The sequence below is a fragment of the Bacillus sp. SD088 genome, assembly GCF_017355205.1.
In the GTDB taxonomy this organism is placed as follows: Bacteria; Bacillota; Bacilli; order Bacillales; family Bacillaceae_C; genus Lederbergia.
In genome coordinates, this window is record NZ_JADIJK010000011.1 from 1 (window position 1) to 172,219 (window position 172,219).

Here is a 172,219-nt window from a genome sequence, read left to right on the forward strand (position 1 = left end):
ATAATTGAAAGAAGATGAGAAAGGAATTGGTATAATCGCATATGAAATTGCTATCTTTATTAATATCACACTTCTGAGATCCATTTGAACATCATTATGGTATCAGAATACTTGCAGCCATAAATTAATTATTTATTTTATTACAATAGGGAGGTTAGAAAGTTGGATAATGAAACGCATAGTAACAAAAAGATTGTGGAGGGCATGGTAAAGGCAATTAATGAACGTCGTATTGATCAACTAACAGAATTCATGGCAAGCGATGTTATCGACTATAACAAAATCATTTATGGAGAAGATGATAAACCGGGTGCTGCCTTTGAAGGATTACGCCAACAATTGACGGCATTCAGCCCATATTCTATTTATATTGATGAGCTAATCGCTGAAGATGATCGAGTAGTTGCAAGGATTACACAAAACGGGATCCATAGTGGCACTCATCCACGGATGCCAAACCCTACTAACTTGAGTTTTGAAAACGAAGCCATTTTCGTGTTTACGGTTAAAAACGAGAAGATTACAGAAATTCGGGCAATCAGCGACCGTTTAGGTCTTTTTCTCCAACTTAACTGGGATTGGCCAAAATCAGAGAAATAATCTTTTTCTATTCCATATAGAACGCTTTAATAATAATGATAAACTCAATATCTTAATTCTAATGTTGAGAACTTGACATTGTGGGCATTCCTTTTTTTAATTAGCTATCCAAAATAAATACGTTCCTTACTTACAGTTATGAGTGAGCATATAAACAGGCAAATGAAGAAAATATTTTCAACATTAATACTCTCTTTAAAAAGGAATTAGGATTATCATGTATAACTCAAAATATAGATAAAAAATCGGTTGAATAGATTTTTTAGCAAATAAGATAATTTTCAAATGGAAATCATAACTAAAAAAGATAAATAATAAGGAGGAATTTTAAATGAAACACTATGTTTTACAGCTGTACGATTATAACATCTGGACGAATAATAATTTTTTAAAAAATTGAATATTTAAGACATAACCTTTCTAAAATTGGGCCTATAAACATTTTTTAAAAAGAGGGGTCTGCGACAAGTACTTCCACGTCTTCTTTCAGGGAAATATCCCTATGAACCCGGGCTTCAATGTAATGATTAAGATTCCGATTTGGCTCTTTTTTTCGAACATGCTTTTCTTGAGATTCACTAATAAATGGTTTACTAATTTTGTTGGTGTCATCTCCATTTCGCCAATTGCGGATTCTCTAGTATATGCTTCTTTTAACAATGCAGCTAAAATCAGAGCAAACTCTTGATAAGTACCCTTTTCTTTTGGACCTTGATGAGAATCTAAATACGTAAATGTAGAGAATTAAAGCTATTATGGCATGTTCTTGCTAGATACGGAAACTCCTATAAGGGTAATTAAATGAAAAGTTTGTGAAAGATTGGATTTTCTTTAATCAACTTTTAAAAAAACGAGTCTTCTTATTTAAGAACACTGCCCAAGCTTTCTGACAGAAGGTTAAAATGGGTTTATATACTGAACAATTGGAGGTAGTAGCGATGTTGAAATTATTTCAATACAACTGGCAAGTTCGTGATGGTTGGTTTACATGGTGCGAAGACATACCAGAGAAAGAATTATTAAAGAATCGAGTCGGTGGGTTCGGAAGTATCCTGCATACGCTGTTTCATATTGTAGATGTAGAATATATGTGGATCATGGGTTTGAGTGGTGAACCAGTGCCAGAAGAGCCATTATTTAAGGATTATGCTAGCTTACAAAAAGTGAAAAATCTTTCAGCTCAATACCATAAGAAAGTGGAGCCATTTGTAAAATCTTGGACAAATGAAATGGATTCTCGGAAACTTTCAGAAAGTGATTTCAATGAAGAACCGATTAGCCATAGAGATACACCGATCAGACGTCGAGTTATTGAATGTACACACGGAGAGATCATACGTCATGTCATTGTCCACGAAATCCATCATATTGGTCAGTTATCTATATGGGCACGTGAAATAGGGAAGGAGCCTGTTTCTGCCAACCTCAGAGGAAGAGGGCTATTCAATAATTGAAAGGAATACAGGGAGTTCGAGCTTTATAGAAAAATTATTTCTCAAATATTATTTTAAGAGTCTACATTGATTAATTTATTCAAAGATAGACTTCGCACTTAGTAGAAGATATTGATTTTCTATGCAATCGTATCGGCATCTTTAAGGATGGCAACGTTTTATTCGAGGGAGATCCGCAACAGCTTAAAAAAAGGCAAATCAGCAAGTTTATCAATTAGAAATATTACCAGAACAACTAGATGAAGTCATTCAATTGGATGATAACGGATCACATATATTAGTAAGATTCTTATCAAACGAACCGATCGGTAAAGTAGTTCCACTTATATTGATTGAATGAATGAGTTAAAACATCATTTTCAACTTGACATCCGTTTGTTAAAAGGAATCTATATCATTCCATTTGCAGGATACTTGCTTACATTACTACTAATGTTACTAAGATACCCTGAAGAATCTTATTTACCATATATATTTTTACAAGGGATAGCTATACCAGCTGCTGGATTGCATTTAGTTTTTCCGTATAGTTCAATTTTGCGTGAAGCCTTAGTATTAAAACTCCTATATAATGAATTTGCACGGATGTGCTTCTTTATTATATAGAAGGGTGGGTCAGTCATGTCTTAAGTGGGTCAAGTTTATGTCAGGGGTGGATCAAAAAGATGGCACAACTGGTTCAATCGGAGATTCATCGGCGAATTTCTCAAACGTCACATATCTTTTAGAATGTCGCGTAGTTCCCCTTCCAAAACCTCGACAAAAGAGATTATAACCAAATGCCAGAATCAAAAGCCCGTTTTGTATATTGCCTGTTCCTCTCGTACGAAACTTCTTCAGTTGATTGCGCAGCAACAGTCAAATGTGTAAAGTCAATAACTTCTTTTAAAGTAAAATTTTTTTACCATAAAATGCAGAGCATCGGTTCCCTAGGTTAGATTTTTTCTTTGAATAAATTATTCTGAAAATGAACAGAATAATAGAAAAAGAAGTTAAAGGAACATTTATATGAAGTATGGAGCTATTTCAGTTATCCATGTTATTTTATTATCCATGACGTTTATTGGTTTGAAAAATCATGTAACGATATTGCCATCACTCTTATCACGAGCCGGTAGAGATGGATGGATATCCGTTTTATTCGCTACACTTCTCATATTAATTTGTGTATTTTTACTTTTATATACACATAAAAAAACAGAACAAAAGGAGATCAAACAATGGTTAGATGAAAAATTAGGTAAAGTTTGGTCTACCATTTTTCACATAATTATTGCTCTGTTTTTAATGTTATTGGCAGCTTTTACGATGCGAGAAACATTGCAGTGGATTAATGCAACTTTTTTAATTGAAACCCCTATTTGGTCATTATTAATTATCTATATGGTATTATGTATCATGCTTGCATTGTCAAGTTTACGAACGATTTTAATTTTGAATGCTCTTGTTTTATTTGGAGTTGTTGTTTTTGGTTTTTTTGTAGCAATGGTTAATATTCAAGTGAAAGATTACACCTTAATATTACCTATACTTGAAAACGGCTTTCAACCTGTTTTAAAAGGTATGGTTTATCCAGCTTCAGGAATGATTGAAGTCGTATTTTTCCTTTTTTTACAACACAAAATAAAAGGACGAATTCGATTTATTCACTATCTCATTATCATAGGAATAATAATGGGACTAACATTAGGTCCATTAGTAGGGGCAATTACAGAGTTTGGCCCTGATGAAGCGGTAAAGCAACTATATCCCGCTTATGAAGAATGGGGGATTGTTAGCATTGGCCGTTTTATTGAACATCTTGATTTTTTATCTATATACCAATGGCTTACAGGGGCATTTATTCGAGTAGGATTACTACTTTATTTCGTAATTCATTTGTCTAATTTTCATAAAAAACAAAAAAAAATATGGTTTCTCATGACCCCAGTTTTTCTAATAATATGTTTGCTTTTATTGAACATAGAAGATCATACATTTATTAAATTGCAAGAGCATTATTTTTTACCTCTTACTTTTGTTATATTACTGATCGTCTCTTTATTTTATGCTTTAGTTGCTTTTATTACGACGAGAAATAGGAGGACTGAAACATGAGTTCAAAGCAGGAAGAAAATAATATAAATACTAATAATGAACAAATAACGAATATAAAACAATTAAAACAGTTATTTGAAAAATCATCTGATGTACACTTTCAAAAATATACATTTAATACGTATAGTGTCTATTTTATTACATGTGATGCAATGATTAACAAACAAATGTTGCACGATGTCATTGTGGAGAGAGTAAAGTTATATTTATTAAATATAGATGAAAAATCAATAAAAGAATCTATAGAAAACCAGTTGCACCTTCCAAATCTTCAGAAATTAGAAAAGCAAGATGATATTACAACACATGCTTATACGGGACATGTCATTCTTCATTTTGAGGATGTCAACCTGATTTACTCTAGTGATATTGCAGACAAACCTAACCGTAATCCAGAAGAAACAAAAACAGAAGTACCTGTCAAAGGTCCAAGAGATAATTTTATTGAGGATATATCTGTTAATATTGCATTGGTCAGAAAACGGTTGCCAACAAATTCTTTATTTGTAGAAAAGTTTGAAATAGGAAAAAGGACAAAAACAGCAGTTGCGATTCTTTATTTCGATGATATTGTAAACAAGGATATTATTAATGGGATCAAAAATAAAATCGAAAAGATTGATTCAAATATAGACGTACTTTTCAATGGAGATATCTTAATGGAGTTTATTGATAAAAATTCCAAACTTTTTCCTAGATATGACTATACAGGAAGGCCAGACTTTGCAGTGGAAACTTTAATAAGGGGGCGGGTGTTTATTCTTGTTGATGGGGTGGCGTATGGAATAATAACACCAGTCAATCTGTTTTTACTATTCAAGACTTCAGAAGACAATGAATATCCAGTCGTCTTTAGCTCATTTGAAAGATTGTTACGTGTATTCGGAATTTTGGTAGGTACATTGCTTCCAGCTTTTTGGTTGGCTTTAACAACTTTTCATCAAAACCAATTACCATTACAATTATTGGCCACAGTTGTTCAATCGAGTACAGGACTGCCGTTTCCCGCAGCCTTTGAAATGCTTATTATGCTTATTATGTTTGAATTATTTCGCGAAGCGGGACTACGATTGCCAGATGCAATTGGAGGTACACTAAGTGTTGTTGGAGGGTTAATCATCGGTGATGCGGCAATTCGCGCAGGAATAACAAGTCCAGCAATGGTTGTCATTATTGCAGTATCGGTTATATCAACATTTACTTTAGTGAATCAATCATTTGTTTCTGCTGTTAGTATGGTTCGTATTTTCTCCATTATGGTTACTGCTTTATTGGGCTTATTTGGTTTTTTTGTATCTTTATACGTTGTCCTTTTATATTTAGCTAATATCCGGATTTTTGGTGTTCCATATTTAAGTGTAACAGATCATTTAAAATGGTCTACAATAAAACAAACATTTTTACGTCAATCACAGAAAAATTATAAATATCGGCCAGGTGAATTAAAGACAACAGATGATACAAGATTAAACGAGGATGAAAAATGAAGATAATCAAAAATACGCTCCTAATGATACTAATGGCTCTAATTCTTTCTGGATGCTGGGATAATCAAGAAGCTGAGCGAATGCTGTATGCTCATGCAATGGGAATTGATTTTGTAGATAATCAATATAAGGTATATTTACAAATAATTAATTTATCAAGTGTAGCTAAGACAGACAATCCGATTACACCAGAGGAATTACAAGTGGAAATTGGTAGTGGCACTGGAGCAACGATGGAACAGGCGATATTTGATTTATACAAATCGATAGACGAGGAGTTGTTCTGGGGGCATTTAACCTATCTTATTTTCTCAGAAGAAGCATTAAAAGAACAAAGAGTAAATACTGTAATTGAAAGTTTTATTCGTTATGCTGAAACAAGATATCGAATTTGGGTTTATAGTACAAAAGATGATATGAAAGATCTATTGTTAACTGTACCGATCAATAATACGCCGATAACGATATCTAAACTGGATGATCCTTTAAACTCCTATGACCAAAATTCTTTTATTCATCCCATCAACATAAGAGAACTGATTATTGGATTTAATGAACCCAATCATGAAATCGTCATTCCATTTGTTAGCATTTCTGAAGATTGGGATAATAGAGAGGGAGAAACACCAAAGCCCAGTATAATTGGAGGAAGTTTACTAAGTTTAACAACCTATAAAGAAACATTAATAAATGATGAAATAGCGGGTCTTCAATGGATAAATAATAATTTTAAAAAAAGTGAAGTCTCCTTCCTTTTGGATAAGAACAAAAAGGATTCGCATGCTTCTATTTTTATCCATGATGTAAATGTAAAAGTTACACCTATCCTAAAAGCTAATGACATAACATTTAATGTTAACTTATCGGTGATAGCGGTTGGTAATATTATTCCTTCCGGAGCAAAATTAGCTGATTTAGAAAATGGGGTAAAAAATACAATTAAACAAGAAGTTATGAGAACATATAGAGCAGGATTAGAATACAATACGGATATTTATCGATTGTCTGAATACGTTTATCGCTATCATAATAAAGAATGGAAAAAATTAGAGGAGAATGGGAAAATAAAATTGAATGAAAATTCTCTTTCAATCGAAGTTAATATAAGGAAGTTTAAATCAGGAAGAATGTCTTTAACTGATTTATAAGAGATAAAGGTGTTTTACATGTTGCTTCTTCAATACTGTTTTAAGCCAATAATTTTGAAGTTCGGACAAAAAACTTAAAGTAATGTTTCTTCAAATTCTGCCATTATCTCACATAATCGGTTTCACTTCTGAAAGAGGTGTACATTCAAATTTTCCCATAAAAAAAGACGCTTCATTTGAAACGTCTTTTGTCGAAGATATCAAATATTTATAGTGATAAGTCCACACAGTGATTTGCATTTCCATGATGAGACATGAAACGGTCCTTTAGATACTTTCTTTATGCATGCTGGGATTGTGGTACCTGTTCCAGGCCGGAAGTAAAAGGAGAAAAATCTCTCATTGTTTGCATATAAATTGGCAAGATAGTTAGGTTTGAAAGAAATAAAATAAACATGAATACAATAGTATTGGCAAAGTGAATTCATTTTCTTTAAATACATGAAAATCGAGTATCGTTATGTTCTCTCCTTCCCAATAAAAAATAATGGTAGGGATTATTTTTTCATCTACTGTGCATATTAAAATGTTTAGTTCTCCATTTTCAAACCTACCTCAAGCTTGAACTTTTTATATTGAACCCATAAATACAATACGACTACTATAAATGATATTAGGTCAGCAATAGGAGTAGCAAACCACACTCCCAGTAAACCAAAGAAGTTTGGCAAAATATACACAAGAGGAATCAACAGAATGAGCTGTCTTAAGGAGCTTAAGAAAATAGCTTTCCGTGCGTCGCCTATATACTGAAAGAAATTGGCACCAATCATTTGAATACCAACAATTGGTACCATACAGCAAAATATACGCATGCCCAACGTCGCGGTATTCAAGAGTTCAGTATCGGTGTTTCCACCAAATGCTGAAACAATATAACTACTAAAAACCTCAATTAACAGGAACATGAAGATACAAAAAAACAGCACGTACTTTATGGCATATTTCATCGTTTCCTTTACTCGTTCTATTGCCGCATGACCATAGCTGTATCCGATAATAGGTTGAATCCCTTGCCCGAGTCCTATGATTGGCATATATACGAGCATAGCGATGGTATATATCACACCATAAGCGGCAAGCCCTGTGTTACCTCCATATTCGTACGATACTCTATTGAAAATTAAAGAAACTAAGCTTAAAGATATTTGTCCAATAAAGCCAGAAAATCCAATAGATAGAATTTGCTTTATTTCATCGAGATAAAAACGCATGTATGTGTGATGTAGCATAATACCAGTCTTGTTCTTAAATAAGAATTGCAAGGACAATGAGGCACTAACAAGGTTTGCAATGACTGTTCCAAGAGCAGCACCACCAACGCCCAGCCCTAAAACAAAGATGAAAATAGGAACAAGAATGATATTAACAAATATACCGACAATAAAATTAATGAATGCTCTTTTGGCAAAACCCATGCTGCGAATGATACTATTCATGGATTGTGAAATAACAAAGAATACAGAACCGACTAGAAAATAGGTTGAATACTCTACTGCATAATTAATATTCCCACTATTGGCACCATATAAGTAAAGGACAGGTTTAAGGAATATGATCCCCAACACAGCAATTAATAAAGAGAGCGTCAATGATAAAATGAAAGATGTACCTACAATTTTTTTAGCACGTTCATTATCGTTTTTTCCCAGAACAATCGATAAATTTGCACCTGCCCCAGACCCAATTAATTGAGCCAACGATTGCATAATAAGATACAAGCCAAAAGCCACTGTTACAGCCGAGATAGCTAGTGTATCGATGCCCATAGCTATGAAGATACGGTCAATTGCCATATTGATTGAATTTACTACTAAGGCAAGAATGGCTGGTGTGGAGAAATTTCTAATTAGTTTCGGTACTGGCATAGTTTCAAGCTTATTCACAAGCTCACCTCATAATTTTTATAATGTAATGTGAGTAATTACTCGTATTTTAAAGTATACTTTGCTTTATTTTTGATGTCAATAAAATATGAGTAAATACTCGCTTTTTATATTGACAATCCAATAGAGTAGCTTTAGAATACATGTTATAATGGAAAGGAATGATTATAAATTGGGAAGCAATTCAAATGTATCGAAGCGTCGAATTCCTAAACAGGACAGAAGCAGACAAAATCGTGATAAAATATTAAATGCTGGTTTAAAATTATTTAGTGAAAAGGGATATTACGAGACAACGACCAATGAAATAGCAAAAGTGGCTGGCGTATCAATCGGGAGCTTATATTCATATTTCAATGATAAAGATGAGATATTTCTTAGTATATTGGACAGCTATCATAAGAAATTCCTTTCTTTTTTTCATGAAAAAGACGAGGATTTAAGCTATGAACTATATGCCAGTGATATTAGACAATGGTTAAGAAATCTTATGGTCAAGTTACTTGATATACATGAATCTGTGAAGACGTTGAATAGAGAAATGAATATAATGTATTACTCCAAACCACAAGTAGCACGTATCATGGACACGCAAATAGAACGAATACGTACAATGACGATGAGTTTTATCGCTCGATCTGGGAGCAATGTTTATGATATAGAAGCAACGTCTGCGATTATAGTTGACTTCATTTCTACAGTAATTGACAGGATTCTTTATAAAGAAAATGATAATCTGGATAAAGATAATATCATTGAAGCTAGTGTGGACATTCTTGCAAAATATTTATCTAAGGAGGAATAATAAAAAAAGGAGCATATCAATAACTTATGCATCCTTTTTATATATAATATGAGTGGTAACTCATTAAAAACCTACTTTCTCTTCCTCAATTTTTTTAACATTGGGGTTTACATATAATTTAAATTAAAGAATCTATTGAAAAGCCTTCTTATCTAGCCTGTTTTTAGAACTTTCTATCTTTAAACCTATTATCCAAAATAACACCAATAGATAGTTTTCTACAGCCCCAATCAAACTGATAGTTTTAATTCCATCTTCAATAAATCCTAGAAAATGATTGGTGCCAAAACCCAATCCTCCAACTATCAGTGATATTACGACAATCCTCAAAAAATAATAGTCGTATTTCAAATTTACTCCTATTAGAATGGGCAGGATTGCTAAGTTCCAAAACCCAATTTCTCTTTGCCACCCCGGTGCGATACCATATTCAGATTTAGAACCCATCATTTTTGGAAAAAACAATTGCATTATGGCGGCTCCAGTCATGGCAACAATTAAAACGATAAACATAATACGCAGTAATTTATTCATATGGTTATTCCTCCCTCAATGCTATCTAATACATCTATTCGTAATCATTGAAGCTAGTTCTCTATAGGATTCATCAAAGCTGATAATTTCATTGCCATCAGCTATGGAAAGCAATAGTATCAAAACAAGCCCTTGGAAAACAGATTTACTAACGATAAAATCATCTGCAATGGACTTATAAACTTTTTCCCATATTAGTTGTTTTTGAGAGTGAATTTGATTTTTTCCTTCCAAGGAAAGTTTATTTAGCGTGGAACTAAACTCTTTTCAGGTGATTTTAATAATCCATGGATATTCTTTTACTACATTTTTCAAATAAAGCAAAAGGTTAAAAAGAAAAACAGAGCTAGAAGGAGCCGCTCTATATTTTTATTGTTATTATCTTTACTTTGGTGCATGAAAATACACAAAAGCCCAAAAAAAGCTTAATTGGAAAAAAAGGGTTTAATGGGACAGGAATCATTTCGGATTAGATGATCTAGCTAAAAGGAGTGCGTGTCGAATTTTGGACAATGTCGTCAAATATTGGCATTGAAACCGTTGTCACAACTATATATACTGAAAGCAATTGAAAATTAAGGAGGTTATATAGTTGAGAAAGATTGCGTATTTAGGAGTAATATTACTTATTGTGTTAGGTGCTTGCAGTTCTGGAGAAGAGGATGATAATAAGTTAGTTATTTATTCCCCAAATAGTGAAGATATTATAAATACCATTATTCCAATGTTTGAACAGGAGACAGGTATTGAAGTAGAACTTGTCTCAGCAGGTGCAGGTGAATTAATTAAGCGAGTGGAGACAGAATCAGAGAATCCATATGGAGATATTCTTTTTGGAACTATTAGAAAAGGAGAACACCCTGATTTAATTCAAGAGTATGTTTCTCCAAATGATGAAGCCATGTTAGAACAGCATAAAAACTATGAAAATTTATACACGCCATATATTACAAATGGCAGCGTTTTACTTGTAAATACTGATTTAATAGGCGATATCAAAGTAGATGGATATGAAGACCTTCTTAATCCAGAATTAAAAGGTAAAATAGCTGCAGCGGATCCAGCTGCTTCCAGCTCATCCTTTGCGCAATTAACAAATATGCTGCTTGCCATGGGTGGTGACTATACTTCAGACGAAGGTTGGGATTACGTCAGCCAGCTAGTCGAAAACCTGGATGGCAGAGTTGCAAGTGGATCAGGTGCTGTTCACAGGAGTGTGGCCGATGGAGAATATGTAGTTGGCTTAACCTATGAAGATCCTGCTTTAGCTTATGTAAGAGATGGGGCGCCAGTTGAAGTGGTATATCCAAAAGAAGGTACAGTCTTTTTAGATGCGACAGTAAATATAATAAAAGATGCTAAAAATTTAGATAATGCAAAAGAATTCGTTGATTTTGTTATTTCAGAACAATCTCAGGAGGCATTTGGTACAGAATTAACAAATCGTCCACTTCGAGAGAACGTTGAGCTAGGAGAAAGTATGGTAGATATTGCTGATATCTATACGATTGAGGAAGATGAAGAATATGTAAGAGAGCATAAGGATGAAATTGTAGAAACATATAAGGATGTATTTATGGAGGCTCAAGAATAGTTGTATCTTTATAAATTAAACTAAAAGAAGATGTTCAAAAAGGAGAATAACTGTGAGTGTAACTATTCATTTCAATGACATAATCAAGAAATATAATGATAAAACCGTTATTTCCGGGCTGTCGCTTGATATTAAGAAGGGTGAGTTTTTCACCCTTTTGGGGCCTTCCGGCTGTGGAAAAACAACCTTACTAAGGATGGTAGCAGGTTTTAATAGCATTGAAGGTGGCGAAATATCATTTGATGAAAAAGTAATGAATCAAATCACACCTCAACATAGAAATATTGGCATGGTGTTTCAAAATTATGCTATCTTTCCAAATTTAAATGTGAAAAATAATGTAGCTTTTGGATTAAAGAATAGAAAAATTTCAAAAGATGAAATTGAACGGCGAGTCGATCACATTCTAAATGTAGTACAAATAAGCCAATTTAAAAATAGTATGCCGGAAAATTTATCTGGCGGGCAGCAGCAAAGGATTGCATTGGCACGTGCTATTGTGATAGAGCCAAGTGTATTGTTAATGGATGAACCTCTTTCTAACCTAGATGCCAAGCTACGCATCGATATGCGAGAGGCCATTAAGGAAATTCAATCAAAAGTAGGTATTACAACTGTTTATGTCACGCATGATCAGGAAGAAGCAATGGCGGTTTCTGATCGAATTGCGGTTATGAATACAGGTGTTATCCAACAAGTCGGTACACCGAGAGAAATCTATCAAAGGCCATCCAATATATTTGTCGCTAGTTTTATTGGGCGTACTAATATTCTGGAGCGTACTTTAACACAAGCAGAGGCTAAGCAAGTACTAATGATGGATGAAGGCTATCAGCTAGACATGTCTCATCTACCATCACAAAAAAGAGATAAAGTGAAAGTTTCGATTCGACCGGAAGAATTTACAATCAGCCAGACACAAGAGGGGATGGCCGGAGTCATTCAACAAAGTGTATTTTTTGGGATTAACGTTCATTATACCGTGAAACTGCAAACTGGAGAACAAGTGGAAGTTATACAAGAAGCAACATTTAGGGAGCCCCTTGAGCCAGAAACAAAGGTAAAACTGTTAGTGAAGAGGGAAAAATTGAATTTATTTATCTGTAGGCTCAAGGCCACAGGTAGCTTCATACGTCGATATGGTGATTATTGTGCAGAAGGAAAAAACTTAGATTTCTTAATTGAAGCTAGTCTTAAAGATGACGCGGGCGGAGACCCTATGGTTACTTCAGATACTCTTGATATGTTAGGTATTATGAGTAAATCTGAATACGAAGATGTGCGAACCCTTACCAAACAGATAACTACCTTAGTCCGTGACGATTTAATTGCCAAAGGATTGACCCTGTATGATATAAAATTAGAATTTGGTAGAATCAATGGTAAAGTGGCGCTGATAGATGAAATTTCATCAGGTTGTATGCGTGTCTACAAGGATGATAAATGGGTGCATACAGTAGAATTAGATAAATACTTTTCATAACATTATTTAGCTATAGCAATAGTCTTATGATGGTTCTATTACAACACAAAAATGGCCAAAAACCTAGTAAGCATAAGGGGTTTTGGACATTTTCCACATTCAATATAAGAGCTGTATATTTCCTATTTGTTGAATTCAGTATCCGGCTGCGCTTACGAAACAATTATTCCTCTTGTACTTTCAATATAGTCCAGAATTTCTTTTGGACGGCTTGTAGTTACTAGGCGTTGGTAGAAGAGTGCAGAGGTTATGTATACAAGAGAATGACTGCTTCCTGTCATGTTGGCTTAGAGGCAAAATTGATAATTGGGCTGTACAAAGAAAGGAATGATCAAGGCATCTGAAACGATGTACTTGTTTGAGGGCGGGCTTATTCCGATAAGGCGATTGATGTAAGCCGTGCCGGTGGCGTTGATTGTATAAGGTCCTCTAGTAACTAAATTAGGAATAACATTAATGCATCCAATGTTCCCACAAAGATAAAGACCATGATAGAAATAATCACCGTGCTAGCCATACTGTGCAAAACGACTCTATTTAATATTTCTTCAACATTTTCCATTTCATATAGAAGGAACTCCGAACCTTTCCGAATGAGAAATCCCACCTTTAAGGCTTTAGGAGTGCTTTCCGCAGATTTGCACACGTATAGCTAGTAGAGTTTGTCTTATTGCCCAAAAACATATTCATTACTGCTTGGAGGAAACTTCTAACATTTCCTGAACTGTGACCAATTTATAATCATCTTTTTTGAGCTTATCAATAATTGTTGGCAATGCGTGAATTGTGCCCGATAAATCCCCACCATCACCGGTACCAGAATGTTGTAAAATGATGGATCCCGGCGTCACATTTAAAAGGATATTGTTTGTTACCTGTTCTGCATCCAATCCCTTCCAGTCTAAAGAGTCCACATTCCAGTTCACAACTACTCTTTTATGTGAAGCGAGCCATTCCAACTGTTTATCATTGATATTTCCGTATGGCGGTCTAACAATTGTTGGTTTAAAGCCGGTATATGATTCGATTAATTCATCGGTTCTACCTATCTGATTCCGAAAATCTGTATTACTAAGGGTTAAAAAATCTGGGTGATTATATGAATGATTCCCTATTGCATGCCCTTCTCGCACAATCCGCTTTACCACATCGGGATATTTTTCAATGCGATACCCTACAAGAAAAAAGGTGGCTTTAACGTCCTTTTGTTTTAAAATATCTAATATGATAGGTGTGAAAGTTTCATCTGGGGCATCATCAAAAGTTAAGGCGACTTCCCGTTTTGACTCGGGTCCCTTCATTAAAAAGGTGCTTTTATATTTGTTTTTCAGTTTTGATAAATCAGATGGAGGATCTATGTTTGAAACGGCTTGTGCGTTGTCTAGCATAAAAGTAAGGTTTGCTGATATCTTACCTTTTAGAGAAAGAGGACTGAAGCAAAGAAATAGACACACCAACATCCACAGATGTTTCATTGACTAAAATACCCCCTTGTATTTTAAGGTTTATATAATCTTATGGTTTGTAGTAAAACGCAAAATATGTAGTGTAATATATGATTTGCGGTCAAATGTTGTTATGTAAAAAGTATTGATGAAGTACTTGATTTTAACGAAAAAGGAAGATGCTGGATGAAGGAGACTTATCGTCGTGAATGCAACATAAATTAGATTCTACAAATTTAGAAGTCCTTGCTGAAGGGGGATGGGGGCACAATTCTAACTTATTGCTTAGGAAAACTAGCCGGATATGTGGCAGACCTTATCCACTTACTATGCGTTATTTAGAAAATAATCTAAAAGGCCAAGGGTTTAAGTATCCGGATGTGGTGAGGCAAGACAAACGTAAAATGTTTACAGTCAGTAAGTTTCAAAATCAGCGTTTGAACCATTTATTTATGAGAAAATGAAATGTTTCATTTCGGGAGATAATGGTAAACCAAAGGATTGAACCACATACGATGGTTAGGGTCTTATCTTTCCTTCTGCAAAAACCTGAATGGGAAGTATGCACACTAAAAGTACGATCCCCGCGGATATTGCTAAAACCTCAATATACAAACGTAATTTAAAAAGATTCATGGAATACACCCTCATCTTAATTTGTCTTTTTATTTTATAGTAGTCAATTTCTAATAGCAAGTTTTTTCAAAAGGGGAGGTTTGTACTATAAACTTGACCTTTTGAAAAATTATCGCGATATATTTTTACGAAAACCAGAATCTCTATTATGATTGGTAAAAACAGCGAATTTCATGTTTACACGGGGAGTTGTTATTCAGGATACATTTTATAAATATGATCTGTTATCTCCTTTTTCCAAAGTAACAGGTAATCCCCAAAATGCAATTATAGCAGTAGAGTTACTTCCATTGGAGATTCATGAATAATGAAAAAACAAGTCGTTAACCGAATCTTTTAAGGAGTGCGGTCATACAGACGCAAGGCGTGAAATCATAGTTCTCGAAGCTTTTATATTTCACCATTTCAAGGCTCTTGAACCATCTGGTTTGGGGTCTTGAAATGTTTAAAGGATGCTTAGTCAAATGATGATTATTCAATAAAACTTTATCCCGCATTAACTGGCTGTAAGACCCCGCTTCAAGAATTCGTGGAAAAACCGAGAATTGTAGGTGGGGGATAAAGGAAAACCCCACTGATTGAAGTTTCACTTTATCGAGAAGTCACTGTTTTTTTCATTATGAATTAAACACCATGGAAATAGGCTTTTACATCAGTAACAACCACCTAAAAGTATCATATTGTGTTGAAGAGAGTAGAAATATTCATATGCAAGAAGCCAGCAATCGGCTTACTTGTTGCCAGTTTACCAAAGTTATTAAATGTAAAGGGGAGGTACAAATGCAGTATTATCAAAACGATTTGCAAACATTAGGGATGGATAATTATCATGTTGGTGAATTAGTTCCTATGGATCATATGAATCAATATCCAGTTCAGGCTGACAGTAGACTTTGTGGTCGTTGTGGCGGTTGCGGCGGATGTTATCGCTGTGGTGGTTTTCGTTGTGGCGGTGTTCGCTGTGGCGGTTGCTTTGGCTGTTTTGGTTGTTTTGGGTTTTTCATTTAGGTCAAATCATGAAATGCTAGTTTTATAAAAAGAAATCAACCCTGCATTAGCATAGTGTTAGTGTAGGGAATTTCCTTTTACCTTTATCTAGCTCAGCAGCAAACTTCGCACCTCCTACTACATAAGTCAATATCGTAGGTCACTAAATGAACAATTTCGCTTTTATTCTTTATCATAGTGGACAGCCACGGGTACATAAAATGATGATGAGGGATTCGTCACAATTAGGAATAAGGAGGGAATAAATGTTAAAGCTTAATTCATCCACTCGTCTAAAGGTGAAGAGGGATACATTTTTTCTCCCAGAGTCAAAGGGTGGTGTATATTTCCGAAATAATTTAAGTTCTTTCCGCATGGAAGGGGATACGATTTATCAATGGATTGAAAAATTGATACCGATGTTTGATGGCGAGAAAACATTAGAAGATTTAACAAAGGGGCTAACGCCGCCGTATCGCGACAGGGTTTACGAAATTGGAGAAACGTTGTACAAGAATGGTTTTGTTCGGGATGCTAGCAAGGATATCCCTCATCAATTAGATCGTTCCATCCTTGAAACATATGCTTCACAAGTGGAATTTATAGAGAGTTTTGTGGAATCCGGAGCGTACCGTTTTCAACAATACCGTCAATCTAAAGTTCTTGCTGCTGGCTCTGGTCCCTTTCTAGTTTCATTAGTTTCAGCATTAATTGAGTCAGGGTTGCCTAAAGTAAATGTCATGATTATGGATCCAGTCCATACAAGCAGGCAACGGTTAGATGAATTGGTTCAACATGTTAGAACGGTCGAGCCCGATGCTGAGATAGTGGAGGTACCCTTTCAAAAAGGGACAGGTGAAGAATTTTGGAAAGAGGTAGTGCAACCCTATGATTGTATTTTATACGTTTCACAGTCCGGAGATGTAAATGAATTAAGGAAACTTAACTTCGTTTGTAAAAAGGAGGGTAAGTCGTTTATTCCTGCCATATGCTTCCAAAAAGTAGGGCTCTCCGGTCCGTTATGTCATCCGGAATCGGAGGGGTGTTGGGAGTCCGCGTGGCGCAGGTTCCATCGATCTGCATTGCACACAGAACAGAAGTCTAAGCCATTTTCATCAACAACGGGAGCCATTTTGGCAAATGTTGCTGTATTTGAAATGTTTAAGAATGTTACCGGAATTGCTGATTCCAATCAAAGCAGCCAAATTTATCGTCTTGATCTTGAAACCCTAGAAGGAGAATGGTTAGCATTTATCACACATCCGCTAGCTACTTCAAGAAGTTTTACTCCCCAATTTGTTGAAGATCTTGATGAAAGGATTCAACAGGAAACGGTCAGACATCAACAGCCGAATGATCTTTTAGAATATTTCAGTCAATTAACTTCCGAAAAGACGGGGATTTTCCATACGTGGGCGGAACGAAACTTGTCACAACTTCCACTCGCACAATGCTATGTTCAGGTGGCTAATCCGATAGCTGAGGGACCGGCAGAGCTATTACCAAAAGTTGTCTGTGCAGGTATAACACATGAAGATGCAAAAAGGGAAGCGGGGCTGACTGGCATTGAAATGTATGTTACACAAATAGTCAATTCCTTGGAGTTCAAAGACGGGAATAATCAGGTTAGTCCGAATATAACAAAGGGATTTACCGGCATCGGTGCAGGGGAAACAATTGAGGAGGCTGTTTGCCGAGGGGTGCAAGTTTATTTGAATGAAGAATTGGCAAAGAGAAAGAGTGATCAGCTAAATACGATTTATATGCCGTTGGAATTCATTAAAGATAGGCAATGCAAATATTATTTTAATGCCCTAACTAGCTTAAACGATTCACCGACAATCGGTTTGCAGGAATATCTGTTAGGCTTTCCCGTGATGGGAGTAAGATCAAATGGACGCTGGTATTCTAGTGTAGGTTTAAATACTACATTAGGTATGCGCAATGCATTGAAACAAGCACTATTGGATACTCAAGACCAGGGAAACTCAAAAATGAGGAAAGAAATCGACCCAGTAGTTTTTATTAATAAAACGGAAACCAAACTTGAAATCCCTTCTTGTGATGAAGTGACACAATTACAGCTATTGCAATCCGCTATTCAGACTTTAAAACAAAACAGCAAACGGTTATTCGTTTATGACTTTACATTCGAACCTTTTATGAAACAGGAAATGGCCGGGGTGTTTGGTGTGCAGATACGAGAGGGTGAGTCTTAATGGCTACTCATATTCAAATTATCGGGCAGGGGTTATTGGCTGACTTTGTCTACGATCAATTGTCAGAAATCTTCAGCGTCAAGCGCCAAAGCATTGCTGGAGATGTCCCTGAAGATACAAAACTAGCCCTTGTCTTGCATGATGCCTGGCATCCATCAGTTCATCGCCGAGCAGAAAAAAGACTCGAATCTCTACGTATCCCATGGATTCGGGGCTTTGCTTCGTTCGGTGAGGGAATCATTGGTCCGCTTAAACGCCCTGATATACCGGGATGTTTTCACTGTGCGGACATGCGGCGCATAATAGCTGGAGCTGATAGTCAAGAGATGTGGAAGCTTCAGATGAGAATGGCGGCACAAGCAAGCCCATGGCAAGAGGCTTGGGTATCACGAACGGGATTATTGCATATGGCAAGTTTAATATGCAATGAAGTTCAGAAGATTCTGCAAGGAATACCAAGTAACTTGGAAGAGAGGATTTTCATTACGAATCTGAAAACATTAACGAACTCCATTCACCATTTCCTCCCTGATCCATCGTGTCAAATATGTAGTCAAATACCTGATGATACAGCTGAAAGAGCCCAAATCAAGTTGAGAACTTGTCTAAAAATAAACGAGGATGATTACCGCTGCCGTTCGATCGCTGAATTAAAAGCAGTGTTAGCTGAAGATTATCTCGATGAACGTACTGGTATTATGAATGGAAAAGTACATGATTTCACATTGCCTTTTGCGGATGTAGTAGTTAACATGCCGTTGTTTGGAGCGGATGAAGGAGTGGCAGGAAGGTCTAATTCCTATGAGATGAGTGAACAAACTGCCATTTTGGAAGGCTTGGAGAGATATTGCGGAATCAGGCCTCGCGGAAAGCGGACGGTGGTTCGTAATAGTTATCGTCAATTGGAGAAGCACGCACTAAATCCTATACGAGTAGGTTTACATGAAAAGGAGCAATATGAAAAAACTCATTTTCCGTTTAAGCCGTTTCATCCTGATCGGATAATGAATTGGGTCTGGGGCTACTCGTTTTTATCTGAACGTCCTATTTTAGTTCCCGAGCTACTTGCTTATTATAGCTTGGGCCATGGAGAGGGATTTGTTTATGAAACTTCAAATGGATGTGCCCTGGGAGGAAGTATAGAAGAAGCTATTTTCCATGGGATTATGGAGGTTGTTGAAAGGGACTCATTCTTGTTGACCTGGTATGCCCAGCTTCCTCTTCCGCGTCTTAATCTTCGATCCGCTCATGACAAAGAACTACAGCAGATGGTCGACCGGTTATATGAAGTGACAGGATATGACCTTTATTTTTATAATTCAACGATGGAACATGGGATTCCGAGCGTTTTTGGGGTGGCAAAAAATAGAGGGTCAAAGGGTTTAAACCTCATTTGCGCAGCCGCAGCTAACCCTGATCCTATTAGTGCTGTGAAAAGCACAATCTATGAGCTTGCGGGAACGATGGCTAGGCAAGATGAAAAACTAGAGGAAAACCGCCAAAAGTATGAAGGCATGCTACGAGATCCGTTTACCGTTCGTACAATGGAAGACCATGGCATCCTTTACGGTCTGCCAGAAGCAGAGGAAAGATTGAATTTCTTATTAAATGACAATCGCCCATTACGTACGTTTGCTGAGGAGTTTAAGCAGCCACAAGCAAATAATGATTTGAAGGATGATCTACAAAATATTCTCCAGAAATTCCAGCAGCTAAACCTTGAAGTCATTGTAGTTGATCAGACAACACCTGTCACCAGCCGGAACGAGTTATTCTGTGTGAAAGTATTGATTCCCGGAATGTTACCAATGACATTCGGCCATCATCTTACTCGGGTGAAAGGGCTAAAGAGGGTACTTACGGTACCGATGGAACTTGGATTTACGAAGGGACCATTAACATATGATCAGCTAAACGCAAATCCCCATCCGTTCCCATAATGGTAGAATAGGAGGCTTAGGATGGATCTAGAAACATTTCTGTACGATCTACATTTTAACACGGAAAGGGTTACTCCGTCGGATTGGCAAGTTGATTGGGAAGATGCACCGCTCCCCTATAAACTGTATCGCGACTTACCAGTAGTTCCGCTTACCGGGGATGTCCCTTTAATACTTGATAAAAGAGAAGCACATCGAAAGCCGAGCTTGGTAGAGCTTGGCCATTTCTTATGGTATGTTTATGGACTTACTCAATATTCTCAATCCGCATTAAACGATGGATTGAATGAAAAAGATGTAAGCTTTATCCAATCGACGCGCCGGTTTGTTCCTTCAGGAGGGGCACTTTATCCTAATGAAATATATGTATACTTAAATTTTGAAGAAGCTCCACAGGGCATTTACCATTATGATGTGGCGCATCACCGCCTTGTATTGGTGCGAGAAGGAGATTACGATTTCTACTTAGCCAGAAGTCTAAAAAATGGCAATGATACTTCTGATTATTTTTGCACTATTTTTATTTCGACGGTTTTTTGGAAGAACTTCTATAAATATAATAATTTTTCTTATAGGCTCCAAGGGTTAGATGCAGGTGTACTAATTGGGCAATCGTTAGAAGTGGCCAATCGGATGGGATTTTCTTCAAGAATATGCTATCAATTTCTTGACCGGGCGATCAATCATTTACTTGGTTTGTCTGAGCAGGATGAAAGTGTTTATGCGGCTATCTCATTATCTACTGATGAATCTCCCCATTATGCCGACAAAGTAATAACCAAAAGTGAAATTGCTTCAGCTACTAAATTATGCGAGGAATTGCCATTATTAAAGCATATTTCCTATAATCGTTCAAAAAGAGTCATCCCTTACCCGCTGTTGAACAAAATGAATGAAGCATCGATGTTTGAAACAACAAAGTCATTTGTGAGGCTAAAAAATAATCATAGTGCGAAACGTTTATTAGGTAGGGAAATGATCTTGCTTCCTTTTATGGAAGACTTTTCGTATGATCTTGCATCCGTTTGTAGGGAGAGGCATTCACCTGATATCGACTTTATGATCGGAAAGGTGAGTCAAACGCAACTATCTACTTTGTTAAAAGAGACGTTTTCCTTTTCGTATCAGAATGATCTTGACGAATCGTCTGGGACTATTGAGAGTCGTATGTCTTTATATGGCAGCTTTTATAACATAGAAGGGGTTCCGAGTGGTGCCTACTCGTATGACAGTATCACTCACAGCCTTCGAGCTATAGATAAAGGAGACTACCGGGAGTTATTACAGGGTGGATTAACCATGCCCAATGTGAATCTGTATCAAGCTCCACTTTGTTTACATGTTGTTGGAGAGAAAGATTATTTCAAAGAGGAGTTGGGATATAGGGGATATCGTATTCAACAGATGGAGGCGGGTATTCTTGTGCAACGATTACTTTTGATTTCGTGTGCTTTAGGGATGGGAGGGCACCCATTGCTCGGATTTGACGCAAACAACAGTGATCAACTTTATAGGATTGATTTAAAAAGTAAAACCTGTTTAATCCAAATCCCGATAGGTCCATATCGTCCGCGTGCTTGGTTAAAAGGGAGTTTGCAAAGCTAGGAGGACTAGGGAAGTATAGAACTTTGTTTCTGAACCATGCATCCCCCTTTCTAATCTGTTTCCTTGTGGATCATTGATCCTACTTTATTCTTCCTTCTTATGGTAGGTTTTGTTAATGCGGGCGCAGCCGTACCCTTGACCGAGTTCTCATATAGAGTAATGTTATGATCACATAGAAGCTAAATTATTTGGTACCAATTTGGTACAGACGCTTATGAGAAAGTTGCTACATCGGGGTTTAGACGGAACGTTCGGCTCCGGAACCGATACTAAAAAATCGCGGTATACCAACGTTAAAGAGCGTATGTGTATAAAAACACTGCGCTCTTTTTCTGGTCAGTGCGCGCTATTTAGTCGTAGCACAGGTCGGAGGTGATTTACGTGAGGAAACGTCGGAAAAATGGATTATTTGAGTTCCTATAGTATTAAGTACTATTGAGTAGAGCCTCTGGCGTTTCGTAATATCTATCACCGTTACGTAAATCCATCGAGATATACTTTCTGTTAGGAATCGCCTATAACGCTCACTCTAAACCTCACCAATCGATAAACTTCGGCTTCGAAAAAATCCTCCGAGACGCTCTCTCCTACGTATGTGTAGTGGACCTGAATTTGATTACATAAGCGTACTTCCGCCTTCACGGATTCCGCAGCACTATCGATTCCGAGCATTCACCTTAACATGATTTATCTCATCTAAACAGATGATAAGTTAATAAATATACAGAAACATATTGAAATAAATTCAAGAAAACAATAATGAAGCAAGTATTCTTCTATTACTCACAATAGCCACTCCTTCTAGATCTTTGGTCATTTTTGAATGTAGCATATAGTGAACTTCCAGATTTCTTTTCGATTGCTAACATCTTTGATCTCAGTAAAATAGTGAATAAAAATTTACTTTCTATTTAATATTTGAAGGAAGAAAATACTAATGATCCGCTAGAAGAGACCATGCCAACTGATTATCTTATTTATGGTGATAGTGTCTTTATAGTAAAAAAACGATTTTTACATTAAAATAATAAAAAAGATATAAAGGGAGGTAATATTAAATGAGCAAAATCAAGGATTTCAAAGAAAACTTTCGACGCCATGCGATTCTCCGAGCTGTTATATTTATATTCATTGGAGCAGCTATTTTTATTAACCCAAATGACTTTCTTCATTTTATCGGTTATTTGATTGCTGGATATTTAACCTTATTAGGTGTTATTAAAATATACCAAAGCTACAAATTTAAACAGCAGACAGGTACTTATAATATAGGTTTAGCAAATGGTATTATCTTGATTGTATTGGCTGCTATCTTCCTTTATTTTGCACCAACTCTGTTCTCAATTTTGCCATTTTTACTAGGTTTAGCAGTTATTATCAATGGATTAATGCAACTGATTGTAGCGTTGAATATAAAGAGTACTGGCTGGACTACTTTTTGTATTCTGCTCATGGTAGGAGGAGCTATCCTTGTTTTTAACCCTTTCCAAAGTACGTTAATATTATTTCAAGCTTTTGGAATTATCTTGACATGTATAGGTATCTCTGAAATTGTTGGACATTTTCAAAATAGAGAAAAAGTGAAAATAATAAATAGACAGAAATCCTGACAAATAGCAATCGAGAAGAAGTTTTTATTATTTGTTTATAGTAAACTAATCAAAAGGAGGCTTTTGAATGAGTACAATGATTTTTGTTAACTTTCCAGTAAAGAATGTTGCTGATGCCACTGATTTTTATGAAAAACTAGGTTTTACGAAGAACGATGATTTTTCTAGTGTTGATGCAAGTTGTATGGTTTGGGATGAAAATTTTTATATTATGCTGTTAGAACCGTCTTTTTATCAACAGTTTCTCAAAGATAAAAAGATTGCCGATACACATAAAGAAAATGCTGCCTTAATCTGTTTTAGTATGGAAAGCGCAGATGCAGTGAAAGAATTTGGGCGATTAGCGAAAGAAAATGGCGGCGATGCTTACCATATTGACATGGGAATGCCGGAAGAACAAATGTATGGGTTGGAAGTATCTGATATTGATGGAAATATGTTGGAACCGATGTGGATGAAACAATAGATATCGTATGAATTAGACAGGCTGATTCCGTGGAATATTGGAATCAGCCTGTCTCCTTTTACTACTTATGTGTTTGAAAAAGTGAAGAAGCAAAGATACTTCCAACATTGATAGCATTGTTTCAAATGATATTCATGTCTTCGTTTATGATATGACTGAGTAACGAGAATATAGAAAGGAGATTTTATTATGAACGGTAAGTCTATTTATAAAGTTTGGGTTAAGGCATGGAATGAGGATATAAATGTACTTGATGAAATAGTAGATGAAAATTGTATAGTTCATCAAGCAAGAACAGATGGCAAAGATTCAAAAAACAAACAAGGTGTAGAAGCTATGAAAGATGTAATCATTTCTAGTATAAGTTTTTTTGACAATATTCGTATGTCTTTAGTTGTTGGACCGATTGAGGAAGATAATTATGTTTCCGCTAGATGGTTGTTTAACGGAAAATACAACGGTCAAATGGCTGGTGCAAATGCTGAAAAAGGAAAAGAAATTTCGTTTGAGGGAACTGACATTTTTCAAATCAGAAACGGAAAAATTGTAGATTATTGGGTATCGTCTGATGTTGTTGATTTTATGAACCAACTAGGAATGTCCTAAGCTGACAAATATAAAATTGAATATATCGATGATGGACACTTCAAAAATGCGGTGTCTATTTTTTTATCCAATTTTGAAAGAAAGTGAACCAACGAAAACAGAAAAACAAAGATTGCTCCCCACCGTGTAGACCATCAAATCAAATAAGATTCATTCAACCATTAAAAATATGGATCTCAAATTTGTGATATCCAACAATGAAAAAACATTCGGTAATTTAGAACTTGCTGGCGTGGACAAGGTCGTACAGTGAAGAATCAACGAACAACTAACCGTCTTATCTTGAATTGTTCAAAGAGCAGATAATATGTGGTTTATCACTAAAGAGTTGTTTACTTAGAAGTGGTAAAATAAAAATCATGATCCCTCACCAAAGAATCAAATTAAGACAGAATACTTTTAAAACAAAGAAATGAAAAAAATGCCTCGGCGTATTAGAGTAAATAAATTTCAGCCGGCGTGAAGCACCCACTTTTAGTTACACTGCCTTTATTGGCTTTGTAACTACTGAACGGTTCGAATAAATTAGGATATTAACACTACTCAAGCTGTTGCAGAGTTGTCTCAGCCCAGTCCAAAAATGATCCGGTGCCGTTACAACTAGGACAAGTCGGGTCGACAAGTGCTTCCGTAGCGAAAAAACCTTTGCCAGAACAGTCGGGGCACGTACCCTTGTGGCGGTTAGTATTTATCTTCTTTTTAGTTTGAGTCGCGTTCCATTCAGATATTCTGTTATTTATTTTGTTGAAAATCTCCATGTCCATTCACCTCAGAATTTATTATGAGGACTCTTAGGATATATTATTCATCTGTTGCGGTTTACGACACACACTGAGATGCTAATCATAATAATTTTGTATACATACGGGTAACAACTCTAAGGCGCTTTCCTGGTACATCTCCATGCATAGTTGTCTGTATTTAAAATTAGTAAAAGCAGAACTCTTCCGTAATCGAACGCTGTTGGTCCAGATATATTTTCAAATTTTTGAAGAGGCCTGCTGGAGTTAATGTGCGAAAGTTGAGGACACAAGTAATAAAATATATAATGAAGGTGAAAAATAGAATTGATGATATAATGATTAATTCTTTGAAATAGAAGAGTGTATTTAGGAGGTACTACAGATGGAAAAACTAATGGAAAACAAGGTGGGAATAGTAACGGCTTCCGGTAGTGGTATCGGTCGAGCTAGTGCTTTGGCTTTTGCTGCTGAAGGTGCAAAAGTTATTGTATCGGATATTAATGAAAGTGCGGGGGCAGAGACAGTACGTTTAATTAAAGAGGCTGGTGGAGAGGCAACATTTATTAAATGTGATGTTGGCAATGAAGAAGAAGTCAAATCTCTAGTCGCGAAGACTGTTGAAACATATGGAGGATTGGACTGGGCTCACAATAACGCGGGGGTTAGTGGACCAACTGTACCGATTACAGAGACGCAGAATGAACATTGGGATAAAACAATGAAAGTAGACCTCACAGGTTTATTTTATTCGCTTAAGTATGAGATTCCAGCACTTATTAAATCTGGCGGTGGAGCAATAGTGAATACTGCTTCAACGGCTGGTCTTACAGGAGTTTATGGCTTATCAGCATATTCATCGGCTAAGTGGGCTGTGAATGGACTTACCAAGACAGCTGCTCTTGAGAATGGAAAACATGGAATACGGGTAAACTCAATTTGTCCGGGAATGACACTAACACCAAGTGTTGAATCCTGGTCTAGCGAAGTGCCAGAGCAAGCTAAACAGGTAGAAGCTGCAATACCATTAGGACGTCTTGGTAAACCTGAAGATCAGGCAAATGCTGCTGTATGGTTATGTTCCGATAAAGCTGGATATATTACTGGTATCAACTTAGCAGTTGATGGTGGGCAGACAGCTCAATAAGCATTGCCTTTGTTGCAAAAAACACTAAGAAAATCGCCAAAAACAGCGACACGCCAGCAGGAATAGCATCAGCTGAAGCCCCCGGAGCGAAGAGGCTGAAGCTACCCTTGAGGCAAGGGAGCTTTTTGGTGATTTTCGACTTTAGGGACAGTCCCATAAAGTGAACCTTCAATCAGTGGGGGTTCTTTCATCCCCCACTGATTGTTAGTTGAACCAATCGGGCTTTTACGGGCAGTGTATCCCCCACCTATGCTTCTCCGTATTCTCTAAAGACTTGAGGTGGGGGTATTACTGCCCGTTAATGCGGGATAAACAGAAAATCAAATCACAGACAATTATAGGAATGTTACAAAAAGGTTCCAAAGCAAACTTTTTATTGCTTGGAACTTTTTTATTCTTAATATGATTTGTTATAGAATTGGTGAAAGTAAACGGGAAATACCTTCTTTGAATTTAATCCATAAGGAGCGTTTGCTATAGCGCTCTGACGTTAATTCAGAGCACAGTTTGCAGTCTTCTTCAAATATACGGTACAATTCTTCAGCAACATTTTCATCATATGTAGCTGCACTTACTTCAAAATTTAATCGGAAGCTTCGAGAATCAATATTCATTGTTCCTACACAAGCAATTTTTTTATCTACCACAATTGTTTTGGCATGTAGAAAGCCATTATCATAGAGTAATATTTTTGCACCGTAGTCCAGTAAATCCCCTGCATATGCCCAGGTTGCCCAATATACGAATGGATGATCCGGCTTGCAGGGAATCATAATCCGTATATCTACTCCAGATAAAAGCGCCATTTTACAAGCATCCATAAAGCTGGTATCTGGTATGAAATATGGTGTTTGGATACAAACACTTTCCTTTGCAGAAAGTATCATTTTAATATACATATTCTTTAGATGTTCTGTTTTTGAATTTGGACCGCTGGAAACGATCTGTACTGGACTTTTCCCGTGGTGCTGTTCTAGATGAAAGCAAAACTCCTTATAATCATCATGTTGTTTGTCTTTACCAGCCTGATGCCAGTCCATAATAAACCTGGCTTGAATATCATTGACTGCATTTCCATATATTTTAAAATGTGTATCCCGCCAATAGCCGAATTTCTTATCTTTACCAAGATATTCGTCACCCACATTGAAGCCGCCAATATAAGCAAGTGCACCATCAATAATGACCAGCTTTCTGTGATTCCGGTTATTGATCCGGAAATTAATCAGTTTTAAAAAGGCTGGGAAGAAAACACGTACTCGTCCGCCAGCCTGTTTTAAATCCTTAAAGAACCTGGATGACAATTTTTTTGAACCGACTTCATCGTATAAAACCCGGACTTTTACACCCTCTTTTGCTTTTGTTATTAGTGCATCTCTAAGTTTTCTTCCAAGATTATCAGGTTGAATGATATAATATTGAATATTAATCTCTTGTTTCGCAGCCATAATATCTTCCAGAAGTGCATCAAATTTCTTATGGCCGTCATTAAATATAACCATTTCATTATCTTCAGATAACCTCGCGTGTGAGGAACGCAAATTCATTGTGATAAGCTCCTCATACTGTGTTAACCATGGTACATCAGTTCGTTTTTCTTCATCTATTATCTTTAATTGTGTATCAACTTCTTCTTTAAGCAGCTTTTGTTCCTCTTTTGTTAATCGATAGAAATTATTCTGTTTTAAACTGCGTCCTAAAAAGATATAAATTAAGAATCCGACAATAGGCAGGAAGAATAAGACTAATAACCACGCCCAAGTATATCCGGGATCACGTTTTTCAAAAAACAATACACCTAATGCCAATAATAAGTTAATAAAAATCGTGATGGAAGCAATGGTTGTAATAATATTTGCAATTTCTGTTTCCAATATTAAACACCTTCTTTTTCTAAATCTATGGAATTTATATCTTATTTAATTTTATAGTACAGTACATAGAATAAAAGACAAGTCAATCATCGCTTAAGTGTTCCTTTTATTTATTAATCGTCCAAAGACACTTTTCTCAATGGTTCCCTTCGTTGGTCTAACTCATGAGTTCTCTGTCATAAACGAACGTCTGTGTGAAGAATTATTTATATCTTCCAAACATGAAGTAATGCAAATTTAAAGGAAATACATAATCTTTCCTACTCCAAATATTTTTGCATAAAGTGAGAAAACGCTTATAATGAATCTTAAAAGAGAGAAATGGAGTGCATCAAATGGTCCAATCAATCAATACAAAAGTCGATTTAGTTATTGATGCCACCTCCCATATGGGAATTTCAGAGTACGGTAAGATCATGATCGGTGACAAAGGATTTGAATTCTTCAATGATCGTGACGCACGTAAGTTTATTCAAATCCCTTGGGAAGAAGTTGATCATGTGATCGCTTCAGTGATGTTCAAAGGGAAATGGATTCCACGCTATGCTCTACAAACAAAGCGAAGTGGAACATTTTTGTTTTCTTCTAAAGATCCAAAAAAAGTTCTACGAACCATTCGTGAATATGTTGATCCGAATCATATGGTCCAATCATTGAGTTTCTTTGAGGTTATCAAACTCGGATTGAAGGGTAAAGAAAAAAAATAAATTTTTTACAGGACAGGCAAACATTTTTAAAATACAACCAGTTTATTCAACCCTATTTTTACAGCGTTTACAAAATGAATTTAGATTGCAATTATTTTTTGCGTATTACTATCTCGACCGGGGGTGAGTAAAAAGCATTGATTGAACTGGACAATTAAAGGGAATCTATATCCATACCTTTCATTTTATGGATGATTATTTAGTTGTAAAAATATAATAGGGAGGTAAAAAAATGGTAGGAATTATCATTGCTAGTCACGGTGAATTTGCCAGTGGAATTATGAAATCTGGAGCAATGATCTTTGGTGAACAAGAAAATGTAAGGGCTGTCACTTTAATGCCAAGTGAAGGACCTGAAGATGTTAAGGCAAAAATGCTAGAAGCTATTGCCTCTTTCGACAATCAAGACGAAGTATTGTTCTTAGTCGATCTTTGGGGGGGAACTCCTTTCAATCAAGCCAACAGCTTGTCTGAAGAACACAAAGATAAATGGGCAATCGTTGCGGGTATGAACTTACCGATGTTGATTGAGGCCTATGCATCACGTTTCTCAATGAACAGAGCGCATGAAATTGCTACGCATATCATGGACACTGCCAAAGAAGGGGTTAAAGTAAAACCTGAAGAATTAGAACCAGCGAAAGCAACTGGTACAGATGTTGCAAGACCATCAAATGTAGGAGCACCTGGTAAATTTGAATACGTATTAGCACGGATTGACTCTCGTTTACTTCATGGACAAGTAGCAACTGCTTGGACAAAAACGGTACAGCCTACACGTATCATTGTTGTATCTGATGCAGTAGCTAAAGATGAACTCCGTAAGAAATTGATCCAACAGGCTGCTCCTTCAGGTGTAAAGGCACATGTTGTTCCTGTTAAAAAAATGATCGAACTCGCAAAAGATGATCAACATTTCGGCGGTCAGCGCGCGTTACTTCTTTTTGAAAATCCACAAGATGTGCTTAGAGCGGTTGAAGGTGGAGTACCATTAGAGACGATCAACGTTGGTTCGATGGCCCATTCACCTGGTAAAGTGCAACCAAATAAGGTTTTGGCCTTTAATCAAGAAGATATTGACACGTTCGCCAAGTTGAAGGAAGCTGGTTTGAAATTTGATGTACGTAAAGTTCCGAACGATTCGAAAGGAAACATGAATGAAATTATCAGGAGAGCTCAAGCAGAGTTAAACAAACAAAAATAATTCTACTATACTATATAGAGAAAACGGAGGGACTAATAATGGATTTAAACGTGATTCAAATCATATTAGTCGTTATCATCGCATTTTTGGCTGGTATGGAAGGAATTTTGGATGAATTCCACTTTCACCAACCTATCATTGCTTGTACGTTAATCGGCTTGGTTACTGGAAACTTAGCACCCTGCCTTGTCCTAGGTGGTACTCTTCAATTGATCGCCTTAGGTTGGGCGAATATTGGAGCAGCCGTAGCGCCGGATGCTGCGTTAGCATCGGTTGCGTCTGCCATTATTTTAGTTTTAAGTGGGCAAGGTGAGGCTGGTGTGACATCTTCGATTGCGATTGCCGTTCCGCTTGCTGTAGCAGGTTTATTATTAACGATCATCGTCCGTACAATTGCAACAGGATTGGTTCATTTAATGGATGCTGCAGCGAATGAAGGAGACATAAGAAAAGTTGAACTGTGGCATATTGTCGGGATCATCTTGCAAGGATTACGTATTGCAATTCCAGCAGCGTTAATCCTAGCAATTGGTGCAGGTCCAGTTCGAGAAATGCTTGAAGCAATGCCGACGTGGATGACAAGTGGTTTAGCAATCGGTGGGGGAATGGTCGTAGCCGTTGGTTATGCAATGGTTATTAACATGATGGCCACAAAAGAAGTATGGCCATTCTTCGCAATTGGTTTCGTATTAGCAACTATTTCAGAAATTACACTTATCGGTCTAGGTGCTATTGGAGTGGCGCTTGCACTTATTTATTTAGCACTTTCCAAACAAGGCGGTTCTGGTAATGGCGGAAATAATACCGGCGATCCACTAGGCGATATTATTGATAATTACTAAAAAGGAGGGAACATAAAAATGGAAAAGGAACTAAGATTATCGCGAAGAGATCGTATAGCTATTTGGTGGCGTTCTACTTTTATACAAGGTTCTTGGAACTATGAACGTATGCAAAACGGTGGTTGGGCATTCTCAATGATCCCCGCAATCAAAAGATTATATAAAACAAAAGAAGATCGTGCTGCTGCATTAAAACGTCACTTAGAGTTCTTTAATACCCATCCTTATGTCGCTTCACCTATTATTGGAGTCACTTTAGCGCTTGAAGAAGAACGGGCAAATGGGGCGCCGGTTGATAACGCAGCGATTCAGGGGGTTAAAGTTGGGATGATGGGTCCTTTAGCAGGTATCGGTGATCCTGTATTCTGGTTCACGGTTAAACCAATCCTTGGTGCGCTAGCGGCTTCTCTTGCTATGACCGGTAATCTACTTGGACCCATTATTTACTTCGTTGCATGGAATATTATTCGTATGGCATTTATGTGGTATACACAAGAATCTGGTTACAAAGCTGGTTCAAAAATTACAGACGACTTATCTGGTGGAGTACTCCAAGATATAACCAAAGGTGCCTCAATCTTGGGTATGTTTATCCTTGGTGCATTAGTGAATCGATGGGTTACTGTCCAATTCACGCCTGTTGTGGCTAGAGTGAAGCTTGATGAAGGGGCTTATATAGATTGGGAGAATTTGCCTGCAGGAGCAGAAGGGATTAAAACGGCATTGCAACAACAAGCAGAAGGTCTTTCATTGACTGCTCACAAAATAACGACTTTACAAGATAATTTGGATAGTTTAATTCCTGGTTTAGCTGGGTTGGGTTTAACCCTTCTAAGCATGTGGTTGCTTAGAAAAAAAGTTTCTCCTATCATTATGATTCTTGGATTGTTTGTGGTTGGTATTGTCTTCCATTTAATACACTTAATGTAATAAGTAAGGCTCTCACTCACTGTTACAAATGAAATTAAGAACTTACAATAAGATTATTTTTCTGTGTGCTCTTTTTCTTCCAAATAAAAAGGAACATTTTTATCCCGCGTTAACTGGCTGTAAGACCCCCACTTCAAGAATTCGTGGAACACCTAGAATTGTAAGTGGGGGATCAACAGCCAGTAAAAGCCCGATTTGTTCAACTACCAATCAGTGGGGGATGAAAGAAAACCCCCACTGATTGAAGTTTCACTTTATCTGCTTTTGTATAAGGGTTTTGTTGTTTAGAACACAAAATAAACCTAATGGGATTGCTACGGCACACTTAAGGAAAACCGTAAAGCTTTTTCTCACAGATAATTCAAAATCCGATTTAAAATTGAAAATAGCAAAAGGAATAGCGAATATTGCTACTCCTTTTGCTTTGTATTAATAAATAGTAGGGATCAACCCACCATCCATCCGAATAGCTGTGCCTTTCATAGCTCCTGAATATGGGCTGCATACAAATGCTACCATTCTTCCAATCTCGAAAGGACGAATAAACCTCTCGATATATAAATCAGGCAAATTAGATAATACAAAGTCTTTTTCAATTTGTTCGAAAGACTTGCTAGAGTTATCATTCATGTCTTTAAGTATATTTTCAACATTCTCTGACAATGTTGGTCCAGGCATAATGGTATTAATTGTCACTTCTTTGCCCTTGGTTAAAAAGGATAAAGACTTGGATAAAGATAAAATCATTGATTTAGTCACGGCATATTGTGGCATATTTCCCGAAGGCATGACAGCTTCTTCACTAGCAATAAATATAATTCTGCCGAAGTTTTTACTCCGCATTTTATCTATATAAAATCTAGTCATACTATTAGCAACAAGAAAATTGGTATCAAAATATTTCTGCCAAACTTTATCATTGATTTCTTCATAATTCATCATTTCGTATATCCCTAAATTATTTACAAGAATATCTACATTAGGATAATTGTCGAAGATATTTTCTCTATCATCTTTATTCAGTAGATTACCAAAGGCATTTTGAGGATTCGTTTCTGGATATTTTTGCTTTATGTTACGAACAACAATTTCTACATCTTCATTGTTTCTGCCGTTAACTAAAACATCCACACCTTCTTTTGCAAGTTCATAAGCTATTGCTTTTCCTATTCCTTTCGTTGACCCAGTAATAAGCGCTTGTTTATTTTTTAATTGTAGATCCATTCTAACAGTCTCCTTTATTTGCTATATTTAATACATTTAAATAAAAAGTAATTGTGTTACGAACAAAATGCTCTTTTGTATTTTTTTCAATTTCAACTAAACTAAAATAAATTTGAGGGTCAAAAATGTGCATTAATTGATGGGATAAATAATTATTAGACAGAGAAGAGACTATCTCGTTTTTTTCTTTCCCATTTTGTATGATTAGTGAAAAATTCTCTATGACCTTATCGATAAGTGCTTTTAATTCATCGTGATATTGCACATTAAATAATTGATGCATATAAAGAAAATGGTTTTTAGTAAAGTCAAAAAAGTCACTATCAAACCCATAAGTGATTATTTTTTTGATCTTATCACTTGTAAGATCCTGTTTTTTATTTATGATTTCTACCTCAGAATTAAATTCTTCCAATTTAGGTATCAAAATGTTAAAAAGTAATTCCTCTTTTGATTTAAAATGCAAATATAAAGTACCCTTCGCGACATCTGATTCTTTCGCTATGTCATTCATCGTTACTTTATCGAAACCCTTTAATCTAAATAAAGTCTCTGCATTATTTAGGATGGTGGTGTTTCTATCATGAAATATTTTGTCCATTCTTTGCGACATTCACAAAGCCTCCCTCGATTGACCAATGGTCATTTATGACTATGAGTCATTTTAATGTATTTTTGTTGATTATGCAAGAATATTAATATCGTTCTCGGGAATCAACCAATGTGTAAGCTGAAGGCCCAGTAGAAAGCAACGGATTAATAGACTTTCTCGCAATTCCAATTTGTATTCTGATGTGCAGTGAGCAGATAATATTGAAGTGTTTCTATCATAGGAAAGAGAGGGTGGAATTTTTTGAACGTGGAAAAATTGGATGGGTGAACGCAAGCATTGCGTAAAATGTTACCCCGAATTAACTGCAGAAGACCGCTTTTACTGGCTGTTGATCCCCCACTTACAATTCTAGGTTTTCCACGAATTCTTGAAGTGGGAGGGCGTCAACGCTGTCTTGCGCCTTTTTGCACACGCGCTTATAAATACTGTTTTAAATTTTCAAGAATCACAGCATAGGCATTTGGCCATAAGTGAATCCCCTCGACCGTATAGTCCTCTTTTAAATTCCCAGCTCCATCTACTAAGCCATCATTCACATTAATAAATTCATAATTATAGTGATGAGCTAAATCTTTAATTGCTAAATTCGCTTCTTGGAGCGATGAATTATTTCGTGTCTTAAACATTTCATTTTTTTGTTGCTGGCCTATGGAAGGAAAATTTGCTTGTGCATTAACAGGATAGTAAGCCATTACATATACTTTACAATTAGGTAATTTCTTCTTTATCTGACCTAGAATTTTATCATAGTTTATTAGCAAATTTTCCTTTTTGTAGTCACATGAACCGATATCATTTGTGCCAATATTGATAAATATTTTTGCTGGCTCTAGTTCAAAAATACATTCATCCATGGATGCTAACAATTCCTTTGTAACAAATCCGCCAATGCCCCTATTGTAGATGATCACGGTTTTACTTAATGTTTGTTGCAGTTCATTGATAGGGAACTGCTCCATTAAGGAAGAACCAACAAATAGAATTTCCCCCTGAATCACGGATTGATTAAGAAGCTTGTACCTTTTGAGCTTTTCTTTTTTCAGAGGATCCATCGCTATTTCTTCGGAGTCATACTTTTGCAATATTTCCACCTCGTCAAATTCATTTTTTATTGCACGACTAATAAGTTATTATCTATTTATTATAGCTCAATGACTATAAAAGTTGACGTTTATGATTAAAAAACAGTCGTTTATGACAAAAATGTTTATAAAGTAAAAAACAATGTTACTATGTTCTTAGATTAATAAACCGAATGCTCTCCCCATCTAAGTGGAGATTAATACGAATAAGTGATTTAATAATCAGTTTATTTCTACTTTATTTTTAGTAAAATAACTTTTATAGGAGTGGAGGCCATTATTTTTAGTGTACTATCACAATATAGTAAGGAGGATCATTTCACTATGAGTGCAGCATCTGATCATTTAACTAAACAAAATGCCGATGACAAATTTAGTCTATCTGTGAGTAACAATACTTATATTGTGACAAGAACAACATTGAATATTCGCACAGGACCTAGTCAAGATCAGGAAATCATTGGCACACTTAATGCTGAGGAACAGGTTGACGTGATTGGGGAGCCTATTAATGGATATCAGCCCATTGAGTACGATGGCAATACGGGATACCTCAATGCCATGTTTTTAGTAAAACTCCAGATGATGGATATGAAAGAGAAGGATAAACCGAAAAAAATACAATTAGACATTCCTTATACAAAGCAACGACCAAGCTTGCCTTCCGGCTGTGAAGCCACTTCGTTAGCCATGGCTTTAAATTATTTCGGGATCTCTGTCACAAAAGAAGAGATTGCCCATGAACATATTTATGACAACACGGAATTAATAAGAGAGGAAGATAATTCGATTCAAATGTGGGGAAATCCGTTACAAGGCTATGTCGGTGATCCCTTCTCTGTTGGTTATACAATTTTTCCTAATATATTAAAACAGCAGGCAGATCAATACGTCCAAAGTGTAGATTCAACCGGAGCAAATCTTGAAACGTTAGAATATTTTGTTGTACAAGGGAAGCCAGTGCTTGTTTGGGTCACCATTGGATATGAAACACCGAATGAAAGATTTTGGCAAACGAAAGAGGGCAAGGAGGTTTATGCCCCAACGCCCCTTCACAACGTCGTTTTGACGGGATATGACGAAGAATATGTCTATGTAAATGATCCTGAAGATTATGGAGAAAAAGACTTTAAAATTGCTAAAGAAAAATTCGAGTATTTATACAATCTAATGGGAAGGAAATCACTAGTCATTGGGGATGGAGAAAAACAATATAGGTCTAATGTGTAAATTCTGGCAATGACGGATGAGTGGATCCACCTATTATTGTTCACCCAACTTTTTTCGATAATTGAACTGAAAACGAACCCACCTCTCACTCTTATTCTACGAAGGAGCGAAACCTAGATAAAGAAGCATGTTTTATTGATCCAAACGGTAAAAATTAACGTTTAAGATCAAAAACAGTCGTTTACGACAAAACTATTATATGTAGGCGCGAACAATGGTACTATATTCATAGGTTAACCAAAACAAATGCTCATGAGCGATATAATAAGAGGAAAAGAGATCATATATGTGCAGTAGCATTCCGCAAACTAAAAGATCTACAGTCAAAAACAGTCGAGCTCATATGATGGACAGGTAGTGATAGAGCAAGAAATCGTTCCTTCAATCAAATAAAACCAGGAGACTTTTCTATATGATCACTAATACGAATGTAGAACGTGGTATTGTCAGGCGGCATCCCATAAGAAAAAGAATATCTCAGTTGATTGGAGTGGAAGGCGGCGACTCCTGGCGCAATGCCTGTGTGATCTGCATCCTGCAGGCCACCGGAAAGCGTCCGCCTGGAGCGGAAATCAACGGTGACTAGCAGACTCGCCATTTGTAGATGATGATCTCGTTCAATATAGAATGGAAGTTCTGCAAAAAAAGTGAAATACCCCCTATAAAATGTAGGAGGAGAAATAAAAAATAGTAAGTAAACCTTGTACCATCTAAAACGGTGAATATCTGGAGTCTATATAAGAGTGTGGGGGACAATATGAACAAGAGAAGTATGGAATTACTTTCAGTAGCTAAGAATTTTATTCAAGAGTTGGATCTGCCAGTTCACTATGCAAGCGTAGGTGGTTCAGTAGCTAGGGGAGAAGCGGACCAATATAGTGATGTGGATATTACAGTTTATACGGATTCGGATAGACACGCGGATCATATGGACATTTTGTATGGTGAGGAGATTATACAGTTAGAGATAGTGCCAGTAAAAGCGTTAGCAACAAGACAAGACATTATCGATTCTCCTTGGGATTACAGGTTTTTAGCGGAAATAACGATCATACAAGACAGGGATGGGGCATTTAACAATATAAAAGATTGTGCGACTACTTATTTCACCTCAGAAAAAGGCCAATATAAAATGATTGAACAAGTTTCCGGCATCGTTCAGGAAAGAATCCAGGTTGCTTATGATCATACCTGTCAACAGCAGTTTTATTCAGCCACTAATCTTGCAATGGGCGCATGGGCAGAGGCTGGATTTTTATATCTGTTTTTAAATCATCATTCACTGTCAACAGGGGCGTTGATACCGAAAATCAAAACATTAAAGTCTCATTTTGAGGAATTTCAAGCTGTATCATCTATTTCAATTGAACAAGATTGTATAGAGCTTTCCTGCATCTTACGTCAATTACGCCAGTTTTTGCGAAGCCAGGGCCATGCCTCTAAATTTGGTTTGTCTGAATTGCAAGATACGCTATGTGATAGCAAAATCCAACGATTGTTGAATACGAAGGATTTTTTTAATTTGAAATGGCAAATGCATGGAGAAGCATTTTGGTTATTTCTTGAAACCTCAAATGGATGCTCAATGGAAGAGTACCTTGAATGTTTACCGGCCGAACTGCAAAAAAATATGATGAAATTAGGGTTTGTCCCACTAAAGAAAGAAAAAGTTCATCAGCTAGGTCGGTTAACTGATGAACTTTTAGATGTGGTCATTAAATGAACCCATCTTGATTCCCATCATAAATACCAAGGATATTTAGTAAGCTATATCGAAGTAGTTTAATGAACATTCAATAAAAAAACAGAATGTTTTGGGAGTGATACGAATCCTCTCAAAACATGTTATTTATAGAAGGAAGGGAGTAGGAAGATTGAAGGGACAAATCATCTCAGCACTGATTTCATTTATCTCTGTTGTAGCTTTATCACCGTTACTGATTACATTTTTAAGGAAAATGAGACTTATTCAACCGATAAGAAAAGAGTTACCTTCTACGCATCAGTTGAAAAAGGGTACGCCATTAATGTTTGGTATAATTCTATTTGTAGGAATCATCATTGCTTTACTTTATTTCCCTACACCTCTTATGTTTTTGCTGGCGGTTATTTATATTCTGTTTAGTTTTATCGGGTTTTTAGATGACTTTTGGAAAGCTTCTCGACAAGATCCTGGGGGTGTATCTGGGAAAACAAAACTCATTTTTCAATTTGGATTCACTGGACTTTTACTCTTTTACATCATTTGGAAATTGGGGATAGATACAGAGATTCATATTTATAAGCAAATTTCAATCGATTTTCCAATTGTTCTTTATATCGTTGTAATCGCCTTTTTTGTTGTCGGATCTGCAAACGCTATCAACTTTACTGATGGATTGGATGGGCTTTTAGGCGTTGTTGCCATCCCAACTTATTTTTTCTTTTTTTTGATATCAGAAAGGCCGGAGGTACAAACATTTTGTTTGATCATGATCGGCTGCTTGCTGGGATTTCTTATTTATAATATTTTCCCAGCAAAAGCTTTTATGGGCGACACGGGTTCTTTAGCAATCGGAGGATCACTTTCCTTTCTTGCCGTTCTTGAAAAAGTTGAAATATTAATACCCGTCTTATTTTTCGTCTATTTTGCAGAACAATTATCGGTCATTTTACAAGTGGCCTATTTCAAACGGACGCGTAAAAGGCTATTTAGAATGACACCAATCCATTATCATCTTAGCCTAAAATATGGGTGGTCGGAAACGACAATTGTTATGATATTCGGAATGACCTCCTGGGTTTGTGCGTTTATCTGTTATGGGTATTGGAAATACATTCTTCACCCATAAAAGGAACAAATGTCATCCCAATCAAAAAAAGTGGTAACCAAGCAATACTCACAATTAGAAAAAGAAAAAAAGGACGAGAATCTGCTATCATATACAGTAAACCACCAATGCAAACACCAACAAATAGATAAAGCAATGCTATTTCCATTTGTTATCAGACTCCTTTTTAATATTATAGAAAAAAACATGAAAAAGGTTTGTGTTCAAGTGGAAAATTCAAAAATTAGCAGAGAATGTATAGATGATGGAGGAAATTTTAAGGGGATGATCACTTGGCAGTAAAATATTTGCGTCACTCTGAAAAGGCAATCAAAGGGACAGAGCTAACGATGCTATATAAAGATGCAGGGTGGTGGAAGGAAAGAAATGAGCAAGATATTGAACAAATGTTACGAACTACATTATCCATTGGTGTATGGGATGGTGGTACTTTAATTGGATTTGCAAGGGCAGTATCAGATGGTCGTTTTAGAGCATACATAGAAGATGTTGTCGTACATCGGGATTATCAAAAGTCGGGGATTGGAGTGAGTCTTGTATCAAAACTGCTAGATGATCTTTCTTCTATAGATGTGGTTAGCTTATTTTGTGAGGAGCAATTTATCCCTTTTTACGAAAAAAATAACTTTAAGCATAGCCGCTCACAATTTGTTATGCATAGAAAGGGGGAATTCACTTGAATATATTATGGGATTTTGATGGTACGCTTTTTGACACGTATCCAGTGTTTACAAAAGCATTAAAACAGGTGATGAAGAATGAAAATGTTACGGAGGAAGAGATCTATGCTCAAATCAAAATTTCCTTTAGACATGGAATCCAATTTTTTAATTTGAGCGATGAACATATGAACCAGTTTATTTTACTTGCTAACCAATTACCTGCCGATGAATTCAAACCGTTTCCGGGAGTAGAAGAAGTGCTAAGTTATGCAAATAAAAACGTGATTATGACACATAGCAGTCGTGCTGAGGTACTGAGGACTATACGGGCGCATGGCTGGGAAAAGTACTTCTCTGACATCGTAGCGGGAGATGATGGCTACCCTCGTAAACCACATACGGCCTCCTATGAATATTTACACCAAAAGCACAGAATTGATCTAGCTATCGGCGATCGAACCATTGATATTATTCCAGCAAAACAATTAGGTATCTCCACATGCTTATTTCAAAATAACGAACCTGGAGCGGATTATTATCTTTCTGCATATCAAGACTTCTTCAATATAATATCTGAATTGCAACCTGATCGATAGATATACGATCGAAATGGATCTTAATCAAGCGGAGAGAGGGTGGCACATAACTAAATGTTCAGCTCTAAAGGCGAATAACGCACCGCCTTAGAGAAGTATATTTCCGCAGTGGTATATATGCACCTATTAGTTTGGTTGTCTTGAGTGAAAACACTTTTGTCTCATTCTCGAGCGTATTACGGTATATAATTCATTCTTTAAAGGAGTAAGAATGATTGTGGAAAATCCTTGTTCCGAGATCGGTATACCATCCAGAGAAAAGCGGATTTTCTGAAATAGCCTTGTTCATTTATCAATTTTTTTTACATCATAGTACTAGCATGAATTTTTTAGACTAGAATAGTAATTTTACATTTAATCACATAGTGAAGGAATAGAGAAGATATTTTGTATTGACTATTACTGTACAAAATACTAAAATGAATAAAAATAACGTTTGCAATGAGGAAGAATAGTAGGCAAGAGGTGCACGGTAGAGAGCTGATGGCTGGTGAAAATCAGTGTGGAATCTTTGTTGAATGGACTTCTGAGCAACCATGCCGAACAAAGTAGGCTATGGCGGAGGGCTCACTGATAAAAGAGTCGTAAGCAATAAGAGCGTTTACGTTGTAGACGAATAAAGGTGGCACCACGGGTTTCTCGTCCTTTTTAGGATTTTGAGAAGCCCTTTTTTATTTTAAAAAATAGGAGTGAGAAGAAGATGAATCAAACAGAACAAATAGAAAAAGGATATTTTGGTGAATTTGGGGGTAGCTATGTACCACCAGAATTAGAAAATATATTGCAGATTTTGGCTGAGAAATTTGTTCAATATAAGGATGATGAGGCATTTAATCAAGAGTTGCAGTATTACTATGAAGAATATGTAGGAAGAGAATCTCCACTCTATTATGCTGAACGATTAACGAATGAATTAGGTGGGGCAAAGATTTATTTGAAGCGTGAGGATCTCAATCATACAGGAGCTCATAAAATTAATAATGTGCTCGGACAAATTTTGTTAGCAAAGCGAATGGGAGCGAAACGAGTGATTGCCGAAACGGGAGCTGGCCAGCATGGAGTAGCAACAGCCACTGTTTGTGCGATGTTTGGCATGGAATGTGTGATTTATATGGGAGCAGAGGATACAAAAAGACAGGCTTTAAATGTTTTTCGGATGGAATTATTAGGGGCAAAAGTTGTAGCCGTAACAAAAGGACAGGGACGACTAAAAGAAGCTGTGGATGAAGCGTTAGCAGATCTTGTTGAAAATTACGAGAATACATTTTATCTATTAGGCTCAGCTGTTGGTCCTTATCCATATCCAGCAATGGTTAAACAATTTCAATCTGTAATCAGTAAAGAGAGTAAGAAGCAAATCTTGAAAAAAGAGGGAAAATTGCCAAATGCGGTGATTGCCTGTATCGGTGGCGGTAGTAATGCGATCGGTTCATTTGCAGAGTATTTAGAGGATGAAGAAGTTCGTTTAATTGGCGTGGAACCAGATAAAGCTGCAACCTTAACAACTGGAACACCTGGCGTTATCCATGGATTTAAATGTCTCCTTTTACAAGATGAGGAAGGTACCCCATTGCCAACCTATTCGATTGCAGCAGGATTGGATTATCCCGGAAGTGGCCCTGAGCATAGCCAATTAAAAATAACAGGCCGGGCAGAATATGTAGCGGTAAGCAATGAAGATGTATTGGATGCATTTCGCATTCTCTCTAAAACAGAGGGGATCATCCCAGCATTGGAAAGTGCCCATGCAGTTGCATATGCACTAAAATTTGCCCCAACGCTTGAAAAAGATCAAACGATCATTATAAATATTTCCGGACGTGGAGACAAAGATGTGGAGCAAGTCTTTGAGTTGTTAAAAGATAAATAAGCGATATAGGGCGTGTTCAAAAAGGAAGATAAAAAGGTCCAAGTCGGGTAAATACACTGACGTCTTGTCACCACCCCGACGCTAGTAGATCCTATACGTTGGAGTCGTGGCGAACTTGCAGTGTTGTGCCTACTTCCGTATTGACCACAGGGCATAGGTGATTTTTAAAGGAAAATCCTTTTCCTGATAGCGAGCTTCCACAGGAAGTGGTGACTTCGATGCTGGAGATAGGACATGTCGGGACTTAGTCGAGGTTCCTTTATCTCGCAATGTTATTTTTACCGGACTTTTTGAACATCCTTATCTAGATAAAACCAAGCCTTCTATGATTTTGAAGGCTTGGTTTACTTTCCGTTATTTTGACAGATGATTGGTTTCTGCTTTTTTTATCGGGATAAGTAGGTTGAGCAAGACGGTGGCCAATGCCCCAACAGTTGTCGCTGAGGATAAAATATAGTTAGCCCAATCAGGAGCTGAGTTTAAGGCTTCTGGTGGTAAAATCGTGACAGCGATCGTGAGGAGAATTGGGAGTCCAATAATCATCATATTGCGATCATCGATCATAATAGGTTGAATCACTTTCATACCATTGGTGACAATGGCTACACAAACAATCCCAAAAATGCCATTAATAACAGGCTCAGGTATGCAGGTAATAGCCGTTGAGAGTTTAGGAATCAATCCGAGACAAACGAGAATTGCACCACTCATGATAATGACCATTCGACTGGCAACGCCTGTAATCGCAAGTAGTCCAGCATTAGAAGAATATCCGGTCATCGGAGTGCTACCAAATAAAGAACCTACTAAGCAGCCAATCCCTTCGCCAACCGAAGCTCGATTTAAACGGCGATCATCAAGTTCTTCATTCGTAATAGAGGATACGACAAACCATGTCCCTGTAGTTTCTAATAATATTATGAAATAAACAAAAACCATCGTAATAATTGCGTTTAGATTAAACACCGGTTTTCCAAACGGAAAAAGAGACGGTAAGGAAAACCAGCTTGCTTCTTTCACTGGTGAAAAATCAACAGTACCAAAAAAACTTGCTGCAATGGTGCCGGCGACAATGGCAATAATGACGGATACTAAACGAAAGAAAGTTCCAATTCCTCTCATTTTACGCCCCAGTAGCATGCAAATGATTAGAACGGTTGCGGAAATAGCAGCAATCAAAATATTCTCTCCGATATTTCCTTCAGCTTGATAAATATTGTTTAACCCTGTCGGCATTAGTGAGATACCGACAATAATGATCACTGTTCCACCAACTAGCGGAGGGATGATTTTACGTACAGCTTTGGCGAACCATTTTAAAGGATAGCCAATCAGGGTAATAATGATTGCACCGGGAATAAGACTACCGGCAATCGCTCCTAAGCCAAGTTTTCCACCGATCGCGGCAATCGCACCGATCGGAACATAAGAAGGTCCTTGGACAACCGGCAGCTTAATGCCTGCTCCAGTCTGAACAAGGGTAGCCAAACCTGTTGCAAGAAAACACATTTGTACAAAGAAAGAAGTGTTTTCTGTACTTAACGAAAGAAGGCCAGCAATAATAATAGGAGCGATGTATAAGTCCATTGCTAATACATGTTGAAGACCAAGAATAAATGCTTTGTGATAACTAATTTTGTCATGAACACCTAAAACAATATTATTTTCTGTTTGATTTTTCAACCGATATCACCCTTCTTAGCTAAAAATAAACTTTATTCTTGGATTATATATAATATAGTTAGTTTTGTATATGATAAACGAATGATTTTTAAAATAAAAATAAAAATGTTCGTCAATTTGGTTGACCGTTTCTTAGGAAATGATTAAGATATAAGGAGGATAACATTGGTGGAGGGTTAAAAATGTTGGAAGATAAAATTTTACAAGAGGACTGGCTTGTTGCTTGTCGATCAGAGGATGTCAAAGAAAAGCCGATTCAAGTCGTTTTAATGGGAGAGCGGTTAGCGATTTTTCGAAATAGCAAAGGAATCCATGCTTTTAAAGATCTTTGCATTCATCGAGGCGCGGCTTTGTCTTTAGGTGAAGTGAAAAACGATTGTTTAGTATGTCCATACCATGCGTGGGAGTATGATGAGACAGGTGCTTGTGTCAAAATACCGCAGCTTCCTGAGGGCAGACCAATTCCTCGTAAAGCAAAAGCCGTTTCATATGCGTGTCAAGAAAAATATGGGCTGATTTGGGTGAATATTGCTGGGAATGAACCAGAGCTTTTTCACTATCAACCAATGGAAGGAACAGAATTCCATAACGTGATTTGGGGACCGCAAGAGGTAGTTGCCAAACCACCGCGTATCATTGAAAACTTTCTAGATGTCGGACATTTAGCTGTTGTGCATCAGGGCTATTTAGGATCGGAAGAACATCGAGAGGTTCCGGATTATAAGGTACACCAAGAAGGCGATCGAATTTATTCTGATGAAATTGCGATTTATCAGCCTGATCCAGATGGTTCGGGAAAGCCTAAATATGTGTATTATACTTATGAAATTCATCGTCCCTTTACTGTAAGCTTTACGAAAAGAGATCAAGAGAATGATACATTAATGACGATTTTATTAACGGTTCGCCCGATTGACGAAGAGAACTCGATGGCCTATGGAATTTTATCTTTTAATTATGATACAGGTTTAACTGATGAGGAATTAATTGCGTTTCAGGATGAAATTTTTTCACAGGATAAGCCAATTGTGCAAAATCAAAAGCCAGAAGAACTACCTCTTGACCTTCAGATTGAATTATCCTTGATTTGTGATCGCGTAAGTATTGCGTATCGGAGATATTTGAAGGAGCTTGGGGTCGAGCTTGGGACTGCATAATATGTAAATAGCTTGCGATCGGCCATTTAAACCGAAAGTAAGCTATTTTTGTTGTCAATTTGGTATATACGAGAAGCAAGCCTTCGATTTTTATTTAAAAAATGAATGTAGACTGATTTCGTGCTACTAATCTTTTGGAATTATCGGTAATTAGCTATCGTTATTTGAATGTGGGAATGTTATCATAATAAGATGATAGCGCTCTAATTTGGAAAGTGGATTATTTAAAAATAATAGTAAAGGTAGAGTGATAGAATGAATGTAAAGGAATATAAGGATATTCCGTATGGACCTTATGAGAGAAATAAGTTAGATGCCTATATCCTTGATGAAGGCAAGCCTACGCCAGTTTTAATTTTTTTTCATGGAGGCGGCTATGTAAGTGGAGATAAAAGCAGTTTTCAGGCAAATAGTTTAATGGAAGAATGTTTGCAAGCTGGTATTTCTGTGGTGACTTGCAATTATCGGTTTATTACAACCGACCCGTTCCCAGCTCCTATGCAGGATGGGACAAGGGCGATTCAGTTTGTTAGAAGTCAGGCTGAAGAATGGGAAATTGATGCTGAGCGTATTGCTACATCTGGTTCATCTGCAGGTGGGCATATTGCGCTTTGGAATGCTCTTCGGGGAAACTTAGCAAACACGGCGAGTTCTGATCCAATCGAACGAGTACCATCAAATGTGTCTGCCTTCATTGGTTTTGGCACACAAGTCTCAAAAGATCAGCGTTTTTACGAAGATATTTACGACGGCCCTCACATCCAGTCGAATATCGCTTTATTTTATGGGATCTCTTCGACGGAAGAACTGTATCATCCTGATACTTTGCAGCTTGCGGAAAAAGCCTCCGCTATTAACTATATGTCAGCATCAGCGCCACCTCTCTTTATGACGTATGATTATCCGTTTGACCAACCATACATCTCTACAGATGCGCCTGTTGGCGAGATGGTTCACCATCCGGTACATGGATACATATTAAAGAAAAAATATGATGAATATCAAATTCCCTTTGTATTCCGTCATACAAGTGACCCTGTACGCCCAGGAGAAATGGTCCGATTTCTATGGGAGTGCTTTTCATAAGCCGGAGTAATAAGATAGAAGAACGCCCGGCATTGTCGGGCGTTCTTCCATCCGCCCGAAAACAGGTTCCATCCGCCCGAAAACAGGTTCCATCCGCCCGAAAACAGGTTCCATCCGCCCGAAAACAGGTTCCATCCGCCCGAAAACAGGTTCCATCCGCCCGAAAACAGGAAGTATCCGGTTTTAAGTTTCAGAGGTTTTGTGACGAATGTTGCAATTTTCTCGTTTATTTTGTATAATAATAGGGTCAACTTTTTGAAGGAGTAATGCGGGTGTAGTTTAGTGGTAAAACTACAGCCTTCCAAGCTGTTGTCGTGGGTTCGATTCCCATCACCCGCTCCATACATACCAACGCAGGGTTTTGTTTTATATAAAAAACAAGGCTTTGCGTTTTTTTGTTAAGGAAACTATAAAATTCTTGGCTTGTGGATAGCTTGCTTACGTTGTGATTTGACATCCAGCTCCAGCGCCTAGTCCCTCGAGGTCAAATAACCCTGAGCTATGAAGGGAAAAAAGCACCCTTCATAGCTCAGGAACATTTGCTTGTCGGGGCTGATCAAGGCGCTTGCGCTTTTGTTTATATGCTTAGCGTATTTTCAGTATTTGATCATCAGGTTCATCTGTAATGGTGGATGTGAAGTGGGTCACTTGTAAAACCTTCTATTGTAATATCCATTCATTCACTTTTTGCCTGTAATAACTTATAGTGTAAAATAGTAGCAAATCATTCTAATTAGGAAGGGGACGAGTCTGTGGATTACGCTCAATTAAAACAAGATATTATCCAGTTCAGTCAAGAGATTGGGATTGATAAAATTGGCTTTGCTGGCTCTGATCCTTTTATTGAAATGAAAAATCGATTATTAAGACAACAGGAGCTTGAGTACCAATCAGGCTTTGAGCATAAAAATATTGAGGAACGCACAGATCCTTCCTTAATATTTGATCAACCCCGCTCGATTATTGCGATTGCCCTTGCTTATCCTTCACGAATGGAGGACCCACCTCGTGGAAAAAAAGGGGAAAGAAGGGGATTGTTTTGTCGTGCCTCTTGGGGAGTTGATTACCATCAGCTTGTTAAGGAAAAATTAAGTCAACTAGCTGTATATATAAAAGAACATGTACCCGAAACGGCTATTAAAACGATGGTAGATACAGGGGAACTTGTGGATCGAGCGGTTGCAGAGCGTGCCGGAATCGGATGGAGTGGAAAAAACTGTTCGATTATCACACCAGAATTTGGTTCATATGTTTATTTGGGAGAGATGATTACCAATCTTCCGTTTGAACCAGATGAACCGCTCCAGGACCAGTGTGGGGAATGCACGATGTGTTTAGATGCTTGTCCAACAGGAGCGTTGGTTCAACCAGGTCAATTAAACGCCAAACGCTGCATTGCATTTCTAACACAGACAAAGGATTTTTTACCAGATGAATTCAGAACCAAGATCGGAAATCGTTTATATGGATGTGATACATGTCAATCTGTCTGCCCGAAAAATAAGGGGATGGATTTTCATCATCATCAAGCGATGGAGCCGGAACCGGAAATGGTAAAGCCTTTATTAGATCCTTTGTTAGAGTTATCAAATCGCCAATTCAAAGAAATTTTTGGCGAGATGTCTGGTTCTTGGCGTGGGAAAAAGCCAATCCAGAGAAATGCGATTATTGCATTGGCCCATTTTAAGGAAAAAGAATCTGTAGGTAAATTGACGAAGATTATGGAAAAAGACGTCCGTCCTGTTTTACGCGGTACTGCTGCTTGGGCGCTAGGAAAAATTGGTGGTGCAGAAGCGAAAGAGGCATTGCTCCAGGCGCAACAGAAAGAACAAGATATTTCCGTTTTAAATGAAATTGAAAAAGGACTAGAATTTTTCCAAAAAAAGAACGAGGTATAGGCTTCGTTCTTTTTTCATACGCATCTATAATCATGGTTGTGGGGGCTTACTGCATATAGTTTATGGAGGAGGGATGTGATGAGACAACAATTAGCATTGGCACTCGAAGACCGAATCGACCAATTGGTGCGTAGAAAAAAGCCAGAAGAGCAAAAGGTGATAAAAAAACTGGATTCTCTAACAAAACGGAAAGCAATATTAGTGAAGGTTCTGGGAAAAGGTAAGATTACCACGATGGAAAGAGCAAAGGATCAAGACCATATTACTTATCAAATTCATTTAAAATATGTAATCAAGCAATCTGATTTCATGTATATAGAAGAAGAGATTGAGCGGAGGCAGGCACGTTTTTTTAAAAATAAATTAGTCGATGATCAAGAGATAGCTATTGAATATCCTAAACAAGCGGTAAATCATCCTGACTTTGAAGAAGGCTCAGAAAGGATTACGTTTATCTATGATCGCTTAAAAGCTGTTCAATATGCAGAGAAATGGTGGGATGATTATAATCCAGCTTATGAAAAGTTTGAGGTGGATTGTACCAATTTTATATCGCAATGTCTCCATGTTGGCGGCGCACCGATGAGAGGGCATCCTAATCGAGGGAAGGGGTGGTGGTATCAAAATAAAAATTGGAGCTATAGTTGGTCTGTTGCTAATGCCTTGAAAACTCATCTTGGCAATTCAACGATTGGACTCCGTGCACAAGAGATGAATGATCCTCGTGAATTAAAATTAGGTGATGTGATATGTTACGATTTTCAAGGGGATGGCCGTTTTGATCATAATACCGTTGTGACAGGCAAGGACGCAGCAGGTGAACCGCTCGTGAATGCTCACACGTACAATAGTCGAATGAGATATTGGGCATACGAAGATTCAACAGCCTATACCCCAAATATTCAATATAAAATGTACACGATTATAGATGATTCTTAAAGATATAGAACTTGTTCAAAAAGGAGGATAAAAAGGACCAAGAAGTTCGAGGCGGCCCAGCTTTGAGCAGCGGAACGTATGCAGTTAATACGTGAGTAGCGGAAAAGCAAGCCAACGAAGAAATTCACAGTGTCATTTTTACCGGACTTTTTGAACATCTTCATATGGTGTATAATGGCACAGTAACGTTTATAGATGAGGTGAAAGAAAGTGCCAAACCATGTTGTTTTATATCAACCAGAAATTCCTGCAAACACAGGAAATATTGCCAGAACTTGTGCTGCAACAGATACTCATTTGCATTTGATTCGGCCGCTTGGCTTCTCAACAGAGGATAAAATGTTAAAGCGTGCCGGATTGGATTATTGGGAGTTTGTGAATATTACTTATTACGATTCCCTTGAAGAGTTTTTCGCCAAAAATCAAGGGGGACAATTCTATTATTTGACTAAATTCGGTCAAAAAGCCCATACAACCTTTGATTACAGTGATCCTGCGGTTCATCACTATTTTGTCTTTGGAAGGGAAACGAGTGGATTGCCGCAAGATTTAATTGAACAGAATATTGATCATTGCTTGCGGATCCCGATGAATGATCATGTTCGTTCACTTAATTTATCGAATACAGCGGCCATTCTTGTCTATGAGGCTTTACGTCAGCAAGGAAACCCTGGATTGCATTAACAGAAAGGATCTCCTATTTTTGATAGGAGATCCTTTCTGTTGCGAATCCTGATTAATGGTCATGATGTTGCAAATATTGCTGGCCTAACTGGATAATTTCTTGTATTTCATTTTTGAAGAAAGAGGAATCCGCTTTTCTTTTGATCGAATAGAGGACACTTTCGATTAAAAAGTCCCTAGGTGATTCGGTTTGTAATTCTGAATGTAGGAACTCAAACCGTTCTTTACGACCTTGTTTTACAGCCATCCCGTCCATTCTCTTAAGTAATATTTCCAGCTGGGTTAAAAATTGCTTCTTAATATCAATCGGATCTATTCGTATATCCTGATTATAAGGATGGAGCCAGTCAGCAGGCAAGAAAGGTTTGTTTTCTTCACTTTGATTCGAAATAATTGTTTGTAACTGTTTTAAGGTGTAATAAATTATTTCTCTTAATTCATATTTCTTTGTAGAGCCTAGCATCCAAACAAGTGTCATATAACGGATTATTCCAAAAAAGATACAAGCATAATCAAGCGCATACTCCTTTGTATGATCCCCGAATAAATCTGCCATCCTTGAAGCTGTCCACTGTAATTCTACCTTATGCTGGTTTTGGATAAATGCCTTTAAATCTTGATCTTTTGAACTATAGATAGATTCAAATAATGGAAGTAAATTTTGCTTTCGATTCATTTCCATTCGAACTAATACTTGTTGGACGAAGACATCTGGATCATTCTTTTCCTTACCGAAGGAAATTTCCTCTCGAATCACTTCAGCTTCCTCACGAACCATCTCTAGAATAGCGATTAAACAATCGTTTTTAGAAGCAAAATGATTGTAAAAGGTTCCCTTTGCGATACTGGCTTCATTCAATATATCTTTAATCGATGTGGCAGAAAATCCCTTTTGGATAAATAGACGGTGTGCTACATCAATAATTTGTTTTTTTCTTTGGTTCATAATCTCACCTTTTATACTTATAGTCTAAATCATATTTTACCCTAATGACAAGGTTTAGACAAACATTTAAAAAAAGGGAAAAAGTTTTTGTTGATTTTTTTAGACCGTGGGTTTAAAATGTTTAAAGTAATGAGTTCGTATTATACTAATACAGATGAAAGACTGACTGGGGGAATTTATATGGATATTGAATCCATTCAAAAAAAGCCGCCTTATGGAGCTATAGCGGTTCTTTTTATTGGTGCATTTGTCTCAATACTAAATAATACTTTAATAAATATTGCTCTACCATCTATTCAAAGAGAGTTTGAAATTGGTACTGCAACCGTACAATGGTTAGCAACAGGGTATATGCTTGTGAACGGCATTCTCATTCCTGCGAGTGCTTTTTTTATTCAACGATTTACGAATCGAAGTTTGTTCATAACAGCAATGAGTTTATTTTCTTTAGGAACATTGCTGGCACTTATTGCACCTAATTTCGATCTATTGCTCGCAGGAAGAATGATTCAAGCAGCAGGATCAGCGATTATGATGCCATTGCTAATGAATGTCATGTTAACAGCTTTTCCAGTGGAAAAGAGAGGAACAGCAATGGGCTTTTTTGGTTTGGTTATGATCGTAGCCCCTGCCATTGGCCCAACACTATCCGGATATTTGATCCAAACCTTTAGCTGGAGAGCATTATTCTCTGTCGTTTTGCCATTTGCTATTCTAGTATTGGTGATCGCGATTTTTAAATTGAAGAATATTACTCCACAAGAGAAGGTTCATCTTGATTTTCTTTCGCTTGTTTTATCAAGTATTGCTTTTGGAGGAATATTATACGGATTTAGTTCAGCTGGGGATCAAGAAGTTGGTTGGGGAGCACCTCAATCATACGTACCATTAGTAGTAGGAACAATTAGCTTGATTATCTTTGTTATACGCCAACTAAAAATGGAAGAGCCTATGCTTGAATTCCGAGTTTATAAGCATCCAATGTTTGCTTTGTCATCTGTTATTTCGATTGTCATTGCCGTTTCGATGTTTTCCGGAATGATTCTTACGCCTCTTTATGTTCAAGAAATAAGAGGGATTTCTCCATTGAATTCTGGTTTGTTAATGCTGCCAGGTGCTTTGTTAATGGGTATCATGTCCCCGATTACAGGTCGCTTATTTGACAAGTATGGTGCTAGGATTCTTGCCGTTATCGGTATTACAGTGATGACAGTGACGACTTATTTATTTTCGAGATTAACAATGGATACTTCGATCACTCACTTAGTGCTACTTTATACATTTAGAATGTTTGGAATGTCCATGGTTATGATGCCTGTTATGACAAACGGAATGAACCAATTGCCAATGAGGGATAACCCACATGGAACTGCGATAAATAACACGCTTAACCAAGTTTCAGGAGCGATTGGAACAGCCTTTATGATTACCGTAATGTCGAAAAGAGCGGCAAGTGCAGGAGCAGAATTAGCTGCAGATGCCCAAGCAAAAGCGGATCCTAATGTTCAACTAACACCTGAAGCAATGGAAAAAATGCAGGAATTGATTGGCCATCAAGCAATGTTAGATGGTATTACACATGCATTCTTCATTTCGACCATTATTGCGGCAATAGCCCTTGTTCTTGCCTTGTTTATGAAACGGGTCAAACCGCCGATGGAGGACGTTAAACGAGAAGTGAAAGTGAAAACAGAACAAGTTGCTACCGAATAAGTGACGAAAAAAGCCTTGCGATCATCAAATTAGGATGATCACAAGGCTTTTTTGTTTGTTTATAAATTTATAAAATGCTAGCTTATGTCGCGGTCGTCATCCAGCTCCAGGCGCCATCGGCTCGAGGTCAAATAACCTGAGCCAATGAAAGGCAAAGAACGCCTTTCTTTGTCTCAGAACATTTGCTTGTCGCCGATAGGCGGGCGCCTTGCGCTTTTCTTGTTCAATAAACAGAACAAAACGCCAATCCAGGTAAAAGGGGAATGGCGTTTGATAAGTTATTTTTTAGTAGTTCCTGGCTTGTCTTCATATCCAGAAGTGAAAATGGCGGCCAAGAATGCGATACATACACCAATGATTAAGATCAATTTCATCTTTATGTAAGCCTCCCTTTTAAAATCTATCCTTCTTCCACTTATTATAGCCCATTATCAGAGGAATGTCGCATATTTTGTGGATTTTCTCTTTCATTTATTGTTCAAAGTAGGCAATTTTGTGAATGGGAACCCTTCTATGTCTTACTTTATAGTATATAGGAGCTGGACCTGTTTTAAGGGAAAGTATCATGTTTAGTTGTCCACCCGCATAGAATGAAATAATCATCTCTCATCACACCTACTGGGGAGGTTTATATGGATATTTTAAAAAGAATTGAACAATATCGTTCACAAGAAGAAGAATTGAAATGGGAAGGAACCTTTGCAGAATATTTACAATTAGTGAAAGAAAAGTCATGGATTGCTCAATCTGCCCATTCACGTATATATAATATGATAAAAGATGCTGGTATGGAGGAAGAGAATGGCAGAAGAGTATATAAGTTTTTTAATTCGGAATTATATGGATTGGAAGAAGCTTTGGAAAAATTAGTGGAGGAATATTTCCATCCATCGGCTAAACGATTAGATGTTAGAAAAAGAATTCTTCTTTTAATGGGACCAGTGAGCGGTGGAAAATCGACTCTTGTCACAATGCTAAAAAGAGGTCTAGAGGCATATACAAGGACTGACAACGGCGCGGTCTATGCCATAAAAGGTTGTCCTATGCACGAAGATCCTCTACATTTAGTGCCAGCCCATTTACGCGAAGACTTTCATAAGCAATATGGAATTAAAATCGAAGGGCATTTATCCCCTTTGAACTCATTGCGGCTTGAAGAAGAATATGGCGGACGCATTGAAGATGTGATCGTTGAGCGAATCTTCTTCTCAGAAGATAAGCGAGCAGGAATTGGCACCTTTAGTCCATCTGACCCCAAGTCTCAGGATATTGCAGATTTGACAGGGAGTATTGATTTTTCAACGATTGCAGAATACGGTTCAGAATCCGATCCCAGAGCCTATCGTTTTGATGGGGAGTTGAATAAAGCCAATCGAGGCTTAATGGAATTTCAAGAAATGCTGAAATGTGATGAGAAGTTTTTATGGCATTTATTATCTTTGACACAAGAAGGAAATTTTAAAGCGGGTAGGTTTGCTTTAATTAGCGCAGATGAATTAATTGTTGCTCATACAAATGAAACGGAGTATCGTTCCTTTATCGCAAATAAAAAGAATGAGGCACTTCATTCGCGAATCATAGTTATGCCAGTCCCATATAATTTGAAGGTTTCAGAAGAAGAGCGTATATATGAAAAAATGATTAGAGAAAGTGATGTTGCAGACGATGTGCATATCGCACCACATACCTTGAAAGTGGCAGCTATGTTTACGATCTTAACAAGACTGAAGGAAACAAAAAGAGGCGATGTCGATGTAATTAAGAAAATGCGTCTGTATGATGGGGAGAATGTAGAAGGTTTTAATTCGGCTGATGTAAATGAGATGAAAAATGAGTTTCAGGAAGAAGGTATGAGTGGGATTGATCCACGCTATGTCATTAATCGTATTTCATCCACGATTATTCGAAAAGGCATCACATCGATCAATGCGCTAGATGTTTTACGCTCCTTAAAGGAAGGACTTGATCAGCATCCATCGATTACGAATGAACGGAAGGAAGTCTATTTAAATCATATTTCTTTAGCTAGAAAAGAATATGATGACATTGCCAAGAAAGAGGTTCAAAAGGCATTTGTTTATTCCTATGAAGAATCTGCAAAGACTTTAATGGATAATTATCTAGATAATGTAGAAGCTTTTTGTAATAAAGCAAAACTTAAGGATCCACTGACAGGGGAAGAAATTAGTCCTGATGAGAAATTAATGCGATCAATTGAAGAACAAATCGGTGTATCCGAAAATGCGAAAAAATCATTTAGGGAAGAAATACTTATTCGGATTTCTGCGCTTGCACGCAAGGGAAAGAGCTTTGATTATCGCTCCCATGCCAGGTTACGAGAAGCAATCCAAAAGAAATTGTTTGCTGATTTAAAAGATGTTGTCAAGATCACCACTTCAGCAAAAACACCAGATGAACAGCAATTAAAGAAAATCAATGAAGTAGTGGCTAGATTAATTGATGAACATGGCTATAATTCAACCTCTGCCAACGAATTATTAAGATATGTCGGTAGTTTATTAAATCGCTAAGATTTTCTATAAAAAGCACAATTTAAGGTTGCCTCCACTTTGAAGGCAACCTTTCATACTCTCTGTCTGAAATACTAATTATCTAAAGCAACCGTTTAGTGTAAACTCCGAAATTTGTCCTATTCTTAAAAAAGTTTGTAAATATCTATCGCCTGCTGCATAGGATAGAGTAATTAACAATCATACGAAGTCAATTTACGCTACCAATATCTTATGCCGATAGAAGCAAATGGTGAATAAGGAGGGTAAAAAGATGGCTGAATCAGAACACGGCCAGTTTGTCGTCTCACAGGAAGATTGGTCCCTCCACCGAAAAGGACATGATGATCAGACTCGTCATCAAGAAAAAGTCCAAGATGCGATACGTAAAAATTTGCCAGATTTAATCACTGAAGAAAGTATTATCATGTCTGACGGACGGGATGTTGTAAAAATACCGATTCGATCATTAGATGAATATAAAATTCGCTATAATTATGATAAAAATAAACATGTAGGTCAAGGTGATGGAGATAGTCAGGTAGGGGATGTCGTTGCAAGGGGACAAAATCCGCAGAAAGGACCAGGGAAAGGCCAAGGGGCTGGCGATGCTGCTGGTGAGGACTATTATGAAGCGGAAGTCTCCATGATGGAATTAGAAGAAGCCTTGTTCAAGGAATTAGAATTACCTAATTTACAGAGAAAAGAACAAGATCAAAATCAAATTACAGACATTGAATATAATGACATCCGTAAGACTGGGTTAATGGGGAATATTGACAAAAAAAGAACGATGTTATCCGCTTTTAAACGCAATGCAATAAAAGGGAGCCCAAGCTTTCATCCAATTTATCCAGAGGATTTAAAATTTAAAACCTGGAATGACATTCAAAAACCAGAGTCCAATGCCGTTATTCTAGCGATGATGGATACAAGTGGCTCAATGGGAATCTGGGAAAAATATATGGCGCGAAGTTTCTTCTTTTGGATGAGTCGTTTTCTACGCACCAAATATGAATCTGTTCAAATTGAATTTATTGCTCACCATACAGAGGCAAAGGTGGTCACAGAAGAAGAATTCTTTTCAAAAGGGGAAAGTGGCGGGACGATCTGCTCATCTGTTTACAAAAAAGCATTAGAATTGATCAATGAAAAGTATAATCCCGAACGTTATAATATCTATCCTTTTCACTTTTCAGATGGTGATAATTTAACCTCTGATAATGCTAGATGTATTCGCCTGGTAAATGAAATTATGGAAAAAGCAAATATGTTTGGCTATGGGGAAGTCAATCAATATCAGCGAAACTCAACACTAATGTCTGTTTATAAACATATAAAAAACGAAAAATTCTATTATTATGTGTTAAAAGAAAAAGCGGATGTATTTCATGCGATGAAAAGTTTCTTTAAAAAAGAACAAAAACAACCCGTATAAGTTAAAGCAAAGGAAATCCTGATTCTTCGGGATTTCCTTTGCTTTAACGCGTCGATCTATTGACTAAATTGGGTGATCAGTGTACGATTACATAGATATTGTAGATGAATTTTAAAAATTTGCTCTAATAAAGAATACAGGGGGAAATCATATGAAGGAAAGTTGGAAAAAATTAAGTATATCGGCCTTATTATTATTGCTTATCTTAGCGGGATGTGGGCAGTCATCCTCAGCGCCAGAATCAAGCGGCGACCAGTCTGAACAAAGAGAAGAGCAGAGCGAGGATGCGGGTAAGACGTATAATATTGGCGTTACACAATATGTGGAACATCCTTCCTTAAACGCGGCGACAGATGGTTTCAAAAAAGCACTGGAGGACTCAGGGCTTAATATTGAGTATACGGGAAAAAATGCAAATGGAGACAGTAGCACAAACACAACAATTGCGTCTGATTTAATCAATTCAGATGTTGATCTTATTTTTGCTAATGCTACTCCTAGTGCACAGGCGGTAGCAAGTGTGACAAAAGATATTCCTATCGTCTTTACTTCTGTAACAGATGCGGTTGGGGCTGAATTAGTTGAATCAAATGAGAATCCGGGTGGAAATGTCACAGGAACAGTTGATATGCATCCAGATGCTATAACAAATACAATTACATTTTTGGCTGAAGAGCTGGGAATGAAGAAAGTTGGCATGGTTTATAATGCGGGAGAACAAAATTCACGTGCACAAGTAGATATTGCGAATAAGGCAGCAGAAGATCTTGATTCTGATATAAAAATTGAAGAGGTTACTGTTGCCACCTCTGCTGATGTGAAACAGGCAGCAGAATCATTAATCGGAAAAGTTGATTCACTTTATATTATTACCGATAATACGGTTGTATCGGCGCTTGAGTCGGTCATTGCTGTGGCGAATGAGAATAAATTGCCTTTAATGGTTGGAGAACTTGATTCGGTTCGAAGAGGTGGATTGGCCGCTTACGGGTTCGAATATGAAGATATTGGCTATGCAGCGGGAGAAATGGCAATTAAAATCCTCAAAGGGGAAGCGGAAGCAGGGGAATTACCTGTACAATACCCGCCGAAGTTGAAACTTGTTGTTAATCAAGAAACGGCTGAAACAATTGGCTTAGAAGTAAAAGATGAATGGGATACCGATCTTGAATAGGAGATGATTCTAAATGTTTGCAGCGATGTTTGGCTCCGTTGAACAAGGAATCATCTATGGAATTATGGCACTTGGAGTGTATTTATCATTCCGAGTGCTTGATTTTCCTGATTTAACCGTTGACGGAAGCTTTGTGACAGGAGCGGCTGTTGCTGCTACCATGGTCGTATTAGGATATAATCCGATTATTGCGACGGTAATGGCCTTAATTATTGGCTTTTTAGCTGGATGTTTAACAGGACTTTTACACACAAAGGGAAAGATAAATGCCTTACTTTCAGGGATATTAATGATGATTGCCCTTTACTCTATTAATCTCCGGATTATGGGCTTTTCAAGAGAAAATACGATCAGTCTACCGAATATTCCGCTTATGAATGATGAAACTATCTTTACGAAATTTACGAACTTTTGGAGTACATTAGGAATTGATGATGCGTTAAATGGACTGCTGTCTAGCATGGGGATCAAATTTCTCCCTTCAACATGGGGGATTCTTTTCTTAATGATTGTGATCACTTTCGTATTTAAATTTCTGACTGACTGGTTATTGCAGACAGAAATTGGGCTGGCGATTCGAGCGACAGGTGATAACAAACGAATGATTAAGAGTTTCTCTGCTAATACGGATTATTTGATTATTTTTGGTTTAGGGCTATCCAATGCACTCGTTGCCTTTTCCGGAGCTCTTTTTGCCCAGTATTCCAAAAGTTCAGATGTTGGTATGGGGATCGGGATGATTATCATCGGGCTTGCTTCTGTGATTATTGGAGAAGCCATTTTTGGTACAAAAACGCTAATGAGAACGACAATGGCCGTTGTGGCAGGGGCGATTATTTATCGGCTTATTCTTGGTCTAGCCCTACGTATTGAAATATTAGATACAGGGGATATGAAGCTGATTACAGCTGTCATTGTTATTCTGGCTTTAATCATTCCACAATTTTTTGAAAAAAGAAGAGAAAAGAAACGAAAAGCAAAACGGTATGCGGACAGAATGGCAGCCATGAACAAATCCCTTGGAAAGGGGGAGAATTCTGTTGCTCAAACTGGAACAGATTAATAAGGTTTTTAATGAAGGCACACCAGACGAGAAAATCGCCCTTGACCAGATTCATTTGGAATTAAAAGCAGGAGATTTTGTCACGATTATCGGCAGTAATGGGGCAGGGAAGTCTACTTTAATGAATATGATTTCTGGCGCTTTGTCCCCAGATATTGGCGAAGTTTGGATTGATGGGAAAAATGTGACGAAATTAGCTGAATTTAGACGTTCAAGATTGATTGGCAGGGTTTTTCAGGACCCGATGGCTGGTACAGCTCCGTCGATGACGATTGAAGAGAATTTAGCGATGGCCTATTCCCGTAATAAACAAAGAGGATTGCGCAGAGGTGTAAATAAGCAAAGAAAAGAATTTTTTCGAGACTCTTTAGCCTCGCTCCATTTAAATTTGGAAAATCGATTAAATGCAAAGGTTGGATTATTATCTGGAGGGGAGCGTCAGGCATTATCTTTATTAATGGGGACCTTCACTCAACCGGCGATATTATTGTTAGATGAACATACCGCTGCATTGGATCCTTCAAGAGCAGAATTAATTACCAATTTGACCAAACAGCTTGTTGAAGAAAATCGCTTAACAACACTAATGGTGACACATAATATGCAACAAGCATTAGATCTAGGAAATCGCCTGATTATGATGGATAAAGGACAAATTATTTTAGAAGTAGATGAAGCAACAAAGCCTACTTTAACAATCGATAAATTAATGGCCGAATTCCAAAGAATTCGTGGAGAAAAGCTTGTGGATGATAAAACACTTTTAAGTGTTTAAAACAGCAAATAAAAAACAGCTAGAGAAAAATAATATATTTTTCTCTAGCTGTTTTTTTAGTGAGGCAAGAAGGCAAGTTGGAAAAAGAACATGACTCCGAAGACGTACACGATGGGATGGACTTCCCGCCATTTCCCTGTTGCAATCTTTAAAAGGGGGTAGGATACAAATCCTAAGGCGATCCCAGTCGCAATGCTTGATGTTAATGGCATGCTGAGAATGATCAGAAAGGCTGGGAAAGCTTCTTCCATCTTTTTCCATTCAATATTGGCAACAGCGCCAATCATTAGGCTACCTACAATAATAAGCGCAGGGGCTGTAATGGCAGAAAGACCTGATACGGCGCTTACGAGCGGTCCAAAAAATGCAGCAATGATAAATAAGACAGATACCGTTAGCGTGGTGAGTCCAGTTCTACCCCCAGCAGCAACGCCCGAGGTAGACTCAATATATGCACTTGTCGGCGTTGTTCCTAACATTGCCCCTGCAGAGGCTGCAACAGAGTCGGCTAACAAAGCTTGACGCGCACGGGGCATGGTATTGCCTTTCATTAAGCCAGCCTGTTCTGCTACTCCGATCATGGTTCCAGTCGTATCAAAGATGGTTACAAGCAGGAACGAGAAAATGACAGCATATAAACTATGCTGAATCACATCGGAAAAAGCAGTAATTGGGTTCGAAATGATCAGACCTTCCGGTAAATGCGGTAACTGAACAAAACCTTGGTCAAAAGATAAATGACCAGTGAAAAAGGCAATAATCCCTGTTAGAATCATGCCAAGAAAAAAGGCGCCATGTACCCTCATCGCCATTAATACCAATGTAATCGCCAATCCTAACAGCGCGAGTAGCGTTTCAGGAGAATGTAGGTCACCAAGCTGTACGAGATTATCAGGGTGAGCGACAATAATATTTGTTTGTCGTAATCCAATAAAGGCAATAAATAATCCGATTCCCGCGGTAATTCCGTGTTTCAGGTTGGCAGGTATCGCCTCAATCAGAACCTTTCGAAAAGATGTTAACGACAGGATCAAAAAGATAATCCCCGCTACAAATACAGCAGAAAAAGCGGTTTGGTATGTAATGCCACCATGGGAACCTACGACAGAATAGGCAAAATAAGCATTCATCCCCATCCCGGGAGCAATCGCAATTGGATAATTGGCTGCTAAAGCCATCCATAATGTTCCAATTACCGTAGCGACAATGGTTGCTGTAAATACCTGGTCAAATGGTACACCAGCATCTTTTAAAATAATCGGGTTCACAACGATAATATACACCATCGTCATAAAGGTGGTGAACCCGGCAATTAATTCTGTTTTTACATTTGTTTGATTCTCTTTCAGTTTAAACATGAAAACCCTCCAAAAACGAACAATAAATATCACATTCAATATAATATTCATTTTTATTTCGAAAAACAACTGATTGCTACTTTTTCTCAAAAAATAAAGAAGCTTTCTAAATAGCTTCTTCATATCCTAATCATAAAAACCGTTTTTGAGTTTCTGGAGAGGGAAGCATGCAGGATTGCTTCTTTCCAAACCATTTATAGCGATGATTTGCGATAAAATTGTAAAATAAATTCCGAATTGGTACAGGAACCACAAGTAGAAAATGGGCGAGCTTCCAAAAACCATTTAAGTGTCTACAGATCCGTAAAACGGCTGTACTCTTACGATATATTTTGCCTTTTTCTATTAAAATCATGCTGCTTCCATCATTTTGTTCCTTATATTGATTTAATAATTTTTTTCCTACCACCCCTTGTAAGGATGTAAAGTGAAAGTAAGCGGCTGAATCGCGCTTTATGATGAATTGGACACTGCTATTACATAGATTGCATTCGCCATCAAATAAAATAATCGCGTCCATCAGAGATCCTCCCTCATCTTAGCGTTTCTTCCATTATAAAAGAAACTAAGCAAATAAATCTAATAACAAATAAATAAATGCAGCGAGAAGGGCACTAATCGGCAAAGTGATCACCCAAGTAACAAGCATGCGTTTTGCTGTATCCCATTTTACGCCTCTTACTCTGTGAGACGCTCCCACACCTAATATTGATGAGGAAATCACATGTGTTGTACTAACCGGTAAATGAATGTAAGTGGCGCCAAAGATAATAAGCGCTGAACTCAAATCAGCAGCAACGCCATTCACTGGACGAATTTTCATGATTTTTCCGCCAACAGTTTTAATAATCTTCCAACCACCGATCGAGGTACCTAAGGCCATTGCTGTTGCGCAAGATAGTTGCACCCAAAAGGGAATATCATCAGTTGTATGAAAATTATTAGCGATTAAAGCCATCGTAATAATCCCCATTGATTTCTGTGCATCATTTGTACCGTGCGTAAAAGACTGTAATGCCGCGGTGAAAATTTGAAAATAACGGAAACGTTTATTTGTTTTAGGTAAATTTAGATTTTTAAAGACAATTTTAAAAATCGAATAAATGATATAACCGATGACGAAAGCCATAATAGGCGAGAAAATGAGTGCTTCTATAATTTTAAGAAATCCACCATATTTGATCGCATGGAAACCTGCAGAAATAATCGTTGCTCCAGCAATCGATCCAATCAATGCATGTGATGAACTACTTGGAATTCCAAAATACCAGGTAATTAAATTCCAAATAATAGAAGAAAGCAAAGCAGCCATTAAGACCAAGGAGCCATTATCTAATGTAAAGGGATCAACAATATCCTTTGTGATGGTTTGGGCAACTCCTGTAAATGCTAGTGCACCAAGAAAGTTCATGATAGCAGCCATGCCAATCGCGATTCGTGGTGGGAGTGCTTTTGTCGATACAGAAGTGGCGATCGCATTTGCTGTATCATGAAACCCATTTATAAAGTCAAACACTAGCGCTAATATCACGATAATGACTGTAACTAGAAAAATTGAATCAACCATGACTAAAGACTCCCTTAAGCATTTTTCATCACAATACTTTCAAGTGTGTTGGCAACACCTTGACAGCTATCTGTAATTAGCTCTAGATTTTCATAAATTTCCTTTAATTTGATTAAACGAATTGGGTCTGATTCTACGGTAAATAAATGTTTAATACTTTCACGCAATACATCATCACATTTTGATTCATAATCTTTAATTTTGATGGCATGAGGGCGCACATCAGGTAATCTTTTGCTAAATATTAGACCGATGCATAATTCAATTTCATTGACGCATTTCACAATAGCTTCTACGAATTTATACATATAGTCATCGGCATGGATAATATTGTACATATGAAATAATGCCGCAGTATCTTCCATCCCGTCAAGGACATCATCCATAATCATTGATAGAGCAAGAATATCTTCTCTTTCGATTGGCGTGATAAAAGAATTATTTAATTCTGTAATGATCTCATGAACATAGTTGTCTCCAATTGATTCATAATCCTTCATTTTTTCAGCAAAGATTTCCGTATCTTCGATGGTGTCTAATTTAAATTCCGCAAAATAATCTGCGCTTTCTTGCAAATTCATGGCAATTTTTTCAAGCAATGTTGCAAACTTGTCCTTTTTATTTTTAAATACCATATGCGCATCCTCCATATTTTGATAATGATCAAACTATCTTATTTTATCGCAAAAAGAGAAAAAGATAAAAGGTTTTGTCGTAATTTGTTGCAGATTTTTCTGAAAATGCTTACATTTATCCCGCATTAACTGGCTGTAAGACCCCCACTTCAAGAATTCGTGGAAAACCTAGAATTGTAAGTGGGGGATCAACAGCCAGTAAAAGCCCGATTTGTTCGGGCCGACAGGAAGTTGGTCACAAGGGCGTTGCGACAGGACGTCGCGAATTTAGCCTTTGATCTTCTGAAATCAGTGGGGGATGAAAGAAAACCCCCACTGATTGAAGTTTCACTTTATCTTGGAAATAAAAAAATAATAAAGGGATTTGGGTCTATTGTAACCAACATGATTAAGTTTAATTAGATTCGGGAGCTACGGACTATAATGACACTGCTTAATACAAATAAAAGGAGCCATCCTTATTCATGGCTCCTTTCGTTACTAACTTCATCGCGTGATTGTTAGATGTCTCCATAGTGTGTGAAATCAAATATAGGTGGAACGTCAAGAAATGGGGCGGTTACCTTGATCTTTTCTAATGTAAATGGATGCGTAAATTCAAGATGACGCGCATGTAAAGCCTGCCGCGAAAAACGTGGACTTCCACCGTATAGGAGATCCCCGGCTAAGGGATGTCCTAATGATTGCATATGTACACGGATTTGATGAGTTCGTCCTGTAGCTAATGAGCATTGCACAAGTGTTAATTGCTCTTGGGGAAAGCAATCTAAAACTTCGTAATTGGTAGTTGCGGCTTTCCCAGTTTTTGAAACTCTTCTTCTTGTGGGATGGTGCCGATCTCTGCCAATTGGTTTATCAACATGTCCTTTCCCAGTGAAAATGCCATCTGTAAGAGCCCAATAGGTCCGTTGAATCGTTCGATTTTCTAACATCTTATCAAGAATTGTATGACTTAACGCATGCTTTGCATAAAGGATAGCCCCGCTTGTATCTTGATCAAGCCGATGAATATGTCGTACTTTTCGGTGGTCATTCTTACTTTGTAAATAAGCTGCAACTCTGTTAGCTAGTGTATTCCCTTCGTTATGGTTGGGATGTACAGCTAGACCGGCTGGTTTATTCACAATGAATAAATGGTCATCCTCATAAAGAATCTCACAAGGAATTGAATGCGGTTGTAGACTGGTTTCTTTCTCATGATTCACTTTGATTTTAAGTATATCCTCGCTTTGCAAAGGCTCTACCCAATTTACTAGCTCATCATTTTTGAAAACAATTTTTTCCATTCTCCATTGATGAAGTTGTTTTTTAGATGTTTGCCAAATGTCTTTAAAAAGTGTTTGTGGCGTAATCCCATCCCATTTTTCATGGACGGAAATACGAATGGGCTGATCCAACATATTGTTTCTCCTTTCAAGTTACTTGATTTTTCCAAGCTATCGAGTGCTCTTTATATGTTATTCTATATAAAAGGTATAAGAGAACGATCAATGGACATTATTCTTTTCATTTTACATGATCATTTCAAGAAATAGTTACTAAAAGAGCTTGTTCAAAAGGAGGGAAAAAAGGACCAAGTCGGCTAAAGGCGCTGACGTCCTGTCAGCAACGCCGACACTAGTACATCCTGTACGTCGAAAATTCGCTGTGTCATTCTTACCGGACTTTTTGAACATCATTTAAAAGGTGGGTTTTAAAAATAATGAAAGTAGTAGTAGCGTCTACAGAAGAACAAGTGAATAAACTGAATGAGTTAATTCATTATATTTATCATTCTGCATTTCCACGTTATTTTACTGATCAACAAATTGCTGGGTACATAGATTGGAAAGTACTCCATTTTCCTGAGGAGAAAGAACACCCTCTTTACACGTTGGATGTTGCCTTTCGAGCGATTGCTAGTTTAGAGGTGATTATCTCGATATTAGACGTATTGCCCGAGCAAAAAAAATCATCCGAGCATCAAGAATTATTTAAAAAAAATGTAGACAACCTTTCTCAATCTGGATTGTTTTTCCCTTTTACTTATCAAAATTTTTTACAACCAAAGGAAACTAGCTTTAAGGATACATGCAGTATGTATGCCAAGCCAGCCAATCAATTTTTAATATAAATAATGGCGAAAATTGCTGTTTTCCGTATTATTAGGGGTCTTTAAGGTCCCTTTTTTTTATTGCTTAATCATTTTCAAATTTCACTACTACATATAAGCTAATATTATTCGCTCAAAAGACTTCATTGCGCAGGCATGGCTTCACTCTTTTCGTTTTCGCACTGGGGACTCCCGCTGATACTATTCCCGCAGGCGTGGCGCCGTTTTTGTTGAAAAAGGAGGGATTATACCCATTTCACTTTCCCTCAACATCCTCGAAATTTTTTCAAATTTATGAAAAGGCATTCACAATTGATTTTAAAGAATGTAAGATATACTTGGAAAATAATAACGAATACTGTATGTCTTTACACTTATTAGATACAGCATGGAAATAAATTACACTTCATTAGTAATTTGATCGATTAACGGTAATTAAACTTTAAAATCCTTATATATAAAGAAAGGAAACATAAAATCAAGTGAGGTGGATTCTTTGAGTGGGAACAAGGAGCAGGAACGATCGGAATGGAAAAACAGGATAGGAGAAACATTGGTTCATCCTGATGGGAGAAGGGTCACTTTCTTGGAACAAGGAATAGACGAGCATGGAGATTTCTTGATTATAGAGCATCAAATAACGAGGCAAGGAATAATAAATGGTCCTCACTGGCATCCAAAGCTTACAGAATCCTTCAAAGTAAGAGAAGGGAGGATGCGTTTCCTTGTCGACGGTCAGGAACAAATTGTCGAGTCTGGGAGCCAGATAACGGTTTACCCAAACCAAGTACATCAATTTTGGAATATAGGTGAGCAGCAACTAGTAGTGACCCATGAGATTCGTCCCCCAGGTCTTCATTGGAAGATGTTTGTCTTAGTTCATAAATTAGAATGTGAAGGGAAAATGACTAGAAAGGGAATACCACGTCATCCACTGTGGCTAGGAGTGGCATGGGAATGCATTGATGGCTATCTTGATGGTCCTCCGAAGTCCTTTCAGAAAGTATTTCTTGGAGGATTGGCGAAGCTCGCCAAAGTATTTGGGTATCGAGTATGAATGTCTTTATCCATTTTGGATCGCACGTGAAGTTCAAAATGCAATTCCTAAACTCGAAGTTGGAAGACAAGCAAATTCATCCTCATCAGGCTCAGTCTAAAGTTGTAGGTTTCCCTCATACGAATAGTGAATGATTGTTCACAAGCCGAACTTATATAATATAATAGAGTGAAAATAAGTGAAACTTCAAACAGTAGGTTTCTTCTATCCCTGCTGCTATCAGTGGATTAAACTAAGATCGCAACATCCTGTTGGCGAGCCCAAAGCACGATATCCTTTCTCTGTGTTGCACGTCTTTGTGAGTTGAGTCTGCATGCCTGAGGACTACTGACCGTGTTCCTCTTCGAACTTGTGGGATAGAGTAGGCTCACTGCAAGTTGATTCAGGATAAAAGGGGGGATTTTTTGTCAAAACAACTCAACCATCACTCTAATTTACGTACGCTAAAAGAAATTGCTGAACTGTTAAACGAAGGAACTGAAATTTCACCGCTTTTGTCAGGAGTATTACAAAAACTGTTAATAGTGACAGGTGTAACCACAGGGTGGATTTTTTTAATAGATAAGGATGGCAGACATACTGTGGAAGCTGCAGAGCATTTGCCACCGGCTCTTTCAAAAAATAATTGCGAACCTTTAAAAAAAGGAAGCTGCTGGTGCATGAATGGTTTTAAAAAAGGGACTTTGACTAAAGCCTCTAATATTATCGAATGCCGCAGAATCGAAACAGCAGTAAAGAATCAACAAGGTGAAACGAATGATATTGCTTACCATGCAACTATTCCACTGCAACTGGGAGATGAAATGTTCGGATTATTAAATGTGGCAGCACCGGGCAAAAAGGAGTTTAGTCGAGATGAATTAGCTTTGTTAGAATCCGTCGCCCTACAAATTGGCTCTGCGATTAAACGTATTAGATTGACGAAGAAGGAGCAGGAAATGGCTCTTATCGAAGAACGGAATCGACTTGCTCGCGATTTGCATGATTCCGTTAATCAATTATTATTTTCCCTCTCACTAACAGCGCGCGGTGGAATAGAAATGACAGGGGATCATGCCACGAAAGAGACTTTTCGTCATATTCAAAATCTCTCACAAGAAGCGCAAACAGAAATGCGTGCTCTAATCTGGCAACTAAGGCCAAGTGGATTAGAGAAGGGGCTTGTGCAGGCAATGAAAGGATATGGAGAGATCTTAGGACTAAAAATTGATACAAAGTTGTCAGGTGTTATTTCCCTTCCTACTCGTGTAGAAGAGACATTATGGAGAGTATGTCAAGAGGCCCTTAATAATTGTAAACGTCACTCGGGTCAGGATGAGGTTTCGATATCAATCACCGTTACATATGGTCGCGTGCGCTTAAAGATTCAGGATCAAGGATGCGGTTTTATCTTTGAAGGAGAGCGAACCCTTCCATCATTAGGAATTGAAGGCATGCAAGATCGTGTTGAGTCACTTGGAGGCTCTTTCAAGCTAGAGACGGCACCAAGTAAAGGGACAGCAATTATCGTAGAATTGCCATATTAAAGGATGTTCAAAAGTCCGGTAAAGAGGATCTTCGACTAAATTCCGACCTGTCCTGTGTCGGACGTTTGCGATTGATGTCAGCACTTTTAGAAGACTTGGTCCTTTTATCCTCCTTTTTGAACACGTAATTATTAGGGAGGGAGAATCATGACGATTCAGGTTTTAATTGCAGATGATCATCATGTTGTCAGAAGGGGCTTAGTCTTCTTTCTACAGACTCAAAAAGATATCCAGATCGTCGGAGAAGCAAAGAATGGAAAAGAGGCGGTTAAGCTTACAATGGAGTTGAAGCCAGATGTCGTCTTAATGGATCTTGTTATGCCGGTGATGGATGGAATTGATGCAACGGCTAAAATAAAGGAAATGCAGCCCGAGACAGAAATTTTAATCCTCACAAGCTTCTCGGACCAAGACCATGTGATCCCTGCGATTGAAGCAGGTGCATCTGGTTATCAATTAAAGGATATTGAGCCTGATGAATTGGTTCATTCAATCCGCAAGCTAATAGATGGAGAAAATACACTTCATCCAAAAGCAACAAATTTGTTGATGAATCGTATGAATCAAAGTAGCCGAATCGATCATCCAATCTCTGGTTTAACAATTCGAGAAAAACAAGTATTAACAGAAATATCAAAGGGAAAAAGTAATAAAGAAATTGGTGCTTATTTAAATATTACGGAAAAAACAGTAAAAACACATGTATCTAATATTTTTATAAAGCTGGATGTCGCCGATCGAACTCAGGCGGCACTCTACGCAGTTAAAAATGGTTTCGTAAAGCCTTGAGAACCAGGAAGCGTGAAAACGTGAAGATATGAACTTAACCGTTGATCACTTAAACAGTTCTGTGACTATGGCTACTGCGCGAATTAAGCTGTTTATCGTTATTAAGAAAGTTTGTACGTCGCTAAACGAGCGCTTGCGCTTTTGTTGATGAAGGAGAGAATAGAAATGAATGTATTAACAATTAACGGAGGGATGCCAAAAGGTGGAAGAACCGAATGGCTTACTCGTTTTATTGCGAAAGAATTCCAAATTCCCTATATTGATATTAGTGAAATTCAATTACCTTTATTAACAGGTGAACAAGAACAATGGGAATTACCTAACGTTGTCTCTTTCAAGAAGAAAGTGAAAGAGGCGGAGGGTATTATTTTAATATCCCCAGAATATCATGGTGGAATGAGTGGTGCATTGAAAAATACGCTTGATTATCTTACAAGGGAAGAATTAATTCATAAACCTACTGCCCTTTTAGCAACAGCTGGTGGTGGAAAAGGTGGGATGAATTGTTTGAATAACATGAGGACGGTTATGCGTGGATTTTATGCGAATGTTATTCCTAGACAAATCATTCTTGATCCTGATTGCTTTGATTACAAGGATGGAAGTGTATTGGAGAGTTCCCGGCAAGTATTGGCTAAAATGGTAGATGAGCTAAAAATGTACGTGAGCATGAGTCAATTTCTTATTACATCTAAAGAATAGCTGTTCGGATTTTTGCCGAACAGCTATTCTTTTTAAACCTGAATCACATGCTCATTTTCTTGCTGTGGTACAGAGCTAGCAACTTCGTTTGCATGATCAATATAGCGAAGCAATGCGTATAATTTACGTTCAATGACTGAATAATCTTTTGAAAATTGATACGCATGCAAAAAATACTCTATTTTTTTGGACAAAATTTGATCTTTCGTTCGAACCATCAGCACCAATAAATTGTCCCATTCGGAACGATGGGTGTAATACAAAGCTCGATCGTAATCCACTATGTCCATTAGAAACCCTCCTTTTGGAGTATTTATATTATTAGCCATCAAGTCTTGAGCCTTCCATTGTAAATGTTGTCAATTGCAGTGCATTTCCACTATTTTTATTTTGCTTATATATTCATTTGAAAAAGAGGAATTATGCTGGTTCCCTTTCATGAAATCCCCTTTTTTTTCATACAATTGTGTAAGGGAGGGACCGCAATGAAATCAGAATCAAAGGCATTGGAATATGCCATAAGTGAAATTACGGAAATTGCCGAAGGATTTGGCCTTGATTTTTATCCGATGCGCTATGAAATTTGTCCAGCAGAAATTATTTATACATTTGGTGCGTACGGAATGCCTACAAGGTTTTCTCATTGGAGCTTTGGGAAGCAATTTTTTAAGATGAAGCTTCAGTATGATCTGGGGTTAAGTAAAATTTATGAGCTTGTAATTAATTCCAATCCATGTTATGCCTTTTTACTTGATACAAATTCGCTGATTCAGAATAAATTAATTGTTGCACATGTATTGGCACATTGTGATTTTTTTAAAAACAATGCTCGCTTTCAAAATACTAAGCGTGATATGGTTGAAAGTATGGCTGCAACCGCTGAACGTGTGCGGCAGTATGAAATTGAACACGGTAAAAGGGAGGTAGAGGATTTTCTAGATGCTGTTCTCTCGATTGAAGAGCATATTGATCCTTCGCTGCTTCGCCCAAAATTAGATTGGCAAGCTGAGGATACAGAGAGGGAAGAAAATGCTAGACAAACAACAGAATATGATGATCTTTGGTCATTAGATGAAGGGGATCAGAAACAGGAAAGAAGAAAAAAAGTAAAAAAGTCCTTTCCTCCACAGCCTGAGAAAGACATTATGCTCTTTATCGAACAATATAGTCGGGAGCTAGAAGATTGGCAACGCGACATCATGACGATGGTGAGGGAAGAAATGCTTTATTTCTGGCCCCAATTAGAAACGAAAATTATGAATGAAGGATGGGCTTCTTATTGGCATCAACGGATCTTAAGAGAGTTAGACTTAACCAGCGATGAAGCGGTTGAATTTGCCAAATTAAACGCAAGTGTCATCCAACCTTCGAAAACAAATATCAATCCTTATTATTTAGGGTTAAAGATCTTTGAAGATATTGAGGAACGTTGGGACCATCCTGATAAAAAGTTAAAAGAGCAAGGAGTTAAAGAAAAGTCCGGACGTGAGAAAATTTTTGAAGTACGCGAGATTGAATCAGATATTTCATTTATCCGAAATTATTTAACGAAAGATTTAGTATATCGGGAAGATATGTACTTATTTCAAAAGCGCGGTCGCGACTATAAAGTTGTAGATAAAGACTGGACAGAGGTTCGGGATCAGCTTGTTAATATGAGAGTAAATGGCGGTTTTCCCTATATTACGGTGAATGACGGTGATTACTTAAAGAACGGAGAATTGTATTTAAAGCATTGGTACGAAGAGGTTGAGCTAGATTTAAATTATTTAGAAAAAGTCCTACCATATATACATCAACTATGGGGAAGGCCCGTTCATATGGAAAGCGTTGTCGAAGAACGTTCTGTATTATTTAGTTATAACGGCAGGAATATTCAAAGAAAGTTTCTTTAATGTTCAAAAAGTCCAGTGAAAATAGTATCTTCTGCAGTGTCGCACGCGCCGTGTGGGAAAAGCAGAAGTCAACACAAGTCGGATGTTAAGCATAGTTGCGATTTTCTCTTTTTTAAATGTACTTTAAATTTGAACACACCTTGTTAGGTGTGTTTTATTTAGAGAAGAAGAAAAACTGTATTTTGATGGTACGGAGGTGCCTGAGATGAATGTTATTGATTTACATTGTGATGCATTATTAAAAATCTGGGAAAGAAAGGGGGCAATATCTTTTCAAGATAGTGAAGAATTGGATACAAATTTGCAACGACTGAAAAAAGGTGAAGTTAAAATTCAGTTTTTTGCAATCTTTATTCCTCCCGAGATTAAGGCAGAGGATCAGTTTCAAGCTGCTCTTGATCAAGTCGATTATTTCTTTACAGAGGTACTTGAAAAAAATCCGGAAATGAAGCAGATTAAAGACTGGTCCTCCATTAACTCATTAAACCCCAATGAAATCGGGGCGATCCTTACGCTTGAAGGGGTAGATTGCATTGGAAATGATGTACAGAAGCTTAGAATTCTCTATCAATTAGGGGTTCGATCGGTTGGACTAACATGGAATTATGCAAACTTAGCTGCTGATGGAGTGGGAGAAGCAAGAGGTGCTGGATTAACTTCCTTTGGAAAGGAAATTATTGCTTTAAACAATCGCTATAAACTATTTACGGATGTGTCACATTTAGCTGAGAAAGGGTTCTGGGAATTAATGGAGCTCGCAGATTATCCGATTGCGAGCCATTCGAATTCCAAGGCGATTTGCCCTCATCCTAGAAATTTAACTGATCAACAAGCCTTGGCTTTGTTTCAAAAAAACGGACTGATTCATGTTGTTTATCATCCGCTTTTTACATCTAGTACTGGGCAAGCGACGATCACTGATTTACTTCGGCATATCGAGCATTTTTGCTCCTTAGGTGGCATCAAGCAAATTGGTTTAGGTTCTGACTTTGATGGAATCGATGAATATATCGTCGGGTTAGAAAATGCTTCGACCCATCAAAACCTTATTAACGAATTATTGAAATATTATTCTGAGGATGATGTAAAAGGCTTCGCTGGAAGAAATCTGCTTGAACATCTTCCTGTATAATTACTTGAATTAAAGTTCCTTAACTCAGTGCATTTTGAACGCTCGGACAATATGGTTCCATTCGGGGGTGCTTTGACACCCCTTTTTTGAACAAATAACCTATGAAGATGGGGCATATCTATTTCAAATATAAGAGTCAATATGAAATATCTTCTACGTGAATTTAAAAATGGATTAAGCTTTAGTCAAATATAGAAACACATTTTCTCCCTAAAACTATGTTATATTAGATTGTACATAGTTAGTAAAGGAGTTCGAAAAAATGGCAAAAAGTGTAGTAATTGCAGAGAAACCCTCCGTTGCACGCGATATAGCAAATGTATTGAAGTGTAGTAAAAAAGGAAATGGATTTCTAGAAGGCAACAAATATATCGTTACTTGGGCGCTAGGGCATTTAGTAACTTTAGCAGATCCTGAGATATATGATGTTAAATATAAGAAATGGAATTTAGAAGATCTTCCTATGCTTCCGGAACGCATGAAATTAGTTATCATGAAACAAACCGGAAAGCAATTTAATGCTGTAAAAGCACAGCTAAATCGCAGTGATGTGAATGAAATAATTGTGGCTACTGATGCGGGGAGAGAAGGAGAACTAGTTGCACGTTGGATAATTAAAAAAGCAAAAGTTCATAAGCCTGTCAAACGTCTGTGGATTTCCTCTGTAACAGACAAAGCAATAAAAGATGGATTCAATAACTTAAAGCCTGGTAAAGGTTATGAAAATCTGTATGCTTCAGCAGTAGCGCGTTCGGAGGCAGATTGGTATATAGGGTTAAATGCAACTCGTGCCTTAACAACAAAATATAATGCACAATTAAACTGTGGACGTGTGCAAACACCAACAGTTGCAATGGTCGAAGCACGAGAAGAAGAAATAAAGAATTTCAAACCACAAACGTATTATGGAATTGAAGCTCAAACAGATGGGCTTAAATTAACGTGGCAAGATGCAAAAGGGAATAGTCGTAGCTTTAATAAAGAAAAAGTTGATGCAATCGTTAAATCACTTGAAGGTAAAGATGCAACTGTTGTTTCTATTGACCGGAAAGCAAAAAAGACATTTTCACCTGCTCTATACGATTTAACAGAGTTACAACGTGATGCAAATAAAATCTTTGGTTACTCAGCTAAAGAAACGCTAAATATCATGCAAAAACTGTACGAGCAACATAAAGTGTTAACATATCCTCGTACAGACTCACGTTATTTATCTTCCGACATTGTTAGTACGATTCCAGAGCGTTTAAAAGCGTGTGGTGTAAATGAATATCGTCCACTTGCTTATAAAATACTAGCAAAGCCAATAAAAGCATCAAAAGCCTTTGTAGATGATGGAAAAGTAAATGATCATCATGCTATCATTCCAACCGAAGGTTATGTGAATTTCTCAGCATTTACAGATAAAGAGCGTAAAATATATGACCTTGTTGTAAAGCGTTTCTTAGCCGTATTATTCCCGGCTTTTGAATATGAACAATTAATAGTTCAAGCAAAAATCGGTGATGAAAAATTCATTGCCAAAGGAAAAACGGTATCTAATGCTGGTTGGAAAGAAGTTTACGAAAACCGATTCGATGATGAAGAATCAACGGATGATGTAAAAGAGCAATTATTACCTCGTCTTGTAGAGGATTATGTATTAAATACAAAGTTAATCGCTCAAACGGCTGGACAGACAACTCCCCCTGCACGTTTTACAGAGGCTGCTTTACTATCAGCCATGGAAAATCCTACAAAGTACATGGAAACAAACAATAAGGAACTAGTAAATACGTTAAAATCGACTGGTGGACTTGGTACTGTTGCAACTCGAGCTGATATTATTGATAAATTATTCAATTCATTCCTAATCGAAAAACGTGGTGGAAAAGAAATCTTTATCACTTCTAAAGGTCGCCAACTACTGGATTTAGTACCAGAAGAATTAAAATCGCCAGCGACAACTGCTGAGTGGGAACAAAAACTTGAGCTAATTGCTAAAGGTAGACTCAAAAAAGATGTTTTTATAAATGAAATGAAAGAACATACAAAAGAAATTGTTGCTGAAATTAAAGCAAGTAGTAGAAAATACAAACACGACAATATTTCAACAAAAGCATGCCCGGACTGCGGAAAACCTATGCTTGAAGTAAACGGTAAGAAAGGAAAAATGCTTGTCTGCCAAGATCGTGAATGTGGTTATAAAAAGAATGTCTCACGCTTAACTAATGCACGCTGCCCTCAATGTAAAAAGAAAATGGAACTTCGTGGTGAAGGTAAAGGCCAACTTTTCGCATGTAAATGTGGATATCGCGAGAAACTATCTGCTTTTGAAGCGAGACGTAAAAAAGAAGGTAGTGGAAAAATGGATAAGCGTAGTGTCCAAAAATACATGAAGGAACAACAAAAAGAAGCTGAACCAATAAATAATGCATTAGCAGAAGCGTTGAAAGGATTAAAAATAGATTCTTAATTGATTGAGCTGACGGTTCCCAACTGTCAGCTCATTTTTTAAAACTTTAAGTAATGGGAACACTTGACATTTTTATGGTAGTCGTTGATTTTTTTTTGCTTTAGTGTATACTAATGGAAATTGAATACAATAAAGGCATTGACGAGGAGGAGTACATACTTATCTGATGCATAGAAAGAAGGTGGATGGTGTAAACCTTCGTGAAGATAGTATGGAAGTAGCCTCTGAGCTGTGAACCGAACGGAAAGATATTTCTTAGTAGACTTCAACGGGATTTCCGCCGTCACAGGAAAACGATATCGGATATTTATGAACTATCCCGCATCGGTAGAGTGCAGAGAATATTCTCTGAATTTGGGTGGTACCACGGACGCAATGTTCGCCCCAGAGCAATGGAAATTGCTTTGGGGCGTTCTTTATTGTGTTCAATCACTAATTTTGGAGGTATTCAAATGGAAAAGCGCTATAATTTTGCTCAGATAGAAAAACAAATGCAGGAGTTTTGGGAAGAAGAACAAATTTACAAGTTCGATCCAGATGCACAAGGGGAGATATACTCGATTGATACTCCGCCGCCGACAGTTAGCGGAAACTTGCATGTCGGGCACTTGTTCTCTTACACACAGGCTGAAATGATTGCACGGTTTCGCAGGATGCAGGGCTATAATGTATTTTATCCCTTTGGCTTTGATGATAATGGATTACCGACCGAACGTTTGGTTGAACGCGACGAAGGTATACGGGCAAAAGATTTTTCCCGGAGTGCATTTATTAATAAATGCAAACAGACAACCAAAAATTATGAAACAGAATTTAAAAATTTCTGGAGAACAATGGGATTTTCGGTTGATTGGTCCACGCAATATGAAACGATAGACGATGACGTTAGAAAAATATCACAATTATTATTTCTAGAGCTTGTCCAAAAAGAAAAGACATATGTGAAAGAATCTCCTGTGCTTTGGTGTACCGAATGTCAAACTTCCATCGCTCAGGCCGAGCTTGATACAGTTGATAATGAATCGACCTTTATCTATATTCCCTTTATGGTTGAAGGAAATCCGCTTTATGTTGCAACAACACGCCCTGAACTATTATATGGATGCGTTTGCTTATTCGTTCATCCTGATGACGAACGATATACATCACATATTGGGAAAAATGCTCAGGTACCGCTTTACGACTATGAAGTGCCGATACTGGCGGATGATATGGTTGGAATGGATAAAGGCACCGGGGTTGTTATGTGCGCAACATTCGGTGATAGCTCCGATGCCAAGTGGTATGCTGAACACGCTCTGCCATATCGAAAGGTAATTTTGGCTGACGGTACTCTTGATAAGGATGTTCCCTATATCGGTGAACTTACGGTCCATGCCGCCAGAAAAGAAATTATTCGATTGCTTGATGAATCCAATCTGCTGCAGAAATCTGAGAATATAGTACACACTGTTGCAGTTCATGAACGCTGCAGAAAAGAAATCGAAATCATCCCGTCAAGGCAATGGTATATCGATATTTTATCTGAAAAAGAGCGGTTTCTGGATGCAGCAAACCAAATAAATTGGTATCCCGCCTACATGAAAAATCGCTATATTGCATGGGTTGAAAATTTGAAGTGGGACTGGTGCATTTCTCGTCAACGCTATTTCGGCGTTCCTTTTCCAGTTTGGTATTGCAATCATTGCGGAAAAGCTAGTTTCGCAAAAGTCGAACAACTTCCCGTCAATCCGCTCGAAACCCCATACAAGGGTACATGTGGCTGCGGATGCACGGAATTTACTCCCGAAAGTGCCGTATTCGACACATGGGCAACGTCATCCCTAACGCCGCAGATCCATGAGAGGCTTGGTCTTAAACTAACTCCAATGGGCATGAGAACGCATGCTCATGAAATCATACGGACATGGACTTTTTATACTATCGTCAGAAGCCTGTATCATACAGGAGATATTCCATGGAAAGACTTAATGATAAATGGATTTGTTCTCGCTAAGAAGGGAGAAAAGATCAGCAAGTCAAAAGAAAATTCTGAGATGGAACCAGAAGCACTAGTTGCCGCTCATTCTGCAGATGTTTTGCGCTATTGGTCAGCCAACGCGCGTCTCGGAACCGATACCTTTTGGCTATCGACGAGCTTACGATTGCCAAACGGTTTATTACGAAGCTGTGGAATGCTTCCAAGTTTGCCATTTCTCATTTGCAAGACATTGATTTATCGGAGAGACCTCAGCTTTTGCCGGTGGATAGATGGATAGTCGAACGTACGAATGAAACGATTAAAAAGGCTGCCGTATGGTTGAACGAATATGAAATCGGATCGGCAAGACACGAATTGGATGAATTGTTCTGGAAAGACTTTTGCGATAATTATATAGAAATCGTCAAGTCCCGATTATATAAGCCGGAGCTTCATGGATATGTTGAAAGGCGTTCAGGTCAGTATGCGCTTTATTATTCATTGCTGAATATCCTGAAAATGTATGCTATATATATTCCGCATATCACCGAATATATATATCAGCAATTTTTCAAACAGCACGAAAAAACTGCATCTATTCATCTTTTGAAATGGGAAAAAGTGAACACTTAAACGATGATTTTCTAGAGTTCGGAGAAGCGATTAAAGAAGTGATATCCGATATGCGGAAGAATAAATCGGATAAAAATTTATCGATTCGGGCTGAAATCGATGTTATCGAAATTAAAACTATGTCTAAACATTTAGAGTGGTTTAAGCAGACCGAAAAAGATTTGAAAGCCTGTTCTAACGCTAAGGTGATAAAGTATATCTCTAAGTAATTGTACTTTTACAGGCAAATCATTTCCTATTAGAAAGATTAAAAAGTGGACTCAAATAATTTCTAGTCCTTCCATATAATGTTTTTGTTAGTGGGACCTCAGTACACGCAATCTGAGGTCTTTTCTGCTAAGACAAGTGATTTTAATGTTAAGAGCTTAGCAAAATAAATACTGATAAAAATAAAAAAGATTTGCAGTGTCCATACATTTTTTAGAACTTTTGAATAGTATATGGTGCAAGGGTGATCATTCACCCTTTAATTCTGACCTGGAGGTGAGAATATGGGCTTCGGATGTGGTGGCGGCTGTGGCGGCTACGGCGGATATGCTGGCGGAGCTGGTGGTGGTTTCGGCTATGGCGGTGGCTTTGCGTTGATCGTAGTATTATTTATCCTGTTGATTATCGTTGGGGCAGCTTGGTTATAGAAGGTAATGATTAAGTAAAAGCTGTATTTCTTTTATGTTTGTGAAACAGGAAAGTGGAGAGAATCTTCTCTCCACTTAATTTTGATCTTGCCAAGCAGGCAGAATCACTGTAAAGACTGTCCAGTCTTCATCAGATGAGCAAAGTAAATGACCATGATGCTTGTCAATAATTTCTTTACATACGTAAAGCCCTAACCCTGTTCCAGAATCCTTGGTAGTGAAAAAAGGATCAAAAATGGTTTCAACGATATTTCCGGGTATTTTTGGACCGGAATTTGCGATTTTTATAAAATTTTGTTGTTGCTCTTGATAACCCGTTATTTTTATAATTGGTTTGGGAACTTGGTGAGACATCGCCTCTATAGCGTTAAAAATAATATTAATAAGGACTTGTTTGATTTCTTCAGCATATCCATTTATGTATAATGCCCCATTAAAATTTGTATCTAGTTGCACATTAGACTCTAAAATTTTTGGATAAATGAAGGAAAGAATTTGATCAAACTGATCAGATAAGGAAAAAGTCTCCTTTTTTTGATTAGTTTTTTCTTTCTTAGAAAGCATGAGAAACTGAGTGATTTTTACCTTTAAATCGCTTAATTCATCTTGGATAATATCTAAATAGGGAAGATCTGGTCGATCAGAACGAAGTAATTGTACAAAGCCATCTACCGTTGTTAAAGGATTGCGAAATTCATGAACAAAGCTTGCTGTCATTTGTCCTAAAAGTGTTAATCGATCTTCATGGTCCTTCTTAGCTGCATGTAAAGAGTTTTCCGATTCTGCTAGATGTTTCAACAAATAAAATATAAATGTATCAATAATGGAAGACAGTTTATAATAAAACCTAAAATGGTTTTCTTCTTGAATGGAGAGCTTATACATAATGGCTGTCAATTCTGTTTTTAAACTCGTAATATTCTGTACCAAAAAATGGACAATACTCGGTTTATAGATAATATGCTTTGAAAGTTCTTTAGCTTTTTCTTGCAGATATTCATCTTTTTCATTCTCGGATAATGTAAAGGCACTTAGGAAGATATCAAGCATTAACTTTATATGAGTTTCCATCCATTCATTAAAAACTTTATCTGGTGACTTGAGAAGTTTTTCTTTCCAATGTGCCAAAACAATCTTCTTCTCCAGTTGTATAGAGGATAAAACGTCTTCTTTTATTTGGCTCATTTTCTCACCTCTTCTCTATTATAAGTTCTGCATTGACAATAAATATCCTTCTGTAATTTCCAATAGTTTCCAATGAAACGATGAAATTCGATCATAGGACCTAAAAATCCATTAATTTATCCCGCATTTACTGGCTGTAAGACCTCCACTTCAAGAATTTGTGGAAAAACCTAGAATTGTAAGTGGGCGATCAACAGCCAGTAAAAGCCCGATTTGTTCAGGCCTGCAGAACGCAGGTCACAAAGGCGTTGCAATAGGATGTTGCGAATTTAGCCTTTGATCCTTACTAATCAGTGGGGGATGAAGAAAAATCCCCACTGATTGAAGTTTCACTTTATTATATTATCATACAATCTTTTATATTCATTCTCAATAAAGAACAGCAGGATCACTAATAATGTAGTAAAATTATGTAGTAATAAGTAAGAAATTGTGGATTATCTTGTATAAAAGTATTATAGTGTATTTGGATTAATGATCTTGAAAAAGTGGTGAAATTGCTATGAAATTAATCACAACAATCATGCAGGCTATCAAAAGATTTTGGAAAAAAGCGCATTTAAATCAGATATTAATCTTAACGATATCATTAGTGGTTTTACTTGGTTTGGGATATTTTGCGTGGATCGCTAGTACAACAAATGTGGAAGCCTTAAAACAAGGATTATCTCAATCCACCATTATTTATGATAAAGATGAGGATGAAGCAAGTAAGATCTCTGCAAATAGGATGGAAGGTGTCTCTATAGACAAAGTTCCAGAGTATTTACAGGGAGCGATCATCTCGATTGAAGACCATCGTTTTCGTGAGCATAACGGTTTCGATGTCAAAGGAATTATGCGAGCTTTTTTCTCAAATTTAAAAGCAGGCAGAATTACAGCAGGTGGAAGTACGATTACACAGCAATTAACGAAGGTCGCGCTTTTGTCACCTGAAAGAACATATAAACGAAAGATTGAGGAAATTTTTCTTGCTGTAAAGTTAGAAAAGTCTTTTACAAAAGACGAAATTTTAGAAATGTATATGAACCAAGTGTTTTTTGGAAGTGGTGGTTGGGGAGTTCAAAACGCCTCCAAAACGTATTTTGGTAAAGATGTAGGGAATATAACGATTAGTGAAGCTGCCATGTTAGCAGGAATTATTAACCGTCCATCTGCATTAGATCCGTATAAAAACATGGAAGCATCCTTAGAGCGGCGCGATATTGTTCTAAGACAGATGGAAAAATATGGAGTAATTACTGAAGAAGAAATGAATCAGGCGCTAAATGAGAAAATCGTATTGAATAATCAGGGGGATGATCCGTTAAAAGGAAAATATCCTTATTATGTTGATGCGGTGTTAAATGAAGCTATTTATCGATACGGACTTACTCAAGATGAAATTCTAACAAGAGGGTATAAAATTTATACACAAATGGATCAAAATCTGCAATCATCATTAGAGAATGTCTATGCGAACGATGATCTATTTCCAGTTAGCAGCGATGGAACTTTAGCTCAGAGTGGTGCTGTTTTACTTGATCCAAAAACTGGAGGAATAAGAGGGTTAGTAGGTGGACGAGGAGAGCATACTTTTCGTGGATATAATCGTGCGACTCAATTAACAGCACAACCAGGATCTGCTATCAAGCCTTTAGCTGTCTATACACCTGCTTTGGAAGCAGGTTACACAGCTTATTCAATTTTGAAGGATGAAGAGTCACTTTCCTTTGATGGTTATCAACCAAAAAATGCAAACCATCAGTATGCAGGCGAAGTTCCAATGTATCAGGCTGTGGAGGATTCTTTAAATGTTCCTGCCGTTTGGTTACTAAATGAGCTAGGAATAGAAAAGAGCAGTGAAGCATTGCAAAAGTTCGGGCTTTCTGTTTCCGAAAAAGATAAGAATTTGAGTCTGGCTCTTGGAGGCACAGATACAGGCTATTCACCAAAGCAAATGGCTGAAGCTTATTCAGCTTTTGCCAACGGTGGTCAACGGATCCAAAGTCATATTATTACAAAGATTGTGGGTCCCACAGGGAATGTAGAAGTCGAGGTACATCCGAAAAAAACTCGAGTAATGGATTCTTCTACAGCAGAAGAGATGACTTCTATGTTACTGAACGTTATTGATTCCGGTACAGGACAAAAAGCCAAAATAGATGATTACAAGCTAGCAGGAAAGACAGGTTCAACACAGGTATCTTATGATCCAAACGGCACAAAGGACCAGTGGTTTGTCGGCTATACACCAAATTTAGTCGGCGCAGTGTGGCTCGGATATGATTATACCGACGAACAGCATTATTTAAAAGGGTCAAGTGGTGATGTGGTCACACCTATTTTCCGCAGTATAATGGCGAATAGTCTTTCCCATATTGAAAATGATGATTTTGCAACAAAATCGATCAATCAACATATAGAAGAACAAAATCAAAAGGATAACCGTTCTATTAAAGATAAATTAAAAGATTTTGATGATAAAATGTCAAAAGAAGCAGAAAAGTGGATGGAGAGATGGGATAAAGGAAAAGGGAAATGGAATGAAATAGAGGATAAAATAAAAAACAAACTTAAACAATTAGAATAAAGTATTCTTAAAGAGGACGTTCTAAAAGTCCGGTAAAAATGATGCTGTGAGATAAAAGATCTTCGACTAATACCGACACGTCCTGTGTCGAACGTCGAAGTCACCACATCCTGTGGTAGCTCGTTGGCTTGCTTTTCCGCCGCTCACGTATTAACTGCATACGTTCCGCTGCTTGAAAACCAGGGGAAGAGTCTTCTGTTAAAACCACCAACATCCTGTGAGGCAACACGGAACTCAGTACATCCTGTACAAGTCCGCCTCGAATTTCGACGTACAGGATGTACTAGTGTCGGCGTTGCTGACAGGACGTCAGCGCCTTAGCAGACTTGGTCCTTTTTATCCTCCTTTTTGAACACGAATTTAAAGGGTGATCTGATCAGACGAACTTTCGATGATTAGATCGCCTTTTATATTTTATTTGGTCCTTTTATGACTGAAGTCACGAGAATTTCGGTTAATTGATAAATATAAAGGCAGGGAGATGAAAAATTACGTTGATTATGAGAAAATAGAGAAGATGATGAAAGATTATAGGAGGCTATACATATGGATTATCGGATTGAGAAAGATACAATAGGAGAAATTAAAGTACAAAATGACAAGTATTGGGGTGCTCAAACGCAAAGAAGTAAACAGAACTTTAAAATTGGTACTGAAAAGGTTTCTATGGAAGTTATTAAAGCCTTTTCTCATCTTAAGAAGGCAGCAGCGATTGCGAATCATCAGTTAGGCAAGCTTTCTTCCACAAAAAAGGTGGCAATTAGCCAGGCTTGTGACGAAGTACTTGAGGGGAAATTCGACGAACATTTCCCACTAGTTGTGTGGCAGACTGGAAGCGGAACACAATCGAATATGAACGTGAATGAAGTGGTTGCTAGACGTGCGAACGAATTATTAGCAGAGCAGGGGGCAGAAGAAACCGTTCACCCTAATGATGATGTCAATATGTCACAAAGTTCCAATGATACATTTCCAACAGCCATGCATGTGGCAGCTTATCAAGAGGTCCATGAATTATTGATACCAGCTCTACATCAACTTACATCAACCTTACAGAAAAAAGAGCAAGCGTATATGGAAATTATTAAAATTGGACGTACCCATCTACAAGATGCAACCCCTTTAACATTGGGGCAAGAAATTAGTGGCTGGCGTGCGATGTTAGAAAAAAGCGGAAAGATGCTAAAGGAAAGTGTGGAGCATTTGCTACAGCTTGCAATCGGTGGTACTGCGGTAGGAACAGGGATTAATGCAGATCCAGCATTTGGAAATCTAGTGGCTGAGCAACTTAGCAAACAAACAAATTATTCTTTTGTTTCATCAGATAATAAATTTCATGCATTGACGAGTCATGATGAAATTGTTTTTGTACACGGTGCCGTTAAAGGCTTAGCAGCTGATTTAATGAAGATTGCCAATGACGTTCGCTGGTTGGCGAGTGGACCTCGTAGTGGAATTGGTGAATTGTCAATCCCAGCAAATGAACCAGGTAGTTCCATTATGCCTGGAAAAGTAAATCCTACACAAAGCGAAGCCATTACAATGGTTGTAACGCAAGTAATGGGGAATGATGCAGCCATTGGCTTTGCGGCCAGTCAGGGGAATTTTGAATTAAATGTATTCAAACCTGTTATTATTTATAATTTCTTGCAGTCTGTACGACTTCTAGCAGATAGTATGATTTCTTTTGACGAAAATTGTATCGTAGGCTTAGAACCTAATCTAGATGTAATTGAGGAAAATGTGAATCGCTCTCTTATGTTAGTAACAGCATTAAATCCTCATATTGGCTACGAGAAGGCAGCTGAAATCGCTAAATTAGCTTTTAAAGAAGGAACTACATTAAAAGAAGCAGCGATTAAAACAGGTTATTTAACAGCAGAACAATATGATGAGTGGATCGACCCAAGCAAAATGGTTAATTTATAAACCAAAAGCGTAAGCGCCTAGATCATCCCTAATAGGAAAGCCCCCGGGATCCGGGGGCTTTAGCCATTATATTCAATTTTATTAGCTGTTATAGCCGCCGCCAAGTTGTTGTTGAGCCATAGATACTAGGCGCTTTGTGATTTCTCCACCTACAGAACCGTTAGCACGAGAAGTTGTTTCTGCTCCAAGGTTTACACCAAACTCTTGTGCAATTTCAACTTTCATTGAGTCAATTGCTTGCTCAGCACCAGGTACTAAGATTTGGTTTGAATTGTTGTTAGCCATTTCTTTTGTCATCTCCTTGTCGTGTATTATAGTATGGTTGGGTCCGCTGGAATTGCACCAGCACACTTATGGGTGCCCTACTGAGGTAAGACCCAGCGAGAAAGTCTCTTTGTCCTTTTTATTATGTTTTGTTGTTTAAAAATTATTCATACATTGTAGAGAGAGTTTTTCCCGGTTATTGTCCTTGATTAAGAGATGGCTTTGCTTTAAGAATATTATTTTCTATAAACAAGTAAAAAAACCTACCAATTTTTTCAAATTGGTAGGTTTTTTTACTTTGTTCGCTTATCGAATTCTTAGTTCAGTCTCTGTATCGAAGAAATGGACTTTATTCATATCTAAAGCAAGTTCCATGGTTTGCCCTGGTTCCGCAATCGTTCTTGCATCTATTTTTGCCACAAATTCTTGTTCACCGATAGAAGAGTAAAGCATTGTTTCTGCTCCCAAAAGCTCAGAAACATCAATTTTGATAGTGATTTTTGTATTTGGTGATGCCTCAATGAATGCCGGCTCATCATGGAGGTCTTCAGGGCGTACACCCATTACAAAGGCCTTCCCTACATAACCTTGTTCACGAAGCATTTTCATTTTGCCTTCTGGCACAGCTACTTTTTCTCCACCATCAATCTTGAAACCATCCTCTTCAAGTTTCCCGTTGAAGAAGTTCATTGCAGGTGATCCGATAAATCCACCAACAAAGATATTGTCTGGATTGTCATAAACTTCTTTCGGACTACCTACTTGTTGGATTACTCCGTCTTTCATAACAACAATTCTAGTCGCCATTGTCATCGCTTCTGTTTGGTCATGAGTAACATAGATTGTTGTTGTTTGTAGTCTTTGGTGCAATTTTGCAATTTCCGCACGCATTTGAACACGGAGTTTCGCATCCAAGTTAGATAAAGGTTCGTCCATTAGGAATACTTTAGCATCCCGTACAATGGCACGTCCTAATGCCACACGCTGACGTTGTCCACCGGAAAGTGCTTTCGGCTTACGGTCAAGGAAGCTTTCAAGACCAAGAATTCTTGCAGCGTTATTGACACGTTCTTCGATTTCTTTCTTTGGCATTTTACGTAATTTCAACCCAAATGCCATATTGTCGTATACAGTCATATGTGGATAAAGAGCGTAGTTCTGGAATACCATCGCAATATCGCGGTCTTTAGGAGCGACATCGTTTACTCTTTTATCATCAATGTAGAAATCACCTTGTGAGATTTCTTCCAATCCAGCAATCATACGTAATGTTGTAGATTTACCACAACCAGAAGGTCCAACGAAAACGATAAATTCTTTATCTTCTACATGAAGATTGAAATCAGATACTGCTGTGACTTTATTATCATAAACTTTATAAATACCATCAAGACGTAACTCAGCCATTGATAAAACCCCCTAAATTTAATGTACTTTTATTGTACAGAATCCGCTTTCAGCAGGCTATGGACAAGGTGCACAAAATCGCGATCCATTTTTTAGGCAAGATGCCCATTAATAGAAAAAAGCTCCGCAGATGATAAGTCAACCTCGACTTATTCTTCGTCATGTTGCCCAGCTACAGACGACAGGAACGAGAGACTTGCAGGTTGCGAATCAATCTGACAGGACGTCGAGCCTTTAACTGCTGTTCCGCTAAATAATCCTAAACCGCCGAAAGGGAAATTTCACCTTCGGCGGTTTAGGATTATTTGCTTGTCATCTCTACCGAAACGCCTTCCACTTTTCTAGGCTCTAGGCGTCCATATGGAGACAGGCTAGGTATGTAAAGAAGGCGCCATGGAATGTTTTGATATCGATGCCTGTTTTCTCGATAAATTTGTCAATTCGATATTGAAGGCTATTCCGATGCATAAACAGTTGTTTGGCGGTTGAAGTAGCATTTGCTTGGTTTTCAATATATGTTTTAATCGTTTTTGTTAGATCAGTATCATCTGATAAGATCTGGTGAACATCTGCAAACAGGATAGGACGCTCGTGTTCGGGAAGATTAAGATATGAATAATTCGGAATGACTTTTTCTCGTGTCATAATTCTTTCTTCTGGGTGATCCGATAATGAGACAGCCAACAATCTTTGTTCTAATTCAAACAGATGTTTTAGTTGATGATGAACAGGTTGAAAAAAGCCAAGATAAAAATGAATTTTGATAAAAAAATCACTTTCTAATGCTTCAATGGCAGAGGATAAATCTTCCTCTGTTATGGAGAACTTTGGATGATCTTCAATGATAACGCCATGATGATGGCTGATAGGGACAAAGATTACCTCGTTAGAAAAGAGGCTTTTTGTCGCTTCCTCCCATTCATTATACTGAAAATCATCATGCATATTTGGAATAGTAAAATGGATAAAACGAATATTCTTTGCCTTGGAATCCGGAATTTTCCCATTATGGATTAAAAATTGATACCATTTCTCCGCCATAGGAGTCCGAACTAATTCTTGTCTAGGACCCAATGGGAAGAGAGTCGCAAGCAATGTAATTTCTTCTTTTGTTAATTGCGCATGTGGAATCCCTATATAAGAATCTGTGCGTTCATCCTTTAACCATATATGCTGTGAATCGGTAGTAGGTTTTAAACTCGTAATCGCATCAGGGTATAAATGTAATAATTTCTTAATCATATGAAGCTCCTTTATCCCGCATTAACGGGCAGTAATCCCCCCACCTCAAGGCTTTAGAGAATACGGAAAAGCATAGGTGGGGAATACACTGCCCGTAAAAGCCCGATTGGTTCAGGCCAACAAGATGTTGGTCACAAAGGCGTAGCGACGTACAGGACGTACTAGGCAGGTGAAACGACAGGATGTCGCGATTTTAGTCTTTGATCCTCTGAAATCAGTGGGGATGAAAGCAGACTAAGTTCGCGACAACAATCGGCCACGTCTGCACTAGCACGTCCTGTGCGTCGAAAAAACCCCACTGATTGAAGTTTCACTTTATCTGCCTTTTTCTAGAAAGAAAAGGAGCTGACAATGAAGTCAGTCCTTTCTTCATTATATCTCCTTAGGATCCTCTTCAGGAAAGAAATCCACGGCTTCTTCAATATTGGTGGAGTCTTTTCTCAAAAAAACGGATCCACCTGACATTCCTTCATTGACCATTCGGTCGACATCCATATATAATTTATGACGACCTTCAAAGTCGGTATCAGGTAAAAATTGCTTTTGCTTCTTTCTTTTATTCATACCATCAGCCTCCTTCCGTTTTAGTATGGAGGGGGGATGGATATTACATGCTCTTTAAATATTGGTAAGCCTTATTAATTAACGTTCATGATCATAAATATGAAAGAGCATTAGATCATGAACCTGTTTTTCGATTAGATCTCTGTTTTCTATGAAGGTTAATGGGCTTTCCCAATCAATTTGACCGTTGGGGTGATAAAGACCAGAAATTTTTCTATGTTTGTAGAAAAAGGAGAATTTCCAACCTAGATGTTGTTGAGTAGGAAGAATGGTTTGAACTTGAAAATGTTGAAACATATTTCTTCACCTCTTAAGTAGTTTACCAAATATAAGCAAATCATTAAATAAAAATCCATGAACAACGCTTTTATATATTAACAAGTTCATGTTCAAACTGGACTTTTTTAGCAATCTCTAAAAGGATAGGAACCTTTCTTGTGATGAAACGTAATAAATTTAGAAGCGAATAAGAGTTAAGTTACTCAGGAGGAGTTAAAATGTCACATTGGATATGGATGTTACTATTTATGATCGTGATTGGAGCAATCATTGGTGGCCTTACGAATTTCTTGGCCATTCAAATGCTCTTTCGACCACACCGTCCCATTTATATTGGGAAATGGCAGCTCCCTTTTACACCAGGATTAATTCCCAAAAGGCAAAAGGAGCTAGCTACACAAGTAGGAAAATTAGTCGTGAACCATTTAGTAACTCCGCAAAGTATACAAGAAAAGTTATCTGACCCAAAATTTAAATATGAAGTGGAAACATTAGTCAGCAATAAAATACATAGTTGGCTAAACGAAAACTGGACGGTTGAACAATTATTGCATTTTTTACAGATCGAAAATGCGGAACAAAAAGCGAGAGACTATTTACATAGTAAAGTGAAACAAAAATATGCATCCTTAAAGGGAAAATACAGTAATGAGCCAATCATTGAACTCGTGCCTGAGGAGTGGGAGATCAAGGTGCAAGAGAAAATTCCTGATCTTTCTGAGAAGGTATTGGACAAAGTGAGTACTTATTTTTCTAGTGAACAAGGAAAAGAAAAAATAAATAAAATGATCGAAGAGTTTTTTCAAGATCGAGGTCGAATTTGGACGATGATTCAAATGTTTGTTGGTAATCAATCATTGGTCGATCGACTTCAGCCAGAACTGATTAAATTTCTACAAAATGACAATACAAAACAGATGCTTACGAATATATTACAAGCAGAATGGAGTAAATTACAGCAAAATTCAATGGAGGATTTATTTCCGAATTGGCAAGATGAACCATTATTACATTATCTAGAAAAATTGGCAGACAAGGCAATTCCATTAGATACGTTCTTTCGTCTTTCTATTGATGAGGTGATTTCACCATTTAAAGAAAAGATCGATCGAAAGTGGGTTCCCTTTCTATTAGATGCTGCAGGAAACTATTTAGTACAAGGAACAGAAGAAATGATGAAAAGATTCCAGGTTGAAGAGATTGTCCGTGAACAAATTGAACAATTTTCATTAGCAAAGCTGGAAGAACTCGTGTTATCAATTGCGAAAAAGGAACTATCGATGATTACCTATTTGGGTGCCATTCTTGGTGGTGCAATTGGCCTAATTCAAGGAATCATTGTGATGATTACTTCCTAGTATGTTACACTGTTTGGGAAGGAGGGATTCTATTTATGGCAACAAATTTATATGATCATGCGTATGACCTTGAAAAATCTTTACGTGAAAGTGAAGAATATATGGATCTGAAGAATATGTATGAAGCAGTTGAAAATGATGCTACGGCTAAATCAATGTTTGATTCATTTCGGCAAGTGCAAATGCAACTTCAGCAAAAACAGATGAATGGACAAGATATTCCGGAAGAAGAAGTTCAGCAAGCACAATTGATTGCCAATCAAGTGCAACAGAATGAAAAAGTAACAAAATTAATGGAAGCAGAACAAAGAATGAGTATGGCGATTCAAGAGTTAAATAAAATTATCATGAAGCCACTTGATGATTTATATGGAGCTGTCCAAGGACAGTAATGTAAAAAATGTACTAAGCTCAAAGACGAACAGCGCATTACCTTAGCGAAGGAAATATACGTAGGTTCCTGCGGGAAGTAAGAGTTCGGCAAGCCCTCAGAAGGCGAAGCCTGAGGAGACTTGCCACTCACCCGCAAAAAGCGAAATATATTTCCGGAGCGGGGTGTATGCACCATATTAGTTCGTCTTTTTTCTTTGGTGAAAACACTTTGCCGCAGCTTCTTTTTTGATACTTCGTTTAGGGTTGGTTCTAACTTGTGAAGGGCTGCATAAAATAATGGTAGAACGAGTTGGACCTGCACAATAGGGGGGTATCAGCATGATGTATAAGTTACTAGCTTTGAATATTGACGGCACTTTATTGCAGGATAATGGCCGTATAAATAAAGTAACGAAAGATGCCATTGCATATGCTAAAGAGAAAGATGTTAAAATTGTTCTTACAACATCCAGAAATTTTCCCACAGCAAAAAGAGTAGCCAAATCATTAAAAATTGAAGAGCATATTATTGCTCATCAAGGCGCTTTTATTGGCAAAGAGATCGATAAACCTGTATTTGTAAGAAGAATAACAGAGAACATTACAGGAGAAATGCTTGATTTATTCGCATCATTTTCCTGCCAGATTAATATCATTCATGAAGAAAGTCTGCTGGGAAATAAGATGAGTTTACCGAATCAACTAATGGCGAGAGTCGTTTTTCAAAAGCCTAATCGTTTGGCTTATTCAGAGCAATACGTAGATGATTTGAGAGAAACCTTCCAGCAGAATCCCATATCTCCAACGATGATTGAAATCGTATTTGAGCATAAACATGACCGTGAAGATGCAATCAAGGTGATTGAAGAAATGTATGATGAAGTTGAGTGTATTAAAACGACTCCTTTACGTTTAATCATAGTTCCAGTAATGGTATCAAAATTAAAAGGGGTTCAATTTTTATGTGAGCATCATGGAATTAAAAGGGAAGAAGTAGTGGCAATTGGATCAGATCTAGATGATTTGCCGCTGATTCAATGGGCAGGACTTGGCGTAGCAATGGGGAATGCACCAATAGAAGTACGAAATGAGGCGAATTGGATCACAAGATCCTACGAAGACAATGGTGTTGCGTATATGGTGAAGGAACATTTCCGTAAACAACATCGTCTAGGCTTTTTGAAAAATATGAAATAAATGAAAAACAGCGTGTCCATACGCTGTTTTTTTCTGCGTATTTATTGTATGATGGAACATATATTCGTTATGAGAGGAAGATCCCAATGAAAAATGAGATTCACTTTATTCATACAGCTGATCTGCATTTGGACAGTCCATTTCTCGGTTTAAAAGATGTACCAACGGATCTGTTTAAACGAATCCAAAATAGTACTTTTCAGGCCTTTGAAAAATTAATTGATACAGCCATTGAAAGAAGTGTTGACTTTATTATCATTGTAGGGGATTTATTTGATGGTGAGGATAGGAGTATTAAAGCACAGGCAAGATTAAGGCAGCAAATGATAAAACTTGAACAGGCAGGCATCCATGCTTTCATTTCACATGGAAATCATGATCATTTATCAGGCAGCTGGTTACACTTAGATATGTCCTCCAATGTACATATCTTTAGTGAGGAAGTTTCCTGTTTTGCTTTTACTACAAAAACGGGTTTAAACGTTCATTTATATGGTTTTAGTTATCCAACCAGACACGTGATTGAAGGCAAAGCCTCTGATTTTATCAAAGAAGGGGAGGCTGATTTTCATATTGGTCTCTTACATGGACAATGTAAAAGTAGCCGAAGTGATCATCAACCATATGCACCGTTTACGATTCAAGAATTACTACAAAGGCATATGGATTATTGGGCATTGGGTCATATACATAAAAGCGAAATTTTACATGAAGATCCGTATATTGTCTATCCGGGCAACCCACAAGGCCGTCATAAAAATGAAAAAGGGAAAAAAATAGGTTATGAGGTTTGCATGAATATTGAAGGACAGACGAGTCTCCGGTCGATTCCTACCTCTATAATTCAGTGGGAAAGTATAGACATTCCTTGTGAGGAAGGGATAACTTTTACTGAATTGTATACGAAGTGTGTATCTGAAATGAAAAGCCTAGTTGATCAAGTGCAATGTGGCGTATTATTGGAAATTAATTTGAAAGATCCGGATCAACTTTCTTCTCTCGTACAGCAAAAGATCGAGAATGAAGAGTTCTTAGAAATGCTTCAAGAGGAAACTGAGATAGGAAATTCATTTATTTGGCCATATAAGATTAACATTGAAAAGCAACATACTAACGAAGGTTTATTTGCAGACCCTATCTTTTGGAACTTGATGAATCAAACCATTTCAGATTATACGCATGAAGAGATTGATGATTCGCTATCAAGCTTATATACGCATATATATGCCAGTCGCTATTTATCTCCATTAACTGACAACATAAAAGAGCAACTTTTAGTCGATGCCCAGAAACGAATAAGTGAACGGTTTGCTGTCAAGAAAGCGAGGGAAAATAGATGAAGATAAAAAGCCTATACATATATGGATATGGAAAATTTACAGAATTTGCATGGAATTCCGTTGGCTCAATGCAAGTTGTGTACGGTTATAATGAAGCGGGAAAATCGACGATCATGGCCTTTATCCATAGTATTTTATTTGGCTTTCCTTCGAAACAGTCATCTCAATTAAGATATGAACCAAAATACAGTCATGCCTATGGAGGAAGATTGGTTGTTGAAACTAAGATAGATGGGGAAGTGGTAATCGAGCGAGTAAAGGGAAAAGCTGGTGGCGAGGTTCGAATTCAATTTAAGGACGGTACGATCGGTGGGGAAGAGCAGCTACTTTCTTTATTAGCCGGTATGAATAAAGCACTGTATCAAAATTTGTTTTCTTTTGATCTCAAGGGGATTCAAGAAGTTCAACGATTGCAGGGCACAGAAATTGGTCGCTATTTATTAGCAGCGGGTACGTTTGGAACAGATCAGCTCCTTTCTATAGAAGAAGAACTAAAAAAGGAATCTGAACAGCTTTTCAAGCCGAATGGAAGAAAACCGAAATTAAACCAACTCCTTCAACAATTAAAGGAATCTGAACAAGAGCTTAGAAAAGCGAAGCAGCAAAACAAAAATTATGATTCATTATTATTAAAAAAGGATCATTTAGAGCAAAAACACGATAAGCTCGAAACTGAATTAAAAGAGAAAGCTAATACAGTGCAGAATGTGACGACAGTATTGGAAAAATGGCCCATCTTACAAGAGAATCATAGCATTGACCAACGTTTGAAAGAACTTGGATTGATCGAATTCCCTGTAGATGGATTAAAAAGATATGAAAACTATTTAGATAAACAGATTTTTCTTCGCACTCAAATAGAAGCAATCGTTGGAAAATTGGAGAAGACCGAGCAAATTCTTTCTGAATCGAAACCATCCCCGGCTTTTCAGACGGTTGTGCATCGAGCAGATAAGCTTATTCAAGAATGGCCGTTATTTCTGCAAAACCGTGAAGATATGACGGAAAATAAGCGGGAAATAGAAGAAAATAAGGGGAGAATAGCAGAAATAGAACAAGCTTTAGGTCTGCACGTACAGGCAGAAAGCTTGGATTTAGGTATTACTGTCAAAGAACAGGTAAGAGAGGAATTAAATGAACAGCTCAAGTTGCAACTAAGAACTGAAGATATTACAAAGCAATTGGAAAAAGTTTCGTTTAAATTTGCTGAAATGGAAGCTCAATGTCAAAGTATTGAAGAGAGTTTGTGGTCAGAAACTGATTTCAAGCAACTGGAGCAGGAAAGAAACGCTTGGATCGAAATAGAAGAACAATTGTATGAAAAGAAAAGACAAAGTGGTAATAGCCAGCAGCTTCACAAAGGAAAGAAACAAGGCAAATATAGAAGGATAGGGGAGGGCGTGCTGTTCTCTCTCAGTTTTGTGCTCTTTGTCTGGGCTATTGTATCAACGCAATGGCTCTTAAGCTTATTTTCTGGAGCGGTATGCGGCTATTTATTGTTTATCATTTTTTTAGCTAACAAAGGAAAGACAAGTTCAGATGAACATCTATCTGTACAGATTCAGGAATTAACGGCAGAATTGGAAAAACGTGAAAAAAATTATCATCCCAAAGTGGTATATGAAGAGCAAGTTGAATTGCGGAATGAATGGAAAAGAATGTACCAGATAGTAGAACAGACAGAACAGGCAGAGCAGGACCTACTGGGGCAAGAGCAGCAAATAAAGACCTATTTAGCAAGAAATAAAGAACAGATTCAAGCCTATAAGGAATCAATTGGCTTGCCAATTGACTTTCCAGATTTCCGTTTAGAGGACGCCATGGATTTATTGTCGGAAAGAGAAGATCGTAAGAAGAACATCGAAAAGCTAAAGAGTCATTTACAAGAAAAGCATGATAGGCAAATGAAGTGGCTACAAGAGTTGGAACATATTGCAAGTATAGCTGGTTGCACGAGAGAGGATCCTTCTGAAACGCTTTTTTCTATCAAACAGAAATTGAAATTGGAAGAAGAAAAAGTAATTAGACAAAATGAATGGAAAGTAAAAAAAGAAGAGTTAGAGAGTGAAAGAATAGCCCTTGAAAGGGAATATAAGGAATATCATGACCTCCTTAGCGAATTGCAGAAAAAAGCTGGTACAGCAGATGAAGAGCAATATCGCGCGAAAGCTGAAAAAAATGAGGAAATGCACCAATTACATGCCAGGCAACAAATTTTACAAGATCAGCTCAATCAGTCAGTAAAAGATTATTTTAGCTTATATGCTTCACAGGATGAAATAAAACAAGAGCATACCCAGCTTTTAATGTCGATCGAAGCGATCGAAAGGAGTTTGGAAAATATTAGGCAAGAAGTGGCCGCACTTGATCATCAGATTGCTATGTTGGAGGAAGGGGGGACTTATACAGAAAAGCTACATCGTTTCTATCAAATTCAGTCTATTTTTCAGGATGAGGCAATGAACTGGGCTAAGGTGAATATGGCGATTTCCTTACTACAAAAAACAATGAATAATTATATATTAGATCGCTTCCCAAAGGTTGTGCAGAAAGCAAGGGAATATTTTGCATTTTTGACAGATGGGGAGTATCTTTCATTATATTATCAAGAAAATGATCAATTAAATGTGGAAAGAAAAGATGGGGCATTAATGGAGCCAGTTGAGCTAAGCCAAGGAACGAAGGAGCAATTATACATCGCCTTAAGATTTGCACTAGTTTTTGTGATTCAGGAGGATTATCGCTTCCCGATTATAATTGATGATGGGTTTGTGAATTTTGATAAAAATCGCACAAAAAAAATATGCACACTTATTCAAACAATAAGTAAAGATAATCAAGTACTATTATTTACTTGTCATGAACATATAAGGGAATTATTTTCAAGGGATCGTGTCTTTATGCTACCCACCAATCATGATCAAAGTTCGAAAAGCGGCAAGAGTCATAGTATGATATAATTTTAGAAAGAAGCATATAGAGAATGTTCAAAAAGTCCGGTAAAAATGACACTGCGAGATAAAGGATCTTCTACTAAGTATCGACAAGTCTGAGTCGAACGTCGAGTCACCACGTCCTGTGGGCAACTCGGAAGTCAGCACAATAAGCGCAAGTTCCGCCTCGAACTTTCGACGGACAGGACGTACTAGTGTAGGACGTTTGCGATTGAAATTAGTTGGTCCTTTTTATCATCCCTTTTGAACACATTCAACTAGGAACGGAGGCGTGAAAGATGAAAGGAATAATGGAACATGAGGTCGGGGAGCAGGTTGATCTCTTTTTATTGATTAAAAGTGCAACAAAGGGTATGGCAAGTAATGGTAAACCTTTTCTAACCTTAATTTTACAAGATAAGTCAGGGGATATTGAAGCGAAATTATGGGATATCTCGAATGATCAGGTGAGAAATTTCCAAGCAGAAACAATTGTACGGGTAGCGGGTGAGGTACATAATTATCGTGGAAGGCTGCAATTGAAAATTAGGCAAATTCGACCTGCATCCTCTCAAGATGGAGTGAATGTTGCTGATTTCCTTGAGACTGCTCCAATCGATAAGGAAGAAATCTCAAGCAAAATTACTCAATATATATTTGAAATGAAGAACCCTAATCTTCAACGAATCACTCGCCATTTAATCAAAAAATACTTAGATCGCTTTTTAGAATATCCCGCTGCAACAAAGAATCATCACGAGTTTGTATCAGGGCTTGGCTATCATGTTGTGTCAATGCTTGATTTAGCTAAAGCGATCGCAGAGCTCTACCCGTCTTTGGATCGAGATCTTTTATATTCAGGGATTATCCTTCATGATTTAGGAAAGGTCATTGAATTGTCAGGACCTGTTTCTACCACGTATACAGTCGAGGGTAATTTATTAGGGCATATTACCATTGTTGTGAATGAAATAGCAAAGACTGCGGAAGAGTTAGGGATTCAAGGAGAAGAGGTTGTTGTATTGCAACATATCGTATTAAGCCATCATGGAAAATTGGAATGGGGAAGCCCAAAGCAACCCATGATTAAAGAAGCAGAAATTCTGCATATCATTGATAATATTGATGCAAAAATGAATATGCTTGATCGAAGTTTAAAACGAGCGAAACCAGGTGAATTTTCCGAAAGGATCTTTCCTTTGGATAACCGTTCATTTTATAAACCCACATTTCATTCTTAATGTCTTTCAATTGAAAGGCATTTTTTTTCTTTTGGTACATATACTTTATTAAAAGAATTAACATCTGTTCCAGTACTAATTGGACAAGTATAGGAAGGAGTGGACATGTATTGAGTTTACCTATCTGGATATACGTAGTCGTTGCAGGGATCTTCTTAAGCGCATTCATGGCAGTGAAGACAGCTAAGGAAGATCGGGATATGGAAGAGGAATGGATTGAACAAGAAGGACAAGTTTACGTGGATCGTATGCAAAAGGAAAAAAAGGATAGACAAAAACTTAAAACCTTAGCTGGTAAATAAAGCGAGGCTTATCGGAGTGTTAGCGTCCGTTATCCCCCACTTAGGCTTCTTTGAAATTTCCTAGTCTTGAAGTCGGGGGCTTACGGACGGTTGCACCGGGATAAAGTTAAACTTCATTACTGATGAATTTCTGCTCGTTAATACGGGATAAAAAGAAAAAAAGCTGCATATCGCAGCTTTTTTTCATAGTCATCATTTATCTTCTTTTTCATCAGCTGAATCTTCATCTTCTGCCTGGTCATCATTTGATGTGTCTGCATCTTCATCCACTTGATCATCTGGTGCCTCACCAGGATCTGGAGCGTCCATTATGGAATCTAATGATGCTTTTAAATCGTCATCTTTAACTTCTACTTTGGCATTCTTAAGCTCTCTCTTCATTGCTTGAAGGATAGAATCTTGATCAAGCTTGGCCAATTTTAATTCTTGCATGTACTCATCTTTTACTTTATCAAATTCTTCTTTTTCCGGCTTTTTCGTTACTTCAATAAGATGCCAACCAAATTGGGTTTCAATCGGAGCACTTACTTCGCCTTCTTTTAAATCAAAGGCTGCAACTTTAAAGTCCTCGTCCATTTGTGGATCCTCTCTTGAAAGGGTTCCAAGATCTCCACCATTTTCTGCTGTTGCATCTGTCGAGTATTCTTTCGCTACATCGGCAAAATCTTCACCGTCATCCAATTTCTTCTTCGCTTCTTTAGCCGTCTTCTCATCTTCCACAATAATGTGTCGAACGTCGATATCAGGCTCTTTCTGATCGTAATACTCCTGCAGTTCGTCATCTGTCACTTCAATGTCTTTCGTTGCGGCTTTTTGTTGCAACAGGTTTAAATAAAGAACTTCTCGAAAATCTTCTTCATCACTGAAGCCAGATTGCATGAGTTGCATTTCAAATTGTTCTCCAAGCTGGTCTTTAATTTTATTCAATTCTGCGTCTACTTCTTTATCGCTTACTTTATACTCTTTTTCAAGTACTTTCTCTACGACAAGTTGTTGAAGTACTTGATCTCCAACTCTTTCCTTCATCGCATCGTAAAGTTCCTCTTTTGATACATCTCCCGCTTTTGATTTTACAACGGTATCCCCGCCGCCGCTACAAGCAGCAAGTCCAACAACACCAGCTGCTAACGTTAGGGAAAGCACCCACTTTTTCATAATTGACAACTCCCTACAATATTAAGTCGAAGATTGTTTTAAGCCACAAAACTTACTATAACATAGTTTATTGCAGATGATAAATACTTTTTCTAATAATTCTTTAAAAATAGGCGTTTGCTTCATGACAAATCAACTGATAAGGACATAGGGTATAAGGAATGGGATAACAAACTATTTGGTTAGAAAAAAATTAAAGGTTTGCCTGCAATTTGACATTTTCTTATTCAACTGATTATGAACAGGAGCATAATTTTGAAAAAAAATGAGAAACTTGGGCAAACGTCCTAACCAATAACAAAAAAATGAATAATATAAAGTAAGATCTAGAGGAGGTGTTGTAATTGTCAGCTGGAGCTGGTTACGGCGGAGGCTTCGCCCTTATCGTTGTATTGTTCATTCTGTTAATTATCGTGGGGGCGTCTTGGCTATAATATAAGAAGGATAAAATACAAAAAGGCGGGTTCCGATTTAGGGAACTCCGCCTTTTTACGTATACAAAATTTTGATGTAGGTTGAGAAAAGGAGAATAGTGGTTAATGTGTTAATTGTACGAAAAACCGTTGGTTGGCGTTCTTCTGGAATTTCCCTAAGGACACAGAGGGAGTTGGTAAGGTTATTAAATATGTATAAGATAATAATAGCAAAAATACAAAAAAGCGAGATCAATATGTTTCCTTCCCTTCGTCTCCTATATAGTAAAAGAATATCAAATTTATCTTGAAAAAGATAGGGAAAATTAAAATCGAGTTCTCATGCACGAGGTGGTAAAATATGATAATGTGCTTTCAATAGCATTGTTACATAAGGAGAGAAATTTGTGCGCAATCCCATTTGGGCAAGTCTGCCTGCTCGTAAGCAGAGGCCTGGAGCAGACAGACCGTTCATCTCTCTTGGGATCGATTTAATTTTTAACCAGAATCTCATAACCATTTTCGGTTTCTTCAATGAAGGACCCACTTGGAGAAGCTAAAAGTGTTTTTAAAAATTTAAAATCTGGTGTACAGAGACCAATATGATAAGATAACAAAATAGCAATATAATGGCGGTAACTTGGAAATAAAAATAATGCCGCTATTAATATAGAATTTATGATAATAAACGGAAAAATCAATGCTAGTGAATATTGGGCTTTAGAAACTGGTGTGAAAATATTTAATTGCATAATAGGTAATATATGAAAATACCATTCAATTTTTAGTTTTATTTTTCCGTAAGCACATCTTAATGGCAATAAGTGACAAAATTTATGCAAGGGATATAGTAAAATAAGGATAATAAAAAAAGTGAGTGCATGATTATCCTTCAATTGCCCTGACGCCATTGTTTGTATCAAGACATAAATAAATAGAAAAACAAGTAAAGAAATAAAACTAGATGTGGTGAAAATCCGTAAAAAATGATATTTTCTATTTACATTAAATGATTTCCAACAATGCATTATGTGCTCCTCCAAAATGAAAAAGTAAAGTGAGATTTATCGGGATGTTAGCGTCCGTTATCTCCCACTGAGACTTCCTTGGAATTTCATTATTTTGAAGTGGGGGCTTATGGACGGTTGCACCGAGATAACTCTACATACTTTACGACGAAATACAGGTAAAATCAATAGGCTTTTAGAATAAATCGAATGGAAATATCATTTCACCGGTCATCCGGTAAGACTAAGATGAATACGAGGGAACAGAATGGATCATTTATTAACAAGAATTGAAAAATTAGAATATCATCAAACATTATTAATGAAGATGATACGGTCAGAGGGGTTTGAGTTTGATCGATTGATCATCACCCATAATTTGGGACAAGCTGAGGTTGAGGAATTCTTAATTATGTGTGAGGAATTGAATAAAGAAATGCTTGAACAAAAAGCAGAGAAATTTATCTTCTATGCTCCACTTTTTGTTCAATTTAAACGTAGACTTATACCCAAGTTAGATCATCGTGAGGTGATTGAGGCCTGTTTAAAACAGCGAATTTTCCCAGAGTTAATGGATAAACTTAAAAGAAATATCGAGGACTAAATAACGTTCTCTACGTCTAGATCTCTTCGCTCTTCTTTTTCTAAGAATTCCTTTTCCAATCGGGAGAAAGATGTCTCGAATATTTCCATGAAATCCTCTCCGTAAATATTGCGAACAATGGCCAGAAGTTCAATCACTTCAGGAAATTTACCATACAACTCACGCAAAGGCAGGGCACCTTGATATACAGAATTATTGGCAGGTTCATAGGCATCCATTAATTCTAATAGTAAGTTCGTCCCTTTATCTGTGAGCTTTATGTATGTATTACGCTTGTCGTTTTCTCGCTTGGAAAGAGTTAATAATTCTCTTTCTTCCAACTTTTTGGAAAAATTAAAAGCTGTAGAAACATGCATCACACCAAATTTAGAAATGTCTGAGATCGTCGCTCCATTTAAATAGTGCGCGATCCAAAGAACATGATGTTCATTTATATTTAAATCGAATGGTTTGATCCATCTTTGCCAGTCTTTTTCAATGGCTTTCCATAAAGCTTTCGATAATTGGGCCATTCTTTGGGTAAAAAGCATAGATTCTGTAAATGAATATTCTTTTTCTTCCATTTATTTTCCCCGCCTTTTATACTTTAATAACATTATGCCAATAAAGTAAAGATTAATAAAGATATAAATTCACAAAATCTTTAAAAAGGCAAAAAAAATGAAGAGTCTGGGACAAAATTGTATTTACCAAAGGAAAAACCAACTACTAAAGTTCGTTTTTTTCGTTTCGGAACTATACTTTGCTTTCTACGGGCGAGTGGCAGCTCAGCTTTGCCTTATGAGGTCTCGCTGAACTCTCACTTCCCGCAGGAGTCTGCCTATATTTTCTTTGCTAAGATAATTCTGCGTTCGTCTTTGGCGTTTAGTTATGTCCCAATCTCTTCATCATTTTAAGAATTAGAAGAAAGCTGATTTTCTTTTAACTTTTCTTCAAGTTGAGAGATGGTTTTTTGAATCTCTTGCATTTCTTCTTGTAGCACTTTTTTATTCGGTTCCACGCTTCGTTGCCATTCTTCTACGGCTACCTTCACATCAGCAGCAAGCTCTTTGATGACTTCTTTCCCTTCTTTTGATACCTTTGTAACGGAATCTTTAATATCCATGACATCTTCTTTTAATTCTGTTGCCATTTTGACCCAATCATTTTTCGATTCTTTCACTTGATTACGCAGCTCTTTCCCTGAGCTTGGAGCAGTGAGTAGTGCAGTCGCGGCTCCAACAACTCCACCAACAAGAATACCGGTTACTAATGCTTTTCCGTTCATCCGTATCACCTCAAAATTAATCTTATTTAACAACTTCTCCCATTATTAAAAAAATCCTTCATTTTTCTTTACCCCATCTACTCATGGTTATTCATATAATAGCATAAGATTAAAAAAAGGTTGATGGATTACTTAAAGATGATGTTCAAAAAGACCGTTAAAAATGATATTGTGAATGAGAGGATCTTCGACTAAGTTCCGACACGTCCTGTCTCGAACGGTGAATTCACCACAACCCGCGCAAGTTCGTTGGCTTATCTATCCTCTTTTTTGAACATGTACTTAAAAGAAAAGTGATAGTTGAAGGAAGAGGTGAGCAGAAATGACAATTGTAAAGTTAATGATTATCACTATTGGGATCATTCTGCTTTTGGTGATGGGATATCAAATTATTCTGTATTTGCGGTCAGGCATTTATCCACCGAAAAGGGTTGTAAAAGAAAGAATCTTTCTTAGTGGAGGAATAGGTCTCTTTTTTTTCATTATTGGCATTTTTATTATTATATTTGGAAAATAAAAAGCCTGGTATAACGGGTTAGGTTATACCAGGCTGGACACATTTCATTACATGGAAGCAGTGGAAGCAAAATTTGTTCTCTTTAAGATTGTTATGACCAACGGGTACAGAATAAACAATATGATGGCATTAAGTACCATTGCGGGTAGTACAGCAGAGGCGAATAAGGCCAGGAAAGGTCCAGGTAGTTCAAATAACAAATAGGCTGAACCAAGGAATATTGTTCCTGAAACGATTGTGCAAACAACAGAAAGAATAGTTAGTGAAAGTTGCTTCGATAGCTTTTTGCTTAGTAATAGAAATAGTCCATAAAAGACAAAGGCAGTAATGGGTTTATCAATGATATTGGGAATTTGCCCCATCGGAAAACTTGTTGTTAAGGCAGTTAAAAGCCCTGTTGCAATTCCTAATAATAAAACATTTTTCTTATTAGGGAAGAGGGCGATTCCTAAGAACATCATGGCCAGCATCATATCAGGTTTGATTGCCCACGTTCCAGGCATAACTAAATGGAGCACCGTCCCAATTCCTAACAGCATCGATAAAATAACAAGTATTTTTGTCTTCATCTTCTCTCTCCTCTTCTCATCTAGAGCTCATTTCTTTCCTGACGTGCACTATTGCCGACAGCGAAAGGTTAAGAATATTTTATCATAGGAACAGATGCAAAGAAAGGTAAAAAACTCCTGTAAGGGCAGGAGTTTATAGTCGAATAGCTTGATTTATAGTGGCAGCGATCTGTTGAAGATCTTCATTTGAATATTCAGCTTGATGACTGATAAATTTCTTTTTAATGCCATCATTCTTATCATAACGAGGGACAAGGTGGAGATGATAATGAAAAACTTCTTGTCCAGCAAATGAGCCATTATTATTGATTAAATTTAATCCTTTGAGGTCAAATTGAGATCGTAGAGCTCGAGAGATCGCAGGAACAACAGAAAACAATTTTTCAGCTGTTTCTGTATCCAAATCAAAAACATCTTCTTTATGTATTTTTGGGATCACCAGCGTATGTCCTTTTGTCACCTGACTTATATCAAGGAAAGCCAGGACATCATCATTTTCAAATACCTTTGCTGAAGGTATCTCACCATTAATAATTTTGCAAAATATACAATCACTCATTGATATCACCTTCCATTTTTCATCAGTTTAACACAGAATAGGGAACAAAGGCTAAAATCGCGACGTCCTGTCGGCAGGTTCAAAGCACGATATCCTGTTGGCCTAAATAAAAAAACGTGCAAGGTTTCATAAGAAACCTTGCACTGTGAAGGGATTTGCGGGTTTTTAAGGAAAGATTCTCTTTGTAAGTTATCTCCTTTTACGGAAACAACTTAATAAAAAGATTTTCCCGACTTTCCATTACCATGCCCAACGGAACCATCTCCCTTGTCGATTGTCAAGTTTGATTTATCCAATATTCATGATCAATGTTGATCGCTACTTACTTTCCAATGATGTTGATGTCTTTCGACTGTTCAACTTCTTTCCCGCTCCTTCATCCATTATAATAGCCAGATCTTCAATTGTTCATACTGGTAAAATGAGCCAATCTTAAAAAAGGTTTTTTTAAGGTAGAAGAATCAGCAATAGATGAAATAATTTGGTAAACTAATGTACATAGAGAATAAAGTGAAACTTCAATCAGTGAAATATTTTCATCCCCCACTGATTTCAGAGGATCAAAGGCGAAAAACGCGACACCCTGTCGGCAGGTTCAAAACACGACATCCTGTCGTTTCACCTGCACTAGTACGGCCTGTACGTCGCTATGCCTTTGTGACCAACATCTTGTTGGCCTGAACCAATCGGGCTTTTACGGGCAGTTATCCCCACCTATGCTACTCCGTATTCTCTAAAGACTTGAGGTGGGAGGATTACTGCCCGTTAAATGCGGGATAAAAGAGAGGACGAAGGGACATGCCTTTACTGGATATAAAGAATGTAACAGGTGGATATACAAAAAAACCGGTTATTGAAGATATTTCTTTTCAAGTGAACGCGGGCCAAATTGTAGGGTTAATTGGTCTAAACGGAGCTGGGAAAAGTACAACAATCAAACATATTATTGGGCTAATGGAAGAACGCGCAGGAGAAATCACTATTAATGGCATATCATTGAAAGAAAAACCAGAAGAATATAGGAAGCAATTTTCTTTTGTACCAGAAACACCTATTCTTTATGAAGAGTTAACATTGGAAGAACATTTAAAATTAACTGCAATGGCTTATGATCTTCCTGAAGAACTATTTAAAAAGCGAATGACTCCGTTATTAAAGGAATTTCGTCTTGATCAGAAGCTAAAGTGGTTTCCAGCTCATTTTTCTAAAGGAATGAAGCAAAAGGTCATGATTATGTGTGCGTTTTTAAATGAGCCCTCTTTATACATTATTGATGAACCGTTTGTGGGACTTGATCCACTGGGGATTCAATCACTTTTGGACCTTATGAATAACATGAAAAGCAATGGAGCAGGAATTTTGATGTCCACCCATATTTTAGCGACAGCGGAGCGATATTGTGATCGTTTTATTATTTTGCATAACGGGAAGATTAGAGCCAATGGAACACTGGAGGATTTGCGTGAAGAGTTTTCCATGAAGAATGCGTCTCTAGACGATATTTATTTGCAATTGACAAAGGAAGAGATCGATGAAAACAATAAATGAATTGTGGAAGGAAAGAGTACAAGCCTATATAAAAGAACTACAGAAATACATGAAATACATGTTCAATGACCATTTATTATTTGTAATCATTTTTGGTGGGGGAGCTGCATTATATTATTATTCTCAATGGGTCAAGACCCTGCAGCCTTCATTTCCTATAGCGGTTATTATGGCAATCCTGTTGGCCTTAGTTTTATCCGCAAGTCCGATTACAACACTTTTAAAAGAAGCAGACATTGTGTTTTTGCTTCCGCTCGAGACAAAGCTTAAGCCATATTTTAAAAAGGCAATTACTTTAAGTTTTGTTACCCAAATTTATCTGATTGTTTTTGTGGTTGCCGCATGTATGCCGATGTTTGTTCAAGTAACAGGCAAAAGCTTTAAGTGGTTCTTGTATTTACTTTTCTTAACAATCTTATTAAAGTATTGGAATTTATTAATTCATTGGTGGATGCTCAAAATAGCTTCCTCATATTCGCTTATTTTCGATTGGCTTATTCGGTTTGCAGGAAGCGGACTCTTGCTTTATTTTATTCTAAATGATGCTTCATTTTGGTTTATTGGTGCTATCTTATTTATTATCGCTGCTTTTTCGATCTATGTTAGGGAAGCTGCGAAAAATAAAGGGATTAATTGGGAGCGATTAGTTGATAAGGAGCAAGCGAGAATGCAAGCTTTTTATCATGTGGCGAATATGTTTACAGATGTGCCGCATTTAAAAGGACGTGTTAAAAGAAGACGTTGGCTTGATGCTTTGTTTACTTCGATTCCTTATGGAAGTGACGAGACATACCGTTTTTTATATGCCCGCGCGCTCGTAAGAACGAATGAGTATTCAGGATTAATTATCAGGTTGTCTGTCATTTCAGCGTTGATTATTCTTTGGAGTGATCAATTATATTTATCACTTGCGATTTCTTTATTGTTTATTTATTTAACAGGCTTTCAGCTATTTCCCATCTTAAGACGGTATGAAGTGAAAATCTGGACAAATCTTTATCCGATCAAGAAAAGCCAAAAAAATAATGCCTTTTTACAATTATTATTGAAAATATTACTCTTACAGGCGGTTATATTTGGTGTCTGTGCATGGATAGGCGGGGATATCTTACACGGTGCCATTGTAGCGGGAATTTCAATTATCTTTGCTGTCCTGTTTGCACGAGTATATGCGCCTGCAAGAATAAAGAAAATTTTTTCTATATAAATTTGTATAGAATGTCGTTCAAATAGCTAAAAAGGACGACATTTTTAAATGTTTGTGATATAGTGAGCATATGATCGATCATAATAATATCTTTCTAGGGGGAGTCAAGATGAAAGCAGCTAGATGGCACGAAGCAAAAGATATCCGTGTAGAATCGGTAGAGGAACCTGTCATCACAGCGGGAAAAGTAAAAATTGAAGTAAAATGGGCTGGGATCTGTGGAAGTGATCTACATGAATATGCAGCCGGCCCTATTTTTGTTCCAGTGGAAGAGCCGCATTATGTAAGCAAGGAAGTAGCCCCGATTGTGATGGGACATGAGTTTTCTGGTATTGTAACAGAGATAGCTTCAGATGTAACAAAGGTAAAAGTAGGCGATCCAGTTGTTGTTGAACCAATTCTTGCTTGTGGTGAATGCCTTGCCTGTAAAAAAGGGAAATATAATGTATGTGAGCATTTAGGTTTTCATGGTCTCTCTGGTGGTGGAGGCGGATTCGCTGAATGTACGATGGTAGATGAACATATGGTCCATAAGATGCCAGAAGGACTTACTTTTGAACAAGGAGCATTGGTAGAGCCGGCTGCTGTAGCTCTTCATGCTGTTCGTCAAAGCAAACTCAAAGCTGGAGATAAAGCAGCTGTATTTGGTGCGGGACCTATTGGTTTACTGATCATTGAAGCATTACGCGCTGCAGGGGCCTCTGAAATTTATGCAATTGAAATCTCGCCAGAACGAGCAGTAAAAGCGAAGGAATTAGGTGCTAAAGCCGTTATTAACCCTATAGAAGAGGATGCTGTTCAACGCCTGCTTGAATATACGAACGGTGGGGTAGATGTGGCCTATGAGGTTACCGGAGTCCCAGCTGTTTTACAGCAATGCATTGATTCCACAACATTCGAAGGTGAAACGGTTATTGTATCTATTTGGGAAACAGATGCTTCGATTCTTCCAAATAATATTGTATTGACAGAGAGATCTATGAAAGGAATCATTGCCTATAGAGATATTTTCCCAGCTGTAATGGAATTAATGAATCAAGGTTATTTTCAAGCTGATCAGCTTGTCACGAAGAAGATAGACCTTGATGATATAGTGTCTGAAGGTTTTGAGGCATTAATGAAAGAAAAGAATCAAATTAAAATTTTAGTGAAACCTTCTATCTGAAGGAGAAAAGAGGAGTTCTGACCATAGAATTCCTCTTTTCTGTTTAGTGCTATGACTTAGCAGCTCGTAATGCAACAAGGCCCAGTGTTTTTGCGGCTGCAAGCATCGCTTTCTCATTGATATCAAATTTTGGATGATGGTGGGGAAACGGTACAGACACACCTTCAGGCTTGGCGCCGGTAAAAAAGAACGTTCCTTTCACTTTTTCTAAATAATAAGCAAAGTCCTCTCCCGTCATTTCGAGAACAGATTCTTCTACATTTTCAATATCCGGAATCTCATTAGCCCATTGAGCGAGCCACTCTGTTTCCTCAGGATGATTGACGACGGCAGGGTAGCCTTTATGATAGTTAAATTCAAAATCACAATCGGCTGCAAGGCAAGTGCCTTTTGTGATTCTTTCTAGCTCCATTTTGACCATGTTTTGGACGGCAGGATTAAATGTACGGACTGTGCCCCCAAGGGTGACCTGATCGGCAATCACATTAAAGGAATTTTCTGCTTGGAAATAGCCAATTGAAAGTACGGCTGATTCAATCGGATCTACTTTTCTACTCACAATCTGTTGTACATTCATTACCAATTGAGAGGCAATGACAATGGAGTCTTTTGATTTATGTGGTTGTGCACCGTGCCCCCCGTAACCATTAATTTTAATTTCAAATCGATCAGCTGCTGCCATAATAGGTCCCTTTCGGTAGGCGACTGTACCATATGGAACAGTTGCCCATAAATGAGTACCGAAAATGAAGTCCACACCATCCAAACAACCATCATCAATCATTGGCTTGGCCCCACCTGGGGAAAGCTCCTCGGCGTGTTGATGGATCAAAACATACTCTCCGGCAAGCTCATCCTTCATTTGAAAGAGTATTTTTGCGAGGACAAGCAGGGTGGCTGTATGTCCATCATGCCCGCAAGCATGCATCACACCAGGATTTGTCGATTGGAAGGGAAGTCCGGTTTCCTCTTGGATTGGTAAAGCATCAAAATCGGCCCGTAAAGCAATGGTCTTCCCCGGTTTCCCACCGCTTATTTTGGCTACAACTCCATTGCCTCCTACTCCACTGCGAATTTCCGTTACCCCTAATTTCCGGTAATATTCCGCAATATAGGCGGCTGTCTTTTTCTCTTGAAAGGAGAGTTCAGGATGTTGATGAAGATATCTGCGGATTTCAACCATCTCATCATAATGATGATTTAGCTTTTTAAATAAAGTCTCTTTCAATTTGTTCACACACCTCACATATAGTATTTTATCATCTATTATATCAGTATTTTTAAAAGATTTGTTTTTTGGGGGGGGGGGAAGAAAAAAGGAAAAAATATGTAGAGCGGTTGCATTTGCTTGGAAGTTTCTATACGTTTACATAGTAAGGATGTGAAAAAAGATGAATAAAGTTACAAGTGTGTTTTGGGTATCACTTGCTATTTGTTTGCTTGTGGTTATTTGGGGATCGATTGCACCGGAAAATCTGGAGTCTCTTACGACAAATATAACAAATTTACTTTCAAAAGACTTTGGGTGGTTTTATCTTTTATCTGTAATCGTTATGCTGGTGTTTTGCGTGTTCTTAATGTTTTCTCGGTATGGAGATGTCAAACTAGGTAAGGCAAATGATGGACCTGAGTTTAGTTTAATGTCTTGGTTTGCCATGCTATTCAGCGCAGGGATGGGAATGGGCTTGGTCTTTTGGACAACCGCCGAGCCGATCTCTCATGCTTTTACGAGTAGTGCTGGTGCTGAGTTGGGGTCTGATGAAGCCATTCAGGATGCCCTTAAATATTCGTTTTTTCATTGGGGGATCCACGCGTGGGCGATATATGGAGTCGTCGGTCTTGTTTTGGCATATTTTAAATTTCATCAAGGTGCCCCTGGTTTAATTAGTTCAACGCTTGTTCCTATATTTGGTAAGAAGAGAATGGAGGGGAGACTTGGAAAATGGGTGGATATTCTTGCTGTATTTGCCACTGTTGTTGGTGTGGCAGCTACATTAGGATTCGGTTCCGCACAAATTACAAGTGGACTTTCTTTTTTAATCGGAACACCTGATACATTTGCCGTTCAAATCGTGATATTGGTTGTGTCGGCGGCTTTGTTCATTTGGTCAGCATGGTCCGGGATTGGCCGTGGGATCAAGTATTTAAGTAATATCAATATGGGACTTGCTGGGGTTCTCTTACTTTTATTATTTATTGTTGGCCCGACACTTTATATTCTTAATATGTTTACCCACACAATCGGGGCGTATTTAAGTGATTTCTTTCGGATGAGCTTACGGATCGGACCGCTCAATGAAGAGACGAGAGCTTGGATTGATGATTGGACGATCTTCTATTGGGCATGGTGGATCTCCTGGTCTCCTTTTGTAGGGATCTTTATTGCGCGAATTTCAAAAGGAAGAACAGTGAAAGAATTTATGCTGGGTGTTTTATTTGTTCCAGCTCTTGTTTGTTTTATCTTTTTCTCCGTTTTCGGTGTTTCTGCACTGAATCTTGAGCAAAATGGGATAGCCAAGATATCAGAGTTGTCAGTAGAAACCTCTACATTTGGGGTATTGGCAGAATATCCGCTTGGCACTCCAATGTCTATTATAACCGTATTTGTGGTTGCAATCTTTTTTATTACTTCAGCAGATTCAGCAACATTTGTATTAGGTATGTTGAGTACCAATGGATTATTAAACCCAGCCAATTCAGTGAAAATTATGTGGGGGTTAGCACAAGCTGCTCTTGCAGCAATTATTGTTTATTTTGGAGGAACACAAGGACTACAAAATATGCTGATCATTGCTGCCTTGCCTTTTACAATTGTTGTATTGCTGATGGGAATGTCATTTTTGAAAGCTGTGAGAACAGAATTTAAACCGCAGAGCCCTTCCGAAAAATAATCTGATTTAACCCAGAAAGTTCAAGAACTCTCTGGATTAAATGGATCGTCATCCAATTCTTCTATCTCATCTTCGGAAACAATATACGTATACGTATGAGGAGGGGACGAAAACATATTCCCTAGGTGCTGGGGGATTTGAAATTGGGCGAAGGTGGAGGACTTTTCCCAGCGCACATAGAAACTCTCGGTTTGCCACAATGTCATGATGATGTAGATTTCACTTGATAATGGACGTAAAATCCGCGCCGCTATTATCCCTTCTTCCTGTTTAATGAGCGTAAGTTTATTTTCGAAATTATATTCAAATAATGGTCTGTTCTCATCGCGGACAGATACATAATGGCATGCTACAAATCCTTCGCTAGCAAAATGACCAAATGCATCCATCGTCTCGTACTTCCGCGGTGATTGGAAGAACGAGCCTTTATTTGTTTCATGCCATAATTCTGTTGTACGCATGTTTTGCATAAGCATCATTTTCTCAGTTGGATGCTGTTCCTCGAGTTTTTTTAAATACGGATACGTTCCGGCGGTTATATACATATACATTTTTATCACTCCATCTGTCATATTCAATAGGTACCATGGTTGCTGTATTTTACCCATTGTTATCGAACTTGAAACAGAATTCCTATTGTCTGTAGGTTTAAAGTCTCCCGCAATATGGACAAAATATGAATAAAAAGTAGTAATGAAATCGGACAATTTTATGACAAGCGGCTCTAGTTGCTATACTTTGCTTGGTAAAAATAATATAGTTAGGACAACCACTATTATTTCGTACTAAGTAAATTATAGCATGTTTGCGAAAGGCGGATTTATATATTTATGACAAAAATAACGAATAATACATTTTTGCGAGCGGCAAGAGGAGAGCGTGCGGAACATGTACCTGTTTGGTATATGCGTCAAGCCGGCCGATCACAAGCTGAATACCGGAAATTAAAAGAGAAATATTCTTTATTTGAGATCACACATCAGCCTGAGTTATGTGCGTATGTCACAAAGCTTCCTGTTGATATGTATAATGTTGATGCGGCGATCCTTTATAAAGATATTATGACTCCACTTCCAGCAATAGGCGTCGATGTTGAAATCAAAAGTGGCATTGGACCTGTTATTGATCAACCGATCCGATCGAAAGAAGATATTGAAAAGCTAGGAGAAATTGACCCAGAGCAGGATATTCCTTATGTATTAGACACGATCAAGCTCCTAACAAAAGAACAACTAACTGTTCCGTTAATTGGGTTTGCAGGAGCACCTTTTACTTTGGCAAGTTACATGATTGAGGGAGGACCATCGAAAAATTACCATAAAACGAAAGCTTTTATGTATGCTGAATCACAAGCTTGGTTCCTTTTAATGGACAAGCTTGCGAATATGACCGTTCGTTATCTAAAGGCACAAGTGCAAGTTGGGGCAAGCGCTCTACAAATTTTTGATTCATGGGTTGGGGCAGTGAGCAGGGTGGATTACCAGACCTATATTAAACCAACAATGGAAAAAATATTTAATGAAATGAAAGAAGTAAATGTACCATTGATCATGCATGGGGTAGGAGCGAGTCATCTTGTACTGGAATGGAACGATTTGCCGCTTGATGTCGTAGGGTTAGATTGGAGATTACCGATTTCAGAAGCGAGGCAATTAGGAGTCACCAAAGCTGTGCAAGGAAATCTTGATCCAGCTGTACTGATTGCGGATTGGTCTACAATTGAAACAAAAGCGAAGGAAATCCTTGATCAAGGGATGCAACAACCAGGCTTTATCTTTAATCTCGGCCATGGTGTTTTTCCAGAGGTAAGTCCGGATGTTTTAAAGAAATTGACGAATTTTATTCATGAATATAGTAAAAAGTAAGCTTAGTTAAAAGGAACGAGGAGTGAAGGAAATGAGTAAGAAAAAGATCGGTTTATTAGTCATGGCATATGGGACACCCTACCATGAGGATGACATCGAGCGATATTATACACATATTCGCCACGGTCGAGCCCCTTCAAAAGAAGCACTAGAAGATTTACAAAATCGTTATCAAGCTATTGGTGGAATCTCTCCACTAGCTAAGATTACAGAACAGCAAGCGTATGGCTTGCAAGATCATTTAAATGAAATGCAAGATGAAATTGAATTTAAAACGTATATAGGACTAAAACATATTGAGCCTTTTATTGAAGATGCCGTGCAGAAAATGCATGAAGACGGAATAGAAGAAGCTGTTTCTCTTGTACTTGCACCTCATTTTTCTACTTTCAGTGTTGAGTCTTATAATAAACGAGCAAAAGAAACAGCGGAAAAATGCGGCGGTCCAACAATCACATCTATTGAGAGCTGGTATACTGAACCTAAGTTTATTCAGTTCTGGGCAAACGAAGTGAAAGAGATATATGAAAATATGAGCGAGAACGAACGAGAAGCAGCTTGCTTGATTGTTTCAGCTCATAGTCTTCCAGAAAAAATATTAGAATTTGGTGACCCTTACCCAGAGCAGTTGAAGCAAACAGCTCAATTGATAGCTGAAACAGCGGGTGTAACGACTTATCATGTTGGCTGGCAAAGTGAAGGAAATACACCAGATCCATGGTTAGGCCCTGATGTGCAAGATTTAACACGAGAACTTTTTGAAAGTAAAGGGTATAAAACGTTTGTGTATACTCCGGTTGGCTTTGTTTCTACTCATTTAGAAGTTCTTTATGACAATGATGTGGAATGTAAAGTAGTGACAGATGAAGTAGGAGCTTCCTACTACCGTCCAGCTATGCCAGATGCTCAGCCTGAATTTATTGATGTGTTGTCTACCGTTGTTCTTAAGCATCTTGGGAAAAATTAATGCAGGATAAAGTAGGCGATTGTTTATGAATCAACAAAAGAAAAAAGTGGTGATAGTCGGTGGAGGGATCACCGGCTTAACTTCCGCTTTTTATTTGAATCGAGCGATTAATCAGCACCAATTGCCGATTGAATTGACACTAATTGAAGCAAATCATCGGTTAGGCGGTAAGATACAGACAGAATATAAAGATGGTTTTGTGATTGAAAAAGGTGCTGACTCCTTTCTTGAACGGAAATCAGATGCTAAACAGCTAGTGCAGGATGTTGGTTTGGCACATGACCTTGTTAGGAATACCGCAGGGAAGACACATATTGTGGTAAAAGATCATATGTACCCGATGCCTGTTGGGGCTGTTATGGGGATTCCTACAAAGTTGGGGCCGTTTTTGAAAACGGGTCTTTTTTCAGTACAAGGGAAAGTTAGAGCAGCATGTGATTATATTTTGCCACGTTCTAAAGTGGAAGGGGATCAATCGGTTGGCAGTTTTATTAGAAGAAGATTAGGCGAGGAGGTTGCAGAAAATTTAGTGGAACCTCTATTATCTGGTATTTATATTGGTGATATGGATCAACTAAGCCTGCTATCTACCTTCCCGCAATTTCATGAAGCTGAAAAGGAACATCGAAGTTTAATTCGTGGATTAAAGAAAATGTCGAAAGAAGCTGGGCAAGGGACCTTAACGAGTAAAAACCAAGGTGTTTTTCTTACTCTAAAAAATGGTTTACAATCATTAGTCGAAGCAATTGAAACACAGCTTAAGGATGTGACAATCTTAAAAGGCATTGCAGTAAAAGAAGTAGAAATGGTGAAAAACACCCATTATGAAATGAAATTAAATGATGGGAGATCGATTCAAGCCGATGGGGTGATTCTAGCTCTTCCACATCCAATGATGCCAGAATTAACGCCGGCTGAAAATTATTTAAGAGACTATACAGATATGTCAGCGACAACCGTGGCTTCTGTCGTCACAGCCTTTAAAGAGGATGCTATTAATCTAGCAGATGGGGTTGGGTTTGTTGTGTCAAGACATAGTGATTATACGATTACAGCTTGTACATGGACGCATAAAAAATGGCCGCATACCGCCCCTAAAGGGATGGCCCTTCTTCGTTGTTATGTAGGACGAATTGGAGAAGAAACCGTTGTGGATCTTTCTGATTCAGAAATTGAAAAAATGGTTTTAGAAGACCTACAGGAAATATTAAATATCACAGAAAAGCCGGAATTTTCAATTGTTACAAGATGGAAGAAGGCCTTTCCCCAATATAATGTTGGGCATCATCAACGCATGAATGAGCTGAGCGAATCATTGAGTAAAAAAATGCCTGGTGTATTTGTGACAGGGAGTTCGTGTGATGGCCTTGGATTACCAGACTGTATTACTCAAGGAAGAGCGGCTGCTGAAAAAATGAAGCAATTTCTTAATTGATGAAGAATGGCTTGTATGTGCGATGAAATATAAAAACCAAGCAAAGAACAATGTGGTAGTGTTCTTTGCTTGGTTTTTAATGTTTTGCAGCGGATTTAATATCTTTTAGTATTTGTTTATACGGCACATCCTTGTCAGCAGGATAATCACTAATGACCTCACCCTTTTTATTCATGAGGAAAAATTTTGTACCATGAATGACCTGGTCATCATTTTCAGGTTTGACGACCCATTCTTTGAAATTTTTAAGAGCATAATCTTCAATCTCACCTTGGCTATAGCCAGTTAGAAAATGCCAAGTTGAGAAATTAGCTCCAAAAGATTCTCCAAATTTTTTTAAGCCTTCCGGGGTATCAACTTCAGGGTCTACACTAAACGAAACGAAATGCACATTATCTATCCCTGCATCTTCCACTTGTCTTTGAAGATCACTCATATTGGCTGTCAAGGTCGGACAAATGGTTGTGCAATTTGTAAAAATCAAATTGCCTACCCATACCTTATCTTCCAAGTCTTTAAGCCCAAAGCTTTGTCCTTCTTGATCCGTATATTGGAAATCTTCTAATGGTCTTCCTTCTTTAGATGAACAACCTGCGATAACTAATAAACAGGACAATAAAAGTAGCATTCCATATTTTTTCATCAAAAAACCTCCAAACCCTCCATACTTCCATTATCATTATAGCCAAAAATATGAAGGGAATGGGCATTTATGCAATCTGTTCAGAAACTTTTCATAAATTATCGTTTTTGCATATACATTTAGAGGAAATTGTCAATAAAAAAAGATTGAAGGGGGCGAGGCGATGGAACGACTGAAGGGGATGGGGAATAATCGAGGAGTGCCCTGTTAAAAATTGAAGCCAATAGGAAAGAGCACACAACACGAGCTAAATCGCTTAGGAGCCATGGCTATGCTGCTTAGATTCAGGTATTTGCAGATCTTTTTTCTTTGACTTTTTTCTTTTTTTCTTTGTGCCAGTCATGCGCAGCACAATATAATTGATTACTTCTTCAAAGATAGCTAGTACTACGAATGGTGTAAGAATAAGTAAAATCCATTTCCACATTTAGATCACCTTTTATGAGAAGTCATTTTGAAAAATCTATTATTATGATTGATACTATTTTAACATGAAGTTCGAGAAAACAAGCAATTATTTTTTTGAATACTTAAACGATCTGTCAAAGAAGAAAGACGAAGAGTAGATTTATAGCTTGACTCTTCGTCTGATCAACCATCATTTAGTAAAAGTTGAGTTTACATGCTCCACTGGTTTTACAATGATCACATTTAATTTATTTACCTGTTTACAACCATCTAAATCAGTTTCACTCAATATTCCTAAATCTAAGGCTGACTTGATTTTTTTATTGTCAGGCCGTTTTTGGACTAACTCATTTAATTGAAGAGTTTCCAATCTTTTAACAGTTTCTTCTTGTTCATATTTTTCTATCGTGCGAATTTGCCTTTGTAACATATATTCATCTACAGTGACTTCGCCTTTCTTATGATAGCCCAGAAATAGGTCAAAGTAATGGTTGAATATGTTCTTAAGTTCGTCTAACTGTTCTTCTGTTCTCTTTTTCTGCTCATTTAATTGATAATAACGCACAAGCATTTCTTTTGTAATCACGGGCTGAGAGTCAGTCATCAAAATCGCTCCAATCTAGAATAAATTATATAAAAACATATGGGATAAAAAAGAAGTTTATTCCATGTAAAGAAGAGATAGCCCGAAACTCCATTTAATGCCTCCAATTAATATATCCTTTTTCCTATGCTGTTTCATTGCAATATAGAGGAATTATCGTTCTTTTTACCTGAATTTCCCTGAAACAATCGCTCATGAGCTGCTGATAACGTATACTGAACGTTGATTATGGCTATAGGGAGGTTTTGAAGTGAAGAAATTTTTGCGAGTAGTCGGAAAAATCATCTTCATCTTATTTGCTGTGTTTGTTGCCTCTTCTCTCTTAATTGCTGGAGGATTTTGGGGTTATCAAAAATACAAGGATTATCGACTAGAAAAATATTTAAAAGCTTTACCGGAGGATGCAGCGATTTCTACTAATACGATGATTGAGTTACATGGTAATGAAAAAATTGGTGAGCAGAAGATGACCATTCAAGAAAAGGTGGATGCAGGGTTAAATCCATATGTCGATGATACTTCAGGGAATGGGATATCAGATTGGGATGCGATTCATACCTATCATACAGATCCAAAAAAGTTTTCGTCCGCTGATGACGGGATTAGTGATCTGGCTAAAATAAAAGAAGGGCTTGATCCAACAGAGCCTTTGGATAAGAACACCATTGATGAATTTAGTATTGAAGATGAAGCTTTAGATGTAACGATACATACAAATGATTTAAATGCGAAATACCATTCATTTATTGAACCCTACCAACAAGATGAGCTAGATGCTATTTATGAACCAGTTCGTGAACCTGTGCAATTTTTTAATTACAATGGGGAAGTGGAGCTAAAGCTTCCACAAGATGTTAAAAATCAAAAAGAGTTAAAAGCTTTTTATTTTGATTTTAATAAAGAAGATTTTGTGGAAATAAAAAAACAACGCGTAGAAGATGATGCCATTTTTGCGACGATTAATGATTCATCTCCAGTATATATTCTTAATCCAGATACATATGAAAGAATTGAAAAGTATTATTATTTCCGTGTGTCTGGTTTTCAATTTAGCCGTGCCGTTGCAGGATTCGATCACAAAGTGTTTATTTTTAAGCGTGCTTGGCGTGATAGCGACGATTTTGTGGAGGACAAATATGAAGATGAGGAATATGGGATTACTGAATTATCGATTGGAAAAATTGGTCCTATATCTGCAGCTTTCTTAGATGGGGTATATGCATTATTGGATAAAATTTTTCAGCCGCTTGATGAAACTGATAATAATTGGCTCGCTCGTGCTCTTCTTGATTATGGAACCGTTATGGGGACACCTGATTATGTCAAAAAATATTCAATGCCTTGGATTTTTGATGATGAATTTAATCAGGAAGAAGTGTACTCTGCTAAAGTGATTGATACAGGCTTTCTTTCAAATGCGAATGCCTTCCGTTTTGGTAATATGTTAACACCGCTTGGAGATGGCGGGATCTGTGCCGGAATTGTACGTGTGATTGAACGGGTTTTTAATCAGGAAGAGATCGAACAAAAGCTAAGCTATAAACCTGAGACCATGAAATCTTGGTTAAGAGAACTTTTGGGCAGTGCTGATTATAAAACGCTATCCTATAATTTAGAACCTCAATTAGAACATTATCCTTTCTTAGATGATGGATATTTGTACGGCTATCGTTTTACAGATGACCAAATTTCTTATATTGGAAAAGAGACATATATTGATGATGTAACGATTGATCCAAGTAAGATTGATGAGCCAGATCAAACATTAGTGAAAATGTTAGAAACCCAATGGATCTACGCTAATGAATTTATTAACTATACGACAAAGCCATATGATTCTTCGAATATAACTATTCTAGATCAAGTGGAGGACGCTTTAGCAAATGGAAATGTAGTTTATGCCTCTTTGCATAAAGAGTCAGGTGGGCATGCAGTGAATATCTATAAAATGGAATATGACGAATTCGACCCAAATCTCATCCGCTTGTATGCCTATGATTCGAATTTTCCATATGGACGTTTAAAACAGGAGAAAAAGCGGGAATTGTTTATGAATATTCATAAGAAAAAAAGGAACACAGAAAACGGAGTAGAAGAGTATTTTCAATTTGACTATACACCATTTTCAAGTAAGAACTATTCCTACAATAATACCGAAGATGATCATGAAATTCGCTTTTTCGTCAATGATCAAGCTTTAAAAGGGAAATAACAAAAGCAGAATTCTGTCATGAACAGGATCCTGCTTTTTATCTTACTATATGTGAATATGATTAGATTGAGTTACATTGGTCGCACAGATTTCCATAGCATTCATGTTGTTCAACAATCTTTTCACCGCATTGTGAGCATTTTTTAGGGGGTAACTCTTTGAAAAATTCTACGATGCTAGCAATCATTATTCCATTCTTCCTTTCTATTTTTTGTTATGATACTGTATTCATTTGATTAAATTGTATTATAACAGAATGTAAGTGTCAATAAAAACCTTTAAAACATGAAAAAAACATGAGAATAAAGTATAGTTAATTTGATGGGCAAGCTATGTAATAAGGAGTGTGAGACATGAAGTTAACGGTGATTGGTCATTGGGGAGGCTATCCGAAAGTGGGAGAAGCCAGCTCTGGATACTTATTAGAACATAATGGTTTCAAGCTTTTAGTTGACTGTGGCAGTGCTGTATTATCACAGTTGCAATATTATTTAAAACCAACAGAATTAGATGCGGTTATTGTTTCGCATTACCATCCCGACCATGTTGCAGATATTGGCGTGTTCCAACATGCTTTATTAATTGGCAAATACACGGAAGGATTTTCTGGAAATATACCGATTTACGGGCATCAAGAAGATCAAGCTGGATTTACAGCGTTAACGTATAAAAGTATAACAACGGGTGTAGCCTATACGGGCGATGAACCTTTACATATTGGTCCATTCCAGATTGAGTTTATCAAGACTATTCATCCGGTACCTTGTTATGCGATGCGCATAAAAGTTGGATCGAAAACGTTGGTCTATACGGCAGATACAGCGTACTTTCCTGAACTAGTAGATTTCTCGCAAGGTGGAGATTTATTATTATGTGAATCGAATTATTACAAGGATATGAAGAAATCAGCTTTCAATCATATGACAAGTGATCAGGCAGGCCAATTAGCTCAATTGGCGAACGTAAAGAAATTGATGCTTACACATTTACCACATTTCGGTGATTATGAGCAATTAATGTCTGAAGCAAAAGAAAAACATTCAGGGGATACAATTCTAGCTTCATCAGGATTAACCTTAACAATCTAATTAGGAGGTTTTCATATGCTATTTATTGATAATCAAGGGATTACAGATCCACGGGTAAACTTAGCGATTGAAGAATATGCATTAAAGCATTTAGATATTAACCAAGATTATTTATTGTTTTATATTAACGAGCCATCCATTATCATCGGAAAAAATCAGAATACTATTGAGGAGATTAATACCGATTATGTAGAGAAGAATGGTATTCATGTTGTTCGCCGTTTATCTGGAGGTGGAGCGGTTTATCATGATTTGGGAAATTTAAACTTTAGCTTTATTAGAAAAGATGAAGGGGACAGCTTTCTGAATTTTAAAAAGTTCACAGAGCCTGTTGTAAAAGCATTGAATAAATTAGGAGTACAAGCCGAGATGAAAGGCAGAAATGATCTGGTTGTGGGAGAACGGAAAATTTCAGGGAATGCTCAATTCTCGACTCGCGGAAGAATGTTTAGTCATGGCACGTTAATGTTTGACTCAGAAATTGAAAATGTCGTGTCAGCCCTTAAGGTAAGAAAAGATAAAATTGAATCAAAAGGGATTAAATCGATTCGCAGTAGGGTTGCCAATATTTCAGAGTTTATGGGTGAAAAGATATCGACCAAAGAATTTAGAGAAATATTACTGCGCTATATTTTTGAAGATATTTCCCCTATACCGGAATATAAATTGACTGAACAAGATTGGGAAATCATCCACCAAATCTCAAAAGAGCGATACCAAAACTGGGATTGGAATTATGGAAAGTCACCGAAATTTAATTTACAATTCTCGCATCGTTTTCCTGTGGGGCTTATTGAGTTTCGCTTAAATGTTCAAAAAGGCCAAATTACAGACTGTAAAATTTTTGGAGACTTCTTTGGTGTTGGGGATGTAGAAGAGGTTGAAAAAGCCTTAACGAATATCCGCTATGAACGTTCTGAAATTGCCCGTACCCTAGAACAATTGGATATCCCGCATTATTTTGGTAATGTTGCTAAGGATGAGATTATTGAGTTAATTTATTAATTCGTTTTTGGATAGAGAAGGACTCCCAAACTCAATTTGGGAGTCCTTCTTTTTGAAATAGGAAAGTATAAAATTTTGGCTAGTGTTTTGATCTAGCTCCAGCGCCTAGCCCCTCGAGGTTCGCAGGATGCGAGTCCATCGGCGTTGCGCCAGGACGGCGCGAACTTAGCCGATGTTCCGCTTAATAACCTGAGCCAATAAAAGTCAAAACCGGACTTTTTTTTCTCAGAACATTTGCTTGTCGGAGGCCAACAGGATGTTGGTCAGAAAGGCGTTGCACCAGGACGGTGCGAATTTAGCCTTTCTTCCTAGATCAAGGCGCTTGCGCTTTTCTTATATTCCGAGCCATCCTAATCTTCGGTTAAAATTAAAATAGATGGACTAGTTCTAAATGAAGAAAAAAATTCTACATATAATAAGAGATGGACAAGGGGGGAGATTATGATTCGGAAATGGGCTTTTCGCGCCATTATGTTGTATCTTTTATTCGGAATAGCGATATATGCTTATTTGTTTTTCTTTGCGAATACCACGATTCCGGAAGCGTTGCGTGGAACAGCGGTTGATCCAGCGACTTTTCTAAATGATCGAGAATTAATGCTAAGTGAAGATTACTCGCGAATTCGCAATTTGCTTTTCTTCTTAGCAACGCCTTATGAATGGTTGTTTTATTTCCTAATTCTGATTTTTGGAGTATCTGCTGCATTTGAGAAATGGGCAATCCTTACATCTAAGTTCTATGTCATTCGATCAGCCATTTATTTATTTTGGTTATCTCTCGCTTCTTTTATTGTTATGTTCCCTTTAAGTTATCTATCCTTTAGTATATCGAAATCGTATCAGATATCTACACAGACTTTTTCAAGTTGGATGAAGGATAAGCTAATTGATTTTTGGGTAAGTTACGGAACGACGTTCGTGGTGATTACCGTTTTGTATTTTTTAATAAAAAAGTTTCCAAAACGCTGGTGGCTTGCAGCTTGGGGACTGATGATTCCCTTCACCATATTTATGATGTTCGTTCAGCCGGTTGTGATCGACCCGCTCTATAATGATTTCTATCCTTTGGAGGATAAAAAACTTGAAGCAAAAATTTTAGATATGGCTGATCAAGCAAATATTCCAGCTGAACATGTTTATGAAGTCGATATGTCCACGAAAACAAACTCGTTAAATGCCTATGTGACTGGAATAGGTTCCAATTCACGGATTGTGCTTTGGGATACCACACTTGAACGCTTGAGCGATGAAGAGATTTTGTTTATTATGGCGCATGAGATGGGGCACTACGTTGAGAAGCATATCTATATTGGGATGGCCGGTTATATCGTCTTATCATTTGTAGGCCTTTGGCTAACAGCTAAATTAATGGAGCACTGGTTAGCAAGACGTGGAAAAGCATGGAAAGTAGAAAAGATGAGCAACCTAAGTTCATTGCCTGTTTTCCTTTTGATAACATCTGTTCTATTGTTTGCGGCCAGTCCACTAACGAATATGGTTTCTCGATATCAGGAATCGAGAGCGGACACATATGCGGTTGAAATGACCCAAGATAAAGCGGCAGGGATCGAATCATTTCAAAGTCTAGCAAAAGCAGGACTTAGTCAGATCAATCCTCCATGGTTAGTGAAATTATTCCGGTATGGACACCCAACAATGCTGGAACGCATAAAAAAGATTGAGGAATATGACATTAATCATTGAGGAATATTTCGATTTTGCAGGTAGAAGAATCAACTTTTTTCTTCTACCTGTTTTTGGTTTTGAAATCCCTGCTATACACGAGATAAAACAAAATAAAATAAAAATCCCCTTTTCAGGGGACTTAATAGCCAATAAGATCTTTTAATTCTTTTGATAATTTGTTAAAAGTATTTCGATCATTTTGATCAAGTGCATGGTCAATAGCTGCGCGAAGTTCCCGTTCTTTTCTTTGCTGCAGAAGGTCATTTAAAATAAATTCAACATACCATTGCATTTCTTGAGTATCATTTTTGTTTTGTGTCATTGTATATTCTTTTAGCAGCTCTTGGTAAGATTTTCTTTTTTCCATTGCTGATCACCTCTGACACTTTTTTTAATTATAACGAATAAACGAGAAAAAATCAATTGAATAATTGGAATCTTCTAATGGGTTTTTATTCACACTGCTTTTGGATTATTTTGACATTATTTAGCTTCTGAGTTATACTTTACTATGAATATAGAACTATATAAAGGAGTTGTGTATATGAGTAAAGAACTAATTGAGGAATACTTAATTAATCCATTTACCCTAATGATCCGACGGATCGTAAAAGAAGGCAAAAGCATAACGGAAATCATTGAATTTGAAGAGATTTATTATTCGGCGGAGTCACCACTTAGCATTGTCAAAAGAAATTGTGGCTACTACGGTTGCGATTATGAAGGACGAAGAAATGGAACAACGAAATTAATTAATATTACCCACAAAGCACCGATCCTCTTAGAATCACACACACCAATTTATTTTTTCCCAACTAAGTCACCTCAACACGAACTTTGCGTATGGATTGCCCATGATCAGGTAAAATCTAGTCGAAAAGGAGACACTAACACTACAACAGTTGTGATGTTTCGAAATAACTGTGAATATACCGTTTCCATCTCGGTTACCCCTTTTAAAACCCAAATGTTACGAACAGCTATGCTTAGAATCGAATATGAAAAAAGTATTGAAAGGATTGAAATGTATAATTTATTAAAACAATCCTATTTTATGAAAGCTTCTGAGGAAGGAAGACCCTATCGGCCATACAAATAATGTAGACCTAAGATGATTTCGCAAATGGAGGCTGGGACATAATTAAAATACTAAGCTCAAAGACGAGCAACGCATTACCTTAGCGAAGGCAAATATATGCGAGAAGTAAGAGTTCGGCAAGGCCCGGCAGGCTGAGCCTGAAGAGACTTGCCACTCGTCGCGGAAAGTAAAGTATATTTCTGGAGCTGGGATATGCACCAAACTAGTTCGTTTTTTTTGGTGAAAATACTTATGTCTCAGCCTTGCTATCCCTTCTTTCCAATCCAACCCCTCCAATAATTCTTCTTCTGTTCTCTGCTGCTATTTCGGACTAAAATAATTTCTTCATAGATTTTATAAGTGGCCAGTTCAATTATTTCTAAATCATATGTGGGAATCTTCGTCATGCAATTCAATCTCGTTATTGGAGTGTTTGGCTTTATTTCGTTTTCGCAGCTATAAATCATTTGACAAGCAGCAAATTATGGAAAAAGATAAGAGGGAGGGAGATTAACATTAAAGTGCGTGTTCAAGAAGTCCGATAAAAAGGACCAAGAAGTTCAAGGGGCGTAGCTTTGAGGAACGGAGCGTATGCTTTTACATACGTGAGTACCGGAAAAGCAAGCCAACGTAGAAATTCGATGTGTCATTTTTGTTGGGCATTTTGAACAACCTCTTAAAGGGAGTGAGTTGGATGGAAAGAAAACAAGGAATGAAACCTGAAGATTTATACGAATTGAAAACAGTGGCAGATCCACAATTTTCACCAAATGGAGAAGAAGTGGTCTATATTGAGACTTATATAGATAAGGAAAAAGATGATTATGTCTCCAATCTTTTTTACATGCATTTAGATGAAAAGAAACCCATACAATGGACCTTTGGCCAAGGCAAAAACTCTTCACCTGTGTGGTCTCCAGATGGAAAACAGCTTGCTTTTGTTTCTTCTCGAGACGGTAAGCCACAAATCTATATCCTTTCTAAAAATGGCGGAGAAGCCCGGCAAGTTACCTTCTCTAAAAATGGGGCAACAAATCCAGTCTGGTCTCCATGTGGGAAAAAATTAGCTTTCTCAGCAAAAATCAAACAAGATGAGACGGTTCATGATCGTCCAGAGAAAGAGAAAAAAGATAAGGATATAAAACCACTGATTGTTGAGAAAATGAAATATAAATCCGATTCAGGTGGCTTTCTTGATGTAGAGCTAATTACACAGATTGCTGTTGTCGAGTTGGAGCGAAATCAGCTTGAAGCATTAACAAACAAAACATATGATTGTTATTTAGAAGCATGGTCACCAGATGGAAAATACATATCCTATACAGCTAATGCGGCAGAAGACACTGATTTTTCCTTTGTAAGTGATCTCTTTTTACTTGAATTGGAGACGAAACAAAGCAAAAATATAACAGCTGAAATAGGTAGCTTTTCCCAGTCTTCATGGTCACCGAACAGTCGTTATGTGGCTTACGTAGGAAGCGAACGTGAATATGAAAATGCTACACAAGCAAAACTATGGATATATGATGTGGAGAAAGAAACAAAGATTTGCCTTACGGAAGCGCTCGATGCACCAGTTGGTGATTTTATTGTCGGTGATTTCTTACAAGGTGTTGTGTCTCCACGTGTTCAATGGTTAAATGATAATCAAAGTTTTTATTTTCAAGTAACCGATCATGGAAACACGATGATCTATTTCGGGAATGTTTCTGGAGAAATGTATCCCGCACTTAATGACGATGAACATGTATATGGTTTTTCTCTTAATACGAAGAACGATACGGCAGTTGCCTGTATTAGCTCACCGACTGAACCTAGTGATCTGTATTATGTATATTTGCAGACAGGAAAGAAAGAGCAGCTTACAGCGATAAATAAGGAGTTTTTAGCGACAAGAGCATTATCTTCTCCTGAGAGGATTGAATTTCCAGGAAAAGATGGTTGGAATGTCCATGGGTGGATTATGAAACCAGTCCATTTTCAGGAGGGAAAAAAATATCCAACAATTTTAGAAATTCATGGCGGTCCCCATGCTATGTATGGGAATACTTATTTTAATGAGTTTCAAACACTTGCATCTGAGGAATATGTAGTACTATATGTCAATCCTCGTGGAAGTCATGGCTATGGACAAGAATTCGTCAATGCTGTTCGTGGAGATTATGGTGGGGGAGATTATGAGGATTTAATGGCTGCTATGGATTTTGCCCTTCGTTCCTTTGAATATATTGATCAAGAACTGCTTGGCGTGACGGGGGGCAGTTACGGTGGATTTATGACTAATTGGATTGTAGGGCATACAGATCGTTTTAAAGCAGCTGTTACCCAAAGGTCGATTTGTAATTGGATGAGTTTTTATGGTGTTAGTGATATCGGCTATTACTTCACTGAATGGCAGATCTTAGCTGACCTAGAAGAAATAGATACGTTATGGAACCATTCCCCGCTCAAATATGTAAAACATGTACAGACACCACTATTAATTTTACATAGTGAACAAGATTATCGTTGTCCGATTGAACAAGGAGAACAATTATTTATTGCATTAAAGAAGAGCGGTAAAAAGACGAAGTTTATTCGTTTTCCTGAATCCAATCATGAATTATCACGGAGTGGAAAACCAGATTTTCGCGTCAAACGTTTAGAGTATATCCGTGACTGGTTTGCAGAATATTTAGTGCCGATTTCCTAATGGCTGCTTCACTGCAAAATTCCAGTTGCTCGCATATCCATACTTGTTTTCGAGGTGGAACACCGGATGACTTTCGGTGTTCCTAAGGTAAGAATCATTACGAACTGCACATACATACCTTAACTTTTAAGAGCAGATTTTTTTTGATATAATCTCTAGTAGAATATCTTGCATAATGGATCGAGGAATAACAAATTATGGACTTTCATTCGTTTAAAGACTGGTTCACATTGGAAAATATTACGGATTTGATTGACCAATATCGCTCATTTGGGCCATTACCAGGAATTTTATTGCCATTACTTGAAGCGTTCCTGCCTTTTTTGCCTTTGTTTCTTTTTGTATTAGCGAATGCAAATGCTTTTGGACTAGGGTTAGGATTTCTATATTCTTGGATTGGTGCCTCGGTTGGCGCACTTCTCGTTTTTCTGCTTGTTCGAAGATATGGAGATACTCGTATATTTCGCTTTTTATTAAAACGAAAAAAAATCCAAAGTTTAACAATGTGGTTGGAGAAAAAAGGATTTGGTCCTTTATTTCTTTTATTATGCTTTCCATTCACCCCTTCAGCTATTGTAAATATTGTAGCAGGGATATCAAAGATTAGTGTTTACCAATATATGATCGCCGTTATTGGTGGAAAAGCAGTGATGATTTTCATATTAAGTTTTATTGGGTATGATATTATCTCATTAATTACCCAACCGATTCGGACGGCTATTGTGCTTGTAATCATCACGATCCTTTGGTTTATCGGCAAACAAATTGAAAGTAAAATTGTCGATAAGGTACAAGAGCGAGGGTAAAAATAAAAGAAAGTTACATAAAAATCATGCTAAAGTTACCTGTATACAGGTAACTTTTTTTGAGAGATAAGAAACTATAAATTTTGGCTAGTGTTTTGATCTAGCTCCAGCGCCTAGCCCCTCGAGGTCAAATAACCTGAGCCAATAAAAGTCAAAATCGGACTTTTTTTGTCAGAACATTTGCTTGTCGGGGCTGAGCAAGACGCTTGCGCTTTTATTATAGGAATATATGTTCTTTATGTTATAATAAAATTATTAAAGTAATTATACCCTCCATAAATAAAAGGAGTTGGAATAGATGTCTTTTCGATTTGTAATTGGGCGTTCAGGAACTGGAAAAACGACCATGTTTTTAAATGAAATAAAAGAGAAATTGGAAAATGAACCAAACGGACATCCGATTTTATATATTGTTCCAGAACAAATGACCTTTTTGTCCGAAACCCAGCTAATCCATACATCTGGCATTTCCGGGATGATCCGTGCTCAAGTGTATAGCTTAACAAGACTCGCTTGGCGTGTTCTACAGGAAACAGGTGGAGCAGGACGGAATCGGATTACGAGTACAGGTATAAATATGTTCATTCGTAAAATTGTTGAAGATCATAAAGAAGAGCTAAAGCTATTTAAGAAAGCTTCGGATAAAACGGGATTTATTCAGCAAATCGAAACAGCGTTAACTGAATTTCAGCATTATTGTATTACACCTGAAGAACTGGCTGAGAAAAAAACAGACTTAGCATTCGGAGCCGCAACACGGGTGCTTGCTGATAAATTGCATGACCTAGAACTTTTATATCGCAAGTTTATTCAGGGGTTAGAAGGAAAGCATATAGGGACAAATGATTATTTAGATTTACTTGCAGAATCCATTAAAGATTCTAGCTATCTAAAAAACGCGGAGATTTATATAGATGGATTCCATCATTTCACACCACAGGAATATCGAGTGATTGAGGAATTGACGAAGCACTGTAAACGAGTTTCGATCGCCCTTGTGCTTGATCGCCCATTTAAATACGGGATGATGCCAGATGACTTATATCTATTTAGAACGGCAGGGGAAACCTATTCTCGATTGTTTGAGCTTACACGTTCTAATCAAGTTGAACTAGAGGACGATGTCTTTTTATATCATACAAAGAGATTCGAAGAAGCAAGCTTACAACATCTACAGTCACAGTTTGAAAGGCGGCCCCTTCAAGCTTATTCCGAATCTCCAGCGATTGAATTAAAGATCGCTACAAATCGTCGGTCAGAAATAGAAGGAATCGCTAGGGAAATTCGTCGGATTGTTATGGAAGATGGATTTAGATATAAAGATATCGCGATTCTGTTGAGAAATGAACATGAATATCAGGAAATACTAGAAACGGTGTTCTACGATTATGATATTCCCTTTTTTCTTGATCAAAAACGGACGATGCTCAATCATCCTTTGATTGAATTTATTCGCAGTGCTCTGGAAGTGATCAGTAATCAATGGCGATATGAACCTGTTTTTCGAATGGTGAAAACGGACCTTTTATTTCCACTAAATGAAAATCTATCGAGACTAAGAGAGAAAATGGATCGACTTGAAAATTATTGTTTGGCCAATGGAATAAAAGGAGAGCAATGGACAAATTCAAATAAATGGATATATAAACGTTACGCTGGTTTGGAACTGGAAAATCTACCGCAAACAGAGGAAGAAAGAGAGCTAGAGGATGAAATAAATGCGTCTCGCCAGCTCGTTGTCGCGCCATTAAAAAAATTAGCTAGACGAATGAAAAAGGCGCAAAATGGCCGAGAATTATGTGAAGCTGTCTATCTCTTGTTGGAGGAACTGGAAATTCCGAGAAAACTTGAAGTACGGAGTGTCGAAGCAGAGAAGATAGGAAGATTACATGCAGCTAGGGAGCATGACCAAGCATGGGATATGGTCATGGGATTATTAGATGAATTTGTTGAAATCCTAGGTGATGAGCCATTATCTATCACAAAATTTATTACGATATTGGATGCAGGATTAGAGGCTGCGAAGTTTTCTTTGATCCCACCTGCTATCGACCAAGTCACTGTTGCCAATATGGAATTATCCAGACTCTCTTATGTGAAAGTTGCTTTTATAGCAGGATTGAATGATGGTGTTCTACCAGCGAGCTTTGAAAATGATGGTGTTTTTTCAGATGAGGATCGGACAAGTCTAGAACAAACGGGGATAAAACTAGCTCAAAGTGGCAAGGACCTTGCTTTGGATGAGGATTTTATTGCTTATCGGGCTCTGACGATTTCGAGTCAGCAAATATATGTTTCTTATCCACTTGCAAATCAAGAAGGAAAAGCGCTATTGCCTTCTCCATACTTAAAAAGAATTCAAACATTATTTCCAGAAATGAAAACAAGCTATGAAGTGAATGAACCAATTGAGTTAGATTTTGAGGAACAATTATCCTATATCTCTCATCCGACTACAGCTATTGCCTATTTATCAAGACAATTGCAAATGATGACAAGAAATTATCCGGCCGCTGATTTTTGGTGGGATGTGTATAATTTTTTTATAGATCATCCAGAACGAAAAATAAAAGCAGAGCGCATTTTTTCCAGCTTGTTTTCTCATAATCAGACGAAAAAATTATCAGATGAAACAAGTCAAGCGTTGTATGGAAAGGAAATAGTAGCAAGTGTGTCAAGGATGGAACTATTTCATGCTTGTCCATTTTCGCATTTTAGTGCACATGGGCTGCGGTTACATGAAAGAGATATTTTTCGATTGGAGGCCCCTCATATAGGGGATCTATTCCATGCAGCCTTAAAATGGATCGCTAACAAAATCAGACATCAGGACTTAGAGTGGAGACTACTAAAATATTCGGAATGTGTAAAATTAGCGAAAGAGGCAGTACATGAGTTAGCTCCTAAGCTCTTAAACCAAATATTATTAAGTTCCAATCGTTATTTTTATATAAAGAGAAAACTGGAACAAATTATTGCTAGAGCCACTTTTACTCTTGGACAACATGCACAATCGAGTGAATTTGACCCTGTCGGAATAGAGTTGGCTTTTGGTCCATCTAAAGATTTGCCGCCTTTGACCTTTTCTTTGAAAAACGGGACAAAAATGCAGCTTCAAGGGAGAATTGATCGGGTAGATAAAGCTGAAGATGAGAATGGGCTCTACTTAAGGGTGATCGATTATAAATCTAGTGCAAGAGCATTGGATTTAAATGAAGTTTTATATGGATTGTCTTTACAAATGTTGACCTATTTAGATATTGTCATCACTCACGCACCGCGATTAATTGGAACAGATGCCATTCCAGCAGGTGTTCTCTATTTCCATGTTCATAATCCGATGGTGGAAAGTGAGCAAAATTTATCCGAAGATCAAATTGAAAAGGAAATTTTAAAGCAATTTAAAATGAAAGGTCTGCTTCTTGGACAAGCAGATGCAATTCAATTAATGGATACTTCCTTAACCTCTGGGACATCGAATCATATCCCGGCTGGTTTGAAAAAAGACGGTCACATAACTTCTAAAACCAGTGCCGCTAGCCGCGAAGATTTTGGCGCTTTGCAACATTATGTAAGAAAACTCTATAAAGATTCCGGTGATCGGATTATGGAAGGCCAGGTAGATATTGCTCCATATAAGCTAAATGATCGAACACCATGTCAGTTTTGTGCTTTTAAACCTGTTTGTCAGTTTGATCCTTCACAAGAGGAAAATGATTATCGCCTGATCCCCAAACGAACAGTGGACAATGCTTTGGCGACGATAAAGGAGGCTGTCTATGAAAACGAACATTCCCATAAAGCCTAAATCTGTTACATGGACAGATGATCAATGGAAGGCCATTATGGCAAAAGGACAAGATATTTTAGTTGCTGCAGCAGCAGGCTCAGGAAAAACGGCCGTTCTGGTAGAGCGGATCATAAAAAAAATAACAGCCAAGGATGACCCAGTGAATGTCGACCAACTTCTGGTCGTTACATTCACCAATGCGGCGGCTGCGGAAATGAGACATAGGATTGGCGAGGCTTTAGAAAAGGCGATTGAGGAAGAGCCAGGATCGACTCATTTACGCAGACAATTAGGACTCTTAAATAGTGCTTCCTTCTCCACATTGCATTCATTTTGCTTAAATGTGGTGAGAAGTCATTACTATTTGGTTGATATTGATCCAGGCTTTCGAATTGCTGATCAAACAGAGGCTGATCTTCTTCGGGATGAAGTGCTGGACGATGTTTTTGAATATGAATATGGCTTGGAAGAAAATGAAGCTTTTTTCCAGCTTGTCGATACGTTCACAAATGATCGAAGTGATCATGCTTTACAAGAATTAGTATTTAAATTGTATGATTTTTCACGGTCACACCCTAATCCTGATCAATGGTTAGAGCAAATTGTGATGATGTATGATCTCAAAGATGATCAGGTGATTGATGAGTTACCGTTTATGAATGCATTAAAATTTGATATTCAGCTTCAGTTAGCAGCAGCAAAGGATATGCTTCGTTCAGCAGAGGAAATCGCCCAACTTCCTGGAGGACCTTCTCCAAGGGAAGATAACTATCTTGATGATCTTTTAATTGTAAAAGACCTAGAAGAGGCCTATTTGCAAGGTTGGGAAAAGCTTTATGAAAGAATGAATCAATGGAAATTCTCAAGGGCAAAAACCTGTAAGGGAGAGGAATATGACCCCGAATTGATCGAGGAAGCGGATCAATATCGAAAACAGGCCAAAGCGATATTAGAAAAATTGAAAAAAGAGCTTTTTTCAAGAAAGCCAGCTTCATTTTTAAAAGATATGAAAGAAATGAAAGTGGTTCTAAAAAACTTAATCGAATTAGTAAAGACTTTTGCCCAGCAATATTCATTGAAAAAGGCAGAGAAAGCACTTGTCGATTTTGCTGATTTGGAACATCTCTGTTTAGAAATTCTATTAAATAAAGAAGATTCATTGATCAGCCCTTCGGAAATTGCCCTCTCCTATCGTAATCAGTATAAAGAGGTTATGGTGGATGAATATCAAGATGTCAATTTGGTTCAAGAAACCATTCTACGCCTTGTCACAGCTGAAAGTGAGAATGATGGAAATTTATTTATGGTTGGGGATGTGAAGCAATCCATTTATCGTTTTCGCTTAGCAGAACCGAACCTTTTCCTGGATAAATATTTACGGTTTTCTTCTAGAGGTGAAGAATCTGGGCTGCGGATTGATTTATCTAAGAATTTCCGCAGTCGACGAGAAGTTTTAGAAGGTGTTAATTTTATCTTTAAACAAATTATGGGGTCGACAGTGGGGGAAATAGAATATAGTCGAGATGCGGAGTTAGTCAAGGGAGCGGGATACACAGAAATTGAATCAGATCGTTTTCCAGTAGAAATTGCGCTTGTTGATCGATCAGATGAGCGTGAAGAGCCACCAGCTGAAAATGAAGATCACGAGCTAATGGAACTTGAACAATCACAATTAGAAGCTCGTTTCATCGCCCAAAAAATTAGGACCATAATCGATGAGCGAAAAACTATCTATCATGTAAAATCGCAAGAGGAAAAACCAGTCCGATACAAAGATATTGTCATCCTTGTACGTTCACTCGGAACGGCGCCAAATATTGTTGATGAATGTAAAAGCCTAGGAATACCGGTTTACGCAGATTTATCGACGGGTTATTTTGAAGCAATAGAAGTGTCCATTATGCTGTCTTTGTTAAAAGTGATAGATAATCCAGATCAAGATATTCCACTTGCTGCTGTACTTCGTTCCCCGATTATCGGACTAAATGAGGAAGAGCTTGCTCATATTCGGATCCAATCGAGGAAAAAAAGCTATTATCATGCTATGAAGCAATTTATTGCCACTTTACCTGACCCGAAATATACACGGGCACATCAGCGTGTATCACAGCTATTTTCCCAATTAGACGAATGGAGAAGTATGGCTAGAGAAGGCTCCTTATCAGAATTAATCTGGCAATTATACCGTGACACTGACTACTATGAATTTGTTGGTGGACTCCCTGGAGGAAAACAACGTCAAGCAAATCTTCGTGTCTTATATGATCGGGCTTGTCAATATGAGATAACCTCTTTTCAAGGTTTATTTCGTTTTCTAAGATTTATTGAGAGAATGCAAGAGCGAGGAAATGATTTAGGTGTAGCTCGAACGCTCGGTGAGGAAGAAGATGTCGTTCGTATTATGACCATTCATTCCAGTAAAGGGTTGGAATTTCCGGTCGTCTTTGTTGGGGGAATTGGAAAAAAATTTAATATGAGGGATATTCAAAGCAGTTTCTTATTTGATAAGGAATATGGATTTGCGAGTAAATACGTCAACCCAGAAAGAAGGATCTCTTATCCTTCACTACCGCAAATCGCTTTACGGAAAAAGAAAAAAATGGAACTATTAGCAGAAGAAATGAGAATTTTATACGTTGCTATGACAAGAGCAAAGGAAAAATTGTATTTAATTGGCAGTGTAAAGAATCTCGAAAAAGCAGTGGAAAAATGGTCAAATGTAGTGAGAACATCTGGATGGTTACTTCAAGACCACGAACGAGCAGCTGCGACCTCTTATTTGGACTGGATCGGCAGAGCGCTCATAAGGCATGAACAAACGGAGGTTTTTTCAAACGGAATGGAGTTCAATCCACTTCAGCATCCTTCGCAATGGAGAATTGAGATTGTAAATCAAAATTCTTTGCTAGAGAAAAGGGGTGAGAAGGAGGCGATTGATGGAGAATGGTTGAAGAATGTTCGTGAAGGAGAGGTTATCCCAGTTACTTCACCTGTAAAAGAAGTGATCTATAAAAGATTGGATTGGAAGTATCCACATTCAATAGCCACAGAAAAGATGTCGAAGCAATCGGTGACAGAGCTTAAAAGACTTTTTGAAATAAAGGATGAGGCAAGCGGCACTCAACTGGTCAATCAGGTGCAAAAACCTTTGTATGATCGGCCAAAGTTCATGAAGAAAAAAGGCCAATTATCCTCAACCGAAATTGGAACAGCGATGCATACAGTGATGCAACACATTAATCTTTCACTCCCTCCGACATTAGCATCCATTGAAGAGCTGTTGGATGAACTTATAGGCAAGGAAATCCTTACATTGGAGCAAATGGAAGTTATTCCAAGTGAGCAAATTGTTCATTTCTTTGAACAAAAGCTGGGGAAGGCATTACTAACAGCAAATAAAGTATATCGTGAAGTGCCTTTTACGATGGGAATTCCCGCACATAGAATATATTCTGATTGGGAAAGTCAAGAGGAGAATATTTTGGTGCAAGGAATTATTGATTGTGTTTGGGAAAACGATGAGGGGATATTTCTATTAGATTACAAAACAGATACGATCCAAGGGAAGTTTCCAGGTGGTTTTGCACAAGCCAAACCCATTCTTGCTAAACGTTATCAAGCACAGTTAGATCTCTATGAGCAAGCGCTACAGGAGATATGGGGAGTTCCTGTAAAAGAGAAATATTTATATTTCTTTGATGGAGGTCATTTATTGTCCTTATAAAACTCGTACTTACTCTATTGTTGCTTGGTAACTAGAAAAAGAGGAGTGTCCAAAAAAGCCAGCTCACCGCCTTTTTTGGACAGCCTTTTTAATTATTTCCAATAGTCGGCTGATCAATTAAATTAGTATCAACCGTTCCATTTGCACTAATTCCATTCAAGACAGCAATTAATGCCCCAGTACTGTTGGAACCAGATCCTGCGGTTGCTTTGCTATTTGTTTTTGGAGAGATAACAGCCGTATCTCCAAAATGCACAGTTCCGCCCTCTACATTAAAAATTTGTACAGGTCCAATTAAAGCAGGCATTTTTTATTCTCCTTCCTCTTCATTTAGGGTTTCAGCTGGTAGATGTCTTATATGATGAACTCTTGAATCCATGAATACATTACGAGTGCTTCCAATTTGAGTAATGGCAGAAGCGGACAGTCCCTTGATTTTGATACTTCGTACTTGAATATTCGGTAAAGCATTATATTTTTCAATTCTGGGAAGCTCAGGGAGTGGCGGCATAGATGGAGTTTCAGAAAAAATAGCATATGCATCAAAATTTCCTTCATTACCAAAAAAGATTTCCTCTTTGCGGTGATCCGCCAATGCCCGGGAGAAGCCTCTTGTTTGAACCGTATCACCAATTTCAAGAATGGAGCTGAAAATTATATTGGTGATATTAATGGTTCGAACCATTGAATTACGTTTCCACATTTTCATTCTCCAATGGAAGTGGAAAGGGTCCGATAATTATGGATTCTGGTGGGGTATCGAAAGAGGAGGCTAATTGAATCGTGTCCGCATCTCCAACTAATAATAATGAAGAGGTTGTAACACCTGTAATTTTGATATCTCCCACACAAAGTTCTCGATTAATGACATGTAAATTCATCCTAAGTCTCCTTTTTTATTTTCTTGCCCTTGAGGTACTTGGGATATAAAAGCATAGATCCCCTGATGAATGTCTTCAACAATCTGCTGATAAATATTCTCTGTTTGCTGCTCCTCTGTTTGCTCTCGATTTGAATGATGTAAGGATTGCTGAATATAATGGTCGATTCTAGCGGGCAATTGTTTTTGAATATCTTCTTTGATGAGCTTTCTATGCTGGATATCTAGTTTCTTATCCACCTTTTTTTCCGTTTCTTCTACAATTGTATCCACTTTCTCATCTAGGTGTTGATTTACCATTTCGACAAGCTGTTCCTTTAATTGCGTACGATCGCTATATGGTTTTAGGGGCAGTGACATGTCTTCGATGCTATCAAGGTCAGAAGGGTTTAATCCAATGTTTAATGTCCCTTCCAATGTCTCGACTTTTAATTGATCAAATTTATATTCTAATTTTTCCACAACGATGGACGGTTTCTGCTTCAATTGCTTAAGCTCCGTATTTATTGTATCTAGAGAAGTTTTTAGCTGTTTCAGTTCTTTTTGCTGATGTTGGACTTGTTCGTACAGTTGTTGTAAATAATAAGGGTCCATTTTGCACCACCTTCCAACGGAATATTCATTAGCTCAAAGGAACAAGGCTCGGTTCTGCCATTGTTTCCCCGACGGTTTCAAGGTTTTTTGGTACCGCTGGCGCTGGAGTTGTGTAACCTCCTGTGTTGTAGAGATGAGAAGAAGGGGTGATCACACCAGCAGTTCCGATTTGCAGAACCGAGGAATTGGTTAGAGCACCAATCTTAATCGCTTGGATATGAATAGTTTGTTGAACATGAATCGTCATAACATTCTCTCCTAATAAAAATTTATAGCGTAAACATGATGCCTTGATCAAGTGTATCGTTGTCATACGTATTTGTAGCAGAATAATGGTTCGTAACAGTGATTTCATCTCCTGTATTAAATGATCCAGCTCCTGCAAATACTTTAGATGAAGAAACAGGATGTAGTTGAAAAACATCCCCAACATTAAAAATTCCAGAGCCACTTATACTAATGATTTGAACGGCTCCGACAAAACCTGGCATGACCGTTCACTCCTTTTTTCCATTTCTTAAGACATGTTCAATAATGTGGGAATTTTTAATTCGAGAGATTGTAACAATTTAGTTTATGAAAAGGGAAAAGAAATTGTGCTATCATACCAGTAAGGTTAGAATAAATAGGATGCTAAGAAAAGGAGATGGGGGAGAGGGATAAGTGATGGAACGTTCTATAGGACCCACTTTAACAAGGGATCGACTACAGTCGCTTGATAGTTTAAGAGGGTTTTCTCTACTAGGGATTTTTATTGTCAATATGCTCAGTTTTCATTCGCCTTTTAGTTATTATAACCCATATGAATGGTGGCAATATGACGATTTAACCTCTTATATGTGGGTGGATATTTTCGTGCAAGCGAGCTTTTATCCGATATTTGCAATGATGTTTGGCTATGGCATGGTGTTAATGCAGGACCGCTTTCGTATAAAAGATACTTCATTTTTGAAGGTAAGTGTGCGCAGGCTTCTCGTCCTACTGGTATTTGGAATCATTCATGCTTTTCTCGTTTGGCATGGAGATATTCTTATTACATACGCATTAATGGGATTATTATTACTTCCTATGCTCAGATTATCTGGTCCACTTTTATTATCTATCGGGGCTTCCATATATATACTGCCACAATTATTTATGAGTTTTATATTCATCATGGTATCTGTTATCGATACTTCCACTCTCGGAGAATTTACAGATATTATGAATCTAGAACTTTCTGCTGAGGTTTATGCTGAGGGCACGTTTTGGGAAATCACTCAAAGACGGATTTTAGATTGGTATATGGCGAATGGCCCGGCAAATTTTGTTATGATCATCTTTATGATCCTTCCTTTAATGATGATTGGAGCAGGAGCAGCAAAATTAAAATGGCTAGAAAAAGCGAATCATCGCAAGGGATTATGGACTATAGTATTTTTTGTGTTTTTATTACTTGGTTTGGCTGGAAAGATTCTACCCCTTGCATTTGGACAAACCATTAGTTATCAATACATTCAGGATATGGTCGGGGGGCCATTACTAAGTGTCGCTTATATTGCCATTATCGTCTTATTGATGTCCAATCGGTTTATCGCAAAAATATTCAAACCTCTTGCGAGTGCTGGGAGAATGTCGATCACCATTTATGTAAGCCAATCGATTATTGGGACGTTGATTTTTTATTCATATGGATTAGGTTTATATGGAAAGATATCCGTAGCGGAGGGCACATGGTTAGCAATTGGGATCTTTGTTTTACAAGTTATTTTTGCGGAAATTTGGTTGTCTAAATTTAAGCAAGGTCCTATAGAAAAGCTTTGGCGCATTTTTACTTATGGACGAGATAAGAAGACATGAGCTGCGACTGAGAGTGATAAGAGACAAATGCTACAATATTGTGAAATAGGTGGTTAATTCTGTGGTTTTCAGCCTATATATGATAATATGAAAGCAAATTGTTAATCTGATTGTACTTTGCTAGGGAGGGAAATGAATGTTTGATCGTACGGATGCCCATATTACTACATGGGTGATTGCTATTATTTTGTTTATCGTTGCTGTTGCTCTGCATAAAAGTGGCAAAGAAAAGGCAATGACTATTGTACAAATGATCTTACGTGTTTTTTATTTGTTGATTATCACAACAGGAGTGTTGCTTTTTTCTAAATGGAGCAGCGTTGACCCAGCTCTTTATGGGGTGAAGTTTCTCTTCGGAATAATCGTCATTGGAATGATGGAAATGGTTTTGATCCGGACAAAGCGTGGTAAAAATACAGGCATGTTTTGGACAATTCTTATCATCGCTTTTATCGTCACTTTTTATCTTGGTGCAAGGCTTCCACTTGGTTGGAACTGGTTTGCATCTTAAAAGATGATGTTCAAAAAGTCCAGTAAAAATGACTTTGAACACGTTAAAAAACCGCATGATTGCGGTTTTTTTCTTGGAGGTAATGAATGTTGTTAAAAAAGATAATGATTACAATACTATTTAGCTTATTATTTCTCTTTGTTCCTATCGCTAGTGCAGAAGAACAGCATGGACAAGAATGGCAAGATGAGATGATTTATTCCCTTATGGTTGATCGTTTTTCAGACGGAAATGTGGAGAATAACTTTGATGTCGATGTCAAAGATCCATTGGGTTATCAAGGTGGGGATTTCCAAGGAATTATCGACCAGCTCGATTACATAGAAGAAATGAATTTCACAGCTGTGCAACTTTCTTCTATTTTTACGAACGAAGAAGGTGGATTTCATGGGGAGTGGGTTAAAGATTATACACAGCCCGAGCCTCATTTTGGCACGATGGAGGAATTTAACCAACTTGTAGATGAAGTACACAAAAGAAAAATGAAATTAATTCTGGAAATTCCAGTGATGTCTTCAGAGGAATATCCGAATGTTGAAGACACTCTCTTAGCGGCGACTCGATCTTGGATTGATACTGGGATCGATGGAATTCAGCTGAATCATCTTGGAGAATTATCTTCAAATTATTGGGAACAATTTATTTTGGAAATCAAGAAAGCAAAACCAGATATATGGATTACTGGATTTGAAAAGGACTTAGATCAAACCGAATTAGAGGCTTATGAACAACTTGGATTTGACAGTATGGTGAATGTTCCTGTAAATCACTTATTGAGAGAAGAGTTTTCAGAACCTAATCAATCTTTTCAATCCTTGTTTGATAGATGGGGAGAGAATGAAAAGAATAATCCTCGAAGGTTTGCTTTTTTCGATCATCAATATACACCTAGATTTACAACAGAAATGCTTGCAAACGGGACCTACCCGATCACTGGCTGGAAACAGGCATTAGTATTTTTATATACTCAACCAGAAATTCCGATGATTTATTATGGGACGGAAACGACAGTAGAGGGAGAAGAAATGCCTGAAAATATTCCTTTAATGAATTTTAGGGCCGATAAGGAATTAAGTGAGTATATTGCAACGCTAGGACAAATTCGTAAGGAACAACCAGCCTTAACAAGGGGGACAATTGAAATCCTCTATGAGAAAGATGGGATGGTTGTCTATAAACGACAATACGAATCAGATACGCTTGTGGTTGCGGTCAATAATACGACTAAAGATCAATCGGTTCGTTTAACAAAAGAGCAATTAGAAGCCGAAAAAGAATTAAGAGGTTTACTAAATAGTGATCTCGTGAGAAGTGCAGATGGAGAATATCATCTTGTCATTGATCGAGACCAATCGGAAATCTATAAAATGACGGAAAAAAGTGGATACAATTTTGTATTTATCCTTTCCATTTTCCTTGTATTCGCTCTATTTGGTACGTTTATGTATATAGCATGGCGGAGAGGAAAGAACAAACCGATTGAATAAAATGTTGCCAAAAAGCATCTGAATCTTACTATAAAAGAGGAGCCTTCCAAAAGTCAGTTCATGGACCGTTTTGGAAAGCTCCTCTTTGCTGCTTTACCTTATGTATGAATGATTATCGATAATTGACAAATTGAACATCAATTGGAAGATCAGCCTCTTTGATGAGATGAATGATTTGCTGAAGATCATCACGGTTTTTACCAGTTACGCGAATTTGCTCGTCTTGTGTTTGGCTTTTCACTTTGATTCCACTTTGTTTAATGAGTGTATTGATTTTTTTAGCATTTTCTTTGTCAATTCCTTGAACGATCTTCGCTCTTTGTCGAACCGTACCACCGAAGGCAGATTCAACCTTGCCATAATCCAGATTCTTAATCGCAACTTCTCTCTTGATTAGTTTACTTAGTAATACATCTTTTAGCTGTTTCATTTTAAATTCATCATCAGAAATAAGCACAAGCTCATCATCTTGTAAGTTGATTTCACTTTTACTTCCTTTAAAATCATATCTTGTTTGAATTTCTTTCATGGCAATATTAATCGCGTTCGTGACTTCTGATAAATCTACTTTTGAAACAATATCAAATGAATTTTCTTTTGCCATCTTTTTCCCTCCCATAATATGCTTGCCTTTTATTATAGTAGATTAAAATTGGCGGAAAAACTTTCTGGCCCATCTGATGGGGGTTAAAACGGTATTGAACAGTGCGTGTCGCCTATTTTAAAAAACAAGCAAAAAGAGGAGCGATCACGCTCCCCGAAATTTAAAGATGGTCTGTTTTCTTTGCATACTGCTTTTTCCCGGCTTTACGATTTCTTTCACGTACTTCATTTTTAGCCTCTTGTTCCGCTTGGTTATCCCTAGCCTTTTTGTCGTTATCAGAAGTGGTATAACGCATTTTTCTAATCTCCTTTCATGTGGAAATGATGCTTAGTTTTCCATTTTAGTGGAGGTATTATGCTTGTTCACTGTTTAAGAAAAAAATCGCTAATGTACCTGGACCAGCATGGGAAGCGATCACAGCGCCAATGATATTGATATAGAAATTTTTTGTGCCAAATCGTGCTTCAATCATTTTTTTTATTTCGAGAGCCAATTCTTCATCATCTCCATGGCTTATACCAATCGTCTGATTTTGCAAGTTGACACCGCGCTCCTCCATCACATCTAGCATTCGCTTTAGTAATTTTTTCTTTCCACGAATTTTTTCAATTGGAACAAGTTTTCCATCCTCGACATGAAGAAGAGGTTTAATATTTAGTAATCCACCTAAAAAAGCTGAAGCTTTGGATAGTCGGCCGCCTCTTGCCAAGAAATCTAAATCCTCAACTGTAAACAAATGTTCCATATGCTGACAATGAAATTCAACATCGGCAATAATTTTCTCAAGTGTAGAACCAGCTTTCAATTGTTCAGCTGCTGCTTTTACGCATAATCCATAACCAATAGAGGCACATTTTGTATCAATAATCGTTAGGTTTAATTCTGGGTATTCTTCTTTTACCTGGTCACGGATCATAACAGCAGTTTGGTAAGTACCCGATAATTCAGAGGAAAAAGCAATATACAAGCCTTTCTGTCCTTGTTTTGCTAAATTCGTAAATAATTCCTGGAATCGTTGAGGGGAGACTTGAGACGTTTTGGGCATTTTCCCAGATCGAATTTCTTTGTATATTTCATTCGGTGTTATGGTTTCCAAATCTAAATAATTATTGTTATTTACATGAACTTGGAGAGGAATTAAGTGAATATCTTGCTCTTGAAAATATGATAATGGCAAATCAGATGCACTGTCTGCAAATAGTTTTACTGTCATCCCGAATCACTCCTATCGCTAAAATATAATAAAGGCGAGGTTAATTTTCTTAAGTGTACCGATTTTATCTGAAAAGTACAATCACTATTTGGGAAAAGACAGGTAAAACTGCACACCATTTGGCACTTAATCGTTATAGTGATAAGATAAAGATACTTGAAAGTCAATTTTGTAAAGGGGAACCAGCATGATTGAGATTCATAATGAAAAGGTAAAAAATATTCCACTTCTCCATGTTGTAAAGAGCGAGCATCGGAATCTTGTTCGACCGATGGTGTTTTTTATTCATGGATTTACATCCGCAAAAGAGCATAATCTTCACTTTGCTTATTTATTGGCAGAAAAAGGATTCCGGGTCGTTTTACCGGATGTTGATCTTCATGGTGAAAGAAATAATCAGCAAACCCGCAAAGAAATGATGTTCCAGTTTTGGAGAATCGTTGTACAGACAATTGCTGAATTAGAAGAGATAAAAAATGAATTCGTTGATAGAGAACTGGCTGAAGCTGAGAATGTCGGACTTGTTGGCACTTCAATGGGTGGCATAGTTACTTTTGGAGCCTTGACACAATATAAATGGATTAAAGCAGCTGTTTCCTTAATGGGAAGTCCTAATTATGAGAAATTAGCAAAAAGACAAATCGCCCAATTAAAAAAAGCGGGGATACAGCTTCCCTTTTCAGACGAAGAGTTGGAGCGTGAATATGAAATTTTAAAGCGATTTGATTTGAGTGTGAGCCCAGAAAAACTAGCACAACGCCCTCTATTGATTTGGCACGGAAAACAAGACCCGATTGTGCCATTTCAGCCCACATATGATTTTTATAAGAAACACAAAGAGGAATATACAGAAGTACCTGCCAATCTCCAATTTATTATAGAAGAGAAAACTGGGCATAAGGTAAGCCGTGAGGCGCTTTTAAAAACAGTGGATTGGTTTGACGAACATTTATCTCCTCAACATGATACTGCAATAAATATATAGGATATAGAACTTGAGATCATTTTAGTTTGATTTTTTGACTATTTTGGTATGATAGAAGCAAGGAAACACTTCTAAAAGGAGGAAAAAAGCATGGATGAGGCTTTGAAAGAAAATATATTTGGTGCACTAGAACAAGTGATTGACCCTGAACTCGGTATTGATATTGTCAATCTAGGATTGGTGTATGATGTTGATATGGATGAAAATGGATCAACCAAAGTGACGATGACATTAACATCAATGGGCTGTCCATTAGCCCCTGTCATTGTTGATCAGGTGAATGCTGCACTTGCGGATATACCAGAGGTGAAAGAACTGGATGTCGATATCGTTTGGAGTCCACCTTGGTCAAAAGATAAAATGTCACGTTATGCAAAAATCGCTTTGGGTATATCTTAAAAAAGACTAACCGAGTATTTACTATGTTAGGTAAGTTCATTGACAGAATGGCGGAAAGCTCCTTTTGGAAGCCTTCCGCTGTTTTTCGTAAGGAAAAGATAAGAGCAAATGCACGAGAGGATGTGATTAGGTGGATCTAAGCAATATGACGATGACCATGCAGGAGGGGTTTGTTGAGGCACAGCAAAAAGCCATAAAGGAGAACCATCCTGAACTGGATATTATTCATCTATGGTATGCCTTATTGGAGAAAAATGATAGCTTATTGGCTGGTTTATATGAACGTTTAGGAATAGGGAAAAGTGAAATTCAGCAACAAATTGATCAGTATATTGCAGCAAAACCTGAAGTGACAGGGGAAGGAATCAGAGGCGGACAGTATCTTAGTTCGGACCTCCAGAATTTAGTGAGGACGGCAGAAACAGTGAAGGCAAAAATGGACGATGAGTATGTATCTGTTGAGCATATGGCCTTAGCTTTAATGAAGCTGCCTCACAATGAAATATGCAAATTTTTAGCTCAAAAAGGGATCACAGAAAAAAATCTAAAAAATGAAATTGACCGGATTAGAGGAGGACAGCATGTGACTTCACAAAACCCTGAAGCAACGTATGAAGTATTGAAAAAATATGGAAGAGACCTTGTTGCAGAAGTAAAGGAAGGGAAGCTTGACCCTGTTATTGGCCGCGACCCGGAGATACGGAATGTTGTACGTATTTTATCAAGAAAAACAAAAAATAATCCGGTTTTAATTGGGGAACCGGGTGTTGGAAAAACAGCAATTGTTGAAGGGCTGGCGCAAAGAATTGTTAGGAAAGATGTACCAGAAGGACTAAAGGATAAAACCATTTTTTCTCTTGATATCGGTTCCTTAATTGCAGGGGCAAAATTTCGCGGTGAATTTGAAGAACGCTTAAAAGCTGTATTACAAGAAGTGAAGAAAAGTAAAGGAGCGATTCTTCTTTTTATTGATGAAATTCATACGATTGTAGGAGCTGGAAAAACAGAGGGAGCAATGGATGCCGGCAATATGTTAAAACCAATGCTGGCACGAGGGGAACTACACTGCATTGGTGCAACCACATTAGATGAATATCGACTTTATATTGAAAAAGATGCTGCTTTAGAGCGTCGTTTTCAAAAAGTACTAGTCACAGAGCCAACTGCAGAAGATACGATTTCTATCTTACGTGGGCTAAAAGAACGTTTTGAAATTCACCATGGGGTCAATATTCATGACCGCGCTTTAGTGGCTGCAACAACCCTATCTGATCGCTATATAACTGATCGTTTCCTTCCAGATAAGGCGATAGACCTTGTAGATGAGGCTTGTGCTAATATCCGCGTAGAAATTGATTCGATGCCAACAGAGCTTGATGAAGTAACAAGAAGAGTGATGCAATTGGAAATTGAAGAAGCAGCTCTTCGGAAAGAAGAGGATGTAGCTAGCAAAGAACGCCTCGAAATCCTTCAAAAGGAATTAGCAGATCTAAAAGAAAAAGCGGATGAAATGAAGGCGAAATGGCAAGCTGAGAAAGATGAAATTTTACAACTTCAGGGAAAAAGAGAAGAATTGGAGAAATTCCGCAGACAGTTAGAGGACGCTGAAAATCAATATGATCTAAACCGTGCCGCGGAACTCCGCCATGGAAAAATTCCAGCGATTGAAAAAGAGTTGCAAGCAATGGAAGCGAGAGTGATTGCTCATCAAGAAGATGAAAATCGCCTTGTGAAAGAAGAGGTCACAGAGGACGAAATTGCTGAAATTGTTTCACGCTGGACGGGTATCCCTGTCATGAAATTGGTTGAAGGGGAAAGAGAGAAATTATTAAAATTGGGATCCATTTTGCATAAGCGTGTGATAGGACAAGATGAAGCGATTGAACTTGTGAGTAACGCGGTTCTTCGGGCGAGAGCAGGGATCAAGGATCCGAATCGACCGATTGGTTCATTTCTTTTCCTCGGACCTACAGGGGTTGGGAAAACCGAATTGGCAAAAGCTCTAGCAGAAACTCTATTTGACAGTGAGGAGCATATGATTCGTATTGATATGTCCGAGTATATGGAAAAACATGCTGTATCACGTTTAATCGGGGCACCGCCTGGATATGTTGGCTATGAAGAAGGGGGACAACTAACAGAGGCCGTCCGTAGAAAACCTTATTCTGTTATTTTATTGGATGAAATCGAGAAGGCGCATCCTGAAGTTTTTAATATTTTATTACAAGTGCTGGATGATGGACGGATTACCGATTCTCAGGGAAGACGGATTGACTTTAAAAATACAGTGATTATTATGACCTCCAATATTGGTTCAGCTCACCTACTGGAACGCGAAGGGGACCAAGAAGAAATTGACGAAAAAACAAAAGAGCTTGTTTTGGGGCAATTACGAACTGCGTTTCGACCAGAATTTCTCAACAGAATAGATGACACCATTTTGTTCAAACCACTTACATTCAATAATATCGTGGGGATTGTAGAGAAACTAGCCAAAGAACTGCAACAGCGCTTAAATGAACAAAATATACAATTAGAAATGACAGAGGCGGCAAAACGTTTCATTGCTGAGGCGGCATATGATCCAATATATGGTGCTCGTCCGCTCAAAAGATATATGCAAAGTCATATCGAAACGAAACTGGCAAAAGAAATCATTGCCGGGCATGTTCATCCTTTTACAACCTTGAAAATCGATGTAGAAGACGAGCAAATTATAATCAGAAATGCAGTCAATGCCTAAGAACAAAAGCGCAAGCGCCCGTTTAGCGACGTACAAACTTTTTAGGGTTCTAACGAGATAAAGGAAACACCATGAGCTTGGAAAGCGAATGGATGTTGACTTATCGTAGGAAGAAACCGAAAGTTTGCTAGTCGCTGGGCGCTGGAGCTGGATGTCAAGCCGCAACGTAAACAGTTATCCACAGGCCAAGAATTTTATAGTTTCCTTAACAACAAGAAAAGCGCAAGGCGCCCGCCTATCGGCGACAAGCAAATGTTCTGAGACAAAGAAAGGCGTTCTTTGCCTTTCATTGGCTCAGGTTATTTGACCTCGAGCCGATGGCGCCTGGAGCTAGACACCAATTGCAAGGTAAACAGTTATCCACAAGCTACAATTTTATAACTCCCTAAACCACAACAAAAGCGCAAGCGCCCGTTTAGCAACGTACAAACTTTCTTAATATGGATGAAGATGAACGGCTAAAAACGTGCCATCCTGGCGGCAGACTCAAACGCGCCGTCCTGTCGCTTCGTCTGCACTCAGTACATCCTGTACGTCGGAACGCCGATGGACTCGCTCCCTGCGAGCCTCGAGAGGTTAGGAGCTGAAGCAAGGCATCGACCGCAACATAAGCAAGTTATCTTCATTCTAGAGTTTATAAATGCCTAAACATCAAAAAACTCGCCAAAAAATGGCGAGTTTTCTTAACGTTCACTAGCTGGCTGTGGTGATACTGATACTGCCCCGATTAAGGAAACCAAAACAAAGATCACAACACCAAAAATGGACGCAGTTCCAAATTCATATGGAGTACTATTCATAGAGCTAATAACATAACTCACTACATGTCCAAGAATGAAGGCCCATACAAAGGTCATAACGAATTTCATATTACATCCTCCGAAAATTAGTCTATTTTCCTATAATGAATAACTGATACATGAATACTTCAATCATATCATAGGGATAAAAATTAATAAAGTGAAACCTTCCACAGTGATGTTGGTCCATTAAACTTTAAAGGATTGTTGTAATAAAGATAAAGCGGGGGGGAATATGCATAGTCTAATAATAACAGTGCAAATAGGGAGATGAAAAAACGATGAAATCTGCTATTGTTTTAGGAGCACGGCAACAATATGGATTTAAACTATGTGAAGAATTACTGGAACAAGGTTATCAAGTGAATGCAATGGATTTTAATCAATGGCAAACAACTGAGCAGGAAGAAAAATGGTTATTTATTGGAAGGAATGCGAACTTACATTATGCCCCTTTACATGAAAATGAGAATATTTCCGATAATCAAGCCTTAATACTCATTGTCCCCTTAATTGACTTTTATTCGCGGCAGAAAACAGAAGCACACGATGCATTACTCTCTATTTTAAAAAAACTAAATGAATTGCAGGCTCAAACGCCGCTTGTGCTTATTCAGCCATTGACCATACAGCGCTCTTATTCAACATTTTCTCAAGAAATAGAGAAAATCAAGGAAGATAGAATTAAAATGGATGGAGAAGTGTTGGAATATCACATTATGATAGGAAGAGACATGGAAAATGAAGATATTTATTTTAGAGATAACGAAAAAAGTGGATGGATCAGAAATATTGAAAGCGAGAAAATACTTAGTGCTATACGGCGACACATAGAAGAGAGAGTACAAATCGAAGAATCGTAAGGAGAACACCTTTAAGTAAAAATAGTTTGTTGTCCGATCATTCACTGATTTTATTTATCCCGAATTAACTGGCAGTGAGACCCCCACTACAAAAATTTCAGGTAAAAACGAGAATTGTAAGTGGGGGCAACTTCCAGTAAATACCCGATTGGTTCAGGCCTGCAGGACGTAGGTCACAAAGGCGTTGCGACGTACAAGACGTACTAGTGCGGGCGAAACGACAGAATGTCGTACTTTGAGCCTGCCAACAGGATGTTGCGAATTTAGCCTTTGATTCTTTACATTCAGTGGGGGATAAAAAAACTACTGAATGAAGTTTCACTTTATGGAAAAAGAGGGAAAGCTGATTAATTGACGAAGTATATAAGTGAATTAGTCTTACCAATCAAAAGAGGGCAGAAAAGTGTCTGGTGAATGCAGGCAATTTACAATGAAAATGTATGATGGTATACTTAGTACCAAGTCTTAATATATGATGATAATGTTTGTATTTAGAAAGTGGGGGCACAGGATGGGTGTTGGAATAATTGGGATTGGTAAGTATACTCCTGAGAAAGTTTTGACAAATAAGGATTTAGAGCAAATGGTGGATACCTCTGATGAATGGATTCGTACTCGTACAGGAATCGAAGAGAGAAGGATCGCTTCAGATGATATAAATACTTCCGATATGGCCTATCAAGCTGCAAAGCAAGCTATGGAGGATGCTGATGTGTTACCAGAGGAGATTGATTTACTTATGGTCGCAACAGTAACACCAGATCAGCCGTTTCCTACGGTATCTTGTATTCTCCAAGATCGACTAGGTTGTAAAAATGCTGCAGCTATGGATCTTAGTGCTGCGTGTGCGGGATTTATGTATGGTATGATAACAGCTAAGCAGTTTATTGAAACAGGTTCATATAAAAACATATTAGTAGTAGGTGCAGAGAAATTATCGAAAATTACGAATTGGGATGATCGCAATACAGCTGTGTTATTTGGTGATGGGGCTGGTGCAGTGGTTTTAAGCCCTGTTTCCGAAGGCAAAGGCATCCTAGCCTTTGAATTAGGGTCAGATGGATCTGGTGGCAAATATTTGTATCAAGATCAATATATCATGATGAATGGTCGAGAAGTGTTCAAGTTTGCGGTACGTAAAATGGGCGATGCTTCCGTCAATGTGATCGAAAAAGCTGGTCTTACGAAGGATGATGTTGATTTCTTAATTCCGCATCAAGCCAATATCCGTATTATGGAAGCTTCTAGAGAGCGTTTGGAATTACCGATAGAAAAAATGTCAAAAACTATTCATAAATATGGAAATACTTCATCTGCTTCCATCCCACTTTCCTTGTATGACGACTTAGAATCTGGAAAGATTAAAGAAGACGATGTCGTTGTCATGGTAGGTTTTGGTGGAGGTCTTACGTGGGGTGCCATTGTTATGAAGTGGGGGAAATAACAACAAAAGCGGAAGACGGTTGAAATGGGAACTCAGCTAAGCCCACCACGTCCTGCTGGACAGCGGTAAGCAAATGCTTTCCAAGTAGAAAGGGTGCTGTATCCTGATATTTGACCTCGAACTCTACCGCCTAAAGCTAGACAAACGAAATCAGGAACATTAAAATTAATAATTTATAGAGGATGTTCAAAAAGTCCGGTAAAAATAACACTTTGAGATAAGGGATCTTCGATTAAGTACCGACACGTCCTGTGTCAAACCTCGAAGTCACCACATCCTGTGGAAGTTCGTTGGCTTGCCGTCGGCATTGCTGGCAGGACGTCAGCACTTTTAACTGACTTGGTCTTTTTTATCCTCCTTTTTGAACACGCAATTATCCTTCTTTTTTTATTAAAGGAGCTGGAAAAATTGAAAAGAAGAGTTGTAGTAACAGGGATAGGAGCTGTTTCTCCCGTAGGAAATGACGCAAAAACATCATGGGAGAATGTTATTGCTGGAAAGTCTGGTGTGGGACCTTTAACGAGATTGGACCCAGAACAGTTTTCTGCGAAGGTAGCGGCAGAAGTAAGAGACTTCGATATTGAAAAATATATCGAGAGAAAAGAAGCCCGTAAAATGGACCGATTTACCCATTATGCATTAGCTTCTGCGATGATGGCAGTAGAGGATGCACAATTAAAAATTGATGAGACGAATGCAGACCGAGTAGGGGTTTGGATTGGTTCTGGAATTGGCGGACTGGAAACATTAGAAAATCAATTTGAAACATTTCAAAAAAGAGGCTATCGTCGTGTAAGTCCATTCTTTGTGCCGATGATGATTCCGGATATGGCAACTGGCCAAGTGTCCATTTATCTTGGTGCAAAAGGAGTTAACTCGTGTACTGTAACTGCTTGTGCAACAGGCACAAACTCAATTGGCGATGCTTTTAAGGCTATTCAAAGAGGCGATGCAGATGCCATGATTGCTGGCGGTGCTGAAGCTCCGATTACCCGCATGTCTTATGCTGGATTCTGTGCGAATACGGCATTGACAACAAATCCTGATCCCGAGACAGCAAGTCGACCGTTTGATCTAAATCGTAATGGTTTTGTCATTGGAGAAGGTGCTGGAATTGTAATTTTGGAAGAGCTGGAACAAGCTTTAGAGCGTGGAGCCAAAATTTATGCTGAAATTGTAGGCTATGGATCGACTGGTGATGCCTATCATATCACAGCACCTGCACCAGATGGTGAAGGTGGCGCAAGATCAATGAAAATAGCGATCCAGGATGGCGGATTGAAACCTGAGGATATCCAATATATCAATGCGCATGGGACAAGCACGGACTATAATGATAAATTTGAAACAACAGCTGTAAAGACAGTTTTTGGTGACCATGCTTATCAATTAGCCATTAGCTCAACTAAATCGATGACAGGTCATCTCTTAGGAGCTGCAGGTGGGGTAGAAGCTATTTTTACTGTAATGGCGCTTAAAGAAGGAATCCTGCCACCAACGATCAATTATGAAACACCTGATCCAGAATGTGATTTGGATTATGTACCAAACGAATCACGCTCAGCTAACATCACCGCTGCAATTAGTAACTCCCTTGGTTTTGGTGGACATAATGCCACCATTGCTTTTAAAAAATATGAGTAAGAAACACGGCCCACTGCGGTCGTGTTTTTTTATTCACCCTTCTTTTACTATTTAATAAAATGTAATAAGTTTTGTTCCAAAGTTGATCGTTTAGATTTGTGGATTTTAAGGGGGAGTAGACATTGGGGTAATGGAGACAGATCAATGGGGAGAAAAGCATTTTGAGGAGCCATGGAGAATGGGGAAGTTAGCACGTCCAGAAATTAAAGATGAACATGATTTCTATCATTATTTATTAAGATTTGGCATGTATGAGCCATCGAAAAAAAGTTTGCATTTATTTAACCAACTCAAGCAAGAAAAGGTTTGGGAACGTATCGAGAACATTTATCGAACATACCGAAAAAAATGGGAAGGTCCAAGTGTTAATATATACTTGTTTCCAATAAACCAGGATAGTCATTTTTTTATGAGAAAACTTCAAGGCCGTGCAGGTTTATCTTTTTCTGATACTATTTTTCTGTTCATTTCCGCAGGTTTAAGTGACGAACAATTAGAATCGTTGTTTGTTCACGAATATCACCATGCAGCCAGAATGACAGCCTATAAAAAGAAGACAAATGAGTATACTTTATTAGATTCCATTTTATTTGAAGGCTTGGCCGAAACAGCTGTATTAAATAGTTGTGGAAAAAAATATACCGCTTTTTGGACCGAGGCTTTTACAAAAGACAAATTGAGAGAAATGATGGAGAAATTTTATTTACCATCTTTTCAGATCAAAAGAAATGATACTAAGCATGATTACTTACTATTTGGGGGTAGAAAAGGAATCCCAAATATGATGGGATATGCGATCGGGTACGAAATTGCAAGGGGGTATATTCGAAACAATCAGATCACGATGAAGGAAACCTTTTCAATTTCCTCTGATAAGTTAATAGAAAACAATTCCTTTCTATCTGCGTAGAAAAGGTATACCTCTGTTTTCAGCGCATATATATGAATTGGGACAAGTTGGCCAATAGAATAAGCTTGCAAATCTGTTGGATGTATTAAATCCCCTATCCTATGACCCTAAGAACAAATTCATGAGAGGCGGCAATACGGCCCTTTAGGATGTCGTAAAAAATATATGGGGAAGTGCCAATCAATGATATTTAGAGCCATACTATTTTTAACGGGATTTTGTTTAGCTGTGTCAGGTGGAGTTAGTTTAATTGGGTATTTAAATTTGATGGCGTTGGGAAATAATTGGATCGACTATATAAGTTTTGTGATGAAACGACCAGAAAGTTACTTAGTTCCTTTAGGAATTTTCATGATCACCTCTGCTCTAATGGATATAGATAGAAAAATGGATGATTCCATTCCAAAGGAATAAATTTACTCTCGCCTGCCTATACTGATTGACAAATAGTAATGAAGTGAGGGATTAAAATGCTATATCTTCATGATGTATGGGTGAATTGGTTCGAGGGGGAAGAGAGCGGTTATAATGTTTGCCATTTTCATGAATGGAGGAGAGGGGAAGACGTGATCGAACTTTTAGATCAGGTGCCTTTATTACTAATAGATACCGCTCTCTTTCATTACATTGAAAATAATATGGCAGAACTACCACAACAATTAATGAATGATATTTACAAAAAAGCATATTTAAGAAAAAATCATGAACGAGTTCAATTAGAAAATTGTTTTGTTGTAACGGATCGTAAAGGGATTATTGCTGTTGATACACTTGGGTATAATATCCCACTAAGAAAAAGCAGGCTTATTCCCCGTCAAGAACAACTCGTTTATGAAATGACAGAACAAAGTAAAAAGACACACTATAAATGGAAGGAAAGTGAGAGGAAAAAGGAGCATCATATTTTAGCACCAGCACCTACGTTAATGTTTGGATTGACTAGGAAAGAAAGGCAGTTAAAGCATCTAATGTTTATGGCTCTTGATCAGCTTTATGCCTCAAAAAATACCTCGGAAATAAGATATTGGTACACTGAATGGGCGCCACATCGGTATCACGACATTCAAACTATGCCATTTGAGGAAGTTTGGGAATGCCTCTATGAAGAAACAAAGGTTGGCTGGTCCAGCAAACATCTCAAGCTATGTGAAAATATGATTAAAGGACAACCATTCTTTGAAAAGCTATGGGAAATGGAATCTGACTCAAAAGTAAATTAGCAAGAAAAGCGCAAGGCGCCCGCCTATCGGCGACAAGCAAATGTTCCTGAACCTATGAAGGGGGTTTTTCCCTTTATAGGTTCAGGGTTATTTAGTGGAACATCGGCTAAATTCGCGCCGTCCTGTCGCTTCGCTGCACTGGTACATCCTGTACATCGCAACGCCGATGGACTCGCATCCTTCGAGCCTCTCGGGGCTAGGCGCTGGAGCTGGATGTCGCCCGCGACATAAGCCAAGAATTTTATAATTTTCTAAACCAGTACAAAAGCGCAAATGCCAACTAACCAGGCCATTTGCGCTGAATCTTGAAAATAAGCTATCTTTTTTTTCTTCCCAAACCCATGGCGTTTTCCATTTTTTTGAGCATTTTATTTGCTTTTGTAGCTGCTTTTGCAGCACCCTCATCCAAAATATCATCCAATTCTTTTGAATCCACTAATTGATAAAAGCGTTCTTGAATAGGCGTAATATAGTTTAAGACAACCTCAGCTAAATCAGCTTTGAAATCCCCATAACCTTTACCAGCATACATTTCTTCAAGTTCTTTTATACTTTTATTTTCAAGAATAGAATAAATGGAAAGTAAGTTCGATACACCCGGTTTATTTTTTTGATCAAATTGAACAATTCCATCTGAATCTGTTACAGCGCTTTTTATTTTCTTTGTGATTTGCTTAGGTTCGTCTAGCATTGTAATGAAAGCACGTTGATTCGTATCTGATTTACTCATTTTTTTCGTAGGATCCTGTAGGGACATTACTCTAGCACCCACTTTGGGAATCCGTACTTCTGGAATAGTGAATATATCATTGTAACGATTATTAAATCTCTCGGCTAAATCCCTCGTCAATTCTAGATGTTGCTTCTGATCTTCCCCAACAGGTACTAAATCTGTCCCATATAATAAAATGTCTGCCGCCATTAAAGGTGGATATGTTAATAGTCCAGCAGATACAGCATCTTTTCCATCAGATTTATCTTTAAATTGAGTCATTCTTTCTAATTCGCCAATATAAGCTATACATTGCAACATCCAAGCTGCTTGGGAATGAGCAGGTACCTCTGATTGAACAAATAAAGTAGCCTTTTGAGGGTCTAAGCCAGCGGCGATATATAAGGCAGCTAAAGATCGAATGTTTTTTCTTAATGTTAATCGATCTTGAGGAACTGTAATAGCATGTTGGTCTACTACACAAAAATAACAATCATAATCATTTTGAAGCTCAATAAACTGTCTGATTGCGCCAATATAATTACCAAGGGTAATGACGCCACTCGGTTGAATACCCGAGAAAATTGTTTTCATCTAAAAAATCCTCCTTGAGCAACTAGCCCTTTTCCATTTTAAAAGAAATGTTTTACCTTAAACCATTAGAGGTATAAAGGAACCATATAAGTTTTATTATTCCCTCATTATACCTGCTCATAGTGGGACAAGCAAGCAAGGTACAAAGTACCAAACTGCTCGTCAAGCAAGAGGAAATGGGAAAAGTTATTTAATTAAGCTAAAAATATTGTTAGAATGAAAATGACATAATCTAACAAGAAAAGATAAAGTTCAACTAACAATCAATAGGGTTTTTTATTCCCACTGATTGAAGAAGATCAAAGGCTAAGATTGTAACATCCTGTCGTTTGGCCTGTACTAGTAAGTCCTGTACGTTGCAATGCCTTTGTGACCTATGTCTTGCAGGCTTGAACTATCGGGGATCTACTGGCAGTTAATCCCCCACTTACAATGCTTGTTTCACTTTGAATTCTTGTAGTGGGGGCAATACTGCCGGTTGATTCGGGATAAAAATAGATATTTATTTAAAAGGGAGAGATTGTGAGTGAATTGGAAAAAGGGACCTCTGATTATGGGGATTGCTGTTGTGCTACTGTGTCTGACTTCCATAACAGCTGCTGCAGAAACGAAATTTTCAATACAACCTTTGAAGGGGAGAGAATTATTAGTTGATAATAAAGTGCTTCCAGATGTGATGCCACGATTTGTATATGATTCAGGGAGAGAGTTTGAATATCCGGATGCTGTGAGAGGTGTTTATGCCACTGGACATTCAGCTGGCGGAGGTCGTTTTGATCAGTTAGTTGATATGATTGATTCGACTGATTTGAATGCAATGGTGATTGATATAAAGGACGATTGGGGAGATATTACATATAAATTACCAAAAGATTCTCCGCACGCGGATATATCACAAGATTACATAACCGATCCTGAAAAGATGATGGATTCTTTAGAGGAAAAGCAAATCTATCCAATTGCTCGTATTGTCGTTTTTAAGGATTCTAAACTATCGAAGGCAAAACCAGAGCTATCTTTTAAAGAAGGGAGCGAGGTATGGACAAATGGGAGAAAGGAATCCTTCGTTAACCCATTTATGAAAGAGGTCTGGGATTACAATGTTGAGATTGCCATTGAAGCAGCTAAATTAGGGTTTCAAGAAATCCAATTTGATTATGTTCGTTTCCCAGAAGGGTTTGAAACTAGAGATGAATCGTTAACTTATAGTATGGGCGATTATGCGGATATGGATGAGGATAATGTTCAGAAAAGAGTTCATGCCGTAACCGATTTTGTTGCTTATGCCAAAGAGAAGCTTGCGCCATATAATGTCAAAGTATCTGTGGATATATTTGGTTATACGGCTACACTTCCTGAAGCGCCGGGAATTGGTCAAAATTTCCAGAAGATATCTGAGAACGTCGATGTTATATCTTCGATGATTTATCCAAGTCATTGGACCTCTTATTTTGATATTGAAAAACCTGATTTGGAACCATATAAACTTGTTAAAGAATATTCAAAAGTCGAAAATGCCAAACTTGAAGAATTAGAAAATCCTCCGATCTCACGTCCGTGGTTGCAAGATTTCACCGCTTCTTATTTAGGATCAGGAAATTATCAAGTATATGGTAAGAAGCAAATTGAAGACCAAATAAAAGCCCTTTATGATGAAGGGATCGATGAATTTTTATTATGGAATGCAGGGAATACTTATACAGAAAATGTTGATTATATGGTTGGGAAAAAGTAGAGGCTATCTTACACAATTTGTGTTTAAGGGGAAAGATTTTCATTATGCAGTATGAAGCCATTGATTTTGGGGATAGTAAAAAAAGGAAATTCTTGTTTAAAATCAATCTATGAGGGGTAATGAAGGAATAGAGCATCAAATTGTAACAGCAATGTGTTTTTTGTGTAACAGATGAGAAAATACATAAAAGAACCTATTCATCATGCCGAATTTGGTGTATAATACATATGTAAGGTTGTTTTATAATCATTAAAACAATATGAGTCTGATACTTACATATAACTGTTTACATTATGTAGTTATTCATTCAATAGATGAAGCAGGAATTTTAATTCTAATTTAGGAGTGTGGTTCTATTATGGTAACGTTGTACACTTCACCTAGCTGCACATCATGCAGAAAAGCAAGAAATTGGCTTGAACAACAAAATATTTCTTATAAAGAAAGAAATATTTTTTCAGATCCTCTTACATTAGACGAAATAAAGGAAATTTTGCGTATGACAGAGGATGGGACCGATGAGATTATTTCGACTAGATCTAAGATTTTTCAAAAGCTGAATGTTGATCTAGAATCATTGCCCCTACAACAATTATTTGAATTGATTCAAAAAAATCCAGGACTCTTAAGACGTCCCATTATTTTAGATGAGAAACGATTACAGGTTGGATATAATGAAGATGAAATTCGACGTTTCCTTCCTCGTAAGGTTCGGACTTATCAGCTTCGTGAAGCGCAAAAGATGGTCAATTAATCATATCGCGTATGGAATGTTTGAAAAGGCTAAACCTACTCTGTCGTGTATCGACTAGTGGGCTGGCCTTTTTTCATCATTATCAACAAAAGCGCAAGCGCCCGTTTAGCGACGTACAAACTTTTTAAGCTTCTTGACGAGATAAAGGAATCACGGCGAAGCATGAGCCGATGTTGACTTACGCAAACAGAAGCTGAAAGTTTGCTAGTCGCTGGGCGCTGGAGCTGGACACCAACCGCAACGTTCTGTCGTTTCGTCTGCGCTAGTATATCCTGTGCGTTGCAACGCCGATGGACTCGCATCTACAAGCTTCGGGCCGATGACGCTTGGAGCTAGTTCAGCATGAACATGCAATTTATTTAGTGAGGATGCAAGAAACTTGGCTATAAGCAAGAGGGAATTTTGAAAATGACCTTGATTTTCTCTCCTATGTTAGATAAAATAAGCAAAACATGGAATTAAGTATAGGCATTAGAGGATTTTAAACTTTAAGGTAGCTTTTGTTTCCATTTATCCGCTACTTATCATAAAATAGAAGTACAAGGAGAATAATATACACTCATTCTTTCTGAGGATAAGAATCTCCGATACGGGATCGTGATCCCTTCACCAACTATTATAGAAGGGAGTGTTGATTTTGGAGATTGAACGCATCAATGAAAACACAGTCAAGTTGTATATATCTTATATGGATATAGAAGAACGTGGGTTTGACCGTGAAGAAATTTGGTACAATCGGGAGCGCAGTGAAGAATTATTTTGGGAAATGATGGATGAAATTCACGAAGAAGACGAGTTTCTTAATGAAGGACCGCTCTGGATCCAGATCCAGGCTCTTGATAAGGGGCTTGAAGTGATCGTTACAAAAGCTCAATTATCTAAAGATGGGCAGAAGCTTGAACTTCCGATTCCCGATGAAAAAAATAATGAAATACCAGTTGATCATGCGATTGAGGACTTGCTCGATCAAAATTTTCAAGTGAATCATTACGGGAAATCAAAACTCATATTCGAATTCGTCTTTGAATTTAAAGATTTTGAAGATATACTATCCCTTTCCAAAAATAAGAACCTAGACGAACAAATTAATACACAATTGTTTTCATGGAAAGATGTTTATTATTTACACGTTCATTTTCCAGACGAACAATTTGATGACAAAAAAATAGACAATGCACTAAGTATTCTTCTTGAATATGGCCAAGAGAGTAACGTAACGGTTCATCGTTTGGTTGAATATGGTAACAAAATTATTGAGAAAGATGTATTCTCCACTCTAAATCAATATTTTGAATAAATCACCGATTTCTAAAAGAGATCGGTTTTTTTTTTTTGCCTAAAATCCTTTTTTATCATCGATTAAAAGGATTTTATCAGTTAGTGGCGAATAATGTAGAGAAAGGAGTGGAAAAATTGTTAACTGCATTAAATGAAAAAGGAAAGCTTATATCATTGATTAATGTTCCCCAAACTTTTACGAAACGAAATAGGACCTCCCATTATTATTGTCCCGCATGTGAAGAACGCTTAATTCTAAAAGCTGGAAAAATCCGAATTCCTCATTTCGCTCATAAGCGCTCCGCCGAATGTTCCATCCTCACGACCGAGCCTGAAAGTCCCAGGCATTTATTAGGAAAAAAGCATTTATACCAACATTATAAGGCAAAGGGATTAGATATTTATTTAGAACATTACCTTCCTGAAATCCGACAAAGACCTGATCTTTTTTTAAAGGTAGGCGGCCTCACATATGCAATTGAATATCAATGCTCCCCATTACCTAGACAACGTTTGGAAGAAAGAAATGCAGGTTATCAGGAGCTCGAAATCCTACCTATATGGATTCTGGGAAGTTCACCTTACAAAAAAAGAAAAAATCGTACGTTTGTGTTATCAGATTTTCAATTTTCCCTAAGTACGCATCACCCCCATTCTGGATTAACCCTCTTAAGTTATATACCTGAGAAAAAGGCTTTTCTCCAGCTTTCACAAATGATTTCCATAACATCTAATACGTTACTAGGAGTGTTACAAGAGTTTCCACTTCTGAATGATAAAAAGTCCGCTTCTGTTTTTGATGAGTGTGCTTATGATGCTCAAATTTGGATGAATGAAAAGAGAATGTGGTTACAACAAAAAGTGTATTATGGGAATCTTCATCAAGATTCTTTTTTGAAAGCGATATACACAACCGGGCATAATCCCTTTCTCTTACCGGAAATATGTGGAATCCCTGTTCCGCATGCGCACATCATACATGAATCGCCCGTTATTTGGCAATTTTATTTATATCTTGATTGTTTACAAGGCCTACCAGTTGGACAAAAGCTCTCATTGAAATGGGTGAAACAAAAGGTACTAAAGCGAATTAATCAAGGTTTGATTACGATTCGGAAATTTCCGCTAGATATACGAAAACAATATAGTTGGGAAATTACTATTTTAGAATATTTTTCTATGCTTACTGCAATGGAATATTTTTCGCAAATAGGTGAAGACTTATTTATGATAAAAAAATCAGTGAAGAACCCCGAAAATATAGAGGAGACTAGGTTGAAGGAAAATGAAATATTCCAAAAAGATGCTTTGCGTAAACTAAATGCACCTAATCCTTAAAGTTGCAGGGATTTGGATAAAATAGGTAGAATAGGTAATAGAGGATGAAAAATGAAAATTTAACCAGTCAAGATTAGAGGAGGAAGATTATGACGAAAGAAGCAACAATTAAATCATTGCCACAACGGTCAGAGATAACAGAGGAAATGACTTGGCGTTTAGAGGATATTTTTCCAACAGATGAGGCGTGGGAAAAAGAATATGAAGAGATCAAAACACTTGTCAAACAAGCTGGCCAGTATAAGGAGACTATTGCTGAAAGTGCAGCGAAACTAAATCAAGTTCTGCAATTTCAAGGACAGGTGTTTGAACGACTAGGAAAATTATTTACATACGCCCATATGCGCTATGACCAAGATACGGGAAATTCTCATTATCAAGGATTAAATTCACGAGCTGAAAGCTTATATTCAATCGTTGCAAGTGAATTTTCCTATGTAGTTCCAGAGATTTTGGCAATGGACGAAGACAAGATTGCGCAATTTGTTGAAGAAAATAGTGAGTTACAAGTGTACCGTCATGCTTTAGAAGAAATTAACTTACAGCGTGGTCACGTTTTATCGGCAGAACAAGAAGCAATGCTTGCTCAAGCTTCTGAAGCTCTAGGTTCCGCAAGTACTACATTCGGGATGCTGAATAATGCGGATTTAGAATTTCCAGTTATAAAAGATGAGAATGGGGAAGATGTTCAGATTTCTCATGGGAATTATATTCGTTTCCTTGAAAGTCAAGATCGTGAAGTAAGGGAATCAGCTTTTAAAAAGGTGTATGAAACATATGGCCAGTTCAAAAATACATTTGCAAGTACGCTAAATGGAACTGTAAAGAAAGATAATTTCTTTGCTAAGATTCGAAATTATGATTCCGCTCGTGAATCAGCATTAGCGGCAAACAATATTCCTGAAAGTGTTTATGATAATCTCGTCAATACCGTTAATAAAAATTTACATTTACTCCATCGTTATGTGAAGCTGCGTAAGAAAATTATGAAGCTTGACCAGCTCCATATGTATGATTTATATACGCCGCTTGTAAAGGAAGTCAAGATGGAAGTAAAGTATGAGGAAGCAAAAGATATTGTAGTGAAAGCTCTTGCTCCACTGGGCAGTGAATATATAAACATTTTAAATGAAGGCTTTGAAAATAGATGGGTAGATGTGGTTGAAAATAAAGGGAAGCGCAGCGGGGCTTATTCATCAGGTGCTTATGGGACAAATCCATATATTCTTATGAATTGGCAGGACAACGTCAATAATCTATTCACTCTCGCTCACGAATTCGGGCACAGTGTTCATAGTTATTACACACGCAAACACCAACCTTATCCATATGGAAATTATTCGATTTTTGTTGCGGAAGTTGCTTCCACAACGAACGAATCGATTCTTAACGAATATATGATTCAGCATGCAAACAATAAACAAGAACAATTGTATTTATTGAATCATTATCTTGAAGGTTTCCGTGGGACTGTTTTCCGTCAGACAATGTTTGCAGAATTTGAACATCTTATTCATCAAAAAGACCAGAATGGAGAAGCATTAACAGCGGATTTATTGACAAAGGAATATTATGAACTAAATAAGAAATATTTTGGGGAAGAGGATATTCATATTGATGATGAAATCGGCCTAGAATGGTCGAGAATCCCTCATTTTTATTATAATTACTATGTGTATCAATATGCGACAGGATTTAGTGCAGCCGCAGCCTTGTCTAAGCAAATTTTAGAAGAAGGAGACCCTGCAGTTGAACGTTATCTAGCATTTTTGCAGGCAGGAAGCTCTGATTATCCTATTGAGGTGCTGAAAAAAGCTGGCGTAGATATGACATCTGCAGAGCCAATTGAAGCAGCTTGCCAAATATTTGAAGAAAAATTAAACGAAATGGAAGCCTTGCTTTCAGAATAAGCATTAAGAGCGAAACTGTCTATCAGCTGGATAGGAAGTTTCGCTTTATTTTTTGCTTAAGTCTAAGTTTGCTCTTTTACTTTACCTAATTGGTTGATTTCTTTTCTTGATCTTTTACCTTCCAAAGTTTCCCCGGCCAAAAAGCATACCTATCCAATACAGTGGTAATTGCGGGAACAAACAGTGGGCGGACAATAAATGTATCCATTAAAATTCCGATAGCAGTCACGGTCCCAAAGTGAACCAGTACCTGCATTGGCATAACAGCTAAGACAGCAAAAGTACCAGCTAGAATTATTCCTGCTGAGCTGATGACGCTACCTGTTTCACTTACACCTTCTGCAATGGCTTGTTTTAAAGGAATACGTTTTTTGCGTTTGTTCCAAATATTCGCGACTAGAAAAATATTATAATCCTCTCCTAATGCGACTAAAAAAACGAATGAATAGAGCGGGATAAGTCCTTGGATGTCAGGCACATTGAAACCATAATGCAAGACAATCCAGCCGATTCCGAGAGCGGCTAAATAGGAGAGCCCCACTGTGACTAATAAATAAATAGTCGCAATGATTGATCTGAAATAAACTAAAAGTAAAATCCCAATGATTAATAACACGACGGGTATGATGATCGATTGGTCTCTGTTTGTAATTTGTTTTGTATCATATAATGACGCTGTTTCTCCACCGATCCAAAGATTGTCTTGAGGATTGTTGATACCTGCTTCTTTTAGACTCGAAGATATAATAGAACGAATATCCTCGATTTTCTCAACAGCTTCTGGTGAATATGGATCCATGGCAAACTTGATTTCGTATAATTGGTAATCTTCATCTTTGCCATGTTCTGGATCAGATACGTTATCTATATACGTGAGATTTTGCAAATCTTGTTGAAGAGAAATATCTTTTTGGTTTGTATGGATCATCACCTGTGTAGGTGCCACTTCTCCAGGTGGATAATGTTCCGAAATAATCGAAAATCCTTCTCGTGAAGGCATATCTGCTGGGAATGAATCCAATAACCCATAAGTAAATTGGATTTTCGGTACAAACGAAATGAAAATTCCTAATAAGACGAAACAACTAATGATAATGGTCCATGGTTTGGTTGTGACGAATTTTCCTAGAGTTATACCAAATACACTTTTATCTCGCTGCCTGCGTAATTTTTTTCCTTTTTTTGCTTCAAGCTTTTGAATCATTTCTTCCGTTCTAGGGATAAAAGGAAAGAATGCAACTCGGCCTAGCAAGGTAAGAAAGGCTGGTAATAAAGTTAGCGCTGTAACGCCCATAATTAATATCGAAACACTAAAAGGGATGGCAAATCGATCGTAGGAAGCATAATACGCCAGACTAAGCGTTAGCAAGCCTAAAACAGTTGTAATCGCACTCATCATGATTGCGCTGCCAGTATTTTCTATCGCCTTTTGCATAGCCTTATATCGATCAGGTTCATGCCTTAATTCATCACGATATCTAGAAATGAGAAATAAGCAATAATCTGTGCCAGCACCGAAAAGTAAAACGGTCATGATTGAGATTGTCTGTTGATCAACCTCTATCCAGCCATTTTTTGCTAAGAGTCCGAGTATCGGACTGATCAATCCATAAGCAAAGCCAACCGTAATTAAAGGAATAATCGCTAGTAAAGGGGAGCGATAAAGAACAATTAATAAAAGCAGTACAATTGCTACAGTGGCCATTAATAAAGTGAAATCTGCATTGCTAAATAATGATACTGCATCTGTTTGAATCCCAACTGGGCCAGAAATGCGCACATGGAGTCCTTCTTTATCTAAGTGGTCATCTAATACAGCATGGTCAAAAACCTTATCAATTTGCTCCTTTAATTCCTCTATCCCATTTTGAAGTTCTTTCGTTGAAGCGGCAGAATCAAAAAATATGGGGGTTGTTAAGGCAGCCTGATCTTCTGATGCAGCTTGTGTTAATGCTTGTGCTGGCGCTTTATATAGAGGTGGTACAAAAGTCTGCTTGTTCACAGGTTTTTCTTCTAAACTCTTAAATAATTTTTGGATATTTTCGAAATCAGTCTCTGTTAATCCAGCTTTCTGATACCAGACCAGAAGTAAAGGAGTTCCTGTATCATTTGGAAACTGCTCATTTACTAACTTGGAAGCTCTAATGGAAGAAGCGTCATCGGGCAGTAGTTGATTTGAGTTTGTTTTTTGGCTATTAATCTGAGGCCAGGCAACAGAAAGGACGCCAAGTATGATCATCCAAATGACCGTTGTGATCCAACGACTTTTCATTCCGGAAACAAAGGAACCCCAGTTCCACTTTTTCATATGCACCCATCCTTTACTTATGTTGTATTATTTCATCATATTATAATTATATATACTGGTTAGTCAATTAAAAATAACTTTCTTTGAAAATGGACGAAGTTGGAGGAAATTCTAATTTTATATTAGAATAAGGCTATATGAATATCAAAAAGCGTGGAAAGAAAGGAGGGAGTATAGTGTCAAAGAAACGTGCGATTGGAAGACCACCAACTGATTTGTTAAAAAAGCCGACGAAGGAAAAAATTGAAGATCATGCTCAAACTTTATTTTTGAATTATTCCTATCAAGAAGTATCAATGGATGATGTAGCCAAAGCTGCTAATGTAACGAAAGCAACTGTTTATTACTATTTTTCGAGTAAATCTCGTTTATATACAGAAACGATGATACGGATGTTGGGAAGAATTAGGAAACAAGTTCAAGAGATCCTACAAAAGGAGCAATCGTTTGATAAAAACTTATATGAGGTGGCAGAAAGGTTTTTAACAGCGACCCTTCATCTTGATATTGATGCGTTAACACGGGGAACTGAAACCGCACTGGAAGAAAAAGACTGGCAAGATATGAATGAGGCTGTAGAGGGAATTTATGATACCTTGGAGCAAGGTTTCCAAACGGCAATGGATAAGGGACAACTATCCTCCACTTTTTCAAGCAAATTTAGTTCCAGAGTATTTTTCTCTTTATTAAATGTAGGGAATGGTCTAAATAATATTGAACAGAAAAAAGAAGATGAAGTAGAGAAAATCACGAAGGACATTATCCGCTTTTTTCAAAAAGGCGTTTTACAATAAATGCATGATGATCGCTTGTTTTGTATGATATAGAATCTTAGTTTATGCCTCTAATATAAGTTCCACCCCCTTTAGTCCCTGCTCCTGTTTGCATATGCTTACATTTCATTCGCATACCAAGCTTGGGGTGTCATCAGAATCCTAATAAGTTGTAAGCGACCGAATGGGTGATCATTTTTTGTTCGCTCGGCAAATCAATGAAATCCTCGAAATCTATTTTTTCCATTCATAAAGGAAACTAGTGTAAATAAGCCAATAAAAAGGAGCGGAGACGTGATATAAATCGGAATTAAGCGCATTAATGCTAAAATATGAAGAAAGAAACATGTGATAATAAATACAATAATAAGAAGGAGACTTACCTTTCGCATTATTTGGACTCCTTTCATGGTTGTACCTTTATTCCATTCATATATATGTATACAACCTTCTTTTCATGATAAAAAGCATCCCTTCAAAAGGATGCTTTTTAACAATTTACGTTGCGCTTTGCCCTCCAGCTCGAGCCGATGGCGCGAACTTAGCCGATGTTCTGCTGTACCTATGAAGGGAAAAAGCCCCTTCCTAGGTACAGGAACATTTGCTTGTCGGAGGCCAACAGGATGTTGGTCAGAAAGGCGTTGCGCCAGGACGGCGCGGATTTAGCCTTTCTTCCTAGACCAAGGCGCTTGCGCTTTTGTTCCTGCTTAGGAAACTATAAAAATGTCGCTTGTGGATAACTGTTTACGTTGCGGCTTGACATCTAGCTCCAGGCGCCATCGGCTCGAGGTCAAATAACCTGAGCCAATGAAAGGCAAAGAACGCCTTTCTTTGTCTCAGAACATTTGCTTGTCGCCGATAGGTGGGCGCCTTGCGCTTTTCTTGCTATAAGTTATTATATTTGTACCGCCAATAGGAACCGTGTAGTGAGCGGATTTTTTGTACCTTTTGTTGAATCTGTAATTTCTTCATTTGTCTTTCTATCTTTTGAGGAGACATATCAAAAATTAAGGCTAGATCCTGTGTTGCATTTACCGGGTTGAGTGAAAGAAAAACTTCCAACGGAGGTTTTTCCGCAGGCTTTGCATAACCCTGAAGCATCTCAGTTAATATCTGCACATAAATGTCATAAGAATATAAGCCTGTAATTTTAATTCCCTCATCTTCAATGTTTTCATTGAAAAAAACCATCGATGGCATTTCATTGACTTCCATTTCAGATGAAATCTTCAAATCACATTGAAAAGCTTTAGCGGCTGTGTCTGAATAAACATCCTGTAAGAATTCATCAAGATCAAGGCCTATTGATTGGGCGCATTGTTGGATCACATTGATATCCGAAATATCTTTCTCCTCAATAAATAATAACTCCTGGAGCTTTTGGATAAAGCGGACCCCGGCTTTTTTACCTTGTAATTCCGCCGCTTTAATACTTATAGCGGCAAGATGCGGGGTTTGTTCAAGAGAACGGTCTGTCGACCTTTTCAATTTACCTTGCTCACGTCTCCACTTTTTATGGCAAGAAAAAATTCGATCTTTATCTTGATTTAAGGAAGACAGTTTTCCTGATAAAATATATTTAAGAGAGAAATAATCACCATATTCTACTTGTAATTTCTTCAAGATTGGCGAAAGGGACCAGCATTCCGAGCAAAAAGGATCAACAAAGAAATAAATTTCCATTGGCCTTCTATTTAAAAGATATTTAATATGTCGTGTATTCAAAGTTCTTCACCTTGCATAACATCTGGTGAATTAGTGTTCACCATGTTTTTTGCTGTCATGGCTAAACGAGTGTAAAAAAGCTCTCGTAAACCTGGCTCAATATCCACTTCATCCATCGCTTCGCTCATGCAGGCTAACCATGCCTTGGCACGACGAGGTGTAATTTCATGAGGTAAATGGCGTGCACGTAACATCGGATGTCCATGTTCTTCAGTATATAGCTTAGGGCCACCCAAAAATTGTGTTAGGAATTGCTCTTGTTTTCTGGCAACTTCTGTTAAGTCATCGGGAAAAATAGGGATAAGTTCGGGATGTTTGCCGACACGTAGATAAAATTGTTCTACAAGCTTATGAAGCTTTTTTTCCCCAATAGCATCATACGGTGTCATCTTCATCTCAACCATATGATTCGCTCCTTTATCTAAAATGGTATATTTATTTTAGCAATGACCCAAACAGAACTCAAATAAATTGAACTATACAAGAAAAGCGGAAGGCGCCCGCTTTTCGGCGACAAGCAAATGTTCTGGGGCAAAGAAAGGCGTTCTTTGCTTTCATTGATGGATAAGAAAGTATAAAATTTTGGCTAGTGTTTTGATCTAGCTCCAGCGCCTAGCCCCTCGAGGTCAAATAACCTGAGCCAATAAAAGTCAAAACCAGACTTTTATTGGCTCAGAACATTTGCTTGTCGGGGCTGAGCAAGGCGCTTGCGCTTTTCTTACCACAGGTTATTTGACCTCGAGCGCGCCTGTAGCTGGACAAAAGAAAAGCGAAAGCGCCTGTCCAGCGACGTACAAATTTAAAGACTTCTGATGAGATAAAGGAAACACGGCGAAGCATAAGCCGATGTTGACTTATCGAGGGAAGAAGACATAAATTTGCTAGACGCTAGGCGCAGTAGCTGCACAAAGAAAAGCAGAAGTGTCTGACCAGAGATTTACAAATTTGAATAATAAGGATGACCTACATCCTGTTGACAAAAAAATCATCTCGAATTTCCTGATTACCAGGTAAATTAGAGATGAGATCGATTTAACTATAATACGTATCCGTTATTTTTCTAACATAATTCTGCGTTTCTTTGAATGGTGGAATTCCCTTATATTTATCTACATTCCCGGGACCAGCATTATAGGCTGCAAGCGCAAGAGATAGATCGCCCTTATATTTATCTAGCATTTGTCGTAAATATTTGCTTCCAGCCATCACATTTTCTAGAGGATCTGCTATATTTCTTACACCTAATCCTCTTGCGGTCGCCGGCATTAGTTGCATAAGTCCAGTCGCACCAGCGGAACTTACTGCGACAGCATTGAAATTAGATTCATGTTTAATAACAGATTTGATTAGTTTAGTTGATAAATTGAATGTATCTGCCGCTTGTTGGATAATCCCATCTAGGTTCGTATCGATGTTTGCATCAGTTTTCGGATGATTAACTTTCGATACAACAGATTTTGTCACCGTACTAGGAAGATTATTTACCCCAAGCTGACTTATAGCCCCCAATATATTTAAGGATCCTGCATTTTCTCTATTTCCCATTGCTGTATTTAAAAGGGTTTGCTCAAGAACCTGAGAAAAATTTGCATCTGATTTTGGGATAGGAGAATCTGTATTTGAACGCGTCATTCCTTGTAATAATTGTAATTCAATCAAGGTTTTCATTTCACCTAAGGTATTCATATTAATCATTCCTTATTTGATTGTTTCATAATAGTTTGTTTTGCTCGATAAAGTCTTCCAACTTTAGTATCGGTTGATTGAGGTTGAATGTTGAGTCGATTAAGCAAATCTGCAAAAAACGTTTTTCCTAATTTCCAATCTGTTACTTCATATTCAAGTTCAAAATCTTCCTGATTTAGATAATAATTATGGTCGAATACTAACAATCCTTCTTTATACTTGAGCTCTGCACGATGGGTCGTTAAGCTCCCGAAATGTGTCAAATCTGACAAGTGGATACCTAATTTGACCAATGCTTCTTGGACCTCTCCAGCGGGGCATATCGAGTCATTTAATAATAAATCGGCCTCTTTTTGGTCGATGATTTGATTTGTTTCAATAGCATCTTTGATCATTTTCCTTTTTAGTGTTAGTTCATAACAATCAGGAAGCTCTCTAATTCGTAGAGAAGCTGCTTTTTCTTTTAATGAAAAATCATGGGTATCAAAATAATGATTTTTCTGAGTGAAAAAATCATGGTTACTAATATGAAAAGTTTGCAAAAGGAGAGTAAACTCTTCTTTTGTAACAAGGTTTTTAAATTCTTTTTCAATTTCTTCTGCCATGGATAACTTCCTTCCTACATCTCTTATTCCTATTATTATTTATTTGCAGCTTGGTTTCAATATCCATTCGTGATAAATATTCTTTATTTTACTGTCTTTTTCTGAAGGTCCATACATTCAGGATAAATGGATGGTTGTACCGGGACAAAAATTATTAAGTAAAACTTGTTTGTGCTAAAATAAGGATGACTTCTTAATTCCTTCGTACAAACATATGATGATGAGATTGGACGAGAAGAGGATTTCTAGGAAATTGTATTGGTTTTTCATTTAAGAGAATGTGAACACGCACTTTAAGAGGTGGTAGCATGGTAAATCAGTGGAAGCTTTTTCTAGCTCCTTATAAACAGGCGGTAGATGAGTTGAAAATTAAATTAAAAGGAATGCGTGCCCAATTTGAACGGCAACAGGATCATTCTCCAATTGAATTTGTCACAGGTAGAGTGAAGCCGATTGCCAGTATTTTAGATAAGGCCCATCAAAAAAATATCCCTTTGGATAAATTAGCGGAGGAAATGCAGGATATTGCTGGTTTAAGAATGATGTGTCAATTTGTTGATGATATAGAGCAAGTCGTTGAATTATTAAGAGAACGAAATGACTTTAAGGTAATAGAGGAAAGAAACTATATTTCTCATAAAAAGCCAAGTGGCTATCGCTCCTATCATGTTGTAATTGAATATCCTGTACAAACGATTCAGGGAGAGCGAAAGATTTTGGCTGAAATCCAAATCCGAACCTTAGCAATGAACTTTTGGGCAACGATTGAACATTCTCTAAATTATAAATATAAAGGTGAGTTTCCAGCAGAAATTAATATGAGGTTAGAACGTGCTGCAGAGGCAGCTTTCCGTCTTGACGAGGAAATGTCGCAAATTAAGGAAGAAATTCAAGAAGCACAGGTTTATTTTTCAATAAATAAGGAAGCTACAAAGAAGATAAAGAAAAATGATGATTAAATGAGGAGGTTGAGAGGATTGAAATTTGCCATTACTTCAAAAGGGAATCCTGCTTCTAATGCTTTGACACAGAAAGTGAGGACATATTTGCAGGATTTTGAAATGGTATATGACGAAAGCAATCCAGATATTGTTATTTCCATTGGTGGGGATGGTACTTTATTATACGCATTTCATCGATATAGTTCTCGATTAGATAAAACAGCTTTTGTTGGTGTACATACTGGACATTTAGGTTTCTATGCAGATTGGGTTCCGAGTGAGATTGAAAAATTAGTGATTGCAATTGCAAAGACTCCTTATCAAGTAGTGGAATATCCGCTGTTAGAAGTCGTAATCCGCTATCGTAATGGCGGGAAAGAAATGCGTTATCTTGCTTTAAATGAATCTACAGTCAAAGGATTAGTAGGAACTTTAGTCATGGATGTAGAAATAAGAGGGGATCATTTTGAGCGATTTCGTGGGGATGGTCTCTGTCTGTCTACTCCATCCGGAAGCACAGCCTATAATAAAGCGTTAGGAGGGGCGATTATTCATCCTTCCTTACCTTCTATTCAATTAGCTGAGATGGCTTCAATCAATAATAGAGTATTTAGAACGGTCGGATCTCCACTCATTTTACCTGAACATCATACACTTGTATTAAAACCAGTTAATTCATATGATTTTCATGTTACTTTAGATCATTTAACGGTGATGCATCGAGATGTGAAATCAATCCAATTTAAAGTTGCAAAAGAGAAGGTTCGATTTGCCCGTTTTCGTCCATTCCCTTTCTGGAAAAGAGTTCATGATTCATTTATTTCGGATGGAAGATAAACATTATGAAGCAACATGAATTAAGCTGGAAAATCACACGAGAAGACAAAAATAAAAATATTAAAATGTTTTTACAAGAGCAAGGCATCTCTAGAAGAGCTTTGTCTGCTATTAAATTTACAGGTGGTTATATACGAGTGAATGGAGTGGAGGAAAGTGTTCGCTATCCTTTACAGGAATATGATGTTTTAGAACTCCTATTTCCACCGGAACAGGAAAATGAGCGATTAGTCAAAGAACCAATCCCATTATCGATTATATATGAAGATGCTGATCTTTTAATTGTTAATAAACCTGCTGGAATCAATACCATTCCATCAAGGCATCATCCGACCGGGAGTTTAGCGAATGGAGTAGCCTTTTACTATGGACAAATCGATCTAGCTTCAGCTGTACATATTGTCACTCGATTGGATCGAGATACATCTGGCTTAGTATTGATTGCAAAGCACCGCCATGCGCATCATTTATTAAGTTTGATGCAAAAGAATGGAGAGATTGATCGATTCTACGAGGCTTTTGTAGAAGGAGAAATGGATCGTTCATATGGTAAAATCAATAAACCAATAGGTCGCAAGTCAGATAGTATTATCGAGCGGGAGGTAAGAAAAGAGGGGAAGTACGCGATAACAAACTATGAGGTAATTACACAACTATCTTTTATTACCCACCTGCGTTTAAAACTTGAAACTGGCAGAACCCACCAAATTAGAGTTCACATGGCCTCAATTGGTCACCCCATATTAGGGGATGACTTATATGGTGGGGGTCTAGGTATAATGACTCGACAAGCGTTACATTGCAAACAAATTAAGTTGAAACAACCTATTACTGGTGAAACTTTATCATTTCATGCTAACTTAGAGGAAGATATGCAAGAAATTTTAGCTAACCACACTTTAAAAAAGTTCGAAAAAAATAGATAACTTTTAGAAGATGGATACCAATCGAATGGGATCCATCTTTTTAAATTATGTTTGTTCTAGTGCTTATAACGAGAATTCTCTCGTTTCATGGTGAGGAACTTCAATCAGCGCAGCCTTTTCATCTCCCACAGAATCCAGAGAATTAAAGACTAAGATCGCAACATCCTGTCGTGTCGCCTGCATTAATATGTTCAGTGCGTCGCAACTCGTTCTGACGTGATAAAGGAAAAATGAAATGCAGATGGTGACTGTTTAGAGCCTCACCGCCTGCAGCTGGACATCAAAAGGAGAATTGATGTTGATTACACACTCAGAAATCGTAAATTTGCTAGGTGCTAGAGCTAGATTAGGCCTTTATTACCTACTTACATTTATCTGTATTCCAATGCCGGATAAAAAAAGTAATTCGTTTTTTAAGATACAGATTCAACACATCTAATGGAAGACAGTTATCTGATCTCATTTGTAAAATTTACTTAAGTTTAAAATCCTTACTTTGAAAGTTTTTTGTTTTTCTTTTTAAAAGATAATAAGCTTAATTCCATTAGTTATAAATCAGCAAGGGTCATGACTTTTAATGGACTTTAGTACAATACAACACGATATCTAAAAAAGTTTCTACACAATTAAATGGACTATTATTGTCCTTTTTTTTTAGCCCTTAACTTAGGTATTTAGAACTAGCTTCTCATTTGAAAAACAACTTTTAATAACTAATATTAATTAAATATTTAAGAATAAGTGAATAAAATTAATTTTTTCAATTGACAAATTATTACATATATGGAAACATCTACTATAGATGACAATTTTTACCAAAAAAATACAATGTTTAAAGGAGAGTGACAAATATTACCTTTGTTTGTTGGTAGCGTTGTCATATTCTGTTTAGAAAAAGATAGGGGGGTTATACATTTCTTTTTACTCCTAGTAGAGTTCGCTATTAGTTTATGTTTTTAATAACTCATGGCACATTATGATCAGAAAGGAAGAATACAATGAATAAAAAAAGATTTGACTATAAGAAAAAAATGCAGGAAAAAAGAAAGTCATATATGAAAAGAACTGCTGCTGTTGCTACTTCCTTTGTTCTTGTCACTGCGCCGTTTACGACATCAAAGCTTTTACATATTCCAGGGGTATCGATAAATGCTGTCGAAGCGGCATCGTTGACACAAGTACAATTATTAACGAATGTCGATATTGCTGCAACATTGACAGAGCCTGTGCCAGGAGAAAATTACAATCTAGCGCTTAACCTGACAGGTACCGGGCTTGCAGATGCTGAATTAGTTACTCCTGATAGAGTAGTTGTTTTTTATATTGAAGAATTAGCTGGAAAGATGACTTCTAATTCTCCAGCAGATATAAGCGTCGAAATATTACCTTTGACGATGGATGATCTCCCAATATTAAATGGCGTAATTGGTGGGTTAACTGGTACATTAACTTCTGCAGTTGATTCGGTTTTAGGCGTAGCTGATCAATTACAAAGTAGTATTATTCCATCTTCCCTATTGACTATTGAAGGAATAGATGAGTTACAAGGTGCTGTAAATGCATTAAACAATATCGATACGGCATTGGCCGATTTATTGGATTACAATGATCAAGTTGATGTTGTGGTAAATCCAGATGGTACCGTTGTCGTAAACTTTTCGGATGGTATTGGTAACCATTTAGAAACGGCTGTTAATGATGTTGTTGTAGATCTTTTACAAGATCTTGTGGATGCTATTAATGGTGTTGAACTAGCTATTTTGCCTGGTGCTGAGAATATCCCAGGAGTTGGTTTAATTATCGATGGATTAAATCAAGGAATCAATGGTGCTCTTAACCAATTAACAGGAGTCGCTAATACAGCAACAGGAATTATTGATGATTTAGCTAATGGAAGCATTGATTTAGCCAGCGATCTTTTAAGTGTACAACTTATTGGAAAAACAACGGTAGATCTAAATCTATCAGTTGATAATCCTGCGGATGTTGATGGGGAGGTACCTGTATATGGAGCAGGTATTAGTGATACTACAATTGACCTTGCTTTACTAAGTAGTCTTACAGATAGTGACACAATAGTATTTGATGAAGAAGCCGACGCTGACGCCGATGCCGATGCTGATGCTGATGCTGATGCTGACGCGGATGCTGACGCGGATGCTGACGCCGACGCCGATGCCGATGCTGATGCTGACGCGGATGCTGACGCGGATGCGGATGCTGACGCTGACGCCGATGCGGATGCGGATGCTGACGCGGATGCCGACGCGGATGCTGACGCGGATGCGGATGCTGACGCCGATGCGGATGCTGATGCGGATGCCGACGCGGATGCAGATGCCGATGCCGACGCCGACGCCGATGCTGATGCCGATGCTGACGCCGACGCCGATGCTGACGCTGATGCAGATGCCGACGCCGATGCTGATGCTGACGCGGATGCGGATGCGGATGCAGATGCCGACGCCGATGCTGACGCCGATGCTGATGCCGATGCTGATGCTGACGCTGATGCGGATGCGGATGCAGATGCCGACGCGGATGCAGATGCTGATGCTGATGCCGACGCGGATGCAGATGCTGATGCAGATGCTGATGCTGATGCTGACGCCGACGCAGATGCCGATGCCGATGCTGATGCCGACGCGGATGCAGATGCCGACGCTGATGCAGACGCCGATGCCGATGCTGACGCTGACGCCGATGCTGACGCTGACGCCGATGCTGACGCCGATGCCGACGCTGATGCTGATGCTGATGCCGACGCTGATGCCGACGCCGATGCTGATGCTGACGCTGACGCTGACGCCGATGCCGATGCCGATGCAGACGCCGATGCCGACGCTGATGCCGACGCCGATGCCGATGCCGATGCCGATGCTGATGCCGACGCTGATGCTGACGCCGATGCCGATGCCGATGCCGACGCCGATGCCGACGCCGATGCCGATGCTGACGCCGACGCCGATGCCGATGCTGACGCTGATGCCGACGCCGATGCCGACGCCGACGCCGACGCCGACGCCGATGCCGACGCCGATGCCGATGCTGACGCTGATGCCGACGCCGATGCCGATGCCGACGCCGATGCCGACGCCGATGCCGATGCCGACGCCGATGCTGATGCCGACGCTGATGCCGACGCCGATGCCGACGCCGATGCTGATGCTGACGCCGACGCCGATGCAGATGCTGATGCCGACGCTGACTGTGTG

General features: G+C 37.7%; 151 protein-coding genes, 1 tRNA gene, 1 pseudogene and 2 other annotated features. Of the genes and pseudogenes, 101 read left to right on the forward strand and 52 right to left on the reverse strand.

What is annotated here, in order from left to right:
- Window positions 1–162 precede the first annotated feature (162 nt).
- Complete coding sequence (locus tag IPU53_RS11010; protein WP_207450685.1) at window positions 163–600, forward strand: ester cyclase; 438 nt, start codon at window positions 163–165, stop codon at window positions 598–600.
- A 448-nt stretch (window positions 601–1,048) separates the two neighbouring features.
- Here the strand turns inward: IPU53_RS11010 and IPU53_RS11015 are convergent.
- Window positions 1,049–1,341 (reverse strand): annotated as a pseudogene (locus tag IPU53_RS11015) (DUF3626 domain-containing protein); the annotation flags it as partial.
- Window positions 1,342–1,538: 197 nt separating this feature from the next.
- Here IPU53_RS11015 and IPU53_RS11020 point away from each other — a divergent pair.
- The 4 genes from IPU53_RS11020 (at window position 1,539) to IPU53_RS11035 (ending at window position 6,786) form a co-directional block, all read left to right on the forward strand.
- Window positions 1,539–2,054 (forward strand): DinB family protein, encoded by a 516-nt coding sequence (locus IPU53_RS11020; RefSeq protein WP_207450919.1) that lies wholly within the window; start codon window positions 1,539–1,541, stop codon window positions 2,052–2,054.
- A gap of 1,008 nt (window positions 2,055–3,062) precedes the next feature.
- Window positions 3,063–4,151 (forward strand): GerAB/ArcD/ProY family transporter, encoded by a 1,089-nt coding sequence (locus IPU53_RS11025; RefSeq protein WP_207450686.1) that lies wholly within the window; start codon window positions 3,063–3,065, stop codon window positions 4,149–4,151.
- A complete protein-coding gene (locus tag IPU53_RS11030) occupies window positions 4,148–5,638 on the forward strand; it encodes a spore germination protein (protein ID WP_207450687.1) in 1,491 nt (496 codons plus the stop codon). Before IPU53_RS11025 ends, IPU53_RS11030 begins: the two co-directional genes overlap by 4 nt.
- Window positions 5,635–6,786: a Ger(x)C family spore germination protein gene (locus tag IPU53_RS11035; RefSeq protein ID WP_207450688.1), complete on the forward strand. Its 1,152-nt coding sequence runs from the start codon at window positions 5,635–5,637 to the stop codon at window positions 6,784–6,786. Before IPU53_RS11030 ends, IPU53_RS11035 begins: the two co-directional genes overlap by 4 nt.
- Before the next feature lie 530 nt (window positions 6,787–7,316).
- On the opposite strand, the gene IPU53_RS11040 is transcribed toward IPU53_RS11035, so the two are convergent.
- Window positions 7,317–8,672 (reverse strand): MATE family efflux transporter, encoded by a 1,356-nt coding sequence (locus IPU53_RS11040; protein WP_207450690.1) that lies wholly within the window; start codon window positions 8,670–8,672, stop codon window positions 7,317–7,319.
- Between the two features lie 151 nt (window positions 8,673–8,823).
- On the opposite strand from IPU53_RS11040, the gene IPU53_RS11045 reads away from it, so the two are divergent.
- On the forward strand, window positions 8,824–9,477 hold the full coding sequence (locus tag IPU53_RS11045; RefSeq protein ID WP_207450692.1) for a TetR/AcrR family transcriptional regulator: 654 nt from the start codon (window positions 8,824–8,826) through the stop codon (window positions 9,475–9,477).
- A gap of 132 nt (window positions 9,478–9,609) precedes the next feature.
- Here the strand turns inward: IPU53_RS11045 and IPU53_RS11050 are convergent, their stop codons facing one another.
- Complete coding sequence (locus tag IPU53_RS11050) at window positions 9,610–10,011, reverse strand: hypothetical protein (RefSeq protein WP_242698236.1); 402 nt, start codon at window positions 10,009–10,011, stop codon at window positions 9,610–9,612.
- Window positions 10,012–10,603: 592 nt separating this feature from the next.
- On the opposite strand from IPU53_RS11050, the gene IPU53_RS11055 reads away from it, so the two are divergent.
- Window positions 10,604–11,605, forward strand: coding sequence for an extracellular solute-binding protein (locus tag IPU53_RS11055; RefSeq protein WP_207450694.1), 1,002 nt, complete (start codon window positions 10,604–10,606; stop codon window positions 11,603–11,605).
- Between the two features lie 52 nt (window positions 11,606–11,657).
- Window positions 11,658–13,088 (forward strand): phosphoribosylaminoimidazolesuccinocarboxamide synthase, encoded by a 1,431-nt coding sequence (locus IPU53_RS11060; protein WP_207450702.1) that lies wholly within the window; start codon window positions 11,658–11,660, stop codon window positions 13,086–13,088.
- 689 nt (window positions 13,089–13,777) lie between these two features.
- Here IPU53_RS11060 and IPU53_RS11065 read toward each other — a convergent pair.
- On the reverse strand, window positions 13,778–14,563 hold the full coding sequence (locus IPU53_RS11065; RefSeq protein ID WP_242698237.1) for a polysaccharide deacetylase family protein: 786 nt from the start codon (window positions 14,561–14,563) through the stop codon (window positions 13,778–13,780).
- 179 nt (window positions 14,564–14,742) lie between these two features.
- Here IPU53_RS11065 and IPU53_RS11070 point away from each other — a divergent pair, with 179 nt between their 5' ends.
- The 9 genes from IPU53_RS11070 (at window position 14,743) to IPU53_RS11115 (ending at window position 26,489) form a co-directional block, all read left to right on the forward strand.
- Window positions 14,743–14,997, forward strand: coding sequence for a hypothetical protein (locus IPU53_RS11070; protein ID WP_207450704.1), 255 nt, complete (start codon window positions 14,743–14,745; stop codon window positions 14,995–14,997).
- 952 nt (window positions 14,998–15,949) lie between these two features.
- The gene (locus IPU53_RS11075) at window positions 15,950–16,177 is read left to right on the forward strand and encodes a heterocycloanthracin/sonorensin family bacteriocin (RefSeq protein WP_207450706.1); all 228 of its coding nucleotides are present in this window, start codon (window positions 15,950–15,952) and stop codon (window positions 16,175–16,177) included.
- Window positions 16,178–16,422: 245 nt separating this feature from the next.
- Window positions 16,423–18,375: a putative thiazole-containing bacteriocin maturation protein gene (locus tag IPU53_RS11080; protein ID WP_207450708.1), complete on the forward strand. Its 1,953-nt coding sequence runs from the start codon at window positions 16,423–16,425 to the stop codon at window positions 18,373–18,375.
- A complete protein-coding gene (locus tag IPU53_RS11085) occupies window positions 18,375–20,315 on the forward strand; it encodes a TOMM precursor leader peptide-binding protein (protein ID WP_207450710.1) in 1,941 nt (646 codons plus the stop codon). Before IPU53_RS11080 ends, IPU53_RS11085 begins: the two co-directional genes overlap by 1 nt.
- Before the next feature lie 21 nt (window positions 20,316–20,336).
- The gene (locus tag IPU53_RS11090; RefSeq protein ID WP_207450711.1) at window positions 20,337–21,920 is read left to right on the forward strand and encodes a SagB family peptide dehydrogenase; all 1,584 of its coding nucleotides are present in this window, start codon (window positions 20,337–20,339) and stop codon (window positions 21,918–21,920) included.
- A gap of 1,058 nt (window positions 21,921–22,978) precedes the next feature.
- Window positions 22,979–23,530 (forward strand): HdeD family acid-resistance protein, encoded by a 552-nt coding sequence (locus tag IPU53_RS11095; protein WP_207450712.1) that lies wholly within the window; start codon window positions 22,979–22,981, stop codon window positions 23,528–23,530.
- A gap of 67 nt (window positions 23,531–23,597) precedes the next feature.
- Window positions 23,598–23,996: a glyoxalase gene (locus tag IPU53_RS11100; protein ID WP_207450713.1), complete on the forward strand. Its 399-nt coding sequence runs from the start codon at window positions 23,598–23,600 to the stop codon at window positions 23,994–23,996.
- A 189-nt stretch (window positions 23,997–24,185) separates the two neighbouring features.
- A complete protein-coding gene (locus tag IPU53_RS11105) occupies window positions 24,186–24,602 on the forward strand; it encodes an ester cyclase (protein WP_207450714.1) in 417 nt (138 codons plus the stop codon).
- Window positions 24,603–25,727: 1,125 nt separating this feature from the next.
- Window positions 25,728–26,489 (forward strand): glucose 1-dehydrogenase, encoded by a 762-nt coding sequence (locus IPU53_RS11115; RefSeq protein ID WP_207450715.1) that lies wholly within the window; start codon window positions 25,728–25,730, stop codon window positions 26,487–26,489.
- 410 nt (window positions 26,490–26,899) lie between these two features.
- Here the strand turns inward: IPU53_RS11115 and cls are convergent, their stop codons facing one another.
- Window positions 26,900–28,363 carry a cardiolipin synthase gene (cls, locus tag IPU53_RS11120; protein ID WP_242698238.1) on the reverse strand — a complete coding sequence of 488 codons (1,464 nt, stop codon included), beginning with the start codon at window positions 28,361–28,363 and terminating at the stop codon, window positions 26,900–26,902.
- Window positions 28,364–28,698: 335 nt separating this feature from the next.
- On the opposite strand from cls, the gene IPU53_RS11125 reads away from it, so the two are divergent.
- The 4 genes from IPU53_RS11125 to IPU53_RS11140 all read left to right on the forward strand — a co-directional run bounded on the left by IPU53_RS11125 (window position 28,699) and on the right by IPU53_RS11140 (window position 32,046).
- Window positions 28,699–29,070 (forward strand): DUF956 family protein, encoded by a 372-nt coding sequence (locus IPU53_RS11125; RefSeq protein ID WP_207450716.1) that lies wholly within the window; start codon window positions 28,699–28,701, stop codon window positions 29,068–29,070.
- Between the two features lie 232 nt (window positions 29,071–29,302).
- Window positions 29,303–30,274, forward strand: a complete 972-nt coding sequence (locus tag IPU53_RS11130) for a mannose/fructose/sorbose PTS transporter subunit IIA (protein ID WP_207450718.1) — start codon at window positions 29,303–29,305, stop codon at window positions 30,272–30,274.
- Window positions 30,275–30,312: 38 nt separating this feature from the next.
- Complete coding sequence (locus IPU53_RS11135; RefSeq protein ID WP_207450720.1) at window positions 30,313–31,116, forward strand: PTS mannose/fructose/sorbose transporter subunit IIC; 804 nt, start codon at window positions 30,313–30,315, stop codon at window positions 31,114–31,116.
- Window positions 31,117–31,134: 18 nt separating this feature from the next.
- Complete coding sequence (locus tag IPU53_RS11140) at window positions 31,135–32,046, forward strand: PTS system mannose/fructose/sorbose family transporter subunit IID (protein WP_207450722.1); 912 nt, start codon at window positions 31,135–31,137, stop codon at window positions 32,044–32,046.
- A 429-nt stretch (window positions 32,047–32,475) separates the two neighbouring features.
- On the opposite strand, the gene IPU53_RS11145 is transcribed toward IPU53_RS11140, so the two are convergent.
- The 3 genes from IPU53_RS11145 to IPU53_RS11155 form a co-directional block, all read right to left on the reverse strand.
- Entirely contained in the window at window positions 32,476–33,270 is a 795-nt protein-coding gene (locus tag IPU53_RS11145; protein ID WP_207450724.1) for an SDR family NAD(P)-dependent oxidoreductase, read from the reverse strand.
- Between the two features lies 1 nt (window position 33,271).
- Window positions 33,272–33,883: a TetR/AcrR family transcriptional regulator gene (locus IPU53_RS11150; protein ID WP_207450726.1), complete on the reverse strand. Its 612-nt coding sequence runs from the start codon at window positions 33,881–33,883 to the stop codon at window positions 33,272–33,274.
- 416 nt (window positions 33,884–34,299) lie between these two features.
- A complete protein-coding gene (locus IPU53_RS11155; RefSeq protein WP_207450727.1) occupies window positions 34,300–34,965 on the reverse strand; it encodes a GDSL-type esterase/lipase family protein in 666 nt (221 codons plus the stop codon).
- Between the two features lie 324 nt (window positions 34,966–35,289).
- On the opposite strand from IPU53_RS11155, the gene IPU53_RS11160 reads away from it, so the two are divergent.
- From IPU53_RS11160 to mraY, 4 genes are all read left to right on the forward strand, one after another.
- Window positions 35,290–36,195 (forward strand): C39 family peptidase, encoded by a 906-nt coding sequence (locus tag IPU53_RS11160; protein ID WP_207450728.1) that lies wholly within the window; start codon window positions 35,290–35,292, stop codon window positions 36,193–36,195.
- Between the two features lie 412 nt (window positions 36,196–36,607).
- On the forward strand, window positions 36,608–36,781 hold the full coding sequence (locus IPU53_RS11165; RefSeq protein ID WP_207450729.1) for a hypothetical protein: 174 nt from the start codon (window positions 36,608–36,610) through the stop codon (window positions 36,779–36,781).
- 171 nt (window positions 36,782–36,952) lie between these two features.
- Window positions 36,953–37,918, forward strand: a complete 966-nt coding sequence (locus tag IPU53_RS11170; RefSeq protein ID WP_207450730.1) for a nucleotidyltransferase domain-containing protein — start codon at window positions 36,953–36,955, stop codon at window positions 37,916–37,918.
- A gap of 151 nt (window positions 37,919–38,069) precedes the next feature.
- On the forward strand, window positions 38,070–39,026 hold the full coding sequence (mraY, locus tag IPU53_RS11175; protein WP_207450731.1) for a phospho-N-acetylmuramoyl-pentapeptide-transferase: 957 nt from the start codon (window positions 38,070–38,072) through the stop codon (window positions 39,024–39,026).
- On the opposite strand, the gene IPU53_RS11180 is transcribed toward mraY, so the two are convergent.
- Entirely contained in the window at window positions 38,986–39,174 is a 189-nt protein-coding gene (locus IPU53_RS11180; protein WP_207450733.1) for a hypothetical protein, read from the reverse strand. The two genes, mraY and IPU53_RS11180, sit on opposite strands and share 41 nt — an antisense overlap.
- Window positions 39,175–39,355: 181 nt before the next feature.
- Between IPU53_RS11180 and IPU53_RS11185 the strand changes: the two genes are divergently transcribed.
- The 3 genes from IPU53_RS11185 to trpB all read left to right on the forward strand — a co-directional run bounded on the left by IPU53_RS11185 (window position 39,356) and on the right by trpB (window position 42,154).
- A complete protein-coding gene (locus tag IPU53_RS11185) occupies window positions 39,356–39,706 on the forward strand; it encodes a GNAT family N-acetyltransferase (protein ID WP_207450924.1) in 351 nt (116 codons plus the stop codon).
- Window positions 39,703–40,284, forward strand: coding sequence for an HAD-IA family hydrolase (locus IPU53_RS11190; protein ID WP_207450735.1), 582 nt, complete (start codon window positions 39,703–39,705; stop codon window positions 40,282–40,284). The genes IPU53_RS11185 and IPU53_RS11190 overlap by 4 nt, the downstream gene beginning before the upstream one ends.
- 432 nt (window positions 40,285–40,716) lie before the next feature.
- Window positions 40,717–40,934, forward strand: a binding site (T-box leader).
- 50 nt (window positions 40,935–40,984) lie between these two features.
- The gene (trpB, locus tag IPU53_RS11195) at window positions 40,985–42,154 is read left to right on the forward strand and encodes a tryptophan synthase subunit beta (RefSeq protein ID WP_207450737.1); all 1,170 of its coding nucleotides are present in this window, start codon (window positions 40,985–40,987) and stop codon (window positions 42,152–42,154) included.
- 354 nt (window positions 42,155–42,508) lie between these two features.
- On the opposite strand, the gene IPU53_RS11200 is transcribed toward trpB, so the two are convergent.
- Window positions 42,509–43,837 carry a nucleobase:cation symporter-2 family protein gene (locus IPU53_RS11200; RefSeq protein WP_207450739.1) on the reverse strand — a complete coding sequence of 443 codons (1,329 nt, stop codon included), beginning with the start codon at window positions 43,835–43,837 and terminating at the stop codon, window positions 42,509–42,511.
- Between the two features lie 182 nt (window positions 43,838–44,019).
- Between IPU53_RS11200 and IPU53_RS11205 the strand changes: the two genes are divergently transcribed.
- The 6 genes from IPU53_RS11205 to trmL all read left to right on the forward strand — a co-directional run bounded on the left by IPU53_RS11205 (window position 44,020) and on the right by trmL (window position 49,601).
- Complete coding sequence (locus IPU53_RS11205; RefSeq protein WP_207450740.1) at window positions 44,020–44,994, forward strand: aromatic ring-hydroxylating dioxygenase subunit alpha; 975 nt, start codon at window positions 44,020–44,022, stop codon at window positions 44,992–44,994.
- Between the two features lie 255 nt (window positions 44,995–45,249).
- The gene (locus tag IPU53_RS11210; protein WP_207450741.1) at window positions 45,250–46,080 is read left to right on the forward strand and encodes an alpha/beta hydrolase; all 831 of its coding nucleotides are present in this window, start codon (window positions 45,250–45,252) and stop codon (window positions 46,078–46,080) included.
- Between the two features lie 268 nt (window positions 46,081–46,348).
- Window positions 46,349–46,422 (forward strand) — tRNA-Gly (locus IPU53_RS11215).
- Between the two features lie 410 nt (window positions 46,423–46,832).
- Entirely contained in the window at window positions 46,833–47,978 is a 1,146-nt protein-coding gene (gene queG / locus IPU53_RS11220) for a tRNA epoxyqueuosine(34) reductase QueG (RefSeq protein ID WP_207450742.1), read from the forward strand.
- Between the two features lie 78 nt (window positions 47,979–48,056).
- Window positions 48,057–48,917: an amidase domain-containing protein gene (locus IPU53_RS11225; RefSeq protein WP_207450743.1), complete on the forward strand. Its 861-nt coding sequence runs from the start codon at window positions 48,057–48,059 to the stop codon at window positions 48,915–48,917.
- A 210-nt stretch (window positions 48,918–49,127) separates the two neighbouring features.
- Window positions 49,128–49,601: a tRNA (uridine(34)/cytosine(34)/5-carboxymethylaminomethyluridine(34)-2'-O)-methyltransferase TrmL gene (trmL, locus tag IPU53_RS11230; RefSeq protein WP_207450744.1), complete on the forward strand. Its 474-nt coding sequence runs from the start codon at window positions 49,128–49,130 to the stop codon at window positions 49,599–49,601.
- Window positions 49,602–49,653: 52 nt separating this feature from the next.
- Here the strand turns inward: trmL and IPU53_RS11235 are convergent, their stop codons facing one another.
- Window positions 49,654–50,547 carry a TetR/AcrR family transcriptional regulator gene (locus tag IPU53_RS11235; protein ID WP_207450745.1) on the reverse strand — a complete coding sequence of 298 codons (894 nt, stop codon included), beginning with the start codon at window positions 50,545–50,547 and terminating at the stop codon, window positions 49,654–49,656.
- A gap of 180 nt (window positions 50,548–50,727) precedes the next feature.
- Here IPU53_RS11235 and IPU53_RS11240 point away from each other — a divergent pair, with 180 nt between their 5' ends.
- The 6 genes from IPU53_RS11240 to IPU53_RS11265 all read left to right on the forward strand — a co-directional run bounded on the left by IPU53_RS11240 (window position 50,728) and on the right by IPU53_RS11265 (window position 59,220).
- Window positions 50,728–52,260 (forward strand): DHA2 family efflux MFS transporter permease subunit, encoded by a 1,533-nt coding sequence (locus IPU53_RS11240; RefSeq protein ID WP_207450926.1) that lies wholly within the window; start codon window positions 50,728–50,730, stop codon window positions 52,258–52,260.
- A gap of 632 nt (window positions 52,261–52,892) precedes the next feature.
- A complete protein-coding gene (locus IPU53_RS11245) occupies window positions 52,893–54,791 on the forward strand; it encodes a PrkA family serine protein kinase (RefSeq protein ID WP_207450747.1) in 1,899 nt (632 codons plus the stop codon).
- Window positions 54,792–55,044: 253 nt separating this feature from the next.
- Window positions 55,045–56,208: a sporulation protein YhbH gene (yhbH, locus tag IPU53_RS11250; protein WP_207450748.1), complete on the forward strand. Its 1,164-nt coding sequence runs from the start codon at window positions 55,045–55,047 to the stop codon at window positions 56,206–56,208.
- Window positions 56,209–56,359: 151 nt separating this feature from the next.
- The gene (locus IPU53_RS11255; protein ID WP_207450750.1) at window positions 56,360–57,382 is read left to right on the forward strand and encodes an ABC transporter substrate-binding protein; all 1,023 of its coding nucleotides are present in this window, start codon (window positions 56,360–56,362) and stop codon (window positions 57,380–57,382) included.
- Between the two features lie 13 nt (window positions 57,383–57,395).
- Complete coding sequence (locus tag IPU53_RS11260) at window positions 57,396–58,445, forward strand: ABC transporter permease (RefSeq protein WP_207450753.1); 1,050 nt, start codon at window positions 57,396–57,398, stop codon at window positions 58,443–58,445.
- Entirely contained in the window at window positions 58,423–59,220 is a 798-nt protein-coding gene (locus tag IPU53_RS11265; protein WP_207450755.1) for an ABC transporter ATP-binding protein, read from the forward strand. Before IPU53_RS11260 ends, IPU53_RS11265 begins: the two co-directional genes overlap by 23 nt.
- Before the next feature lie 56 nt (window positions 59,221–59,276).
- Here IPU53_RS11265 and IPU53_RS11270 read toward each other — a convergent pair whose 3' ends face one another.
- The 5 genes from IPU53_RS11270 to IPU53_RS11290 all read right to left on the reverse strand — a co-directional run bounded on the left by IPU53_RS11270 (window position 59,277) and on the right by IPU53_RS11290 (window position 64,180).
- Window positions 59,277–60,578, reverse strand: coding sequence for an NCS2 family permease (locus IPU53_RS11270; RefSeq protein WP_207450757.1), 1,302 nt, complete (start codon window positions 60,576–60,578; stop codon window positions 59,277–59,279).
- A gap of 130 nt (window positions 60,579–60,708) precedes the next feature.
- A complete protein-coding gene (locus IPU53_RS11275) occupies window positions 60,709–61,098 on the reverse strand; it encodes a thiol-disulfide oxidoreductase DCC family protein (RefSeq protein ID WP_207450759.1) in 390 nt (129 codons plus the stop codon).
- Between the two features lie 45 nt (window positions 61,099–61,143).
- Window positions 61,144–62,145 carry an inorganic phosphate transporter gene (locus IPU53_RS11280; protein WP_207450761.1) on the reverse strand — a complete coding sequence of 334 codons (1,002 nt, stop codon included), beginning with the start codon at window positions 62,143–62,145 and terminating at the stop codon, window positions 61,144–61,146.
- 14 nt (window positions 62,146–62,159) lie between these two features.
- Window positions 62,160–62,780, reverse strand: coding sequence for a DUF47 domain-containing protein (locus IPU53_RS11285; protein ID WP_207450763.1), 621 nt, complete (start codon window positions 62,778–62,780; stop codon window positions 62,160–62,162).
- Between the two features lie 500 nt (window positions 62,781–63,280).
- Complete coding sequence (locus IPU53_RS11290; protein WP_207450765.1) at window positions 63,281–64,180, reverse strand: RluA family pseudouridine synthase; 900 nt, start codon at window positions 64,178–64,180, stop codon at window positions 63,281–63,283.
- Between the two features lie 302 nt (window positions 64,181–64,482).
- Here IPU53_RS11290 and IPU53_RS11295 point away from each other — a divergent pair, with 302 nt between their 5' ends.
- From IPU53_RS11295 to IPU53_RS11315, 5 genes are all read left to right on the forward strand, one after another.
- Entirely contained in the window at window positions 64,483–64,893 is a 411-nt protein-coding gene (locus tag IPU53_RS11295) for a DUF5365 family protein (protein WP_207450767.1), read from the forward strand.
- Window positions 64,894–65,368: 475 nt separating this feature from the next.
- On the forward strand, window positions 65,369–65,929 hold the full coding sequence (locus tag IPU53_RS11300; RefSeq protein ID WP_242698240.1) for a cupin domain-containing protein: 561 nt from the start codon (window positions 65,369–65,371) through the stop codon (window positions 65,927–65,929).
- Window positions 65,930–66,333: 404 nt separating this feature from the next.
- Complete coding sequence (locus IPU53_RS11305; protein ID WP_207450769.1) at window positions 66,334–67,455, forward strand: GAF domain-containing sensor histidine kinase; 1,122 nt, start codon at window positions 66,334–66,336, stop codon at window positions 67,453–67,455.
- A gap of 147 nt (window positions 67,456–67,602) precedes the next feature.
- On the forward strand, window positions 67,603–68,244 hold the full coding sequence (locus tag IPU53_RS11310; RefSeq protein ID WP_207450771.1) for a response regulator: 642 nt from the start codon (window positions 67,603–67,605) through the stop codon (window positions 68,242–68,244).
- Window positions 68,245–68,409: 165 nt separating this feature from the next.
- Window positions 68,410–68,946 carry an NADPH-dependent FMN reductase gene (locus IPU53_RS11315; RefSeq protein WP_207450773.1) on the forward strand — a complete coding sequence of 179 codons (537 nt, stop codon included), beginning with the start codon at window positions 68,410–68,412 and terminating at the stop codon, window positions 68,944–68,946.
- Window positions 68,947–68,978: 32 nt separating this feature from the next.
- On the opposite strand, the gene IPU53_RS11320 is transcribed toward IPU53_RS11315, so the two are convergent.
- The gene (locus IPU53_RS11320; RefSeq protein ID WP_207450775.1) at window positions 68,979–69,236 is read right to left on the reverse strand and encodes a YhdB family protein; all 258 of its coding nucleotides are present in this window, start codon (window positions 69,234–69,236) and stop codon (window positions 68,979–68,981) included.
- Between the two features lie 195 nt (window positions 69,237–69,431).
- Here IPU53_RS11320 and IPU53_RS11325 point away from each other — a divergent pair, with 195 nt between their 5' ends.
- From IPU53_RS11325 to IPU53_RS11350, 6 genes are all read left to right on the forward strand, one after another.
- Complete coding sequence (locus IPU53_RS11325; protein ID WP_207450777.1) at window positions 69,432–70,841, forward strand: SpoVR family protein; 1,410 nt, start codon at window positions 69,432–69,434, stop codon at window positions 70,839–70,841.
- A gap of 205 nt (window positions 70,842–71,046) precedes the next feature.
- Window positions 71,047–71,973 (forward strand): dipeptidase, encoded by a 927-nt coding sequence (locus IPU53_RS11330; RefSeq protein ID WP_207450779.1) that lies wholly within the window; start codon window positions 71,047–71,049, stop codon window positions 71,971–71,973.
- Between the two features lie 262 nt (window positions 71,974–72,235).
- Window positions 72,236–74,428, forward strand: a complete 2,193-nt coding sequence (locus IPU53_RS11335) for a DNA topoisomerase III (protein WP_207450781.1) — start codon at window positions 72,236–72,238, stop codon at window positions 74,426–74,428.
- 129 nt (window positions 74,429–74,557) lie between these two features.
- Window positions 74,558–74,818, forward strand: a binding site (T-box leader).
- Window positions 74,819–74,880: 62 nt separating this feature from the next.
- Window positions 74,881–76,686, forward strand: coding sequence for a valine--tRNA ligase (locus IPU53_RS11340; protein ID WP_207450783.1), 1,806 nt, complete (start codon window positions 74,881–74,883; stop codon window positions 76,684–76,686).
- Window positions 76,671–77,021 (forward strand): class I tRNA ligase family protein, encoded by a 351-nt coding sequence (locus IPU53_RS11345; RefSeq protein WP_313886478.1) that lies wholly within the window; start codon window positions 76,671–76,673, stop codon window positions 77,019–77,021. The genes IPU53_RS11340 and IPU53_RS11345 overlap by 16 nt, the downstream gene beginning before the upstream one ends.
- A gap of 491 nt (window positions 77,022–77,512) precedes the next feature.
- Entirely contained in the window at window positions 77,513–77,656 is a 144-nt protein-coding gene (locus IPU53_RS11350) for a YjcZ family sporulation protein (protein ID WP_207450788.1), read from the forward strand.
- A gap of 75 nt (window positions 77,657–77,731) precedes the next feature.
- Here the strand turns inward: IPU53_RS11350 and IPU53_RS11355 are convergent, their stop codons facing one another.
- The gene (locus tag IPU53_RS11355) at window positions 77,732–78,841 is read right to left on the reverse strand and encodes a sensor histidine kinase (protein ID WP_207450790.1); all 1,110 of its coding nucleotides are present in this window, start codon (window positions 78,839–78,841) and stop codon (window positions 77,732–77,734) included.
- 502 nt (window positions 78,842–79,343) lie between these two features.
- On the opposite strand from IPU53_RS11355, the gene IPU53_RS11360 reads away from it, so the two are divergent.
- Together IPU53_RS11360 and fumC are read left to right on the forward strand one after the other, a co-directional pair.
- Window positions 79,344–81,413, forward strand: a complete 2,070-nt coding sequence (locus IPU53_RS11360) for a transglycosylase domain-containing protein (protein ID WP_207450792.1) — start codon at window positions 79,344–79,346, stop codon at window positions 81,411–81,413.
- 546 nt (window positions 81,414–81,959) lie between these two features.
- Window positions 81,960–83,342, forward strand: a complete 1,383-nt coding sequence (gene fumC / locus IPU53_RS11365; protein WP_207450794.1) for a class II fumarate hydratase — start codon at window positions 81,960–81,962, stop codon at window positions 83,340–83,342.
- 81 nt (window positions 83,343–83,423) lie between these two features.
- Here the strand turns inward: fumC and IPU53_RS11370 are convergent, their stop codons facing one another.
- The 5 genes from IPU53_RS11370 to IPU53_RS11390 form a co-directional block, all read right to left on the reverse strand.
- Window positions 83,424–83,627 (reverse strand): alpha/beta-type small acid-soluble spore protein, encoded by a 204-nt coding sequence (locus IPU53_RS11370; RefSeq protein WP_207450796.1) that lies wholly within the window; start codon window positions 83,625–83,627, stop codon window positions 83,424–83,426.
- A gap of 285 nt (window positions 83,628–83,912) precedes the next feature.
- Window positions 83,913–85,013, reverse strand: a complete 1,101-nt coding sequence (locus tag IPU53_RS11375; RefSeq protein ID WP_207450798.1) for an ABC transporter ATP-binding protein — start codon at window positions 85,011–85,013, stop codon at window positions 83,913–83,915.
- 348 nt (window positions 85,014–85,361) lie between these two features.
- Window positions 85,362–86,255 (reverse strand): PucR family transcriptional regulator, encoded by an 894-nt coding sequence (locus IPU53_RS11380; RefSeq protein ID WP_207450800.1) that lies wholly within the window; start codon window positions 86,253–86,255, stop codon window positions 85,362–85,364.
- Between the two features lie 372 nt (window positions 86,256–86,627).
- Window positions 86,628–86,819, reverse strand: coding sequence for a hypothetical protein (locus tag IPU53_RS11385; RefSeq protein ID WP_207450802.1), 192 nt, complete (start codon window positions 86,817–86,819; stop codon window positions 86,628–86,630).
- 78 nt (window positions 86,820–86,897) lie between these two features.
- Complete coding sequence (locus tag IPU53_RS11390; RefSeq protein WP_207450804.1) at window positions 86,898–87,116, reverse strand: DUF5342 family protein; 219 nt, start codon at window positions 87,114–87,116, stop codon at window positions 86,898–86,900.
- A 200-nt stretch (window positions 87,117–87,316) separates the two neighbouring features.
- On the opposite strand from IPU53_RS11390, the gene IPU53_RS11395 reads away from it, so the two are divergent.
- From IPU53_RS11395 to IPU53_RS11425, 7 genes are all read left to right on the forward strand, one after another.
- On the forward strand, window positions 87,317–88,456 hold the full coding sequence (locus IPU53_RS11395; protein ID WP_207450806.1) for a DUF445 domain-containing protein: 1,140 nt from the start codon (window positions 87,317–87,319) through the stop codon (window positions 88,454–88,456).
- 35 nt (window positions 88,457–88,491) lie between these two features.
- Entirely contained in the window at window positions 88,492–88,848 is a 357-nt protein-coding gene (locus IPU53_RS11400) for a YlbF family regulator (protein WP_207450808.1), read from the forward strand.
- Between the two features lie 319 nt (window positions 88,849–89,167).
- Window positions 89,168–90,025 (forward strand): Cof-type HAD-IIB family hydrolase, encoded by an 858-nt coding sequence (locus IPU53_RS11405; RefSeq protein ID WP_207450810.1) that lies wholly within the window; start codon window positions 89,168–89,170, stop codon window positions 90,023–90,025.
- An 86-nt stretch (window positions 90,026–90,111) separates the two neighbouring features.
- A complete protein-coding gene (locus IPU53_RS11410; RefSeq protein ID WP_207450812.1) occupies window positions 90,112–91,365 on the forward strand; it encodes a metallophosphoesterase family protein in 1,254 nt (417 codons plus the stop codon).
- A complete protein-coding gene (locus IPU53_RS11415; protein WP_207450814.1) occupies window positions 91,362–94,325 on the forward strand; it encodes an AAA family ATPase in 2,964 nt (987 codons plus the stop codon). Before IPU53_RS11410 ends, IPU53_RS11415 begins: the two co-directional genes overlap by 4 nt.
- 272 nt (window positions 94,326–94,597) lie before the next feature.
- Window positions 94,598–95,539 carry a 3'-5' exoribonuclease YhaM gene (gene yhaM, locus IPU53_RS11420; protein ID WP_207450816.1) on the forward strand — a complete coding sequence of 314 codons (942 nt, stop codon included), beginning with the start codon at window positions 94,598–94,600 and terminating at the stop codon, window positions 95,537–95,539.
- 110 nt (window positions 95,540–95,649) lie between these two features.
- Window positions 95,650–95,841 (forward strand): sporulation YhaL family protein, encoded by a 192-nt coding sequence (locus IPU53_RS11425; RefSeq protein ID WP_207450818.1) that lies wholly within the window; start codon window positions 95,650–95,652, stop codon window positions 95,839–95,841.
- 192 nt (window positions 95,842–96,033) lie between these two features.
- Here IPU53_RS11425 and IPU53_RS11430 read toward each other — a convergent pair whose 3' ends face one another.
- Window positions 96,034–96,996, reverse strand: a complete 963-nt coding sequence (locus tag IPU53_RS11430) for a peptidylprolyl isomerase (RefSeq protein ID WP_207450819.1) — start codon at window positions 96,994–96,996, stop codon at window positions 96,034–96,036.
- Window positions 96,997–97,340: 344 nt separating this feature from the next.
- Here IPU53_RS11430 and IPU53_RS11435 point away from each other — a divergent pair, with 344 nt between their 5' ends.
- On the forward strand, window positions 97,341–97,430 hold the full coding sequence (locus IPU53_RS11435) for a YjcZ family sporulation protein (RefSeq protein ID WP_064467435.1): 90 nt from the start codon (window positions 97,341–97,343) through the stop codon (window positions 97,428–97,430).
- A 470-nt stretch (window positions 97,431–97,900) separates the two neighbouring features.
- On the opposite strand, the gene IPU53_RS11440 is transcribed toward IPU53_RS11435, so the two are convergent.
- Window positions 97,901–98,437 (reverse strand): DUF3267 domain-containing protein, encoded by a 537-nt coding sequence (locus tag IPU53_RS11440; RefSeq protein ID WP_207450820.1) that lies wholly within the window; start codon window positions 98,435–98,437, stop codon window positions 97,901–97,903.
- 247 nt (window positions 98,438–98,684) lie between these two features.
- Here IPU53_RS11440 and IPU53_RS11445 point away from each other — a divergent pair, with 247 nt between their 5' ends.
- A complete protein-coding gene (locus IPU53_RS11445) occupies window positions 98,685–99,020 on the forward strand; it encodes a DUF1878 family protein (protein ID WP_207450821.1) in 336 nt (111 codons plus the stop codon).
- On the opposite strand, the gene IPU53_RS11450 is transcribed toward IPU53_RS11445, so the two are convergent.
- On the reverse strand, window positions 99,017–99,583 hold the full coding sequence (locus tag IPU53_RS11450) for an HTH-type transcriptional regulator Hpr (RefSeq protein ID WP_207450822.1): 567 nt from the start codon (window positions 99,581–99,583) through the stop codon (window positions 99,017–99,019). The two genes, IPU53_RS11445 and IPU53_RS11450, sit on opposite strands and share 4 nt — an antisense overlap.
- 329 nt (window positions 99,584–99,912) lie before the next feature.
- Window positions 99,913–100,287 (reverse strand): YtxH domain-containing protein, encoded by a 375-nt coding sequence (locus tag IPU53_RS11455; protein WP_207450823.1) that lies wholly within the window; start codon window positions 100,285–100,287, stop codon window positions 99,913–99,915.
- Window positions 100,288–100,609: 322 nt separating this feature from the next.
- Between IPU53_RS11455 and IPU53_RS11460 the strand changes: the two genes are divergently transcribed.
- Window positions 100,610–100,804 carry a hypothetical protein gene (locus tag IPU53_RS11460; RefSeq protein ID WP_207450824.1) on the forward strand — a complete coding sequence of 65 codons (195 nt, stop codon included), beginning with the start codon at window positions 100,610–100,612 and terminating at the stop codon, window positions 100,802–100,804.
- 47 nt (window positions 100,805–100,851) lie between these two features.
- Here IPU53_RS11460 and IPU53_RS11465 read toward each other — a convergent pair whose 3' ends face one another.
- Complete coding sequence (locus tag IPU53_RS11465) at window positions 100,852–101,373, reverse strand: tryptophan transporter (RefSeq protein WP_207450826.1); 522 nt, start codon at window positions 101,371–101,373, stop codon at window positions 100,852–100,854.
- A 133-nt stretch (window positions 101,374–101,506) separates the two neighbouring features.
- Complete coding sequence (locus IPU53_RS11470; protein ID WP_207450827.1) at window positions 101,507–101,932, reverse strand: HIT family protein; 426 nt, start codon at window positions 101,930–101,932, stop codon at window positions 101,507–101,509.
- Window positions 101,933–102,730: 798 nt separating this feature from the next.
- Here IPU53_RS11470 and IPU53_RS11475 point away from each other — a divergent pair.
- The 3 genes from IPU53_RS11475 to IPU53_RS11485 all read left to right on the forward strand — a co-directional run bounded on the left by IPU53_RS11475 (window position 102,731) and on the right by IPU53_RS11485 (window position 105,852).
- Window positions 102,731–103,480: an ABC transporter ATP-binding protein gene (locus IPU53_RS11475; RefSeq protein WP_207450830.1), complete on the forward strand. Its 750-nt coding sequence runs from the start codon at window positions 102,731–102,733 to the stop codon at window positions 103,478–103,480.
- Complete coding sequence (locus IPU53_RS11480; protein WP_207450832.1) at window positions 103,464–104,687, forward strand: ABC transporter permease; 1,224 nt, start codon at window positions 103,464–103,466, stop codon at window positions 104,685–104,687. Before IPU53_RS11475 ends, IPU53_RS11480 begins: the two co-directional genes overlap by 17 nt.
- A gap of 109 nt (window positions 104,688–104,796) precedes the next feature.
- Window positions 104,797–105,852: a 2,3-butanediol dehydrogenase gene (locus IPU53_RS11485; protein ID WP_207450834.1), complete on the forward strand. Its 1,056-nt coding sequence runs from the start codon at window positions 104,797–104,799 to the stop codon at window positions 105,850–105,852.
- A gap of 49 nt (window positions 105,853–105,901) precedes the next feature.
- Here IPU53_RS11485 and IPU53_RS11490 read toward each other — a convergent pair whose 3' ends face one another.
- Complete coding sequence (locus IPU53_RS11490) at window positions 105,902–107,080, reverse strand: M20 family metallopeptidase (RefSeq protein WP_278253273.1); 1,179 nt, start codon at window positions 107,078–107,080, stop codon at window positions 105,902–105,904.
- A 163-nt stretch (window positions 107,081–107,243) separates the two neighbouring features.
- On the opposite strand from IPU53_RS11490, the gene IPU53_RS11495 reads away from it, so the two are divergent.
- Entirely contained in the window at window positions 107,244–108,743 is a 1,500-nt protein-coding gene (locus IPU53_RS11495; protein WP_207450836.1) for a BCCT family transporter, read from the forward strand.
- Between the two features lie 20 nt (window positions 108,744–108,763).
- Here the strand turns inward: IPU53_RS11495 and IPU53_RS11500 are convergent, their stop codons facing one another.
- On the reverse strand, window positions 108,764–109,294 hold the full coding sequence (locus tag IPU53_RS11500; RefSeq protein WP_207450838.1) for an antibiotic biosynthesis monooxygenase family protein: 531 nt from the start codon (window positions 109,292–109,294) through the stop codon (window positions 108,764–108,766).
- 279 nt (window positions 109,295–109,573) lie between these two features.
- Here IPU53_RS11500 and hemE point away from each other — a divergent pair, with 279 nt between their 5' ends.
- From hemE to hemY, 3 genes are read left to right on the forward strand one after another with little or no spacing between them, the layout of a single operon-like run.
- The gene (hemE, locus tag IPU53_RS11505) at window positions 109,574–110,608 is read left to right on the forward strand and encodes a uroporphyrinogen decarboxylase (protein ID WP_207450840.1); all 1,035 of its coding nucleotides are present in this window, start codon (window positions 109,574–109,576) and stop codon (window positions 110,606–110,608) included.
- Window positions 110,609–110,639: 31 nt separating this feature from the next.
- Window positions 110,640–111,575: a ferrochelatase gene (gene hemH, locus IPU53_RS11510; RefSeq protein WP_207450842.1), complete on the forward strand. Its 936-nt coding sequence runs from the start codon at window positions 110,640–110,642 to the stop codon at window positions 111,573–111,575.
- A 25-nt stretch (window positions 111,576–111,600) separates the two neighbouring features.
- The gene (hemY, locus tag IPU53_RS11515; RefSeq protein ID WP_207450844.1) at window positions 111,601–113,010 is read left to right on the forward strand and encodes a protoporphyrinogen oxidase; all 1,410 of its coding nucleotides are present in this window, start codon (window positions 111,601–111,603) and stop codon (window positions 113,008–113,010) included.
- 76 nt (window positions 113,011–113,086) lie between these two features.
- On the opposite strand, the gene IPU53_RS11520 is transcribed toward hemY, so the two are convergent.
- From IPU53_RS11520 to IPU53_RS11530, 3 genes are all read right to left on the reverse strand, one after another.
- Window positions 113,087–113,653, reverse strand: a complete 567-nt coding sequence (locus IPU53_RS11520) for an SCO family protein (RefSeq protein ID WP_207450846.1) — start codon at window positions 113,651–113,653, stop codon at window positions 113,087–113,089.
- Window positions 113,654–113,909: 256 nt separating this feature from the next.
- On the reverse strand, window positions 113,910–114,080 hold the full coding sequence (locus tag IPU53_RS11525; protein WP_207450848.1) for a hypothetical protein: 171 nt from the start codon (window positions 114,078–114,080) through the stop codon (window positions 113,910–113,912).
- Between the two features lie 171 nt (window positions 114,081–114,251).
- The gene (locus tag IPU53_RS11530) at window positions 114,252–114,665 is read right to left on the reverse strand and encodes a hypothetical protein (RefSeq protein ID WP_207450850.1); all 414 of its coding nucleotides are present in this window, start codon (window positions 114,663–114,665) and stop codon (window positions 114,252–114,254) included.
- Window positions 114,666–114,915: 250 nt separating this feature from the next.
- On the opposite strand from IPU53_RS11530, the gene IPU53_RS11535 reads away from it, so the two are divergent.
- Window positions 114,916–116,877: a hypothetical protein gene (locus tag IPU53_RS11535; RefSeq protein WP_207450852.1), complete on the forward strand. Its 1,962-nt coding sequence runs from the start codon at window positions 114,916–114,918 to the stop codon at window positions 116,875–116,877.
- 61 nt (window positions 116,878–116,938) lie between these two features.
- Here the strand turns inward: IPU53_RS11535 and yhfH are convergent, their stop codons facing one another.
- The gene (yhfH, locus tag IPU53_RS11540; RefSeq protein ID WP_207450854.1) at window positions 116,939–117,064 is read right to left on the reverse strand and encodes a protein YhfH; all 126 of its coding nucleotides are present in this window, start codon (window positions 117,062–117,064) and stop codon (window positions 116,939–116,941) included.
- Window positions 117,065–117,230: 166 nt separating this feature from the next.
- Here yhfH and IPU53_RS11545 point away from each other — a divergent pair, with 166 nt between their 5' ends.
- The 3 genes from IPU53_RS11545 (at window position 117,231) to IPU53_RS11555 (ending at window position 120,674) form a co-directional block, all read left to right on the forward strand.
- Window positions 117,231–117,965, forward strand: a complete 735-nt coding sequence (locus IPU53_RS11545) for an MBL fold metallo-hydrolase (protein WP_207450856.1) — start codon at window positions 117,231–117,233, stop codon at window positions 117,963–117,965.
- Window positions 117,966–117,980: 15 nt separating this feature from the next.
- Window positions 117,981–118,970 carry a lipoate--protein ligase gene (locus tag IPU53_RS11550; protein ID WP_207450858.1) on the forward strand — a complete coding sequence of 330 codons (990 nt, stop codon included), beginning with the start codon at window positions 117,981–117,983 and terminating at the stop codon, window positions 118,968–118,970.
- A gap of 441 nt (window positions 118,971–119,411) precedes the next feature.
- The gene (locus IPU53_RS11555) at window positions 119,412–120,674 is read left to right on the forward strand and encodes a M48 family metallopeptidase (RefSeq protein WP_207450860.1); all 1,263 of its coding nucleotides are present in this window, start codon (window positions 119,412–119,414) and stop codon (window positions 120,672–120,674) included.
- 121 nt (window positions 120,675–120,795) lie between these two features.
- Here the strand turns inward: IPU53_RS11555 and IPU53_RS11560 are convergent, their stop codons facing one another.
- Window positions 120,796–121,023 carry an IDEAL domain-containing protein gene (locus tag IPU53_RS11560; RefSeq protein ID WP_207450862.1) on the reverse strand — a complete coding sequence of 76 codons (228 nt, stop codon included), beginning with the start codon at window positions 121,021–121,023 and terminating at the stop codon, window positions 120,796–120,798.
- A gap of 177 nt (window positions 121,024–121,200) precedes the next feature.
- Between IPU53_RS11560 and IPU53_RS11565 the strand changes: the two genes are divergently transcribed.
- The 5 genes from IPU53_RS11565 (at window position 121,201) to addA (ending at window position 132,746) form a co-directional block, all read left to right on the forward strand.
- The gene (locus IPU53_RS11565; RefSeq protein ID WP_207450864.1) at window positions 121,201–121,755 is read left to right on the forward strand and encodes a competence protein ComK; all 555 of its coding nucleotides are present in this window, start codon (window positions 121,201–121,203) and stop codon (window positions 121,753–121,755) included.
- 673 nt (window positions 121,756–122,428) lie between these two features.
- Window positions 122,429–124,426 carry a S9 family peptidase gene (locus tag IPU53_RS11570; RefSeq protein ID WP_207450866.1) on the forward strand — a complete coding sequence of 666 codons (1,998 nt, stop codon included), beginning with the start codon at window positions 122,429–122,431 and terminating at the stop codon, window positions 124,424–124,426.
- A 197-nt stretch (window positions 124,427–124,623) separates the two neighbouring features.
- A complete protein-coding gene (locus tag IPU53_RS11575; RefSeq protein ID WP_207450868.1) occupies window positions 124,624–125,232 on the forward strand; it encodes a TVP38/TMEM64 family protein in 609 nt (202 codons plus the stop codon).
- A 298-nt stretch (window positions 125,233–125,530) separates the two neighbouring features.
- Window positions 125,531–129,040 carry a helicase-exonuclease AddAB subunit AddB gene (gene addB, locus IPU53_RS11580; protein WP_207450869.1) on the forward strand — a complete coding sequence of 1,170 codons (3,510 nt, stop codon included), beginning with the start codon at window positions 125,531–125,533 and terminating at the stop codon, window positions 129,038–129,040.
- On the forward strand, window positions 129,012–132,746 hold the full coding sequence (gene addA, locus IPU53_RS11585) for a helicase-exonuclease AddAB subunit AddA (RefSeq protein WP_207450870.1): 3,735 nt from the start codon (window positions 129,012–129,014) through the stop codon (window positions 132,744–132,746). Before addB ends, addA begins: the two co-directional genes overlap by 29 nt.
- A gap of 88 nt (window positions 132,747–132,834) precedes the next feature.
- Here addA and IPU53_RS11590 read toward each other — a convergent pair whose 3' ends face one another.
- From IPU53_RS11590 to IPU53_RS11615, 6 genes are read right to left on the reverse strand one after another with little or no spacing between them, the layout of a single operon-like run.
- Window positions 132,835–133,053, reverse strand: coding sequence for a spore germination protein (locus IPU53_RS11590; RefSeq protein ID WP_207450871.1), 219 nt, complete (start codon window positions 133,051–133,053; stop codon window positions 132,835–132,837).
- A gap of 3 nt (window positions 133,054–133,056) precedes the next feature.
- Window positions 133,057–133,449 carry a spore germination protein GerPE gene (locus IPU53_RS11595; RefSeq protein ID WP_207450872.1) on the reverse strand — a complete coding sequence of 131 codons (393 nt, stop codon included), beginning with the start codon at window positions 133,447–133,449 and terminating at the stop codon, window positions 133,057–133,059.
- Complete coding sequence (locus IPU53_RS11600; protein WP_207450873.1) at window positions 133,436–133,627, reverse strand: spore gernimation protein GerPD; 192 nt, start codon at window positions 133,625–133,627, stop codon at window positions 133,436–133,438. Before IPU53_RS11600 ends, IPU53_RS11595 begins: the two co-directional genes overlap by 14 nt.
- Window positions 133,624–134,220 (reverse strand): spore germination protein GerPC, encoded by a 597-nt coding sequence (gene gerPC / locus IPU53_RS11605; protein WP_207450874.1) that lies wholly within the window; start codon window positions 134,218–134,220, stop codon window positions 133,624–133,626. Before gerPC ends, IPU53_RS11600 begins: the two co-directional genes overlap by 4 nt.
- A gap of 28 nt (window positions 134,221–134,248) precedes the next feature.
- The gene (locus IPU53_RS11610; RefSeq protein WP_207450876.1) at window positions 134,249–134,467 is read right to left on the reverse strand and encodes a spore germination protein GerPB; all 219 of its coding nucleotides are present in this window, start codon (window positions 134,465–134,467) and stop codon (window positions 134,249–134,251) included.
- A gap of 22 nt (window positions 134,468–134,489) precedes the next feature.
- Window positions 134,490–134,711, reverse strand: a complete 222-nt coding sequence (locus IPU53_RS11615; protein WP_207450878.1) for a spore germination protein — start codon at window positions 134,709–134,711, stop codon at window positions 134,490–134,492.
- A gap of 175 nt (window positions 134,712–134,886) precedes the next feature.
- On the opposite strand from IPU53_RS11615, the gene IPU53_RS11620 reads away from it, so the two are divergent.
- The 3 genes from IPU53_RS11620 to IPU53_RS11630 all read left to right on the forward strand — a co-directional run bounded on the left by IPU53_RS11620 (window position 134,887) and on the right by IPU53_RS11630 (window position 138,057).
- Window positions 134,887–136,059, forward strand: a complete 1,173-nt coding sequence (locus IPU53_RS11620) for a DUF418 domain-containing protein (RefSeq protein WP_207450880.1) — start codon at window positions 134,887–134,889, stop codon at window positions 136,057–136,059.
- Between the two features lie 136 nt (window positions 136,060–136,195).
- On the forward strand, window positions 136,196–136,570 hold the full coding sequence (locus tag IPU53_RS11625) for a YisL family protein (RefSeq protein ID WP_207450882.1): 375 nt from the start codon (window positions 136,196–136,198) through the stop codon (window positions 136,568–136,570).
- An 86-nt stretch (window positions 136,571–136,656) separates the two neighbouring features.
- Entirely contained in the window at window positions 136,657–138,057 is a 1,401-nt protein-coding gene (locus IPU53_RS11630) for an alpha-amylase family glycosyl hydrolase (RefSeq protein ID WP_207450884.1), read from the forward strand.
- Between the two features lie 112 nt (window positions 138,058–138,169).
- Here the strand turns inward: IPU53_RS11630 and IPU53_RS11635 are convergent, their stop codons facing one another.
- The 3 genes from IPU53_RS11635 to IPU53_RS11645 form a co-directional block, all read right to left on the reverse strand.
- A complete protein-coding gene (locus IPU53_RS11635; protein WP_207450886.1) occupies window positions 138,170–138,661 on the reverse strand; it encodes a YajQ family cyclic di-GMP-binding protein in 492 nt (163 codons plus the stop codon).
- Between the two features lie 160 nt (window positions 138,662–138,821).
- Complete coding sequence (locus IPU53_RS11640) at window positions 138,822–138,956, reverse strand: DUF3941 domain-containing protein (RefSeq protein ID WP_207450888.1); 135 nt, start codon at window positions 138,954–138,956, stop codon at window positions 138,822–138,824.
- A gap of 57 nt (window positions 138,957–139,013) precedes the next feature.
- Window positions 139,014–139,874 carry a DegV family protein gene (locus tag IPU53_RS11645; RefSeq protein WP_207450890.1) on the reverse strand — a complete coding sequence of 287 codons (861 nt, stop codon included), beginning with the start codon at window positions 139,872–139,874 and terminating at the stop codon, window positions 139,014–139,016.
- A gap of 187 nt (window positions 139,875–140,061) precedes the next feature.
- Between IPU53_RS11645 and IPU53_RS11650 the strand changes: the two genes are divergently transcribed.
- The 3 genes from IPU53_RS11650 (at window position 140,062) to clpB (ending at window position 144,001) form a co-directional block, all read left to right on the forward strand.
- On the forward strand, window positions 140,062–140,859 hold the full coding sequence (locus IPU53_RS11650) for an alpha/beta fold hydrolase (RefSeq protein ID WP_207450892.1): 798 nt from the start codon (window positions 140,062–140,064) through the stop codon (window positions 140,857–140,859).
- 90 nt (window positions 140,860–140,949) lie between these two features.
- Complete coding sequence (locus tag IPU53_RS11655) at window positions 140,950–141,258, forward strand: metal-sulfur cluster assembly factor (RefSeq protein WP_207450893.1); 309 nt, start codon at window positions 140,950–140,952, stop codon at window positions 141,256–141,258.
- Between the two features lie 130 nt (window positions 141,259–141,388).
- Window positions 141,389–144,001: an ATP-dependent chaperone ClpB gene (gene clpB, locus IPU53_RS11660; protein ID WP_313886476.1), complete on the forward strand. Its 2,613-nt coding sequence runs from the start codon at window positions 141,389–141,391 to the stop codon at window positions 143,999–144,001.
- A gap of 683 nt (window positions 144,002–144,684) precedes the next feature.
- Here clpB and IPU53_RS11665 read toward each other — a convergent pair.
- Window positions 144,685–144,870: a YjzD family protein gene (locus tag IPU53_RS11665; RefSeq protein ID WP_207450895.1), complete on the reverse strand. Its 186-nt coding sequence runs from the start codon at window positions 144,868–144,870 to the stop codon at window positions 144,685–144,687.
- A gap of 212 nt (window positions 144,871–145,082) precedes the next feature.
- Between IPU53_RS11665 and IPU53_RS11670 the strand changes: the two genes are divergently transcribed.
- The 6 genes from IPU53_RS11670 to IPU53_RS11695 all read left to right on the forward strand — a co-directional run bounded on the left by IPU53_RS11670 (window position 145,083) and on the right by IPU53_RS11695 (window position 150,882).
- Window positions 145,083–145,664: a hypothetical protein gene (locus tag IPU53_RS11670; RefSeq protein WP_207450897.1), complete on the forward strand. Its 582-nt coding sequence runs from the start codon at window positions 145,083–145,085 to the stop codon at window positions 145,662–145,664.
- Between the two features lie 511 nt (window positions 145,665–146,175).
- Window positions 146,176–147,108: a beta-ketoacyl-ACP synthase III gene (locus IPU53_RS11675; protein WP_207450898.1), complete on the forward strand. Its 933-nt coding sequence runs from the start codon at window positions 146,176–146,178 to the stop codon at window positions 147,106–147,108.
- Window positions 147,109–147,516: 408 nt separating this feature from the next.
- Complete coding sequence (fabF, locus tag IPU53_RS11680; RefSeq protein WP_207450899.1) at window positions 147,517–148,752, forward strand: beta-ketoacyl-ACP synthase II; 1,236 nt, start codon at window positions 147,517–147,519, stop codon at window positions 148,750–148,752.
- 130 nt (window positions 148,753–148,882) lie between these two features.
- Window positions 148,883–149,662, forward strand: coding sequence for a DUF2268 domain-containing protein (locus IPU53_RS11685; RefSeq protein ID WP_207450900.1), 780 nt, complete (start codon window positions 148,883–148,885; stop codon window positions 149,660–149,662).
- Window positions 149,663–149,845: 183 nt separating this feature from the next.
- A complete protein-coding gene (locus tag IPU53_RS11690) occupies window positions 149,846–150,076 on the forward strand; it encodes a hypothetical protein (protein WP_207450901.1) in 231 nt (76 codons plus the stop codon).
- A 56-nt stretch (window positions 150,077–150,132) separates the two neighbouring features.
- Window positions 150,133–150,882, forward strand: a complete 750-nt coding sequence (locus IPU53_RS11695) for a YjbA family protein (protein ID WP_207450902.1) — start codon at window positions 150,133–150,135, stop codon at window positions 150,880–150,882.
- A 316-nt stretch (window positions 150,883–151,198) separates the two neighbouring features.
- Here the strand turns inward: IPU53_RS11695 and trpS are convergent, their stop codons facing one another.
- A complete protein-coding gene (gene trpS / locus IPU53_RS11700; RefSeq protein WP_207450903.1) occupies window positions 151,199–152,188 on the reverse strand; it encodes a tryptophan--tRNA ligase in 990 nt (329 codons plus the stop codon).
- Between the two features lie 553 nt (window positions 152,189–152,741).
- Between trpS and IPU53_RS11705 the strand changes: the two genes are divergently transcribed.
- The 5 genes from IPU53_RS11705 (at window position 152,742) to pepF (ending at window position 159,203) form a co-directional block, all read left to right on the forward strand.
- On the forward strand, window positions 152,742–153,923 hold the full coding sequence (locus IPU53_RS11705; protein WP_207450931.1) for a putative glycoside hydrolase: 1,182 nt from the start codon (window positions 152,742–152,744) through the stop codon (window positions 153,921–153,923).
- A gap of 358 nt (window positions 153,924–154,281) precedes the next feature.
- On the forward strand, window positions 154,282–154,677 hold the full coding sequence (gene spxA / locus IPU53_RS11710; protein WP_158320567.1) for a transcriptional regulator SpxA: 396 nt from the start codon (window positions 154,282–154,284) through the stop codon (window positions 154,675–154,677).
- 637 nt (window positions 154,678–155,314) lie between these two features.
- Window positions 155,315–155,974, forward strand: a complete 660-nt coding sequence (gene mecA, locus IPU53_RS11715; protein WP_207450904.1) for an adaptor protein MecA — start codon at window positions 155,315–155,317, stop codon at window positions 155,972–155,974.
- Between the two features lie 116 nt (window positions 155,975–156,090).
- Window positions 156,091–157,293 carry a competence protein CoiA gene (locus IPU53_RS11720; protein ID WP_207450906.1) on the forward strand — a complete coding sequence of 401 codons (1,203 nt, stop codon included), beginning with the start codon at window positions 156,091–156,093 and terminating at the stop codon, window positions 157,291–157,293.
- Window positions 157,294–157,382: 89 nt separating this feature from the next.
- On the forward strand, window positions 157,383–159,203 hold the full coding sequence (gene pepF / locus IPU53_RS11725) for an oligoendopeptidase F (protein ID WP_207450908.1): 1,821 nt from the start codon (window positions 157,383–157,385) through the stop codon (window positions 159,201–159,203).
- Window positions 159,204–159,288: 85 nt separating this feature from the next.
- On the opposite strand, the gene IPU53_RS11730 is transcribed toward pepF, so the two are convergent.
- Window positions 159,289–161,511, reverse strand: a complete 2,223-nt coding sequence (locus IPU53_RS11730; RefSeq protein WP_207450909.1) for an MMPL family transporter — start codon at window positions 161,509–161,511, stop codon at window positions 159,289–159,291.
- 176 nt (window positions 161,512–161,687) lie between these two features.
- On the opposite strand from IPU53_RS11730, the gene IPU53_RS11735 reads away from it, so the two are divergent.
- Window positions 161,688–162,305 (forward strand): TetR/AcrR family transcriptional regulator, encoded by a 618-nt coding sequence (locus IPU53_RS11735; protein WP_207450910.1) that lies wholly within the window; start codon window positions 161,688–161,690, stop codon window positions 162,303–162,305.
- Between the two features lie 864 nt (window positions 162,306–163,169).
- Here IPU53_RS11735 and IPU53_RS11740 read toward each other — a convergent pair.
- The 4 genes from IPU53_RS11740 to IPU53_RS11755 all read right to left on the reverse strand — a co-directional run bounded on the left by IPU53_RS11740 (window position 163,170) and on the right by IPU53_RS11755 (window position 166,300).
- Window positions 163,170–164,009 (reverse strand): ClpXP adapter SpxH family protein, encoded by an 840-nt coding sequence (locus IPU53_RS11740; protein WP_242698242.1) that lies wholly within the window; start codon window positions 164,007–164,009, stop codon window positions 163,170–163,172.
- Window positions 164,006–164,413 (reverse strand): globin domain-containing protein, encoded by a 408-nt coding sequence (locus tag IPU53_RS11745; RefSeq protein WP_207450911.1) that lies wholly within the window; start codon window positions 164,411–164,413, stop codon window positions 164,006–164,008. Before IPU53_RS11745 ends, IPU53_RS11740 begins: the two co-directional genes overlap by 4 nt.
- A 628-nt stretch (window positions 164,414–165,041) precedes the next feature.
- Window positions 165,042–165,695: a lytic transglycosylase domain-containing protein gene (locus IPU53_RS11750; protein ID WP_207450912.1), complete on the reverse strand. Its 654-nt coding sequence runs from the start codon at window positions 165,693–165,695 to the stop codon at window positions 165,042–165,044.
- A gap of 5 nt (window positions 165,696–165,700) precedes the next feature.
- Window positions 165,701–166,300 (reverse strand): CYTH domain-containing protein, encoded by a 600-nt coding sequence (locus IPU53_RS11755; protein ID WP_207450913.1) that lies wholly within the window; start codon window positions 166,298–166,300, stop codon window positions 165,701–165,703.
- Window positions 166,301–166,608: 308 nt separating this feature from the next.
- Between IPU53_RS11755 and IPU53_RS11760 the strand changes: the two genes are divergently transcribed.
- From IPU53_RS11760 to IPU53_RS11775, 4 genes are all read left to right on the forward strand, one after another.
- Window positions 166,609–167,259 (forward strand): GTP pyrophosphokinase, encoded by a 651-nt coding sequence (locus IPU53_RS11760; protein WP_207450914.1) that lies wholly within the window; start codon window positions 166,609–166,611, stop codon window positions 167,257–167,259.
- Window positions 167,260–167,277: 18 nt separating this feature from the next.
- Window positions 167,278–168,078, forward strand: a complete 801-nt coding sequence (locus IPU53_RS11765) for an NAD kinase (protein ID WP_207450916.1) — start codon at window positions 167,278–167,280, stop codon at window positions 168,076–168,078.
- Between the two features lie 5 nt (window positions 168,079–168,083).
- Complete coding sequence (locus IPU53_RS11770) at window positions 168,084–169,004, forward strand: RluA family pseudouridine synthase (RefSeq protein WP_207450917.1); 921 nt, start codon at window positions 168,084–168,086, stop codon at window positions 169,002–169,004.
- 998 nt (window positions 169,005–170,002) lie between these two features.
- Window positions 170,003–172,219, forward strand: a 2,217-nt coding sequence (locus tag IPU53_RS11775; protein ID WP_207450918.1) for an adhesive domain-containing protein, incomplete at its 3' end; no start/stop codon positions are given.

Coding starts and splice junctions, on each gene's coding strand:
- IPU53_RS11460 (WP_207450824.1), top strand. CDS start 100,610: ATGACAATTGTAAAGTTAATGATTATCACTATTGGGATCATTCTGCTT.
- yhaM (WP_207450816.1), top strand. CDS start 94,598: ATGAAAGGAATAATGGAACATGAGGTCGGGGAGCAGGTTGATCTCTTT.
- IPU53_RS11105 (WP_207450714.1), top strand. CDS start 24,186: ATGAACGGTAAGTCTATTTATAAAGTTTGGGTTAAGGCATGGAATGAG.
- IPU53_RS11020 (WP_207450919.1), top strand. CDS start 1,539: ATGTTGAAATTATTTCAATACAACTGGCAAGTTCGTGATGGTTGGTTT.
- IPU53_RS11620 (WP_207450880.1), top strand. CDS start 134,887: ATGGAACGTTCTATAGGACCCACTTTAACAAGGGATCGACTACAGTCG.
- IPU53_RS11205 (WP_207450740.1), top strand. CDS start 44,020: ATGTTGGAAGATAAAATTTTACAAGAGGACTGGCTTGTTGCTTGTCGA.
- IPU53_RS11550 (WP_207450858.1), top strand. CDS start 117,981: ATGCTATTTATTGATAATCAAGGGATTACAGATCCACGGGTAAACTTA.
- IPU53_RS11590 (WP_207450871.1), bottom strand. CDS start 133,053: ATGCCTGCTTTAATTGGACCTGTACAAATTTTTAATGTAGAGGGCGGA.
- IPU53_RS11240 (WP_207450926.1), top strand. CDS start 50,728: ATGGATATTGAATCCATTCAAAAAAAGCCGCCTTATGGAGCTATAGCG.
- spxA (WP_158320567.1), top strand. CDS start 154,282: ATGGTAACGTTGTACACTTCACCTAGCTGCACATCATGCAGAAAAGCA.
- IPU53_RS11035 (WP_207450688.1), top strand. CDS start 5,635: ATGAAGATAATCAAAAATACGCTCCTAATGATACTAATGGCTCTAATT.
- IPU53_RS11650 (WP_207450892.1), top strand. CDS start 140,062: ATGATTGAGATTCATAATGAAAAGGTAAAAAATATTCCACTTCTCCAT.
- IPU53_RS11480 (WP_207450832.1), top strand. CDS start 103,464: ATGAAAACAATAAATGAATTGTGGAAGGAAAGAGTACAAGCCTATATA.
- IPU53_RS11355 (WP_207450790.1), bottom strand. CDS start 78,841: ATGAGCCAAATAAAAGAAGACGTTTTATCCTCTATACAACTGGAGAAG.
- IPU53_RS11025 (WP_207450686.1), top strand. CDS start 3,063: ATGAAGTATGGAGCTATTTCAGTTATCCATGTTATTTTATTATCCATG.
- IPU53_RS11130 (WP_207450718.1), top strand. CDS start 29,303: ATGGTAGGAATTATCATTGCTAGTCACGGTGAATTTGCCAGTGGAATT.
- IPU53_RS11545 (WP_207450856.1), top strand. CDS start 117,231: ATGAAGTTAACGGTGATTGGTCATTGGGGAGGCTATCCGAAAGTGGGA.
- IPU53_RS11115 (WP_207450715.1), top strand. CDS start 25,728: ATGGAAAAACTAATGGAAAACAAGGTGGGAATAGTAACGGCTTCCGGT.
- IPU53_RS11285 (WP_207450763.1), bottom strand. CDS start 62,780: ATGGTATTTAAAAATAAAAAGGACAAGTTTGCAACATTGCTTGAAAAA.
- IPU53_RS11100 (WP_207450713.1), top strand. CDS start 23,598: ATGAGTACAATGATTTTTGTTAACTTTCCAGTAAAGAATGTTGCTGAT.
- IPU53_RS11145 (WP_207450724.1), bottom strand. CDS start 33,270: ATGGATCTACAATTAAAAAATAAACAAGCGCTTATTACTGGGTCAACG.
- IPU53_RS11380 (WP_207450800.1), bottom strand. CDS start 86,255: ATGATTAAGAAATTATTACATTTATACCCTGATGCGATTACGAGTTTA.
- IPU53_RS11685 (WP_207450900.1), top strand. CDS start 148,883: ATGGAGACAGATCAATGGGGAGAAAAGCATTTTGAGGAGCCATGGAGA.
- IPU53_RS11030 (WP_207450687.1), top strand. CDS start 4,148: ATGAGTTCAAAGCAGGAAGAAAATAATATAAATACTAATAATGAACAA.
- IPU53_RS11330 (WP_207450779.1), top strand. CDS start 71,047: ATGAATGTTATTGATTTACATTGTGATGCATTATTAAAAATCTGGGAA.
- IPU53_RS11370 (WP_207450796.1), bottom strand. CDS start 83,627: ATGGCTAACAACAATTCAAACCAAATCTTAGTACCTGGTGCTGAGCAA.
- IPU53_RS11430 (WP_207450819.1), bottom strand. CDS start 96,996: ATGAAAAAGTGGGTGCTTTCCCTAACGTTAGCAGCTGGTGTTGTTGGA.
- hemY (WP_207450844.1), top strand. CDS start 111,601: ATGAATCAACAAAAGAAAAAAGTGGTGATAGTCGGTGGAGGGATCACC.
- IPU53_RS11090 (WP_207450711.1), top strand. CDS start 20,337: ATGGATCTAGAAACATTTCTGTACGATCTACATTTTAACACGGAAAGG.
- IPU53_RS11555 (WP_207450860.1), top strand. CDS start 119,412: ATGATTCGGAAATGGGCTTTTCGCGCCATTATGTTGTATCTTTTATTC.
- IPU53_RS11165 (WP_207450729.1), top strand. CDS start 36,608: ATGATCACTAATACGAATGTAGAACGTGGTATTGTCAGGCGGCATCCC.
- IPU53_RS11295 (WP_207450767.1), top strand. CDS start 64,483: ATGAAAGTAGTAGTAGCGTCTACAGAAGAACAAGTGAATAAACTGAAT.
- IPU53_RS11560 (WP_207450862.1), bottom strand. CDS start 121,023: ATGGAAAAAAGAAAATCTTACCAAGAGCTGCTAAAAGAATATACAATG.
- IPU53_RS11675 (WP_207450898.1), top strand. CDS start 146,176: ATGGGTGTTGGAATAATTGGGATTGGTAAGTATACTCCTGAGAAAGTT.
- IPU53_RS11750 (WP_207450912.1), bottom strand. CDS start 165,695: ATGAATACCTTAGGTGAAATGAAAACCTTGATTGAATTACAATTATTA.
- IPU53_RS11570 (WP_207450866.1), top strand. CDS start 122,429: ATGGAAAGAAAACAAGGAATGAAACCTGAAGATTTATACGAATTGAAA.
- IPU53_RS11530 (WP_207450850.1), bottom strand. CDS start 114,665: ATGACTGACTCTCAGCCCGTGATTACAAAAGAAATGCTTGTGCGTTAT.
- IPU53_RS11180 (WP_207450733.1), bottom strand. CDS start 39,174: ATGGAAATAGCATTGCTTTATCTATTTGTTGGTGTTTGCATTGGTGGT.
- IPU53_RS11260 (WP_207450753.1), top strand. CDS start 57,396: ATGTTTGCAGCGATGTTTGGCTCCGTTGAACAAGGAATCATCTATGGA.
- IPU53_RS11635 (WP_207450886.1), bottom strand. CDS start 138,661: ATGGCAAAAGAAAATTCATTTGATATTGTTTCAAAAGTAGATTTATCA.
- IPU53_RS11405 (WP_207450810.1), top strand. CDS start 89,168: ATGATGTATAAGTTACTAGCTTTGAATATTGACGGCACTTTATTGCAG.
- IPU53_RS11185 (WP_207450924.1), top strand. CDS start 39,356: ATGCTATATAAAGATGCAGGGTGGTGGAAGGAAAGAAATGAGCAAGAT.
- addA (WP_207450870.1), top strand. CDS start 129,012: ATGAAAACGAACATTCCCATAAAGCCTAAATCTGTTACATGGACAGAT.
- IPU53_RS11275 (WP_207450759.1), bottom strand. CDS start 61,098: ATGGACGCGATTATTTTATTTGATGGCGAATGCAATCTATGTAATAGC.
- IPU53_RS11665 (WP_207450895.1), bottom strand. CDS start 144,870: ATGAAATTCGTTATGACCTTTGTATGGGCCTTCATTCTTGGACATGTA.
- IPU53_RS11705 (WP_207450931.1), top strand. CDS start 152,742: ATGGGGATTGCTGTTGTGCTACTGTGTCTGACTTCCATAACAGCTGCT.
- IPU53_RS11470 (WP_207450827.1), bottom strand. CDS start 101,932: ATGAGTGATTGTATATTTTGCAAAATTATTAATGGTGAGATACCTTCA.
- IPU53_RS11085 (WP_207450710.1), top strand. CDS start 18,375: ATGGCTACTCATATTCAAATTATCGGGCAGGGGTTATTGGCTGACTTT.
- IPU53_RS11245 (WP_207450747.1), top strand. CDS start 52,893: ATGGATATTTTAAAAAGAATTGAACAATATCGTTCACAAGAAGAAGAA.
- IPU53_RS11415 (WP_207450814.1), top strand. CDS start 91,362: ATGAAGATAAAAAGCCTATACATATATGGATATGGAAAATTTACAGAA.
- IPU53_RS11495 (WP_207450836.1), top strand. CDS start 107,244: ATGAATAAAGTTACAAGTGTGTTTTGGGTATCACTTGCTATTTGTTTG.
- IPU53_RS11320 (WP_207450775.1), bottom strand. CDS start 69,236: ATGGACATAGTGGATTACGATCGAGCTTTGTATTACACCCATCGTTCC.
- IPU53_RS11080 (WP_207450708.1), top strand. CDS start 16,423: ATGTTAAAGCTTAATTCATCCACTCGTCTAAAGGTGAAGAGGGATACA.
- IPU53_RS11630 (WP_207450884.1), top strand. CDS start 136,657: ATGTTGTTAAAAAAGATAATGATTACAATACTATTTAGCTTATTATTT.
- IPU53_RS11410 (WP_207450812.1), top strand. CDS start 90,112: ATGAAAAATGAGATTCACTTTATTCATACAGCTGATCTGCATTTGGAC.
- IPU53_RS11210 (WP_207450741.1), top strand. CDS start 45,250: ATGAATGTAAAGGAATATAAGGATATTCCGTATGGACCTTATGAGAGA.
- IPU53_RS11360 (WP_207450792.1), top strand. CDS start 79,344: ATGAAATTAATCACAACAATCATGCAGGCTATCAAAAGATTTTGGAAA.
- IPU53_RS11695 (WP_207450902.1), top strand. CDS start 150,133: ATGCTATATCTTCATGATGTATGGGTGAATTGGTTCGAGGGGGAAGAG.
- IPU53_RS11070 (WP_207450704.1), top strand. CDS start 14,743: ATGCAACATAAATTAGATTCTACAAATTTAGAAGTCCTTGCTGAAGGG.
- yhfH (WP_207450854.1), bottom strand. CDS start 117,064: ATGATTGCTAGCATCGTAGAATTTTTCAAAGAGTTACCCCCTAAAAAA.
- IPU53_RS11670 (WP_207450897.1), top strand. CDS start 145,083: ATGAAATCTGCTATTGTTTTAGGAGCACGGCAACAATATGGATTTAAA.
- IPU53_RS11575 (WP_207450868.1), top strand. CDS start 124,624: ATGGACTTTCATTCGTTTAAAGACTGGTTCACATTGGAAAATATTACG.
- IPU53_RS11625 (WP_207450882.1), top strand. CDS start 136,196: ATGTTTGATCGTACGGATGCCCATATTACTACATGGGTGATTGCTATT.
- IPU53_RS11310 (WP_207450771.1), top strand. CDS start 67,603: ATGACGATTCAGGTTTTAATTGCAGATGATCATCATGTTGTCAGAAGG.
- IPU53_RS11335 (WP_207450781.1), top strand. CDS start 72,236: ATGGCAAAAAGTGTAGTAATTGCAGAGAAACCCTCCGTTGCACGCGAT.
- IPU53_RS11450 (WP_207450822.1), bottom strand. CDS start 99,583: ATGGAAGAAAAAGAATATTCATTTACAGAATCTATGCTTTTTACCCAA.
- IPU53_RS11455 (WP_207450823.1), bottom strand. CDS start 100,287: ATGAACGGAAAAGCATTAGTAACCGGTATTCTTGTTGGTGGAGTTGTT.
- IPU53_RS11095 (WP_207450712.1), top strand. CDS start 22,979: ATGAGCAAAATCAAGGATTTCAAAGAAAACTTTCGACGCCATGCGATT.
- IPU53_RS11280 (WP_207450761.1), bottom strand. CDS start 62,145: ATGGTTGATTCAATTTTTCTAGTTACAGTCATTATCGTGATATTAGCG.
- IPU53_RS11160 (WP_207450728.1), top strand. CDS start 35,290: ATGAGTGCAGCATCTGATCATTTAACTAAACAAAATGCCGATGACAAA.
- IPU53_RS11640 (WP_207450888.1), bottom strand. CDS start 138,956: ATGCGTTATACCACTTCTGATAACGACAAAAAGGCTAGGGATAACCAA.
- addB (WP_207450869.1), top strand. CDS start 125,531: ATGTCTTTTCGATTTGTAATTGGGCGTTCAGGAACTGGAAAAACGACC.
- IPU53_RS11525 (WP_207450848.1), bottom strand. CDS start 114,080: ATGTGGAAATGGATTTTACTTATTCTTACACCATTCGTAGTACTAGCT.
- IPU53_RS11500 (WP_207450838.1), bottom strand. CDS start 109,294: ATGTATATGTATATAACCGCCGGAACGTATCCGTATTTAAAAAAACTC.
- IPU53_RS11125 (WP_207450716.1), top strand. CDS start 28,699: ATGGTCCAATCAATCAATACAAAAGTCGATTTAGTTATTGATGCCACC.
- IPU53_RS11065 (WP_242698237.1), bottom strand. CDS start 14,563: ATGAAACATCTGTGGATGTTGGTGTGTCTATTTCTTTGCTTCAGTCCT.
- IPU53_RS11255 (WP_207450750.1), top strand. CDS start 56,360: ATGAAGGAAAGTTGGAAAAAATTAAGTATATCGGCCTTATTATTATTG.
- IPU53_RS11170 (WP_207450730.1), top strand. CDS start 36,953: ATGAACAAGAGAAGTATGGAATTACTTTCAGTAGCTAAGAATTTTATT.
- IPU53_RS11730 (WP_207450909.1), bottom strand. CDS start 161,511: ATGAAAAAGTGGAACTGGGGTTCCTTTGTTTCCGGAATGAAAAGTCGT.
- fumC (WP_207450794.1), top strand. CDS start 81,960: ATGGATTATCGGATTGAGAAAGATACAATAGGAGAAATTAAAGTACAA.
- IPU53_RS11050 (WP_242698236.1), bottom strand. CDS start 10,011: ATGAATAAATTACTGCGTATTATGTTTATCGTTTTAATTGTTGCCATG.
- IPU53_RS11045 (WP_207450692.1), top strand. CDS start 8,824: ATGGAAAGGAATGATTATAAATTGGGAAGCAATTCAAATGTATCGAAG.
- IPU53_RS11755 (WP_207450913.1), bottom strand. CDS start 166,300: ATGGCAGAAGAAATTGAAAAAGAATTTAAAAACCTTGTTACAAAAGAA.
- IPU53_RS11385 (WP_207450802.1), bottom strand. CDS start 86,819: ATGAATAAAAGAAAGAAGCAAAAGCAATTTTTACCTGATACCGACTTT.
- IPU53_RS11350 (WP_207450788.1), top strand. CDS start 77,513: ATGGGCTTCGGATGTGGTGGCGGCTGTGGCGGCTACGGCGGATATGCT.
- IPU53_RS11595 (WP_207450872.1), bottom strand. CDS start 133,449: ATGTGGAAACGTAATTCAATGGTTCGAACCATTAATATCACCAATATA.
- IPU53_RS11615 (WP_207450878.1), bottom strand. CDS start 134,711: ATGCCAGGTTTTGTCGGAGCCGTTCAAATCATTAGTATAAGTGGCTCT.
- IPU53_RS11465 (WP_207450826.1), bottom strand. CDS start 101,373: ATGAAGACAAAAATACTTGTTATTTTATCGATGCTGTTAGGAATTGGG.
- IPU53_RS11600 (WP_207450873.1), bottom strand. CDS start 133,627: ATGAATTTACATGTCATTAATCGAGAACTTTGTGTGGGAGATATCAAA.
- IPU53_RS11610 (WP_207450876.1), bottom strand. CDS start 134,467: ATGACGATTCATGTTCAACAAACTATTCATATCCAAGCGATTAAGATT.
- IPU53_RS11225 (WP_207450743.1), top strand. CDS start 48,057: ATGAGACAACAATTAGCATTGGCACTCGAAGACCGAATCGACCAATTG.
- IPU53_RS11150 (WP_207450726.1), bottom strand. CDS start 33,883: ATGTCGCAAAGAATGGACAAAATATTTCATGATAGAAACACCACCATC.
- IPU53_RS11270 (WP_207450757.1), bottom strand. CDS start 60,578: ATGTTTAAACTGAAAGAGAATCAAACAAATGTAAAAACAGAATTAATT.
- IPU53_RS11520 (WP_207450846.1), bottom strand. CDS start 113,653: ATGAAAAAATATGGAATGCTACTTTTATTGTCCTGTTTATTAGTTATC.
- IPU53_RS11075 (WP_207450706.1), top strand. CDS start 15,950: ATGCAGTATTATCAAAACGATTTGCAAACATTAGGGATGGATAATTAT.
- IPU53_RS11445 (WP_207450821.1), top strand. CDS start 98,685: ATGGATCATTTATTAACAAGAATTGAAAAATTAGAATATCATCAAACA.
- IPU53_RS11395 (WP_207450806.1), top strand. CDS start 87,317: ATGTCACATTGGATATGGATGTTACTATTTATGATCGTGATTGGAGCA.
- IPU53_RS11140 (WP_207450722.1), top strand. CDS start 31,135: ATGGAAAAGGAACTAAGATTATCGCGAAGAGATCGTATAGCTATTTGG.
- IPU53_RS11565 (WP_207450864.1), top strand. CDS start 121,201: ATGAGTAAAGAACTAATTGAGGAATACTTAATTAATCCATTTACCCTA.
- IPU53_RS11645 (WP_207450890.1), bottom strand. CDS start 139,874: ATGACAGTAAAACTATTTGCAGACAGTGCATCTGATTTGCCATTATCA.
- trpS (WP_207450903.1), bottom strand. CDS start 152,188: ATGAAAACAATTTTCTCGGGTATTCAACCGAGTGGCGTCATTACCCTT.
- IPU53_RS11235 (WP_207450745.1), bottom strand. CDS start 50,547: ATGAACCAAAGAAAAAAACAAATTATTGATGTAGCACACCGTCTATTT.
- IPU53_RS11340 (WP_207450783.1), top strand. CDS start 74,881: ATGGAAAAGCGCTATAATTTTGCTCAGATAGAAAAACAAATGCAGGAG.
- IPU53_RS11745 (WP_207450911.1), bottom strand. CDS start 164,413: ATGGTTGAGATGAAGATGACACCGTATGATGCTATTGGGGAAAAAAAG.
- IPU53_RS11485 (WP_207450834.1), top strand. CDS start 104,797: ATGAAAGCAGCTAGATGGCACGAAGCAAAAGATATCCGTGTAGAATCG.
- IPU53_RS11655 (WP_207450893.1), top strand. CDS start 140,950: ATGGATGAGGCTTTGAAAGAAAATATATTTGGTGCACTAGAACAAGTG.
- hemE (WP_207450840.1), top strand. CDS start 109,574: ATGACAAAAATAACGAATAATACATTTTTGCGAGCGGCAAGAGGAGAG.
- yhbH (WP_207450748.1), top strand. CDS start 55,045: ATGGCTGAATCAGAACACGGCCAGTTTGTCGTCTCACAGGAAGATTGG.
- IPU53_RS11390 (WP_207450804.1), bottom strand. CDS start 87,116: ATGTTTCAACATTTTCAAGTTCAAACCATTCTTCCTACTCAACAACAT.
- pepF (WP_207450908.1), top strand. CDS start 157,383: ATGACGAAAGAAGCAACAATTAAATCATTGCCACAACGGTCAGAGATA.
- IPU53_RS11315 (WP_207450773.1), top strand. CDS start 68,410: ATGAATGTATTAACAATTAACGGAGGGATGCCAAAAGGTGGAAGAACC.
- IPU53_RS11475 (WP_207450830.1), top strand. CDS start 102,731: ATGCCTTTACTGGATATAAAGAATGTAACAGGTGGATATACAAAAAAA.
- trpB (WP_207450737.1), top strand. CDS start 40,985: ATGAATCAAACAGAACAAATAGAAAAAGGATATTTTGGTGAATTTGGG.
- IPU53_RS11400 (WP_207450808.1), top strand. CDS start 88,492: ATGGCAACAAATTTATATGATCATGCGTATGACCTTGAAAAATCTTTA.
- IPU53_RS11325 (WP_207450777.1), top strand. CDS start 69,432: ATGAAATCAGAATCAAAGGCATTGGAATATGCCATAAGTGAAATTACG.
- IPU53_RS11760 (WP_207450914.1), top strand. CDS start 166,609: ATGGTAAATCAGTGGAAGCTTTTTCTAGCTCCTTATAAACAGGCGGTA.
- IPU53_RS11135 (WP_207450720.1), top strand. CDS start 30,313: ATGGATTTAAACGTGATTCAAATCATATTAGTCGTTATCATCGCATTT.
- IPU53_RS11440 (WP_207450820.1), bottom strand. CDS start 98,437: ATGCATTGTTGGAAATCATTTAATGTAAATAGAAAATATCATTTTTTA.
- IPU53_RS11290 (WP_207450765.1), bottom strand. CDS start 64,180: ATGTTGGATCAGCCCATTCGTATTTCCGTCCATGAAAAATGGGATGGG.
- IPU53_RS11690 (WP_207450901.1), top strand. CDS start 149,846: ATGATATTTAGAGCCATACTATTTTTAACGGGATTTTGTTTAGCTGTG.
- hemH (WP_207450842.1), top strand. CDS start 110,640: ATGAGTAAGAAAAAGATCGGTTTATTAGTCATGGCATATGGGACACCC.
- IPU53_RS11375 (WP_207450798.1), bottom strand. CDS start 85,013: ATGGCTGAGTTACGTCTTGATGGTATTTATAAAGTTTATGATAATAAA.
- gerPC (WP_207450874.1), bottom strand. CDS start 134,220: ATGGACCCTTATTATTTACAACAACTGTACGAACAAGTCCAACATCAG.
- IPU53_RS11770 (WP_207450917.1), top strand. CDS start 168,084: ATGAAGCAACATGAATTAAGCTGGAAAATCACACGAGAAGACAAAAAT.